Origin of the sequence: Pseudoalteromonas luteoviolacea, assembly GCF_001750165.1 — a bacterium.
In the GTDB taxonomy this organism is placed as follows: Bacteria; Pseudomonadota; Gammaproteobacteria; order Enterobacterales; family Alteromonadaceae; genus Pseudoalteromonas; species Pseudoalteromonas luteoviolacea_G.
The window spans coordinates 3,037,971-3,268,656 of record NZ_CP015411.1 but is presented as its reverse complement, the minus strand read 5'-3'; the positions used below and the strand labels follow the sequence as shown (position 1 = coordinate 3,268,656).

Genomic DNA, 230,686 nt, shown 5'->3' with positions numbered 1-230,686 from the left:
AGTTGGAGTTGTGGGTGAATTGTATGTCGGTGGCGCTGGTCTTGCTCGCGGCTATTTAAACCGCGAAGAGCTGACCCGAGAGCGCTTTATTGAGAACCCATTTGCCGCGCACTTACCTGTTTCTCAAGAATCCCGTTTGTACCGCAGTGGTGACTTGGTGCGCCGACTTGCTGATGGGCAGCTAGAGTATATTGGTCGAAATGATGAGCAGGTTAAGATCCGAGGCTTTAGAATTGAGCAGGGAGAAATTGAAAACATTCTCATTGCACATCAAGGTGTGAAGCAAGCAGTTGTGATCCCGCGATTGCTGCAAGGCACACAGCAACTGATTGCGTATGTGGTATCACAAGATGAAACAGCATTTAACCATGACGTGCTGCGCACTTATTTAGCTGAGCAATTGCCTGAGTACATGGTGCCCAGCGCTATTATGGCCATTGAGCAAGTGCCGCTGACGGTAAACAACAAAGTCGATCGCAAAGCGTTACCGGACCCTGTATTTGATGCACAAAGCGATTATGTGGCACCGACGACTGAACTTGAGAGTCAGCTGTGCGATATTTGGCAGGCGTTACTTGGCCTTGAAAAAGTGGGGATTGATGAGCACTTTTTCCGTATCGGCGGCGATTCAATCATTAGTATTCAATTGATGTCTCAGCTGCGCTTACTTGGCTATACGCTCAAAGTGAAAGATATTTATGAATCACCTACCGTGGCGCAATTAGCGAAAAAGCTGGAGCAATTGCCGCAAGACCAGACTGTGCAAACAGAGCAAGGAGTATTAGCGGGCGAGTTTGACTTACTGCCTGTACAGTCTTGGTTCTTTGATTTAGGTCTATCGCAACCTAATCATTGGAACCAGTCATTTATGCTAACAGTGCCTGAAACGCTAACCACGTCGCAAATTGAGCAGGCATGCCAGGCTTTGATTGAGCATCACGATATGATGCGCGTCCGTTTTGCGCTGCAAGGCGATACATATCGTCAATCGTATTTATCCCTTGAAGAGTTAGATCTGACAACTTGGTGTAGCGTTGCTCAGTTAGATGTGACTGGGCTATGTGATACGCAAATTGGGGAGCAGTTAAGCCAATGGCAGCAAAGTTTTGATCTCAGTGATGGGCCGCTATTTAAATTGGTGCATCTGCAAGGTTATGGTGATGGCGCCGCGCGGATTTGTTTTATTTTCCACCATTTAATCATTGATGGTGTCTCGTGGCGGGTGTTGTCACAAGACATGCAAACCTTGCTAACCGGTAAAGCATTGGCTACAAAAACCAGCAGTTATCGCCAGTGGGTTAATACCATACAAAACTATTCAGTAGCTCACAGCAGTGAGCTGAATTACTGGCAACATGTGGTCGAACATAGCAAAGCACTCAATGTTACTGAATCTGTCAGTGAGCATTCATTGTCTTTGTCGGTTGAGCATACGCAAATGCTACTAAGACAATCAAACGAAGGCTACAACACGCAAATCAATGACTTATTGTTAGCTGCGTTAAGTTTAACTCTGCCGCAAGTCTTGTCAGGTACAGAGCATGTGATCACCTTAGAAGGCCATGGTCGAGAAGATATTGATGAACGTTTAGATGTATCGCAAACCCTAGGTTGGTTCACCAGCTTATACCCAGTGAAGTTAGCAGCGTATGACGACCTCTCAACGACAGTGGTGCAAACCAAGGAAATGCTGCGCGCCGTGCCGAACAAAGGAGTGGGTTATGGGGCCTTTTTCCAAGCAGGTCAAATTACCCAAAAGCTACCGCTTATCAGTTTCAATTACCTCGGGCAGTTCAATAGTAGCGCTTCGGGCGTAGAGAGTTGGCAGATTGTCCAAGAATCTTGCGGGCAGTTAATTGGCGAGCAAAATGAAATGGCATTAATGCTCAACATTAACGGCATGATTGACTCTGACCAACTGATGTTTTCAATTCAGTCGCGTCTAGGCCAGCAGCTCAGTGCTGATTTTGAACGCTATTTTGCGACAAATTTGCAACATGTAATTGAACATACTGCACATATTGCCGAGCAAGGCGCAGTCGCCACTCCCAGTGACTTTATTGCCAATGACTTATCCGTAGAGCATCTTGCGCACTTAAACAGCGTACTTGAAGAGGCTGACTTGGATGAGCAAGACGATACCTGCGACGACAACATCATGGAGATATAAGCAATGTTACTTATTAAGGAAATCAGTGCACATAACCTGACTATTTGGGCAGAGCAAGGTAAGTTAAAATTAGCTTTTGGCAATGCGTCTCCAGATCCACAGCTGGTGAATAAAATCAAAGCTAATAAGCCAGAGTTAATTGCATTTTTGAGTGAACAAAACATTGACTCGGCGAAAGCGTTTAAGCGTTATATCCAGAGTCAAACTGCGCCTTCGCGGGGCATTGAGTCGGTGAGTCCGGCAAACAGCTTACAACAAGGGTTTATTTATCATCATTTGAACCAACCAGACGACGATGCATATCGTGTACAAATGATGTTGGATTATCAAGAGCCGCTGAACGTGCCTTTGTACCAAAAGGCGTGGGAATTAACCTCTTTAAGATTCCCTGCGCTGCGCACTTTTTTTAACTGGGATGAAGCCCTGTTACAAATCGTCTCACCCAAAGCGAGTATTGATAGCAATAGCTTTTATTATGAAGATATCAGCACATTAGGTGAAGTAGAGCGCGCAGCGAAAATAGATGCGTTGCAGCAAGCGGAGCGCGCAAAAGGGTTTGACTTGTCAAAGCCAGGCTTGATCCGTATTTCACTTATCAAGCAAGCAGAAGACTTATACACCTTACTAAAAACGGAGCATCACAGCATCAGCGATGGCTGGAGTGCGCCTTTGTTGCTGCGCAGCGTCCATGAGTATTATGAGCAGTTGCTCGGTGGCACTGTGCCGATTGTTGAGGTTGAAACGGCTTACTTGGCAACGCAGCAGTACTATCAGCAACACCAAGCGCAGACACAGCAGTATTGGCAAGAAAAGAAACAACAATTTGAAGGGGCAAATGACATCTCGGGGATGTTGAGTGCTTCCCTTGATTTGACCAAGCCAATGCAGGTCACAGAACCGGATACGCAACAATTGATGATAACGGGTGCTGAGTTTCATACCCTCAAAGCCATGTGCCAAAACGCCGGGGTGACACTCAATGTGGCATTGCAATTTTGTTGGCACAAACTGATCCAGGTTTATGCGGGCGATGAGCAAACCACTGTGGGAACCGTTGTCTCGGGTCGCAACCTACCAGTAGAAGGCATCGACAACAGTGTCGGTCTGTTTATCAATACCTTACCACTACAAGTGTTTTGGCCACAAGACACCTCTTGTGCGCAAATTATGGCGGATATTCAGCTGTCGATTGCGTCACTTAACAGTGCCAGTAGTGTTGCATTGGCTGAGTTACAGCCGCAAGGTGAGCGGTTATTCCATACCTTGTTTACCTTTGAGAATTACCCGATCAATCATCAAGGTGATACGCGTAAATGGCAGCTTAAAAAGGTGGTTGAGAAAATTGATTATCCGTTGTCCCTTGTTGCGACAGAGCAAGGGGGGACGCTCGATATAGCCATTAACTACAGTGCAAATTGGCTAGATGCTGACAAAGCGACCAAGCTGGTATCGCAGCTTAAAGTGTTGCTTAAGCAACTGGTGGAAGCGCCAGATCAGCCGCATCAGCAATTAGGATTTTTGGCACCTGATGAGTGTGAGGCAATCACGCAGCAGTGGCACTGCCAACAAGCACACTTTGAGTTTGAAAACGACATTGCGGGCATGATTGCTCAGCATGCGCAGGCTATGCCAGACAAAGTGGCTGTTAAAGCAGGGAAAGCTCAATTAAGTTATCACCAACTAAATGAGCGAGCAGAGCACTTAGCAAATACTATTTTGCAGCGCTTTGCTCAGCAAGGTGAATCGGTACAAGCCGATACCTTGGTAGGGTTGTATTTGAGTCCAAGTGCTGAAACTCTGGTGGCCATGTTGGCGGTATTGAAACTGGGAGCTGGATATGTCCCCATCTCACCTGATGCCCCAGAAGATAGGGTGCAGTTTATTCTGGCGGACACAGACACGCGCTTGGTGTTGACTCAATCTCAGTATGCCCATCGACTAGATACTTGGCTGACTGGCACTCAAGTTGGGTTTATCAACTGTGATAAACCCATGTTGGTGGCGAATAACCCACAAGATTTTGCTGAGCGTCGTAGTCGCATGAACAACATTGCGTATGTTATTTATACCTCGGGTACCACAGGCAAGCCAAAGGGCGTGATGGTAGAGCAAGCGCAAGTACTCAATTACTTTTTTGGGGTGCAAAGTACTTTATCAGATGCCCTTGAAGTATGTGATTTTTCGACCAACTATTGCTTTGACTTGACCGTGACAACCACCTTATGCCCACTCATGGCGGGTGGAACTGTGTGTGTTTATCAGGATGATATTGCCAATGTGTCAGCATATCAGGCACATTTGACAGACAATCAAGTACGTTTTGTAAAAACCACGCCAAGCCTTGCCAACCTCTTATTGGCTGACAGTGAGATAACCTTGCGCAGCTTAATGGTCGGCGGTGAAGCACTGACGAAGCCAGTGATTGATAAGCTCTCAATGGTTACTGAGACATTGATTGATGAATATGGTCCAACAGAGGCGACAGTCGGTGCCATGAACAAGCGCGTTGACCCAAGCCAAGTGGTCAATGGTATCGGGCATGCCTATCCCAATGTAGCACTGTATGTTTTGTCATCGGCACTTAAACCTGTGCCAGTAGGCGCAATTGGTGAGTTATATATCGGCGGGGCAGGTGTGGCTAGAGGCTACTTAAACCGTGACGATTTGACACAATCGCGCTTTATTCAAAATCCATTTTCAAATAGCGACGATGTTCACAATCAGCGGATTTACAAAACGGGTGATGTAGTTCGTTGGCTCGACAATGGTGAAATTGAATACCTCGGGCGTAACGACAACCAAGTTAAAATTCGCGGTTATCGAATTGAGCTTGGTGAGATTGAGCACGCCATATGTGACGTTGAGGGGGTTCAAAGTGCGGCCGTCATTGCGGATAAAAGCTGTGCAGATGGTGCGTTACATGCTTATTGGATAGGTGGTGCAGATAGTACTGCCTGTGAGAAAAGCATTCATGCATATTTAGATTCAACATTACCAAAATACATGGTGCCAGCTAGCTTTACACAATTAGAGGTGTTCCCTTTAACAGGCAATGGTAAGTTGGATGAAAAGGCACTGCCCATTCCTAATCAAAGCGTTAAACAGAGTTACAAAGCGCCAAGCAGTGAGCTTGAGTCGACCTTATGTGCGCTTTGGCAACAGGTGCTTAATGTTGAAACTGTGGGTGTGGATGATAACTTCTATGAGTTAGGGGGGAATTCAATTACGGCGATTCGTTTATCTGCGGCCAGCCGCAAAGCGCTTAAGCGTGATATTCCTCTCGAAGTGCTGTTCACTCATAATACCGTCGCCAAGCTGGCTAACGTCATTGATGCATCACAGGCCATTGTGATCCCTCGCAGTGATGCGGAACTTTTACCGCTTTCATTTGCACAGGAGCGATTACTCTTTATCGACAGTTATGAAAAAGGCAGTAGCGCGTATCATATTCCTGCCTTGTTTGAAGTCGGTGAATCGTTAAACTTTGATGCCTTTGCGCAAGCGCTTAATCAAGTTGTTGCCCGTCATGAAGTATTAAACTCAGTATTTCACACCCAAAAGAACGGAGTTTTAAGTCAGCGCCCAATGTCGACCAATATCGCTATTGTGCAGCATTCGGTGGCCGATGAAGCAGCACTAGAGAAGCTGGTTAGTGAATTGACCTCAAAACCATTTGAGCTATCACTGGATAGTCCAATGCGGGTGTATCACATTAGTCGTGCATCTACCCAATATTTACTTTTTGTATGGCATCACATTGCGTTTGATGGCTGGTCGACGTTTGTATTCACAGAAGAGCTTACTAAAGCTTATCTAGCTGCGTTGGAGGGTAATTCTGCACAGCTGCCAGAGCTGAGTATTCGTTACGCTGACTACGCAAAGTGGCAAAGGGATTACTTGCAAGGTGAGACGTTAAACAAGCTTCAGAGCTATTGGAAAGGTGCATTGGAAGGGTTTGAAACACTCGAATTACCTTATGACAGGGCAAGGCCAAGCCAAGTGAGCTACGCAGGTGAGAGCCTTGAATTAGTCCTAGATAAAACGCTATCCAAACAGGTTGTGGACAGTGCTAAAGCACAGCAAACCAGTGTGTACACCGTGATGCTGAGTGCCTTATATGTCACTTTGAGCAGTGTATCTGGGCAGCAAGATATTGTGGTTGGTACGCCTTCGGATAACCGTCATCATAGCCAAGTGCAGGCGCTTATCGGATTTTTTGTCAACTCGATGGCGCTGCGTAGCCAAGTTGATAAAAACAGGAGTGCGAGCGAGTTTATTCAGCACACGCATCAGTTGGTTACCCAAGCGAAAGTACATCAGGATTTACCATTTGAGCAAATAGTGGAGCTGTTGGCGTTGGAAAGAGACAGCTCGCGCCATCCTATTTTTCAGGTGATGTTCAGTGTGCAGAGCATGAATGCAGAACAAATCGTGCAGGGTAATTTGCAGTTAAAGCCAGTGCTAAGCGATAAGCTCAGTAGCAAAAGTGCGAAATATGATTTGACCTTAGTCGTGGATGACAGCACAGAGCAGTTGAGCCTGCAGTTTAACTACGCGATAAGTTTATTTGAGCAACCGACCATCGATGCATTTGCACAGCGTTATGTTCGAGTACTCAAAGGTATGCTGGCGGCACCTTCTGACGCGCTGCATCACATTAATGTACTCAGTGACACTGAGCGCACGCAAGTATTAGAACAATTTAATCAAAAGCCCGTGCATAAACCAAGCTCACTTTCGATCCATCGTATTTTTGAGCGTGTAGCCAACAGGCGTGGCAGTGACATTGCTGTGGTGTGTGGCGATGAGCAGCTGACGTACCAGCAGCTTAATCAGAAAGCCAATAAGCTTGCTCGATTTATCCGTCAGGCCTATGAAATAGACCAAAAGTCCATAATTAAACCGGATACTTTAATTGCCCTATATTACCCGCAAAATATAGATATGGTGGTGGCAATTTTAGCAGTGCTCAAAGCTGGCGCTGCTTATGTTCCGCTGTCGATGGATAACCCCGATGAGCGCACGCGGTTTATTGCCAGCGATGCAAATGTCTCTTTGGTACTCACCCAAGCGGATTTTCATGCTGAGCTGTCTGGCATTTTTAATACCGAATCTGGGCCGAGTGTCTTAGTTGCCGAACATGTCGGTGGTGAGAGCACTGCGAATTTGGATGTGGATACGGATTTAACGAGCTTAGCTTATGTTATCTATACCTCAGGAACCACAGGGCAACCTAAAGGGGTCGAGATTGAGCACCATGCTGTAAACTCTTTTGCATTGGGTAATAACTACTTGGATGCGTCGAAGGTGAACCGGATCGCTAGTATGTCGTCTTATGCGTTTGATGGGTTTATTTTTGATGCTATGTTCTGCTTGCTCAATGGCTTGTGTGTACATTTAGTGGGTAAGTATACGCGACTTTCTCCAGAGCTATTTGCTCAGTATGTTGAAGCGCATAAAATCGATGCAAGCTTTATGACTACGGCATTATTTAATGCACTGGCAACCAGTGGACAGCTCAAAAATAGCCCGCTTAAGCACATTTTGTTTGGCGGTGAGCAGGTTAATTTAAATGTGGTGAATGCCTTTAAGCAAAGTACACCGCAGGTGAAGTTAAGTCATGTATATGGTCCGACAGAAACCACCGTGTTTGCCTCAGTTTGCCATCTTGATGATAGTCGTGTAAATGCGCCCATTGGTCACGCCTTAACAGGCAAAACCTTGTATGTCTTAGATCCAATGGGGAATCCAGTTCCTGTGGGTACACCGGGTGAGCTTTACATTGGTGGTGAAGGGCTTGCTAGAGGGTATTTAAACCGTCCAGATCTCACGGCAGAGAAATTTATTACAAACCCATTTGTAGACACTTCAAAAAACAGCCATATCGAACCTCGTATGTATCGCACTGGAGACATTGTAAAGTGGCAAGCTGATGGCAATATAGAGTATGTTGGTCGAAACGATAAACAAGTGAAGATACGCGGCTTTAGGATTGAGCTGGGTGAAATCGAAAGCGCCATTTGTAGCATTGCAGGGGTGAAACAAGCTGCGGTAATTGCAAAGCAAAACGGGACTGAAAAGTATCTCGCAGCGTATGTTGTGAGCGACGATACCGATGCTGATAAAACAAAGCAGATCATAGATGATTTACAGACTGCGCTGCCAGACTTTATGGTGCCTTCAGCGATGACGTTACTTGATAAAATTCCGCTCAATGTCAACGGCAAGCTGGATGTAAAGTCTTTGCCAGAACCTAATTTTATTAAAAGTGATGAATATGTAGCGCCACGCGATGCCCTTGAGCTTAAGTTATGTGAGCTATGGCAATCTGCACTAGGCCACTCGCAAATAGGGATCAGCGATGACTATTTTAAGTTGGGAGGCACTTCAATTGCCGCGATTAAACTGACACAAGTGATAAACCAAACCATTAACTGTAAGCTTTCTGTGGCTGATTTGTTTAAATCTCCTACCGTTCATGGCCTTGCAAGTTTGGTACGTAATCAAGCACGTGACGGACAATTAGTGAAACGTTTAAATGACTTTAGCGATGGTTTACCAACCCTTGTGATGGTCCATGCTGGCAGCGGCGGCTGTGAAGTTTATCAAGGGCTTGCAGCAGAGTTAAACGGGTCGTTTAATTGCTTAGGCGTTGATAACTATAACCTCATTAATAACGAAAAAATTAGTCAGTTAGATGTACTAGCCAAGGTTTACTACGATGAAGTGTGCACTCACATTGAACCTGATAAAGTTTGCCTATTAGGCTGGTCACTCGGTGGTAATATTGCACTCGAAATGGCTGGTTTATTTGAAAGAAACCACAGTGCTGACATAAAAGTGCTGCTTTTAGACACTATTATCAAGTCAGGGAAACTCAAAACGCTGACGCAAGAGTTTGAGTCTGAAAATGAGCAATTGTTTATCGCACGAATGCGTGAACTTGGCTATGAAATAGATAGTATCAATGCAATGATTAAAGCGCGTAAGGCCGAAGGGCAATTGGACTTATGTCCGTTGAGCCAGCCGCTGAAAACGGCTCAGGTGCATTTATTTAAAGCTGGCCAATATGAGGCTCAGGTGTCGGATGCGCTGACACGTGAATGGTCACAAACGCTGGATGCTATTTCTGATAACAACGTGGAAGCATTTATTGGTGTTAAAGTGGATTGTACTTTACTTGAGCAGCGACATCATGGTGATATCTTGCAAAGTCATGCTGAAATCAAGGCCGTATTGGAACATGAATTTGGTTTTGGCAATAAAGGTTAAAAGGTATTTAATATGAAAAAGGTATTGTTATCGTCATTGGCGCTTACGGTGTTAGCGGCTTGCTCGTCTACCTCTCATATGAGCGTGAATGAAGTAAAAGGTGCGCTGACTGAGGTCCGTATTGTGGTGAATCAGGTGGCAAGTACTGAAGGGCAGTTGTTAGTGTATTTGCATGACAACGCAGACTCTTACTACAGCGATGATAATTACAGCGCATCGAGTATCAAGTACTTTCACCGTATGGTGGTTACGCCAAGCATTCCGGCAACGGAAGTGGTGTTAAAGGATATTCCAGCAGGTAAATACGCCATTAGTGTTGTACATGATAAAGACAGTGATGGCACACTTGACCGCATGGTATTTCCTTTTATTGGTATGCCGAGTGAGCCCTATGGCTTATCTAATGACGCTTACAGTGCGTTATCTAAAGGGAGTTTTGAAGATGCGTTGGTTGATATTGTAGAGCAGACACAGCCAATTCAAATAAACTTAGCGACGCATTTGACTAAAACCTTTGGTGGTTAAGTATTGGTAATAGGTATTTTTCCTGAGCATATTGTTCCCGGGTTCGTCCCGGGATTTTTGTATTTGCGCTAAGTGAAATAGATCCTGAGTCGAGTTCAGGGCGACGGGTTTGGTTAATCAAGAATGCGATAAGGAGTTTATCTGAGTAATTTAAAATGTGGTGAACTACGCTCGGTTAACCTCACCCTTGTCATCCCGAGCTTGCCTCGGGATCTATGCGCTGGTTAAGAGTGACATGGATCCTGAATTGAGTTCAGGACGACGGGTTTGGTTGATTGTGCACGCGGTTAGGGTTATGTATCGGCTATCTACAGTACGATAAACCATTCTGTGATAAACCCTTTTTATTCAATCTCACCCTGTCATCCCGAGCTTGCCTCGGGATCTATACGCTGGTTAAGAGTGACATGGATCCTGAATTGAGTTCAGGACGACGGGTTTGGTTGATTGTGCACGCGGTTAGGGTTATGTATCGGCTGTCTAAAGTACGATAAAGCATTCTGTGATAAACCCTTTTTATTCAATCTCACCCTTGTCATCCCGAGCTTGCCTCGGGATCTATGTGCTGGTTAAGAGTGACATGGATCCTGAATTGAGTTCAGGACGACGGGTTTGGTTGATTGTGTACGCGGTTAGGATTATGTGTTGGCTATCTCAATTTCGATAATGCACTTTCACTTAGCCTTCACCCACGTCATATTGACTCTGCCTAGAGCTCAGTTTCAATAGCTATATAAAGGCTTAATCTTCCAAAGAAATTGTAGATAATGTTTCTGCGTAGCTACCAGTCCCACAGCTTCCAGAACCAATAATACTCACTTTTGTTTTAGCTGTTTTGGCTGTAAGAAGCATTGAGTAGATAGATCTACTAAGTTCGTCATTCGAAAGCTGGTGTGTATAGCTCCAGCTAGTTCTGACACAGCTGTTCTTCTGTGTAACTTCGGTCCCACCTTCAGTTTTAATGAAAAGCGTACCTGGTGCAGTGCTATTACTTAAGCTCAGTTTTGTAATTGTTGCTCCCGTTACCTGATACCCTGCTTGAGAAGCAAACGAAGTAACGGCTAAAAGTAAAGCTGAGATATATTTCATATATAACCCTAATAATTATAATAGTTTAATCTTGAGCTTAATTTTAACATGGGAATATTTTGAAATATATATCAAAATATTTTATTGGGGTTTTATAATTTATTCGTTCAATGCTATCTGGCTTAGAATTTTCGAGTGTTCATGCTTAAGCTATCTCGGTTCAACTTCTCTTGCGATTTTGGATTATGTGATAGATATAGGTAACAACTGACCAAGTTGTTTTAAAGCTAGTTGTTTATCTTTTTCTTGCTTTTAGCCAGTGCAGCCGCATTTCTTTTTAGGTTATATGTTATTAACATATCGTAGACCACTTTAATCATTAGCTCTGGCTTACTCCTGCAATGGGGCGGTTTTTTTAACTATTTTTTAAGATATTATAAGCGTTTCTTTATTTTTAATACTTTTTTTGTGTGTAATTTGTTCAATTCAATCTAGCCGCTGATCCTGTGCTCAGGGGTTGTGAGCATATTCCACATACTTTCAAGAGGTCATAAAGTTAATATTAGCAGTACAGATAAGTGCTTTAATTTCAATGAGCCTTAAAAGAAGTATGGGGCTCAGAATTTTTAGAGCAGCTCTGAGTTTTAGTAGTTTGATCATTAGAGGTACAGAATTATATTATTATGGTATGTTTTCTGACCATAATTTTTAAATATAGTCCTAGGTGATTTTAATTTTTTTGACCAGGGAAGTAGTAAGAAATTGACATTATAATCATTGAAGTTCAAATAAATAATAGCCCATCTATGTTCCTGGATTATATAAGGTTTTGGATAGGCTGAGAATATATTTATATAGTAATAGTTACATTAGGCATGCCCATAAAAACTGATAAAAAAACACTTTTTATTTATCTATCCAATATTTATGAAAATGATGTACGGGGCCATGGCCTGTTCCAACAGTTAACCGCTGAGAATGAACGATTGCTTGGTGCAAATACTGGTGTGCTTTTGCTACTGCATCTTGCAAGCTAGAGCCATGGGCTAAAAACGCACTGATTGCTGAAGAGTAAGTACACCCTGTGCCATGGGTATTCTTGGTGGCAATCCTCGGGGTGGTGTAGTTGATAAACTCGCCACCGTTCAGCGCAAGTATATCGGTACAGATTTGGCCTTGCCCGTGACCACCTTTTAACAACACATTGTTAGCGCCAAGTTCAATGAGCGCTTGGGCTTGTTTGGTTTGATCTTCAATGGTTTGAGTGCCTAATAAAATGGCCGCTTCTGGCAAATTGGGGGTGATCAAGTCAGCCAAAGGCAACATGTGTTTTATTATGGCATCTACCGCCGACTGCTCAACCAAGGTATCGCCCGACTTGGCAACCATAACCGGGTCTAACACAATCAACCCCTTGTAGTTAGTCAAACAGGTGGCCACGGTTTTAACCAATTCAGGTGAAAACAACATGCCAACTTTAATGGCTGCCACATTTAAATCGCTTAATACAGTGTCGATTTGTTGAGCCACAACCTCAACGGGGATCGGAAAAACAGCATTGACTGCACATGTATTTTGCGCCGTGACTGCGGTGATCACACTCGCTGCAAACGCGCCATTGGCAGACATGGCTTTAATGTCGGCTTGTATACCAGCACCACCGCCGCTATCAGATCCTGCAATGGTTAACGTGATGGGGGCTGGGTTAAATGAATTCGCTTCAGGCATTCATGATTACTCTATTTATTTTTGCGATTATTGGGGCGTTCTAACCCTAGGTGCGCTCGCAGCGTATCGCCTTCGTAGTCTTTACGAAATGACCCTCGTTTTTGTAACTCAGGGACCACATGCTCTACAAAGTCTTCGATACTATGAGGCAGCGAAGGCGGCATTAAATTAAACCCATCGGCACCTTGATTGTTTACCCACAACTCCATTTGATCTGCAATCTGTTCCGGTGTACCCACCATAGTGCAGTGCCCGCCGCCTGCGGCTAAACGCCCCAATAATTGGCGCAAAGTTGGCTTTTCGGTTTCGATGATTCGTAAAATTGTGCTGTAGCGACCTTTAGGACCCGTAAAAGAGTCTAACGGAGGCAGTTTGGGCACTGGCGCGTCGAGTTCCCAATTTGAGCAGTCTTGATTGATAAACATGCCAAGCTGCTTTAATGAGGTTTCGCTGGGGAGCAGTTCGTCGTATTCGCGTTGCTTGGCTAAGGCCTCGGCTTCGGTTGAGCCAACATAGGTGACCAAACCCGGCATAATTGGCACTGCATCTTGGCGACCACGTGCTTTTACGCGGTTTTTTACCTTTTGGTAATATGCCTGTGCAGCGGGTAAGTCATAGGCAACCGCGTAGATTGCTTCAGCACATTGTGCTGCTAGTTCAACACCTTGTTCAGATGCGCCAGCTTGGAATAACACAGGGCGGCCTTGAATTGGGCGCGGTACATTTAATGGGCCATCAACTAAAAAAAACTTGTCGTGGTGGTTGATTGCTTGCACTTTCTGAGGGTCGGCATACAGGCCATTGCGGTCAAATTCAATGGCATCATCTTGCCATGAATCCCACAATTTAGTGACAACGTCGGCAAACTCTTCGGCACGGCGATAGCGCTCTGCATGCTCGGGCATTGACTTATAGCCATGGTTTCTGGCCTCTGCATCAAACATCGAGGTGACTAAGTTCCAACCAATACGCCCACCCGAAATATGATCCAGTGACGCCAGCATTCTGGCGGCATGAAATGGAGTATAAAAGGTACTAGAGACTGTGCTTATTAACCCAATTTTTTGCGTGGCCCTGCTCATGGCTGCAATGGTTGTTAGTGGTTCTAAAAACCACCAACTGCCATCAGCAACATCACCGGCGCTGTGTCCGTCTGCAAAAAAAACGGCATCGAATTTGCCTCGCTCGGCTAATTGGGCAATTTCTTCGTAATAGCGAATATCGCCTAAGCGCTCTACTTGAGAGTTAGGGTGGCGCCAAGCTGCGCGATGATGTCCACACCCAAATAAAAAGAGGTTGATATGCATCATTTTAGGTAGTTTGCTGGCCATTAGTCTTTCACCAAGCCGCCATCAATGACGAGGTTTTGGCCCGTAACTGAGCGTGACCAAGGTGAAGCAAAAAATAACGTAGCATCGGCAAATTCAGCAGGGGTTGTTACTCTGCGAAGTGGTGTGCTGGCTGCGATGAAATCAAATACTTCTTCAGGTGTTGCGGCAGAGGCATCCGTCGTACGTAATAACCCACCAGAGACCATGTTTACAGTGATGTTATCTGGGCCAAGATCGTTTGCCATTGTGCGCGTCAACGAAAGTAACGCGGCTTTGCCTGCCGTGTAGTCATGATAAGGCACAACTGGGTTTTGAAACAGGTTGGTACCCACATTAATAATGCGGCCAAAGCCTGCTTCACGCATGCCAGCAAGGGCTGCTTGAGTGGTATATAAAGCGCCGCCTACCACGCCCGAAAATTGCTGGTTAAGGTTTTCCCAAGTCAGTTGATCGGCGTTTGCTCTGGCATCACCGTTAAACGAAAAGCTAGGCAACGCATTGTTTATCACGGTTGTGATAGGTTGGCCAAAATGAGCTCTAGCTTTTTCAAACATGGCTTGTACATCGGCTTGACAGCTTACGTCGGCCTGAATGGCAATGGCGCGTTCCGGTGCTAGTGCGGCTAACGTTTGGGCTGCATCGGCACTGCTTAAATAGTTGATAACTACTTTGGCACCTTCACGTAAAAAAGCGCGTACAAGGTGTTCGCCTAAACCACGGCCACCACCAGTCACTAGAACAATTTGGTCAGAAAGATTGATAGAGTTTGACATATCGGCCTCATTTTTTGAGGCGAAGGCAGATCTAAGTACTATTTTTGTTCAAAATAGTGCAACAGACATCCCTTCGCCAGTATTAGCTGGATCAGGTTCAACGGATATCATCTCAGCCCTGTTAGGGCACTCCGTGTCTGGCACAGATGCTAACAAAAAACCACACGCCCTTACAAGTAATGGTAATAATTATTATTATCAATATTGTTTGACTTTGTGGTTGTTTCTCTATAGATTTCCCGCTTCCTAGGGGAGCCCAATGTACTAAGGCTGAGATTCTACTAACGGAGTGTTTACTGCACTCTTGTTGTTAAAAGTAGTAACCCTTTGAACCTGATAAAGTTAATGCTTGCGCAGGGAAGGAGGTAGCCACTGGTGAATATTTACCAGTAAAGTTCTGTGTGGCTGTTTTTCTAATATTCCTCTGTCTGAGCATTAAGTTTCCTGTAAATACAAGGGATAACTTATGTTGGACATCACAACCGCTCTGATATCTTTGGTCGTTTTTGCGGCTCTTTTTTCTATACCAGGCTTAATATATGCGCGCCGTTGTCAGGATAAACTAGACGACTTTTTAGTGGCACGAAACAGCCAAAATAGCCAAGCTACTATGCTCACATTAATGGCAACAACAATGGGTACATGGGTCTTGTTTGGCCCCGCTGAGTCAGCCACTTGGGGTGGCATTGGCGCGGTCATCGGCTATGCATTAGGTGTGCTTGCACCGCGTTTAATCATGATCCCTCTTGGGGCTAGGATCCGCACCTTGATGCCAGAAGGGCACACATTAACAGAGTTTGTTTATAACCGATATGGCAAAGGTTTATATGTGTTTGTGCTGCTGATTATGCTGTTTTATTTATTTATCGGGCTGACCGCTGGATTAACTGGTATTGCAAAAATGGTGGCACTTGTTTCTCCGGTCCCCTTGTGGGCCACTGCCGCCATTGTGATGTTTGCAACCTTGCTTTATACCCTCTACGGCGGCTTACGTGTCACGATTTTTACCGATCGTCTGCAAATGTTAGTGATCTTGCCATTTATTGCGCTCATTATTGGGTTTGGCTGGGCGGCAACCGACGGCATTGCACCTGCACTTAATGGGCTTGCGCAAAATGCCCCACACCTGATTGACCCTTTTAATGCCACTGGCATAGAAACGGGCCTGACCTTTTTTATTGCTGTGGTATTAACTGGTCTTTTTTATCAAGGGGCCTGGCAAAGAGTATTTGCAGCGCGAGATAACAAAGTGGTGCGCAATGCCTTTATTTTAAGTGGCGTACTGAGTTTTCCAATTATTATCATCATGGGGTTATTCGGCTTGGCGTTTGTCGGTTTGGGGCTTCCAGGACAAGGATCTACAGCTCTGTTTAGTGTGATTTTAGATACGGTTCCCTATTGGTTTATGCTCGGACTGATCCCTTTTGGATTAGCGCTTATCATGAGTAGCGCTGACTCAAGCATCAGTGGCCTTAATAGTATTTTGGTGGTCGACTTACATCGCCTAATGCCGCAAATGTCTGCTCAGAAGCTACTAAAAATATCTCGCTGGCTCATCGTATTAATGTCAATCCCTGTGCTCATAACCGCTTCACAAGGGTTCAGCATTTTGTATTTATTTTTATTAGCCGACCTACTGTGCTGTGCTGCGGCGTTTCCCGTCTTCTTTGGTTTTTATAATGGTAAATATCAAAGCTATAACGCGGCTTTGAGTATTTCAGGTGGTTTGCTAAGTGGTTTGTACTTGTTCCCTATGCCTGGCGAGCCCTTGAACAACTTACTTGAATCATTCTTGCTAGCATCTTTAGTACCTGTTGCTATTTCATTACTGCTACTCATATTGCCTAGTAAAAACTCATTTGATTTCACTTTACTTGCCAGCAAAGTCAAGCCAATTGAGTCATAACCGAATAACATCACTTTTTGAGGTATAGACCTATTTATGAAAAATGCATTTAAACTCTCTGCGGTATGCCTAGCGCTCAGTTTTACTGGATATGCATTAGCTGATGACAACATTAAAGAGAGCAAAGATGACATAGAAGTCATTGTTGTTAAGTCTGAATTTAGGCCATTGCCTTTAATGGAGACTGCTAATTCTGTATCAGTAATCACCACGTCAAAAATCGAAGCGCGCAGTGCTAATTTTTTGAGTGATATGCTCGCGACAACACCAAACTTAAACTATTCAGCGGGTGCCTCACGAGGCAAGTTTTTTCAGATTAGGGGCATAGGTGAGCTTGCAGAGTTTCAGCAAGTGCTCAGGCCTAGCGTAGGTATTTTAATCGATGGAATTGATTACAGTAGTTTAGGTGGTGCAGCCACACTATTTGATGTAGAGCGTGTTGAAATCTTGCGTGGACCACAGGGCACTTTATTTGGCGCAAATGCCCTAGCAGGCATGATTAATGTCACTACGCAACAAGCCAGCGAAGATTTTGATGCAAAACTCTCTGGCCGCTTCAGTGACATTGATGGCAATCGCGGTGCAATTGATACAAAAGAATATGGCGTGGTGGTCAATGGTGCTTTGACTGAGTCGGTGAATGTCCGTGTTGCTATGCAAAGTAATAAAAGTGACGGCTATATCGAAAATCACTATTTAGGCAAGGACGACACCAATGGCATTGATGAGTTCACTATTCGCAGTAAGTTTAGTATTGATGTAAATGAGGATTTAAACCTTAACGTAAATTTGGTGCATCTTGATTTTGATAATGGCTACGACGCGTTTACTCTAGACAATGTGCGCGACACGGTATCTGATGAGCCGGGGACGGATGATCTTGAGTCTTTAGGTATCTCGTTGATTGCAGACTATAAAGTTGCAGATACATTAAACTTAAAGACGATAGTTTCAAGTGCGGACAGTGATTCTGCTTACGGCTTTGATCTTGATTGGCGTTCGCAGTCATTTTGCGATAATTACCCAGGTACACCATCAAATTGTGCTTTTTTTGGCACTCGTTTATTTGACCGAGAAACACAAACTCATACCTTTGATACACGGCTTTTATCTCAAAGTGATAGCGACAGCTTAAGCTGGGTGGCGGGTGTGTATGCCAAAGATGAGCAGCAAGACCTAGCATTAAAAGATAGATTCTTTGGTATGCCCGTTGAGTTTAGTCGCCAATTTACCTCTAAGAATATTGCTTTGTATGGTGACATTTCAGCACCATTAACTGACAGCGTGAATATACAACTAGGTTTACGTACCGAGCGTTATACAAGTGATTACTCAGACAGTAATGATATAGTGAATGACAGTAGTGAATCTTTGTTTGGCGGTCACTTAAGCCTCGATACGCAGTTGAGCGATGAACATTTTGCTTATATACGAATCGCTAAAGGCTACAAAACAGGTGGCGTAAACGTGAGTACGCGGGATGAAATTCCACTGACCTATGATACGGAAACTTTGTGGAACTATGAGTTTGGACTAAAAAGCGTCTTCTCACCTCAACTGCATGCGCAAATCTCTGTGTTTTATCAAGACAGAAAAGATGCACAAGTAGAGCAGTCTTTTGCCGATTGTAGCGGCAATAGTACCTGTACAGGTTTTACTTCTTATCTTATTAATGCAGCTAAAGCCAATAGTTATGGCATTGAAGCTGAGTTATTTTATCGACACTCAGAGCGATTACGCTTTAATGCAAGCCTTGGTTTAATGGACAGTAAGTTTGATGAATTTTATAGTTATTCACATGCAGATAGTTTGCGTATAGCCAGAGAAACTGGAGAATACGTCGTTACTGATTTGTCGGGTAAAGAGCTCTCTCATGCACCAAGTTATCAGTTTACCGTCAGTACAAGCTATGACCTTACTGAATCAGTGACTTTATGGCTGTCTTTGGAAGCAAAAGATAGTTTTGAGTTAGGTGATAATCACGATGAAGTTACACAGGCCTATGAGTTGTTAAATGCAAAAGTTACTTGGGTTCCAACTGATAACCTGACGTTGGCTTTATTTAGTAAAAACCTGACGAATGAAGACTATATTGTGCGTGGATTTGGCACATGGGACAACGACCCTCGACACGGAGGGGAGTTTGATAGTTACGGCCCTTATTATCAGTTTGGTAACCCGCGTGAAATAGGTGTAGAAGTTAGTTATCGACTTTAAGATACGAATTAGCATAGAGGGGCGATATATTATTGCCCTTTTTAATTAGATCAAGCAGAGAAATAAGTCAGGAGATCGGAGAGCAACGACGTAAGTATGCGAGGTTGCTTGTAAATAGTGCGTATGAAACTAGTTAAACAATAAGGCTGGTAAAATAATAGGTTTTTATAATTTATTTTATAATATGTATTTAGGTTGGTTTTATTATTCCTCGTATTCGCAAATGTCTAAAGTATTGCACCCACTCTAGTCAAAAAAACGATTTTAAATAAAAATATGTTTGCAGCTGAAAATAATGGTTTTTAGTTATGAGAGCAGTATGAAATCAGACTCTGGACCTTTGTGTGGCGAATTCATAATTTAATGGTGGTGTAGGTACTTTATTATACTCACACATCGAAATCATGTGGCTATCAATTACTCTTTTTAATTTGAACGTCTGGAGTTCGCTCAATTTAATCTTACTTATCACACCCAATAAAAAACTGATTAAGTCAAGTATACCCTTGGGGCTTTCTGAGTAATTAATAAGCGCTATATTAGGTCATCCCTCCTTATTCTAACGTGACTAGATACGCATTCTTACCATAGTTGTAGAGTGGTTAATTATTATACTTTATTCAGTATAACTATTTCGTCTGTCGCAATTCCATAAATGTAATCATTTGTACTGTATATGTACCTATTTTCTTGTTTGCAAATATAATTGCTGTAAAATTGATCTAGATCATCAATTTCGATTTGTTTAAGCAAACTTTTTGTAAATATATTTCTTCTTTTTAGGCTGGGTTGTGTTTTTTGTTGTGAAAATTGCATTTCATTAAGCAGGTGGAAAGGAGAGAGGTTTTTTAATAAAAATGCAATTTAATTCAATAAAAATAATTCTGATGAATTTTTTATATCTGTCTTTTTTACTGCTCTTAAGTGCTTTTTCAGCTGCGACTGAGCTTGAACGTTTAATATCAAACGATGAGGAAAAGCTCATTTTTCACAACTTTTCTAAACAGATCGAGCTTAGGGAAAGCGAACTGCCTAATTATTTTGATAGCAATATTAATCAGCAGTTTTTTTTAAATGGGCGTATTTTGGTCAAGGCCTCACAAGCGGTAAAAAATAGTCTTGAACGAACAGATGGCATCGAAAAAGTACAAACCATCGCAGAACTCAATAAACTCTCAGTTTTGTTAGTGACACCAGAAAAGCATCATTTTTATCCTTTATATCAATCCTTATCATCGCAATTAGGACCTAACAAAGTTCAACCAGACTTTGCTTTGGTAAATAATATAAAAGCGAAGACCCAGCTAAAGCAGGTCATTGAAAAGGGTGAAGAAGGTTATTTTGCTCGTTACCACAGGTTAGTATCGCTTCCATGCCTCGAGACGAAAAAAGCCATCAGAACGGCGATTATTGATGATGGTTTTGTCATTACAGACAGAGAAAGAAGTCAGCTAAATGTCATTTTTGAATATGATGCAGATCTACAAACACTCAATGCCAAACCACAAAACAAAAATCAAATGCATGGCACTGCCATGTTACAGGTGTTTTTGCAGCAACAGTCCAGCGTCAGCAAACATAAAAGTGAACTGATCGCTATTCGCCAAGTGAGTTCACATACTTCGGCCATGATCCTCGCTTTCACCATTGCGCAAAAAATGCAAGCCAATGTGATTAACAGCAGCTGGGTGCTGCCTTTTATGTCTGAGTTTTTAGCTGACGTCATTGAACATACAGCGGCTCAAAAGAACGTCGATTTTTTAGTGTTTGCAGCTGGCAATGATGGTGCTGACGCATGTCAAGCAAACCAGCTTTCAACACTCGACGGAGTCACCGTCATCGGTGCGTTGCATAGCAATACACGAGCACCGTTTTCAAACTTTGGTGAATGCGTAGACATTTACATTCCCTCAAAAGCGTGGGTTTTAATCAATCAAAAAAATACAGGTTTGACTGGAACATCATCGGCTGCTGCAAAGGCATCGGGCCTGTTTTCGCACCTGCTGTCTTGCGGTGTTGATAAACACACCATTGAGTCGGTATGGCATTAAAAAGTAATCATAGGCCTTTTAGGCCACCCTATAACTCAGGAGTATTAAGTTGACAGATGACACGCCGTACTCGCAAGCACCTGAAACGCCGTATAAAGAGGCGTCTTCAGCGAATGAATTTGCGAGTCAATATCAGTCAAATTTCCCAAAAATTCTCGAAGCGCTCGGTATATCGCTTGTTGTGTCAAGCTATCAATCGGATTCATTGATTTTGATAAGAAGTAAACAGGGTGAGCTGAATACCAGTATAAAGCACGTTAAGTTACCTATGGGACTGTGTGTGAGCCATGAGCGTGTAACGGTGAGCAGCTTTAATAAAGTAACGGATTTTAAAGTCAGTCACCAATCCAGAGACGCCATCAGCTCAGGGCAATTTGATGATATGAGTACATTGTCAAAAAAAATACAGCCTCAAACAGAGCAAAACAGCGAGCATGAGTTTTACAAGGCGCGAGCGGCGCAAATCAATGCAGTTAAAGCATGCGATATGCTTTTTACGGAGCGTACTTCCCTGACCACGGGGTTTATCAACATTCATGACATTGCATGGGGCGATGATGGTTTATGGGCGGTTAACTCGAGCTACTCATGTTTGGTGACATTGAGTCCAAACACCGGGTTTGTCGCGAAATGGAAGCCCCCGTTTATCTCTGAGCTCAAACCAGATAATCGTTGTCACCTCAATGGCATGGCCATGTTAAATGGCAAACCCCGCTATGTTACTACGTTTAGTCAGTGTGATTCAAAAGATGCATGGCGCGAAAATACCAAAGGCACACTGATAGATGTTAATACAAACGAAATACTACTAGATAACTTGTGCTTACCACATTCTCCTCGTTGCCATGAAGGCTGGGTGTATGTGTGTAATTCAGGGGAAGGGCAAGTTTTAAAATACAACCCAATTTCTAAAAAGGTTGTTGAGGTGTGCACCCTGCCTGGCTTTACCCGTGGGTTAACCTTTTTAGGTGACTTAATGATTGTGTGTACAAGTACAACTAAAGAGACCAAAGTATCGGGAAAAACAACGATATTACACGCTTTACAGTCAGAAAAAACCCGCTGTGGCATCTGGGTTTTAAACAAACACACCGGTGAGGTTATCACTCACTTAGAATTCACAGAAAACGTATCACAACTCTATGATATCGCAGTTATTTCAAACTCTACTTTCCCAGAATTTATCGGGAATGAAGATGCGCTATCCCCCCACCTATTTGATTTCTTAATGGAGATAAAATGAGCAGTATAAAAACAAAAAAAACAGCCTTGAGTGCTGTTATCCCAACTTTATTGGCTGGGGGGGCGATTAGCACGCACGCTTATGGTGACAGTCTTCAAACTGAAACCGTTAAATTTGAAGAAAAAGAAACGGTTGAAACGCGGAATCTCCAACGTCCAGTTTCTAACGACCCTTTTGCAGCTAATTACCAAGCAAATACCGGGAAAGCGGCTCAAGAGGCAAATAATAAAGCGGCGACATTAGCATTTTTATCTCAACAAGGCTTGTTGAACAGTGCCGAAAGTACAGAGCTAAAGGCGAGCAGTATTGAAGCGTTAAGTAAGGTGTTTGTGGGCTCCTGTATAGGCTTTGATGGTCGATGTATTGATTTGTCTGACCAAGGTAGTTTTACATGTTCAATGTTTTCGGGTACTTGGTTTAGCGATTCAGATAACTGTACTGTACCAGCGTCCCCTGAAATAAACGTGATGGGTAACAACCAGATGATAGTGTCGGGGGATACTACACCTGTTTCATCGGACAACACTCACTTTGGTGACCATACGGTAGGTGACAATAAGGTATCACGTACCTTTATTATCGAGAACCAATTAGCAAATTCAAGACTTAATTTAACTGGGAACTCAAAAGTTTCTATCTCAGGTGATAGTGATTTTTCAATTGAAACTCAACCTAATGTGTCAAGTATAAATGGCATTGGGCAAACCTCGTTTGTTGTGACATTGGACCCAAAAACAGCAGGTAATCGCGAAGCGACGATTACAATTGTCAATAATGATGAGAATGAAGGTACCTATACTTTCAAAGTGGGCGCTTCAATTTATTCAGCAAATACTGCGCCAGTAGCTGTTGATGATGCGATTACCATCATGCAAGGCACGACCTCTGTTAAAATACCTCTTATAGATAATGATACAGATGCAGACCTCAACGATAGGATAGCTATTTATACTATTGGTACGCCCACTAAAGGTAGTTTAATGCTGCTCAATGGCGAGCATTTATTTTATACCCCGCCTTCAGCAGATTTCAGCGGCACGAGCACATTCACTTATAAGCTGTCAGATTCACACGGGGCGATTTCTAATGAAGCGACCGTCACGGTTACGGTCACTCCGTTAAATACAGCGCCAGTAACACAAGACCAGTCTGTCAGTGTAAATGAAGATGGCAGTGTTGAGATCACGCTAGCAGCAACGGATGAAGATAATGATGCACTGACCTATCGTATTGGCTCAAATGTAGGTAATGGTGCTTTGGTTAAACAAAGTGACGCAGTGTGGTTGTATACACCCAGTCATAACTACAATGGCGCAGACAGCTTTACCTTCATCGCCAATGATGGCACGGCAGACTCATCGGCTGCGACAGTAAATATCACGGTTAATGCGGTTAATGATGCCCCTTCTTCCGGTGATATCAAAGGGGATGTAGCTGAAGATGGGGTGTTCACATTTTCGGTAGGTGAAATAGCAACAGATGTAGAAGATGGGTACCCTAAAGGTGAATTTAAAGTAGTGACACAACCAAGCATTGGTAGTGTTCAGTACGATAAAACTACTCGAGTGCTTACTTATACCCCTTTTGTGAATGCAAATGGCACTGATACATTCCAATATCAGTTATTCGACAGTGAAGGGCTTGGTACATCATTGTTAAACGGTACAATCACCATCACGCCTGTCGATGATGCGCCAGTCGCCAGTAACGATACCATTGCCACCAATGAAGACACCGCTGTTAGTTTTAACCTATTGAGTAATGACAGCGATCCTGACAATGATATGGTTGCGTCGTCTGCGACTATTGTGACGCAGCCAACCAAAGGGCAGGTTAGTATTGCAAATGGTGTGGTGACTTATACGCCCAATGCCGATGTAAGTGGACAAGACACCTTCACTTATACTGTAAAAGATGCGGCACAAAATACCTCTAATACGGCCACCGTCACGGTTAATATAACTGCGGTCAATGACGCACCGGTTGCTCAGAACCAATCTGTCAGTGTAAATGAAGATGGCACTGTTGAGATCACGCTAGCAGCAACGGATGAAGAGAATAATGCACTGACCTATCGTATTGGCTCAAATGTAGGTAATGGTGCTTTGGTTAAACAAAGTGACACAGTGTGGTTGTATACACCCAGTCATAACTACAATGGCGCAGACAGCTTTACCTTCATCGCCAATGATGGCACGGCAGACTCATCGGCTGCGACAGTAAATATTACGGTTAATGCGGTTAATGATGTCCCTTCTTCTGTTGATATCAAGGGGGATGTAGCTGAAGATGGTGTGTTCACATTTTCGGTAGGTGAAGTAGCAACAGATGTAGAAGATGGGTACCCTCAAGGTGAATTTAAAGTAGTGACACAACCAAGCATTGGCAGTGTTCAGTACGATAAAAATACTCGAGTGCTTACTTATACCCCTTTTGCGAATGTAAATGGCACTGATACATTCCAATATCAGTTATTCGACAGTGAAGGGCTAGGTACAGCATTGTTAAACGGTACAATCACCATCACGCCTGTCGATGATGCGCCAGTCGCCAGTAACGATACCATTGCCACCAATGAAGACACCGCTGTTAGTTTTAACCTTTTGAGCAATGACAGCGATCCTGAAAATGATATGGTTGCGTCGTCTGCGACTATTGTGACGCAGCCAGCCAAAGGGCAGGTTAGTATTGCAAATGGTGTGGTGACTTATACGCCTAATGCCGATGTAAGTGGACAAGACACCTTCACTTATACTGTAAAAGATGCGGCACAAAATACCTCTAATACGGCAACTGCCACGGTTAACATTACTGCCGTTAATGATGCGCCGGTGGCGGCAACATTGAGTATGAATACGTCTGAAGATACGGACTCCTCTGCACTACAAGTGAGATCACAAACAACAGACATTGAAGATAGTATGCCAACCGGGGAGCTAGCAATTGCGACTGCGCCTTCAAAAGGAACTGTCGTCATAGATCAAAATGCAGGTACTTTTGTTTATCAGCCTTTTGCAAATCAGTTTGGAGCTGACAGCTTTACTTACACGGTAAAAGACAGCGAAGGGCTTGTGTCAGCGCAAGCTACGGTGAATATCACCATTGGTTCAGTGAATGACAAACCCGTGGCCGATAATGACAGTGTCACCACGAATGAAGATACATCGATCACCTTGGCTGTACTGAGTAATGACAGCGATGTCGAAGATCAAGGCTTTAATGGTGCTAATATCACCTTGGAAAATAAAGGCAATGGTGCCGGTGTTTATGACAAAGCCACTGTGGATATTCAAGCAGACGGTCAGCTGAGTATCACCCCAAATGCGGATGCCAATGGCAGCTTCACCTTCTCATACTGGCTAACTGACAGCGAAGGCTTAACGTCAGATGCGGCGACTGTCACCGTGAACATCACCCCTGTGAATGATGCCCCTGTGGCGGTAGATAACACGGCAACTTTGCTTGAAGAAGGGTCTTTTGAAGTCAACGTATTGGGTAATGACACCGATGTGGATACCAACGACAGCTTGGATGTGAGCAGTGTGACAGTGGTGGCTGCCCCGCAATTTGGTCAAGCAGTGGTGAACGCCCAAGGGGCTATCGTGTATACACCAAATACCAATTACTTTGGGGATGACACATTCACGTACACAGTAAAAGATGCTGCTGGTGCGGTGTCCAATGCGGCCACAGTGACCATGACGGTCACGGCGGTGAATGATGCCCCAGTTGCACAAGCACAAGTTTTGAGTCTAGATGAAGATGGCACATTGCAAATTACATTAAGTGCCACAGACCAAGAAAATGATGCACTGACCTATCGCATTGCAACCGATGTGAGTCACGGTACCTTGGTGAAACAATCAGACACTGTGTGGCTGTACACACCAAACAGAGACTTTAATGGCACAGACAGCTTTACCTTCATTGCCAATGACGGTGATTTAGACTCAGCGGCACAAACGGTGAGCCTCACAGTGAATGCCCTGAATGATGCGCCGACAGCCGATGCACAAACGGTGGCGGGTGAAGAAGATACAGACATCCCCATTACGCTTTCGGGCAGTGACGTAGATTCAAATACATTGACGTATGCCATAGCCACCCAACCAAGCCAGGGCACGGTGATCTTGAATGGTAATATTGCCACCTATCGCGGCAACGCTGATTATGTGGGCAGTGACAGTTTTACCTTTACCACACACGATGGGGCACTGAGCTCCATGCCGGTAACGGTGTCGATTTCGTTGAGCAATGTTAACGATGCCCCTGTGATATCGGGCGTTCCAGCGAGTAGTGTCAACGAAGACAGTGCATATCACTTTGTGCCTACCTTTAATGATGTTGATGGTGATATACCGACTTTCAGTATTGTGAATAAACCTACTTGGGCTTCATTTGATAGTACCACTGGTGCACTAACTGGTACGCCAGTGAATGAGAATGTAGGTAATTACAGTGACATTCAAATCACAGTGAGTGATGGTACCTTGAGCGCAGCTTTAGCGGCTTTTTCAATCATGGTAGTTAACACGAACGATGCGCCCGTGATTTCTGGGACTCCCGCTAACTCTGTAGATGAAGACGCGCTATATAGCTTTACTCCGAGTGCTTTGGATATCGATGGGGACAGCTTAATATTCGCTATTGAAAATAAACCTAGCTGGGCAACTTTCGATACCGCAACCGGTGAGCTCAGTGGCACGCCATTGGATGCCAACGTGGGTACTGCGGAGAATATTCAAATCAGTGTGTCAGATGGCCAAGTGTCAGTGCCATTGAGCCCATTTAGTATCACAGTTGCAAATACCAATGATGCTCCGCAGGGCAGTGATTACGCAGTGACTGTGAATGAGGGCGAGGCCTTATTGGTTAGCAAAGAGAATGGTGTCTTGTCTAACGCATCTGACGAAGATATGGACAGCGGTGACTTTTTGGTTGCGGCGCTTATTAAACAGGCTAGTCATGGTTCGGTGACATTGAATGCTGACGGTAGCTTCACGTATCAGAATAATGGTAGCGAAGAGACGGCGGATAGCTTTACATATCAAGTGGTCGATTCATTCGGTGCAAGCTCTGCGACACACATAGTGAACATTGCCATTACGCCAGTAGCAGATGCGCCCATTGCGCTTGATGACAGTGCGGCAACGTTAGAGGACCAAGCGGTGAGCTTAGACTTACTTAGCAATGACACCGACGCAGAGCACGATATTGTGGCGTCGTCAGCGACGGTGGTGACTGCGCCAAGTCATGGTGAGGTAAGTCTCGTTAACGGCGTGGCAACGTACACACCACATCAAGATTTTAATGGCACAGACAGCTTTACGTATATTGTGTCAGACCAAACAGTGAATAACTCTGCGGCGGCCACAGTGACCATCAGTGTCACAGCGGTAAATGACCAACCTCAGGCGGCTGATATATCGATGATAATGTCAGAAGATAGCGCGGCACAAAGCATTGCTGTCAGGGTATATGCCACCGATGTAGAAGAGGGCAATCCAATAGGTGATATCGCCATTGTGACAAGGCCAACATTAGGTCAAGTGGTTGTATCACAAGATAACGGGACCTTGATTTATACTCCAAATGCGAACGCTCAAGGCAGTGACACGCTTACGTACACCATTGCGGATGGCAATGGAGCAGTGTCAGATCCGGCAACTATCACGTTCAGTATTGGTGCGGTGAATGATATGCCGATAGCACAAGGTGACCAAGTCAGTACTGAAGAAGATACGGCGGTCATTCTATCTGTGCTCGCCAACGACTCAGATATTGAAGACAACGGTTTTAATGGCGCGAATATCACATTAGAGGACCAAGGCAATGGCCCAGGTATGTACGATAAAGCCCAAGTCTCTGTGTTGGCTGATGGCCAATTAGAAATTATTCCAGTGACCAACGCCCATGGGACGTTAACTTTTACCTATACACTAACAGACAGCGAAGGAATGACTTCAGAGCCTGCAACGGTGACAGTTGTGATTACCCCGGTGAATGATGCGCCTGTGGCAGCCAGTGACGTGGCACAGCTGGAAGAAGAGGGGTCGTTTGCAGTCAATGTGTTGGGTAATGACACCGATGTGGATGGTACTGATGAACTGGATGCAAGCAGCTTGGTCATTGTGAGTACGCCAGAGAAAGGGACGGTAACAGTCGACACATTGGGTCGAATTGTGTACACAGGTGCGCAGGATCAAAGTGGTGACGACACCTTCAGTTATACCGTTCGAGACACATCAGGTGCTGTATCAAATGTAGCGGTGGTTACAATGGCCATCAGCAACACCAATGATGCACCAGAGGCACAAGATGATAGTTTTGCAGACTCTGCATATGACGAGGAAACGGGTACTTATCGATTAGATGTACTGAGTAATGACACGGATGTAGATGTCGGGGACACCTTAGCACTGACAAGTGCCGTTGCATCAGTAGGTGATGTTGTTATAGAAGACGGGATGTTAGTGTATACGCCTGAGACATCGTTCAATGGTGTAGTGATCATCGAGTACTTGGTGCAAGATGCGGCGGGCGAATTTAGCACGGCGAAAGTTGAGCTAATGGTCAATCGAAATACATCGTCAGAATCACCGCCAGTGATCACGGTACCAGATGACGTATTTGTAAATGCGACAGGTCTATTTACAAAAGTAGACTTAGGGCATGCAACAGCGGTTGATAGCAATGGTAATCCACTGAGTGTTTCTTTGATAGGTGAGACAACTCAATTTTCACCGGGACGTCATACTGCGAACTGGCGGGCGACAGACAGTAATGGCATTGAGTCGATAGCGACACAAAATGTATTTGTTTCGCCGTTGGTGTCATTGTCTAAAGATCAGCGAGTGGTAGAAGGACAGGTGTATACGCTTGGCGTGTACTTGAATGGTGAAGCTGCAAGCTACCCAGTTACGTTACCATTTACGGTGTCGGGCACCGCTAATGGTGATGATCATAGTCTAAGCAACGGCACAGTAGTGATTAGTGAAGGCACAAGCGCCATATTGTCATTTAACATCGTTGATGACGGTGTGGTTGAAGGTAATGAAACCATTGTGGTGACTTTAGATGACTCATTGAATTTGGGCGCAAATTCAACAGCCACATTAACCATCATTGAAGAAAACATTGCACCTGTCATCTCGTTAAGTGCTGAACAAGATTCACAGCAAAGAACGACGGTAGCTGCAAGTGAGCAAATGGTCACGATAACTGCAAATGTAGTTGATGCAAATACCCATGATGGGGCAACGCTTAGCTGGCATGCTGATTTAGCGCTTGAGAATATAAGTACTGATAATACTCGCTTTGCATTCTCGCCAAAGGCGCTTTCACCGGATGTTTATCGAGTAGATTTAACCGTGACAGACAACGGAGTGCCAAGTCAATCAACGACGTCATCAATTTATCTTGATGTGGTTGAGCAGCTAAATTCGTTAGATACTGGCAAAGATACAGACGGCGATCTGATCCCTGATATTGAGGAAGGCTATATCGACAGTGATAACGACGGTATTCCAGATTTCCAAGATGCCATAGCAAACTGTAGTGTTCTGCAACAGCAAGCGACTGAATCTGAGCAATTCTTGATAGAAGTTGAGCCGGGTGTGTGTATCCGTAAGGGTATCTCTGTAAGCCAAAACGTCACTGGTGGGGTTCAAATATTACCTGAGGAGCTAGCCGCTGATGCAGATGCGAGTAACGTAGGTGGATTATTCGACTTTGTAGCAACCGAGTTGCCTCAGCCGGGCAACGCATATAGTGTCGTTATCCCACAAAGAAAACCAGTGCCTGCCAATGCCGAATACCGTAAGTATAAGGCCGGGGTGTGGACTGACTTTGTTATTGATGCCGATAACTTGTTGTTATCAGCAAAAGGTCAGCAAGGGTATTGTCCGGCGCCAGGCAGCAAAGAGTGGACACCGGGCCTAACAGAAGGTGATTGGTGTGTGAAGCTACAAATTGTGGATGGTGGCCCGAACGACGATGATGGCATTGCGAATGGTAGCATCGTGGACCCAGGCGGTGTCGCAGTGTCAAACCTTGATAACATGATACCGATGGCGAATCGCGATGAAGTAACCATAGGTTCAGGTCAGTCTATCATCATTGATGTGCTGGCGAATGACACGGATGCCGATAGCGATACTCTGAGAATCCTAGGGGCGAGTGTTGACTTTGGTGAGGTTGTGATAAGTGACAATAAGCTGAACTTTACTCCACCGAGTACATTTGTAGGTACAGCGACAATTGAGTATAGCATTACCGATAACCAAGGAGGCACAGCCAACAGTACTGTAGCGGTTAACTTAGTTGTTAATAACGCGCCGACGACACAGCCTGATACGGCATCAACAGATGACAAAACCAGTATAGTCATTGATGTACTCGCGAATGATGCTGATATGGATGGGGACGTTTTCTCTGTAATAGGTGCAGTGGCGCAGCAAGGGAGAATATCGATTAACGAAGATGGCACATTGGGTTATACGCCAAAACAGGGTTTTGAAGGGGTCGATATTGTGAGTTATCAAGTGATGGACAGCAAAGGTGCGATTACGGACGGCGTCGCACAGGTGACTATCACGGCATACAAAGTAGTGAACATTGATAATACGTCATCAGGCAGTATGGGAGGAGCCTTAATGCTACTTATGTCTGTATTTGTAATACGCAGAAGAAAAGCAATTTTACCAAGTTTTGCTCTTGTGACGGCAAGTTGTTTGATCAGTCAGCCGGCGATGGCGGATGCGTGGACACTTAAAGGCACAGTAGGTGAAGCGCGCGCCGATAAGCACATTAACACCATGTCAGGGCTTGAAGTCACTTCAATAGACGACAACAGTAGCTCGTGGTCAGTGGCTGGTTTTTATGAGTTGTTGCCAAGCTGGCATGTGGGCATTGGTTATGTAGATTTAGGCCAAGGCCGAGTGTCATTTGCGGGTGAGTCCTTGACACCGCAAGATGCACACACGGCGGTTTCACGCACAGCTCCGGTACTGCCCGAAGGTTTTACAATGCAGGTCAATTATGATGTGTTTGAGTACAAAGGGTTTACAGGCGATGTATTCCTGGGGGCGTTCAATTGGGCCTATCAGATAAACAGCACTCGAGAAAACCGCTTTTTGAAACAGTATGAGCAGTCTGAAACGAATGCATTTTTTGGCGCTGAGCTGGGATATGAGTTGACAGAAAGCCTGTCTGTTGGACTGAATTATACGCATTTTGATATCAGCGAAAACCACATAAGTGATATCGGGGTGTCATTAAGCGTATCATTCTAATATCAGAATAGTTTAAGGTTTAAAACGCCGCTCTATTGAGCGGCGTTTTTATTCCTTTAAATCAAACGCTTAATTTTAATGAGTCAACCTTTAATAGGCTTTGTTGATTGATTTTAAATCGCATTGTGGTGACCAAATTATAATCAGGCTTGTGCTCAAATGTGCAGTTAGCTGCAATGAGTAGGACACAAGGAGTGTCATTTTCAAAAATTAAGCCAGTTCGATTGGTCAAATTTGTACTTTCAACAGCTCAGTTACGAGGACGTTTTTTCGATATGTTTATACCATAGTGATTGAAAAATCAGTATTTTGCATTTGTTGCGTCCATCTCAGCATACTGCTAAAACTTGGCTCTGATAATGAGCGAATTTGACGTTCTCTTCACAAACCCTTCTGTACTGTAGTGACTCTCAAACACAAAAAGGAATGATTGATGAAGCTTCTTATCCTTCTTTTAGGCACCATGGTTTTAAGCGGCTGTAGTGTCGCTAATTATCTTCGACTTAAGTATGAGAATGATGATCTGGAGCCCAATTGGCAAGCCGGAAAAACTTACTCTCAACTAGATGCCGACATTAGTGCTAAGCCCTATGTTTTTATCACCATTAACGGTGTCAGTGGCTTTAAAATGATGATTGATACAGGGGCATCGATTTCGTTGTTGGAAGACACAAGCAAAGTTAAGGCACTTGGTTTAAAAGAAGGATATCCACTTGAGCTCGGCGGGTGGGGCGATGGTGAAAATTCACGTGCTTATCAAACTCAAGTGAGTCAAATAAAGCTTGGCGATGTCAGCTTTGATGAAGTGAGCTTTGCATTTATGCCTCTGTCTCAAACAGATTACTTTTTAAGGCCTGAGGAGGCTGTGTTTGATGGTGTGCTTGGTCATGACATTTTAAAGCATTTTACGTGGTACATAGATCCTAAAAAAGGCACTGTCGCCATTTCAAAGGCACCTTATCAATCATCACAAGAAGATCTAACTATCCCCATGCGTGTGTTTCTCAGCAAGCTTTATTTTGACAGTGAAATTGACCTAGGCGATAACCAGATGCTTGAACAAGAGGTTGTGTTGGATACGGGTAGCCGTCATTATTTTAAGCTCAACAATTATTACGTGCGTGACGCGGGGCTTGAATTTAAAGGTAAAACGGTCACAGGCTCTGATTTTGGTTTAAATGGTCAAACTGTGCATCAGCGTGGCACAGTACCTCAAGTTAAAATTGGGGATTTAACTTTAACCAATGTGCAAACCAATTTTATTGAAGGGGATGATGATGGCAAGTCTGTGCTAGGCAGCTCAGCGTTATCGCACTTTAGTTATGTCATTGACTACAGTAACTTAACCCTTCATTTAAAGCCTTATCAATCAAGCAACTTTATAGCGAGATATAATCTGCTGGGCCTAGAATTGAGAAAGCTGACCAATGGTGCGTTTGTTGTGAGGTATGTAATGCCGGAAATGGCAGCATTTGGTTCGGGGATCAAAGTAGGTGATGAAGTTGTGAGTTTTAATGGCGTCAATGCTAAACAGCTGTCACAAAAAGACTGGATAACACTCTCATCAACGGTGGGTGAACATACATTATGTATTACAAGAGCCGGTACCTGTTATCAGCTTAACGCACAGCATATTGCAGGCTACAGTAATTTACAGCGACTATAGAAAAATGACACAACTCATGAATTTGGCTTGTGTTTTTAAATTGTACAAACTGATTTGTACCGTTCCAATTGTTGTTGTCTTGTCACTTTTGGTTCTAATGGTTGGTTTTCTGTGTTTTTTGTGGTTCTTTTTTCTGCTTTTTGGTTGGTTTGTACTCTTTTTATATGGGGAGTGGATTTATTTTGCTTGTATCTAAATTGGGTTTATTTTCTGACTGGAAAAACATTAATTTTATAAGGTTCTGAATTTATTACATTAAGTTCAGTTTTTAAGATGTGGTCTGGATAATGTTTTTATTAAACTTTTATGACAGTTTATTTGGAACGGTTGACTATATTATTGCAAATAATGCATCATGCGCGCCGAAATCAATCCCAAGGTATTGTTTTTTCCTTGTGGTTTAGTAAAAAGTAATGATAGGTGTAAAACGACATGCTTCAAAACATGCACAAAGCAAAATTTAAACTGTCACTGTTGGCGGCACTTACTTTAGGTGTAGCGGGCAATGTATCTGCTCACAGTTTACAGTCGCAAATTTTGAGTTTTGAAGGAAATGGACTCCCTGATAATGTTCACAGCAATGATGCACGACTGACACAGCAAAGAGCGATTAATGGTGAACAGTCACTGTTGTGGGATTGGGGTAAGTCTAATGAACTTACTATAGCGCAAGACTTTGTGCGTATGACCGATAAGCAAGCGAGTAAAGCGTATGGTCGAGGTGCGACGCAAGTATTGTCATTTTGGATATATAATCCAGTTGCGGTTAATGACACCATGCAGGTATTGCTAACGGATACTCAGGCTGAGCAAACGACGACACTTCCAGTCAATATGAACTTCACCGGCTGGCGTGCTGTTGGTGTATCACTTAATGCTGATTTTAAACCAGCTGTGACACATAACTTATCGCAATTAATTTTTAAAGCGCCGAGCTCGTTAGCACAAACCGCAAAGCCTGTATTTATTGATCGTGTGATGGTATCGGTCGATGACAAGCGTTATCAGTGGTCAGATCATCAAGTTACTACGCGTTATGACTTACCAGAGATTGATTTTGGAATGAGTGATGAATTGCCAGAGCCAACGCTTGCAGAGTTAGTTGACGTTGAAATCGTACAACAACAATTGATAGACCAATTTAAAGGCCGCTCTGGCAGTTTTGCATCGCTACAAAAACGATTTGATGACTATCAAATCCGTATCGCTGCTGATGGCAACGTCACTGGCCGCCACATAATTATGGGTTACCAAAAAACGATTTATCAAACTAAGCACCTATCCAGCCAAGATAGCGCATTAGTGAAAAAGTACCGTGAGTTAGATGACTACACTGATCTGATGTTAGATTTGGCAAAGGCCTATCATAACAGTGCTTATGACGGCTACAAGTCTGATATTGTGAATATGTATACTTTACTGACCAAACACCTACTTGATCAAGGTTATGCAGCTGGCAGTGGCTTGGTGACAACACATCACTGGGGTTATAGCACGCGTTGGTGGTATATCTCGGCACTGATGATGGCCAAAGAGCTTGAGCAGGAAAGCCTACTTAAGCCGACTTATGAGTCATTGCTCTGGTTCTCTCGTGAGTTTAAATCGAGCTTCGATATGGCATTAAATGAGAAAAGCTCAAACCTAGATTATTTTAATACTTTATCTAATCAGCATTTGGCATTACTGCTGTTAAATCCAGATGCGAAAGAGCGAGTTGCGCTGGTTAAGCAGTTTTCACATTTCTTTTCTGGGGCATTAAGCCAAACACCTTCTGGGTACAATGATGGCTTTAGACCAGATGGTACTGCGTGGCGTCACTATGGTCATTACGCAGGCTATGCTTTCCCTGCATTTAAACGGGCTGCACAGGTAGCGTATATCTTAAAGGGCACAGAATTTGCGTTGCATAACACTGCACTAGATAGTTTGAAAAAAGTGATGGTTGCAGGTTGGCGCTACACAAACCCATATGTACCACTTGCTTTGACGGGTAGACATCCATTTAGTAAATTGGGGATCAAGCACTATAGTACTGGATTACGCGATCTTGCATTGGCTTACCCTGAGCTGGATGAAGAGCTTGCAGCCATTTATTTGCAAGTTACAAAGCAGTCAACTGAGAAAGGTGAGCAGTTATTTGGTAAAAGCATTGCGCCTGCTGAGTTACCGGAAGGTAGCTGGAGTTATAATGGTGGTGCGTTTGTTATTCACAGACACGCAGACCGTATGGCAATTATTAAGGGCTACAACAAAGATGTTTGGTCGTCTGAAATCTACCGTAAAGATAACCGTTATGGTCGTTATCAAAGTCATGGTAGCGTGCATGTGATGCCATTTGGTGAGCCCGATGAGCTGGGTTATCAAGAGGCTGGCTGGGATTGGAATAGAAACCCAGGTGCAACGACCATTCGTTTAAGTTTAGAAGAGCTTGATAGCCCAAATAAGCATAGCTTGATGTTACGTTCAGAGACTGGAGTGAGTGGCTCTACATCTTTGCACGATAAATTTAGTTTATTTACGTTTAAGCACCAAGCGCCGCAAGACAAAGATAAATTTGAGTCGAGTTTTGTAGCAGAAAAGCATGTGTTTGCTGCTGACAATATGTTGTTCTTAACTGGCAATGGGATCTCTAACCTAGACGGAAAAAATACAACGGAAACAACATTATTCCAGTTAGCGGTCGGTGGTACACCGCGTTCAATCTGGGTGAATGGCGAAGAAATTAATAGTACCAGCTTTGATTTGAGGTTAGGCAAGGGTGATTGGCTGATTGATGACAATGGTGTTGGCTACTTTTTACAAAATGTAGAGCAAGTACATGTTAGCCGAGGTGCTCAAACGTCTCGTCATAATAAGACTAAAAAGCAGACACAGGGCGTATTTACCAAAGCCTGGATTGATCATGGTACAGCGCCACTTAACGCAGGCTATGAGTATGTAGTGGTAATGGATGCAACACCAAATCAAATGCTTGATTTGGCGAAAAAGATGAACCGTTACCCATACTTTAATACGCGAAAGACAGACCAAAACGGCATGTATATCCGTAACCGCATCAATAATTTATATGGTTACAGCAGTACTGACTTTACAAACTTTAAGTTTGGTCCTGTGCGTTCAGTGAGTACGACTGCACAGTTACTCGTGCAATTAAATGGTAAGCAAGCAGCATTGAGTGTGTCTTCGCCGGAATTGAAGTTAAGTAAAACGCAAGCAACACCCGTTGTGCCGATTGAAATTGTACTTAAAGGCACGTGGCAAACAAGTGATACAGATTATCAGCATGTTAAAGGTAATACGGTTATCACTACGCAAAGCTTTTTTGGTCAAGCAGCGAATATCCAATTAAGCAAAGTTGAGTAATTCAACTAGACTAAATTTAGATCTCCCAATTAATTCAAAGCGGCAAGATGACAATCTTGCCGCTTTTTTATGTGCTGCTTTTTGGACTGTATTCGGGCGTTAAGTCTAGTTACGAATATTTTTAAGTTATGTTATATTGTATCATTTTGGCGTGGGGCGCAAAAATGGGTCAGGAAAATAAAGTCAGTTTGAATCTGGACAGTGTCGTTAAAAAATACCTAAACGAGTTGAAAGCGTCGGGCTTTAAAGGAGAAATAGATACCAGTTATTCAACCACTTTGGTGCACTCAACGGATAACAGTATTTACCAGCAATTTCCGCAAGCGGTCATATTTGCCAAGTCAAATGAGGATATTCAAAAAGCCTTACTACTGTCTGAAAAAGGGGAGTTTCGTCAGCTCAGCTTCGGTCCTCGTGGTGGTGGTACAGGTACAAATGGGCAATCACTTACAGGGGGCATTGTATTAGATTTATCGCGACATATGCGGCAAATCTTAGAGGTTAACACGGAAGAAAAGTGGGTGAGGGTACAAAGTGGTGTGATCAAAGATCAACTCAACGATTTTTTAAGACCGCTGGGATTCTTTTTTGCACCTGATCTTTCCACGAGTAACCGTGCCACGGTAGGCGGCATGATAAATACTGATGCATCAGGGCAGGGCTCTCTGGTTTATGGTAAAACCAGCGATCACTTATTGGCTTTAAAGTGCTTTTTAGCTGATGGCTATGAGCTTGATGCATGCCAAATGCCGGTGGATGCAGCACAAAACATAGCCAAGCAGGACAGCCGCCAAGGACATATCTTTCGTGACGTACTTAACAGCTGTGTAGAAAACCGCGCCAAAATCTTAGACGTTTTTCCAAAATTGAATCGCTTTTTAACTGGATATGACCTTAAAAATGTGCTCAGTGATAATATGCAGTCCTTTGACCTAACCCGCATTATTGCAGGTAGTGAGGGCTCCCTTGCGGTGGTTGCAGAAGCCAAGTTAAATATCTTGCCTATTGAGCCATACAAAACATTGGTCAATATCAATTATGATAATTTTGACTCGGCGTTGAGGCATTCTCCTTTTTTGGTGAGCGCCCGTTCGACTTCTGTTGAAACGGTGGACAGCAAAGTTTTAAATCTGGCGCGTGAAGATATGATTTGGCGCAGTGTCGCTGATTTTTTAGAAACTCCGGCTCATATTATCTCTGATGGGTTAAATATGGTTGAGTTTAATGGCACAAATGAGTCTGACATCAATACCAAGGTTAGGGCATTAACGGCTCAATTAGATACATTGATTGAAAGCAAAGAAGCGGGGGTTTTATCCTATTCAATAACCACCAATAAGGCCGATATTTTAAAAATTTACGCGATGCGTAAAAAAGCGGTGGGGCTATTGGGTAATACAAAAGGCGCCCAAAAGCCAGTTGCATTTGTAGAAGACACCGCCGTGCCACCAGAGCATCTGGCTGACTTTATAACTGAATTTAGAGCGCTCCTTGATAGTTATAACTTGAGCTATGGCATGTTTGGTCATGTGGATGCAGGCGTTTTACATGTGCGCCCAGCACTAGATTTATGCGATGACCAACAGCAAGCTATGTTAAAACCCATATCGGATAAAGTATCTGAATTGACTAAAAAATATGGCGGTCTGTTTTGGGGAGAGCACGGTAAAGGCTTTCGCAGTGAATACGGCCCGGATTTTTTTGGTCCCGAGTTATTTTTAGAATTGAGAAAAATCAAAACTGCATTTGATAAACACAATAAACTTAACCCTGGGAAAATATGTACGCCAATTGATGATGAGACTGTACTTGCAGGTGTCGAAGGGCCGCTTAGAGCCCGTTATGATCAACTTATTCCAATTAATATCAAGACTTCATTTCAAGATACCCTTAATTGCAACGGCAACGGGCTATGTTTTAACTACAACGAAAGCACGCAAATGTGCCCATCCTATAAAATCACCAAAGACAGAAGGGATTCGCCCAAAGGTCGAGCGATGTTATTTAAAGAGTGGACTCGCCTACAAGCGGCCCAAGGGGTTGAGTTACCACCACAACAGTCGCCGTACTTTGATGGAGCAAAGCCTCAGGTGGAGATATCTGAAGCGGGAGAACTGGCTCAATTAAACCACGAAGTGAAGCGTGCTATGGATGCTTGCTTGGCCTGTAAAGCATGTTCAACGGCATGTCCTGTCAAAGTGGATATCCCAAATTCTCGGGCGTATTTTTTGCATTTCTATCATCAAAAGTATGGCCGTGGGTTTAAGGATTATGTGGTTGGCAATATTGAAAAGCTGCTGCCTTTGATGTCGCGTGGCGCATCAATACTAAATCCAGTGATTGGCTCAAAGCTTGTGAATAAGCTCAGTAAGTGGGGATTAGGTTATCAAGATTTACCAAAGCTTAGTACCAAACAACCCAAAGGGGTTGAATATAACTATGAAGCGTTAAGTCAGCTCAGTCAGTCGCAAAAAGATAAACATGTGATGGTTGTATTGGATCCATTTACTTGGTTCTATGAAGCTGAATTAATTACCGCAACCATTAAGTTGGTAGAAAAACTTGGTAAAAAAGCCGTGCTATTGCCTTTTCATAGCAACGGTAAAACCCAGCATGTGAAAGGGTTTTTGCCTGAGTTTAAAGCAACCGCCAAAGCCACCAGTGCGTTTCTACAGCAAGCTGCAAGCTTAGATATTCCTATGGTTGGCTTAGATTCCGCACTGGTATTTGTATACGATGATGAATATCGCAAAGTGCTTAGTGACGCAGAGCGAGGGGATTTTCATGTACTCACAATTCATGAGTGGCTCAAGCAACAAGACCTTGGTACTTTAACGTCAACATCGGTGGCTGAGTCACTGACTTTAATGCCTCATTGCACCGAAGAGACAAACGCACGTGCTGCATCGGCTACGTGGAAAAGCATTTTTGATACGCTCGGCATAAAAATTAACTCGCCTAGTATCGGGTGCTGTGGCATGGCAGGTACCTTTGGTCATGAGAGTAAAAATCAAGTTGCATCACAGGCGTTGTATAACGCATCTTGGCAATCACATGTCCAGTCGTCAACTATAGTTGCAACTGGATTTTCTTGCCGCAGTCAAGTAAAACGCTTTGAAGGGCGTAAGCCAAAGCATCCAGTGGAGTTTATTGCTCAACTGCTGTGATACTTAATTGAGAAAGTACTTTTTATCTACATGAATTTATTGCTTTTAATTACATCAGCTAAGCATCAGTAAAACCATGTCCTGCGCACATTTACTGTGCGCTTTATTTACGTTTTCATGGTTGTATTCAAGTTGTAATTGAGGCAAAAAGTGAAGAATAAGCATCTATTTATCTACGCAGTATTTCTACTTTTCTTTTCTAGTGTGGTGCTTAGTGCACAAAAATATACGCATCAAAAATTAACGGATAACGTGTATATTATGACCCGTCACTGGGGGGCGTTAGTATTAGCTATGGAGTGGTAGTTGGGCAAGATGGCTTGCTGATTGCGCGCAGTGAAGGGAACTATATTCAGCCTCTTAAATGGACTGATAAAAACACCTTAATAAACCCTTCTGGTGAATTAAATGAAAGATTTGAAATTGTTCGCAATGAACTAGGTAACATTAGAAAGCTCAAACTCCATTTTGGTAAAAACTGGCAAAGGCGATATGTAGGGACAACCAGTTGGAGCAAGCTTTGAGTATGCTTTAGCTTGATGCATGGCTGATAAACTGGCAGGGATGCTTTAAATTCAGTGATTTAGTTGATACTGACATAATTGTGTGTATCTTTTGGGAATATAATTAAATAGATGGAGTTAAGTGTCGATGCGTTTTGTATATGTGATGGACCCGATGTGTGCTTGGTGCTATGGGTTTCAGCCAGAATTAGAGGCGTTTTTAAGTGGGCATTCAAGTGCACGGGTAGATTGGGTTATGGGTGGCCTTGCGCCAGACAATTCTGAACCGATGGAGCAAAGCTTAAGAGAAACTATCGCTTCATATTGGCATCAGATAGAACAAAGAACACAAGTCTCGTTTAATCACGATTATTGGCACCAAAACACGCCTTATCGTTCTACTTATCAAGCTTGTCGCGCTGTGATTGTGGCACAAAATATGAGGGAAAATAGCGCTGAGGCGATGTCAAAGGCGATTCAAGCCGCTTATTATCAACAAGCCACTAACCCGTCATTAGATGCGACTTTGGCGGCATGCGCGGTGTCTATTGGCCTAGACGAAGCGCAGTTTTTATCTTCACTTAATGCACAAGATACTGAAAATCAGTTGCAACAGCACTTGGCGATAACCCGTCAATTACAAGTCGGCGGGTTTCCCGCACTGTTTTATGTGACTGATGAAAACCATGCCCATGCACTGACTTTGGGGTATTGCCAAGCAAGTGAGCTGTCTGAGCGTTTTAGACAAATACTAAAAGAACAATGACGATGAATGTTCTAGATATGTTCTATGAGTTCAGGAAACGTTTTGAAGAGGTGACTCAAAAAGCAGATAGAGAACATATCTTTTGTTGGGGAGAACTTGATCCTGAGTATGCGTATAGCTGGTTTGAAAGTGTCGCTAAAGCAATCAATATCGATATGATGTGTGACGTTGAAGCAACACAATATTTAGACGTATTTGAGTACTTCGAAAAGAAATGCATCAATGGCAATCATGAAATAAGAGGTTGTATTGATGCGTCGTTTTCTGAGAATTTATTTTGGCAAGTACCAAGAGAGAAAGCACATAGTTACTGGGCAGTACTGCCTAATTTGCTTAAAGATTTTTATGTTGGGTTTCATAACTGTAAACCTGTTTAATACCCCATATTTTAATAAATATGAGTTTTGAAAAGAAGAAAAATAATGAGCCCATCAAAAATAAAGGCCAAATACCCCGATGCAGTCACGTGTAAATTTGGCGATAGTCAGGGTTTATGTGATGAACTGACAGCGCTCATTGTAAGTGGTGCCAAAGTCGCAACTTGCGATGCGTTGAGTGCCTATGAGTTGGGTGAAGAAGCAATCCCCGATATTGGACAAGTGTACATTGTAGAGACTTGGCAAGATAAGCCTGTCGCAGTGATCAAAATTGTTAAAGTAGATATCACTCGGTTTGAAAGTGTCGATGAAGCCTTTGCGCTTGCTGAGGGGGAAAATACTGATTTAGCTGGCTGGCGTAAAGATCATCAGGCATATTTTGAGCGAAATGGTGGGTTTGCGCCTGATATGGAATTAGTATGTGAATATTTTGAAGTTGTTGAGATATTCTAAAATCAATTATACAAAAGGCGCGTTTAGCGCCTTGATAAGACAGGGTTAGCACTTTTGTAAGATAAACAAATGGTAGCCAAACTCATTGGCGTACTCAGTACATATTTCCACTTCGTGTTGAATATCCTGTAGTGCTTGGGAATTTGCCATTGTAGCCTGCAGTTCCATTGTGCGCGCGTGTAAAGGTCCGTAGTAGTTTTGCCAGGCTTGTGTGCTTTGCGGGAAATGCGCAATAACTTCATATCCAAGTTCAGATATTTGCTTAAGCCTGAATTCAACGGATTGTATATCGGGATATTCTTTGGCCCAAAACCCCTGAGCTTGCGTGCTTGGTTTTGTCGTATGCCATACCATGTCACTAAAGACCAATACGCCATTGGGTTTAAGCTTTGATCGCCACTTCTTAAGCGCATTTTGTACGCCCATGATATAGGCGCTGCCTTCTGACCAAATAAGGTCGATACTGTCTTGCGCCATGTTTAGTTCTGTCATGCTGGTACAGTCCGTTTGAAGCCGATTTACAAGACCATCTTGAGTAAACCTATCAACCAGTGCATCGAGTGCGCTTTGCTCATTATCGATAGCGATAATATTGGCATGTGTATGGGTTGCCAGCAACTGAGTCGAGTAGCCTTTTCCGCAACCAATATCGGCAATGAGACTGGGTGTTAAGGGCACATGTGACAAAGCTTTAAGGGTATCTTCATGACTGCCAGGTGCCCAGCGCGCCAGAGGTGCAAATACGGTCATAAAGTCAGCCATATATAATTCGTGTTCATTCATATCTTTTGATAACCATTTTAATCTAAGGGCTTCTTTTTCATTAAAGCCTTGCTGCATTAACCAACTCAGATGCGCATCAGGCGCAATTGTGTTGAGCTCTTCGTGCCAACGACGTTGTGGCGCATCGCCCAATATTGCGGCCAATAAGTCGCGAGCTTGTTTTTTTTGCTCGATCTCGTTATTTAACGCAGTGAGCCTGTCGCGCAAACGGTGTTTTTCAATTTTTGCATCAAGGCAAGATTTACATTCTTTAATGGTAAGTCCACCAGCGAGCAGCTTTTGAATTAAGTGCACACGTTGAGCGTCTTTGTCACTGTATATTCGATAGCCATTGGCAAGTCGTTTTCCAATAATCAATTGATGTTTTTCGTAGTACAGTAGCGCGGTGCGAGAGAGACCAACTCGTTTGGCAAGCTCTGATATTTTGTACATGGATTTAATCCCATTAAACGAATGAGTGTAGACTTTAAAGTATAAAGTTATAGACAGGTCAAGCCTGGTTTTGAAGAGAATTAAGCGCAGTGATAAAAAAGAAAAAGGGGCGATCGCCCCTGGTTTTCATGCTATCAACTAGGACGCGAGCGTCCTAAGTCCGGTATTTCTTTGTTCGATGGTAAAAAAGTCCATCGTATTATTCATATTATGCGCTTGATCCGCCATGGACTGCCCAGCAGCGGTAGCTTCCTCGACCAAGGCTGCATTTTGCTGTGTCATTTCATCCATTTGAGTTACAGCGCTATTAACTTGCACTATGCCTTCGGATTGTTGTCGTGAAGATTCTGCGAGATCTTGCATCATGACGCGTACTTTGGAGGTGGCTTCTACGATTTCTAATAAAGTCTCCCCAGACTTATTGACTAAAGATGTACCTTCTTCCACCTTGGTTTGACTATCTCTGATTAAGTCCTTTATTTCCTTTGCAGCTTCAGATGAACGTTGGGCCAGATTTCTTACTTCACCTGCGACAACAGCAAACCCACGACCTTGTTCACCCGCTCTGGCTGCTTCAACGGCTGCATTAAGTGCTAATAAGTTTGTTTGGAAAGCAATTTCGTCTATTACCCCGATGATTTCAGAAATTTCTTTACTTGAGTCACTTATTTCTTTCATCGCGGTTACCGCCATATTCACCACTTGGCCACCTTGTTCTGCTCGGCGCTCTGCATCGAGCGATAATTCATTGGCGTTTTCTGCGCGTTTACTACTTTGTTTAACACTGTCCGTCATGGCATCCATACTGGCTGAGGTTTCTTCAAGGCTTGATGCTTGTTCCTCTGTGCGCTGACTCAAGTCCATATTGCCTTGTGCGATTTCATTGGCACTTTGGGAAATGCTTCCTGCAGATGAGCGAATGCTAGAAATAACTTCCGTTAGTTTATCTGCGGTTGCATTGGTATCTTCTTTGAGCTTGCCAAATTTACCTTGATATTCATTGGTTATACGGGTTGTGAGGTCGCCATGGGCTAGCGCCCCCAATGTTTGCATCACATCATCGAGTGCAACTTCAACGGTGCCCAATAAATCATTAAGGCCTCGGCTTAAGTTATCAAAGAAACCCGACTTACCAGTGAGGTCAATTTTCTTACTTAAATCTCCCTGTGAAGCTGCTTGCACAATTTCGTCAATTTCTTTTTCGATATTCACTTCAGCAGTACGGTCTGCCCATTCTAATACGGTGCCAATTCGTTTACCGTCGACTTCGATGGGGTTAGCCGTCAAAGCAAATACCTTATTACCTATGTGTTCCATGCTTCTATGTGTATCGTCTAGGTTTTCAAACACCAGTTTTTGTTGCTCAGGCTCAAGGTAAAAATCATGGATGGCAAAGCCAATGAGGCTACTGGCTTCAAATGCGCCAACATGTCTTTGGATGTCTTGCTCAGATTCTAACATCATGGTTTGTAGCGCATTGTTAGCGTAAATAACATTGAGATCAGGATCGGCTATCATTACGTTGCCAGATACGCTGTCGAGTGCGTATTTGACGCGAGCATTTTCAGAAGCAACTCTGGACTTTTCGCGTTCAAGTGCCAGCCACTGGGTCTTATCTTGCCATTCTAGTACGATCCCTACGCGCTCACCATCGACCTTGACGGGACTGGCAACAACATTAAATGTCCGTCCAGCAATCACAAATTCACTTTGGTGGCTGGTTGTAAGACCGTCAAATTCAGCGAATAGGTTGGTAAAATGAGAGAAGTAATGATCTAACGCGTTGTGCTTAATATTTGCGGAGTTAAAGTCTGTGAGTTCTTGTGCGACGTCAGCTGATGCTTCTTTAAACATCTGTTCTAATGCGCCATTAAGGTAAATCACTTTGTAGTTATCATCGGTGATCATCACTTGACCAGATGAGCCATCCAGCGCGTATTTTACGCGGGCATTTTCCGATGCGACCCTTGCTTTTTCTACTTCATTGGCTAACCATTGTGTTTTGTCTTCCCACTCGTAAACTAAGCCAACCGTTTTTCCTTCTACAACAACGGGGCTTGCAACCACTGCAAACGTTCGGCCTGCAATTTTTAACTCATTAGCATAGCTGTCGCTAAGGCCCTGTGCTTTTTGCTCGAATTCAGCGAAATCAGGGAGAGATTGGCTAAGCGACTGGTTTAGTACGCCTTTACTATCGAAGTGTGCATGCACAGTACAGATATCGCTGCTTGCATTGTCGAACATTTGATAAATAGCATCGTTTAGATATATAACCTGATTTTGGGTATTGGTGATCATCACACACGCACTGGCGTTATCCAATGCACTTTTGATACGTGCATTGGCACTGGCAATACGTTTTTCTTCTTTTTCTTTTTCTCGTATTTGGCGCAGACTATCACGCATACCCATCATAGATTTAAACACGCCTTTTGGCGCGCGTTCATCATATTGCTCATCTAAGTCGCCACGAGCAATCGCTCGAGCAACGTTTTCTAGCTCGCTTGGATCTTTACCAAGCTGAGCCATTACATTTCGAGTCAGAATAAAGACTATACAGCCACTGAGCAGCAGAGCAACTGAAAATGTCATCATAATATTGGTCACCGCTGACTCATTAGCTTCTTTGAGCATTGGCCCTAGTTTGTCTTGGTCCGTTTTAACCGAGAGCTTTAAATCATCGACTAGTTTTGCAAATCTAGGCCCAAGTACATCTAGTGTATTAGTGACTTTATCATTGCGATCCACAATGATGTCATGCACGCCCAGGTAAGCTTGTTTGTAGTCTGCTTCGAGGGTTCTGACTTGTGCAATTAAGGCGCGGTTTGCGGCAGTGTTGGTGAGCTGCTCGATTAAATCCATTTGTTGCTCAAAGGCACTGAATTCTTGTTTAACCCTTTGGTCTGCACTTTCGTCATTACTTTCTAGATACTTAATGACATAAAGGCGACCTAGCAGTAGGTTGCGCATGGCAACACCAGTTAAATAGGCAAGTTGTGTATCGTTACTTTCTGATGCACTGAACATCAACTTAGTGAGCTCTCGCTCCATCTGTGGGCCGATGACGTTGAGGTGATTAAATACTAAGTCATTGCGCTGAACTCGATAGTCTTTGATTAGGTCGAACGTTTCATTATACGTGACGATCTTTGTGGTGAGTTGTTTCACCATTTCTGCTCGCTCAGGTTTGTTAATTTCGCGCGTTGCCTCTTTGAGCAGATTTTCTACTTGAGTAAAATATTCGTTATATTGGCGAATATCTTTGTCACTGCCCGTCAACAGAAAGTCTTTTACATTCATGCGAACCATAAGCATATTGGATTGTAAAATGCCCGCGAGGTTACTATCACGTGCCAACTCACGGTAATCTTTAAATCCGTCTGAAGCCATTTTCAAGGCAAAGTAAGAGATAAATCCGATTACGGCAAGCGTAATCATCACCGCTGAAAAGGCTGCTATTAATTTAGCGCGCAGCGTAGAAAAAATATTGAGTTGCATGGATTTAGCCATATTCAAATTCCCTTAGTCCGCAGATGATACGAGAAATAGAAAAAGTCCTGACAACAAGTATAGAAGCTAAATCACAATGCGTTTTATTATTAGCAATAGAAGCTTGTTTTTGATTAATAGGTGGTATGTATCGTTCTAGAAGTAAACTGATTCATTTACAATAAAGTATATTACTTACAAACACTTGAAGGTTGTTGGTCGTGCGGTTTGTCGCATTTTTTAGTGCTTGGTATTTTGTTGAATTTATGCCGCTCTGGTATTTGGAACAAGTGTATGATACTCAATTAGTCTGATGTATTTGTTTTAGGAGTAAACAACTGTGGACATCAATATCACAATAAGAAAAGCAACTGATGATGAAATTCATTGGGTAAATGAGCAGTACCAACGAGTCGGGTTTAAGTTATCTAGCCTAGAGTCGGATATGATTGCCATTGCGCTAATAGATGGTCAGAAGGTGGGGGTTGGGCGAATACAAAAAATCACTGAGTTTGATGCAGAGTTGGGAGGCATGTATGTGAACCCCGATTTTAGAGGGGTTGGGATTGCCAAAAAAATAGTGACTTTTTTGGTCGAAAATGCTTTGCAGTATCGTCAATTGTATTGTCTGCCTTTTGAGCATCTTGCACCTTTTTATAAAAAATTTGGCTTTGATGAAGTGATAGAAACCGGTGTGGATATACCAGATATGGTGCTTAGTAAACATCACTGGTGCAACGAAATTTACGAGCACAGAACGTTATTATTTGTAAAAAGTAACTCGGCACTAAGTTAAAGGAGTGTGGTGTATATGCAAGGATTTGATAGTGAGGCACTGTTGACGAAAATCTTGATGCAGTTGGTGCCATTTGAGTCGAGTGAAATCGCAGCGGCTTTGGATGTTTTTGAGTTTAAATCTTACGGTGCGAAGTCACATCTATTTAAGAGTCAAGATATTGTTCAAGACGTACACTTTTTACTCACCGGAATTGGCCGTTATTATTATATTGATGTCAACGGGAAAGAGTTTAACAAGTCTTTAGTTAAGCAGGGCGGTGCATTCACGAGTATCGGCTCATTAATTGAGCGCAGCCCAAGTCCTTTTTATGCGCAAGCTTTGAGTGAGTGCAATATCGCTTCGATTTCTTATCACAATTTAGTCATGCTATCTCAGCAAAATAGCAACTGGAGTGAGTTTGTAAGAAAGATTTATGAGCGCTTAGCAATAAAAAAAGAAAAGCGAGAAGCGAGTTTTTTGCTGCTCAATGCGCAGCAAAGGTATGAGCAGTTTTTACTTGAGTTTGGTCCTGACAGTGAACATATTGCTCTGAATCAGGTCGCGATGTACCTCGGAATAACGGATGTAAGTTTATCTCGAATACGTAAAAAAATGGGCTTAACATAAGTTAAGGCGCAGGAACGGCGGTATCAGTACAGTGCTTCTTTTTAGGAGCAAATATATGCAAAAGCTTTTACCCCCGTTTTTATACGCGATGATCTTAATCAATATGGTGTTATTGTGCTGGTTATTGGATACCACGCATTTTATCGTTAACCCATACAACTTGGCTGGCATTCCACTGTTTTTAATTGGATTATTACTGGCCGTCGGTGCAAAAAAATGTTTTGTACGAGAAGGCACCAATGTGATGACTTTTGGTGAGCCAGACAAGCTGGTGACCCAAGGGGCATTTAAGTTTACTCGTAATCCGATGTACTTGGGCTTTGCCATTTCTTTGTTTGGTACCGCAGTATTGCTTGGTGGCGGTGTAATCCCAGTGTGTGGGTGGCTAACATTTATTATTGTGACAGATCGTTGGTACATACGTTTTGAAGAGCATGCAATGCGACGAAAATTTGGTCAGGCTTACGAGCGATATTGTTGCCAAGTCAAAAGATGGATTTAAATTAATAGTAGAGGATGTAAGGCTAAATTAATGCCTTGAAGCAGAATGAATAAAAATGTAGTACTTAGGCCATTAGAGCCAACAGATGGGATTGATTTGGTTAAGCACTTAAATAACCCCAACGTTATCCGATATTTGTCGGATAGATTGCCAAAGCCTTATACACTTCAGGATGCAAAGTGGTGGTTAGAGATTGGGCAACGCCAAAATGCACTGAACTATGCGATTGAGTGCAATGGCCAATTTTGTGGGGTGATCGGTGCTTATTTGCCCGATGATTTATCTTCACAGCAGGATGCTGAACTTGGATATTGGCTTGGAGAATACTTCTGGGGGAATGGCATTGGCACGCATGCTGTGGCACTTTTCATAGAGAAATTTTTTGAAAAAACGTCACTTAAAGCCTTGTATAATCCGATCTCGTCACCTAATCAGGCCTCGATTAGAGTGATGGAAAAAGTCGGGTTTAGGTTAAAATACATCACACAAAAAACCGCTTTTCACCAAGGGGAAGCGTGTGACGAGCATGTGTATGTGCTTAAACGCGCTGATATAAGATAAACGGCAATGTTAACTTTCCTTTAAAAGCGACCGTGAGCTCAAATGGTCGCCAGATACACCGAATTTGTGGCCGCAAATTCAGGTCTTTTTGTTAGTCAGTGAGGCAAGCTTGAGGGTGAGTACATGCCCATACTGAATGACAGGGTTCTCTAGTCTCAATTTGTTTCATACCACCCGCAATGTGAGGGGTTGCTTCTAGGCCTAAAGAAGGCTTGCTAGAAAGGTTCTTAATTTTACTTTTTTTGATAGTTAATTTCATTGTTATCTCCTTGATTGTACTGGATTGTACCTTTACAAAACTAGCCAATCTCAAACTCAGATTCAACGCAAATACATGAACTGTTACATTCATCTCAAGCGGGTATTTAGCTTTCAGTGTGGTAGGGTGAATGATGTTTTATGTGGGTTTCCTGATGTTTTTATGGGTGTGGTTAACTAATTGTTTTTAGTGCTTTCTTTTTTATCAAAATGGGCTTATTTGAGTGCATAAAAGTCGATGATTTGGTGAAACTGCAAATGTTACAAATTATTGCCAATTTACATGAATATGGGCTTTCTATCTCACTGGCACAAAATTTCGCACATGGTACAATCGCTCGTCGAATTTTTTGGTAGTTTTACTGCCTATACATTAAGAGTGAATAGTATGAGTGAATCATTTGCAGCGATAGGCTTAGTGAACCCTAAATCGCCGACTAATGTTGGCGGTGTGTTACGTGCTGCTGGGTGCTACGGTGCACAGGCGGTGTACTTTAATGGTAATCGCTACGCAAAAGCTGCAAAATATCATACAGACACAAAAAATGTTGCTGATAATATTCCAATTCAACAAGTTGATGACTTAGTGAGCTTAAAAATATCAGGACGTGCGCTGGTATGTGTTGAATTGGTGGAAGGTGCGACGCCATTGCCGCATTTTACTCATCCTGAGAATGCGCTTTATGTGTTTGGTCCAGAGGATGGTAGTTTGCCTCAAGATATCGTTGATGCCGCAGATGCCGTTGTATACGTACCGACAACTGGGTGTATGAATTTGGCAGCCACTGTGAATGTACTTTTATACGATCGTATGGCCAAGCGTGCGACTAATTTTGATGCGGCGCAGATTTTAACAAGTCGAGATACAAATAATCGCTTAATCGTTGGGTAGAGCGTCCAGAGGGTGATGACATTCGGATTTGAGAAAGCCGCGATTAAACGCGGCTTTTGTTTTTTACATCAAGTCAAAGCGATCTAAGCGCATGACTTTCACCCAAACTTTGATAAAGTCATCGGCAAACTTTTGCTTGGCATCATCAGATGCATACACTTCTGCTATGGCTCTGAGCTCTGAGTTTGAGCCAAAAATGAGGTCAACCGCGCTTGCTTTCCACTGTTGCTGTCCTGTCTTTCGGTCATAGCCCAAGTACATACCCGGTTGTGTGTCTGACTTTTTCCATTGGGTGCGCATGTCAAGCAAGTTAACAAAAAAGGCATTGTCTAAGCTGCCTGGAGTATGTGTCAGCACGCCAGTGTGTGAGTTATCTGTATTTGTTTCCAGCACACGCATACCGCCCAGTAACACCGTCATTTCTGGGACGGATAGTCCGAGCATATTGGCTTTGTCTATCAGCATTTTGGTCGGCGACATAAAGGCTGAATCATGGTAATAATTTCTAAACGCATCGGCTTTAGGTTCTAAAAAGCTAAATGATTTAACGTCTGTTTGTGCCTGAGATGCATCGGTGCGTCCTGGGCTAAATGGCACTGTTTTTGGCATATTTGCATTTCTAAATGCGGCTTCAATACCGGTTTTACCAGCGAGCACAATGACATCAGACAGTGATACTTGGCGCTTTGAGCGTTTGTTAAATTGCGTTTTAACTTGCTCAAGTTTTGCGAGTACTTGTTTGAGCTGGCGCGGATTATTTACCGCCCAGTTATTTTGTGGCGCGAGTCGGATCCGCGCGCCATTCGCGCCGCCTCGCATATCTGTAACACGGTGACTGGATGCGGCTGCCCATGCAGTTTCAATTAAATCAGCGTTACTGAGACCTGTGCGCTTGATAGCAATTTGTAGTGTCTTGATGTCACTTTGCGTGATTTTTTTACCGCTATGTTCAGGAATGGGGTCTTGCCATGTCAGTACTTCGCTGGGCACTTCATTGCCAAGGTAGCGGGCTCTAGGGCCCATGTCTCTGTGCGTGAGCTTAAACCAAGCTTTGGCAAATGCCAGTTCGTACTCTCTGGGGTCTGCACGGAATCGTTCTACAATTTTACGAAACGCAGGATCTTCTTTGAGTGCAAGATCAGTGGTAAACATAATCGGTGCACTGCGTTTACCTTTGATATGTGCATCAGGTACTAAATTGGCGGCAGCTGGATTATCTGGGATCCATTGTATTGCGCCTGCTGGGCTTTTGGTTTGCACCCAATTAAAATTCATGAGGTTATCTAAGTAGTTTGTAGACCAACGAGTTGGTGTGACTGTCCATGCACCTTCTAAGCCACTGGTACTGGTATCTGCGCCTTTGCCAGTGCCGCATTTGTTTTTCCAGCCAAATCCCTGTTGCTCAGTTGGCGCAGCGGCAGGCTCCTTACCAATACAATTACTAGGTTTTTTCGCACCATGGGCTTTTCCGAAGGTGTGGCCACCTGCGATGAGCGCAACGATTTCTTCGTCATTCATAGCCATACGACCAAACGAAAGGCGAATGTCGTCGGCTGCCAATAAGGGATCTGGCTTGCCATGTGGACCTTCTGGATTGACATAGATAAGGCCCATTTCAACCGCCGCCAATGGGCCTTTGAGTTTGCCTTTTTTATCGCGTCGCTTATCAGCTAAAAATGTGGTTTCTGGGCCCCAGTAGACGAGATCAGGTTCCCAGTCATCACTTCTACCACCGGCAAAGCCGAAAGTTTTAAAGCCCATAGATTCTAATGACACATTGCCAGCCAATACCATCAAGTCAGCCCAAGATAGCTGCTTGCCATATTTTTGCTTAACAGGCCACAATAAGCGCCTGGCTTTATCTAAATTGGCATTATCAGGCCAACTGTTGAGCGGGTTGAAGCGCTGTTGACCGCCAGCAGCACCGCCTCTACCGTCGTGAACGCGGTAAACACCTGCGCTGTGCCATGCCATACGTATCATTAATGGCCCGTAGTGTCCCCAATCTGCCGGCCACCAGTCTTGAGAGTCCGTGAGGGTCTTTTCAATGTCGGCTTTAACTTGTGCTAAATCGAGTTTTACAAACTCGGCTCTGTAGTCAAAGTCTTTACCATAGGGGTTTGAATTTATGTCATGTTGCCTAAGCGGGCTGAGATCTAATTGCTCTGGCCACCAGAACTGGTTGGTTTTAATTTGGGTTGCACTGGGCGCTGCAATCGCTGCACTAGACAGTGCCATTGCAATGCACGAGGCTAACGTCATCAGTTGAGTACGCATAATTTACTCCAATAGGGTTACATTAATCAGCTCAATGCTGTCTGAGTGGTGACCTTTTAGAGCCTAAATAGACGGGTGTTAAATGAAAAATTGAATAATTTAATGATAATTATCAGTTTTTTAGAATGTATAAAAAAAGCACATCAAAAAATATGTATAACACTGAATTTATTAGCTTTATTTATGGTGAAATCAAGTTTATGGCAAAAGGTGGTTTAAATATGAACAGTTGTGTGGGTGCACTTAACACGTAATTGATTAAAATAGAAAAAACAATCTATAAAAAAGAACGTTTGAATGGTCTCTATAAAGCAAATTATCTATGCACTTGCGGTAGAAAAAACGCTGCACTTCAAAAAAGCGGCGGATGCCTGCCATGTCTCTCAATCGACTTTAAGTACGGCGATACATGAACTTGAAAAACAATTGGGTACGGTGATTTTCGAGCGCAACAACAAACATGTATTTGTGACTGAACAAGGCAAGGTGTTACTGGATAAGGCGCGCAAAATTAAGCTGGAAGTAGATGAGTTTATGATGCTTTCACAAGTTGATAAGTCACCGCTTTGCAGACCAATGAAAATTGGCGTGATCCCGACAATTGGCCCATATTTACTGCCCAAGGTTTTGCCGGATGTACGTCAGCAATACCCTGATTTTAAGTTAAAAATTATAGAAGAGCAGTCTCATGTTTTAACCGATATGCTGCGTCAAGGCGAATTAGATGCCGCCATTTTAGCTTTGCCTTATCAAATTGATGGGCTGATGGCGTTTAACTTCTGGCAAGAAGACTTTTACTGGGTTAGTCATAAAGATGAAAGCGGGGCAGGGCTGCAAGAGATCACCAGTGACCAATTTGATATTGCCAAACTTATGTTGCTTAAAGATGGGCACTGCTTAAAAGAGCATGCCTTGAATGCATGTAACTTGCCACAAGAGCAAAAAGACACAACCTTTGACAGTACAAGCTTACACACGCTGATTCAGATGGTTGCTGGAAAAATGGGCACCACCTTAGTGCCGCAAATGGCGCTTGATCAACTGATAAAAGGTGAGTCTGAACTGGTGGCTTTACACCTTAATGAACCGGGCCCGCACCGCACAATAGCATTGGTTGTAAGACCGAATTACGTGCGTACTAACGACATTACCTTGTTGCAAAAGTTGTTTGAGCAGGCGCTCAACAAGCATTGCGCTATGAGCTATTGTAGTATTTAACTGGCCCAAGGTTGTTGCGCTATAAACTGCTTTAGCATATCTGCAAACGCAGTTACTTTCGGTGACGGATACTTGCGAGAGGTTGTCACCAAATATACTGGTCGTGCAACACCTGACCATTGTGGCAGCACTGTTTTTAGGGTGCCACTTTGCAAACAGCTTGATGCTTCGCTCAGTGGCAGTAATGCGATGCATCGGCCACTTTTCACCATGGCTTTGAGTAGTGCTATGTCGTTGCAAAAATGTGTTGGCGTGACAGTAACCTTATAGTCTCCTTGCGATGGGTGGGAGAGTGTAAGGTTGTTGATCTGCTGCGAAATGGCAAAGGTGTGGTCAGATAATCCAGTCACACACATTATATCTGGGTATTCAGGTGCAGCCACCAGTTTACTCTCGATGGTGCCAAGGCGTTTTTGCACTAAACTTGAACTTGGTAAATGGCCTACGCGAATAGCGCAATCAGCGCCTTGCTCAGCGATATCTTGGATGTGATTACTGGTCTGGATATCGAGTTGTAGTTTAGGGTAAGTGCGCATGAACTCAGGCCAAAAATCGGCTAATGCGGTCGCTGCCAAGTTACTCGGTGCCAATACTTTTATTCGCCCACTGATCAACTGAGATTGTGACTTGAACTCTTTGAGCTGAGTCTGAATAGTCTGTAAATCTGCTGCATATTGCCGATATAACTGTTCTCCGGCTTGTGTGACATGAATGCCCCTAGCATGTCTGTTGAGCAGCGGTTGTCCAATTTTGTCCTCGAGTGCGCAAAGCCTCCGAGATACGGTCGCTACAGTGCTATTTAATTGCTTTGCAGCACGACTTAAGCTGCCACAATCGACAATGATAGAGAAAAGGTAAAGGTCATCTAATAGCATTACATATATGTAAACTTAGTTCTAATTTGTTTGTATAGTTTACGTATATGATCATGGTTAGGATAGAGGGGAATGATTGATCTTATAAAAAAAGGACATCCTATGAGCTATAACATTGTTGCTCGAATAATGGCAAACCACGGCAATATTTCAGAAATTACTGCTGAGCTTAATATTTTGAGAGCGCATACAGTCAATGAACCCGGTTGTATATATTTTGAAATCTATCATGCGCATGACGAACCAGGTGTGTTTTATTTGTGGGAAGCGTGGCACTGCGAAGCGGATTTAAAGCGTCACTATGATGCGCCTCATACCCAAGCCTACTTTGCTAAACAGCATACGCGTATTCTTTCTTGTCAGCCTATCAGCAATCTCAATGCTTAAATTATTTCGTTTTTAAGGGTTATCGTTACGCTTAGATGCTATCTGTAACCCTCTGCTACAACAAAGTATTGAAAAGTAACATTCAATAACAACTCGCTTGGGCCATGGGCAATATACTTCTCACAACGCTAATGGGAGGAGAGTATCGTGAAATTAATAACTGGTTTAGTTCTATCTGTTGCTGTGACTGTTTTAGCTGGGTGTAATGATGATGACACCTATACTGCTGATGTCAGTGCGATTAATTTGGTCAATAGTGAAATGGATGTGTATTGGGAATTTGAAAAAGGCCATGAAGAAGTATCGTTGTCTGATGAAAATGGCTTGCTGTTTGGCGCTAAGTCCGCAGAAAAGCTGCTCGTTCAAGACGACTCAGATGGCAATGTATTTTCATTTTATGCGGTAGAAGGTAACTCCAAAGAGGTGGCAATTTCGTCGACCCGTTTTAGGTTTTCCGAACATGGTGATTATGTTGTTTATAGCTACGGCCGATTAGATAATGACTCTGCACAAGCGGCGCAGTTGGACGCGGTGAAAATTGACGATGCAGAATTAGCTCAGAGTAAATATCGTGTGATTGTTATCCATACCTATGTTGCTGATATGGGCAAAGTGGATGTGTATATGGGTGATGAGAAACTGGCTGAGAATTTAGAATATGGTGACGCTACCCAGTTTATGGATTTATCAGCAGATCTAAATGAATTAATTGTCGTAAAGGCGGGGCAGGGCGCTAATACAGATACGCCCATAGCGAAGGTGACCTTGTCTCCAGAGGCGGGAGATATCCACCTAGCTTATATTACAAGCACTTCTGAAAATGAAGGTAACATTAAGTCGTTCAAAGTCGCGCCTAAGACACAGTAGTGAATGACATTAGTCCATCATTGAGATTATTCAAAAGCGGCATTATGCCGCTTTTTGTATGTTGAACAGTGATTTAAGTTGTTTATCCCTAATGAGCCAGCGCTGTTTTTAATATTTCATTCTATTTATGAGAATGAACAGCTCTATTTTTGTAAATTTTAATTCTCCAATCAGATAGTAAGCTTGTTAGCAAGTCAGGCAGAGATGCCAACAAAACAAATTTTACAGCTTTGGAGAACATCATGAATTTACTTAATATCATTTCAAATAACGCTCATCTATCGAATGCAGCAAACCTGCTAGGTCGAGTTGGTTTATCTGTCATATTTATTTTGGCGGGGATAAATAAAATTCAATATTTTGAGGGCAATGCCCAATATCTCACGTCGGGTGGCTTACCTGAGTTTTTATTACCAATGGTAATAGCATTTGAACTCATCGGCGGACTATTTATCTTAGCGGGGGCGTTAACCCAGTTAACTGCGTTGGCATTTGCAGGGTTCTGTGTGGTCAGTGCTTTAGTGTTTCATAACAACCTAGCTGATCAAATGCAGTTTTTTATGTTCTTTAAAAACATTGCCATGGCAGGCGGCTTTTTAGCTTTAGCCTCTACTGGCGCGGGTCGTTTTAGTGTCGACCATAAGCTGGCTAAATCAGCGTAAATGGTGGTGGCCCAAATCTGGGCCAAACTTTGAACTGTTGTAAAGGCAGTTGCATATAAATGTTTAAGCATAAGTTAGGAGCAAAAAATGGGTTTACTCGTTAACGGACATTGGCAAGACAAGTGGTACGATACTAAATCAAGTAATGGTGAATTTAAGCGTGAAGCTGCCCAGCTAAGACACTGGGTCACTCCTGACGGCACAGCGGGCCTAAGTGGAGAAGCTGGTTTTAAGGCAGAAAAAGGCCGATATCACTTATTTGTCTCACTCGCTTGTCCTTGGGCGCACCGCACACTGATATTTAGAAAGCTTAAAGGGTTAGAGGACTACATTGATGTATCCGTGGTGAGCCCAGATATGTTAGAGCAGGGTTGGACGTTTGATAAAGCAACCGGCAGCACAGGCGATGCATTATTTGATAGCAACTTTATGCATCAGATCTATACCAAAAATAAAGCAGATTACAGTGGTAGAGTAACGGTGCCAGTATTGTGGGACAAACAAGCTCAGCGGATCGTGAGTAATGAGTCATCTGAGATCATTCGCATGTTTAACAATGCATTTGATACGCTTACAGGCAGTGCATTAGATTTTTATCCAAGTGCTTTACAGACTCAAATCGATGACATCAATGATTTTGTTTATGACTCGATAAATAACGGGGTATATCGCACAGGTTTTGCTACCAGCCAAGATGCTTATTACCAAGCGTATGGCAAACTATTTGATGCGCTAGATAAAGTAGAAAATATTCTAAGCGAAAATAGATACTTAGTTGGCGATACATTAACAGAAGCCGACTGGCGTTTATTCACCACCTTGATAAGATTTGATGCAGTGTATGTTGGCCATTTTAAGTGTAATAAGCGCACAATTGAAAGCTACTCTAATTTATCTAATTACGTAAGAGAATTATATCAATACTCAGGCGTAGCTGAGACAGTTGATTTTTATCATATTAAACGTCATTACTACTTTAGTCATACAATGATCAATCCAACGCAAGTTGTACCCAATGGACCGGATATAGATTACACCCGCCCACATAATCGTGGCTGACAATTGAGAAAGAGCCAGAGATGGCTCTTTTGATATTGAAGAAATTATTTTTCAATTTTTTAGGTTTATATTTTTTGATTTAATAACAACGCTTTTATATTTATGACTAATTAATAAACATAGTTTTTAAGGTGCAAAAACAATTCTTTGGTGATATTTTAAACTGTATATTAGTGTGATTTTTTCAATGGTTTTATCTTAAATTAAAACCTTATTCTATTTTTAATGAAGTAATTCATAAATTGTATTTGTTTTTTAACATTAGAGATGTAAATATAAAATTTCAAAAAAGGAGATTTTATGAAATATTCAGTTGGTTTTATTATGATGTTGTCATCGGCAACAAGTTTAGCGTCAAACATTCATGTTTATGACAGTGGCTACCAGTCGAGTTATTTTTGTTTAACAAAGCAGCTATTCAATGGAGTACCCAAGTATTGCGGTGCGACAGGTACTTATACTCATAAACATATTCCTGTTGCGGTGGAGAAAAACAACAATCACTTTGAGGTGTTTTCCAATAACGAAAACGGTAATTTAGTCACCTATGTAGTGAAAAACTACAATCAAAAGATAAAAGTTCACACTGAGAGCAATTGGGATGACCCACATACCAATGCAGTGGTCGACATTGATACAAGAGGTTATGTTTATGTGCAACTGTCTTCGCGTGGGCTTGGACCAAAGTATCGAAGTGGGCACTTGTACAAGTCAACAACGCCCTATGGTACACAGTTTCAAAAGATCAAAGGGCTTCCAGATCACGGTAACTTTAATCAGTCATACCCACAATTACATTTAGATAATTCTTCGAATCGCCTTGCGGTATTCACTCGTTACGAATATGTAGGTCAAAAGGCAGTGAGAACGCTGTGGTTTGAAAGGAATGGTCATGAATATAAATTGGCTGAAGGTGGTCATTATGCGGTGAGTGATACCAATGATGATGGGGAAATTTTCATCGCTTATAACTACCATCCTAATTATGACTTAGATCGCCGCTCAAACATTCATGTGATTAAGTCGTACACGTATAGTTCAAATTGGTATAACATCAAAGGTGAAAAACTCACATTGCCGCTGGCTGAGAACGACCCTCGCACTTTGGTTTATGATTCAGAGGCAAAAGGCACTTACATTTATGTGAAAGATATTGTTGCTGAAGAGCCTGGCACAGGTGGGGGTGTGCATGTTTTATTTACCGAAAGCACGTCTTTTGATCCGACGAAAGGGTCACGTTATGTGAAAGAGTTGGACATTCAATCTGCAAATAAATTGAAATTGAGTACCATCACTCAAACTAATCATAATTACTCTGGCGCAACATACTTAACCAATCGCTTTGGTTGGACAGTACATAGTATTTTAGTCAATGGTAATAATGATCAGCCATACTTTGGCGGTGATATACAACTATATCAACGTGTTAATGGCAATTGGCAACTTAACAGTACGTATTCTGATGGCGGCAATTATTCCTACATTAGAAAAGTGCGTGGCTCAGACTACAAGGCTGTTGCTTCCAAAGGGGTGGGCGAGATTGACAACGGAAATACGCAAATACGGATTGAGGTGAAATAGCAAGTGTGTGCTTTGGAGGCGAGTGCTTACTTTCAAAGCGCACATCTCCAACGCATTCGTCTCTTTGGCTCTGAATGTTATTTATCTATGTTGGGCATGTAGTGCAGGCGGGATTACTTCTACGGTAACTGCACTGCGCTTCAGAAGACGAAAGTTGAATAATTCAGTGCTGTAAGCTCGACAAAGAGATTGCAGTGAGCATGTGTACTCACTGCAACCATATACAGGCTTACATAGCTTGTAGCAACATAGCTACCCCAATGCCTGCACCAGTACCAATGATAACGCCCATCAATGCCATCAAGATTGCAACAGGCACTAAAGTTTGGCTATAGGCTGCGGCGAGCACAGGTGAAGACGCAACTCCCCCAATATTTGCAAGCGATGCTATGCCACAGGTAAAGAGGTCTAGTTTGAAAATTTTGGCTATGGTGGTCAGGATCGCACCATGGATCAGCAGAATTACAAAACCCGCTAAAATATATGCGGGCGCTTGGGTCAGCTCTGCAAAGTCTGCATTGGCAGCAATCAGCCCGACTAAAGTATACAGTAAGACATTCGAAAGTTGTGGAGAACCTGGAAGCTTGCCAAGAGGTGTCATCGCACAGATCACCCCAACAAGGGTCACGATCATAATGCTCCAAGTCGTGCCTGTTAGTACGGCATTGTGAGGTAATAAACCTGAGACATAAATCGCCAGTGCCGAGAGGCCAAATGCACTACCTAATAACAGCATCATATCTGGAAATGTTGTTTCTTTTCTGATTTTTTCATTAGATAGGGAGAGCTTTTCTTGCAGATCGTCAAGTGTACTGGTATCGGCTTTGGTCCACGCGTTAAATTTGTGTGCAAATGGGACCAGAGCTAATAAGAACATTATCCACATTGCATAATCAATAGAGTCGATGAGCAACGTATAACCCATACCAGCATCATTGAGTCCTAAAGACTGCTGGACCGCAACCATGTTTTGTGTGCCACCAATCCAACTGCCCGCTAAGGCACCGAATGTGAGCGCTGCATTGTCATTTAAGTAAGTCTGGAATAATGCAAATGAGACGATGAATCCAAGTACAATACTCAACGTTGCCGCGAAAAATGTACCTAAAAGTTTTGGTCCGAGTTTTACAATATCTCTTAAATCAGCTCTGAGTAACATCAAAAAGATCATGGCCGGTAAAATCGCTGTTTTTACTTCTGAGCGAGCTTGTTTGACAGACTCTGTCATTTCCCAGACGCCTAATGTTGACATAACCATCGCTGAAAAATAGATAATGATCACCGCGGGAACATACTTGAAAAATGGTCCGTTTTTATATTTATCTTCATACCAAATTATCACACTTGATATAAACATTAAGAATGCAATAAACGCAAAACCGTCTTGGATCATACTTTCCTCTATTCTAATTATTATGAATTGCCAGCTATGCTAGCTGAATTCAGTAAAAAAAACGATGCAAATTCACTTCTATATGTGAATAATGTTAAATTTCTCAGTTATCAAAGTCTCTGATAATTATGCTATTTTGCTGGTGTCGTGACTAAGTCGTGTTAATGTCGGGTTAGAGTCGAGGTGTTGCCGTCACCGCAAGGAGATAATACTAATTATGCTCTCATTACAGTTTATCGAGGTAAAAATATGATTTTAAAACAGCTTAGATTAAGTCGTAGCTTATCCCAAGAGCAGCTAGCTAATATGTCGGGGTTAAATGTCCGGACTATTCAGCGGATTGAAGCTGGGGCTAATGCAAGTTTGGAGTCACAAAAATGTCTTGCCGCTGCGCTTAATGTCAGTATTGATGAATTGAATAAGGAGAGTTTTACAATGAAACAAAGTAATGAAAACTGGAAAGCATTACCACTTATTCTAAAGGTGTGGTTTACGCTTAATTTCCTAAAAATAAGGCCTCAGCGTTCGACAGCCAAACGAGTTGAATGTTTAAGTCATAGTTTTGGCTTTATGTTTTGTGTAATAGGAGTTTTAAATGAAGCGGCGCTTGTGGGAGGTTTGTTAATGTTGATGACGGGGTATTTATTTACCTTGTTAAAATGGCAAGGAGACAAATATGCAATTTGGGAATATATAGAGTCATAGTCCTATTTATGATAGACAGGTAGTGCAGGTTTTTAGTTAGTATTTAATTATAATAATAAATAGAGATTTTGGTTTTTATCTTTAAATTTTATTGGCTTTAAATTTTATCAGAACGAAGTGGCTGAATATATTTTCATGCTAAGTAATATGGGAGCAATGGGATAAAGGTTTCATCATTAAACGTTATGGGCGATAATTTAATTGCTTGAACTTAATGACGTTATTATGGGGGGATAGTTTTCTTTAAAAAAAGCGATTTTATCTTGATAGTGACGAGGCTTTCTAGAGTTGTAAATGATTTTTAGTAAGTGTATACAAAGGGCTCTCGACTGTAGTTTAAGGATGAACCTTCTAGTAATGCACTCTTTCATGTGAAATGCTAAATCAGAACACGTTTATTGAGTGTCATTAAGAAGCCAAGTAAAGCGTACATCTTACTTGGCGTTATCTTTGGGTAATGCTACAGAGGGCGATTAAAAGTTGTTGAAAAATGACACTTGCTCAGGGTGTTTGAGTGCTTTGGGTCTGATCGATTGCACTTGAGTGATGATGTCTGAATCTGTGTATCCTAGCCGTTTCATTAATAGGCCAATCACCAGTCCTGTTCTGCCAGAGCCGCCTTTACAGTGCACAGCGACAGCACCTTTACGGTTAATGATATCAATAACTTCATTAAATTGATGATTAAATGCGTCGGTGAAATCTTGATTAGGTGCGTCATCATCTGGCAGTGGAAATTGAAACCAAGTGACGCCTTGCTCTTTACATTCTAACGCGAGATTTTGTGCATTATTCTTTTGTAGCTCGCTGTCATACATTAAGGTAATGATGGCCTCTGCGCCTGCGTGTTTCAGTTGGCCGACCGACGCTTTTAAAGTAGCATCTTTTGTGCCTGGACACGGAGTAAATATAAATTCTCCGCCATTTTCCAGTGTTAGTTTATCAAATGGGTGAGTTTGCATAATTGCCTCTTAGAGTGTTTTGTGGATTAAACCAATGTTTGGTTTTATTAACGATTGCGACCAAAGACAACATAACAGGCACTTCAACCAGTACACCCACCACAGTGGCAAGCGCGGCACCTGAATGTAATCCAAATAATGAAATTGCAACAGCGACGGCCAATTCAAAAAAGTTTGAAGTGCCGATGAGGCAAGCAGGCGCAGCGATGTTGTGCTTAAGTTTAAGTTTGAGTGCTGCGAAATAAGCGATAAAAAATATGCCATAGGTTTGCAAAATAAGTGGAATCGCTATCAAGATAATGTTCATTGGTTGGGCGATGATAGTATTGGCCTGGAAACCAAATAGAAGTACGACCGTAGCCAACAAACCAATCACCGAAAAAGGTTTCAGCTTGGCGAGCAAAGTGTTAATGGCGGTCTCATCTTTTCCTGATGCATTGATCTTTTTTCGAGTGATAATGCCTGCTAGTAGTGGCAGTAAAACATACAGTAAAACGGAAATAAAGAGCGTATTCCACGGCACATGGATATCAGATACACCGAGTAATAAGCCTGCTATGGGCGCAAAGGCGAAGATCATAATGACGTCGTTAACGGACACTTGTACTAATGTATAGTTGGCATCTCCTTTTGTGAGCTGGGACCATACAAAAACCATCGCAGTACATGGTGCAACACCCAGTAGAATCATACCTGCGATATACTCTTGTGCCGTTTCTGGACTAACATAATTGGCAAAAAGACCTTCGAAAAATAACCAGCCTAACGCTGCCATGGTAAATGGCTTCACTAGCCAATTGATCACAACGGTAAGGATCAATCCTTGCGGATTTTTACGGACTTCTTTGATGGTTGAGAAGTCAATTTGAAGCATCATGGGGTAAATCATGATCCAGATAAAGACGGCGATGACCAAGTTAACATTGGCATAAGTCATGGTAGCGATTAGTTCGAATAGAGGGGGGGAAGTCATTCCTAGCCCAACCCCAAACACAATACTGGCAGCAACCCAAATAGACAGGTAACGTTCAAATATACCCACAGATAACCCCTTAGTTACATAAATTTGCAAAGCGAGTGGGGCGCTCTCCCATAGTGCTTAATCTACTGAGTTCTTGTTCTATGAAGCTGGGTTCATTGATCACGGTCGATGTAATGATGTGTTTCATCCATTCGGGCAAAGTAGGGTTAAGAGAATAGAAAACCCATTGATGGTATTTTCTATCTGATAAGATCCCTATTTTACGGAGCTGTGCGAGATGTCGTGATACTTTAGGTTGGCTGGGCTCGTCAAGTGCTGTCATTAGTTCGCATACACAAGCTTCTTTTTCAACGGCAATGATAAGCAAGGTTTTTAAGCGAGTGTCATCAGCGAGTGCTTTATAAAATGCCGTAGGCTGTATAGTTGCGGGTTTTTGTGTTGCATTTTCAATTAGTAAAGATTGGATTTTCTCGTTGATTTCTTGCAACGTTTTTTCAAATGGGTTTTCACACTGGCGAGATTTGGGTTCAGCAATATCCCAGGCAAAGCAGTTAATGCCATTGACGCGGCCGTCACATTCTTTGGTCGCGCTTGCGCATAGAGTTATCACATAATCGAAGTGCATGTTTGCGAATTCATCTACATGTTTTGATGCTAAGCCCTGGTTATTCAGTCCAAAATGCTCGATAGCTGCGAGAGTACGAGGGTCAGCGCAACTGGGGTTTGTACCTGCACTGTAAACATCGTATTGATCTTTGCCATGATGCTTTAGTAATACTTCAGCCATCAGAGAGCGAGCTGAGTTCTCAGTGCATAAAAATAGCACTTTCATATCATTGCCTATTATGGGGTTGTATATAATAACTTTGTTATATACTAACTTCGTTATGTAACGGTCGCAAGGTCTTTGAATTAGAATTTATAGCAATCAATTGAAGTGTTAGATGACAATGTTGTGACTACTTTTTTTAGCAAGCCATTACCACGTTATTGAGAATTTTTCGAGAAGAGAATAGGGTTGTTTTATTTTTTTACTTTATTTACTTATTTATTTTACTGATAATATTAGTGTTCAATAAATTTTTAAGGAGCGTTAATGTTCAAAGTAATTGCTTTTTTAATGCTCACATTTCCATTTTTCTCTAATGCCACTGTCAGTTTAACTGGTAAAGTTAAATCTTATACAATAGAAGGTGGGATTGTAAAGTTTGCTATTTGTGCCAATGGAGACACTGTCTGCCGCGGTTTTTGGTTTAAACCAGAAGGCGATTATGCTGCTGCAATGCTGTCTATAATGTTAACTGCGAAAGCAACGGGTGATCAAATTTACGCTCAGGGTCGCCCAGTTGCCGATAATCCAGCAGGTTGGCAATATGGTTCTAATGGTCAGGTGACGAGCATAATAGTAAAATCTAATTAATTTAAGATTTTTATAAAATAAAAGGGGCTGGATTTTTAATATAGTCTAGCTACTTTTTTAGATGCTTTTTATTTTAAATAATTACTTTTTTAATTTAAGTTAGCCAACTAAATTTAAAATAATCACTATATGCTCTCAAGAATATACAATCAATTGCTAGTTGATAAACTTGAAGTCATCGAACGACATCACCAGCTCTTGGTCAGAAGTATCTATACCATGACCATAAATACCGGCTTTGAAGCTATGCCTTCCATTTGCTGCGCGAGTCGGTAATTGGTGAAATAGTTGTCCATTTTTAGAAAAGTGTGTCCAAGTTCCACCTTCTGGTTTTATTGCTGCAGAAAACTCCCCATTGTTCTCACTCCAAAGTACATGAGAATAAGCAACATACCAGCGTCCGACTTCAATCGGAATGATAGTATCAGCAGACCAAGAAGCGATACTGTTTCCTTTATCGTTGCATATGCCTGAATAGTGAGTTTTATTGCTCGGTTTTGCGCAATGTACTTTATGTTGTAACGATATGGCAGGCTGCTCATTTGCTTTTGGGTATCTGGCAATAACAAAGCTCATCATGGGTGCGACAGGAAAAGCGGCATTAGATGGCGGACCATATTGCATTAAGGTGGAGTAGCAAATAGAGCGAGAGTTGGGGGCTTTCACCCTACAGCCTTTATTCCAAATTTTGTCTACTTTAAAACGGAAGGTAATTTGTGTGCGTTGACCATCAATATCGAGGTAATCTGGATGTGTATCATACTGTTCTGGAGAATAGTATAACTCTGCTCTATGGCAATTTATACCGTAATTTAGACACTTTGATTCTTCAGCATGATGGCTATATATTTTTGCATACCAGTTATTGGAAGCGGCGTCATATTCTCTCGTTACTAGCCCACCATAATTGTAAATTGTGTTTGGATTGTAACCTGTTTCATAATCTTGTACCTTCCAAGGGCTATCCTGTTCAATCGGTGATCTTACTTTGTCAAAAGGTAAGTCAAATCCACCATTTTTAAATGGAGTCTCGGACGCATAGCTCGACAATGTTATTGTTGAGGCAGTAGCGGCCATCATAATCATTTTTTTCATATTAAAAGTTCCTGTTTATAACTGGTTATCCATTGGTGATTAAGTTTTAATCGTAACAGTTGCTTGTAATGAGTCAATGAATAAATATGATTGTTTTTATACCAAGCTAAGGCGATATTATTACTTTAATTAGGGTGAAGCTTTATTAAGCTGAATATAAAAGCGTATTTAAAACCATGAACAGATATCCATTTATCTTGTGTGGGAAGTCGTCATTAGGCTGCCAGATTATTTAAAACTATAATTTGAAGGGGGAGGTCTTTTAAGTAGGTCGTATACGAGGTATTTTTGCATTGAAAATCACAAAAAAGCCGCTGAACAGCGGCTTTTTAGAGTAAAGTTGCGGGTTAATTTCGAATTTTATACCCTTGTTGATCTATGACTGCTTGTGCCTTTTTACTGACTTGTGTGCTTTCCAAATGTAAAGTGATGTCTGTATTTGGCCCAGGAATAATCGATTGCAGCGTATTATTCTTAAAATATATGTTCCATAACTTCTCAGTATCAGATAAGTCCAGCTCAGTGAGGGTGTTATTTGATGCACTTAACCAAGTTAACTCTCGTAAGCCTGCAAGTTGGAGCTCCGTCAACTTAGTGTTATCTGCACTTAAAGAGCGCAGGTTAAGTAAATGCTGCGTATTTAGCGTATCGATTTGAGTATCGTCAATGTTGAGCATTTCAAGTTGGCTGCCCTGTGCAGTGGCCAGAGATGTCATAGGGTTATTGTTAATGAATAACTTTTTAAGTTTTTCTGCCTTGGTTATATCTAAGGTCGTAAACTGGTTTTGCGCTATATTAAGCGCTTGTAGTTGAGCATATTGAGATAAGTCTAAGCTAGTCAGTTTTGATAATCGTGCATCTAAGTCAGCAAGTGCATGGCTTGGCGTTACACCTGCGATTTGTGCAATTTCACTTTGTGAAATATCGACCGCTTTTAGTACTGTGTTGTGCGTCAGATCGAGGGTATCGATTATGCTCTGCTTTAACCTTAATGTTTCTAAACTTTGTGCTTGAGAAAGGTCTATAGCTTTTAATTTACCTCCGCTTACAGATAAGCTCTTAAGCTTTGTAGCATCAGACAACACAAAGCTTTCTAGTACACTGCTGTCAATTCCAACATGTGCTAAATTAGGCGCTGGTGTGAGTGTCAGATCACGCGTATTTTGACCCCGTAGATAAAAAGAACGAAGTCGCTGTAATGAGCTCATATCCACGTCTGTTGTCAGTGAACTCTGTATCGAGAGCGTTTGCAGTCGAGAGAGTTTGCTTAATTCTGAGATCGCTTTGTTATCGAGTGTAACATCCATTGAATTGAATCGAAGAATCGACAGGTTAACGAAGTTACTCAAGCCAGTTAAATCATTAACAGTTTCATTCTCTTCGTTACCTTTACAGTCTAACGCTTTGCCATATAGAAGAAAGGTAGGGCTGTAATGTTTATAGTTATCGATACACGCTTTTAACGTGGGATCAGTTACGCCGATTTTATCGGCAATGGAGTCGGGTATTGCCTCAACTTTTATATTTACTTCACATGAACTCTTGAGGTTGCTGGCTCTATATGTCAAATAGCGCGCATTGTGTTCGCGATATTGGAGCCCACAACCTTCGATGCTGCTAACATAAAAGCCACTTTCCTTTGCAGATGCCGTCAGCTCTAAGTAATGCTCATGCAAAATGGTGCCGTTTTGTAAATTTGACGTCACTGTGCCAGGGCCATCGACATTGATTGTGATAGGGTGTGCAGGTACGGCGTATTCTAAAAAGCGTTTGTTTTGTTCGCTACATTCACCATCTTTAGGAATTTCACAAAACCAAATTCCACTTGAGTTGCTTTCGATAGGAACAAAATGAACAATTTCACCGGTAGACTCCTTAACCATACCCTCATGGTCGAATGTATACACGACTTCTTTATTGCGGGTATATACAGGCGTGACAAGGTTAAAGCCTTCTTGGGCATAGGTAAGTTCCCAAATGTCTATACCGAGTTCTGAGCGCTCGAATAATCTTAGCGAACGGAAATAGCTAGGATTTGCTTTCATAAGTGCGCGATGGCTTATTTGTGTCGGTGTGTTGTCGGTATTTAACACAGAAAGATGCCTGATATTATTTACATATCGGTAGACATAAAACTGTTGATCATTTTGTGCAAGAAGCTCGTAGTCTCTTTCAAAACTTAATAAACAGCCGTTCATTGTTTTTGTGCAGGTAGGGGTAGCAGTAACTGTTAGACGATTATTTTTTAATGTGGTAATTTCAGTACCATGTAAATTTGCCCTTCTTGCGATGCCATCGCTGTATAGGGTGAAGTCCCCCCAGTCGTCGGAAAGGTTGCCAGCAATATCCTCGAAGCTAAATGGTGTGTCTGCTTTTTTAATAAACGCACCAATTCCGACTCTGAGCCAATCGTAATATTGTCGGTCGTCCAATGCAATTGATGACTGCTCGATGGATAACACATGGATACCGTTGTGCTCAGAGACCACTCTCAACAGCGCATAATCTGTTTTGTTGTTAGCAGTCAATTCAACCAAGCCTTCAGGGGTCAATGTCCAATTAAATGGAAACGCTTTTTCTTCTGCGTGCGCAGCTATGTACCTGCCCATGTTGAGGCTACCAGTACCATCTTGGTTAAAAGTGAGTGAGACGTTTTTCTGTATATTTGAAGATTCAGAATCGATGTATGTATCAAAAGACAAAGCCCACTCTCCAATGAGTTTATCCATTAATGGCATCGGTGTAATTTGCTTTGTTGTCTTAACTGCGATTGGTTCTAAGTATTGATGGTTACCTTCGTTGTTATACTCTAACCAAGATATAAATAGCTGCTCTCCTTCATAGGTGAACTTAAAGCCAGCGATCTTGATAAATTGTGTATTGTTATCAAAAGAAACCTGTTTATTGATTGGAATGCTAGTGGGAATGCTGTCAAATGTGGCCACATATTCAGTGTCAGAGTGCTTTCTTATCGTAAACTTAGGAAACTTTGAAAATGTGCGGACTTCATACTCAGGTTTAAATATACCTCGTCCATCTTTACTAATATTAAAGGTAAAGTGCAGAGGGACATTAAATTGGTCTGTACTGTCCATCATCACTGTGGTTTCACCTAGGTGAACAGGGCGGGGAGAAAACTCCACTTCTATTTCACAGTTTTCAACTGGGTTGGTGATTTTGAATAATGACGTGTTTAGCGCTTCATCAATAAGTTCACCATCACAGCCACGTACGTAAATGAGCTCATTATTTTCTTTTGGTGTTAAAACAAGTTCAAAGTCCTTGCCAAATTCATACGCAGTCACTGTGGGGACTATTGAGCCTTGGCCGGTTTGCTTGATATTTATATTTAAATGAGGCCATTCAAATTTGAACTGGTCACCACTGCGTGGGCCGCAGCCAACATTATTGACACAGATAGTAAGGCCTTCTTGGTTTACCTTACCAATAGTGAGGTATAATACCGCATTGCTGACTGTGTTTGTTAATTTAAGATGGCCATCAGCGACCTCAGCCCAATAAATCTCGTCATCATATTGAATTTTTGAACGGCAGTCACTTTGCGCTTGCGATAGACAATTTTCTATTTGTCTTAGGTTCACAGTTCCAAAGTAGTTTTGTGCTGTTAGGTCAACTGCACCTATAAATAAATGGGGCGTGGAGGTATTGCTGAAAAATGTCTCGTCAAACTGCTTAGGTTTATTAGTTGGCTTATTAGTGAGCTTGTAAATATGCACAGAGCGCGCAACTTGAACCACAGAATCACTTGTATGCTCAAAAGCGGTGTGTTGAATCGCAATTAAGTTACTAGATGATGCGATTAACTCGTATGTCTGGCTCTTGGTGATTTCACATTGTGCTAGCGCAACATCACAAAACGCTCGGTCTTGCTCAGAGAATTGGTAGTGATTACGTGTTAACTTGCCCTGTTGATTTTCAACCTTGACGTTATGCTGCCAGTTAAAATGAAAGTTGTTCTCTTCGTCTACTACAAAAGCTTGTTTGTCGCCTTTTGTTTTAAAAGGTGTCCATGTTTTTGCGTGGTTAATATCATCAAAGTCAATATTTTGATGGCGCACCATCACGCCTGATATTACTTTGCCATTGTTTACTAGTACTTGTATGCCTAACTTAAACTCTCTGACAATATTTAGAGTTAAGGTACTTTGTGGGTGATTTATTTGTATTGTTTGGCCGTTGTCGATTAAACCCCAGCTAGCAGTCATTGTCTCAGTACCATTATTGAGCTCAACTTGGCTGTCATTTATAAAATTCAATCGTAGTGACTTTAATGGGGAGTCACTTTGTGAAAGTTGCAATGACCACTCACCTTTTAAGTTGTCTAGCTCAGGTTGAATAAAGGCGCTTTTTTTTGCGAGCTTAGCGATAAAAGGTGCGGGCCCTTGCTCTGCATCATTGGAAAGTAGCACTGTCTCTACAGTATGCGCATTATTCTGGCTTTCTATGATGTTCAGGCTGAGCCCAAATAAATCTAAGCTGATTCCAGTGAGCTGTGTCGGCTCATTGAAGACAATATTGATGGTGTCGTTTACTTTTTGCCAAGTAAAATCACTGTTCTTGGTATTTGCAATAAAACCAGTGCCATTAGCCTCAAGTTTTACAGCCAAGCCGAAACCGTTAAAAAATTGAGCTTCAGAGAGGTAGTAGTCTCCCGCTGATATGGTTTTTGCGACTTTCACTAAGTCACTATCTTGCTCTATAGCCGTTTGAATTTGCGCCAGTAATTCGGCTTGCTCTTCTTCTAGTTGTGTTATTGCGGTATTTGCAGAGTCTTCATCTTGTACTAATTCAAGCGTGCTTTTGACGTTTGAAGGCAATGCGACATTATGATCGACGATGGCTTTTATCAGCTTGGCCAAACGCATTTTTTCCGCAGGCTCGACATTTTTTCGGGCTTTTTCAAGCTCATCCACTGTACTTAGCTGATTTACCTGTCTTTTAATTAATGCAAATTCAGAGGTGGTTATATTGGTCACATTCACACCAAATTCTTCATTGGCATCGAGTTGCTTATCTTCACCTGCTTTTTGCGTGAGGTGTGCTAAATCGCCAAGCTGAGAGATAAACTCAATATGTGCGTTGTTCTGTGCATATGACCCAGTTGCCCTGAGTTGTGCAAGTGCTGTTGTTTGTGATTCGTCATATACGATGTCCAGCTGATATGCACCGGTTTCATCCGCTTGTGTCGTAAAGGTTTGACCATCAAATGTGAGTTCTACATTGGCATATGCAATCGGTTGATCTGTCACTTTACCAGCAAGTGTTAATTGCTGGGTGATGGCACTAATTTCGACTGTGTGAGTAGTACTGGTGGTGAGCCCTTGATCATCGGTAGCTTCAAGCTTAAAAGTAACACGCGTATTCTCTTGAATATCTGGCGAGTTCACAGTGAGCGTTTGAGTCTGGGCACCATCTAAAGTTAATGCAAGCTCGCCTGCGTAAGACCATTGATAGCTTTGTATTTCTCCGCCATCACTATCTCGTGCAGTACCTTGCAAAGTAAAGCTCTGCTTTTCTTCAATTTGGTCAGGACCATTAATGGATACCTCTGCACCAATGTTTTCTAATGCTTTGATAGTGACCGTATGGCTTGTGGTATTTACTATACCTTGATTATCTGTTGCTGACGCTGTGAAAGTGACGGTCTGATTTTCAAAAATATTAGGTGTTGTTATTGTGAGTACCGAAGAGTCGGTGCCATCTAGGCTAAGGGCTAACGCTGAGTCATGTTGCCATTGTATCGACGCAATATGTCCATCGGTGTCAAGCGCGTCAGCGGTTAGCGAAAATACCTTGTCTTCAAGCACTGACTCAGGGCCAATGATCTCGAGGGTGGGCGCTAAGTTGGCCAGAGCTTCAACAGTTAAGTAGTGCGTTGCTGTTGTTTGAGCGCCTTGGTTGTCAGTGACTGTCAGCGAGACTTCAGTGTCTACGCGCGCGAGAATATTATTACTGGTTATGGTTAACGTGGCAGCATGTATGTCTTCTGCAGAGAATAACTCATCATCGTAGCTCCAGCTATAATGGTTTATCTCACCGTCAGTATCTGTTGCGTTTGCGTGCAAAGTGATGGGTAATTGCTCTATAACTTTTGTGTCGCCTGTGATGTTTAATAGAGGTGATTGATTATCTTTATTTGAGTTGCCACCATTATTGCCTGAGGTATTACCATTGCTTTCTGAATTGTTATTATTTTGGTTATTATCAGAGACGTTCTGGTTATTTTCTTGGTTGTTATTACTTGTATTATTATTTTCGCCTGATACTTGAGAGGAGGCGCCTTTATTTTCTAATGTCTTAGTGTCATTTTTAGAGCCTCCGCAGGCACTTAAAAGTGTACTAAGTATTAGGCAGGCTAACACCTTATGTTTTGTCCTTAAATTACTCAATGTCATCTTATGTCCTTGGTATTTCTTTTCGATGATTTTAAACATGTTTCTTCGCGAGATTTTTTTTGTGGTTTTATAAAAGCTGTAATATATCACCTAGTTGGTTGTTTTGAATATAAACTCTCCTAATTTTTGATGCTTTCAATCATTTTTTTATCATTATAAATATATATTTAATGTGATTGGGTATTTTGGGAGTTTTCATACCCAACATGATTAGCAATACGATGCAGGTTGGTATGTGTATATTTTAAAGTGTGCTTAAAGGCAATGAGTGAAGTGCTGCAGAGTCAGTTTTGTTAACCTATTATAATAGACGTTGTTTGAAAGGTGCCCACTCTTTGTTAGGCACCAATAGTGTGAATCTTTAAATTATTTGAGAAGTGTCACTAAAATGTATAACTCAACCCAACATAAGCCATACGAGGCGCGCCTGGTTGAATGCGTTCTTTGTTAAATCTAATCTCAGCTTGTAGAGCATATGTTTTATCTGTGATATTGGCTATCCTAGCATGCAATTTTAGTGTATCAGTCACTTGATAATTTGCTTTTAAATTTGCAATGGTATAACCGCTATGTTGACGAGAGTTTTCAGAGTCCATCCAATAATCGCCAATGCTTTTTATTTCAGCAGTGACATTTAACCCAGCAATATGTTGGCTGTCGTAATTTAAGCGCAGGTTAGCAACATATTCTGGGGCCATCACTAGACTATTATTGGATAAATCATCTTCGTCGTTTTGAACTAAGTTATTACCCTTAATATAATGCACAAACTCATGATCTGATTGACTATAAGCCAAAGCTAAAGACCATGCCGGTGAAAATGTATAGGTTGTGCCTATCTCAAATCCTTGATGTCGGACCTCAGAAGCATTAACTCGAAAACTTGCGCCATATCCATCAGTCGCAGTGACGATGGCTTCTTTAACGTCCATTACATAGTATGCGAGCTCAATAGAAAGGTTTTCAAAGTTAGCTTTATACCCCACCTCATAGGTATCGGATGTTTCTTCATTGATTGAGCCTAATTGTGAACTCGTTTCTTTAGACTTTAGGTGGTAGAGCTCTGATGCTGTCGGGATGCGAATTGCGTTTGCGTAGCGTGCATAAACGGCAGATTGCGCGTCAAATTTGTAGTTTAAGCTGGCTTTTGGACTTAAGTGTTTGAACGTGTCTTCTCGACTTGCAATAGAGCGGTTACCAAATCCGTCGTTATCATACGTAGGTAAGGTATTATCAAACTGATACGTATTATGATCATACCTTAGGCCTAGTGCATAGTTTAATTGTTCTGTTAATTGGCCTGTATGCTGAATGTAAGGCGAGATCCCAGTGAAGGTTGTTGAGTCTTTGTAAAAAATATGGCCCTTAGGGTAGGTGGCAGCGCCCCAGCCAGTCGTTGTAACTGTGGTTGGTTGATATGAAAAGTCATCCCCCTCAGAACGCTCTAAATCTATACCCAATGTGGTTTCAAAATCGACACTGTGCTTAAAGTTGGTTAAGGCTAAAAGGCCAATGCTTTTAACGCTAGATTCAACGTTTGGCATGCTTGGTTGCCAAGTCGCTATATAATCATTCGTGCGATAACGAAAGTAGGGAATGACTGACGCATAAAGTTCATTATCGTCATATATATATTCTGAGCTAACTCTCAGGTAGTCTGTTTTTCTGCGAGGGTCAATCGCCAAAACTTCTGGCTGAAGACCCGACTGTGTTGGGTCTTTTAAAAAGTCTTCTTCTTTGAGTGCATTTAGCATTTGCTGATCTAATGTAGATGCAATCAAGCTTGTTTTTAAGCTTTGTTTGTCGTCAATTTGTAGTTCATGCAACACATTGAGCTCTGACTTCTCGACACTGCTGTGATCTCTCCACCCTTCATTATTTAAGTAGGCGGCACTTACTCGAATTCCGTTTGAATCTGAAATGTTGTGTGTCGTACTGCCACTCATTCTTTGATAGTTACTTTCACCGAACGTGATACCTAATTCATGGCTATCTTTGTCTATCGGAGCTGAAATGACATTGACGGTTGCTGCAACTGCACCGGAGCCATAAAGGCTAGTTCCAGCTCCTTTAATAACCTCTAAACGAGAAACTGACGAGTTTGTACTTGCCCACCACAGTGCATTGTGGTTGTAAAATGCGGCTGATTGCAAGGGTACATTATCTTGTAAATAAAGTGTGTAGCCTCCAAAGTTTATTGGCATGCGGATCGCCGCATTATGGCCTTGTCCGCCTGACAGTTGATTGAGTAAGACGCCAGAAATGGTCTCTAGTGATTCTGATACATGCTGTGCATTATCATTTTTTATCACTTCTGTTGACACACTGCCAGCGCTGAGGGCTAAATCTGTGTTTGCTTTTGCAGTTCTGCTGGCTGTTACAATGATTTTTTCGATGTCGTCGCTTTGCTGTTGTGCATAAAGCAGATCAGCTTGTAAAAGTGCGATGGCTATGAGGGAATAAGAAAAGCCAGATTTCATTTTGCTTGTTCCTTAGTTATTTTCTAATAATTCGTTATTTTTTAAGTTACGTTGCTGTTTCGCACGACGCTGGCGAAGTGTTCTTGAAAAGTACATGTACGTACCCGTTAATGCAACAAATACGAGACCAAGGCAAATCAAAGTAACGATGCTATCACGTATACCTTTGCCAAACGGGTTTAAAAAGTGGTATTTGTGTAGATAACCAAAATGCCAACTACGTGCTTTTTGCCAATCATCATCAATTGCTGCAATGTAGCTGGTATGGAGCTCAATACTGTAGAGCACATTAGGTGCGTGTTCAAAGCTGAGTTGTTGTACTGGTAATCGTTTATTTACGAATCCATACGTAGGTCCAAAATTATCAATTTTTTCGCTGTGATTGAGCGTGCCAGATACTTCAAGTTGCTCAAGTAAAATAGATCGTACAAAGCTATTGTTGTCATAGGTGGTTTGCTGTGTGTCCCAATACGAAAAACGCATGCCTCGTTTTTCAAACGACACAATTTGACTGATGATCTTTCCGCCTATGCTCACTAATTGAAAGTTATCTCCTTGGGCTCTGCGCATGGCTTGCACGGGATCGTGGCGAATATCCAATGTGGCAATTTGGTTACTTGGCTGTAGAGCTCTAAATTCTTGTACAAAGAATTTATCGATCAAGATATGTGTGCTGCTGCTTGAAAAGCCCAACAGACAAACACTCAGCATCAGCCCAGTACCTCTATGAAATGACCTAACAGTGTGTTGCTTTGACTTTATTCTTGACCAGAGCAAACTGTATGCGATTAGCCCGAATGTAGCCATTACCAATAACGCGATACTTATTATAAGCATTGGTACAATTCGCCATGGGCTATGCCTATCACCAGCAAATTGCCATGTATGAAGCTGTTTAAACCAATAGGAAAGTGTATCTCTAAGGGGGGTGTTATGGGCAGTGATCCGCTTTGCAAGCGTATCAATGTATACGTGATTGCCATTGCTGAGTTGGATCTGGTAAACAGGTAGTACTCTATTTATTTCAGGGTAAGTCGCGCTGAATTGAGTGATTAGCTGGGTATCGACAACATTTTGTTCGCTCCACTTTGTGGCGAGGTACTGAGCATAATCAATGTCTGTTAAGTTTTCATGTGATTCGCTCAGTGGCAGATAGTGCAACTCAAGATGATTGAATGACTGCTCTCTCACTTGATAATAGAGGTCACCATTATATTCCACAAGGCTGGCGTGACTGAGCTCAGAAATCTCCTGTTGGACTAAGGCAGTTTGTAACTCTGTGTAACTTTGTAAATCACTTAAGTGTATTTTGACAGGGCTGGATTTAATAAAGGGTGCTTTTGCAAAATGTGACATTGCAGGATGTAATAAGCCTGATAATGTCCAGATAATAAAGGGGATTAAGCAAAATAGTGCAATTCTTCTATGCCAAGTTATTAACTGTTTTAGCATTTGATTATTATTATATTGAGGATAATTCTTGGATTATATGTAATTAGTTTGCTGCTTGGGATGTGACAAATTGTCGCACAACACCTTGAATCATTTCATTAGTGCTAAAACTTCATAAGTTGTAAGTAAATGTAAAGTAAGCCTATACAGTTCGCGTTTCGATTGTTACATTTATCAATGTGCCAAAATGGGTACGAATATTGTCTTTAAATTATCCAGTTTGGCTGCGCAAAGAGTGCGCCTAATAAAAAATAAAAGGAACACGCCATGTTTATCGTCACGCTTAATTATCTCGTTGGCTTATCTGAAGTTGAGAAGTATTTACCCCTGCATAAAGAGTATTTAGACCGATGCTATGACGATGGTATTTTTCTGATGTCGGGTCCAATAGAGCCTCGTACAGGCGGTGTTATTTTAGCAAAGTCTTCTTCTAAAGAAGCGCTAGAACTAACATTGAATGAAGACCCTTTTTTCAAAACGGGGATTGCCGAATATCAAATAACTGAATTTGTACCAACAAAGTCTAAGAAGGAGTTAAGTTATTTGATTTAAAAACTTTAATGGGCATTTATGCTATGGTGATACACGGAGGTATTACAGATGCAAAACTCAGTATTAAATAAACTTCAAGCTTTGGCTGGTCAAGTTGGTTCAGAGATAAATAACCAGTTTACAGTGCTTAGGGAGACTGCGGTTGGACTTCCACTTTTCGCATCATTTTATCCCTCTAAAGTGCAGGATGTTGATGAGAAACATTACTTTGTTATTCCCTATGAATTGGGGGTGCACAAAGTCGCTTTGCATACCATCAGGAGCCTGCCTATGGGGGTTCCTGAGGTGAATACGCTACCAAAACGACGCGTTTTTCACTTCGCTAATTCACATGCAGAAGAATTATTATCCCACATACTCTCGGAGCAAACCGAATCTATAGTCCGAGCGCAAAAAAGTGATCAGCAAAGTAGATTGGAACAGCTTGCTGATGATATCGATGTGCTGGACACTAAATTAACTTACGGGATGTTAGTTATTGGAGGGCTGTCTGCACTGGTCAATCCAGCAGTGGGAGCGGCGATAGCTGCTAAAGCAGCTTTACCCAGTATTACGGGGCTTGTGAATAAACATGGTATTCGCCCTTTAGGGGAAAAGCTCTCAGAGGCATCGGTGCAAAAGCAAATTGAGTTAGCGCTGCTGAATGTGCAAAAAGAGTTTTCAGAAGGGGACGTTATAAAGTTGGTGAACCCCATTTTAGCTAGATTGGAGACAGCGCTGCGCACCAACGAGCAAGAATATGATCCACTTATTGATGAAGCATTCAATGGCACAGATTTTAGTGTGATTGAAAAAGAACAATGGAAAGTGCTCACCGTCGACGCTTTATCACACGTATATCAAGATGTGATTGAAAATCAAGACCTACACGAGAAAGCGTGCTTAGGGGCAGAAGATATTCGTTGGTTAAGTTACCTATTTAAAGGGTATTTAAATTCGTAGTGATATAAAAGGATGGCATGATGAAGCTATTTAAATACCTTTCCCTATTTATCTTTTTCATAATGAGCTTAAACCTGCTGGCAAATGTAGATATTTACTCGCGGTTAAAGTCTGAGCAAGAATGGCATATTAGGCCAGCAGTTATTTCACCATCAGGGAGTGTGGTTGAATTAAAAGTCGACGTTGCTCAAGGTGAACAGGTTCGCTGGTATCAAATTATTCCAGATACCAGCCAATACTATAAAAACGCCAATCATCCGTGGGAGAAAAACCCATATCAGTGGGCTGGTTTTGGCAAAGTTCAATATCAGAAAAAGCACCTTAAACAATTCGACAACAGTCTGCATATTACCGTTGACTCTGCTTGGTTAAAGTATAATAACGTGTTCAATTCAAATTATTACCATGCGGATGTAGGCAGCTTTTGGTTTGAAGTGGAGGTAATTGGGGTCGAAGGGAGAAAACGCGTCAGTACAGGTCTACGGGACAATGATCATCGAGGATTGAGTAAGCAAGTGCTGAGAGTTTCTTTCACAAACGGTGACGGGTATTTGGGCACGTTAAGTAGCTTTTTTAACGTACCTGCGATATTTGGCTCAGTACCTTACCAGAGTCAGCATTATTTAGGCGTTGACTGCGCTGATGTTCTTATGGCTGCGAATGCGATACGCAATCATGGCAAAGTGTATGATCGCAACGTGGCATGGCTAGTGACGAATTTAAAACATAAAGCAAAGCTGAGTGACTTTAATGGGGTAGGTTCAACGATAAAATGGGGCACCGATATTTCGCCTGGAGATTTTATTGCGGTTAGATATCGACGAAATGGCCAATTCGCACATATTGGCGCGCTTTATAAGGACAGTAATAACAATGGGCTGTTAGATGGTGAAGATCTGGTTATGCACGCAGGCCCTAATGCGCTGAGTTATAGTACGGTTTCTGATGCCGGCTTTTTAGGTGAGATTGTTATATTGGATAACCAAAGCTGAGCGTCATTCAGCAAACATCAATCTGCGTGCACAGTATGAAATATAAAACTTCGAAAAAATATACAGTTGAGATGGTTAGAGAAGCACAATTACAAGATACGCGCAGTCTAGCGGCATTGGCATTACAGGTATGGTTAACAACTTATACGAAGGACGGCATGCGTGATGACTATGCCTCTTTTGCATTGAGCCATTTTACCGCTGACTATTTCGAAGCACTTTTAATGAGCGATGATTATGGTGTTTTGGTCTGTTTGGACGATAGCGCCATCATTGGTTTTTCTGTGGTGAATTTGGTTTCACAATTTCAAGGTAAACCCTATGGTTTTGAAGTTGAAAAGCTCTATGTACACAACAATTTTCAAGGGCGAGGTATTGGTAAGCAGCTCTTAGATGCCATATCACAGCGTTGGGGTAGAAAATTCTGGCTGTATACTTGGGTTGAGAATGATTCCAATCATTTTTACCAACGCTTAGGGTTTAAACTGGTAGGTGAACTTACGTTTGACTTTTCAGGAGTCGTTATTCATAACAATGTTTACATTAGCCCAGCTTTATAATGGTCGAGGCTTCCAGCAAAATGTACTCGCAACGGCAATTTGATATTTTTCTTCACCGTAGCTAGTTTCTCTTACCCCAGCCTCAAACACCACTTATAGTAAAAATAATGAATTTAAGCAGACTGCTCTAATAATTTTGCAATGATCTCTCTGGCTTGATCAAATTCAAAGTCTTCTATTAACTCAACGAGCTGATTACAGGTCAACTCACTAATTTTATGATTTGCTTTGAGCTCATATGCTTTTTCAACAGATTGGGTATCACAGCTAAGCAAAAGTTCTTCGAGCTCCAAGAAGTCGTCTCGTGTGACCTTTAAACTGACGACATTTGACGATGGAGGGGGAGGGGCTTCTTCCGTGTGTAATTCACTTAACTGCTTATGTAAATTCCTCAGGTAGTCAGTTAGCGCTTCAACATCTGCTGGATTGACACTTTGCTGCTTGGAAATTGCGTTTTCAATGTCTGAAGCTTGTTTAGATAACTGATCAATACATAAGTTTGCACTGGCACCTTTGAGTGAATGAGCAATGCGTTCTGCGTGTTCTAAGTCACCGATAACCAGTGCTTGGTTTAAGTTAATCGTTTCTTCAATCTGATTTCTGGCAAACTTTTTAATGATACTCCAGAACGCTTTCTCGTTGCCGCCTAAGCGCTTAATAGCACGTTCAATATCTACGCCATCCAACTTTGGATCTTGCTGTTGCTCTTGACTTCGCTCATCAGCTGGGGGGGAGATATTTAACTGTTCGGTTGTGTTGTCAGGGGCCGTTTTATTATATAAGTGCTGATACACTGTCTCAGCCATTTGATTGAAATTGATTGGTTTACCTATATGACCATTCATGCCAGCCGATTCGCACTTTTGTAAGTCCTCTTTCATCACATTTGCGGTCATGGCGACAATAGGCAAGCTGTCAAATTGGCTGAGTTCGCGGATTTTTTTGGTCGCCGTATACCCATCCATAACAGGCATTTGAATATCCATCAATACGATATCGAACTGATTGTTTTGCACTTTATCAACAGCAATTTGTCCATTATCAGCAATGGTGACGTCTAAGTTTAATGAGCCTAACATCTCATTGGCGATCTCTTGATTTGTACTATTGTCCTCTACCAGCAAAACTTTTTGCTTGTCAAAAGAAGGAACACCATCGCTGTTTGACTCTTGAGTTGTTGCGTTAATAGATTGCCCACTTAATTGGAATGATTCCATAATGGCATCAAGTAATACAGATGCGTTGACTGGCTTAAGTATAATGGCATCTATAAGATCATGTATTTCAGAGTTCATGCCAATATCTGTGCCATAGGCGGTGACAAGCACGTACTTGGGCTCTGTTTGTAATTCGAGTGCCCGAATATGTTTGATAGCATCAATGCCGCTCATATGGGGCATCTTCCAATCCATAAATATGATATCAAAGTTGCTGCCTTGCACTAGCTCTACGGCGCCTGAACCACTCGCTGCGCAAGTGACTTGAAACTTCATTGCTTTGAGGAGGTTGGTTAAAATTGCACGCGCACTTTCATTGTCATCAACGACGAGCACATGTTTGCCAGCAAGCTGGCTATCTGGACAAATAACATTCGTTAATTTGGCAGACTGTAGGCCGCAGCGAACGGTGAAGAAGAATTCGGAACCTTGCCCTTGTTCACTGTGTACACCAATTGTGCCACCCATTAGCTCTACCAACTTTTTCGATATGCTGAGACCGAGGCCAGTTCCGCCATATTTTCGAGTGATAGAGCCATCGGCTTGCGAAAAGGCCTTAAAGAGCTTGTTTTGCTGCTCTTTGGACATACCGATACCTGTGTCTTTAACGGTGAACTTCAGGGTTGTTTGCTCATCCAATTGCTCGATGGTTGTAACACAAATGGTGATCTCACCCCTTTCTGTGAACTTAATGGCATTGCCACACAGGTTGATAAGAACCTGACCAAGCCTTAAAGGGTCGCCAACTAGACTAATTGGTACATCTGGCGCAATGTCTAACAGCATCTCTAAACCTTTCTCTTGCATTCGGATCACATTGATATTAACCACGTTGTCCATCACTTCTTGCAGAGAAAAATCGATATTTTCTATCTCTAGTTTGCCAGACTCAATTTTTGAAAAGTCTAAAATATCATTGATAATCCCAAGTAAGCTTTTTGCTGCTTGGTCTATTTTATTAATATAGCCAGACTGTTGAGTTGTTAGCTCGGTTCTCAGAGCCAAGTGACTCATCCCAATGATGGCGTTCATTGGGGTGCGTATTTCATGGCTCATGTTCGCCAAAAATTCGCCCTTTGCGGTACTCATTTCATCGGCTTTATCTTTAGCTAGCCTTAATTCAAGCTCCATTTGTTTTCGCTCAGTCACATCTAGTAGTAAACCAACTACACCTGCTAACTGATTTTCAGCGTTGGTAAACACCGCCTCATAAACAATGAAGTTGCGAGGCTCACCTTCGGAATTTTCAATTTTTATTTCATAATGTTGGTTAGATTTTCCATCAATTAGATCTTGATGGGATTGTTCAAAAACCTGGGCGATCTCATAGTTAAAAATATCTTCTGCTGTTGCATCAAGCACATCAGCATCAAATGTACCAAAGTACTGATGGAACACACTATTAACGCCCAAATAATTGCCTGAACTATTTTTGTAGTACATTGGGCTAGGTATGGCATCGAGGATTTTTTTGTTGAGTTCAAGTTGCTCGACAATGCGCTTTTCTGCTTTTGATTGTAAGTCGATATTTTGGGTTAGCTGTAAACTGACGGCGAGATCATTGATCACAGATTTTACCCATTTATAGTCTTGGTCCGTCAACCCAACAAGACTACCTAGTTCTAGCAAGCCAATACTGTCATTGCTAACCACCAAAGGAAAATAATACAGTTCGCAAATAGAGAGTTTCTCACCATTGAGCTCAATAGCGTATTGCTCTTTTTCAAATTTCATTGAGTAAGGTTTTTGCGTGCTTAATACATGAAAGTGAATAGAGTCATAATTACTGTAAGTTCTGGCGCAGTTGCTGCTGTAGCCTGTCCCCGCCACTCGAGTGAGCACTTTTTGTTCTTCAAAAACATATAAACCTAATAGTGGCACCGATAAGCGCTGTTCTAAAAATTGCAGTAGCTCTTCACCTAATTCATTGGGGTTTTTCTTACCTCGTAACGCCAAACCAAAATCTTTCATAATGGTATTGAATTCAAGCTGTTCCGACAGGTCATTGAGCAATTTGTTCATCGATTTAGATAGATCAGAGAGGTCTCCTTTCACAGACTCGTCGAGCGTGAAATTGTAATTACCCTGTTCCACATTACTGACGACTTGTTTTTGAATTGAGGCGACAGGGTTAATATACAGCTTCCAAAGTAAGTAAAATGACAGCGCAATATTCACCAGTAATATTAGGTTAAATATATTTCGAAGCATATATGCGGTGTTGAGGCTATTTTGGTGACTTTCTAATTCTGCATTGAGTCTAGTCGTGATAGCTCTGTGCGCCTCTCCGATGGCAGACATAATTTTAGATTTTTCGACTAAATAATTATCGCTAAAAAGAATTTTTTGGGCACTGGTTAAATCAGGCGCTGAATCTTTGACCCAGTTTCCGTAGGTGTCTTTATGAATACCTTGAATGGCATTAAATGCGCGTCGTTCTAGGCTAACAAGTGAATTAGAAGTTGAGAGCGCATTTTGCATTTGTAATAGCTCAAAATCTTGTGCGCCGAGTTGCTGAAAACGTTCAATAATATTGTGCCCATCATTGACCCTAATAATTTCTGGAACACTAGAGTGAGGTGCGGCCAAGCTATCCCAATAGTCATAGGTGTTGGCATTTTCGGCTTTAACTTTGCCATCACGCACCAGCAGCATGTAGCTGAATAACTGCTGCCACTTATCATTGCCTGTTACAGCGTAAGCTCTTGCAAAATTAGTTAAGTTATCTGAACTGAGCTTTAGTTCATGGGAAAGCTCGGTGAGCCTAAATAACTGTGTTTGTTTTTCTGATAGCGCACTGACCTCGGTGCGCACGTAAAGTGACATAAGCCAGATCCCGATACTAACCAGCAGCATTATCGAGAATGTAATAAAGAAGCTGACTCTTAAACTTTTCATCTAATCCAGTCCGTGCTTGGCGTTTCAGTAATAATAGACCTATATTTTTGTGTGTGGTGAACATTTGTGCAACAAAACATATAGAAGAGACTATGGAACAGCTTAAAACGGTGTTAGTGGTGGACGATGTGAAAGAAAATTTGGCTTTCATGACAGAAATCATAAAAGATAAATATCGTGTTTTAGCGGTAAAAAGTGGTGAAGCAGCAATCTCTGTGGTTGAAAAAAACGATGTAGATATTATTTTACTTGACGTAGTTATGCCCCAAATGAATGGCTATGAAGTGATTAAGTATTTGAAGTCTCATGATATTCATAAAGATATCCCTGTGATATTCCTAACCGCAAAAACCAGTGTTGAAGATGAGGAAAAGGGCTTCCTACTAGGCGCTTGTGATTACATCAATAAGCCAATCAGCCCACCAATTTTACTGGCTAGATTAAATACTCACCTTTTGAACAAAGAGTCCAAAGATATTCTGAAAAATAAAAATGATTATTTGGAAGAAGAGGTTCAAAAGCGTACAGAGCAAATGTCACGTTTACAAGATGTGACCATTCAAGCCATGGCGAGTCTTGCTGAAACGCGCGATCAAGAAACTGGTAACCACATTCGAAGAACACAACTTTATGTGAAGCTACTAGCGACTATTTTATGTGAAAAACCAAAATATAAAGCGGTGTTGACCCCTGAAGTGATTAATAATTTCTACAAGTCAGCGCCATTGCACGACATTGGCAAAGTGGGGATCCCTGACAATGTGTTGCTGAAACCCGGCAAATTAACAGCTGAAGAATTTGAAATTATGAAAGGCCATACGGTCTATGGTCGCAATGCAATTGAGACTGCTGAATCTGCGTTGGGCCAAGCGGACAGTTTTCTACAAACGGCAAAAGAGATTTCTCATTACCATCATGAGAAATGGGATGGTTCTGGTTATCCTGAAGGTTTAAAGGGCGAAGACATTCCGCTAAGTGCTCGCATGATGGCCATTGCCGATGTGTATGACGCGCTGATTAGTCGACGCGTATATAAGGATGCCATGGAGCATGATAAAGCAATTGCCATCATGAGAGAAGGTCGAGGCAGTCATTTTGATCCAGAGCTTCTGGATGAGTTTTTAGCGAAAGAAAATGTGTTTTTTGATATTTCTCAAAAATATCGAGATTAGGGCCTTTTGGGGGGCGTATGTCGTACTCAATTTTATTGATCGATGATGACGAAGTAAATCATGATATTGCAAAAACAATGTTAGGTGAAACTCAAGAGTATTTCTCAGCTTACAATGGGGAAGAAGCGCTCGCGTTATTCAATGAGCGTAAATATGATGCCATCTTATTAGATGTTGTTATGCCTGGTATGAACGGGTATGAGGTTTGTAAAGCAATTCGAAATGCACCTTCCAATTCCCAGACACCGGTACTGTTTGTTTCTTCTAAAGATGATGTTGAAGACAAGCTTGAAGGCTTTAAAGCGGGCGGAGATGACTATATCACCAAACCTTTTGATGTCGAAGAGTTGAGCTTTCGTATTGAGCGTTTAGTTAAGTACAGCAGTAAAATTGACACTTTAAAGGTGAATTGTGAAGTAGCAGAAGAAGTCACTATGACTGCCATAACCAGTTGTAGTGAGTTAGGGCTTTGCCTTGAATTTATAGAAAACTCTTATCAGTGCAATACGCTTTCTGATTTATCGACGGCTATTTTAACAACCTGTCAAAATTTGCATTTACATGCTTCGGTTCAATTGGGTTTATTAGGAGAGTTCCGTGATTTTAGTAATTGTGGCGCTATTAATCCGTTGGAAAGTGAATTATTGAAAAAAGGCAGAGACAGTAAGACGGTGATTAACATTGAAAAACGTAGTTTTTTTAATAGTGCTTATTGTTCACTGCTTATTAAGAATATGCCGATTGATGATGAAGAAAAATATGGGCGTTTTAATGATATTTTAGCTTTGGTTGTACGTGGTGCAGACGCGAGATTAAAAAGTCTAGAAACAAATATTAAAGCCATTCAAGCTAAGAATAAGGGGCTTAGAGAGTTAAGTCAGGTTGCCAGTAAAGATCTAGAAGATATTGAGTTGGTATTTAAAAACTATAATAGTGCATGCCAAGAACTAGTTGAGCGGCTTATTTTTGATGTTGAGGATTCGATGATGTCATTTGGCGTGAGCGACGCCCAAGAACAAACATTAAGAGAAACTCTAGATAGTGCAAAAGATGATTTGCAGCAGATACAAGAGCACTCAGAAGATATGTCAGCCACATTTAACGACTTTTTTATTAAGCTAGATAAACTAATTGATTAATAAATTCGATTCTTATTTTCTAAAGGGGCTATATGGCCCCTTTTTTTTATGAAATTTTTTATTGTAATATATATATACTTTTGATAATTTTGTTTAATTGCATTCAACCTTTTTACTTGAAAATAACATATTAGAGCTTCATTTAAATCTTTTTATGTGTGGTTTTAAGTGATTGGGTTTTTAATGGTAATTGATTTTTTTAATCTTATTTATTGAAGTGACTAAGAAGGAGTTTTAAATGTGTTCTAGAATGAAGTCACTTGAAGCTCAGGCTTTTTTCGAGTTCCATTTAACCTTGTTCGCAGTACTGGTATTTATAATAATAATTGTATTGCCAGCGCTAAGATTGATAGTGAGCTGTGTTTCAAAAAAGGAAGGGGTTTATTATTTTGTTTCTAAGTTCTCTGCGAGAATAGTATCGAATAGCCGGTTAGAACTCTCTTTGTTGCTTATTGTTTTTATTTATATTTTATATTTTATATTTTACTTTATATATAAATATTGTGGTTGACTAGAGCTGTATTCTTTTCACTAAATAAAATGAGGGCATTATCAATGGGCGTATTCAACACGCCTAGCTTCTCTTACTAAAAGCGGGTTTGAGCTTTGTGTAACTGAGACGAAATTAATATTTATTATTTCATTTTTTCTTGTCGTCTAAGCTCACAGCGTTCCAAAATGGTTTGTTTCTCTTGCGTACTTTTATTGCTCCATCCGATAATCTCATCAATGCTTCTTAAACATCCGACGCATATATCCTGATCATCGAGACAACAATTACGGATGCAAGGAGACGCAGGCGTTTTGGGCACCTCAGCCTTATGTACCATTAAATCGACTACTTCACTGATGACTCATTTCTATTATTATGACGTCTTTTTATCATTCTGAAAAGTGTCAGTGTTTAATGGTTTTAGCGTCATGGTTGTAGCTTGTCTCAATTAAAAGGTATCTGGTCGACTTTATTGTGTTGTGGGGAACTATGTAGAGTTTTGCTGGTCTTGATTTTTGAATGGACTTGTTATTTTGAAATCAAGATTAATCATAATAAAAAATAGTGTCTGTATATATAAAGAATAAAAGCAAGGAGTTGACCGCGCATTATGGCAAGTAGTCAATCACAGGATTTCATCAATACTCCACTCGTTCAACCATGTGTCAAGCAACGGGCCAGAGCAGTAAGAAAGCGTTGGATCTTAACGGGATCAACCAGTGCGGTGTTGAAGCAGCTAACCATCCCAATGTTGTGGGCCATCTTAGCATTATTTAGTGCAGATCTTATCGAATTGTATTTTGCTTCTCGGCTGGGCGTTGAGGAACTTACCGGATTGAGTTACACGTTACCGATACAAGCAACTTTGTTCGCATTTGCTATTGGACTGGGTATTGTTGTTGCGACACGTTTGACACAAGCTCGGCATGTCGAGGAACTCGCCGCGGTGAGTTTGATATTTACTACGCTTGTTGGTGCGTTATTAGCGCTGTATATTTGGCTCAATCTATTACCAATATTGAATTTACTCGGTTTTTCAGATTTTCCTCAACAAGGTGAGGTGTGGGAGTCCCTAAATAGCTATATGCAATATCGTTTGGCTGCGGTGGTGTTTTTTTTCCTTATTATGGTGATTTTCGGCGTTTTGCGGGCATTCGGTAATATGCGTGCTGCAGCGCAATTACTGGTGGTATTTGCAGTTGTTCAAGTTGTTGTCAGTGCATTGCTGTTTTCACCTTGGGCGATGTCTAATGTTGCATTAACTGGCTTGGAAAAATTGGGGGCTGCGCACTTAGTTGCTGCATTAGTTGGTTGCGCCTGGGCTTTGTATTTACTGATAGTTAAAGAAAATATCTCAATTAAAATTAACCTGCTGTCAGTTCAAAGCCGTCAGGGATTTCGGTGTTTAACACGTCTTTTGGTACCAATCGTTTCAATGCAGCTGCTTACGCCAATTGCGCAATCTGTTTTGATGGCCATTGTCGCTTCACAAGGTAGTGAGGCTGTTGCTGCATATGGTGTTGTGATGCGCTTGGAGCCGCTTGCTTTACTATTGCCTATGGTACTGACTACTTCCTTACCGATTTTTGTTGGGCAAAACTGGGAAGCGAAAAAGTCATTGCGGGTTAGACGGGGGATAAAATTATCTATGTTAGCTTGTATAGCGTGGCAATTAATCGTTTCTGTTGTGCTTTTTTCTGCAGCAGATTTTTTAGGAGAGGGGTTCTGTAAACAGACTTTTGTTAGTCAATCCATTGAATTGGCCTTAACTGTGTTACCTTTATCATATATTGCGCTAGCCGCAGCGATGCTATATGTGAGTTGTTGTAATGCCACAGGTCGTAGCATGGCGGCTTTGAACGTGAGTATTATTAGGTTATTTGGCTTGTCGATTCCTTTTGCATTTTTAGGGGCGTACATTTCGGGATTTACAGGTATTGTTTGGGGACTTGCGTTGGCGAATATTGTGTTAGGTATGGGCTTATTGGTGTATTGCATAATACAGCGTGAGCAGTTAAATCTGTCAAAACGCGCAGTCGTCAGTTAGCTCGTCTGTATTTTGTATTTATTGTTCAGTTATTCGTCATAACAATTGACAATAACAAAAGGCATAAATATGAAACAAACTAACTTTTTACTGGGGAGCATTGCATCGGTTGTCCTGCTGAGCGGTTGTAAATCGGATCCCAATGTGTTGCTAGGCTATAGTGCTAATCAATTATGTTCACGGCACTTTATTTCTGACGAGTCAATTGAGTTCATTAAGCAGCGAGTTATTCCAGAGGCGTTAGGGGCTGTGTCTGGTGAGTTGTATCTAGATGTCGATGAGGTATCTAAACAGGTGTCTATAACGACTCAGGTAGATGGCGTGACGCTCACGCGTACATCAGTATTTCGTGAAGGTTTAGGTTGTACTTTATTGCATGAATTAACACCTGAACAACTGCGTGCACAAACAGCAGATCTTGAATTGCCTGCGCAATTACCTAGCACACCTGTAGAAAAAGCACTGCGTCATGATGTGACGCTGGACTCATTCTTTGCGACTAACCATAAGGACTACACTTGGAGTGACAATACTTTTGCTGTGGCTGTCATGTATAAAGGCGAGCTGGTTGCACAGCAGTATGATGCATTTCATGATGGTGATTCGCGGATGCTAAGTTGGTCTATGGCCAAGACCTTAACTGGGTTAATGACAGGGCTATTGGTCGATCAAGGAAAGCTAACCTTGGAGCAACCACTGCGCTTTGGTGAGCATGTCATGACAGTGAAAAACCTGATAAATATGAGCTCTGGTGTCAAGTGGGCTGAGACACCAGATATTCATGGATATGAAGACTTAGCACCTATGTGGTATCACACTGGGGACTCGGTCAATTATGTAACGCAGTTGCCAAAAGCCTACCAGCCAGGTAGTAAATTTGAATATGCCACAGGCACAACTCAGTTATTAAGCCGAGCTTTGATGGATGCATCCGGCGGTGGTATCCAATCATTAAACACTTTATATCAGAAACATTTTTTCGCACCGCTGGGTATCAATAATGCGATCGCCGAGTTTGATGAAGCAGGTAACTTAAGAGGTGGCGCAAGAATGTTTTTGAGTGTCCATGATTGGCTCAAAATAGGTCAATTATTTATCAATAATGGGCGTTGGCAAGGTGCACAAATTGTCTCGGAAGCATGGCTAAAAGAGGTGATGATGAGTAATGGCGTTGATAAACATTACGGCGGTCAATTATGGTTGAACGATATGAGTTTTTGGTTGCCTAGGTTACCAAAAGATACAGTATCACTGCGCGGTCATCGAGGTCAGTATGTTGTTATTATCCCGTCGAAACAGTTGGTTGTGGTACGCTTTGGTGCTTATGGTGCAGCCGTAAATCAGCATATTGGACTTGCAAATAAGCGTTTGTTCAAGTCAGTACTCAATGTGATTGAGCAGTTAGAGAAGTAAAACATAGGCGGACAGTGTTGATTTGTCCGCCGGTATTTAAACTGAATTTAGTTTAAGTCGATGCTCAGTGCACAGTGGTCACTGAGCATCTCTTTAGGTTTCATATTGTCAAAGTAGTGGAATTTTACACTGCCTTGTACATATTTTTGTTTTAATGTGTTTGATACCAAAATGTGGTCGATTGGTGCCGGGTAGTATGGGTGGCAACCTGTCAGCATTTGGTTAGCATTGAAGAAGGTCGATTTAGACAAATCGTTTGGAGCTTTGTTTGCTAGCCCATCTGGGTGATAAAGGTCACGACTTACACGGTTATAAGGTGCGGTCAACCTGTGGTTAAAATCTCCAAGCACGATGAAGTTTGCTTGCTCAGCACTTTTTGTCTCGACCCAGCTATCCAATAGTGGCACTTGCTTTGCCAATAATTTACATGATCTTTTGTCTGAACGACGATAATCGTCTACAAAACAGCCACTTTTAAGGTGCACATTCAACAGGTCGATTGTTTTACCTTGATAGCCAATTTGGACCTCCAAGCCACTTCTTAAGCCCATTTGTATGTCAGAAAACTGCTTATGATGAACGACTTTTTCAACGCTTAGAGGTTTTTTCACAGCAAAGGCCACTTTTTGCTGTGTTGACGTCAATCCATTACCGCGACATGTATAGCTTGGGCTATCTTTTCTGTCAGATAAAATTAGCTGCCATTGCGATTTGTCAAAGACAGTTTCTAGGGCTTTGATAGAGCCCACTTCTTGAAAAGCGATGACATCAGCATCAAGTGATTTTGCGTATTGTTGTAAAGCGGTGATCTCTTGCTTAGTTCTAGGTTTACAACCTTTGTTGTTGTCAGCCGCGAGGTGTTCAATATTCCAAGTGACAATACGCAGTCCTGTATCTTGTTGCTTTTCGTTTGGATTTGTTGCGTTACAGGCACTGGTGAGTAGCGCGCATAGTGCAAGTGCACTGAGTTTGAAAGTATGATTCATAATTCTAATAACTTGAATATTTCTAATAGCGATATAGTGTATCAAAAATATTGCAAATAGATTATATAAATATTTTTATTCATCGCGAATAAAGTGTCATTTAACTCAGGAGGGAGTAATGGGCGTGAAATGCTGCAATATTGGCTAAATATTGCAGCAAAAAAGATTATTTATCAGCAGGTTCATGCCAATGTTTACACTTACTAGTTTTGCCGATCCCCGGGTTAAATGAGTTGGTTGGGTCGAGCTTTTTGTAAAAAGATTTGAGGGCGTCTTTAGCGAAATACTCATGCCCCACGTTATGCTCTGCCGGATATTCAGCGCCGCGCTTGTCGAATGTTTCTAAGATCTTATTCTTGACGGCTTTAGCATCTACACCTGGTTTCATGATGTAGTTTTGATGCATAACATGGCAGAAAAGGTGTCCATAATAGAGTTTTACAGCGATTTGTTCGTCAATTTCAGGGGGGAGTTGTTCAAACCAATCTTGTTCATTACGAGGGAATGCGACATCAATCGTCATAATCGCCCCCATCTCTTTGCTGTTCATAGTTTGCATTCTGCCAATTGCGCCGCCAGCGACAAAACGATGCAGAATGGCTTTTTCACCTTCGTCTTCGGTACATTCGAAGTAACTTCCTTCATTCGTTTTGAAGAATTCATCAAAATAAGCTTTGGCTTCAGCAACACCTGCATTACTCATTTCTACAATCCAGTGATGTTCATAACGATCGCGGTATTCATCCATGCGTTTTGGCAAGTGATTTGGCCATAGGCAACTCAAGTATTGCATAATGCGGTCTGAAAACTTACTGGGTAAAAACTTAAAGTTATCGGCTATGCGATCCACAGTACGTTTGATCCCGAACATCTTTGGAATGTATTTAGAACCAAGTTTGTCTATTACCAAAAAGGTATCTTTACCGTATTTCTTAGAGGCGTCATAACAGTCTCTATGCAGGTACTCTCCTGATACTGGTAAGTTGTCGAACTTAGATAATATATCGCGGCGGATCTGAGCTAAAACAGCTGGGTCGTTTGTACCCACATAAAAGACTTGATGTTTTTCAGGCACAGGATAAGTATCTAATCTCACTGCAAAGACCGCCAGCTTACCGGCACAACCAGAGGACTCATACAGGCGACGTCCGTCATTGTTGAATCGTGAAGGAGTATCGGCATCAACATCTCTTACCCGCTCATGGTATTCATCATCGGATGCACGAAGTTCTGGAAATTGAACATCGGCATCTGTGTAATTTTGTTCTTGCAAATTAGTTAGCATTTCTTCTGGTGTATTACCAAGGTTAATACCGAGGTTATTAACCAGTGACAAATTACCTTGGCCGTCTATTTGTGCGTATAAAGACAGCTCAGTATAGGCTGGACCTCTTTGCACTAATGCACCGCCTGAGTTGTTACAAATCCCGCCAACAATGGATGCGCCAATGCATGATGAACCGATCACAGAATGCGGTTCACGACCATGTGGTGCCAATGTATCTTCAAGGCCAAATAAGGTACTGCCCGCAAGGCCAACGATTTGTTTGGCATTGTCGATAAGCTGAATGCTATCAATGCGCATGGTACTGATTATGACAATCGGGCGATCATAATTTTTACCATCGGGTGTAGAGCCGCCAGTTAGGCCAGTATTGGCAGCTTGCATGATTACAATGACATCAGCAGCAACACAGGCTTTAAGTGCTTGCCAAATTTCCAATAAAGTAGCGGGTCTTACCACTGCTAGTGCTTCGCCTGAACCAAAACGAAATCCTTTGGTATATGGCTGCTTTTTGGTGTTATCAGTCAGTACAAAGCTGTTACCAACGATAGACTTGAGTTCTTGTATAAGGGCAGTATTTGAAGCGCTATTGGTCATGCTGTTCTCGGAAATTGATCTACTTTTGCATTCTTGATGAGGGATTGGGGACTAGTATACAGCAAGGTTAAGAAGGAGTGAAACCAATGATTTGCATGTTAAAATGTACCTTTTAAAGGAAAAGTTACCGCAGATGAAGAAATTTAACGGCACAACTGCGCGAGGCATCTACACTACTACCTAAGTTATGAGGGTCTAAAGTGAGAGAATTTAATATGCCAAGCAAGGAGCGATGTAACGCAATGATGGTGCCAGTATGGGCGGTCAGTATTTGTATGTTGGTTGGGTGCGAAGGCAATCATAGTGCGCAAAGCAATGAAAGCCAGCCTCAAAAAGTAGCTCAGACCAATACGTCGAATGGTGTTTACAATGTCATGCAAGATGAAAATAAATTCGTTATGGGGGCATGTGTTGAGCTGGGGTATCCATTGGTAGTTTCAAAAGCGTCAACATCGTCAGAAATGCAATCTGCTTGCTTGCGTAATCTTACTCATAAATTTGAGGCTGATACTAAAAAGTCAGACACTAAACTTAAGTGGCGGGTACGTGTTAAAGGAGTTGAGCTTCAGTGTGAGTGTGCGGGTTACGCCACGCAAACAGGCCGAAATGGAGTTTGAATCAAAAATGTCAAACAATACGGTTCGCGCGATTGTACAGAGGCGCGGCGCCTAGACCAATTGAATTTAATCAGGTGGATAACAATTTATCCCGACGGTGCCAGCAATGACGTCTAACTTTATGAAATCTGCTAGCAATCGAACAGCACATCCAATGCATAGGTATGAGATTTTTTGTGCTTTGTCATAGCCACTGAGACCATTTTTTTCGCCACTTGCTGCCCTGAGATTGGACGGTATTTTTTTAGCCAAGGAAGCCTGCAGATAGTCGGTAAAAGATAATTTCCGAGCGTTTCGGCTATACGCGTATCTGGACGTTGTCCAACGAGCAATGAAGGCTGGAAAATATTCACTGTATCAAAGTGAAGTTGTTTCACATGGTGTTCTAGTTCGCCTTTCATTTGAAGATATGAGCTTGAACTATCTGCATTTGCACCGCTGGAAGAGACCAAAAAGTAGTGTTTGATTTGGTTTTGGGCTGCTAGTTTAGCAACTTGAAGTTGATAGTCTAAGTCGACGGTTCTCTGTTTCGCGATCGAGCCAGCTTGTTTCTTGGTTGTGCCTAAGCAAGAGAAAAGCATATCACCATGAAAAATATGGACGAATTGAGTTAAGTTATCAAAGTCTACTACTTGGTTTATTATTTTATCCGATTGATAATCAACGGGTCGGCGGGTGATGGCGATGACTTTTTCAATCGCTGCTTGCTCTATCAGTTGTTGTACTAAGATCTTACCAATAAGGCCGGTCGCGCCAAGCACGATTGCTGTTTTCATTGTTTGTTTTTACTTCGTTGCATACCGTGTGATTAGCGTATTAGATACAGTGTGGCAAGTATTAGCAAGCATTTTTATGTATGTATTTAACGTATAAATGAAAGCTGCATAAAAACGGAAGAAGGTTCTTGGCGATATTGTCCAAACGCATCACAGAACTCGAAACCAAGCGCTTTATATAGCTTAATTGCAGCATGTTGTTGATCGCCAGTTTCTAGTTTGACGTGCTTAACGCCATATTCTTTGGCCTTCATGAGTAGGTGTTGCACGATCGCTTTTGCCACCCCTTTACCACGCTGAGAGGGTTTGACATAAATACGCTTTAGCTCAGCGTAGTCTTGTTTAACAATATAGCTGCCACAGGCGACGAGTTCTTCTCTGTCATAGTGGCCGATGAGATAAGTACCGGGGTTGTCTACTTCGTCAATCGGCACTAAATCATTGGCATCGGCAGGATAGAGGCTATTCATTAATGTATCAATTTCATCAAATAGCGCTGCAAGCCCTGTACTTTGACTATTTAATTGAACAAACTGCATGGTTTTCCTTTGAGTGTTGTGTATTAAAGATACTAGTTCCTAAAATGGAACGATCAAGTGCTAATCTAAAAATAAGTGTTTAATATAATTCATTTTTGTAGTCGAAGTTCGCTCCAAATTATGGGCGCAGGTACTCAATTCGACATATTCACTAGTGATAATAATGTTGAGATTGGGCCCGCCAAGGTAGTTTGCCACAGCCGCACTAGCAGGATTATGTGCAACACAACAAATATCATTAAAACGTGCATGATATTGCGTATTGACTTTGAATAATGATTCAGGGCTGAAGGTGTAGAGTGCATCGCACCGTACTAATTCACTTTGGGATGCGCAACAGCGGTGTAAAATCGTTGCCGTGTCTAGTGCTCGCTTTTCAAGACTTGCTATGATCTACGTGTCTGACAATGGCCCAAGCGCTGCTAGTTTATTTGTCTTTACAATACCTTTCGATTTAAGTGGCCTATCAAAGTCATCAATGGATGCCTCTTCCCAGTTTCATTTGGCATGACGGACCAGTCTGAGTATTTTCATATGCCTCTCAACCATAAATATATACACATCGTGGCCCATAACACGTTAATTGATGATTGTTAATCAACAAATAACTGGTTTTCAAGCGTCCTGCCATTGACTAGTTGTTTGTAAGTCCAGCTATTTTCGTGGATCAGGGAGAGTAAAGATAAATCAAACGGTCTATCTTGCTTATCATATTCAATGACAAGCTCATCAGATTGAGTTTGTTTGATATTTTTAACACCGCTGAGCTGTGCTATTTTGTCTTTCATTGGGGTATCAAGGTTGAGCATTTGTAAAGTAACAAAGCTGCCTTGTTCACTTTGGTAAAGATCACTTTGATGGCTTGAAAGTTGACCTTGTTCCAGATAGAGCACCGTATCACATAGACGCTCTAGTTCACTGAGATCGTGTGAACTTAAAATGAAAGTCATATCACCTTGCAAAGAGGCAATGAGGTTACGAATTGCTTTGGCGTTTTTAGGATCCAGTCCGGCTGTGGCTTCGTCTAGCAATACCACTTGCGGACTGCCTAGTAATGCCTGTGCAATACACACGCGTTTTCGCATGCCGTGTGATAACTCACTCGTTTTGGAGTTGGCAACATGGGCTAAATCAACAAGTTCTAATACACGTTGTGTGTCTTCTTTAGCAGCTTTACTTGACATACCTTGTAATTTAGCAAAAAAACTCAGTTGTTTTTCGACTGAAAATTTTGGATCAAGCTGTGCATCTTGAGGAAGAGCTGAAATTTTGCCAAATAACTTTGCATCACCAGGGGGGTGGCCGAGTATATTAATTGACCCGCCACTTGGCTTTAAGTAACCACAAATGATGCTAAATAATGTTGTTTTTCCAGCACCGTTCGGACCAACTAACGCCACAGTGCTGCCTTTATTTATCGTGAATGCAACATTGTTTAGAGCTTGTTTTGCTCCAAATTTTTTGCTTAAAGATGTGACTTCAATCACTGCACTCATAGATCTCTCCCTTTCAGTAATACGTGCCCAATACCAAGCAACACCAGTGTTTGGCACGCTGGAAGTGTATAAGCAAAAAGAGGGGTATTTTGCCAACCGGTTAGTTCTGTTACTTGGTGCCCTGGTATAAGGTAATTAAGCCAATCAAGCATTGGATATTGTGCGCCGAGATAGTTGAGCACAGATGCCACAATGGTAAAAAACAAAATGGCAAAGACAATACACATTCTCGCTGAGTTTGTGACTAAATTAAGTAAGCTCATCAAAGCGATAAAGGGTAAACATGTCAGTAATAATTTGCCCCAAATTGCAACGGATTTGATCAATGCTGACGGAAGTAAACTGGCATCTCGATAGAGCATCATGGCAAGCGTGGCAAAGGTAACAAGGGCGATAAGAGACGCTAAGATCATCACTTGCCCTATAAATCGGCCAAGTAATATTTCTAGCCGTGTACTGCGCATGGTTAAAAATCTCAGGGTGCCCCTATTTCTATCTTCGACAGTTTGCTCAGCACTGACAAATAGTGCGAACATAGGAAAAGTAAATAGGCCGATGAGCCAAAACATCGTAAGCTCAGCTTCAGGCCAAGATATTAAAGCAGACAAACCGACTGTGCCTGCGACTTGTCCTACAATGTCAGAAAACTCATAGCTACTGATGAAAGGTACTGCATTGTAGATGGGGTAACGTAAAACCATAAGCCAGACAAGAAAAAATGCGGCGATAGCGAGCCAACCGCGTTTTGTGGCAAATAGACGCGAGAGTTCAAATTGGCTAAATAACCATGTGCGTTGAAAATTCATAAGGTCTCCTCATTCAGGTCAATACATTAGCTTGAATTTATATGAGGAGGAAGCAAAAAAGTGTTGCAGAATATGGCATAAGAAATAAATAGCGCAGTAAAATGCTGCGCTATTTAATTTTAGCTAGTTTTTACCAACCACACTGACGGCCTTTGTTTTGCTCATCTAGGTAAGCTTGTAACGGTGCAAAGTAATCTAAAATCGCCGTTGCATCCATCTGCTGGTTGCCTGTAACAATTTCGAGTGCTTCTTGCCAAGGGCGGCTGCTGCCCATTTCCAGCATGGTATTCAAACGCTCACCAGCTTCTTTTGAGTTGTAAACAGAGCAGCGGTGAATTGCTTCTTTACTGCCTGCAATTTCACACAGTGATTTGTGGAATTCAAACTGTAAGATATGTGCTAAGAAATAGCGAGTGTAAGGTACATTGCCTGGTACATGGTATTTTGCACCTGGGTCAAAGTCGTTTTCGCTGCGTGCTACAGGCGATTTTACACCTTGATACTTTTCACGTAATTCCCACCATGCTTGGTTGTATTGTTCTGGGCTGATTTCACCTGAGTATACCTTCCAGCGCCACTGGTCTACTAACAAACCAAATGGAATAAATGCCACTTTATCCATCGCCATTTTCATCAATAAGCCAATGTCTTTTGATTCATCAGGTACTTGCTCTAGCAATCCGATTTCTTTTAAATAACCCGGCGTTACGGAGAGCGCGATGGTATCACCAATGGCTTCGTGGAAACCGTCATTGGCACTTTCTTGATAGTACAGAGGTAACTTGTTGTAAGCACGTTGATAAAAGTTATGACCTAACTCATGGTGAATAACTGAAAACTCTTCACCAGTTTGCTGGATACACATTTTGATACGCAGATCGTCTTTGTTATCTAGATTCCAAGCCGATGCGTGACATTGAACATCACGATCTTGTGGCTTTAAGAAAAGTGAACGTGTCCAAAATGTTTCAGGTAGGGGTTCAAAACCCATAGAGGTAAAGAACTTTTCAGCGCCTTTGGTCATCTTAATCGCATCGTAGTCATGCTCTTTAAGTAGCTGGGTTAAATCATAACCTGGATCGGCGTTTTCTGGCGCAACCAAGTCATACACGTTGCCCCAAGTTTGTGCCCACATATTACCTAACAGGTGCGCAGGGATAGGTTGGTCTTGTGGTACTTTGTCTTCACCATACTTTTCACCAAGTTTTGCGCGCACATGGCAATGTAGTGAGTTATAAAGAGGTTTGACCTGACCCCAAATGCGGTCTAACTCTTTTGCAAAATCATCTGCCGGCATGTCGTATTTGCTACGCCACATTGCGCCTGTGTCAGCATAGCCAAGTTCGTTAGCGCCTTCGTTGGCCAATGATACAAGATCTTTGTAGAGGGGACGCATTGGCTTTGATACTTCGCGCCAGCCTTGCCAGATATTTAGCAGCTCTTCGTAATTTCGGCTGGTGGCCATTTTAGCTGTCATGTCACCTAGGCTCATACAAGTACCGTTATTACAGTACTTACCTTTACCATAAAGACCATCTAGTTCAGCTGATAGCTTTGCAAGCTTTGCTGTTTTTTGCGGATCTTTAGGAGCAGGAAGTGTTAAGTTAAGCTTTAACTTATCAAGTTTTCGACGATTGTCGTAATTTAATTCTAAGTCATCAAATTTAGCGGCTTCGTTGGCTAGCGCAACAAGTGCTGCTGTGTATTCTCTGCTTACTTCCGCAGATAGCGCAGCGGTGTCTTCAGTAATGAAATTAGCATAAATCCACGCAGCTCGGCCGCTTCTTACAGATAAATCTTGTAGTTGTTTTTCGGCTTCGGCAAGGAATACTTCGGCGTCTTTTTCAGTTAGTTTTTCAGTCGTCGTTGTGGAGTTACAGCCACTCAGTGAGAGTACCCCAGCGACAAAGATTGCGCTTAGGCTGAGTTTAAATTTTGCTGACATTGTGTTTTCACTTTTTGTTATAGAGGGCGTTGATGATAGCAGCGTCTGCCAATGTGCTCAATTATCTGACGTCAAACTGGGAGGGAAAATAGCACACGAAACCGTCAATGTTATTCCTAGATCAACAAAGCGAGTGAATTATTGAGTTAGTGTGTTTTTCATCCATACTTACCTTTGATACTTAGTTGGGGAACAACGCTGATGTGGCTAATTTTATTATTGATTATTGCTGTTTGGGTTATATTCTCGGTAAAAGATATACGCCTAAAATGGATTTCTAAACCAACATTTAACTACTTTAAATGTGCCTTACCGGAACTCTCTGAAACTGAAAAAGAAGCAATGAAAGCAGGCGACACCTGGTGGGATGCCAGCCTATTTAGTGGCAAGCCTGATTGGAATATGTGGTTAAAATCGGGAAAACCACGTCTATCAGATGAAGAGCAAGCTTTTGTCAGCAACGAATTGGCTGAGTTAATGGCGATGCTTGATGAAAGCGAGATCACGGCGCGAGGTGATTTATCCGAAGAGACATGGCAATTTTTGCGCGAGAAAGGTTTTTTCTCAATGATTATTCCCAAAAGCTTTGGTGGTAAGGAGTTTAGTGCACAAGCTAACTCAGTCATAGTATCTACGATTGCGACACGCAGTTTGTCAGCCGCTGTTACGGTGATGGTACCAAATAGTTTGGGTCCTGCAGAATTATTGCTGCATTTTGGCACGCAGTTACAGCAGCAACATTGGCTGCCCAAATTGGCCAGTGGTGAAGTGTTACCGTGCTTCGCATTGACTTCTTTGCACGCAGGTTCTGATGCTGGAGGGATCACAGATCATGCGACAGTGTGTCGTCAAGAGTATGAAGGTAAAGATGTATTGGGTTTAAAAGTGACTTGGTCGAAGCGATATATTACGCTCGCCCCTGTGGCTGATGTGTTAGGTTTGGCCTTTAAAGTGTACGATCCAGATAACTTGTTGAGTGAACAGGTTGAGCGAGGTATTACTTGTGCCTTGATCCCAACCTCACATGATGGTGTGAATCAAGGTGAGCGGCATGATCCAATGGGTCTGGCATTTATGAATGGCACGACTTCTGGGAAGGATGTTTTTATTCCACTTGATTGGGTGATTGGTGGCGAAAGTGGTGTAGGGAAGGGTTGGCGGATGCTCGTTTCCTGTCTAAGTGCGGGGCGCGGTATTTCATTGCCGGCATTAAGTGCTGGCACAGCGCAATTATGTGCAAAATCCACTTCAGCATATACTCAGCTTCGTTATCAATTTAAGCAGCCGATTGGGCAATTTGAAGGCGTGCAAAGTGCATCGGCACGTATATTCGGTTTAACATACAGTATTGAGGCTGCGAGAGAAAACACGGCGCTTGCGGTGGATTTAAAGAAAAAGCCATCGGTAATCACTGCCATCGCTAAATATCATTTAACAGAGCAAGCGAGAGTCGTCATTAATGACGCGATGGATATTCATGGAGGAAAAGCGATACAAAAAGGGCCGTTAAACTACTTGGCCAATCATTATGCAGGTATGCCAATTAGCATCACAGTAGAAGGTGCCAATATACTCACACGGAATTTGATGATATTTGGTCAAGGTGCTAGCCGCTGTCATCCTTTTATTTTACAAGAGATGGAAGCGGCGCAGATGGATGACCCTGAACAGGGGTTGAAAGTGTTCGATAAATTACTTGTTGAGCATATTGCTCACTCAGGTAAAAATGCAGTGAAAGCCTTACTCAATGGACTGACGGTTGGACGCTTTGTCCGTAGTCCTGTCAGCGGCGATGTGGCACGTTATTATCAAAAACTGACTTGGTATAGCCAAGTGTTGTCATCGTTGAGTGATATTGCCATGTTAAAGCTAGGTGGAAAACTAAAATATCGTGAGATGCAATCCGCTCGGTTGGGCGATATGCTAAGTCATTTATATCTGGCATCTTGTGTTTTGAAAAAGTATGAAGATGACGGGCACCAGTGTGGAGATTTACCGTTACTTCATGTTGCGATGTCGTACCATTTATCTAGTTATAGCAATGCGATGAAAAGCTTCGTCGATAACTTTTTACCTAGAGGATTTCGAAGTATCGTAAGGCGTGTATTTTTTCCTTTCGGTACCCGCTCTCGAGAGGTGTCTGATGAGCAGGTCAAAGCGTTATGTGCAAGTGTGTATGAAAATCATACTACAAGGATGAGGATCAGCACCTTATGCCCTAGCCAAAATATGCCAGGATTAGAAAAGCTGGAGTCGGCGCTTAATTTGTCAAAAAAAGTGACTTCAGCATATCATGACTTTTTAAGGTGGCAGAAAAAACAGAGTATCAAGTTATACGCTAAATCTTTGCCAGAGCAATTGAGCGAAGCGTGTGAAGCTGGGGTTATTTCTGAAGGGGACAAACAATTGTTAGGGGAGTGGCTACAGTTAAGCGATGAAGCGCTCAGTGTCGATGTATCGAGCGCTTCTTAACTATTTTATCGTGCGTAAGGGTCTGGGTTAATTTTATCTACATACCAGCTGCCCTTGCGCTTGACCATTTGAACACTGCGCATATCGTCCACTTGATTACCGTGTAATTGCCCAGTGAAAATGAGATTTACTTTGGCATTTTTTCCGTATTGTTCGCGTAAACTTTTATTGGTCATGTCGAGTTCAATCGTAACGTGATCGAACTGCATATTGACAAGGTTTCTAGTGAATTGTGAGGGCGTGCCGTAAGAGCGCATGATCCTGGCAAGTCTTGGTGTGGCGAGTTCTAACGCTACCTTCATATCTTTTTTATTGTAAAGCGCATCAAAATACATCGATGCAGTATAGCCAGGTGTATCTTTGTCACCTCGGCCAGCTTCTTCATTGCCACAAGCAGTTAACAAAAACGTAATTAAAACGATAATTAAAGAGGATAATTTCATAATACGAGAGAATTACAAGACACTTGCTTTAGTGTGTCTTTATTCACTGCATTTGTAAAGAAGACTAATTAAAATAACCTAATTTCAAATTACAAATTAGTATAAATATATTATTTTTATAGCTGGTGGTAATTAAGTATAAAAGCCCAGCGTAATGCTGGGCTCGGTCAGGAAGTAAAGTATCAGCACTAGCTTAAATTAGAAGGTGCTGGAGACTGTGCTGTTTTTTGTCTGCGCAGTACCTTTCTAGTGAGTTGTTTAATATCCTCCAACATGACGTATTGACATGGGATAAGCAGTAATGTGATGACAGTGGCAAACAGAACACCAAATGCCAATGATACAGCCATCGGGATGACAATCTGTGCTTGTAAACTGGTTTCCATAATAATCGGCACAAGCCCAATAAATGTTGTTAGAGATGTAAGCAGGATTGCTCTGAAGCGGCGACAACCGGCCTCAACAACAGCTTCTTTTATACTCATACCTTGTTCTCTGGCTTTATTGACAAAATCGACCATCACCAGTGAGTCATTCACGACAACCCCTGCGACTGCGATAATACCAAACATGGACAAGCCGCTCATAGTCATGCCCAGTACCATGTGGCCAAATACAGCGCCAACGACACCAAAAGGAATAACAGACATGATCAGCAGAGGTTGAGAGTAGGAACGAAGCGGGATTGCCAGCAATGCAAAGATGATCATCATTGAGATGGCAAAATCTCTGAATTGTTCGGCAACGCTGTCCATTTCTTCTTGGATGCGACCTGCGATGCTACTTGTAACTCCAGGATATCCTTCTAATAAGCTTGGTAGATATTCTTCGCTGATTTGCTCAGCTATTTTGAAAGGTTCAGCTTTATCAGTATCGATAGATGCCCAGACACTCACAGTACGTTTAGAGTTTTCACGACGGATGCGACTGACACCTTCTACTTGTTTGATGTTAGCAACTTCAACTAAAGGGATTTCAGCGCCAGTAGGTGAAATAATACGTACGTCTTGGATGTCACTGATGGCATCTCGTTGTGCTTCTGGGTAGCGGATCATAACTTTAATTTCTTCACCATTTCTCAAGATCCGCTGGGCTTCAATACCGTAGTAGCTAAAGTTAACTTGTGAGGCCACATCTGCAAGGGTAAGTCCCATACTGTATGCAAGCGGTTTGAGTTCAAGCTGAATTTCGTCTGTTGCAGATTGCATCGAGTCGTTGACATCACCCACACCTTCAATGGTTCTGAGCTTGTCTTTGAGCCTTTGTGCTACTTCTTTGAGTGTTTCTTTGTCTTTGCCTTCTAATCGGAAGCTGATGTCTCCATCATCTCTGCCACCGTCAGAAATACTGTCTTGAATATTTAGGTTTTTAACCCCTGGTAGCAAAGGCATATTCTCGCGCCACATGGCACTTAACTCAAACGTATCAATTGGGCGCAAATGTGGCTCAACCAGTACCGCACGGATAGTGGCATTGGTTCTACCGTTCATATTGACAGCAAAGTTTTTAACCATGACCTGATTGTGTTCTTGCTCGATTTGTTGCTCTACCTGATAGAGCATTGTCTCAAGCTTTTTAATGGTTTCAAGTGTCGCAGACTCTGAAGAAGATAAGTTCATTTCTACTTGTATGCTTGGGAAATCATGGGGGATTTTAGGGTTGGCAACGAACTTGATGAATCCACCCATAAATAGACCAACACTGACAATTAAAATACAAATAAACCCGACAATGACGGTATAGCGATAATGAATACACTTTTCAATTGAAGGTCTATAGATGTTTTCGATGAAGTTTTTTAGGCCGTTGTCTAATGCTTCACGTAAGCGGTGAAATGGGTTGTTAGGGTTGCTCGGCTTGTCTTTCATTGCCGCAAGGTGCGCAGGCAATATTAGCTTTGACTCAATCAGCGAGAAAATCAGACAGAGAATGATCACGCCACCAATCGCTTTGGAAAATGCCGCTTCAGGCCCAGTGGATAAAGTTTGTGGGAAAAATGCGGCAATGGTGGTAAGTACACCAAAGGTAGCAGGGACTGCAACACGTTTAACACCACGCACGACGTTGTCTAAACTGTGACCGTGTTTCTCTATTTCAGCATGGGCGGATTCGCCGACGACGATGGCATCGTCTACCACAATACCCAGTACCAGTATGAACGCAAATAGAGAGGCAAGGTTGATGGTGATATCAACAGTGCCTGCTGGCATGAGTAAAAATGCGCCTAAAAATGAGACTGGTAGGCCCATCATGACCCAAAACGCTAACCTAATTCTTAAAAATAGTGCCAGCATAAGCATAACCAGTACACCACCTATGATCATGTTTTCAACCATCATGTTAAGGCGGCCTTCAAGGTAATAGGTGAAATCTAAAAATGGTTCTAATTTCACGCCTTGTGGTAACTGGCCTTGCTTTTCTTTTAGGTAGTTTTTGATGATCCCTGCAACGTTTGTAATGTCTTGATCTTTAGAGGCGCGCACTTCATAGATCAGGGAATTCTTTCCGTTGTACAGAGAGTACATCAACCCTTCTTCAAAGCCATCTGAGATGGTGGCAACATCACCTAAACGAATTTGCGCGCCGTCTTCTAAGGTGATCAAAGGAAGCTGTTCAAAGTCATGGCCGCGATAAGCTTGGTTTTCAACCCGCATAGAGATGTAACCATTGTCAGATCGGATTTGACCTGCTGACATATTGGCAGAGTAGTTACGTACTGCATCCGCAATATTTCTGAATGTCAGACCATATTCGCGCAGTTTATCAGGACTGACTTCAATGCCAATTTCATAATCCAGGCCACCATTAAAAGTCACTAGATTTACGCCCGGTAAAGCTAACATTTCGTCATGTAAATTGTTACCAAGGTGCTTAAGCTCCTCGAAACTCATATCCCCATTTAATGTCAGGAGCATGACTTCCTGTTCATTTTTTTCGTTACGAATGATGGGGCGTTCCATACCCGTAGGGAAGGTTGAAATGGAATCAACTTGCATTTTAACTTCATCGAGAACATCTTTTGGGTCGTACTGATGGTCTACTTCAATCCAAGTTTGTGAATAGCCTCTGTTAGAGTAGGTGATCAATCGTTTGATACCCTCAAGGCCTTCCATTGATTCCTCTACTTTAATAGTGATCCCTTCTTCTACTTCCTGAGGTGCGGCACCGGGATAGATAGCTTGAATGCTTAACCAGTAATTGGTGTTTTGTGGGAACAGTTGCTTTTGTATTGTAAACGCAGTGAGTAATCCACCGACGAGAATAAAAATCATCAGTAGATTTGCAGCGACAGGATTACGTGCAAACCACGCTATTAGACCTTTTTCTTGAGTATCCATACGTCATTACTCCTCTTTCAATGCAAGCGCATTAGAAGGTGCAGCGGCTTGGCTATCATCCAAGCTCAGCTGCATACCTTCGGTTGGGAATTCCAATGAGGAGGTAATTAATTGTTGCCCTGATTCTAGGCCTTGATTTGCAACGACCAAGCCATCATATTCTCTGACGACATTTAAAGTTTTAAATGAGAGGGTACGATCTTTGTTTAAGATAGCCACTTTGCCATCTCGTACGAGGTGGTGCGGGATCTCTACTGCGTTATTAAGCAGTTTACCTTTGATTTGTGCGTTCAAATACGCGCCAAAGCGCAGTGGTGCTTGACTGTTGTCATAGGGGCGCTCTACTTGCGCTACCAAGTAAGTCATGCGACTGCGGTTATCAATGACGCCTTCGCTGCGCACAATTTTACCTTGCCAAGCGACGTCTTGACCGGCTACTTTGGCCATTAATGTCACTTTAGCGTTGATGCCGTTGTTGTCGAGGTGTTGAAGATCGTTGTCTGCGACGGGCAAACGGACTTCTGCAACAGAAATCGCATTTAATACACCGACCGAACTACCTTGATTAACTACACTGCCTAAACTCAATGCTCGGCTTTCAATAATTGCGTCATATGGTGCCTTCACATATGTTCGCTCTAGATTTCTTTTTGCACGCTTTACACTCGCTTGCGCTGCTTTAAACCTAGCTAGCTTTTCTGCAAGTTGCGGTTTTCTTAGATACAGCTCAGAAGGAATAGTCGAATTTGCATTACTTTTGATTCGCTCCCACTCAGTTTTGGCAACGTGTGCTTGCGCTTGTTCAATCTCTAAAGCAGAGCTTGCTTGGGCAAGGGTAGCCTGCGCGTCAATCAGTGCTGCCTCGTAATCATTGGGGTCAATACGTGCTAATAGATCGCCTTTTTTAACAAACCCGCCTTTCACAAACTGTTCAGAAAGAGTAATTATCTGACCGCTTACTTGCGCGACCAATTTGGTGCTGTATTTAGGTTTCACAATACCGTAAGAGTTTACAGACATTTCTAGAGGCGCAACTTGCACGGGCGCTACCTCAACTAATGGGTGAATGATTTTTTTTTCTTTTTCAGCGGGTGGCGTTTTCATCGACGCAAATGCAATTGCACTTGCAATACCGCCAAGTAAGACGACACCCGGTAATATAATTTGTTTTTTACTAGCCACGATGTTAATTCCTTCCTGAATTGACAATTGGGATACGCTGAAAATAACCATCAACATATCAATTACCATCAATAATACGACAATAGATATTTCAAGGTGTTTTGATATCACCCCAATATGTAACAAAGCATTGCGTACCCAGTTACATTTTTACAATTGCTAAAAGCTGTATATATTTCGTGCCGATTGCATACAGGTGAGAGTGCAACGGGTATAATGCTTCTTTTTGACTGAAAAGGTGCTTATTATGGACTGTAGATTAGGCTGTGGTGCATGCTGTATAGCGCCCAGTATCAGCTCTTTGGGAAAGGCTGCTAACATTCGCTGTGAGTACTTAAATGACAAGAATTTATGCTCTATTTTTGGTAAGCCAGAGCGCCCTCAAGTGTGCAGCGATTTTAAGGCAGACCGGGAAACGTGCGGTAGTACCAATGAAGAGGCGATGAACAATTTAATTTATTTAGAAGCGGTGACGTAAATCCCCGTTTATTGTTGTTTAATTTACACTAACTTGGTAGCGCAAAGATGGCTACCAAGTTAAGGGTTCTTAGTTATTTCCTACCTTCAATGACATAGATTGACTGGTGACGGTTATTTTGCCAGTAATCGAGAGCAGCTTGGTCAACTAAATCAGCGATGCGCTTACTGAAATCGCTGTGGTTACCACTGAAGTTACGCATATCAATCGCACCCTCGTATACAGCGGTCATGACACCTGCAGCATAATAGGCCGCGGCTTCAATACTATCGCCGCCAATGCCAGATCCAGTTGATCTAATCAGGTCACATGGACCATGGCATCGGTCATTTCCACCGCCGCCGGAGCCTTCTGGGTATTGATCGCCGCGATTGTAAAGCGTATCACCTCCATCCCCACCATATAAGCCTATGTCATGGTTATATTGCGAGAAACTAGCAACAAAATCTGCGCTGCCGCCGCCAAATAGTTCGCAGTCACCATCTTCACATAACACGATGTCGTTACCGCTTCCGCCCCATAATTTAGCGCGTTTTTTCCACTTGTTCCCGCCAGAGTCAACCAAGATATCGTCACCACTGTTACCATGTAAGCGATCTTTATCGCCGGCATTACCAAAAACGAGATCGTCACCATTACCACCTTCAAGGTGATCTGAATGGCCATTACCAAAAATCACGTCATGGCCATCTTGCCCGTATACTTTATCTTGTGCAGTGGCACTACTGCCAAGAGGAAGGGTAAATACAATACCACGTTTGTCTGTTTCAATGCGCGAGTCGCCCATCAACCAGTCATTGCCCGCACCACCACGTATGGTATCTTTATCGCTCCCACCAAATACCCAGTCATGGCCGCTGCCTGTGGTGATATTATCTTTGCCTTCAAGGCCATATACAGTCATGTTGTAAGTCACCGCTGAGGCATTCAAGGTATCGTTACCACTACTCAATTTGGCAAAAATAAGGTCGATATTTGAGGTGTTAGGTGTTGAGCAGGCGGTTGAGTTACCAAGCTTTGCGTTAACAAAAACCAGTTCACCATATTGCTCAAACGTGTAGCTCACACTGTTGATCTTTGACTGAATGCCCCAAACACCATTGACATAATAGTCTGTGAATAGCGTGCCGCCGCCAGTGCAGCTTTGGGTTTTACTGATTATCGTCGAGAAGTTAGCACAGCTCGATAACTCATGATTTTCAGGGCGCTGAGCGATAGAGCCTGCGGTGCCTACTTCAGCACAATCTATACCGTCGCCTGCATCTACGATATCTGTATCGCCAAAGGTGTACAGCTGGTCATTTCCTGCTCCTGAGTAAACGTAGTCTACTTTATTGCCTGTTCTAATGACATCATCACCATTGCCACCATGGATCAGCTGGTGGGTATGCAGACTTTGGCCGTTGTATGTATTTCCATAATTACTCAAATTGACCTGTACACCATTGTAATTACTGATATCGAACATTTCGCAGGTGTTGCCATATGTCATTTTAACGAAGCTATCACCACCTAGCGCATGCAATGTATGCTGATTATTGGTGAGTGTAAAAGACAGATAGGTCATCATGCCGTTATGCATGGTATTGGTGGCGACATGGATGCTGCTATCAAGCCCTGTGCACGCATAACTGGAAGCGTGTGCACCCATCGAAACAGCCAGTACGACTGTCATTTTGGTGAATTTTGGAAATTTAATACGCATGGAGTGAGTCCTTACCATGTGGTATGAATAATTGAGCGCTTATTATTTAACCCAATGTTTAAATTGGTTTTTTACTGTGACCAAATTAGCGACTAAGTGTGCAAGGAAAATGAAGAAGGGGAGTGAGCGTATCCAAATATTGCGATTTGGATGTCGATATTACTATTGACTAGATGGTGACAAGTCGTTCCTATACTTGTCACGCTGAAATAAAATATAATGGTATATATTACCTTTGCTTATATTGGGTTGGGCAATATCCACGGTTCACCTCGGGTGAGCGTAGTTTCAAGTGTTTGGTTTTTCGACCTGATACTCTTTCTCGCCAAAGTTTAAAGCTGCTCGTTTTAAGCTCTGCGCGCATTAAATTAATAACTGCTTTTTCATTGAGGCCATACAACCGCTGTATGGCCTCAAACGGCGTTCTGTCTTCCCAAGCCATTTCTATGATTCTAGATGTATCTACTTGATCCATAATGATGCCAAAAATAGTGTTTTGTAACTGTACGTATTGGCTGATAAACCGATCAGTAGTTTTGCTCATAGAACCTTAAATTATGGCGTTAGGCACGTGTAATTAGCGGGTTATTTTGAAAAGAAACACCATCCCAACCAGATTTGATAAAGTTTCTGATATTGCCATGGTCATCGCCATCTGGGTTTTTAAGAACATCGTGACGGTAGTATTGGCCAAAACAATGTAATGTGGCTTGCTCTGATAAATTATGCTGCTTTGCAAAAGCGAGAATCTTGCATGATCCTAGATTTGTCCCTGCGTCGTTAGTTTGCTCACCATTTTTAAATGCGCAAGGTGTAAAGTCATACAGGCTATCGATAAGTTGAATGGTGTGTTCAAATTCAATAGATTCACCTCGATGTGTAGCACGTTCAATAAACTCAGAGAGGGTTTCTTGTTGTGTATCTGACATGTTCATTCCTATAAAATAAAAGGTACATTATCCTCGTATTGGCAATCTTAGCATAATGAATTTTTGTCGTGATACTTGAGTTTTTAACAGCTTAAACCAATGTTAGAAAAGGATTTGTGTTATACTTGTCAAGTGTAAACAAGAGGAGGGAAATTATTCGAGTGAGCAAAGCAAAACTAAGCCAAGACGAAAGCCTATCATTTAAAATCAACTATCAGCTCCTGCCAAAAGAGACAAACCAGCTTGATCTATACTTTTCCATTCCAATCGATATGGGGATCAACGCAAACACCTTAAACGAAGTCGATTACTTTAATGCCAATATTAAATGTCACAGTGCCTATTATTCTGAGCAGTTACATTTACCATTAGTGCGCAGCCGTTTTATAAGCCAAAGCAAAGGGCAAAAAAGTGATTATCGCGTTAACCTGAACTTATTCTGCTATCAAATTCGCATTGCGTTAGATGCAGATGTTAAGCAAACCTTAAAGCTCAAGCAAGCTGAGGAGTTTTACCCAGCCGCCATGGAACTAGTCGAGCAAAGCGCAAAGCTTTTGGTGAAGCTAAGACGTTACACGCCACCGGATAATCGACTTAAATCCTACTTTCAAAATGCTGACAATTATTTAAGTTGGCACACAGAACAAGCTTTTTTGAAATTGCTGGCACGAGGCCCGAAATCAAGCGATTTTAGTAAAGAGCGAGGGGAAGTGATAGATTTTTGTAAACAAGAAAATCTCTATCGTGAAAAGCAAAGTTACAATTCACAGGTGACGCTGGACGACCCAAATCGCATTACCAACAAAATGCGCTTATTGGAAAGGTTGATTGAGTATGGCGTAGTGTTTAATCGAGAAACGGCCAACTTGGGTGCGAATTTAAAACGTCTTGCTCGTGGTGCAGTGACAGCGGTGATCATGGCGTTTGTGATGTATTTGGTGTTGAATGCGCGCTCTAATTTTGAAGAAATTACCGTTGCCCTTATTGCGCTGTTAGGTGTGATCTACGGTTTAAGGGAAACTTTTAAAGATGATTTGACGCAATGGGCGTGGCGTAAAGTACAAAAAGGTAGGCCAAAGTGGCGTAACAAATTTAAAAACTCAGTTAATGACGAAACTGTATGCACGCAAACCATTTGGTTAGAGCACATCAAAAAGAAAGATATTCCGGAGGATGTTGATAAGCTGCTTAAAAAGCGTGGCAGGCAAAACCGTCAAGAAGCGAACCTTTTGCACTTCAGTTGTAAAAATCAGGTACAAATAGATGAGTTTTTACCTGGATATGAAGAAGTACAGCAAAGAATCACTTTTAATATGAGCTCGTTTGCGCGCTATTTAAAAAAAGGGGCTGGAAAGCTGTATAGCCTTGAAGGGCACAAAGTGTCAAAAAACTCTGTCGAGCGTCGTTATCAAATTAACTTAGTGATGCGCTTTAAATCCGGTGAGGACTCGCAGCTGGAGCGATACAAGCTCACAATGAATCGCTCAGAGATTGTTGCCATTGAGCAAATGAAAGACTAGCCGCGCAGCCATAATTTATAAAGCGCTATCTTACTCACCATTTACTTAGCGGTTTGGAAAAAGACAAGCCTATTACCGAATGGATCTGATATGGTCATTTCAAGGCCCCATGGTTGTTCGACAATATCGGGGCGAGCATGCTTAAACTGTTTTTGAATTAACTGTGCTTGATAAGCTTTCAATTCATCACAGCCAATTCTAATACTCGCCCCACAAGATGCATCACCATAATGCTCTGACACATGCACTATGCAGGCATCTTTTGATATTTGCATATACAAAGGTAAGTCGGCTTGATACTGATGTTGCCAGTCTATTTTAAATTCTAAAAACTCGATATAAAAGGCGTGTGTAGCTTGTCTATCAAAGCTGCGGATAATCGGGGTGGGCGAGTGGAATGTCATTGGTCGGTCCTAAGTCAATACAAATTAGCAGAGTGCGAAGCATTGAAAAGACATTAAGTGTGGCTTCGACTAACAAATAGTTAGACGCAGCCACAACTTGAAAGTTTATGGGGTGTTTTGTTTTGTGCTGTGAAGCAACTCAACAATGGCTTTAAAATTACGCTTAGACGTTTCCTTTTTTAAAGCTGATCTTAAGGTGGCTTTAATGCCGTCTTGGCGTTTTTGTGTTGCCAGTGCCTGAATAGCTGCGTAACGACTTTCTGCGGCGGGGTTGTTAACTGCGATTGCAAGCACCGCGTCGCTGGCAGCAGGTTTGAGCTCATAATTTGATAAAGCTTTTAGCAGCGTAACTTGGTTTTGATGCTGAGGCTTCGCAAGCTGCTTTTCTAAGCTCGTGTAAGCTTGTTCAGTTTGCATCATGCCAAGTGCCCTAATAGAGGCTCGTTGCACGCTTTTATCGGTATCATCTATATAACTGTCAATTTGGTTAAAGTGTTGCTCATCACGGCTATTACCTAAGCTGGTAATAAGCGCTGATTTGATATTGGTTTCGGTGACCAATGATAATTGTTCAGACAATACATTATGCAGCTGAGCGGACTGTGCATTTGCAGCTCTACTATTAAGCATGGCACCTATGGTCATATAAAAGCTACTGGTCACCTCTGAATCTAAGCTAGAAAAGCCTGCTTCGATTTGCTCGGTGAGTAACGCTCCAAGCTCGGGGCTCAGCGGGCTTTGTCCTTGAGAAAGTGCGCGCAGTGCGCGAAATTGCATTAATGGGTCTTTCTCTGCTTTAACCAATATATGGCCAAGCAGTAGTTGGCTATTTGCACTATCGAGCTGGCCTAATGCATTAAACAATCGCATTTGTGCTTCATCTGAGAGTGTTTGCTGTAAAAAGACCGATTCTAAAGAGCGTATCACCGCGTCAAATTGACTCAGTTGCTTGGCTAAGTCATAGGCGGAAATATCGGTTAAATTGCCTTGACTCACTAAGCTATGTAATGACTTTTTGAGTTGCTCAAGTTCATCTTCGCTGATTGTTTTTTCTGCGCTTGGCCAGTTTTCCAATGCCACCGGCATGGTAAATAGCGCTGATGGGAATGCTGAATCTGTAGGCCTAAATTGATAGTGTTGTTTGGTCTTTAAATTTAAGCTTTGTGATTGACCAGAAAATAGCAGTATCTCTTGTCCTCTACGATGCGTAAAAAAGCATTCGTTAGGGGTAATGTGGTGGCCCGATGACGCCACACTGACTGTTTGCACAGCGGCTTGTGATTTATTATGCAGCGCATAGGTGTGTTTGTTTAGGGTAATTTCAGCATCTTTAAATTGATACGAGACTGTATAGGATCCAAGCGTATCTTGTTCTTTTTTTACTAATTCAGAAATGTTGCGTTGAAACTGAAAGTAATACGCTAGACCTTTGAGTTGCTCTTGTGTTTGCGTGTCAAGTTGTACCGGAAACCAAAAGTCTGCAACCAGCCCGTTGTCTGCCAACTTAAAAGCAAAAGGAAGTGTGTAGCTTGCAAGCTCTGATGCAAACTGTCCTTGACCTGCTGTCACCTTGTCTGCTTTGATGGCCCACCAACCAGCCTCGTCGTTATGTTCTGCTGCTTTTATCGAGAGTATGCCGTTGAGCTTAATATGGGTTTGTTGGCCTTGGTCACTTACTTTGTCGTAATTAAAGGTAGTGTGTGTATCAATTTCAAAATTGTATTGTGCAGAGCAGCTGGCATTGGCTGTATTTGAAACAGCCAGTGCACAAAGTGCACTGGCTAGCATCGCTTTATTAAGCGTGATCATAGATCGATTTCACCTTCTTTGGAGTAAATTGTCCAAGATTTATCAAACACACTGTTGGTTTGATATAACCAAAGATCATAGCGAGATGTCTTCTTACCACAAGGGTAAGGGATCCCCCACTTTTTACACCATTTAACGCCATATGTTTCTGCATATAAACCAAACTTACCTGAAATAACATCTAGGTCATTTTTTAGTTCAATACCATAGTAAATATGTGGGTTAGAGCTGTTGTTGGTGAGGAGGGCAAAACCTGCATTTGATTCCATCGCAAATGTGTTATCAATTAAAGTTAAGATCGCCTGTACACCTGCTGAAGCAACTAATAGGTTGACGCCGCCTCGCCCAAAAGCACCAAAGTCTACGTGGAATAAATCCCCTTCGGCATACAGCTCTGCGTTGTAGCCAACTGTCAGTTCAAAGCCTAGGTTACCAGTAACACCTGCTTCCACTTTAATCGGAATAGGGCCAACAGTGAAGGTTGCTTGGGCAAGAGTCTTGTCTTCTTCCCACTTTTTCTCCCATGACTTTTCATACTTGGCTGTGAATTTTTCATCTTCGAAAACCACGTTATTGAAGATAATCATTTCTGATTCATAACCAGTATTTAGGCCACTAATATAAGCGCTACCATTGTATGAAATACTAAATAGGGTATTTTTAGCATTGAAAAAATAAGCTTCAACGGTACCTTCACCTGTAATACGGCCACCAGGATCGCCTGTAGGTACAATAAATAATTGACCTTGTAAGTCGACACCAACGCTAAATTTAGACTTGTCGCCGTATGACTTATCAAATTCACTTTGGAAGTTGATATTGGCCAGGCCCACAGAAGCGGGCACGATTGCTTGTTCAGTAAACCTAGCTGCGCGGCTTGCAGGTGCTTGTGTGGTGTCTTCTTGCTCAAAGAAATAAAACGGAATTGAGGTCAGTACTTGGTTGTTGTCTGTGTTTGTTTCCGCATCTTGGGCGGCATCAATCAAAGTAAATCTCAACTCAAGTGTATTTTCTGAATCGGCATTGTAATTGTCATGTAAGCTTTGAATTAACTCAGGCTCTAATGCGATATCAAAACCAATATGTTCGTCGTGTAACTCAGCTCTGAATTCATGCGCAAGTGTGTCTGTATATTGGCCTACTGTTGCATCCCAAAAATGTGTTTCAACCCAGTTACCCGCGACCATGACTTCTGCTTTAATATGAGAAAGGCCTAAGTTTGTGCCTTCATAGTCAGCTTCAAAGTATCCGATAAGATCGGAGTGATGGTCACTTGTGCCATTATTGGCATCTGGTGTATCTAAGATAAGCGCCGCTTGGCCGAATTCAGCGCCAAGTAATTTATAATCGTGGCCTGCTTGTTCGCGAACGACAATATCCGCATGCGGGAAGTTACCCTCTAAATGTGGCTCGTGGTCAACTGAAGGGTGGTTGTCCTCTTCAATATCTTCAACGTGTAAATCATTCGGGTCTATTTGCGCCAAAATGTGGTAGTTACCACCTTCTAGCGAATTGGGTAATGTCAGCTCAATCTCATGCTCACTAGTACCTGCTGAAAGCCCTGTTAATTCAACAACCGCGATTTGTTGAATATCTTCAATGGCGGCTTCTTGCTCACTTTGTGAGTCTAATTCGTCTGAGTGCATTAAGTAAAAGTGAACTTCGACGTCAACATTATCAAAACCTGTTACATCAACTGTGTAGAATGTTTTGACGGTATCATTTGGAGCCAGCATATCGAGTGGGCCCGTTGATATCTCAGTGATTTCTAAGTTACTTTGTACTTCAGGAGCTGGTGTTACTACTGTAACTTCAGGTGTGTCATTTTCGCTAAATTGACACCCAGTTAAAGTGGCCAGGCTCAAAAGAGCGTATGGGATCAAGCGCATGATGTTTCTCTATCTTATCTAAATCTTTTTTATTATATGCTAAGAATATGGATGGAGTATGGAGTGAATAGCTTGAGACATTAGTATTGTGTTTAAACTGGGTAACGGTGTACTTTACTGATCGTAATAAATACGTTAATGGGATTGGATGATTACAGATATCATCATGTTGATTGCCAGAATGCTAAGCAAGAGCTTAATCACGCCGATAAGTTTATTATTGTCCATAGAAAATCGCACCTTAGTACCTGTGTAAGATCCTAATATTGCACCGCATATCATCGCGATAATTAGGTAGCCACTTTCTAGCAGCTCAGATGAAACCAGCAAAAATACTGGAATTTTGGCAAGGTGACTGAACGTCATAAATACAGCGCTGGTGGCAACAACTTGATCTTTAGATTGGAGCTGCTTAGTCAGTACAGTTAAAGATAATGGCCCAGTGGCACCAACAATGAGCCCTAATCCTGTTTGTAAGGCACCAATGATATAAAAGTTCTCGAAACGCTTAATAAAATTTGAAAATGGCGAATACCAAAGGTTTAAAAGTATATAAAGGCCAATTGCAAGCGGAATATAGGTTGTTGGCATGGTGTATAAAATCATACCGAATAGCACTGTACCAAGTATAGAGCCTACTAAAAAAGCGGGAAGGAGCGACCACTTAACGTCAGAAAGTGAAAACAATGCTCTAGATGCGTTACTGGTGATTTGAGTGAGTCCATGTATGGGGATCACCAGCACTGGATTTAAAAATAATGGTAGGAGAGCAATCAATAGCATGCCGCCGCCAAAACCAACGATGGCTGCGATCAGAGACGTTGTAAACGCGATAACCCCAAGCAACAGCTCCATATTTATCTATCCTTGAAAGTTAAGTTTGTATTAGATTATGTTCTCACTGCAACAGCCACCCCTGAAGCTGACAATAATCCCCCCGCAAGTTGATTAAAAATACGCATTCTCTTTGATGTAGAAACAAACTTTTTTGCTTTTGCACTGAGGTATGTGTACCCGAGGTTGACTGAGCCAAACGCTAAGGTAGCACAGATAAAAATGCCAAAAATATCAGCCATGCTAATGGTGTGAAAGTCAACAAAAGCGGGGAACAGTGCAACGTAAAATATAATGGCTTTTGGATTGCTCATGGTTAATAAAAAGCCAGCTAAAATATCTATATGGTGCTTGGTTGCTGGTGCCGTTTGCGAATCGATAGAAGGTGTGGCTCTAAATAGCTTTATACCCATCCAAATTAAGTAAGCTGCACATATATATTTGATTATCGCAAAGGTGCTGCCCATAGACTCAGCTATAAAAGCCAGGCCTGATACCGCCAAGAGTATGAAAAAATAATCAGCTATGATGAGCCCCAATGTCATTGCTGCACCTCGTCGAAAGCCACCTGCCATAGATGCGGTGGTAATCGCAAATACCGCTGGACCGGGGATAATACCTACAATAAACATCGCGCTAAATAACGCAAAATAACTTTCTATGGTCACAAGGTACTCCGTGAATATTGGTAACAACTTTTGTCTGAGCTAAAAGGCAAGGGCTATCAATATATAGGTTTTAAGATTGAATAAAAAGCATTCGAATAAAATAGTTTTGATAGCAATAGCGTATTTCAAGTATGCACTGGCCACCCAATCGCTCTAGGTCATTATTGACCTTCAGATTACGCATTAGATTAATGAAAATAACTTCAACTCGAGATATGGCATATTATCAATATTGTTGCGTTTTTGCGCACATAAATGGGCTTATATCTCAAGTTGAATTATCAGTTTTACTTATAGATACAAAGGAGTTTAGTGTGGGAGCAATGGAAAATATAGTTATGCAGCCTGTGAGAGAATATAAAACGCTCGCTGATGCAATCATGTCACTAAAAGAAGAGAAGTACGCATCGCTTAGTGCAATGTGCAACGAAAATACACTTATTCAAGTCGTATGGAATAGTCATGAAAGTCGAGCTGGTAGAGCAGTATACTCTTTAGAAAAAGTTAATGAAAATGATGGCGATATCATAGATGGGCAGCTCATAGATGGTTGTTATATTGGGGCAAATTTTAAAATCAATGAGACGTTATCAATATGCTTATTACTGCAGCCAAGTAATGAGACTAACGCATGTGTTTTTGGTGCAATAGGTGATGGTCTAGCAGACGATACCTTAGCTTTAACTAAATATTGGGCGTATACATTACAAAATCAGTTAACTTTCGATTTGTCCGCGAAAAAATCTTATAAATTAACCGCGGCAAGCGCTACAACAGGATCGCCCGTTTATTTCTCAACCGATGGCCACAATGACGTCAACATTAAAATGGGTGGTGCAGAGCTACGAGTTGATCCGCCAGTATTAGACTCAGTGTCTCGCCAAGGTCACGCCATATTATTTGACTGCAAAGGCACCAATGGCTTCTACTTCGACCAGATCAAAGGGTATGCAAATGCGGAAAAAGCACAAACTGGAGATTCGTTGACTTTACTAAACATCAGCCATAAAGAGTCTGGTAGCCAAAATATCAGAGGCGGAAACGTAGTAGGAAAAAATACCACGGGTGTGACAGTAACAACGAATTTGTCTCATTATGAAGAGCATGGGAAAAAGTCAAAATATCGTTCTAAAGATATCTTGTTAGATAATATTCATTTAGACAACACGGAAATGACCTTTGATCAGTCAGTTGAGTATTTAGGGTATGGTCTAGTTTGCCAATGTTCTGGTGACAATTTACTTGTAAATAATCTAACAGTAACGAATATCCATAGAGGCTTTTTCGTGTATGGTGTTTCTGACGTTACAGTTAAATCAGGCACAATTGCAGAATCTAATGCAGCGACGGTGAACCTTGGTGGATATGGCAGTTGTGAGAATATTCAGGCTAGTTTTAAGCTGGTCCAGAATTATGACTTGCCAACAGAGTTGTCCCGCATCTTTGTTTATGAAAAAGGTACGTTAGGCGGCGGAAGCCTGGATTTAGCTGGAGGGCGAAGCCATGTTTGTTCGAATATTAAATTGAATTTAGTTGCATCTGGTACAGCGGAAAAAAGCCAAGCGGGCTTTTCCTTAAATAAATCTACTGTTGAAGGTGAAAACGGCGCGATCGAATTTAGTGATATAGATATATCGTTACAGCATGATATGCCAAATGCGAGTCGAGCGCTTACCATCTTTAACAAAGTGTCTACCCAACAAACAAGCAATATGCGTGTAAGGGGGATCCGATTAAACGATTGTACTTCAGGTTATGTAAACAGTGATATTTGTATCCCCCCTGGGGCAGAGTCGGATATTGTGGTAAATAACCTGAATACCGAAGGAAGTGTATATTGTATTTATGGAGATCACGTAACGGACACACCACCAAATAAACAAATCGTGTTTAACAATTCGGTGATCAATGGCACGACATCTGTTGCTGGGCGTTATGATTGTCCAGTTACTTTTGTTAACTCTCACGTTGCCAAGCATCTATCTTCTTCGCATATTGTGCCAGCACAAAATAAAACATTTATAAACAGTAGATTAGGGAATGCTCTCGTAAATAAAACACCGTGGTCGATTTATACTGGTATTACGAGCACTACAGCATCATATAATCCTGATTTTCCGATTAATAATCTTGTTATGGGTGGCAATGTTACGTCAACTGAAAACAAACAGCCGCAAGTGTTAAATTTAACAGCCCCTAAAGATCTTAAAAATGAGGAATTGGCGAATTTCTTTGTTGAGCAGTTCGCTGGAGGGGTCGTATACAGCAGTACCAAAACTTATCATGTGTCGATTACGGCAATAAAAAAAGGCAGCTCTGGTATAGGCTTAGTAAAGGGTAATCTCACTGTAATGGGAGTACCTGATCCCGAAAAAGGAAATGTGCTTCTTAAAGTTACTTCAGTAGAAAATACAGGGGGGCAGAATTTCACTGCATCTGATTTTAGTTTAAAGGCTGTAGATGCTAATAATCTGAAGCTAGAGTGTGTAAGCGAATGTAGTGACTTGTATTTAGCGGTTCAAGAAATTTAGTTAGCATATTATAAACTCTAACCTGTTAGGTGAAGGCATCTCATTTTTTAAAAGAAAGGTGCCTTATTCCCAAGGACTTTCAGTGGTTATGTTGTTAGTCTCTCAAACTATTACTCTGAACCAAAATTAAAGCTAACTATGGTGCTTGGTGCGAATAGACAAAGGGGGTTGCTTTAAATAGCTTTATACCCATCTAAATTAAGTAAGCGGCACATATATTTGATTGCCGTAAAGGTATTGCCCATAGACTCTGCTATAAAAGCCTGACCTGATATCGCCAAGAGTATGAAAAAATAATCAGCTATGATGAGTCCCAATATCATTGCGGCACCACGCTGAAAGCCTCCAGCTATAGGAGCGGTGGTCATAGTAAACACTGCTGACCCTGAGATGATATTTCTAACAAACATGGCACCGAATAAAGCAATATAACATTCTATGCTCATAGAGTGCTCGGTAAGCTGTTTAACTTTCCATAATTTAAATATGTTTTGTCATCTTTGGTGTGGTTGAAAAATAACCAGGTGTTCAGGGCGGTTTTATATTATTTAATTTAGTGAACAAGCGAACTTTTATATTTTTTAAAATTGAAATCATCATTTTTAATTGATTACAATACTATTTTTTCATGTAATAAATAATCCTTTAAATTGTCATGTGTAAAAATAAAAACCTTCATTTAAATAACAAGTTTTTGAAATAAGAGAGACACTTTCAAAGCTTATTCTTCTTGTACCGAAATTTATAACGTCGTATGGCGTCTTATAAGTGCGCTAATGCATGAGTTTCTCAGCGAAACCTAAAAAATAATGAAGTACTGGAGAAAAAATGAAGATCAAACTAACCCTATTTTGCGTTTTGATATTGTTGAGCACTCAGAGTATGGCTCAATCGCTTAAGGTCATGGCCTACAATATTATGCAGTTAAACGTTCAAGATTGGGATCAAAGCAACAGAGCTGAGCGATTGCCTACGGTGATTAAATCATTGAATGACAGTCCAGATGTTATTCTTGTCAATGAAGTATTTAATGATGATGCTGAGCAAGCGTTATCTGCCTTGTCAGACATGTACCCATACCAAACGCCTAATGTGGGACAAGATTGTAGTGGCAGTGGGTGGGATAGCCTAACTGGGAATTGTTCTAATAGCCCCTTTGTAATTCGTGGCGGGGTAGTGATCATTTCCAAATATCCAATTGTTTCACAAAAGGCACACGTGTTTACAAATAGTTTGAGCGGTAGTTGGGATTACCTTGCCAATAAAGGATTTGCCTATGTCAAGATTAATAAAGGCGGTGAATATTATCATATAGTTGGTACTCACTTACAAGCTACTCATGATGGAAATACAGAACAAGAGCACCGTGTACGTATGGGACAGCTAAATGAAATTCAATCTTTTATTAAGTCTGAAAACATTCCTACCAGTGAGCCTGTGATAATAGGTGGTGATATGAATGTAGAGTGGAGTAAGCAGGGTGAAATTAGGGATATGCTTACAACGGCTCGTAGCAACCTAAACTTTGAAACACCAGAAGTCGGCTCATTTTCTGCTAAACATAACTGGTTTACTAAAGCTAATGCATACTATTTTGACTATAGCTTGGACTACAATGACACTTTAGATTACGTATTTTGGCATCAAGACTATAAGCAACCTAAAAATAATCCGAACATGGTTGTGCGTTATCCAAAAGCAACTCAAAACTGGTATTGGAGTTACTTAAAAGGGAATTGGAATCTGAGTTCAGGTCGTTATTATCATAATGGCTACTATAATGAGTTGTCAGACCATTATCCTGTGCAAGTGAATTTTACTTTTTAAAACGCTTAAATGCCATTAAAAATATTTTAATGGCATTTAATTTTGAATTTAGTATAAGTTAAATAAGCCTGTCTTTTTTTAGGGGGTAATATTATATTTTTTTATCAATTAATATTTTGATTTACTTTAATGTTTAAGCGTATCTTTTTTGCTATAAAACGGCCTTGTTGATCAAATATGCTCTTCCTAGCTGTCTTGTCATTTTTACTGATATTCAGGCATACCTAGCCTGTTCATCGTGTTGATCACCTTGGCTTTAATCATTACTTCTGTGTGTTGGCTGTTGAAGGTGCGGCTTGTTAATTTGTCACCCGTAAGCTGTTTAAAACGATAAACGCCTGTTTCAGCCAGCGAACGCTCATGATAACCAGATTTTTCCTTCCAGTGTTTTAAACCAAGTTGATGCATTAATATTATGGCGCTGTTTCTCGGATGACCTTTCTCCCAATATTGGGCATTTTCCCTTGGGGGGATCCGTGCCACGGCACCTTTAGCCGCAATTTCATCATAGCAATCACGTGTATCATAAGCTCCATCGCCTGTAACTCGGTCAACATTTCGCCGTAATGACCGCAGTAAATCACCTAACACTTCACCATCCGATACATTCACCATTGATAGCTCTGCACTGACAATGTCATGACTGGTTGCATCTATCGCTAAATGCAATTTACGCCAAGTTCGACGCTTGTTGGCTCGGTGTTTTCGGGTATGCCATTCGCCATTACCATAGACTTTTAGGCCGGTGCTATCGACAACAATATCAATAAATCCCTGCGTGGTTGGCTTGGTTCGATATTGAACATCTAGTGTCTTTCCTCGCTTGCACAAACAGCTGTAACCAGGGGAATGAATAGGTGCATCCATTAAATTGAGGAGTGAATTAACGAACCCTTCAAGTGCTCGAAGTGGCAAATTAAAGACAGACCGAAGTGTCAGGCAAGTTTCAATTGCAAAGTCAGTATATTTATTTGAACGACCACGCCCACCGTGTTTTTCTACGGTTTGCCATTGTTGAATAGCGTCGTCGCTGAGCCAAATAGCAATATTGCCACGCTGTATCAACGCACGGTTATAGGCAGACCAGTTCTTAATTTTCTTTGTCATGGTGGCTTGAGTTACGTTATGTTTTTTTGATCTGATCACGCAAAAGGTCAGAAGTTCAACTATTTAGGAAACAAGGCCCTATAAAACTGTTTTTCTGCACGCTACAGTTCTTACTGACTCTTCGAGATTAACTATGTAACCTTCTAAAAAACAGCCTTATTTACCTATTGCGGAATAGACTACAATCCTAGTGTTGATAGATTCTTATTTATTATGTGATTAACTTTATTTCTCCAAAAGTTTATATAGTAAAGGTAAATTTTTAGGCGAGAGGCCTTCTGTCTGAGCTGTAAGATCCTAAACTACTACATATCAACTATATAAGGTTGAGCTCCTCTGAATTAACTTTGCAAAATTCTCATAAGTATTTTAGGGTGAGGGTAGCCTGATTTTTAGTCAGGGAGCTCGTTTGGCTATAGAGCACGGAAGCGTTTGGTGATAAGGGTGCATATGGATATCTCACTGTCTATTTTAATACATTTATTTGCAGTAATTCCTACGATTGTATTGGGCTTATTGAATTTGGTAATGAAAAAAGGAACTGCAATACATAAGCTGTTTGGCCGAATTTGGGTAATTTTAATGCTTATAACCTCTTTCATTTCATTTTTTATCCAACCTACAGGTAGCCTAACCTAGCTACATTTATTTGCAATATTGGTGATTGTATCTGTAAGTCTTGGAACTTATGCCATTTATACAAAAAACAAGCAGCTCCATGTTCACTGTATGACTGGTGCTTACATTGGGACAGTTGTTTCAGCTATTATTGCAGCAAGTATACCAGGGCGCTTATTGCACCAATTATTATTTTGATCCTGTCTAAAGTTTTGAAGTACAGGCAGCATAACCATAAGAGATCTGAGAGTATTATGTATATTGGAGAAGTGGCCTCAAAAACAGGGCTTTCTGTTAAAGCAATCCGCTTGTATGAAGAACGGGGGTTGATCTCTGTACCACCTCGAAAGGGGCGATATCGGTATTACAATGCCTCACACGTCGAAGTGTTAAATTTGATAAAAGAGGCAAAATCTTTGGGCTCAACGCTTTCTCAGCTTGAAGCTGTGATTGTATATAACAATGGAGAAGTTGATTGGTCAAAAGTTGAAGGTTTTTTGATAAAGCTTAAGCATCGCTTAAACCAGCAAAAAGAAACATTACAAGACCGAATAGGAAGAGTGGATGCTTGTTTATCGGCGATCAATTCCTGTCCTTCAATGCTTGACTCTGCCCTTAGGGGGAGAGATTAGAATTGTCATCGACTTTTGAAATTAGAGATGACGAAAATGACTAAGAAAATACTGGTGCTTAATGGTAACCCTAAATCCACAAGTTTTTGCCAACATTTAGCGGATATATATGCATGTGAAGCGAGAGAGTACTTTGAAGTGAAACATGTCAATTTATCTGAAATGATGTTTAATCTGAGCTTAGACTTTGGTTATGATGCTGAGCAGGATTTAGAGCCAGCTTTAAAAGACTTTCAAAAATGGACTTTATGGGCTGAGCATATCGTGATTTTTTCACCTATATGGTGGGGCGGGTTACCTGCAAAATTAAAAGGGCTTTTTGATAGATCTTTTTTACCTCATTTTGCTTTTAGATATGAGCAAGATAATCCATTACCAGTACCACTGCTGGCTGGTAAAACCTCTCGAGTAATTCTCACAATGGATATGCCAGAACCTTATCTCGAAGAGCAGGCAAAGCCTGCGCTTGAGCAATTAGACAAATACACCTTACAGTTTAGTGGAGTTGCAAAAGCTTCAACTAACTTATTTGGTTCGATGATTTCTGCAACGCCAGAAGAAAAACAAAATTGGGAAATGCTGGTAAAGTCCCTTGGGAGCCAAGGGCTTTAACAAGATTGCTGTATTAGCAGTAAATTATTTGCTGTGGCAAATCGTTTACTGCTTCAAGAATACATCTGAGGCTGTATAAAATTGCCCGTTAAATGTGTCGATTGCTGTATATACGACAGAATATTGCCCTTGAGGGAACCAGGGTTTAACGTCCACTCCAAACCCTTGGCTTATTTTTTGTTGCTGAGGTTGAAGTGTATAAATTTGGGGTGTATTTAGGGGGCGTACTTGGCCATTTGGGAATACTAAATGCACGTATATTTCATAGGTTGCCGCTGTCCCACCTAGGTTTTGCATCGACTTGTCGAAATTAACCAAGCCCCCTTCGACAGGAAGTGTCAAACTTGGTGCAAGATTATCTATATTAATGAAGGCATTTCGTGCAGGAGACTCTACATCAAAAGACACGATAATCTTGTCACCGGAAGAGAAGCCCCCGGAGATATCGATATATATATTATCTTGGTCAAACGTCACATGTGTAGTTTGAATATCACTTCTAATCAGGTTTGCCTGAGTAATTGGAAAGCTAAACCCTCTAAAAATATAGCCGTCAAATGTATGTCCATCAGCTCCAACAAAACGGCTAGAGTTTTGAAAATCAATTGTAATGGTGCCATTGTTGATGTTGATTAAAGTATGAGATTGAAGCATTACTGCATCGGTAGCGTCAGCAGTAACAACCGTTGAAACCGGAGGTACATAATTTGTATATATATTGGGATATGCTCTGTGTATGGTCGCAGTGTCACCAATAACAGAAGCCAGAGAATTGAATGCCATTAAAGACATCATGAATACCAATAAACTAACTATTTTTTTCATTACCAATCCTTTTTGTAGAAAAATAAAAGCATACCAACTGTATGCAGAGTGAACTGCTACCATCAAAGCACATAGGGCTTTTAAAAATCAATTCAATATGATGCCATATCCACTTATTAGACGTTTTATTTGATCTGGTACGTGTGTTTATTAGCTCTATAACAAGCGTTTCAGTCGAATAAGCCCTGTTTCAGCTCTAGGCACTAGGTTTTCGCGCAACTCTGTAATAATCGCTGATTGCTCATTAAGCGCTGGCTCTCTGCTGTGATAGCTTAAGGCAGCCAAGTTCATTGGCACAAAAGCAGACAGTCATCTTGGTAAAATACCAACTAAACCCCCTTGGGTGACAAAAGAAGTATTTTTTTCACACTCTACGACCTCTATGATGAGCGTCTGATCGCTACCTGCAATAGCCAAGGTTTCATGTTAGGTTTTTCCAACGGTTGCACATGGTTGAGTGTCATTGACCCGTATTGCAATGACATCAGAAAACTAAAACTTGTCGTTTTCCATGTTGATAGCATGGTCAAATACGAGCTCTACTGGGGTTTAAATAGTTATTGTTTTTTTGGTCAGTTCAATCATATAAATTCTTTAAGTTTAATTCAGCCCACTGACGATAAGAGAAAACAGACTTGACTTAAATTGAATATAAATAGAGTTTAGATTAACTAAATAGAAACCATATTTAAGGAACAGCGAATGTCAAAGCTATGTTAGTATCTAGCCTTTGTGACTGTCGTGATATTACGTATACCTGAGCCTTATTTCGAAGAACAAGTTTCGAGAACCATTTTGTCCTCTTATTAATATTTAATTGGTAGTATTCATTTTGACAAACTCTAAAAGCCCAAATGCTGAATCTTGTTGCAGCAGTTCAAGTTGTTGTGCACCTGCGCAACCTGTGATGCGAACCTCTCCAAAAATTGGCCGCAATGATCCTTGCATTTGCGGTAATGGGAAAAAATACAAGAAGTGTTGTGGAAAATAAGCCACAACCTTCTCTTTAATACTTTAATTAATGCCGTTAAATACAACATTTTTATTTAATATCTAAAAAGAGGGAATGAGAGAGTAAATATCACTCTTTTTGGTAAATTATGGAGGCTTTTTCGAAAATAGTGATTAAATTAAGGTCACTCTTTAAAAAATGCTACCTTTAACTTCTTCATTCCTTACAAATTAATTTAGTGCGCTGCGTTGTTAGCTACAGCTATTGCCTTGGCATAAAGTAACTCTGCTCGCTCTGCATATACCTAGCTTATTTTTGGCCACAGGGTCTGTGGAGCTTTGAAGTCGAACTCGTGTTTGTGAAACTTGAGCAGACAGCAATGCACCATAAACAAGCTGTTTGTTATCACTAGTATGAGGTAGATAGTAAGTAAGTCCGCAATCTCCGGTATTTGTTGCGCCAGCAGTAAGAGTCACCCAAACACCATACTCATCACTGCCATAAACCCAAGTATCAAGCTTTGAAACATATCCTTCTGGGAAAATCGACCCATTTGCAAAAGCTTGAGTAGACAAAAGAGAAGTCGCTAATAAAAGAGAGCTAATAATGTTTTTTAATTTCACTTTTTTGTATTTCCATTTAGAAAGTAAGAAGGGCGTATATTATATATATTTATAGTATTTTTTATAGTTTTATTGCTCAATTAACTTATTCACTTTCATGACCAACCCATCATGATTGGAGAGCGTCGATCTAGCGTTAATATTCAATGGTTCTAAACCTTCATCTAAAAACGCTATTCTTGTCTGCTTTAAATACGTGACTAGAACACTCAGCATCTCTTGCATCGAAAAATGTTGCCCTATGCAGTTTCTGTGGCCTGCACCGAAGGGGATATAGCTGCCTTTTTTTATATCGGGGTCATTTTCCCAGCGGCTGGGGTTAAAGTGTTCGGGTTTATTAAAATTGCTTTTTAATCGATGTGCAACAAAAGGGGAGATGAATACTTTTTCGCCTTTTTTTATTTTAAATCCATTTATATTTGTATTTTCTCGGGCACGTCTTGCGCCTATGAGCCATACAGGTGGAAAGAGCCTTAATACTTCTTTTATAAATGCCAGAGTTGCTGGAAATTTATCAAAGGACAACGGCTCACCACTTTTGTGATTGGTCACTTCTTTATATACATTACTGGCTTCAACTTTATATTTTGCTAAACAATACCAGCACCATATTAAGCTATTTGAGGTCGTCTCATGACCGACGATAAAATAAGAGATCAAATGATCTTTTATATTTTCATTGGTCAGTGAGTTGCCTGTTTCATCCGTTGCTTCAAGTAAGGATGACAGTAAGTCGCCGTGATCTACGAAGGGCTCACTCTTTCGTTTGTGGAGAATTTCATCAATGATTTGTTCAATGATTTTACGAGTTCTTTTGATCCGCAGGTTCAGTGGAGAAGGAAACCAAGCTGGAAAGTTGACTACACTTTCGAAGTTTTTACTGAGCAAATGATGTAGTTCATTCATCGCATCTGACACCGCGCTGGTTTTTTTTAACTCAGATTTACTCAAGTCAAATAGCGTTTTGCAGGTAATCTGTAAAGATAGCCTTTCCATTTGGGCTGCCATGTCGACAGTATCATCATGGTTAAGCTCAGAAACTGATTCTAAAGCATATTGCTCAAATACGTCTTGATAGTTTTGTAAGCGACGATGCATGAAAGCAGGCTGGGCTATTTTACGTAGCGGCTTATGTGTTTGTTGATCGGCAGTGACAATACCTTGACCGATGGCCTTACTGAGTATTTGTGTTTCACGGGTAGATTTTGGGAATTGTTGTACTTTACCAATAAGCACCTCTTGGATCATGCTTGGATTAGAGATTAAAGTGACTTTAAATGGCCCGAGTTTAAACTGCAGTACATCACCAAATTTATTTGCAAGTGTCATCAAAAAGTTGGCAGGATCATCCATAAAGTTGATGCCCAACCTGCTAATTTCTTTGTTGGTTACTTTTGGTATTTGCTTCATGGTTTATCAGTTATTGGCGATGTTTTTAATTGCGTCAAAGAGAGATTGGATATGCTTAACCACGTCTTCTTCACTGAGGTTATGAGGGTTGTATTCGATTAAAAAATCTACCTGATCCACACCATGGAAATTAATAATATTCAACTGTAGCGGCAGGCTGTGATGTTGGTGAGACTCATAGCTGAATGAACTCGGCATACCCGCTGTATCGCTCAGCTGTTCCAGTTCCATATAGCCAAATCTGAACTCACTTAACGGTATGTGTGGCGGTAATTTAAGGTCTTCATACAGTAGTTCTGGCGGTAGTTTTTTATGTCTATACGCCTGTTTTAATTGTGTTGAGACTTGCTGCGCTTGTGCTGCCAAATCGAGTTCATCAGGTAATGAAAACTCATGAACTAACATATTCGCCATAAATGCAATTAAGTTACTTTCACTTTTTTTTCGCCCGTGGACAGGCAAACCAACCCGCAGTTGATTTGAATTAGATAAGGGAAAATCTTGGTTTAATTGACGTATCCAAAGGGTCAGCATCAAAGTGGATAAACTCAGCTCATGTTGATTTGCAAACTCAACAGCTGGTGTGAGTTGAGACCGAGGTAAAGAAAGGTGTATCGCTTTACTTTTTAATGGGTTTGTTGGTGAAAAGAGCCTGAATTCAACAGGCGTTGCTAAGTGGTTTAGCCAAAATGCTTTGTCCTTTTGATACTGGTTTGATGTCAGGTATTGCGCTTGTTGGTTTGCAAGCTTTACTGGTTCAAATTGAGTGTTTGTCGGTGTGTGTCCTTTATCGTAATAGTCTACAACTTGCTTTAAATAAGCAAATGCACTGTATCCATCACAGATCAAATGATTGGCTAAAAAAGCTAGCCAAACTTGATTATTCGGTAGAATGAAAATTTCACTTCTGTGTAGCGGGTACTCAAATGCAGAAATAGGAGTCGTAAATAGCGTTTCTATTCTGTCACGGGCTACTTGCTCTGCATGTTCAAAAGACAGTGCGGATAAATCGGTAATAGGATAGGAGCGCTCGCAATGTGCATGTTGATGCTGTTCAACACCACTGGGCGTGTGATGAAAATAAAAATCAAAACTTGCGTGACAGGCCATCACGGCCCGCTGTGCCTCAACGAGCTTATTGGCATCAATATGGTCAAATTTGATGACACCCCCAGCATTGGCAATGGGCAAATGAGGGGCAGAGCTGCAAAAAGCAAGCATCATATTTTGTAATAGTGTGATCGGGATTGTATTCATACTGGTTTGTCTAGGTTAAGGTGAGGCCGCCATCAGCCTTGATTACGCTACCTGTTGTCCAAGGTTGAGATAGTAAGTTATTAATAATAAAAGCAATGTCGTTGACCGTGCCGAGCCCAAATGGGTGTAAATCAGCGAGTGCGTCAAGTCGTGCTTGTTGCTGTAAATTGTCGCCTCGATGTTGCCTCAACATGGGGGTATCTACACAACCAAGTGCTAACGCATTCACACTAATCTTTTTGGCTGCACCTGCAATCGCTGATGCTTTCATAATTTGCTCTAATCCAGCTTTTGATGCGCTGTAAACGGCACTAGTGGCAACTGGTTTTTCAGCAAGTGTCGAGCTGAGCAATAGAATTGCGCTGTTTTGCGGCATATGTTGAATTGCTTGCTCGCAAAGTAATAGTGCGGATACTAGGTTCACATTCAGTTGTTCGGTAATGGATTTGAGTTTGGTTTGTCCAAATTGCTCGTGATAACAGACGCCAGCCGCGTAAATCAAAGCGTTAATAGGTCCGGTACTCTTATTTATCGATTGGAATAAAGAATTAGATTGCGTGATATCTGACAGATCGCAACGCCATGGGATAAAACGTTCAAATGCATTCAATGGGTGACGTTTATCTATGGTTCTGCTGACACCAACGACTCTGTCTCCTTGTTTTAGAAGCTTTTTACACACCTGATAGCCTATGCCTGAACTGGCACCTGTGACTAAAACTGTTTTGCTCATGTTGCTTAGATACCTTGATAGTAATTGATGTTGGCTGGGGTTACTGATTCTAAAGGGGTTGTATGATTGACAATAATTTCATCCTCTGGAATAAACTTAGGACGATCTATACACAATACAGTAGCAGGTAATGCACTTAGGTTGTTGTAACCGTGCACCACGCCTTTTGGCCAATCGTAGCTACTGCCTGGCTCTATATTTTCTCCATTAAACATTAAGCCTTCATCTAAAACGAGCTCATGTTCTTCCATCTGAAGGTGCATATGTGCGGGGATTGACTCACCAGCTTTGATGTTAAGCAAATAAATGCCAAATTTTTCGTTCTCAAATAGAATATCGACAGTACCAAATGTTTGCGTCTCGTATTTAATAATACTTCTTTGACAGATAAGGTTGTGGTTGCATTCAAGCAAGGGGGATTTCAAAGTAATATCAATACTATTAAGCCACTTGAAACGACAAAAAAGTAAATTAGGAATAATTTTTACAAATTCTGTTGTGCTGACTTCACATATTCTGTCATACAAAAATTGAACTTGTGCTTGTGTTTTCTGTAACTGAGTTGAATTTAATTTACTTGTTAAGCTGAGCTTGAGTTCAATTTGCAGATCTGACGCTAGATTAAGTTCGAGATATTGCTCATACAATGGCATGGAGTACCTCCTCACTGTGCGGTTGGTGCAGTGTGATTGCCGGTTTGCAAAAAAGATGTTCTTTTAGCTGCTTAAATGCACTGGCTCTGGGGTGAAGCGCATTTCTTTTCTCAACGGGGAGTGATGCAAGTGTTGAGTTTTGTCTAAGAGGGATAAATATTGGCTCAAAGCCAATGCGGTTGCCCCCTGATGCACGCCAACTAATCGTACCTTGTAATTCACCAACAAAAGAGCAAACATCACCACTAGGATAAGCAAGGCTTAATGCACACACCATTTTGGCTTGTCTTTTTTGTGTTAAGGCCATGCGGGTCAACACATGATCAATGGCACCATCAAATCCGCCAGCTTGCTTGGCCCATCTTGCAGTGTAAAGTCCTGGCAAGCCATTTAGTGCATCTATGCACAATCCGCTATCATCAGCAATTGCCACTTTGCCACTAAGGTGAGCAATATTGAGCGCTTTTAATTGAGCATTTTGACAAAAGCTGGTGCCAGTCTCTTCTATTTCCTCTAATTCCAAAGTGTGTGCGGAGCGAATTTTGTGACAATAGGGTTTTATTAAGGCGCTGAGCTCACGTGTTTTACCTAGGTTGTGGCTCGCAATGACAATTTCATCAAATTTAGCATGCTCAATCATACAATTCTTCTGGTGGCTTGATGTATCCCATAAAGCCAGCTTAATTCGCAAATGTGGATAAAATGTGTAATTTTTTTGTTAATTCAGAATTGGCATGCCGTACAATACAATTATTTTTTTTCGTTATTTATAAATTAGTATCTAAATTATAAATAGCCCTATTAAAGTGTATTTGGGTTTCGTTTTAATTTGAAGTAAAGTTTTGTAAGTTTATTATTTACACTGATGTTTTGTTTATATATATTTTCACTTCTAAATTAAACAAGGAGTTTTGATAAATGAAAATTAAATCAATGTTGTTTGGCTTTATTACCGCAGTGACTTTAGCTTTAAGTAACCAAGTTTCTGCATCAGTAGGCAGCGGCACCATGCTGATTACTTGTGTAGACCGTTCTGAATTCATAGAGTTATGGTCTGTTACTGCCTCTAACCCTAGAGAGCAAAACTATTTTCTATCACGCTGTTTTAACGAAGGTGGTTTTCCAGATATAAAGCTTATTTAGTGCGAAAATTTAAGTGCGCCTGCCAAGTAGGCGTACTTTTTTATATTGTTGGTACATGATTGTTTTATTTTATTATCTACTTTTTTGTCATATTAATATCATATTTATTCTGGGTGCTTCATGAATTTTATAAACCTTCAACTGCGACAAGGTAAAGTTTTGTAAAGTTAACTTTCTGTATTTACAGATTTTTTAATTATTTATATATTTCCTCCTAGATTAAATTAGTAATTAAACAAGGGAGTTAATAAAAATGAAATTAAAATCAATGTTATTTGGTGGTGTAGCTGCTGTGGCGATGACACTCGGTGTACAATCAACGGCTCATGCATACATGACTATTTTAGTGACTTGCATAGATAAAAATAACTATAATTATTTATGGTCATCAAAGTCTATTTTTAGGGCTCAGTTTCAAGCTGATTTAGATCGTTGCCGCCGTGATGGTGGTTTAGCAGAGGTCGACTATCTATAGGTCTTTAATTGAATATGCACTTTTTATAAGTGCATATTTTTAACTTAGATAAGAGATTTTTTATATTCGAATCCGACCAATCTGCAGTATTAGTCAATTAATGAACCCTGCATAATATAGTTTGGTCCAGCTGGACTGCCTAAATATTTCTCGCCAGTGTCTGTAAATCCTGCTTTTTTATAACATTCATAAGCTAAGGTATTACGGCAGTTGACGGTTAAGCAAATTTGATTAAATTGTGGGTAGCATGCTTTTACAAAAGAGAAGAGCGCGCCAACTGCCTGCTTGCCAAAGCCCTTGCCTTGTTGATCTTTATCGATGACAAATGCGCGGATCCCAACGCCTTCTTCTGGGCAAAAATCGTATTTTTTAGCATAGGCAAGGTCAAGCTTAAAATATCCAACCACTTCCTCTTTATGTTTTATGACATGCAAATGCGTGGTTTCACATATTTCTTCTAAAAATTCTGATGCAGTGCCAGCAAATTCAATTTGATTCTGTTCGATTTGGATGCGCTTAACCTGTTCAATGTATTTATCACAGAGCTTTGTTATCGTTATCATGGGTCGCTCACAATTGTTATAAAGTAACAAAATAATAAAGGATCGTAACGAAAATTACCATAACGGGAACAGCTTGGCTTTACAGTGACATCAACTCTGCTTTGGCTTGCTTGTTCAGTTTCTCGAGTGCGTATCGAAATGCCACACGTGGCATCTCTTCGTGATGTGTTTTGAGATAGCCAATGACTTCATTGGGTGAAGTTTTAGAGAGCACTTTGAGTAACCAGCCATAGCCTTTTTGCACTAAGTCGTGTCCATCATTGAGCAAGAGATCCGCCGCGTTTAAAGGGGCACTTTGAGGATATTTTCCTTTGTTTAACGGGTAGATTAAGATCACAGCAACGGCTCTTCTAACAGCAAAGTTGCCATGTTTAGCCCAAGCATGGGTTTTATCTATTAACTGTGGGTACTGCACGATTAACTCACCAAAAGCATGTGTGCAAAAATCGTCACAGTCATACCAATCGGTTATGTATTCGAGTAGCCAGCGTTCAAACACCTCAAATGTGCTTGGGGTATATTGTTTTTTAACTCTAAATGCCCAGTCAAAAGCGGTTAAACTCAGCATCCATTCTCTTGATTCAAGTAGCTGCTCGCAGCGCTCAAACACTGAATCGATATGATGATCTGGCAATGCACGGTACAGAGTTGCTGATATTTTTCGAGCTTGTGCCGTTTTGATTTTTTGCTCAGGGTAGCCAAGCTCTGCAAGTGCTTGGTATACGGTGTCTTTAATATACATAGCGAGTTTCGTTAAGTTGTTTTAAAACACGGTAGCTGAATTATTGGAAAAGCTCAAAGTCGCACAAAAAACTGGCGACTTTGAGCCTTTATATTACTGAGAGGGGAGTTCAGCCTCTTGCCAAATAACTTGATAGTGCGAGTCTTCTCGCCACTGTTTAAAGTAGGTATTAAACAGCGCCTCCCAATCATCTAATCCAACTTGGTATTGATCTACCAGTGCTAAATAATTGTCTTTATCGTACGGTGCCATGGGCATTAGGTAGGCTTCAAACAAATATTCATCATATCCTGGGCGCTGTGTGAGTAAGCCATCCATAATGACTTGCGTATTCCCCTCTGTTGCATGTTCGATATAGTGTTTACATGATTTAATAAATGCATGCTTTTCACCCTGCTTAAAGTGCAAACCTTGGCTTTTTGCCATGTCGTAAAACTGTGTGACAGGCAGTGGGGTTTTGTTTGCCACATGAAAGACGGTATTGCGTTTTTGCTCATCACTCATGCCAAGCACGATGGAGGCGGCGGCTTTATCAACCGGAATAATATCCAGTAAATACGGAACATCAGCGGGCTGTACAGGCGTTCGCATCATCATTTTTAAAATTCGATGGAAAATATCGTCAGTGTTACCAAGACCGGTTTGTGACGACCCTGAGATCTGCGCAAAGCGATAAATGGTGTAGGGCACACCACATTCTGAAGCTTGGCGGATATTCTCCTCTTGCACCCATTTGGATTGGCCGTAGCCACTACAAATGAGCTCGGCATCAGTGACGTCGATAAAGTCTTCGACGGGGTTCACTGAAAAGTGCGAATTTTTGACTTGTGTACTGGCTGTTGTGCTCGAGACAAAGTGCATCATTTTGAGCGATTTTGTCGTGGCCATTTGTAACAGCTGATTGGTGCCCGCCACCGACTTTTTAAATGCAAAGTAAGGCTGAATATGATTCACGTAAGAAGCCGTGTGCACTATGTGCTGCACATGTTCGCACAAGCTTTGCCAATCTTTATCAGACAAGCCTAGCTGCGGCTTTTCCATATCCCCAAGCATGGGTACGATGCGATTCATATCAGGGGAGAGCTGGTAGCTTTTAGCTGAGTGCGCAATACGTTGCTTGGCCTCATTTAGTGAACTTGCTCTGACAATGCAGTAGATGGTGGCATCTGTTTCATCTAATAACTGCTGGAGAATATGGCTGCCTAAAAAGCCCGTTGCGCCAGTGAGTAGCACTGATTTGACCTCGCCTTCATAGGCTTTTGTTAGCCCAGTAGTATTAGCTGTTGGGGTGAAGCCCGCATCTAAAATAAAGTCAGGCTTTTGCTGGCTTTCTTCACTTTGGCTATCCGTATGCTGTACAGAGTAGAGCTTTTCAATGTCTTCAATGAATGCGGCTATGGTATTCATGTTTTTAAACGCATCTGCCTGTAGCTCAATATTAAGCTGCTCTTTTAATTGCTGAAAGGTTTTCAGTAAAGAAATGGAATCAAATCCATACTCGTACAGGTCGCACTCTAGGTCTAATTCATCTGCCGCTATACCAATCACATTGCTGACGATTTGGATCACAGCACCTCGTATATCAGCACTGTTCACTACTTCAATCTGTGTATCTGATAAGTGTGTGACAGTATCAGCGGGCGCAACCTCGCGACTCATTATGCGCGTGGTATTTTGATAGATTTTATCAGGCGATGTGCTCAGTAAAGCGCCGATGTTGGTGACTTCGCTGTTCAACAAGTGTTGCATTAAGCTAAACGCCTCAGGCATGGTGATAAGTTGATAGCCTTTTTTCTCGGCAAAACTATTTTCAATGCTTTTTACTGAATCGTCCGAATGCCAGTAGCCCCAATTAATGGCCAACGTTTTACCATGCCTGTCACCTGCCAGTACTTGTTGTTGACGGGCGTGGGCAAATGCGTTTTGAAAGCCATTGCCGTATGAGTAGGACAGGTGATTTAAACTGCCAAATACCGCCATGGATGAGAACATCAGAAACAAATCAAGGTCGGTATGTGCAAATACCTTGTCCAGATTGATTGAGCCTTGCACTTTGACTTGCATTGCTTGTTCAAAGTCAGCCCAGTTGTTTTCATCTTCTTTAAAGGCGGTACCTAAATGCAATATGCCATTTAGCTGCAAGCTTTGCTCATCCATGTACTTGTGAACTTCTTCAAGGCTTTGCTCGCAAGCGACATCTGCGCTCACGTAGTGGACCTGACTTTGGCGACCACATGCTTTGAGTTGACTGAGTGAGTCAATACATTGCGCCTCTTTGCGTCTGCCTAGCAAGATTAGTGTGGCGTTAAATTGCGTTAATAACTGCTCACACAGTGCCATGCCTAGCTCGCCCAGTGCGCCAGCAATCAAATATACTCCCTGTTGCTTAAAGTTGTTTGCACAGAGCGCAGAATTATTTGTAGGAAAAGCCGCTTTGTTCAGTGCTAAGCCAAAACGAGATTGGTCTTGATACTTCACTTGGTTAGGTTGAGTGGCATCGCTGTTTAAGCTTGGGCAAACCAGCTCTTGCAGTAATTTGTCAGCCCAGTTTGAACAGTTATCAGCAAACTCAACCAGACTCCAAACATGGGCAGGGTTGCGCATAGTGTAGCTTCTGAGAAGTGCGCTGAGGTCGTCATAACTGCTGTTAGTTTGGCTATTTGGCAAAGCGTAAAACAACTGCATCGCATGTTTATCAAACTTAGAAATAGCCTGTATAAATTCGTATAGAGGTTTTATATCCGCAGGCTTTGTTTCTGTTTGCTCGGCAATGAAGTAGACAAAGCTAGGTAACGTATCTTGGTTAAATACAAAAGTTTCGAGCTCTGATAAATGTACAATGTCCACGTCACAGTCGTTGAGCTCAGCACGCAGTGGCTCAGCGCTTTGCTTATCTTTTGCAACGATGAGCCCTTTTTTGCTAGCAAGCAGCGGTTTTAACTGTGCTTGCCAATCTAGCGGGCAACTCAGTGGCATCGTTTGCCATTGATTCTCTAGCAGTAACCAAGGTGCGGCAGGGGGTTCTGTGGTTAAAAACGGTGTACTTGGCAAGCTGACTTTTTGCACCGATGTTTTATACAGCACAGACCAATTGATTGGGTGCCCTTCAAGCCAAAATCGCAGTAGAGCCGCTGGGTTGCGCCCAAGCTTTAATACATCGTTATCAGTAATCGCCTCAGCTTTTGTGCTTGGCACCTTTTTAATCATCAAAGTATTGCTTGCAAGCTCAACGTCGAGTTTTTGTTTTAAATCCGTAATAGAGGAAACAGTCCAGCCAGTGCGGTATTTATGCGCCGTTCTACCTATTTTCAGTGTATAAACGAGGGACTCGAAAGACACGGTCGGTTGCTGCTCAAGATAGGCATTGAGCGCCTTAACTTTTGCTTCTAGCGCTGATTGGCTAGCAGCCGAAAGCACGACGGCAGACTCAGTATTCGCTGCTGTGGCCTCGGCGACAGGCTGTTTGCTGTATTCTTCAAGTACGATATGGGCGTTTACGCCACTGATACCAAATGAGCTCACCCCAGCACGGCGTGGTTGCTCGCTTTGCCAAGGAGTCATCTCTGTTTGTACTTTAAATGGTGAGTGCTCAAGGCCTAAGTATGGGTTGAGCTCATCTACATGGAGTGATGGCACTAAAGTTTGGTGTTTAAGTTGCAGTAATACTTTGATCACCCCAGCAATACCTGCGGCAATTTCAAGGTGACCGATATTACTTTTCACTGAGCCCAGCGCACAGGTTTGCGCGTTATCTGTAGCCGTGCTGATTTTTTTATAGGCGGCCTTGAGTGCATCCAGCTCAACAGGGTCACCAAGTGAGGTGCCAGTACCATGGCACTCAATGTAGCTGAGCGTGCTTGGGTCAACGCCCGCATCTTGCCATGCTTTGTCGAGCAGGCGAGTTTGCGCTTTTGCATTGGGGACCGTAAAGCCTTGAGACTTGCCGCCGTGATTAATGGCGGAGCCTAAAATCGTCCCATAGATGTGATCTTTATCACGCTCTGATTCACTTAGCTTTTTAATAAAGATCATGCCCACACCTTCGCCGCGCACAATACCGTCGGCATCGGCCGAGAAAGTACGACAACGGCCTGTAGGTGAAAGCGCACCAATGTCATGCATTGCAATCGATGCACTCGGAGAGTCAATGACATTCACACCGCCTACGATGGCCTGATCACACTCACCATTTTGAATGGCTTGTACTGCTTTGTGGATGGCAGCGAGAGAAGACGAGCAGGTAGTATCAACGCCTTCACTTGGGCCGTGCAAATCCAAGAAGTAGCTCATGCGATTTGGCGCATAGGCGGAGGAGGTGATTAAGCCCTCATGATATCCAGCCTGACAGCCAATAAATAACCCAGTATTGGTGCCTGCTAAGGATTTTGGATCATAGCCAGCATCTTCAATACATTGCCAAACATGTGACATCAACAAGCTTTCTTGAAGCTTAATACGATCACTTTCAGCAGGGGCAATATTGAAAAACAGTGGGTCAAAGTGTTGGTTGCGCTCAAGGCGACCAAGCCAGTTAATGTCTTTTGGTAGAGGTTGTTGTGAACGGGTATCAGTATTTTCACCTGCCCAGTCAAATTCAGTTACACAGTCTGTTTGATTGGTGAGGTTTTGCCAAAATGCATCAATGTTATTTGCTTGTGGAAATTGTGCGCTGATCCCAATGATCGCAATGCGATCATCCGTTTCATTCTTCTGTTCAGTAACTTGGGTCTTTTGAAGCTCAGTATGATCTGAGTTGTTCCCAACCAATTTATCGCTATGTTCGTCCAAAATATGGGTCAAAATACTGTTTAAAGTAGAGTGCATAAACAGCACGCTCGGCGACAGCGTTAGTTGGTATTTGGCATTCACTTGGTTGATAAAGGTGATAAAAGCGATAGAGTCTGCGCCAAAGTCACCTAAATCTGTATCAGGGTCAAGCTCGTTGGCATCCACCCCTAAAATGTCAGCGGCAATGCCGCTTAAGCCCGTTTTTAGCTCAGCAGTGAGCGCCTCGATACTGTCAAACAAATGTGCATTGGGAGCGCTACTGACATTGGCAGTTTGCGTCTTGTTAGTATATTCAACGAGCGTTTGAGGTGATTGCAGCGCACTGTAAAATGCGTCAATGCCTGTGCGTGTAGGCATGGGTGTAAAACCAGTTTGTGCCAGCAGGTCTTTAAAATCAGGATTGATCTTCATGCCGCCATCTTGCCAATATGGCCAGTCGATACTGGCGCTCATACCTTGGCGTTCACCGCGTTGTTGCAGTCCACTGCGATAGTGCATATAGCTATCTAAGAAGGCATTGGCAGTGGCATAATCGACTTGCGTTAAAGCACCGTTTACGCCGCTTAGCCCTGCAAAACAGACAAAAAAGTCCAGCGCCAAATCTTGAGTGGCTTCATCCAATGCAACCACGCCGGAAACTTTAGGGGCAAGTACTTGCGAAAAACTGTGTTTATCTTTTTTGCTTAACAGCGTGTCTTTAACAATGCCTGCCGCGTGAATAACACCGCACAGCGAACCATGTTTGGCAAGGATGTCACGGACCATCAAAAGCACATTCATTTTGTGTGAGACATCCACGCTTTGGTACTGCAATTGCGTATTTGATGTGCTTAGCGCCACCAATTGCTTTTGCACTTCAGGATGGCTTTGCGGTTTACGACCTGTTACGACAATGGTTTTATTAAATGGTTGTGCACTGATCGCCTTGATAAAGTGCTGACCTATGCCACCAAAGCCACCCGTGATGAGATAAACGCCATTTGCTTTAAACGGCACTTTTGGTTCAGTCGATGTGATTGCTTGATAGGTTAATACTTCACGCTCACCGGTTGTGTAACGGACAAATTTATCATCAAAGCCACTTTGTTCGGCACGGAGTATCTTAGCAACGTTACTTTCTATTGCTTCTGCGTCTAACACCAACAATTGTGTTTGCAGTGTTTTGTGCTCAAGGCTGGCTGTTTTTAATAGCGCATGGAAGCAAGTATGCAGGTTCGCTTGAGTATCGGTGGATGCAGTGTCGCCAATCAACAGTTGCAGTTTTATCTGCTTTTTGGCCTTTGCTAAGTGCTTGATAAGCTCAACCAGTTGAAAGCCATAGTCTGCAATTTTTTGCTCAATCGCGAAGTGTTCAGAGTGCAATGTATGTATTTGCGTATCTGGCAGTTCACTGAATTGTGTACTTACAGTGGAGTCACACAAAATAAGGTGATGCTCTGTATCAGTCGCTGTCGTATGAGCTTGGCCTGTTTGGGCTTTTTTGATCCAAACAGGGGCTTTCAGCGTCACTTTAGCTTGTTGACCATCACCAACTTTAGGTGCTTGCACGGTTTGTGCATCGCCAAGACGAATGGTTTTAAGTGCAAACGGGTAGGTAGGCAAGCTGAGCTTTGGCAGCTTTACACCGTGATAGATAAAGTCCCAGTTTGTGAAACCTGTTTCGACCCAATGGGCTAAGATCTCTTGATGATCTAAAACTCTTATTGCACGCTCTAAATCAATTGAGTGTGTTGGCTTAGTTGTGGCTGTTGTCACGTACTCGGCAAGTTTTGATTTCAGCTCAGCAATAGAACTGACGACAAACCCGGTGCGAATTGGCATAACAGTACGGCCAATTTGCAAGGTATAAGCCAGTCTTCTTAGGTCTTGCTCAGTTAAGTTGTTAGCAGCCAAATAGTCATGTAATTGCGCCACTTGTTTGTCTAACACTGCTTGTGTATGTGCAGAGAGCACAATAATGGCCGGTGTATTTATTAGCTGGTTCTCCAGCTCGTGATGCTCGATGTTACAGGCTTCTTCCAGCACGGCATGGGCATTGGTACCGCCAATACCAAAAGAGCTTACAGCTGCGCGCCTTGGTAGTAGCGGTGTGTGCCAATCTCGTGTGCTATCTACCACATAAAATGGTGAATTTGCTAAATCTATGTGCGGATTAGCGTTATTGTAATGCAATGAGGCTGGCAGTTTTTTGTGATAAAGCGCCAACGATGTTTTAATTAAGCCAGTGAGGCCTGCCAACGTATCGGTATGACCTAGGTTAGATTTAACAGCGCCTAAACCGCAAAACTGCTTGTCGTCGCTATATTGTTGATAGACCTGCTGCAAAGATGAAAACTCAATGGGGTCGCCAAGAGCTGTGCCAGTACCGTGAGCTTCCACATAACTAATAGAAGCAGGGGAGATGTCTGACGCTTTTAAAGTTTGCTCTATGACATGCATTTGCCCTTTGGTGCCCGGGGCGAAAAAGCCTGCTTTGTCTTTGCCGTCGTTATTTACCTTGATACCACGAATAAGGCTGTAGATGTTATCAGCGTCATTGACTGCATCATCGGCGCGTTTTAATACAATTACAGACACGCCGCTGCCGCCAATCATACCGTCGGCTTGTTCATCAAACACCTTACAGCGTGCATCGCCTGCAAAGTTGAGTCCTTTTTCGTACTCATATCCAGTGTAGCGCTGCGGGTAAAGGCAAGCTGCGCCGACAATGGCGTAATCAATCTCGCCAGCTTTCAGTGCGCTACATGCCAACGAGATAGCAGACATAGACGATGAGCAGTTTGAGTGCACAAACAAGCTTGGGCCAGTAAAGCCAAGATGATATGAAATGGTGGTTGGCAGTGTACCAGGTTGATTAATGGTCGAAGCCACATAGTCTTGTGCATTTAAAATAAACTGGCCATCTTTAAACTTGTCTTGCAGGTTTAAATCTGGGTTATCCGCACCAGAGGATGATACATACACGCCCGTATTTGGCATATTTTCAGCGCAGTAGCCTGCATCTTCAATCGCTTTCCACGCATGTAGTAGCAATTGACGTTGCGAGTAGCTCATTGTTTTGGCGTTCTTTTCAGAGATATTGAAAAACTCTGGATCAAATTGGTCTTGGCCTTCAACCCAGGAGTCGAGCCATGTAATGTCGCCTTGCTCGGTAGACTCGCTGAGTCGTTTGAGTAAGTCTTTCTCGTTGACCAAATTATGCCAAAATTCGGTGTGGTTCTGCGAAGCAGGGTACTGGCAAGACAGGCCAATCAGTGCAATATCTTGAGTGCGATTACCTTGATTGTGAGAATCGCTATTAGCTTTATCGCTTGCTATCTCTTGAGCAGGCGCTTGCGTATGCGTACTTTGCGCTTGGGCGATAAAGTCTGTCATCGCATCTATGGTGCTGGATTGAAAAATTTGCGTGAGCGGAAACTCAACACCTAACTGTGACTTGAACTTTGCAGTGAGTACATTGGTCAGCAGTGAATCACCGCCAGCTTCAAAAAATGGCACGTTGGAGGCGATGTGGTCGACTTCTAAAACCTGCTGCCAAATTTGCGTCACCGCTGCTTTTAGCTCTGATTGCTCAGTTAGTTTAGGTGTTGCAGTGAGGGTGCTGGCGTTAGGGTTTACCTCTAACATTGCCGTTTGTGACGGCACAAATGGTAACTGCTTTGACAATGCTTGCTTATCTATTTTTCCGTTTGAAGTGATTGGAAAATGAGGTACCAATACAAAATAAGCAGGTACCATGTATTCAGGTAACTTGAACAGTAGATCGGCACGTATTTGCGCTGTAGACGGCGCATCAGGTGCAATGATATAGGCCACCAAAACTTGTCCACGTTGCTTTTGTGCGCTAGTGACATAGGCGTCTGTGATGTAGCTCAGTGATTGCAGTGCATGTTGGACTTCGCCAAGTTCAATGCGATGACCACGGATCTGAACTTGGTCATCGGCTCGGCCCATGTATTCCAGTAATCCAGACTCATTTAATCGGGCTAAATCACCTGAGCGGTAAAGGCGTTTACCATCACTGTGAGTAATAAAGCGTGCATTAGTCAGTGCTGGTTGATTGTGATAGCCACGAGTCACGCCACAGCCTGCGACAAAAATCTCACCAACTTGGCCTGCTTGAACTGGGTTGAATTGTTCATCTAACAACAACACGTCGTAGCCGGGTAAGGCACGACCTATGATGCTGCGCGCTTTTGTGCCATAGACCATGTTCGCATCTATGGTGACTTCGGTCACATGCACTGTGGTTTCGGTGATGCCATACATGTTTACAAGCTCAGCTTGTGGTTGTGCTTGCTCAAACCAAGGAGCCAGCTTGCTTACATCGAGTGCTTCACCACCAAATATCACTTTACGCAGTGCATTGTGTGGGCTTGCCAACAAATTGTCCATCAGTGGGTAAAATGCCGATGGCGTTTGGTTTAAAATAGTCACTTGGTTATCAATGACAAACTTGGCAAAACTCACGGACTCTTTGCGAGTAAGCTCATCGGGGATCAACAGCTTGCCACCGTGCAGTAGCGCGCCCCAAATTTCCCACACCGAAAAATCAAAGGCATAAGAGTGGAACAAGCACCAAGTATCTTGCTCATTAAAACCAAATAACGATTGGGTGTTGTTAAATAAGCTGCACACATTGTGATGCTCAACCAAAACGCCTTTTGGCTTGCCCGTTGAGCCCGATGTATAAATAATGTACGCCAAGTTGGATGCAGATGCGCGATTGATATTGGCAACTTGTGTCGTCCATGCAAGGGCCGTTTGCAAATTAATCACTTGATGGTGCTGGTAGGCCCCTGCATGCTGCACCTCTGCGCCAAGTACTAAAATACTTGGTTTGGCGTCTTCTAAAATATATTGAATGCGCGCCGCAGGTGAGCTGGGATCAATTGGCACATAGGCTGCACCTGATTTTAAAATCCCCAGTATCGCGACGATCAACTCAATAGAAGGTTTGGCACATAGCGCAACAAGGTTGTCAGTGTCTTGTTTAAATTCAGGGTGATTTAAGAGCGTGTTTGCAAATTGATTGGCTTTGTCATTGAGCTGATGGTAATTGATTGACTGCATACCAACGCAAACCGCAATGCGTTCTGGGTGCATAGCGGCTTGTGCTTCAAACAAATCGACTAAGGTCGGTTGAGCTGCTGGCAGGGTTTTTAAGTTAGCAAAGACTGGTAAGCTGCCAAGTGCTTGCTCGCCTGCAAACATCACGTCATCAATTAAACTTGCATAATCTTTAGCCAATGCATCAATAATTGCTGAAGGGTAGACGGCTTCATCAAATTTAAACGCAACCTTAAAGCTGTGCGATAAAGGCGTGACTTCCAAGCTTAAATCTAGTTCAGGTTCTTGCACACAGTCAGGCCAAATGGCGTTCACCAAGTCTTGATTAGACTCAATCCAATCTGGTTTTAAGAAGTTATGGTAGGCAAACCCGATTTGGAAAATCGGATGGCTGTGCATCGCGCGTTTAGCACCCGTTGCGCGGACGATTTCAGCAAATGGATAGCCACTGTGCTTTATAAGCTCGCCAAGCTGGTGTTGGTTTTGTAGAGCCAATTGCGAGAATGAGTGCACCTGATTGACAGAAGCCCTAAGTGGCAGCTGGTTTACAAACAAGCCTAATGAGTTGGCCATATCACTGGTTGGGCGGTGCAGCACTGGCACGCCCAAAGTGATGTCATCACGCTGCGTTTTAGCACTCAACAGGGTTTGAAACGCAGATAAGAAAAACGCGGCAGGGTTTATTTTATTGCTACTGCAAAATTGGTGAATACGCTGCACTTGGTTGTTATTCATCGCCAGCTCAAGCCGCTTAGCTTGCTTATTCGCACTTTGCTTTTCTTGTTTGCCAGCTAATGTCAGCTCAGACTCAACACCTTGCAATTGTGTTTGCCAATAATGTGTTAGCTGTGTGCTTTGCTCGCTGTTAAGCATCTGCTTTTCCCACTCAAGGTAGGTGAAAAAGCCAGTATCTGGTTGAGCTTGCTCTAGCGGTTCATTGGCGACGAGGTTGTGGTAAGTTTGCCATAATTGTTCAAGCAATAGGGTCGCAGAGACACCGTCAATAATAAGGTGATGGAATACTAAAACCATCACATCAAGCTGGCCATTTATTTGCCAATGCGCCGCGCGCCACAGCAGCGGGCTGTGTGCTGAGTGTGATTGTGTCATCGCGAATGGCAGCTTGATGTCAGCTTGGATCAAATCAATCAAGGCTGATTTTGACGACACTGGCGTGTAATTTTGCTCCAGTGTGGGTGTAAGCCCTGTGATTTGTTGCTGGGGTAAGCCTCCCACTTCAGCAAGCTGCACCGACAAAATGGGGTGTTTTTGGCTGAGCCAGTTAAGCGCAGCCTGCATACAGTCCACATTCAAGTCGTTGACTTCAAAAACCATTGGTACATGGTAAGTACTTAGTTGCGGGTTTTGCTTGTGCAGCAACCACAGACCTTGCTGAGCTTTTGACAGTGGCATAGGCCCATGTAAATTTGCACTGGCTGGCGTGCTTTGAGCCATGGGCTCATCCACTTGCGTTGGCAGTTGGTGCGCAGCCAAATAGTCACATAACTCATTGATGGTGCTTATTTCAAAAAGCAGTGCGGGTGGTAAAGTTTCAATGTTCAAAAACGTATCAGACTCAAGCCTTTGCACCACAGACATCAGCATGATGGAGTCAAAGCCCATGTCTTTAAAAGCAACCTCATCGTCTAAGTCTTGCACATCGATTTTAGTGATGTCGGTAATAATTGACTTAATGTGGTCACAGATCTGGGTGTGGCTTTTTCCCCCCTCTACAGAGCCGGTGTTGATGCACTGAGTGGTGGTGTTAGGCCTGTGCCAAAGCTGTGTTAATTTGCTGGCATCGCCGTATAAAAAACAGTGCTGAGTAGGGATGTTGTGCAAGGTAAAGACACGATATAACGCGTCGATACCGACTTCATTCGGCATGACTTCAATGCCTTGAGATTGCAAAATAGATGTGGTTAATGAATCAACATGCATGCCACCTTCTGACCACAATGGCCAGTTAATCGATAGGCTCAAACCGCTGCGCATGCCTTGTATTACTTGCGTTTGACGAGCAGCCATAAAGCGGTCCATAAAGGCGTTAGCACAGGCATAATCTGCCTGTCCCATATTGCCAAATACACCCGCAATGGAAGAGAAGCAGACAAAAAAGTCTAAATCACAAGTTTTACTTGCTTCATCTAAAGCGATTAAGCCAGCCACTTTTGGCGCAAACACCTGTGCGACTTCTTGCGGCGTTTTATTGCTTATCAGTTGGTCTTTGATCACCCCTGCACTGTGAATTATGCCTGTGATACCGCCATGCTTGGCTTTGAGGCTTGCAAACAGTGCGTTGACGTCATCATGATTGGCAATATTCAATGATACATAGCTCAATCTTGAAGGCTCGCCTCCAAGGGCATCAAGGTTTGATTGAATCGCATCGCTAAGTGCACGGCGGCCAACAAACACAATATGTGCTTGTTTAGTATGTTGGATGATTTCTTTGGCAAAGGTTTGACCAAGTTGGCCAAGGCCGCCTGTTATGACATACACACCATCTTCTTTCCAAGGTAAAGTGGTGGTGTCAACTTGCTGATAGGCTTGCAAGTCAAAGGTTAAAACCTGTCGCTGCCCTTGTTGGTAGCGTATACAGGCGTCTTGTTTTTTCGCTTCATTCTCAACAAGGTGTTCAAAATTATTTGTATCATCAACGGCGATAAGCTGAGTCTCAATGTTGCTGTATTCGATGGCGGCTGTTTTCAGTACACCATTGAGGGCAGATAAAAGCGAGGTTTGGTCTTTCACCACAACTTGAACAAGTAACTTGCTCGGTGTCTTTTTGGTGATGGTGCCTTGCTGTCGTTCGAGCAGCTTAAAGTAGTCGATAAGTCCATTTGTATAGACTTCTAATTGCGCTTGAACTTCAGTGGCTGTGCAGCTTAGACGCGTGCTTGATACCGAGTATATTTCCGGTAAGTCATCACCAAGCAGTACAACTTGACGATGATATGTTGCAGGCTCAGTAGAAGTTAACGGCTTATCCGCCCAGTTTGCGGTGTAATGCAGCAGTGCCGATGGTGTAGTGGATGTTTGTGCACTTGGTGTGTGTGGAACAGGTTCAAAAGCTTGTGCGCTTTGCACATTGGCGCTTGGACCATTAAAGTCGAGCGCAGCACTTGGCTCGCATTTTTCAGCGGATTTATGTGTACTTTTTTCTGGCAGCCAAAATGACGTTTTAGCGAACGGATAAGTGGGTAAACGCAATAGCGATGGCGTTTGCTGTGCGTACAATAAAAGCCAATCGATGTCAGCACCAACAACCCAAAGCGCCAGCAACTTGTTCAAGTCGCCTTGCTCTATCCAACGCATAAAGTCATTGCTATCCAGTGCGCTTAAAATCTCTTTACCTTGTTTGACTTCCCCTTGCTTGTAGTGACCACGTGCCTTGTTTGTAAATTGCGTCAGGCCATCTTGCACATCTGCAATGGTGCTTGCGGTAAATGCCATGCGATAGTCCATCTCTTCACGGGCGCTTTGTAGCGTGAAGGCAAGGCTAGTCAGGGCGCTGCCTTGTACGTTTTTGCGAGTTAGCCATGACTTCAAGGCATGCGCTTTGTCATTGAGTGACTCTTTGCTTTTGGCGCTAAGCGTGATGATCACCGGTTGCGATGCGGTGTTTTGCTGCTTGATAGATTGAGGCTGGTATTCTTCAAGTACAACATGGGCGTTGGTGCCACTAAAGCCGAAGGAGCTCACCGCAGCACGGCGTTTTTGCCCGTTGTTGCTTTGCCATGCGATGGCTTCTTGGTTGACAAAAAATGGCGTGTTGTGCCAATTGATGTGACTGTTGCCTTGATCATAGTGAAGCGAGGCAGGAATAGTGCGGTGTTTCATGGCAAGTAGTGCTTTGATCACACCAGCAACACCCGCTGCGGTTAGGCAGTGGCCGATGTTGGTTTTGACTGAGCCCAGCGCACAAAACTCGTTGCTGTCGGTGTGGGCTCTAAATGCACGGGTCAGCGCCTGAAACTCAATGGGATCGCCCAGTTTTGTGCCTGTACCATGGGCTTCTATCATTTGAATTGAGTCGGGTGCAATATTAAAGCGTGTGTAAATATCGCGGTGCAATTGCTCTTGTGATAAAGAGCTCGGTGCGGTGATCCCGCTGGTGGTTCCGTCTTGATTGGTGGCAGAGCCTAGGATCACACCGTAAATGTGGTCGCCATCGCGCTCGGCATCTTCAAGTTTTTTCAGTACGAGCACACCTGCGCCTTCACCAGGCACAAAGCCATTGGCGCGATCGTCAAAGGTATAACAGGTACCATCTGGGCTAAGCATGCCCGCTTTACCCGCATGGATTGAAAATTTAGGCGTGCATAAAGTAGCAACACCGCCGACAAGAGCGCTGCTGATCTCATTGTTGTTTAAAGCTTGGCATGCACTGTGAAGGGCAACCAAAGAGGACGAACACGCCGTGTCTATTGCAAGGGCAGGGCCTTTTAAATTTAAAAAGTAAGAGACACGAGCTGGGATAACCGATCCCGCATTGCCCCAAAACACTTGTGCGGGTGCATCTTCTTCGGCCAAGCCAGCATAATCACTTTGCGCACAGCCCAAGTACACGCCGACATTTTGACCCGCAACTTTGGTGATCATATTGGCATCTTCTAATGCTTTATACGCTTGTTGCAAAAAGAGTCTTTGCTGTGGGTCCATGTACATGGCTTCTTGCGGCGTAATTGAGAAAAATGGCGCGTCGAAGAGGCTGATGTCATTCAGCAAGCTGGCATATTTGCTCCAGCTTTGCTGATTGCTAGTAAGGCTTGATAAATCCCACCGCGTTTGTGCTTTGACCGAGGTGCGTTTTTCCGCCAGCATGGTCCAAAACTCTTCGAGATTGTCCGCATCACCAAATTGACCGCTCATGCCCACAATGGCGATTTTACCGCTGTGAGCAGTTGCTTGTGTTGTTAAGTTTTCTTGCTCTGCTTGCACCACTTTGCTGTGTGAACTGTGCTTGCGCAGATTGTGCGTGCTATCAGTGTTCGTATTTGTTTTAACAGCGTGTTCAGATGTGTTGCCGTCGCTTTGCGTTGGCATTATCGCTAAAACCTGTTCTTTATGCTCTGCGATGATATGGGCGCTCAGTGTGTCAATTGACGGGTAGTCAAACAGCAAGGTTGCTGGCAAGTTTACGTTAAACTTGGCATTGATCTCATCCAGCATTTGAATGGCTAAAATAGAGTCTACCCCGTAGTCTGCAAATGACTCATCTGCGTCTAGCTCGTTAGGAGCCATGTCTAGGGCGGCACTTGCAATGTCAAATAGCGCATTGTGGACAAATTCAGTCAGCACAGAGGGATCTGTATTGTGTTGTGGTTTTTGTTTTAATGTACTGCTCATACTCTGTGTTGCTTTGTGATTGTCTTTTTTATTTTTGTTCTTGGTGTGAGTTGGCGTTTTTGCTTGTAAAGAAAAGCCATCGCTTTGGGCGCAAAAAACCTGCTGAGGCGCGCTGGTATCACCTGCGGTAAAGGCGTTTACAAATCCAGTTTCAAAAAGGGCTTGTCGCCAGTTTTCGATAGACAGCATCGGCGAGCCTGCTAAGCGTAAGTGCTTATCTTGGCTTAGCCACCATCCCTCTAATAAGCCGAATGTCAGGTGTGTAAATAAGGAGGTTTTTACCACTTCATTGATAAGTAAAACGCCGCCTTGCTTTAAGCAAGCTTTGGCATTTTGCAGGGTGTTTTTAATGTCCGCTGTGGCGTGCAGAACGTTAGTGGCAATCACCACATCATAGCTGCCGATATCAATATTTTGTCCTGCAAGAGGCTTGCTGATATCTAGGTATTTGGTATCAACAAATGGGTAATCAGTTTGATACTGCGCCTTGGCATGGTTAAAGAATGCTTTTGATAAATCAGTATAGGCGTATTCTTCGACTTGCCACTGTTTAAGGGCTGGTAAAACCGAGCGAGTCGTGCCGCCAGTACCTGCGCCAATTTCAAGCACGCGTATTGATTCCAAGTTGGCTGTCGCCAAGTAGGTTTGCAGCTGCTCAATCAACACCGCATTTGCATAATCCGCAACCGGGTTATTTTGATAAACCGCTTCGACTAAGGCCATGGATGCATTGGGAAAGAGTGCATCTGTGGCTTTGAGCTCGCCATTTAAAATGGCAGGCAAATTCGCCAAGCAATTATCTAGTAGATCCTCCGATGGGGTTGAAGTATAGGCTGCTTTACCAGCTTGAATAACGCCACTCTGTATTAGCTGGTGCGCCTCTAAATAGCGCTCGGTCTCTGTCCACCAGTTACTGAAGTACTCAGGCAAAGTGGCAAGGGCACGCTCGCGTTGTGCTGGCTGTTGCCAACCAGCTTGGTGGAGTGCCGCGCAAAGTTGGTTTAGGTCAACCTGCGCTTTGCTATCTTGCTTAGAGACTTGATGTTTAGGCGCTTGATATTTAGAGCTTTGCTTGGCGATTGCATGCTGCGCGCCTTGTGCACTATAGCTCTGTAACTTAAAGGTATCCGTTAGTGCGGCTTGCGTGATTTTAAGCACGCCCGCTTGCGTTAAGTTTGAGCCCATCAAGGTGGCAAGTGCTTGCATGCCTTGCTCAGCCTCGATAGAGCCAATGCCCATAGCCGTCATTTTCTTTTGGTAGTATGCGTCTTGGACGACGCCCACAGAGCCCCAGTATCCCCAATTGATGATTTTAACTGGGCACTTATGCTGGTAAGTGCGAGCAAGTGAATCTAGATATACGCACCCCGCGGCATAATTACTTTGCCCGGCAGCAGGAGAAAACGACTGCATGGATGAAAAAAACAAGAAAAAGTCTAAATCTGCTTGGCTGAATACCTCCAGCGCGATTTCTCCGGTTTGCTGCTTGGCGTGATAGCTGCGGTTAAATTGCGCTTCGTCCATGTTTGTCAGCGTTTGGTCTTCTAGGTGTAAAATTGAATGCACCACACCATTTAAACTGCCAAATTGACGGGCGATGTCTTGAGATGCACTTTCCATTGCATCTTTGTCACTGGCATCACATTGAATGTATACAGGGGCTTTGCCAAGCTTTGCTAAACGGTCAATATCGCTTTGAATGTCGGTGTTTAGTTCACGGCGGCCAAGCCAGATGATTTGCGCATCGCGGTGCTTTATCATCCACTCACTCCATACTTGGCCAAGACCGCCAGCCCCGCCCAGTACGAGATAGGTGCCCTGTGTTTGCAGACTCGCATTGTTAGCTGCCCCATCTAGAAAGGTGTGCTGCGTCAGCTCAAAGCTAAAGTATTGCTCGGTACGATGCGCATACAACCCCGCAGGCAGCGCTGTAAATTCACGTGGGATAGAATCTAATTGCGCCGCATCTATGACACGCACCGTCCAGCTTGGGTATTCCTGTGCAACGCTTTGCAGTAGGCCTATTAGGCCTGCACCTTCGCAGTTAACTTGTTCATTTTGGCCAAAAACGACTTGTGTTTGTTTTGTCACTAAGGTGATTGATAGTGGCTTACTATCAAACCCGTCTGCCAACATGCGCTTGAGCTGTTGGAATAAAGCCAGTGGCTGTGCGTACTCATCTTTTGCCAGCCAAACCAGCTGATTGGTGTCTGTACTCTCTGTTAACCAATCTGGTTTTAATACCTGTGGCCCAAAATAAGCTGCGTGCAGTTCAGGAGATGTGGCAAAGTCGGGTGTGACTGCTTGCCAGCAAGGCGTGAGCGTGAGCAGGTCTTGTGTACTTGCTTTGACAGCATCTAGTGGCACTTTTCGAGTTGAAAAGCCTTTAATGCCCATAAGTAAATTGCCATCTAAATCACAGAGATCCAAATCAAACTTTTGTGTGTTATCTGTATCGTTGTTTGTTTGCGTTGCTTTAACCCAGACTTCAGTGTGCTGTGCTTCACTTAATTGCTGTGCGTTGTAAAAACACACTTGCTCGGTGGCAAATGGCAGGGCTGCGTGTGACTGGTCGGCAAATATGATTAAGGATTGCAGCGCCGCATCGACAAGGGCTGGTGATAGGCCAAAGCCTTGGCTACATGACGAAGGCACGGCCACTTTGGCGGTTGCTGTCGTACCTTGTTTGCTCAACTGCTGTAGACCTTGAAAACGGGTGCCGTAGTCTATACCCATGTTTTTAAAGGTGGCGTAAGCGTCACTTGGTGTAAGCAGCTGATCAGACTCTGTGGTTAATCCAAATAAGGTGACGGGCGCGCTTTGCTGTGACACTTGCACCTTTCCTGAGGCACAGACCTGCTGGGCGCCTTCGTGCTTTTGCCACACTTCAAATTGCATTGCACTATCTGACTGCCAAAGGGATAGATAAATGGTGTTTTGCTCAGTCGATGCACCCTGCTCAATACTAATCGGGCGTAGCCATTTGACGTTTGCAATTTGAATGGCATGGGACGCATTTAAATTGTGGGATAACGCGATGGCAGCACGGACCATTTCTAACGTACAAACCCCAGGTAACAGGCGCTCACCATTGACTTTGTGGTCAGCTAAAAAGAATTCGTGACCAGTAAAAGTCGAGCTAAATAGCAGTTCATCAAAAGCAGGTAACGCTTTATGCAGTAGTGGATGTAAAATGTCGGTTGTTGGCGCGTCTTTTTTTGAGGTTATCCAGTATGGCTTTGGATTAAACGGGTAGCCGGGCAGGGCAAGTCGCTGTGGCTTGGCATTGGGATAAAGTGCTGACCAATCAACAGTCGCACCTGATAGCCATTGGTTTAGTGCATCAGAGGTGTTTTGATTATCTGCTGTTATGCAGGTACTCGCGTTGTCTTTATCTGCTTTACCTTGTTGCCAAGCGCCGCTTTTACCCTCGATAAACAAATTAAGCTGCGCTTTGACTTCTGTCATTGAACTAGCGCTAAAAGCCAAGCGCTGGCTCATGTCTTCGCGGCCAACTTGTAGGGTAAATGCCAAGTCTGCCAAATTATCATCGGTTAAGCTTTGCGCTTCAATAAAGGCTCTAAGTGCTTTTGCGCGCGCCATTAAGGCCTCAGGCTTTTTGGCGGAGAGCACAATAACAGTTGGCGTATCTAAACTAACGGTATTTGTTATTTGAGCAGGTGGTGATTGCAAAATCACATGGGCGTTAACGCCAGCAAAGCCAAATGAGGAAATACCAGCAAGCACATGCTTTTGCTCTAAGGGTACACAGTCAGTCGCTAAGGCAAACGGTGATTTATCCAGTGTGATTTTGGGGTTCAACGTCTCAAAGTTTTGTAGCGGCGGTACTTGTTGGTGTTTAAAACTCAAAAGTACCTTGATGATACCTGCTATGCCAGCAGCGGACTCCAGGTGACCGATATTGGTTTTTACCGTGCTGAGATAACATGCAGAGTCTCCGTCTGACTTTTTAGATTTGGTAGCACGAAAAGCCCGTTTTAGACCCTGAACTTCAATTGGGTCGCCAAGTCGAGTGCCTGTCCCATGTAGCTCAATGTAAGATAAATCTTCACTATGGATCCCCGCATTGTCGATGGCCTCTTGAATGACACGAGATTGCGAAAATGGACTGGGTGAAGTGAGGGTATTGGTGTGACCTGAATGACCGACACTGCTGCCTTTGATCACACCGTACACAGTGAGGTTTTCTTTTAAAGCGTGCTCTAATGGCATCAGCAGTACCATGCCCACGCCTTCGCCACGCACATAGCCATCGGCGTTGGCATCTAGGGTTTTGCAACGGCCATTTGGCGATAGCACCCCGAGCTTGCTGAATGACACATAACGACTTTTAGTGATTAGCAGGTTAACACCGCCAACTAAAGCAGCGTTGATCTCACCGGCATTAAAGTCGTTCATGGCTTTGTGCAACGCAACCAAAGACGATGAACACGCGGTATCGACGGTCTCGCTGGGGCCTTGGAAATTAAAATAATGGGAGATGCGATTGGCAAAAACTCCAGTCGACATGCCCGTTAAAAAATGTGGGTCTATGTTACCTGTGGCAAGCTCTTGATAATCGGTATTACTGCAACCTAAGTACACACCCGTTTTGGTATTTTTGAAGCTGCTTGGAGACAAACCCGCATCTTCAAAACATTGCCACGCCAGCTCCATGCTCAGGCGTTGTTGTGGGTCCATGCTTTGCGCTTCTTTGGGGGAAATGGCAAAAAATCCGGCATCAAAACCGTCAATATTGTCGATAAATCCGCCCCATTTACTCACGATTTTTTGTTCGTCTTTTTTCGGAGTTGGGTCAAAGTCATCTTGCCATCGAAAGCGCGCCGCAGGGATCTCACTGATACTACTTACTTTGTTTGCTAAGTTGTGCCAAAACTGCTCTTTGCTGCTAGCGCCGGGAAAGCGCAGCGATATACCAACAATGGCAATCTCTTGTTGAGCTGATGTGTGTTTGTTAGCCGTAGTATCTTGCTTGTTTTTCATGGTTTGTCTCAGTAAAACGGGTGTAACTAATAATGTGCAAAGCAAAGGCCCTAAATCACCCTTGATTTAGGGCGCTTACTGTTAGCTCTTTTCGTAAATGGTGTTGTTAATCACCAACACGTCGATGCCTGACATCAGGAACACCGCGAGCATGTCTTCAACAGAATGCACAATGGGTTTACCCATAATGTTGAAGCTGGTGTTTAGTAGTACAGGCACGCCTGTGATCTCTTTAAAGCTACTGATCAAGTTGTAGTAGGGTTCGTTCCACTCTTTTTTCACTGACTGCAAACGACCTGTGTTGTCGACGTGCACAACCGCAGGCACCTTGTCTCGTACTTCTTCTCTAAAGACCAAAGTACGCTCCATGTAAGGTGATTCTTGGTAGTTTTCAAAATACTCATCGCCGTGATCGTGCAAGATAGACGGTGCAAACGGTCTGAACTCTTCGCGGAACTTAACGCGGGCATTGATGGTGTCTTTCATATCTGGCAAACAAGGGTTTGCGAGGATTGAGCGGTTACCTAAAGAGCGCGGACCAAATTCGGCGCGACCTTGTGCCCAACCGATGATTTTGCCTTGCGCTAAAAACTCTGCGGTCTTTTTGTAGACCTCATCGCCATAATCTGTGGCTTTTAAGTGGCCATATTGCGCCAGCTTTTGCAGCGACTTTTCTTTAACTGTCGAGCCTGTGTATGGCGATTGCACGGTTTTACTTGGCTGCCAACTTGGGTTGTCTTGCTGGTAACTTAAAAACGCAGCGCCAATGGCATTGCCATCATCAGCAGGAGCTGAAGGCACAAAGATGTTGTCAAATTTGGAGCGCTCAAGGGCGGTGCCCATGAATGAGGAGTTTAGTGAACAGCCACCTGAAATACATAGGTTTTTAGACGGCGCATACTCGTATGCAGCGTTGATTAAATCCATGAAGATCTCACCAAATACCAACTGACCGGTATAAGCAAAGTCTTTATAGCGTTCAACCGACTCACCTGGCTCTCTTGCCATGCTTTTGATTTCTTTCATGATGGCATTAAGGTTTTTCGGAACAGCAAAGTTACCGTTTTTAACCTGCAAAGATGAGCGCAGTAAATCATAGACCTTTTGGTCTTTTTTACCGTACGGGGCAAGGCCCATCACTTTCCACTCTTCACCTTTGAGCGGGTCAAAGCCGAGGTTTTCACAAATGATGGTGTAGAACAAACCCAAGCTCTTAAATGAGCGTTTTACCTTGATTGGCGCAGGTTTAATCTTGCCATGTTTGTAGGTGTAATAGGCAATACTGCTTTTTTCGCCCATGCCATCTACCACGATACAGGTCGCGTCATCATATGGGCTGTTAAAACACGCATTGGCCGCGTGGGTTAAATGGTGGTCGTGATAGCGTACATCTGTTGGTTTTTTGGTTCTGTAGTTACCAACGATAAAATTACGGCAACCTGCTTCAAAAAAGCGCGATAGGGTTCTGCCAGCCGCCGCTTGAGAGGCGCGAGCAAAGTAGAACTGATCTTTAATATCACGGGTGTTAACGTCAATATTAAATGAGAAAGTTTCTAAAATACTTAAAACCACATTTTCTAAAATATTGGTGCTTTTTTCGCGGCCTTTACTCCATGTTTTAGCAATCACAAGCTCAGTGCAATCGGCGCAGTGCGTTTTTAGTACTTCTTCAATGAAGTAAGGGTTGTCTGGCAAGCAGTATAGGCCACGTTTGTAGCCTAAAAAGCGCTCTGCGTCTTCGGCAAAAATGAGTTCGCCTTTTGCGTTAACGATTGCAATTGCAGGGTCGTGAAATGAGGTGGCTAAGCCAATGTAATATTTCATCGCTGTGGTCCAATATTATGGTTAAGTTTTATTCTGTTGATGGCCTTGCTTGGGCCAGTGACTGTATTCATGTGAATTTAAGCCGTTGCGGGTATGCGCGCGTGCTGCTGGGCAGGGCGTAAATCAGTTAAATGGAAGTATCCGCCGAAACCGTGCAAATAAAGTGTAGGGCGGTGGCCAAACTGTAGAGTGGCTTGAGTACGGGTCTTATAGGGGGTTGTTTGCCCTTTAATAAGCACCTCGGTACCCACTGGGTACGTGTTATTCCAGTGTGCAACCTGCTGCTGTGGCGTAACACCTGCTGGATTATTTGAGGGTGTTTTTACCGCACTTGACTGCACTGGCATCACAAACTGTTTTTCAATGGTTTGCACTAATTTAGTGAGCACCTTTTTTGGCCCAAGCTCTACAAAGTCCATATCACCTTGTGAGAGCAAATATTCAACGCTTTTAGTCCACTGCACAGGCTGGGTAATTTGCGCTATTAAGTGCTGAGCGATATCTGCATGGTGATAAGGCTGTGCTGTGACGTTAGCAATGACAGGTGTTTGCAGCGTTTTAAACTCAAAGCCTTGAATAAATTCAGCAAACTCAGTTTGCGCAGGGGCCATATAGCGAGAATGAAATGCGCCACTGGTATTAAGTTTGATAAAGCGACCACCTAGCTGCTCTATAAAAGCTTGGCTTTGGTTAATGTCTTCAGCAAGCCCCGAGATCACGATTTGGTCTGGCGTATTCAAATTGGCAATATCAATGGTGTTTAAGTTGTTCTCTGCCAATGCGTTATGTAAATCAGACTCACTGACATTCAGCACAGCGGCCATGGCGCCGGGGGCTGCTTTGCTCATGAGCTCACCGCGCTTTTGTACCAGCTTTAACCCAGTTTCAAAACTGATTGCACCTGCGGCGAATAACGCTGCGTATTCCCCCAGACTGTGACCTGCTAAATAGTCCGCAGACCCTTGTTGTTTTTGCTGTTGTAAAAAGGCGAGGGCACTGACGACATAAAGCGCAGGCTGAGTAAATTGAGTGTGATTAAGCTGCTTGTTGGGATCTGCTAAGCACAGCTCGCTGATTGAATAGCCAAGTAAGTCACTGGCTTGCTCAACATACGCAGGAAACTCAGCAAAAAGCTGTTTGCCCATACCGACGTATTGTGAACCTTGTCCCGGAAATATGTATGTTTTCATATCTACTCCGTTTTTTATTTGTAAGCGAGGTTAGCTGCCAGCAGTTGTTGCACCTTGGCACTCATCAATTCAGCGGTGCCTTGCATCAGTTTGTCGGCAATTTTGTCAACGTGACGGTTTTGCCATGGTTCAAGCTCTGTGCCTTTGACCCATTGATTAAATGCACCTAGGGCAGGGCCAGTGTGCACTTGAAAGTTCACCCGCATTTGCTCATTGCCGCTAAAGGCCAGCTTCATGCTGTGGGCAAAGTACCAGCGAAACACGCGGGCCATTTTATATTTGTCGTCTTTTTCGGCGCGCTCAACATCATGTGGGCGCTTAGATGCAAGCAAGTAGTCTTTGGTTTGTTGCCATATTTCGTCAAAGCTCATGTTGAAGTACTTGTCTTGTAACTGTGCTTGTATTCTTTGCGGTAGGGCGTCGAGCGAATCATATTGGTGATAAAGCTGAAACAATTTGTTGGCACGCGCCGCAAAAAAACTGCCTTTTTTTAGCACCTGCACCTTGGCGCCGGATTCAAACATATCGCCAGCGGGCGCATACTCAGTGTCTTGCACATTGATGTGTTGCAGCATGTGTTTGACGGTATCGGATGTACCCGCTTCGACGGTGCATTGGTTGATAGAGCCCGTGAGAATAAAGTCTGCGCCCATCATGAAAGCGGCTGCGGCCGCACTTGGCGTGCCAATGCCGCCACCAAGCCCAATTCGCGGTGCGTGCAAAAAGCCAAACTCCGCGACTTTTTGGTCTCTTAAGCTTTGAATAGCGGGCAGTAAAACAGCGGGCTGCCCTCTGTCTGTATGGCCGCCAGAGTCAGCCTCGACACAGATGTCGTCACACATAAAAATGGACTGACTTAATTTAGCTTGCTCAGCCGTGATTTTGTGATCATCAAGCAGTTGTTGGACTATTTGCTGAGGTGCGGGGCTTAAAAAGCCATTGGCGACTTCTGGGCGAGAGAGTTTGGCAATCAGTTTATTGCGCGAGCGCACAACACCTTGCTCATCTTGGTATAGGCCCTGTAAGCGATACAGTGCCAGTGCGGGTGTAATGCGAATAAACGCGGCGGCTTCAATACACTTTATCCCATGTTGGAGATAGAGCTCTACGGTGGCAAGCTCGGTATCAGGCGAGTCTAAATTTGCCACTAGATTCATCCCATACGCTTGCCCATGTGTGAGTTTGCTTTGAATATGAACTATGTCTTGTTCAATGTCTTTTAGCTGCCTGCCGCCTGTGCCTAAAAAGCCCATCACGCCTGCGTTTGCAAGTGCGATGACCAACTCCTTAGAAGCAATACCACGATACATGCCGCCTGCTAAGTAAGCATACTTGAGACCATAGTCCTTGCGAAAATTGGCACAGCCAAGGTTGTTTGGCGAAATATTGGCTAAGTCGAGGCTGTTTGTGCATTGAGTACTTTGTTGGTTTTTGTTGTTATGTTTTTGTTCACAAACGACACCAACTAACTGGAAGTTTTCATGACCTATAGCGTGCTGCATACCATTTCCAAGCGGGATCATCTTAGTTATAACGCATGGTGGTACATAATTATGAACGCAAAATGGAGGAATAAATTTTATTTTTATAATACTAGTTTATTAGTTTGTATTTTAATCAGCGCGTTATTCAGCACTTTTTAAGGGGTTTTAGTATTTAATCTACTTTTAAAGGCTGGTTTGTCACTAAGTTATGTTTTTTCGTGCATTTTATGCAACTAAATTATTCTGTTTTCGATGTGGGTTGGTAGGCAAAAATTTTAAGGATGGCTGTGTGAGGTATCTAAAGTATTTACTCTTTGTTGTGACTTTCATCATTTTAATCGGTTTGTTACTGCCTGAGAAATTACACATACCGGTTCGTGGTGCCAGTGTTCATGATTGGCATCAAGAGACTTTTTGGTATGCACCGTGGGGGAGTTCGGGCGTGCACAAAGGTATCGATATTTTTGGGAAAAAAGGCACTGATGTACTGTCGGCATCCGACGGTGTTGTTTTATATTCAGGGCAGTTCAGCAAAGGCGGTAAAGTGGTGATTGTGCTCGGCCCTAAATGGCGGGTTCATTATTATGCGCACCTAGAGAGTGTAATAACTTTTGCTGGTCAGTGGTTAAGTTCAGGGCAACCCATTGGGTCTTTGGGCGATACAGGCAACGCTAAAGGCAAGCCTGCCCATGTGCATTATTCTATCTTGTCTCTTATCCCGCTACCTTGGCTTGTAACATTTGAAATCCAAGGCTGGAAAAAGATGTTTTATTTAGATCCAAGTAAGGTTTTGGTGGAGTGAGCTATTTTACTTTGCCAAAGGGCGTTATTTGATCTGTGGCAATTTTACTCAAAGGGCTTGTTACTCCTTGCGCGCCTTGTTGGATAACATGAGTATATATTTGTGTTGTTCTAACATCTGTATGTCCAAGTTGAGCTTGCACAGTTCGGATATCTGCACCATTTTGGAGTAGGTGAGTGGCAAAAGAATGCCTAAGTGTATGTGGAGTGACAGGTTTTGTGATCTGGCCCCTTGTTGCTGACGTTTTTACCGCTCTTTGAATTTGCCGTGGATCCAAATGGTGACGGCGAAGTTGTTGTGTTTCAGGGTCGGTACTCAATTTATGAGAGGGGAGTAAATAATGCCAACCAAGTTGTTTGTTTGCGCTTTTATATTTATCTCTGAGTTTGTGTGGCAACCAGACCCCAGCATATTGCTTGTTTTGAATATCTCTTTGTAAATATGCACCGACGACTTTGATTTGTTGATGTAGTGGCTCTATGAGGTGTGCTGCAAGTGTAACCACTCGGCTTTTTCCTCCTTTACTCTGCCATATACGAATACAATGGTAATCAAAGTCAATATCCTGTACTCGTAACCTCAGTACTTCCATCAGCCTTAAACCACTGCCATAAAGCAAAGATACTGCTAGTAAATGTTGATGAGGGCAGTGTGTTAGTAGTGCTGCGATTTCCCGTTCGGTCAGTACAACAGGTAGCTTTTGTTGGCGGTGACTTTTATTAAACTTAAGCGATAGACCAAGTGGTTGTTTGATGATCTCTTTATACATATACACAAGTGCATTGAGTGCCTGAGCTTGTGTATTTGCAGCCACATTTTGTTGGTTGGCTAGGTGACTTAAAAACTGTTCTACCGCTTCCTCACCAAGTGTTTTGGGGTGCAATAAATTATGAAATCGAATAAAGGCAGTTATCCAATAGAGATAACATGAAATAGTACTTTTGGCATATCTTTGCGTAGTCATATGTGCCTGAATCATGGATAAAAATGGTGATTTCATAACCAGTTCCATTTTAATTTATTTATATGTATATATATACAGTATTTGGTGTTTGTCAAATATCACTGTTATACGACAAGTGACGTACTTTAACCATTTCTAACTTGGTGACATCTGCTTAACTTATTGTTATGGTTGAGGGTATTAAAGTGCGTATCTGAAAAGCTGTTGTTATGCGGCAGACATTGCGCTGTTGTTATGCGACATTTGTCGTAGATAAAAATGTTAAGTGCTAATGGAGTCTAGCCAATGAATCGTTTTACAAGTTCTATCAGGCAGTCAATAGAGACAAAAGATTGGTATGGTGCCTTGATGACGGCTTTGACATTGCCTGATATCTGCGGAAAGCTTGAAACTCCAGATGTAGGATCTAAAGCACGTTCCGTTCGCTGGTTAAAAGTTTGGATTGAACCTCTTTACACCAAACAGGTCGGCGCTGATAGGCAAGAACATGTATTTCTATCAGCTGAAGATTGTTATTCCTTACGCTGTAGTTTCCTTCATGAAGGGGCTTCCAATATCGAAGAACAGAGGGCAAGAAAAGCTCTTGAAGATTTCCACTTTATTACGCCTCTTCCTGGGATGCATATTCATTGCAACCAGTCAGGTAATGCGTTGCAGCTTCAAGTTGATGTGTTCTGCAATGAAGTGGCAGATGCAGTCGATAAATGGGCTGAGTCAGTGTTATCAAATGAAGAGGTGCAACAGCGTATGAAATCACTAATCGTTATTCATGACTCGTCTGCCGGTGTTAGGTTCTAAATGCACTTAACAAGTCAATCAACTTCGCGCCTTCGGCGCCGGACGCAGCAAAGCTGCGCCGGTTATTGAAGCGTTAGAGCTACCTAAGGAACCGAGTGTATTTTGAGTGAAGAGGAAAAAATTGAATTTAAATATGGTGAACCGCTAAATACAATTTTGTTTTTGATCATATTGATATTAGTAAGTGCTGTTAGCTTATTTCTCTACTTTCAAATTACGGAGCCTAGTGAAAGCTCTTTTTTGTACGGTTTAAATCAGTTTTATCAATTAGGTGTTCTTTTTGTAGTTTTGTTGGCGTTCATTTTATTAATTGCTCGCCCATTAATTCGATTAATACTAATTAAAACAAATAATAAGTAGCTCTAACAAGTGCCTAAACCAAAGGGCGCAAAACAGCAGGCTTGCGCTCCTTCGTCGCTAATTTTAGCCTGCTATTTTTCGCCGGTTAGGCAAGCGTTAAGTGCCTATGAAGTTTTGTGTCACATTATTGAACGCTACAGTATGCTTATTTTGGACATGCATACATAAACCAGGTGGTTCATTAGATTACGAGTTGGTAATCAAACCATCTCCATCTCTATTGTTAAGCATTGGCGGTGGTGAGGAAGGAAATTACAAACGAAGAATGGAGAGAGGTGAGTTTCCTAATTGGTTGACCAACAATAATTATAAAGTTATTGCTCATGGTAGTTTTGAGTCAAAGACTCAATATTGGGAGTACATTCGATGGGCTTTAATTTCATTTGTTTTTATAGGTTGGTTAGTAGTGTTACTGTCAGCTTTTCAAAGAGTGCTAAAGGCACTTAACAAGCAATTAAACAGGGATTAAAAACAGTGGGCTTTTCGCTTCGCTCAATTTTAGCCCACTTATTTTAACCCGTTAATCGAGCGTTAGGCATCAGGAGGGAAATATGGATAAAGACGTACCGATTTTCCATTTATTTCAAACATTAGAGAATATAAATGACTTTGAGTTAACGATACTCAAATGTCATTTGCTTGTTGAAGAAGCATTGACAGAGCTACTTGCTAATAAATCTGAATCACCAAAATACATACTGGAAGCTAGGCTTACATTTGCCAATAAATTACAAATATCTAGGGCTTTGGCTGACACTTCATGTGAGCCTTGGGTGTGGGCTGCGATTTCAATGTTAAACAAGACTCGCAATCGATTGGCGCATAATTTGACTTCAAGTGAAGTTGAAGCAGATGTTGCAAAGTTTGTATTATTTATACAAAACAATCAGCTTATGTGGCCAGCTGATATACTCGATGTAAGAAACAGGGATTTCTTTTGGGCTGTATTTGTGGTGTTTAAAGAGATTAGATCTGTAGTAGGAGTTGAGTAAAGATGCCTAACAAACAGTTCAAGCAGACCAAAAACGCGTGGCATTTTTAGCTTGCGGTGAGTTTTGTGTTTAAGGTAGTTTACAGAACCAGTGTTTGTGCGTTTTTGGCTACTTAACTGGGCGTTATGCATCAAGGATATTATGAAGTCTACTAAAAAAAAGATTATTAAACATTACGCTGATTTCTTTGAAGGTCATGATTTCGAGATATTGTCTTGGGATCTTGGGCCAATTAAGAAAATTTTACCCGATTTTCAGGTTGTCAGGTTTGCACCTGGCCCTCAAATTAATATGTGGGTTTATTGCTCAGTAGGCGCATCAAATATTACACACAGTGATTCAGCTCTTCACGAGTTTGTTGTCGTATCACCGTTCGAGTCAAATCGTCTAGTTGAAATGCTGGCAATGGTAACTTACTACCATTCGAATCATAGTTTGGGATTTGGCCATACCTTGCCTATTGGTGAGCCTTGGCTTGAGGGTTCTAACTGTGAAAACTGGCTAGTTTCATTGCCATATCCATTTGGAGAGGACTTGGAAATAATGCCTCTAAATAGTTCCCACGCTCACGTAGCTTGGTTACTTCCTATAACTGACGACGAACGCAATTTCAAAATCAAGCACGATCTAGATTCGCTCGAACAAAAATTTGATGACGCAGAGCTTAAATACTGGGAAGTAAAGCGATCTTCGGTAGTGTAAATGCATAACAAACAATTTAAGCAGACCCTCAACGCGTGTCATTTTCAGTTTGCAGGCTGTTCAGTGTTTATGGTGCTATGCAGAAGCAATCGTTGTGCGTTTCGGGCTACTTAATCGAGCGTTAGCTATTTCAAGGAGTATCGGTGTTGAATTGGGAATCTATAGGAATTTTTAGTGGAATTGTTGCCGCAGCTACATGGTACATTAAACACTTAATATCTACTTCTTCAAAAGCACAACTGATTCAATTTCAAGAACATGAAAAATCTCAAAATGCAAAAATATTAGAGGTTTTAAAATCTGATTTGGGACTTCAATCTGAATTGAAAAAAATAAGATACTCTTCAATTTACGAAAGAAAAGTTAATGCTTTATTGGATGTTTACGCTTGCTTACAAGAATATGAAGCATCTATTGGTAAAATATCAGAAGATGTAATCGATCATAGCGCTAACCATTTTCTTCAGCTTTACCCTGTATACCTTGCAAAAAAAGATGAGCTGAGTACAAAATTTTGGAATAACGCAGCATTATTCGATGATGATGTTGTTTCTCAATATCAAGAGTATCGCCGTAATGTAATAATGGACTACGATTCAGTATATAAGGCAATGAGCAAAAATTTAACTAAAATAGATTCATACTTTTCAAGGCTGCCCGAATTAGAGTTTGAAACGGGAAAATTTTCGAGCAATATAAAATATAAAGTAAAAACGGTGCTAAACAATAGCTAACAAGCGCCTCAACAAAGGACGTAAACAGCTTGGCTGCGTCACTTCGTTCCTAATTTTAGCCAAGCCTTTTACGCCTGTTAGGCGGGCGTTATATGCCTAAAGGAATTGTCGAGTAATTATGGAACGCCTTACTATCAGCAAAGCTGTACTTTCCATATCCAAGGTAGTTATACCGATTATTTGCACTTTCATAATATGGGTTGGTGCTTTGTCATTTGCATTTGTGGAACAATTTGAATTAGATGTTGAGAAAGCGACTGTGTTCTTTCTTATAGCGTGTTACTTTGCCTATTCTTATGGCTACAAAGAATGGTATGTTGAAACTAATCGTAAATTGCTTTTTATTCTAATCCAAGGTCTGCCAGTCACATTAGCTTTGCTTTTTGGTATTAGTAACTTCGTCGGCATATAACAAAGCAATTAAAAACGGACATCTAAAGGTTGGCTGGTGTTTCGTTCCTCAACAAGTTTAGCCAACCTTTATCTGACCGCTTATTGCGGCGTTATGTTTACAGAAGAATAAGAGTATATGAAAAATATATTTATTTTAATTTTAACCGTACTTGTTTTAACGGGTTGTGCTTCAACAAATATCAAAGGTAATTATTCTTTAAACTCTCAGTCAGGAAAGGGAGTGCTAATTTCTTCAATTAGTGTACAAGGTAGCTACTCTGGATATTCAGTTTACTTTCAAGGTATTGATAATGAGAACAAAGGATACATTGAATTTGGTGCAGGTACAGCTTTATTGCCCATTTTTCCTGAGGGCGATTTTTCACATTTAGATCGTAAAGGGGAAGTATTTGCTGTCGAATTACCTGCTGGAAAGTATAAAGTATGGCGTTGGGGAGTTGCGAGTGGTTATGCCTTTATTAAGCCAGCGTTGCCCATGTCAATTGAATTCGAAATCATAGCTGGTAAGGCTACCTATATTGGAAATTTCGACTTTATCCAAACAGATAGTTTTGGCTTGACTGTTACTGGAGTTAAGGTCAATTATTCAGACCAGTTTAAAATCGATACGGGAATTATAATTAATAAATACCCCAACATCGAATTTTCGCAAATAGGGAAAAGCATCGTTGACAATGCTAAATATATAGCCATAGGTGGTAACTCTAATACAAATTGGGATATACCTATTGTGGTAATGTAAACATAACAAGGCAAATTAAAAAATGCGGACAAAAAACAGTTGGCTTTGTTCGTGCCTCACAAATTATAGCCAACTATTTTTAGCCGTTTATTTGCGGCGTTATAAGGCTCAAAGGATTCGGTGCTAATGAAATATTGGATTGTTCTTTTAATAACTCTATTGCTAGGCACTAATGCCTTTTGGGTATTATCGGTTATTGATGACGCAGTGACGTGTTCATATTCAGATGCAAGCTTTGATACAACTTTAAAAATGTACAATCAAACAATCATATTAGCTAACCTAGACCTAAAGGGGAAAACAGCTGAGCAAGCAATCTCTCTTATTGGAAAAGACGTATATGGTTTAGCACCATTTATTAAAGACGGCTGCGTAAATGCAGGGATGGTATGTGTCCAGCTAAATGAAAATAATATTGTTACTGGGTTTGGTGATACAGCCTTATAACAAAGCAAATTAAAGTGCGGACAAAAAACAGTGGGCTTTGTTCGTACCTCACAAATTATAGCCCACTATTTTTAGCCGTTTATTTGCGGCGTTAGGCATCAAGGAAAGTATGGACGATAACATTAAGATCGGAGATTGGGTCAGAAGCTATGGTTCAGGAATATGGAGAGTTCACCGAATTCTAGAACTCAATGATTTTGATATTCAAAGTCAAACTAACAAACCTAGAACTGTCATTTTCTCTTCACGCTTTGTAAACGACTCTTATAAGCGCTCCTTTTCAACAGAAAGCTGTGATTCGGCATTTGTTTATCATTTGGATTCAAATGAAAAAGAAGAATTGGATGCGTTTATGGGAAGCAACCCTGAGCTTGTTGCAAAGTTTGATGCTTACAAGCCTAAGAGCATAGACGCAGTTTACAACGCCAACGTAAATATACCCGCATCAGGGAGTCAGGCTGACTTGGAGGAAGCACTATCTTCGTTCCAAGAATTAAACTTAGAACAGTTATATAACCAGCTAATTGAATCTAAAATTGGCTCAAGTGTTGCGAAGGGGTGGACAGCTCAATTTGTATCAAGTAATCATGAGTGCCTTAATGGCAAATTGTTATATAGCTTTTCAAAGGTATTGGCATTTTGATGCCTAACAAAGCAAATTAAAAGTGCGGACAAAAACCAGTTGGCTTTGTTCGTGCCTCACAAATTTTAGCCAACTAATTTTTGCCGTTTATTTGCGGCGTTATACGTCCATCAAGTACGGAGAACCAAATGGGAACTAATACAATTTTAATCTTGAGCATCTTGCTAGCACTCCTCGGTCTAATAGTCGTAGGTGGAGTTGTTTGGTTTGGGTTTGTAATTACACGCTCTCCAAGAAAAGATCGCGAGTTTATGGGGCACCCCATGTTGGAAGAGTTGTTTTATTATTGGGCAAAACGCGGTTCTGGATATTATGATGAAATTCCACGCTTGGCACACGATTCGTATACTGAATATTTACAACGCAGAAATGAGTTTTGGACAGCTTATGGTCAAGTACTGCTTGCGGTTCTCATAGTTATTGTTTTGGCAATATTATTAATAACCAAGACAATTTCAGCCGAAGCAGGGCTGCCAATTTTATCGGGTATATCCGGTTTTGCCATAGCCAAAGGCGTCTCGGCAGCAAAATCAAATACTACCCCTCAACCACGTCGCCCAAATGAAGGGTAACGTATAACAAGTTACTCCACCGGAAAACCAAAAGCGCCGCTTCGCTATGCTTTTGTTTTCCGGTGAGTAAAGCGTTATGTTTACAGAAGAATAAGAGTATATGAAAAATATATTTATTTTAATTTTAACCGTACTTGTTTTAACGGGTTGTGCTTCAACAAATATCAAAGGTAATTATTCTTTAAACTCTCAGTCAGGAAAGGGAGTGCTAATTTCTTCAATTAGTGTACAAGGTAGCTACTCTGGATATTCAGTTTACTTTCAAGGTATTGATAATGAGAACAAAGGATACATTGAATTTGGTGCAGGTACAGCTTTATTGCCCATTTTTCCTGAGGGCGATTTTTCACATTTAGATCGTAAAGGGGAAGTATTTGCTGTCGAATTACCTGCTGGAAAGTATAAAGTATGGCGTTGGGGAGTTGCGAGTGGTTATGCCTTTATTAAGCCAGCGTTGCCCATGTCAATTGAATTCGAAATCATAGCTGGTAAGGCTACCTATATTGGAAATTTCGACTTTATCCAAACAGATAGTTTTGGCTTGACTGTTACTGGAGTTAAGGTCAATTATTCAGACCAGTTTAAAATCGATACGGGAATTATAATTAATAAATACCCCAACATCGAATTTTCGCAAATAGGGAAAAGCATCGTTGACAATGCTAAATATATAGCCATAGGTGGTAACTCTAATACAAATTGGGATATACCTATTGTGGTAATGTAAACATAACAAGGCAAATTAAAAAATGCGGACAAAAAACAGTTGGCTTTGTTCGTGCCTCACAAATTATAGCCAACTATTTTTAGCCGTTTATTTGCGGCGTTAGGAAACCATGAGAGCTTTGAGCAAAATTTTATTTTCCCTGCTTTTTACCTATCTATCGCTATTGCTGTTAGTTGTAAGCTGGGAATATTACATGCTCGGAATTATAGAGCAGCCAAAAATGATTGAAGAATACAGGTTTGGTTCTGAAGCAATGGTATCAAATGGCGGAATGAAATATAAAACACACCAAGCATATGTTGAGCATAGCTTGAAGTTTGTACTCATTACACTAACATCTATTTTAGCAGGGTTGTCAGTTCTAAAATTGGCAAAAAAGAACAGAGTTTGGAAAGCTAATGCAATATATGCGTTATCAATTGTGGCTCTGTTTATGTCAGCGTAATTGGTTACCTAACAAGAGAATGAAGGTGATAAAAACTAGCTTGTCATTTTTAGTTGCAAACGACGCAATAAAACTGCCAAACTGTTTTCACACATTATTCAGGCGTTAGGTTTACTAGTTTGAATATAGTTATCAAAGGATTAAGAAATGCAATCCTTACAGGTTGGGGGTTGTCTTTTGCATATTTGTGGTATTTAGCAGACTTTAATGTGCTTTTTTCTCACTTGCTTTACGCTTCAGTACTAGGTGGTTTAGTAAGTGCATCAGCGTTAATCTTTTATATGCTGCCTATACACCTTTGGTTGAGCCGTAACGAACTAGTTGGTTTACATTACTATTTAATGGTCGGCCTAGTTCCTTCTATTATATTTGTATTTATACCTTCTTTTACGGATGCAACGGGTAGGTTAATTATTGAATCAATAATAACTTATGCAGTTTTCGGTGTTACTTTAACAACGGTGTTCTGGTTTTCTGTATGTTATCGTAAACCTAACAAAACAAATTAAAAGAGCGGACAAAAAAACAGTTGGCTTTGTTCGTACCTCACAAATTATAGCCAACTATTTTTTGCCGTTTATTTGCGGCGTTATGTAAAAAGGATTAATCAAGCTTGGAGCACTTAAAAGATTCATTAAATAAAACTTTAAAGAGCACTGATCTTCATGGTGTTACTGCTGGGTTAGCTGAAGTTGCCTTAGATTCTCTACTTGAGAAAGGTGTTCTTAAGGACATTCCAATAATTGGCTCAATTTTAGGGTTAGGAAAAGCAGCTGTAACAATTAAAGATCAGTTGTTTTTAAAAAAACTTATTACTTTTTTATCTGAAACTTCAACAGTAGATGTCGAAAAACGGAATGAAGTTATCTCCAAGATTGAATCTAGTGGGAAATATAGAGTTTCAGTTGGAGAAAAACTTCTCTATATTATTGACCGCTGCGATGACTTTGAAAAAGCAGAGTTAGTTTCAAAGGTTTTTTCTGCTTTTCTTAATAATAAGATGACATATGACCAATTCTTACGGTGTACGGTTGCTATTGATAAAGTGTTTTTAACCGACCTTTACGAATTTATCAACTCTGAATGGGATTCCATTGATATTGCAGACGAACCTAATTTATTAAATACAGGTTTAGTTGGTGTGCTTGGTCCTGAAGTTACAGTTGAAGATCAGTGGGACCATAAGGCTGGCAATAAATATATTGTGGAGGGAGCCGATTTCTTAATATTTGTTAGTGATATTGGTTGGCTCATTCGTGAAACACTTGCCACTAAACGGTGATTTTTTACATAACAAGCTGTTAAACAAGGACAAAAAACAGTTGGCTTTTGCTCCTTCGTCGCTAATTTTAGCCAACTATTTTATTGCCTGTTAACAGGGCGTTAGGTATCAAATGAACTGGAAGATTATAGAGGAAGTACCAAGAGAATTTGCTGACGAATCATACAGTTTGAAGGCGGAATGCGATTGTACAGAAGGAACTATTGTTCTAGAAATCGTATGGGCGCAAATCATGTATGCCTTGACGGCTGATTTGATTAGAATAAACGAAGAACCGGAATTAATTTATGATTGCATGGTGTTTTGTGAAGATCGTATTGAAAAGTATGGACATCAGGTTATGCGAATTACGGATAAGTCACCTTTTAGCACTCTGCTCCGCTTAAGTTCTATGCAAAAAGATGGTGTTTTAAATCACTATTTAAGTGAAAGGTATGGTGTAACTTTTAGAACTGAGTTACCCCGACAGGTTAATACCTAACAAGCCACTACAACTGACCGCTGAAAGCTGTCACAATTCTTGTTCCAAAAATACCGCCAGCAGCGGCAGTTGAGTGGAGCGTTATATGGCTAGAGAAATGCACAAGTATTATTTTTACCATTGGGACGAATCAACAGGTGACAAGTTAGATCACTGGGGAACTTCTGATTGGTATTTTGAAGTCGGCGAAGATGAATACGTTTCAAAAGTAATCCAAGTTTTCGCCTCGGGCAATGCGTTGTTCTACAGCGAAACACATATAGAAGATGAGTATGGATTTTTGTCGGAAGGTAAGTTCGAATTAATTGGTGAAGAAAAAGAAATATCAAAAGCTGAATTTGAGAAAATACTAAATAATACAAAATTCACAAATGTAGTAGGCGCCATATAACAATGCCGTTAAACCAAGGACACAAAACAGCAGGCTGTGCTCCTTCGTCGCAAATTTTAGCCTGCTATTTTGTGCCGTTTACGGCAAGCGTTATAAATATCCAAGGAATAAAGTATGAAATTTCTTAAAAAGTTGGTGGTTCTGTGTTGCTTTAGTAGTAGCGTATTTGCTGCGAATACAGACGATACTATAAGTATTCAACAAGTTTTTGTAACAGAAGATGGAAGTTTTGCAGTTCAAGCAACGGAAGTAATTGAAAATGCAAGCGCCGATAGAGATTGCGCGCCGGGCAAGTCTTGGGCAAAAAGTTGGGCAGGGTTCGGGGCAACCGTAAGTGAAAGAATGGTTTCCGTTATTCTTTCCGCACAAGCTCAAAAAAAATCGATACAAATAAGAACTAGTGGTTGTCAGGGAGATTGGCACAAAATTACAAGTATCTACATAAAACCGTAAATTTATAACAAGGCCAGGCACAGTCGCCCACTGCGTGGGCTGGACCTCCGCACTGCGTGCTCCGGCTTGTGCTGGCGGCGTTGGCAAACAATGGGACAGACACAAATTCTTTGCATAAATCGCGTTACTTGACTACTGTTTAAATATCCAGTTTAAGTTGAGTTTGAATAGGAATGACAAGAGCAAGGAAAGCACTGATAGATTTGTCGTCGACGTCTTATTATCACTTGATAGCACGGTGTGTACGCCGTGCTTTTTTGTGCGGAGAGGATAAGTACACAGGTAAAAACTTTGACCATAGACGGACAGGCAAACAATGGGACAGACACAAATTCTTTGCATAAATCGCGTTACTTGACTACTGTTTAAATATCCAGTTTAAGTTGAGTTTGAATAGGAATGACAAGAGCAAGGAAAGCACTGATAGATTTGTCGTCGACGTCTTATTATCACTTGATAGCACGGTGTGTACGCCGTGCTTTTTTGTGCGGAGAGGATAAGTACACAGGTAAAAACTTTGACCATAGACGGACATGGTTAGTAGAGCGAATGAAGCTGCTGAGCAGTGTATTTGCCATTGATATAGCGGCTTATGCCATCATGAGTAATCACTATCATTTGGTGGTTAAAGTGAATAGACAGCAAGCACTTAGTTGGTCAGATAATGAGGTGATAGCTAGGTGGTACAAGTTATACAAAGGTAGTCCAGTCATTGATAGACAACTAAATGGGGATACTCTTAGTGAGGCGGAACTGTTGCTTGTATCTGAGTTAGTTGAAAGGTGGCGATCTCGATTATACGACATTGGTTGGTTTATGAAAAACCTCAATGAATTCATTGCAAAAGAAGCCAATAAAGAAGATGGCTGTACGGGTAAATATTGGGAGGGACGATATAAATCACAAGCCTTGCTAGATGAAGCGGCATTGCTCAACTGTATGACTTATGTAGATTTAAACCCAATCCGAGCCAAAATGGCAAATAATCTAGAGGATAGTGATTTCACATCGATTCAAGAGCGCATAAGGCACTTTAAAAACTCCAAATCAAACGCAAAAAAATCAAATCTAAATGAAGCCAAGTGCCAAGCTAAACAACCTAAATCACTAAAACCGTTTGGTACAAGAGAGTCTGAAAACACATTACCTTTCTCATTAATTGACTACCTTGAGCTAGTTGACTGGACTGGTCGGCATGTTCACCCGAAAAAGAAAGGGTACATACCAAAGAATATGCCCAATATTCTAGTATCACTGAGCATCGAAGAAGCGACTTGGCTGGATAGGATACAAAGTTTTGGAAGTCACTACGGTAACTTTGCAGGTTCGCAAACTGCATTAAGAGCGCATGCCGCTAAAAATGATATGAATTGGTACAAAGGGGTTGGGTAGTAAAAAATAGCTTTAGCCTTGCTTCTCAATCTAGACTCATTTTGTTCAATAAAATGAAAATATTCCTAAGTTATATTTATTTCTACCATAAGGCTGATTTTAATCGCGTTGCTCAGAAAAAACTTAGGCATTTGAACTGCATTTCTGCAATTCGACTCTCACTTTGAAAAAGTGTCTGTCCTATTTGTTACTTTGAGCTAGTTGACTGGACTGGTCGGCATGTTCACCCGAAAAAGAAAGGGTACATACCAAAGAATATGCCCAATATTCTAGTATCACTGAGCATCGAAGAAGCGACTTGGCTGGATAGGATACAAAGTTTTGGAAGTCACTACGGTAACTTTGCAGGTTCGCAAACTGCATTAAGAGCGCATGCCGCTAAAAATGATATGAATTGGTACAAAGGGGTTGGGTAGTAAAAAATAGCTTTAGCCTTGCTTCTCAATCTAGACTCTTTTTGTTCAATAAAATGAAAATATTCCTAAGTTATATTTATTTCTACCATAAGGCTGATTTTAATCGCGTTGCTCAGAAAAAACTTAGGCATTTGAACTGCATTTCTGCAATTCGACTCTCACTTTGAAAAAGTGTCTGTCCTATTTGTTCTTTTTTATTTCCTAAAAAGTGTCTGTCCTATTTGTTAGAGCATCGAAGAAGCGACTTGGCTGGATAGGATACAAAGTTTTGGAAGTCACTACGGTAACTTTGCAGGTTCGCAAACTGCATTAAGAGCGCATGCCGCTAAAAATGATATGAATTGGTACAAAGGGGTTGGGTAGTAAAAAATAGCTTTAGCCTTGCTTCTCAATCTAGACTCTTTTTGTTCAATAAAATGAAAATATTCCTAAGTTATATTTATTTCTACCATAAGGCTGATTTTAATCGCGTTGCTCAGAAAAAACTTAGGCATTTGAACTGCATTTCTGCAATTCGACTCTCACTTTGAAAAAGTGTCTGTCCTATTTGTTACTTTCTAAGTTATATTTATTTCTACCATAAGGCTGATTTTAATCGCGTTGCTCAGAAAAAACTTAGGCATTTGAACTGCATTTCTGCAATTCGACTCTCACTTTGAAAAAGTGTCTGTCCTATTTGTTGTTACTTTATATTTATGCTTTAAAAATTCAATCTGTAATCAAATGTAATACCTTTGTTGCTATATTTTTGCTAAAAACACAATGTTCAGGTTTGGTTTATAGAATTAGATCTGGAAAACGCAATAAATATAATCATTCGAAAGGATAAAGTATGAACAGTCAATTGAAGTTTCTCCTTCTACTGATAAGCGTAATATTACCTTGCTATACAATAGCAAGTTCAATGAGCGCAGAGGAAGTGGGTAAAGATAGGCTAGGAGGAGAATATAGAAACTTCGCCGTAGCACAGGATGACCTAATGGTTTGTAAAGCAGCATGTGAAAATGATGGTATTTGTCGTTCATGGACCTATGTTGACCCTGGTGTTCAGCAAACTAATGGTGTTTGTTGGTTAAAAAAATTTGTAAATACTCAAACTCCCTGTGCACATTGCACCTCAGGTTATAAGGTGGCTGAAAATTCAAATTTGGCTCATAACAGTATGAGTGATACTGAGGTTGATATGGACAGGCTTGGTCTGGAGTATCTGAGTTTTGTTGTTGAACAAAACGATCAAACTGTTTGTTTGGCAGCTTGTAAAAATGATAGCCGTTGCCGATCATGGACTTATGTTGACCCTGGTGTTCAACACACTAATGGTAAGTGTTGGTTGAAAAGTGGCACCAATATCAATAGACCTTGTTCTAGTTGTACATCAGGGTATAAATCCGCTCCGACAAATGAGCATATGGGTTCTGAAGAGTTAGAAACTGATAGGCTGGGTAACGAGTATTATAATGTCGCATTGAATGCAGATGATCAGGCATCTGTGTGCAAAGCAATGTGTCAAGAAGACGGGTTATGTGGTGCTTGGACCTATGTTGATGCTGGCGTTCAAGGCCCAACACCACGGTGTTGGTTAAAGAGTTCAGGGAATACTCCGAAAACGTGCACTGTTTGTACGTCAGGTGTTAAAGAGAAAACTTTGACTTTAAGCCCTATTGCAAGCAATCAACAACGAGTAGGCAACAGGTATAAGGTACTTACTGTAGCCAATGAACTCGAATGTCTGCAGCAATGTGAAGACGATAACAAGTGCATGTCATGGAATTATAATTCGGCACTTACTTCAAATTCGTGTGGGCTTAATGTTACGGTTAACGATGCAACAACAGGTACGGGCACATCGGGTTTTAAGGTTAAAAAAGATATTACGTTAGCAGCAGGTCAAGAGCATATGTGTTTTGTACAAGAAAGCGGCTCAGTAAAATGCTGGGGTACTAACACCTACGGGCAACTTGGCGACGGTACAATGATTGACTCAGACACACCCGTTTCAGTAGGCTCGCTTAGTAATGCCACCCAAATTACTGCTGGCAATTACCATAGTTGCGCCATTTTGGCAGATCGCTCAGTGCAATGTTGGGGCAGAAATGATCATAAGCAACTGGGTAATGGTAATTCAACAGATTCCTCAACACCGGTATTAACTAACTCAGTTATGAATGCAATTCAACTAGCAGCAACTGATAATTTCACGTGTGCTGTACAAGACAGTGCTGAAATAACGCTTAACAATATAGAAAGCACCGAACGAGGTGTTATTAAGTGCTGGGGCTCTTTTCCTATTCTAAATAATAGAAATAGCTGGGTTGGTAGTGATCCTCAAAACATCGTAAGTAGTGACTTTTTGGGTGTGAAGCAAATCGCCGTTGGTAACTTTTTGAATAAGGGACATGTATGTGCTGCAATGAATACAGGAGAGGTTAAATGCTTAGGTAAAACCATTGTAAGTGGCTCTGTTAACTCTAAAAATGAAATTACTACGATTTCTGGTATTACCAACGCTGTAGATTTGGCCAGCTCTGATATTGTTGCATGTGCAATTGATGCAGGCTCAAAGCCAAGCGAAAATAAACTAAAATGTTGGGGACTCATTAATGGAAAGCATTATCCTGAACCTATTGAGCTCACTTATCTTAAAGGTGCGCAACGCGTGGTCATTACAGCTGAAAATGAACCAACCTCGAGATTATGCGCGGTGATGTACGATGGTACTGTAAAGTGTTCGGCTTATGGCAAAGGTGACTATGCGGTGAGTGGGATCACAGATGCAATAAAAATTACAATTACGGATGGCAATTCATGTGCTTTGATTGCTAATGGTGAAGTAAAGTGTTGGGATGATGAGGCTGGTTCAACACCAACTACACCGGTAAATGTGAGTTTTTAAGTAAATTATATGGGATAGGCACAATTATATAGAAAATTATATGGGACAGACTCAATTATATTGGGAAAAATATATTTCTGTAATTTTCTCTATTTCGTAAAAGTGCCTGTCCAGCTGTTTTCCGGTGTTAAAATTAATCTGTGACAGTGTTTCCTATTTTTCGCAAGGCGACGAAACTGCATTTTTTAATTGGCTTAACTCAATTGAAAGCGTAGTTAAAGTTGAGGGCTTTGGTACAGAGCTTGAAGTAACGGTTTCATCAAATAATATTTCAGATGAGGAGCTGCGTGAGTTTATAGCAATATTCACTCGTTATGACGTAGAACTTAAACAACTACGTGTCTTCGAAAACTCAAATAATGCAGAGTGGTTTACTCAAAATAAAATAGCTTTTTGGTATAAAGACTTAATGGTATAGTTTGCATATAATAAGCGCATCAACGCATGGACTAATAAAGCTTGGCTTAGTTCGTGCCTCTCCAATTATAGTCAAGCTCTATTAGCCCGTTAGCTGTACATGCAAATGTTCAAAATTTTAATTCAAAATTGGGAAAACAATCCTCAACCGTTGGTTAATGAGAACGGGTATCCGATTAAGTCATTTGAGGTGATAATTTCAAAATGTTCTTCTTTAAATAAAAAGGCTATGAAATCCGTTTTAAAAGATATTACAAATAAAACATTAACAGAGCTTGAACTTCCAACTGCTGAACATTCATTAGTTCTCAGTTTAGCCGATCTGTTTGTTTTCTATGGTGCAAATATTAAAGTCGTAGAGCACTGCTAACAAGCCACTCAAGCAGGGCAAATAAAGTTTGGTTTTTGCTCCTGTGTCGCTAATTTTAGCCAGACTATTATTTGCCTCTTAGTGGGGCGTTCTGTGCTTTCGGGAGCTTATGAAATTAACATTCAAGATTGTGGCAGCACTGGTGTGCATTCTGTTTGCGGCATACCATGCTTACTTCTTTGTGCTTCCTAGTGTAACGGTGATAAACAACTCAAAATCGGCAGTTGAAAGCGCGAGGGTTAACTTGCCAAGTTCAGGCTTGGACTTTGGCCCCATTAATGCTAGGTCGAAGAACACGATTTACTATGCATTAGAGCAAAGTGACGGTGTTTATCAATATCAGTTCAAGATTGAAAGTGGTCTTGTCTTGTTGGGTAAGTGCGGTTACGTTACAAATAACGAGGTTCATAAACGTGTGGTTTTTTTGGTTAAAGAAAATCAGGTAACCTGCCAATCAAGCATATAACAATAGCATCAAGTCGCCACTGAAAAGCGCGGCTGGGACGTCAAAACTATAGCCAAATGGGATAGCCAAATGGGATAGCCAAATGGGATAGCCAAATGGGATAGCCAAATGGGATAGCCAAATGGGATAGCCAAATGGGATAGCCAAATGGGATAGCCAAATGGGATAGCCAAATGGGATAGCCAAATGGGATAGCCAAATGGGATAGCCAAATGGGACAGGCACAAATTTTCTCTGTTTTGTAAAAGTGTCTGTCCAATATGCACTTTGAAAGTAGTGAGGGGCATTTCTTGCTGCAACTGTTCTCACATTAGGAGTCGTTCCTACAACTGTGGTGCATGAATACACGGTAGAGATTAAAGCTCTACATCAAGGTGGACTCATCAAATCATGTAGTTACAAACAAAATGTCGATGATATCAACTCAGTTTTTGTAGATATTGAATCGAGTGACTTTGACATAGCTATGCTGTTAATGGCTCGCTTTCTTCATGATATTTAAAAGAATAACCCTTTTATATTAACTGCTAAAAAACATAACAAAAACCAAATAAGACTAAAAAGCTTAACTTAGCTTGTGACTTGCTTTTCTAGCAAGACTTTTTAGTCTGAAATTTGGGTGCTAGCAGTTTAAAATGAACATTGAAGATTTTAATTTTTATCACTTTGCACTTCAATTTTCAGCCAACTTACACTACAAACTTGTCTCTCTGTATATCTAACTATTTTTCTTAAGTTGATTTTATTTTCTTAATTATATCTGCAATATCTTCAGTACTTATAAAGCCGGGTACGGTTTCTCCATTGGCAAATAAAATGGTTGGCGTGGCGCTAAAACCAAATTTTTTCGCCAAAGCTTTTTGAGTATTGAGGTTGTTAATACATTCTGGAGTTGCTTGGATGTTTGTTTCAAAATGCCCCGTATGCATTGCAGAGTCCATGGCTGCTTGCGGGTTTGTGGCGCACAGTGCATTCACGGTTTTATTGAAAGCTTTACTACCTGCTTTTCCTCTCGGTAACATGACATAATCGACGCTGATACCTAGCTGGTTTAAGTCTTTAATTTGAGCGTGAAGTTTTCTGCAAAATGGACAGTCAATGTCGGTAAAAATAGTTATTTTATGTCGCTCTTCAGTTGCTGAATAGGTAAGTAGTTTCTCTCTTGGAATAGACGCGAGGAGTGTTTGTCTATGATGCTGATTTGCCTGTTCAATTAGATCTGTGCTTGTAGTAGTGTCGATCACTTTACCCCAAAATAAGTGTTGCCCATCTTTACTGGCAAGTAAGATTTGATTGTCGATTGTGACTCGCTCAAAAGTGTCATTAAATGATGTTATTTCAAAGCTTGCTCTAGGGCCAAGCAATCGATGTAGTTTTGCACTTAAAACTGGGTTTGAGTAATTAGGTGATTGATTAGTATGTCCCTCTGCGGATCCTGCATTTTGGCTAGTAAAAGATAAAGTAGCAAACGCTAAAATTGATAATCGATTAAATGCTTTCATTGGCTGCTCTCAAGATTAGATAAGTAAATACCTTTATAAAGTGAGCTGCACATGTTACGTCAGTATAAATGCCTCTAAGTTTCTATAATTATATATATTAACTTAATTATCATTGGTTTACGTCTATGTAATGAACTGCCTAATGCCCATTAACTGGGCAGTAAATTCAACGTTTTCACACTCTAGTTTTGAAGTCACAGAGTCTTTAAGTTCTTTACAAAGTTGCGCATATTCACTCTTTTCTATTTTGTTTTCTGCGTTACTTGATAGCACCTCTTCACTGTCGGTTTGCATACGTACCTTTGAGTTAAGAGGTCTATCTTGCTGTTTACTGATTAGGGCTGCGATTTGTTGTTCGAACATGTGTGCACTGCAGATTGCAAACCCTTCTTCAGCGGATTTTTTTCCTTGAATTGCAAAATCTAGAGCATCTTTAAAGTTATGCTGCATCGTGGCTATTCTGCTCAATAAAGAAAGTGCTTGTCCTCGATAATAACTTTGTGATTCATTTTCTAGAACGAGTTCATGTGCTAATTGCTTAGCATGGGCTAGCTGCTGTTGACTGAATTTTATTTCGGCTAACAGTAGTTTGGCTTCTTGTGAGTATGGGTTTTCTTTTAGGCTGAACTCCAGCCATTTTTGAGCCGTCGCATAGTCTTGTGAACGATAAGCATCAGCTGCATTTGTGTAGCTGCTAAAAGCAGGTGGTAAAATAGGCTCAATTGCAGTGTTTTCTTGAATTAAAAAGCTCGTTGAGGTGATAGCAGAAATGGCTAGGCATACAGCAATGGTGTAGTTAGTCACTTTATTTGACTTTTTTACTGCGAGCTTGTCGATAGGAGCTAGCCAGTAATAGCCGTGATTAGGTTGAGTGCGAATAAGATTTTCATTGGGCGCGAGCTTACGTATTTCGCTGATCACTTGAAAAAGACGGTAATCTTGGTGTTGTGAATTGCCCCATAAAGCAGTATGCAACTCATCTTTGGTGATCAGAGAGTGAGGGTTATTGATAAACACCTCAATTGCTTGTGCTGTTTTGGGTCGGATATGAATGGCTTTACCTGACTGGCATAATTGATAGCTTTGATCACAAAAGGTGAAGTCTAAGAATTTAAAAGTTGCCACACGTTATCCTTTTTTCGCAAGTTAGATGACATTTATAATGCTTAATTTATGTGTAAGCAAGTTGGTCAAGCTTCTAAACGTCACTTAAATTGGGCTGTGTATGTCCCTTAAAGTAATTATACTCAGATTCTATTTTTATGTATTTCAATGACAATTAAGTAAATTTATAGTGTTTTTAGGCTTTCTGTTCAAGAAAACGTGCCTGACAGTAAGAAATAATAACAGTAAGAAAGATGTTTTAGATAAAGAATTAGAAACGCCAAAGTCCGCCTCTGCAAAAATTCAGATGACAAAAAGCCAAATCGGGCAGGTACAAATATATTGCTGTAATCTTCCCTGTTTTATAAAACTATCTGTTTAATTTATTCTTCTTCAAATGGCACAGGTATACAGCAATGCGGCCTTGTTGATCAAATATGCTCTTCCTAACTGTCTTGTCATTTTTACTGATATTCAGGCATACCTAGCCTGTTCATCGTGTTGAGCACCTTGGCTTTAATCATTACTTCTGTGTGTTGGCTGTTGAAGGTACGGCTTGTTAATTGGTCACCCGTAAGCTGTTTAAAACGATATACGCCCGTTTCAGCCAGCGAACGCTCATGATAACCCTACTTTTCCTTCCAGTGTTTTAAACTAAATTGATGTATTAATATTATGGCGCTGTTTCTCGGATGACCTTTCTCCCAATATTGGGCGTTTTCCCTTGGGGGGATCCGAGCTACGGCACCTTTGGCTGCAATTTCATCGTAGCAACCACGCGTATCATAAGTGCCATCACCGGTGACTCTGTCAACATTTCGGCGTATAGGCCGGAGTAAATCACCTAACTCTTCACCATCCGATACATTCACCATTGATAGCTCTGCACTGACAGTGTCATGACAGGCTGCATCTATCGCTAAATGCAACTTACGTCAAGCTCGACGCTTGTTGGCTCGGTGTTTTCGGGTATGCCATTCGCCGTTACCATAAACTTTTAGGCCGGTACTATCGACAACAATATCAATAAATCCCTGCGTGGTTGGCTTGGTTCGATATTGAATATCTAGTGTCTTTCCTCGTTTGCACAAACAGCTGTAACTAGGTGAATGAATAGGTGCATCCATTAAATTGAGGAGGGAATTAACGAACCCTTCAAGTGCTCGAAGTGGCAAATTAAAGACAGACCGAAGTGTCAGGCAAGTTTCAATTGCAAAGTCAGTATATTTATTTGAACGACCACGCCCACCGTGTTTTTCTGTGGTTTGCCATTGCTGAATAGCGTCGTCGCTGAGCCAAATAGCAATATTGCCACGTTGTATCAACGCTCGGTTATAGGCAGACCAGTTTTTAATTTTCTTTGTCATGGTGGCTCGAGTTGCGTTATGTTTTTGATCTGATCACGCAAAAGGTTAGAAGTTCAATTATTTAGGAAACAAGGCCCAGCAATGCATGCTTTATTATAATTCCTAATTTGGTGACATCATCTTAACTTGTTGTTATGGTTAAGACGAATAAAGTGTGTATCTGAAAAATTATTGTTATGCGGTATTTGTCGCACATAAAAACGTTAGCTATTTAAGGATTAAAATGAATTATAAGGTAGTAGCTATAAGACCGGATTTCTTAGATAAAGTTAGAAATTTAGGTATAGACGATCAAAATCAACCTGTAGAAATCTTGGAAGCAAAAGGTGGGGAGCCATGCCGAGATGTGCTTCGTGGTGCAAAGGCTGGTGAAAAATTAATATTGGCCAGTTATTGCCCTTTCACAAAAGCGGGTCCGTATAAAGAGTATGGTCCGGTTTTTGTGTTGGCAAACCCAGAGAGTGAGAAGTTTGATAATACCAAACTGCCATTACCAAGTGGATCTGAAACCGATTATTTAGGCCACACATTTGTGTTAAGAGCGTACTGTAGTAACGAGCGTATAATAGATGCAAAGTTGACATCGCCAGAGCAAGCAGAATCAGATCTTGAAGAGTTTTTAGCGAATGAAAAGGTAAGCTTTGTAATTGCAAGATATGCAGCTTACGGTTGTTACAGTTTTAGAGTTGACCGTGCTGTATAGCTAAAAGTTAATTATTAAGGATATTTTCACACAGTAGCTTCGATCCAAAACATATAAAAATGCCTAATATTAAAGCGTTATATGTCTAAAGAAATTAATGAGCAATCAGGTAGATATTTGCGCAAAACTTGAAGCAGAATAAAAAACTCAATGGGACAGGTACAAAATTAATTCTATAGTTCGATCTATATTGTAAGAGTGTAAAAGTGTCTGTCCAACTTGCTTGTTTAAAAAGTGTAGTTAAATAGACATATAACCAGCCAATTAAGTGCGGACTGCTAAAGCTTGGCTCAGTTTCGCTTCGCTACACAGTTTAGCCAAGCATTATTAGCCTCTTATCGGGGCGTTATGTGCTTAAAATTTATGCACTATCAGAATTAAGAAGGATATCTATGAAAAAATTTTTTACTTTAGCTGTAATTATATGTTTTGGTTTTCTTGTTCATACGAAGTTTGTTGAGGCCGCATATGCAGTGGGTTTTGTAAAATTTTATAAAGAAGCCACATTGGAAAATTCTTCCAAACAAACCGTAAAGTGCAATACTTGGGCATTTGGAGTTTTTGACGAAATGAGTCTGATGGAAAAGTATGAAAGCTGTATCAATGACTATCAAAAGGATGGTTACGCAATTATTAAGCAATCAGGCACATAACACAGTCGTAAACATGGACAAAAAACTGTTGGCTTTGTTCGTGCATCACAAATTATAGCCAACCGCAATTTTCCGCTTAGCTTGGCGTTATATTTTACGGAAAATAAGCTCAGAAATTAATATCAGATTAAATAAAAAGGAACTTTATGAAAGAAGCCATGGATGAATTAAAAAATGAGGCAAAAACTAAGTTACTGTTTTGGAATAAGATTGAAAGCAAAGCAGTTAAAGTTGCTCTCGTATTTGTTTTTATTGGCTTAATCGCTTTAAAAGTATTTACCACTGTACTTACTTTTGACTGGCTGAAAAATTTATTCGCTTTATGAACTCTCGGCTAAGTAAAACATAACAAGCTGTTCAAGCGTGACTGCTAACGTTTAGCTCGGTTTCGTTTGTTACACATTTTAGCCAAACATTATCAGCCCTTTAACAGGGCGCTAGGTTTTAGGAGGAAATAGTGGAAGTATCACTCCGTTCAGTAACTAAGGGTAATTACGAAGAGGTGTGCGAGCTTGATGTTACGAAAGAACAGGAAGAGTATGTCGCATGCAATATGTATTCGTTAGTCGAGTCGATGTTCAATGAGGGGTATGAAACCAGGCGATCTACTTAAAAGAAGAGCCGGTTGGATTTTTTATGTGGGTGCAAGAATCCAATAAAAGAATATCGATATGGCGTTTCATGGTTGATAAGAAATATCAACAAAAAGGAATTGGTCGTAAAGCATTGAACCTTGCCTTAGATGAAATTAAGCAGGCTCCAGACATTCGAGAAATTGAGATTTGTTATGATCCAGCTAATCCAGTTGCAAAGGAGTTCTATTCTAGCTTTGGGTTCGTAGAAATTGGAATGGACGAAGACGGTGAGGATATGCTTGCCGTTATTGAACTAACAAAACCTAACAAAAACAGTCACGAGACGCTGAAAAACATGTCCGTGTTGTAATTGCGATATTTCACGAGAATGATTAGCCTATATCGGAAAAAAAGAATTATCAAAACAGAAACCAAATAACCAAATGGGACAGACACAAATATCTTTCTTTAGTTGAAACCAAATAACCAAATGGAAAACCAAATGGGACAGACACAAATATCTTTCTTTAGTTCGATTTACGTTGTAAAGGTGTCTGTCCAATTAGCTCTTCCTAACCTAAATACTGCTCTTCATATTAAATCGCCAGCATATCAAATGTAAGCCTCAGCTCTGCAACGAAATATCAGCTTAAAATGCTTTAACAGCTTGGGACATTAGTGTAATGACTTGTAATACCTTTCCTTAACCACTTTGTTACATTGTTTTTAGCGCTATTTAAGCCAGAGTTTTAAGCTTACCTCACTGAAAATATAAACAGTTACTTTTTTCAAATCGCGGTGTAACTCCCCCATAAACTGAAACAGTTCATAAGTAGAATTTCTATCAATATAAGAAGGAAATTTTACGATGCGAAAAAGTAAGTTCACTGAAACACAGATCGTCGGCATGATCAAAGAAGCTGAATCAGGTGTGCCTGTACCGGAAATATGCCGTAAACATGGTGTTGGTCAAAGTACATTTTATAAGTGGCGTTCTAAATATGGTGGGATGGAAGCCTCTGATGTAAAACGTTTAAAAGAGCTTGAAGATGAAAATCGCAAGCTAAAAGATATGTTTGCGACTCTCAGTTTAAAACACTCAATGCTCGAGGAAATCATCTCAAAAAAGCTGTAAAAACGAGTAGACGCAGAGCTTGGGTCGAGCATTTATGTGCGAGATTTGAGGTAAGTGTTGCATTTGCTTGTGACGTAGCTGGTTTGAGTCGCAGTGTTTATTACTATAAATGCAAGCGACCGTCGGATGATGATGTGATTGATTCTTTGCTGACGCTTGTTGAGCGGCATCCTAGATGGGGTATGCCTAAGCTGTTTAAACGACTTAGACATCAAGGCAAAGTATGGAATAAAAAGCGTGTTGAGCGAGTATATAACATGCTCAAGCTTAACCTTAGACGAAAAGGAAAACGCCGTGTACCAACACGCACACCAAAGCCGTTAAGCGCACCGGGAAAACATAATGAGTCGTGGTCGATGGATTTTATGAGCGATGCGCTCAGCTACGGACATCGTTTTAGAACACTGAATGTGCTGGATGATTACAACCGTCAAGCGTTAGCCATTGAGGTTGATACAAGCCTCACGGCTGAGCGAGTTATCCGAGTCCTAGAACGGGTCATAGCATGGCGTGGAAAGCCAAAACAAATTCGAGTGGATAATGGTCCTGAGTTTACGTCAAATGCTTTAGATAGCTGGGCTGCAGAACAGTGCATAAAACTTGAGTTTATTGAACCAGGTAGTCCATATCAGAACGGTTTTGTTGAGCGATTTAATCGCAGCTATCGAGAAGAAGTGTTGGATTTATATCTGTTTGAGTCACTTCAGCAGGTTCGTGACATTACAGATGAATGGTTAGATATTTATAATTATGAACGGCCTCACGATGCACTAGGAGACCAAACTCCAATGAGCTATCTTGAGGCAGCATAATTCTACTAATGGGCTGTACTAAAATTGGGGCAGTTACAGCGGGTTTTATAAATGAATAATTGTGCCTTTAGTGGTCTGGAAAGTTCGTTAGGTCAACCGGAACACATTGCCAGTGTTACCTTTCAAAAACCTAGCTCTTTACTGATATTACTTAGAAAGGAATGAAAAATTGAACATTGTGAATGATTGCCAAATCATTGGTTTTAGGTGCGACAACGCTTAAATCTTATAAATCAGGCAACGACTAAATTTTAGAAATCACAGAGGTGGGGTTTAGCAAACTCAATTACACCGATGCATTTAATAGTATCCCGTTGCTTGCCGAATTAGCAAAACAGTACTAAGCCGGAGCTGACCTTTCAAGTGAACACGGTTTTTTACCAAAAGCTACCTTTTGTTCTGCTCTAAAAAAGTAAAAGCGATTCAAGTAAATCGTCAAATAGTTTGCTCAATATGACAGTTTATCTAATTTCCATATGAAATAATAAATAGGAATACAACTATGACCGTTAAAAGAACACAAAGAAAGAATTTATTAAATCAAAATTTAAATGATCAGAGCTCTGATTTATATTGGTACAACGAAGCAAGTAAGGCAATGCGTAATAAAGATGTAAATGATCCAACATCTTGGGGGTGGTGGGCAGCAGTGCATCAATATGCAAGTAATGTCTCGCAGAATCAATATTGGACAAGCACTGATGTTGATGGTCAGGATTGGGTTACAAATTTGGATAACATGGACAAAAGTGGCAATGCTCAATGGTGGGCACATTGCCCTCATGGTGATCCGAAATTTTTACCGTGGCATAGAGCATATATTTTGGCTTTTGAAAATGCGCTATTACAGGTTATTAGCACCTTACCAAATGCCCCTGCTCAGTGGGCTATGCCATTTTGGGATTATACTACCTCTGGAGCAGAAGGCTTCAGTTTACCGCCTGCATTTAAGGTAAATAATAACTCTCTTTATTTTTTGAACCGGTATCTCCCATTTAACGCTGAGCAATACTATTCAGATACTGTTACATCGACAGTAGATGAAAACTTTGAGCAATATAGAGCTGCTATAGAAAATATCCCGCATAATGTAGTTCATACCGGGTTAAGAGGCGCTATGCAAAGCATACGAACAGCAGGTTTAGATCCCATATTCTATACCCATCATTGTCAAATAGACAGGTTGTGGGCCATTTGGAGTAGCATTAGTACTACTACGACCACATACAACAGTGATGGGTATTTCAAGTGGTTATATGTAGAAGATGGAATAGTCAAAGCTAAAGATGCCAAAATAGCGTTCAATGATTGTATGTCTACAACAGATATCCCAGTAACCGACTTAAGTGGCAACTTGCTTGACACACTTTCTTATGATTATGAAACTGCGCCATTTGAGCAGCAATTCATCAATAGCGTTTTAGCACAGCGTACAATGAAAGCACCAATGGCGAGCGTTTCAAATATTAAAGGTGGATTACCTATGCCTGAAATTAAGACTGATGCTTTAGAGCAGTTAATTTTCGCTTCATCTACACGACAAGTTAAAGTCTCTAATAGCTCTGAACAGGTTGCTTTAAAATCTTTAGAGCAAAAAAGTTTAGCCAATACTCTTGCATTGACTAGAGAAGTTAGTAAGCCCGAGCAAATTCATAGTTTAACTATAAATATTGACGGCGTAGTTACTGATGGTGATTCTGGGAACTACTTGGTGATTTTAGATGAGTTAGGTGAAGGAAGCGCTAATGTAGTCAATCGTTGGCAAATTGGTTATGTATCCTTCTTTGGCTCTACCGTTGAAGATGGCAAAACAGCTCTAACTGGTGGTAAACCAATGTCTGTACGTTTAGCAGTACCTCATGAACATGCTGATCAAATATGCGGCCAATGTATGAACAATAAACGTTTAGCAGTAAGCTTAGTGCCAGAATATGAAGATGCTGATTATGGTATTGCTTCTATAGAGAAAATTACCTTAGAGCTTAAAACTCAGAAGTGATTAATCTCAAAAAGAAGGATTAAATATTATGATTAGTCAGCACGACCATAAGGTAAATAGCTTAAGTCAGATTGTTGAATTGAGTGCAAAAAAAGTGGAACTTGCTTTGCATATAGAGCATGGATACGTTCGCAAGTTTATGTACTATTTCTTGTTTTTTGTTGTTTTGTTCGTTGCTTCGTGGTGGATGTTGATTGATCATGACCGAATGATGAGCGCACATCAGCATATGAATCATGGTCCTATGAGTACCAGCGCTAATGCGTTGCATTTGTTATGGATGATTTTAGCCATGATGTTGCCCATGATGGCAAAACACTTAGTATATATTGCTAAATCTCTCAATAAGCGACATCGCTTGCCTGCCATGATGTTATTCATATCTTGCTACAGTATTTTATGGCTATCGGTTTTGATTCTAGTTAAGTATTTTGTGGATTATAGTGTGAGTTCGTTTCAAATAACTTATATGAACTGGCAGTATATTGCCGCACTAGGATTTGCTTTTGCTTGGTATTGGGGAAATCACTCGGTGTTAAAGCAAGCTAAAAATCTTTGTGGCTCAAAGGGTGTAATTCAAGTCTATGGAGCGAAAGTTTATAGCAGTTGCAGTATTTACTCTCTAAAGGTTTGGCTCTATTGCTTTGTTGAATGTGGGTTAGTGATGGTATCTATGGTTATGGTTGACCAGCATTCAGTGGGTTTTATGATATTGATAACAGCTATTTTGTTATATGATAACTTTCTAGTTATTACGAAGTGGCGAAGTGTGAGCTGGCTTTGGTTGCTGGTAGCCCTTGGTTTAATTTTTGATGTACTGTAGACCGATTAATTATCTGAGGATAAATATCAAAATGCCGCTCGATGATAAAGAGCGGTATTAATTTTTTAGTCTAGGAATAGAGGGGGGCAAAATTCTGTGTCACAAAACCAAACAGAACCAAATGAAAAACCAAATGGGACAGACACAAATATATTGTTGTAACCCTCTCTATCTTGTATGTGTACCCGTTGAAAACACTCTCGATATTACCTTCTTGTAATCGTAACCCCAATACTTCTATCAGCCTCAAACCACTGTCATAGAGCAAAGATACTGCCAGTAAATGTTGATGAGGGCAGTGTGCTAGCTGTGCTGCGACTTCCCGTTCAGTCAGCATAACAGGTAGTTTTTGTTGGCGGTGACTTTTATAGAACTGAAACGATAGACTCAGTGGTTGTTTGATACTCTCTTTATACATATCCGTAAGTGCATTGAGCGCCTGAACTTGTGTATTTGCAGCCACGTTTTGTTGGTTGGCTAGGTGACTAAAAAAACTGCCCCACAGTCTACTCCCAAGTGTTTTTGGGGACAATAAATTATGAAATCGGATAAGGATAATTAACTAATAGATGTAACGTGAAGCAGTACTTTTGGCAACCCTTTGCGTATACATATGTGCCTGAAACATAGTTATAGGCGGTGGTTTAATGAACAGTGCTATTTTGATTTATTTGAATGTGTATACGTGCAGTGTTTGGTGTTTTTTTAAATATCACAGTTATACGACAAGTAACGCACTGTAACCATTTCTAATTTGGTGACACCTACTTAACTTATTGTTATGGTTAAGGGTATTAGAGTTCGTATCTGAAAAGCTGTTACTGTACGGCATTTATCGTAGATAAAAATGTTAGGTAGCTAGATGGAATTTGAGAGTTGGCCAACACCTTTTGAAGATGGCAGTTTGTGGTTAGTCGATTTGTCTTGGGGTACCAAAGAGTGGGCTCTCGAGAAATCGAATGGTGTTAAATACCTGATTAAAGGCGATGCAAAACACGAAAGCCATGAACTTGTTGCTCGTGTATTCCACGAAGAGTCACAAACTATATACGAGCTATTATTTGAATCTGTAAATGGCTTTCGTTGTTTAGACGAGTACGGTCTGACAGAAGTTTGGAGTAATAATCGACTTCATGGGAAATGATGGTGAGTGTTCTCACTTAATAGTTACTGCTGACGAATGTTTAGAGGTTATTTGTCGCGCAAGTCCAATCGTAAAAGAAATTGGTAAATCAGAGGCAGTTGTTACCTAATAAGTTACTCAAAAGAACGAAAAATAGCAGGTTTACGCTCCTACGTCGCTTAGTTTAGCCTGCTATTTTGCGCCGTTTTTGAAGGCATTATGTTTTAAGGGAGAAATGAACATATGGTTGATTTGGAAAAGGCGATACCAATTGTTAAAGAGCTGAGCCTAGAAAGTGATAGAGCCTTGGTTTTAATAACAGGAGCACATGTTGAAAATGAGCTTACAAAGCATTTAGAGTATAGATTACTGCCAAAGCTTGATAAGAAAGATGAACTACTACACCGCGCTGACTTTGAAACAAAAATAATTTTAGCTTACCGCACTGGTGTGATTACCGAGGATGAATTCAGAGTATATACTCAATTGCGCCAACTTCGAAATAAATGTGCACATGATGTTTCTGAGCAAAGTTTTCAAACCGATCAATTCCAACATCGACTAAAAAACATAATGAGAGATTCGCCAAAAGTTTGGCAGCACTAGCTCAAGGTAAAGAGCTAGATGACTATATTCAAGAAGTAGGTTGGCGAACTGCGTTCATTGTATTCTTCTCAGTTATAATCTCGCATAAGAAAGAAACTTATAGTCGAGTTATACGTCTAGAGTCATTGAGTAAAAAAACATAACAAAGCCTTCAAGATTGGTTCCCAAACGCGAGCCGAACTCACTTCGCTTTGACACAGCATACGTTTACTTACAGTTCAAGGCGGTGTTATGTAGCTCTGAAGAGATGGAATTAGAAACTGCTGAAATAAAGGGTAACTTTATGCAATTCGTATTGGTGCTACTCTTTGGTCCATTTGGTTTGTTTTATCAAGAACCAAATGGGGCAGGAACAAATATAATTCTGTAATTCGATCTATCTTGTAAAAATGTCTGTCCTATTTGCTTTCTTAAAACTATTTAAGAAAGTGGTACTTGGAACCTAACAAGTAACTAAAGCGCGATAAATAAAGCTTGCTTTTGTCTCTGTGTTCCAGGTTAGCCGAGTTAATTATTTGCCCCTTAGTTGGGCGTTAGAGGTTTTATTTGTTTATCTGCCCAAGCTGTAATAAAAAAGGCATTAGTTTTTGGTCAAAGCTTTGGTCTGGTTCTGATTCGCCATCTAAATGCAAACAATGTGGTGAACTTAGTTTTGTTCATTCGAAATACCGTTTTGGCTTTCAATCTGGTTGGCCAACATTAGGTAAAATTTTGGGTGCAGCTTTAAGTGTATTTTTACTATATCAAACAAATAGTATTTTTAGTTTATTTTTATTTTTAGTTATTTGGTTAGCCTGTTCGTTTTGGGAGTTATCTTCATTGCCTATGCGGCCAATCACTGAAAAGCATGCAGCTGCTACTAAAAAGAGCAGTAACATATTTATAGTTGGATTAATAATTATTTTGGGCTTAGTTTGGGTGGTAACAAACCTCTAGCAAGCCAATTAAGCGCAGGATTGCCAAAGCTTGGCTCCGTTTCGCCAAGCATTTACCAGCCCCTAATTGGAGCGTTAGTAGTCCTAAGGAAAGTTATGATTAAAGTTGGAATTCCGCTTTTTTTCGTACTTTTATTGACTGGCTGTTCACTTATTATAAACCCTACTGGAGTATACAATACTACAGTGGCGGCTACATGTGATTCCTGTATGGGAGATACAGGTCAATACCGAGTAAATTCAGATGATTATCTCATTTACCAAGTTAAAATAAATATGACTCCAAAAAATTAATACTACATGGGAGTTGAGCCAAATAACCACTTGAGATTTGAAAGTAAGTTTATAAGTGCGGCTACTCCTGAGATACTAAAAAGTGATGTCTGGTATGTAAAATACAATTTGGGTGATTCATTTATAATTCAATCACCATTTTACAATGAGGGATTTTTATTAGCAGATAACAACGATGAAATTGAATTTTGGGTTCAAAAAGCATCAGAGCTAGGCATAATGATTTCCCCAGACGGTACAATTGAAAGTAATTTGATCACTACAAAATTTCTTAGGTGGGGTTATATGGCGGAGCGTGAACAACGAGTTATGGACTTCGATTCAACTCAGTATACAAACAATTGGCCGAAAAGCGTTTCATTTGCTAAAACGGGTAACTAACAAGCGCTTCAATCAAAGGACACGAAACGCTTGGCTTGTGCTTCTTCATCGCTAATTTTTGCCAAGCATTATTGGCCCGTCATGCGAGGTGTTAGTTGTATAAGGGGTATCCAGTGGTAGGTAAAAAGTCAGCTATTCGTAAATATCAAAGTAAATTGCGTCCAGAGCTATCGCAAAGGTATGGTGGCTCTCATCTTTATACACAAGCTCAAGTTGATATCATAATAAAGGAGTTGGGGCTAAGTGAAAGGTATATTCAATATGCATACTTAATGTATTGCGATATTAACCTAATAAACAACGCTAGGTTTCAAAATGAAAGTGTAGAGTCAATGAACCAAACCATAGCTGCTGCAATCGGCGGTGGCCTCATTGCTACATCTATCGATTCAATATTTTTCGGAGGTGACTCAGGTGATGGTGGTTTTGGCGGCGGTGGGGAGTAAGTCCGCCTAACAAAGAAAATTAAAAAGTGAGGACAAAAGTCAGTTGGCTTTGTTCGTACCTCACAAATTTTAGCTAACTATTTTAGCCAGTTAAACGACATTAGTAATCTATGAGTATGCTTCGAACCTTATTTTTAAATGTGATTTTTATATCTGGGGGTGACAATGGCAAATGATAAGCCAGCTGGCTTAACTGACGAGCAATGGAATAATTATCTTGAGCATGAAGCCTCATGGGAAAAGAGACTCAAGGAACGTTACGATCATGAATTAAAAAGTGATCCACCTGAACCACCGTGGTTGAAATTTCCTGATTATCACCCAGCAGATATGTTTTGGCGAATGGGTCAAGGAGAAGATTACTTACTTGATTATTTCGGTGTGTATTTTAAGTATGCTCCTAAAACCGATTTGAAGGCTTATAAGCAAAAATATCCTGAGCACAAAGATTGGCTTGGGACTTATGAGAGTTTCGAGATCTAACAATGACTTAGAGGCGGATTCGTAGCAATTGAGTCGGTTGTATTTTAGTTAGTAATTACTGAAAACTTAATGCGGCGTTATACAATAGGAAAATTGAAGCTTATGAAAAATGAATATCATGGCTCTTGCTTATGTGGGAAAGTCACGTTTTTGGTTTCTGGTTTCAGTACACAAGTAGCCAATTGTCACTGTACTATGTGTCGCAAATTTCATGGCGCAGCTTTTGGAACGTTAGTGTCAGTGAAAGATTTAAAATGGTTGTCTGGCAAGGAAGTCTTAAAAGAGTTCCTCGCACCAAATGGCACTATCCGCACGTTTTGTAATGTATGTGGTTCAAGCCTTGGCTTTCTTAGTAAGGGGGCTCTGCCAGAAGACATCGAAATAGCGATATCTACATTCGACACAGATATCCCTGTCAAAGTAGATGCACAGATTTTCACTAAAGACAAAGCCAATTGGTGTTCATTGCAAGACGATGTGCAAATATTCAAAAATGCACGAGAGCAGTAGTGATTGTTTTAAGTAGGCTGCATAGCAAGACGCTCAATAAGGGTAAAATTAAATAAGCTCGTCTCTTCACTCTACTTTAGCTTATTCAATTTTGCTTGTCAGCGCAGCGTTTTGCGCCATTTCAATCACTGTCTTAAAAGTTGTTTTTACTTCAAGCCTTTTCTTCAAATTAGCTTTTAGGTACAGTGGTGCAACTTGGTTTTTAGCTGGTCTTGGCTTTTCGTCTCTCAATTTAAGCTGTGGCCGGAATAATCATTCACCAATTGAACGATTTTTTGCAAATTTGAGTTTGATAGGTGTTTTATTAATATACAGTTTAGCTCGCTTGCAGGTAAGCGCTTTGAGTGTAGAGTGTAAATGCACAACAAGACGCTAATTTTGCCGGTCAGCTAAATGTTATACAACTACGGATAGTCCTGAGTATGCCCAACCTTTTTATTCCAGAATCTTTTGAGCCACCGATAATTTTTGACAGTGAACATTTTCATTTCAGAGTACTTGAAGAAGAAGTTGCCGAGTTAGATTTTGAAGCAGTGATGTCTAGTCAAAAAAGGTTACAGGGAGTATTTGGGCCTAAATCTATGTGGCCTAAAAGTAATATGACTCTTGAAGAAAATATAGCAAGCTTAAAGGTTCATAAACGGGAATTTGACTCAAGGGATGCTTTTGCTTACTCCGTGTTTAACAACTCAAAGAAAAAATGCTTAGGCTCTGTTTATATTGATCCAAGCCAATCATCAAATTATGACTGTGAAGTCTATTTATGGATCCGAGATGATAATATCTTTTTAGATAATGAGCTTTACCAAATAGTTTTTAATTGGCTTCAAGAGGCATGGCCTTTTTCTAAGATAGCGTTTCCTGGAAGAGATATTTTATGGGAAGATTGGGCTATTGAATTAAACGTTGTATAACAAGTCAATTAAGCGAAGCTTTTAACTTTTGGTTAGGTTTTGCTTCATATTTTAGCTAAATATTTAAAAGTCCCTAATTGGGGTGTTACGAGTATGAAGGTAATAGATTCTAAAAATTGGGCATGGTATCTTTTCGAGCATGAAGGCAGTTTGTACTTGGATGCAAATTGTAATATGAGTGCATTTGGCTATACATATATGATTAAGCTAAATGAGGTGGAGCAGCAACAGTACAAAAGTGGCGGTCGAGATTATCTCAATAAGCTTGCTCACGACATTCACTATTCAGTTCCAATTGCCAAAGGCACAACCTCAATTTACAAAGACCGAGGTGTGTCCAAAGATTTATCAGCCTTAGCAACTGAAGCTGTTAAAACGTGGCGAGAAGGCACCAATTTTAGCTAGTTGACCTAAAAACTGTTCTACCGCGTCCTCATTAAGTGCTGCTGGGTACGATACATTATAAAAATGGATAAAGGTGGCGACTTCATAGTCAGTTCCATTTTGATTTATTTGCATGTGTATATAGTATGGGAGGTGTCACAAATCACGGTATTGCGGCAATTGACGTACTTTAATTGTTTCTGACTTGGTGACATGTGCCTAACTTATTGTTATGGTTGAGGGGATAAAATCCGTATCTGAATTGCTTTTATTATGCGACATTTTTCGTAAATAAAAATGTTAGCGGACAGAGGAGGTCGTTTGAAAAATTTTGAAAAAATTAAAGTCTTAACCCGTGGAGAATCTGCGCTAATTGCTGGTGTTTGCTCAGGTTTATCTGAATATTACAGCCTGAGGAAAAACGGTTTGCGTTTCGCTTTTATCCTCTTAAGTATAATATTTTTCTTTCTACCAGCTACTGTATACATCGTTTTATGGCTAATTTTACCCAAATACCCCTCTACACAAGCTATGGCTAGGCATTTAAGACGAAAAACATTGTTAAAAAAGAGCCATGCCAACTAAACAGGTGGTTGAACCGTGGATATAAAACGGTTGGCTTGTACTTCTAAGTCGTAAATTATACTTAACTATTTTTTAACGCTTACAGCAAGTGTTAATTGGTTCACCAAGAGGCAGCACCTAGAAAATGACATAGGTCTATCTAGTATTTTCCTCTACTTGACATTAGTAAGGTTTTAACTATTTATTTATGGTAATAACTGCTTGTATTTTAATGATATTGAATATGCCTTCAATGAAAGTGTATATACATTATGTGGTGAAATAGATTAATATTTTTAATCAAGTTGAGTTACATCAGTTCATTGAATTTGTTTTTATTAAGCGTGGTTAGGTCGTTTACGAAGCTGTTAAATCGGACGTAAAACAGCTGGCTTTGTCCGTTTCGCTGTCAATCCTAGCCTTCTATTTTGATCCGCTTTCAGCGGCGTTAGCCATCAGAGGGAACAGTTAAATCTATGGAGTACTTTCTCCTAATTCCGGTAACAGGACTGATTTTATTGGCCTCTTATCTAGTTTATCAGTCAAAAGAGCAAAAAAAGTCAAAAAAGCTATTAGTAGAGCATGGGTATAGACATGTTTTCTCTGGGGACGGTAACAATTTTATCGCCTTTGATATAGAGAATGGAATGATACGATTTGGTCAATTGTCAAAATATAAATATGAAGAGAGACCAATAACCTATCTAACAAACTACGAATGGAAATGGACTGAACACAATGCGGTAAAAGTAACTAATAAATTTTTTCTGTATATATCAGATGTAGATCATTCTATGCATGAAATATTTTATGGAGGTAACGAGAGGTTGGCTGAAGTTGAATGGGCTAAGTTTCAGGCAGTGGTTAGTGAATGCACAGCAGGTCAGTACAGAGAAATTAAAAATATGGAACGTCACGATAGCTACGATTTTTTTGTGTCTCACGCCAGTGAAGATAAGGATGAGTTTGTCCGACCGTTGGTGAAAGCAATGTCAAATTTAGGTTTGAATATTTGGTATGATGAGTTTTCCCTTGAAATAGGCGATAGCTTGAGACGAACTATTGACCATGGGCTGGGAAGCTCTAGATACGGCATAGTTATACTTTCAAAAGCTTTTTTTGATAAGCAGTGGCCACAATATGAACTTGATGCATTAGTAAATAAATCGATGTCTGGCCAAAAAGTTATTTTACCTGTATGGCATGGAGTTGAGCATCAAGAAGTATCTAACTATAGCCATAGCCTTGCAGGTAAGGTAGCATTTTCATCAAGTCATTTAAGTGTAGAAGATATGGCTAAAGAGTTTTTAAAACTAATTCAAAAAAATAGCTAAAAAATTGAATAATCTTACAAAATTTATTATGTCGCTTTATGTTTTTTCACTTCGATAAAACTAAATAGTACAGGCACAAATCTATTGTTCACAGAGTTTTTTGGGGCGACAGTCGATGTACTTTAATAGATTCCAATATGGTTACGAATGCTAAATTTATTGTTATAGTTAGGGTAATAGAGTGCAGCTGTAGTTATACGGTATTTGTCGTATCTAAAAAATTCTAAGGTTACAAGGGGAGTATGTACAGGTCTGGTCAACACGTTCTAAATAAGGGGTTAAGTCCTATCTCTAGAATACTACTTGGAGCTATTTCAGGGCTTTTCGGTGTTGTGATGATATTAATAGCCCCTGATCTGAGCAATCCAATCGGCATATATTTGTTTGGCGTATTTTGCTTAATTATATTTGTGATGTGTGTTACATCAGGAAAAGTACGAAATTATTTGGGTCGTTTAGTTGGCTTAATCGTTTTCGGATTGTCTATTTGGTATTTCTTTGGGCAATTAGGAAACGGAGACTTTATTTTGGGTAAGCGCTCTGAACCTTCAATGTTAAACTCAATATTATTCTTTTTTGCATTTGGTTTACCTGGTATTTTGTTTGCTGTTAAAGGTCAATTTTCAAATATAAAGTAAAGGACAGGGCTCAGAATACATGTAACCTTTACAAGTTACTCAAAAGGACACAAAATACTTAGCTTGCACTACTTTGTCGCTTGTTTACCCAATCAAGTTTTACTCATTAATTAAATTGTTATATTGAAGGTGAAAGTTGAGAACAATATTAGTGTTTTTTATATTTTTTAGTTCGTTTTCATTTGCCTGCAGGCCATGTAGTGAAGATGTGAATGTTTATGTTGTGAAGCAAGCAAAACCAGTTTTTGACAAGTCATATTCTTCTTCAGAACGAAATGGGTATGTAACTTTTCAAGCTGATATAGTGCATTTTAAAGTAAGTAACCTTAAGGTAGTTGAAGTTTACCCTGAAGATATTCCTCTAAGTGTCATTGAAGAAATGATTTTAAAAACACAGTATAAATTGATTTCTAATAAGCCTAGTCATATAGCATGTGACTCTAAGTCTCAGGAATTAAGTTTTGTATTTCGCTTACCGATTTAAAAAATTAATGGTTATGTTAGCTTCAACATAATAAAATCGTAAACTCGGATAAAAAACAGTTGGTTTTGCTCGCATCTTACAAGTTTTAGCCAATATATTTTGCCCACGAACAGGGTATTGTTATGGCTCTAGTTGAGCCGGAGTATAATCAATTGAAAGTGCTTCTAGCTATGCTCTTCCTAACTGTCTTGTCATTTTTACTGATATTCAGGCATACCTAGCCTGTTCATCGTGTTGATCACCTTGGCTTTAATCATTACTTCTGTGTGTTGGCTGTTGAAGGTACGGCTTGTTAATTGGTCACCCGTAAGCTGTTTAAAACGATAAACGCCCGTTTCAGCCAGCGAACGCTCATGATAACCCGACTTTTCCTTCCAGTGTTTTAAACCAAATTGATATATTAATATTATGGCGCTGTTTCTCGGATGACCTTTCTCCCAATATTGGGCATTTTCCCTTGGGGGGATCCGAGCTACGGCACCTTTGGCTGCAATTTCATCGTAGCAATCACGCGTATCATAAGCACCATCACCGGTGACTCTGTCAACATTTCGCCGTAGTGGCTGTAGTAAATCACCTAACACTTCACCATCCGATACATTCACCATTGATAGCTCTGCACTGACAATGTCATGACTGGCTGCATCTATCGCTAAATGCAACTTACGCCAAGTTCGACGCTTGTTGGCTCGGTGTTTTCGGGTATGCCATTCGCCGTTACCATAAACTTTTAGGCCGGTGCTATCGACAACAATATCAATAAATCCCTGCGTGGTTGGCTTGGTTCGATATTGAACATCTAGTGTCTTTCCTCGCTTGCACAAACAGCTGTAACCAGGGGAATAAATAGGTACATCCATTAAATTGAGGAGTGAATTAACGAACCCTTCAAGTGCTCGAAGTGGCAAATTAAAGACAGACCGGAGTGTCAGGCAAGTTTCAATTGCAAAGTCAGTATATTTATTTGAACGACCACGCCCACCGTGTTTTTCTGTGGTTTGCCATTGCTGAATAGCGTCGTCGCTGAGCCAAATAGCAATATTACCACGCTGTATCAACGCTCGGTTATAGGCAGACCAGTTCTTAATTTTCTTTGTCATGGTGGGTCGAGTTGCGTTATGTTTTTTTGATCTGATCACGCAAAAGGTCAGAAGTTCAATTATTTAGGAAACAAGGCCTTCCAAAACTAAAAAATCAGAAATACCGTTATTGTTTTATTCAATCACGGCTCAACTTTTAGCTCTGGCTCTCTTCGCTTTTACTATCCTTAACGTTCGGTACTCAGAGGTATTTTTAAAAGATAACTCGTTGAGTGTTTGGCGTCAATCAAAACACACGGGGCATACATCAGTTTATTGCGCCATGATGTCAAAATTTTCTAGCTCGATCGCAAAAACATATTGAACCTTATATTTCCGGCTATGATGCCTTTTAAAGTGTCTGACCAATAGGTTCCCCTTTGACGCAATTTAATCATTTCTAATTTGGTTACACCTGATTAGCTTGTTGTTATGGTTAAGGGGAGTGTAGAACCTATCTGAATGGTGTTTTGTCATATTTATCGTAAATAAAAGTGTTATATTTCTTGAAGGGTATAGTGAAAATAGTTGTAGCGAAACTAAATAAAGGGCCTTACCACTCTTTAAATGCGAAAGATATAACACGAATCTTGAGTATCGTTCATGAAGACTGGAAGTCGTTCATGGGGCAAGTTTCACTTATCGCAATAATATTTGTTAATACTCGTTTTGGTCTTCCAGTTATTCATAGCTCAGTTAACTAAAGGTTAAATGTTCTATCGTGAGGTTCAACTATAGCATGCATACTAGCGTTGAGTGGTGGAGTAGTGCAGTCAGGTTTAGTAAACCATGTACCATATATCGAGTTAGTTAAACTCGATTGAGTTTTAAAGCTATAGATAGAAAAGTTTTCTGAAAGTGAAATATAACGAAGGAAATTAAAACTGTGTAAATAGCCAGCTTTTGTTCCTTACAATTTTAAGCTACTACTTTTCTCTGTTTATTGAAGCGCTATTTTTTGAGGTAATATGAAAATACTAATTATAATCTTACTTTTGTCCTTTTTGACTGCTTGTGGCTTTCATCCTATTAAATTAGTAGGTTATGGCAAGAAGCTTGATGAGCCTGTCTCTGAAAGTTGTTTCTTTGAAAAGTTTGAAGAGTATAGAGCATCAACAAATTATCAGCTATCTGTTGAAGTTGAAAAAGCAGCTGAGGAAATTATTTACTATAAGTTAACGATTGATGGCACCAAAACAAATGACGCTCATGAAGTTTTTACCCCTAAATCCTTCAATGAATCGAAAGTATTCATGGGGAATATCATGAGAGAGTGTTCAGCTTAAAATACATATAACAACGCTTTCTTCGCTCGTTTTTCGCCAATTTTAAACTGCTATTTGCGTAGGGTAAGCGAAGTGTTTAGTGTCTAGATTGATTTCGCATTTAAACCTTTTAATTACTTTTATCGTCTAAACGGTAATTTGAATGATTTTAAAAGGAAAGTAATGATTCGATTAATTAGTCAAACTATATCATTGATATTGATTATTTCAATTACAACAGTGTTGGCTTCTTGTAAAAGCCACGATGCAAGTAATTTTGAATCGAACACGAAAGCTGAGCTTAAAGAGTTTATTGATGGAAATGTTGGGCAAGTAATCTCAGTGTCTATTGTAGACTCAGAAAATACTTACCAATACCATTTAGGGACGTTAAGGAATGGCGATTCGCCTAACAATCATACAATATACGAGATTGGCTCTTTAACCAAAACTTATACAGGGCTAGTTGTCGCTAAAGCTATTCTCGACGGGAAAGTTGAACTTGATAAAGATGTCCGTCGTTACCTAGATAATTACGAATATCAAAACTTGGAGCTGTCTAGCCAGTATATAACTTTACGACATCTTTTGTCTCATACAAGCGGGCTGCCAAGAGATTTTGCTTATAGTCGCGAAGATATTGAGCAAGGCACATACTTTGAAAAAATTTCCCAATATACTAGAGATGACTACTTTGATGATCTTAAAAAAGTGACCCTTAATTCTACACCTGGTGAGACGTATTTATATTCAAGTGTTGGTACTAATTTAGCAGGATATATTCTGGAATCAGTGTACCAAAAGCCTTTTGAATTACTGGTTTCTGACATGATCATGAGTAAGTCTGGGGAGTTTGGTACTAAATTTAGACGCACAAACTTCGAGTTAAGTGAAGTTACAATAGGGTCAGATGGAAATGGTAATCAAATGCCCTTGGCTAGTGCGTATTGGTTTGCTGGTGGAGGGTTAACTTCAAACGTTGAGTCTGTTACGCGTTATATGCGACATCAATTATCCTTAGAGCCTGAGGTGGCTATTTCTCATCAACTTCTGGATGAGAGCTGGACTGGTCACGGCAAGGCATTTTATTGGAACACATACAAATATGATTCAAATGATCGAATGCTATATCAAAGTGGTGGTTCAATGGGGACATCTAGCTGGTTGGTAATTTATCCGAAGAAAAGTATTGGTATTTTTATTGTAACAAATATAGCCGCTGGAAATACCCAATCAAAGTTAGAAACTCTTTCAGATAAAGTTTTTGACCATTTAAGGGCATATAACAAAGCTTTAAAATCTGAGCCGTAACAGTTTGTTGGCTTCGATTTTATACTTATTTTAGCCAAAGCCTACTCTCTGTTTAAGTGGGGAGTTATTTATTCAGGGTAATATCAAAAACTGTTCTGATATTGATGAAATTGAGAATAAAGCAGGGCTGCTTTTTCCCAAAATTTATATCAATGTCATTACAAACTATCCAAAACAGTTAGTTGATAAAGGTGCTCATGACTTTGGTTTGTTGGATGGTCCAACATGGTGTATAAAAGAAAGGATCCCCGTAAGAAGATATGGTTGCAATGCAGAATAAATGTACAAAGTTAATTTTGAAATGACTTTAGCATCAAGCTGTTGGATTTTGCTCCTTCGCCGCTAATTTAGCTAACAGATTTTCTCGATTTAACAAGGCGTTATAATCCTAAGGAAATAATTATGCGCGATTTTTAAGGCTTTGTATTTTTCATTCTGTCGTTGAGTTTAGTGCCTTCGGTGGTATAGTTGTGGCTTGTGGTCGCGTTGTACACGCTTTAATACGGCGTTAAATGATAGGACACGTTTTGATTATAAAAATAATATTATTAATCGCTTTGCTAAGAGTTTTAGCTATCACTGAAAAACCAATACTATGTGCAGGCATTTACTCTTCTGTTGCCCTAATTTTTGGTTTTATGAGTGGAGCTGCTTTAACATACATAGCTGTAACTGTAGGTATTTCTTTTGCTCTGTCATTCTTATACTTCTGGTTATTAAATCGGTTTAATCATGGGCCTTTATATTTTGTGATTATGATACTGGGTCTAGGAATTGGGCTAGTGTAATTTAACAAACGTCTAAATCAATAGACACAACAGTTATGATATGTATTTATGTCCAAACTTTTTTATCTAGTATTAATCCTGTTTAGCTTTGGCAGTGTGGCCCTACCACATGGAGGGTATTGGAAGCCTGAATTTAAAAGTTCTGCTTGTGTAATGTGGCAAACTTCGAGTATTGAAGTATCCCCTGAGCTAAATTTAAGTATTGCTGCTAACTTCTCCTTGAAGGGGAAAAGGTACGTGCTTTCTGAATTGCAAAAAAGCTATGGTTTTCAAAAAGGTCACCATATCTTAGGTTTTATAATTCACGGAGCTTATAACCATTCATTTGGTCAAGTTGATTATCCTCTGGAGCTTTATGTCAATGGGGGAAAATTAAATAAAGTACAAATTGAAGGCGTTCAGTATTTCTATTTAATGAGTAACAGAGTATTTGATATCCTTGCGGGAGCAGAGAAGGGGATTAGCTTTGATGTTGAGTTAAAGTCAGCATCTGGTGAGAGTTTTACTGTCGAGTATAATTACGAGCAGTTGTCTTTGAGCACGAAAATGTATTTAACTTGCTCTGAAAACATCATATAACAAGCCATATACGCGGACCAAAACAGTTGGCTTTGCTTGTGCCTAACACAATTTTACTCAACTGGTTTTAGCCGTTTAATTGCGGAGTTAGCATTCAAAGTATATGAATTTTCAAGAATTTAAAAGGATTATTTACTACCTTAGCTCATCTTTAAATCTGGATGTTAAAGAGCTAAAGGGGAGCAATGTAACCCCAAACTTTCATTTAGCTTTGATGAAAAGGGCTGAGGAAGAAGTCTGCATAATTTGTTCAATTCACGGAGAGTGGGCATTTTGTAATTATTCTGAGTTTTTATCTTATAAATTACATTTTGTAGACAACGAACATGCTTCAAAAATCTTAAAAGTTCATTTCGGTATTACTACACATAAGCAAAGCAGTTTAATTGAAGCCTTTGTAAAATATCCATATATGTCCTCTAGTGATATTGCATATTGGAAGCCAAAGAGCTTAGGTGAGGCTTTATTCAATTGGTGGGATTGAAGCTGTTAACAAACGGTTTAACTTCGGGTCGCAAAATGCTTGTTTTGCATTCTTTTCTTCGTTAACTTTAGCCAACATAACTTTGCTCATTATTGGGCGTTATACGTGTTTGAGAGTGTATGTTTAAGAAAATATTAAAAGGCTTAGGTGCCATATTGTTAGTTTTTGTGGTTTTTTTTACTGTTATAGGGGGGTGGACAGTATATAAATCATCAGAATATGAAAAAACAGCCATTCCATATATGGATGTTGCCATAAGGGATATTTCAAGCTGGCAAGTCGAAACAATGAAAGGCTATCTTGTTAAAACAACGTTAGACGGCGTATCAGATGAAGATCTTCAAAAAATTGTCAAAGGTCTATCTAATATGGGCAATTTAATTGAGCTAGGTGAATATCAATTTAAAAGTGTGTCTAAGAAAGCAATGGCCGGAGGTGAGTCTGGCACTTTTGTGTCTTACACTGTCCCCGCTAAATATGAAAAAGGTGACGCAACGTTAACAATAACGTTGAAAGTGGTTGAGGACTCGTTTCTTGTATACTCTTTCAATTTAAATTCATTAGCTTTGTTAGATTAATGCGTATTACGAAGCTATTGAGCATAAGACCGAAAACGATTGGTGCGCGCGCCTGCTTCGCGATGTTAGCTAACTCTTTTGACTCTCTTGTTTGGGAGAGAAGCTTACGGAGGGGGAGCGAAATTTGTACTATATCTGTTAGTGTTATCGCATGTTGCTTAAGCCCACCAAGGCGCTGTTATTCAACCTGAAAGTAAATAGTTGGTTTGCCTAGCTAATACTGTTGGGCACGTTTTGACAAAGTCACAAGCACATTAAAAATCAAAGATACACCGATGTTTTTTTTCAGATTGTTTTGTTGTAAAAGAAGGCTTTAATATTAAGTATGGGGTATTTACACTTCTTGGTATCATCGTTCAATGTACAAAAACTTTTCAAACTATATTGGCCTTAAAATAAAAAGCTCACGCTTTGGTTTAATCGTCAATCTTGATACATTGGAGCTTATGCCTTATTAATTACAAATGTCTTAAACATAGGAAAATCAGTAGCTTTCAAAGCTCAGCAAAAGTAATGCTAGTCGCATCTAAGCATTATCCGTTTTGTATGCGGACGTATAATCAAATGTAGACTCAAGGGGAGTATCAAAATGAGCGATGTTTTGGTATTTAAGCTTAAAAAAGAAGATGGCTATTTTGACGCAACGCAACTAGAAGATAATGAACTGTCTAAAGTACCAAGTAATGTCGTTTCACTTTCTCTGGAAAATGCACCAATCACAGACAAAGGTATTTCAAATTTACCTTTTTTATCCAATGTGAGATGTATAGATCTCGATTCAACTTTCATTACAGATAAATCATTGGAAATAATTAGTCAGTTTAAAAATCTAGAAGAACTTTGGATTGAAGATTTCAACATAACTGATAGCGGTTTCAAGTTGTTAGCACTTTTACCAAACTTGAAATATATATCATTTCTAGACACTGAAATTTCAGATGATGCTTATGACTATGTTAAAGACAAGTTGCCGAACTTAAAATCAGAAGGCTAGTTACTAATAAACCAATGAAGTGCTGACTGCTCCTCTAAGATGCAGCTTTGTACTGATGGGGAAAGTAATATTGGAGAGTAAAAAGAGCCCAGTGATGGGCTCTTTTCATCATTTTTAATGTAATAGGTTGTGAAGAATAGGGATTAAATAGGCTATATCATGTCTGCCTTTTAATTCAGAATCCAGCTTTGACATGTCAGAAGCACTAAATTCGTAATCGTGTCTACGGCTTTCTACATGATGAATCTTGTCGAACGGAGAAGCTGCTTCAAGTTTTTGTAGTGTTTCACTGTGGCTTGCTCCTTTAAGTGCGTTTAGGTCAACTCCATAAACAGCAGGATCAATGTCCAGAGCACTGAAGGTTGGAATAAAGTTCGGCTCTCGACAGTTGATACATCTAGCATAGCCTTCATGATGAGGCTGCGCTTTTAAGATATCGTTATTTAACGTATTTACTAAACTGTGAGTCAGACCAATATTCGTGCCGGGAGCACTGTTAACATACTGATAGTTAGAAAACTCATTCAACTTTGTATCATCTTTTATGTGCTTATCATTACCGGCAAATCTATCTACACGTGTATAAGACTTAAATAAAGTTTCGTTTCGACTACCACTGAGTGTATTTTCCTTAAACACAAAATCTGCTGCTTCTAATGGGCCTCCGTTACCCCCATGTGGTGCTTCTATTAATTTTGATGCGCTCCAACTTGACGGTTTATTATAGCTGGCTTGAAGAGATGCATTAGTAAATACAACTTTTCGTATATCGTCAGGTAAGGGCATTGAATTTAGTTCATTTAAAAAAGTTGAGCGCATACTGCCACTTTTATCAACAATATGGTTTATCAATAGTTGCTTAGATGAGTCTGAATGTATATTTTCGTATGATACTTGCACCTGTGAACGTGTATCACGTATTGATTTCTTCATTTCACTCGTTAAGTCTGACAATTTTAAGAATACCAATAATGAGTAATCAAGAGCAGAAGCTATAAAATCAAAGGTTGATAGACTAATTATACCAACGTCATTAAAGTCATCGAGCATTGAGTCAATAAATAAAGGCAATCTTTGATAAGACAGTGGTATGTTTGCCCCTCTAAGTGGAGAGTCTATAGTAACCCATGTTCTAATGTTAGTTTCGATACCATATTTGTGCGCATAACCGATGGCATATTTAGATACGACACCACCTAAACTTGTACCAAGTACTGAAATGCTTGGCTTATGGTTATTGAGTTGATTAACTTCGTTTATTAATTCAATGCCTTCTAAGACTGTGAAGGCATTACGTTGTATATGGTCACCTGAGCCAAATCTTCTATTCTGTTCATACTCATAGGCAAAAAGAACAATATCAGAGTTTGGATATCTCGCTTTAATTTCATCCGGACTAGCTCCCATAAACGTATTTCTTAATACTAGATCTAGATTTTGTTTGATAGAGCCTTGGGAGTTGCTAGGCGCAAGCAGTGCACCAGGATAAGGTGCAACAACAATGATTGGTTGGTCAAAAGCTTTATCTCCAGAATCATTGGTATAAACCTTTAGATGCATTGAGCCTCGTTTACCCGCATATGATCTGGTAGAGGACAAAATACAGCCACTTTCGTCTAAAGCGTAGTTAATATTATAGCAAGCTGGAGTAGTGCTGGTTGCATTTGCATTCGCACTAATTAAAAAAGCCACTGTGCTTAATAAAGCAAGTTTTAATTTGTAAAACACAAAGTATCCTTTCGTTTATGGTTGCTGGAAAAGTTAATAATGATTCAATTCTATCTAATGTTTATAAATATTATAACCATTTATAAATTTTAAATTATAAAGATCTTATTTTAAGAAAGATAGGGAAAAGATAGATGATATTCATTCTAACTTAGGAACTGGTTAATAGGTCGCCTATTCTGTACTGGATGTAAGGTGTGTGTAGCTTTTTATGGCAGTAGTAAGTAGGGGAGGTCAGCTTGATGTATACCAAGTATTACCACTGTATATCATGATGTGTAATACATGTATTTTTGTGCACATAAGATAAAGAAATGGGTAAGTTATTTTAGCACCGCAGAATAAGCAGAAATGATTGCAACTAGCTAAGGCGTTTTGTAATCGATATATGTACTTATGTGGTCATGATCAACTGTACGCATACAGTTTTGTATAATGATGAATAGCGCAATGTCTAACCGATAAAGCCACCTTCACTCTTTGGCATAAACAGTCGAAAGAGATTTGGTTTATACATAAGTCTGACAATGGCGAGTTGTTAAGCACTTCGGAGCGCTGTTTGTAGATGAAATCGCTGTGAGTGCCATGTTAGAACTCAAGTAAGTCACTTAAATTAATAATTTACAGTTGACTAGTTCCTTCTCTGCATGTAGCTTTTTTGTTGGTGTTTTGTTTTTATAATGTTTATTTTATAAGAAGGTTTGCATGGATTCATTTCAAAGAATACTGGTTTGGATATCGGAGTTAGGACTAACCGCTAAGCTCATAGCAAGTTTGATGATTGTCTCAATGACCGCTTTGTTTTTGCTTCAAATTTGGCAACCTGACTTCGCTCAAGGAGAACAAGGGAAAGTTGTAATTGAACGACAAAAAGCTCGATTTGGTGTTTCACTTGGTTTGCAATTGGGACGTTATGATCTGATACAAGGCTCAAAATTTCCTGAAGCCCAAGAAGCCGAATCTGAAATAGTAAAACAAATTGAAGCATTGCTTAAACAGGATGGTTATAAAGGTAGTATCAACGATGTTACATCGCGAGAACTAATTGCCAAATTACTTACTCACTACAGTGTCATTGATGTTGAAAAGCATGCTGCAATTTTAATTGGTATATCGGCTCTCAGGGCATCACTTGTTGGGGTATCAACTGTACTTTCTAACAACATGGAAATGAAAGAGTTGTCATTAAGTGCCTTACAAGATATAGACAGTAGTGTAGTAAAAAATAAAATGGATTTATTTGAAAAGTTATTATCTTCTAAGCCTAAATCAACAACTGAGGTTGTTGATTTAATTATGGATTTTTAGAGGTTAAGCCTAGCAGACCCATCGATTGAAGACGTTAAAACCTTGGCTTATGATGATTCATTGTCATTGTCATTGTCATTGTCATTGTTAGTCAAAACTTCTTACTCGGTTAAGCTGGTGTTAGATAACTCTCAGGGAGTTGTTGTAAAACTTTCCCTCAGTGATGCAATAGACAGAACAAAACAACAAGCTCAAATAGATAATAGTGTCGATTAGTTAGCTGCTCTGTTTCCTAGAAACCGTTTTCAATGCTTAATGTGTACTTTTTTCAGTGCAATAACGTCGACGCGGTGTGCAGTTAAAATTGGTACGGCATGCACAGTTGAACAGCAGACGGGGCATTTGAGAACAGTCTTATCAGTATACGTATAAATTTATTTTAAAGTGGTAGAAATTACAGGTAGCTAAATCGTTTAATATCTACTAGTACTGAGTTTAATAATAAAAATGATTTTTTATCACGTTTAAATGTATAAGGAAACTGCTTTAACGACTTGGATATCTTTGGTTCTCGCTCTTTATTCGCTAATGTTAGCCTCCTGCAAGTATGGTATGATTTTTTAAAATATTTAAACTAAGGAAGTATGATGAAAATAAAAAAGGTAATGATCTGCACAGCTGTAGCCCTTTTAATTGGAAGCTTAGGGATTTATGCGTCAATGGAAGGCTATCAAAAAGAAAATATGTTAAAGATAATTAATCAAATGTTATCTTAAAGGGTAAACTGCTCTATATAAATAACAACAATGTATATAACGTGACGCGTTGAGCGGGGCTTATTGAGACTTAAGTATTCTGCTACAAGGGGATATTAAAGACTTCGGCTATGCACATAAATGAGCTTAGTTAAACGGTATGGCTACAGACTTGCTGATAGGGATATACAGAGAGTTTCGTTCTTCTTGCACAGTAAGGACACGCAGGATCTGTTTAACTATTAAAAAGAAGTACGGTTGACGGATAAAACATAAGTTTATGAGTTATTTTATATAAGGTGTCCATAAATATAAAATTAAATAGAGATACAAAAGCCCTCTATTACTCACTTTTTAGCGAAAAGTTTTTGTATCGTTCAGTTAGCAAATAATAAAAAATGACTGAGTTTTATGAAGTATTTTAGAAAAATGATTGATCATTACATTCCTGTCAATGATGAGGAGTGGGAGCAAGCTTGCGAGATCTTTGACGTAAAACATGTCAAAAAAGGGACTACAATTCATCACGCAGGTGATGTATTTAGTGAGATTTGGCTTATAAAAAGTGGCTTAGCCAGGTCATGCCTAATTGATATGAATGGTAAAGAACATACATGGCAACTTTATTTCCGCGGAAAAAGTAAACATGGTTTAAACCACTTTATGGATGATAGTGTCAGCTTTTATGAAAAAACTGGATCCATGCTTAACTTTGAAGTTTTGGAAGATTCGGTGTTTTATGTTGCATCCTTGAAAGCGCTTGATAACTTTATATCACAAGACCAAAAGTGGGAAACGTTAGCAAGAATATGGATACATAACACCTATTACTCTGCAACATATAAACGTGTTCTTTCTCTCATGTCTGAGACCGTAGCCCAAAGGTATGCACGTTTACTGGATGAGTACCCTTTCATATTTGATCAAGTTAAGTCATATCATATTGCCTCCTACCTAGGTGTTGCCCCCCAGACTCTAAGTAAATTGAAAAATGAATCTAGGTGAATGAATTCTGGTATTCCGTTACTTACCATAGATTTTTTCAGTGGAGATTAACGATGAATACCTTTCGAAAATTAAAAAAGCGATATGAAAGAAGCGCCTTAGTTGATAGTGCTATCGGCTGGAATATAAGTAGCAACACAGAGCCTTGTATTATGCAAACAAAGGGTGGGCTATGATTGAGTTCACACAAATTGGCTCAGAGCTCATTTTCATTGGTACTGCCTTGTTTCTGGTTGGTTTAATTCAAGGTGCATTGATACCGGCTGTAAAAAATTCAAGAATGGCTCTGTCCGGGCATTTAACAGCCGTTCAGTGCGCAATGGCTCTAATGATCTTTGGCATTATCTGGTCATTAGTTGAGTTACCTGTCTCTCTAGAAATATTTACAGCTTATGGCTGTGCGTTTGGGTTCATACTTATTTGGCTTGGGATAACGGTTGCATCTGTGACTGGCGCAAGTAAAGCGCTTCCAATTGCTGGCGCTGGCTTTTCGGCAACTATCGCAACAGAATATATGGTGACGATTCTCGTGCGTTTAGGGTCAATCCTATCACTTGTTACCTGTACTTTATTAACTATTGGAATGCTACCAACAGTTTGGTAGTTATAAAAATCTATTCAATCGATTTTGTGAGCGTACCTTTTGTACTTCAGTAAGTATTAGACTTACCAACAGTGCGCTCTAGTTATCGTCGATTAAATGTGACATTGATTTGACTATAAGTAATCAGTTACGGTTAGGTACATTTAGCTTTGTAAATTAAACCACTAATTAAATGTTCATTATTTTAGTGATAAGTGTGTGAATGTTTAAAGCGATGAGGTTACGGTACTTAATTAAGTTAGTATTTCGGGCACTCGCCAAGTGTTATCGGTATTGTTTATAGCGTTAGCAAATAAAAAACTGGGAGAAAAAATTGAACATAAATGAAAAGTATAAATTATGTGTTGAGAGCTTTTCTTGCTTTTGGTTTCAACACAAAATAGGAGGAAGTATCATTGCTTTCCTTGTTAATATGGGAGTTTGGAATCTTTTAGCTCATATGACCAAAGAAAGCTATTTTTCCAGCTTTACAGTACAATTCATAATGTCTTTGCTTTTTACTGCTGCATTTTTTGTGCGCAGTAATCCAAAAGAACAATAAAAAAAAAGAAAGTATATCAACAATTCTGTCGTTTCATTTTGAAGCATTATAAGAAAAGGAGTTTTGATGAAATTTTTACCGTTCATACTTATTTTAATAAGCTTTAGTCAATTAGTTAAAGCTCAAAACATAAGTACTTTTGAGATCCCCAGAAGTAGTGTTATAGATATAAAAGACCCTATTTCTAATAGGGTTTACCCTATCTTTGTAAAGTTACCCGCCTCATATGGGCGTGACCAAGGCAAATCATATCCGGTTATTTATTTAACGGATGCTTTGTATAGTTTTCAAATCGTTTCTGGAGCTACACGATTTCCAATGAATACGGGAAAAATGGAAGAAGCGATAATTGTTGGGATTTCATATTCAAAAGGTACCAAAGGGCCTTCAAGTCGAATTCGGGATTTTACTCATAAAAAAGACAGCAGCTGGAAGCTTGAAACTGGGCGGGCGCTTGAGCATGCTAACTTTATAGAGAACTCAATATTTCCCTATGTTAAATCGCATTACCGCGTTAACAACTCACGTACTTACGTAGGTAATTCTCTGGGCGGCTTACTTGGTGCGTATATATTGTTTACCAAGCCTGATATGTTCTCAAACTACATTCTTGGAAGCCCGTCAGTGTGGTTTATGAACAATGACATACTTAGTATTAAACCTAAGAAGAGCTTAGATGCACATAAGATATTTATTGCTGTTGGAGAGAGGGAGACGCCTAAATATGACTCACCTAGGCATGATATAGTAGCTGGTGCACAACAACTGTTATCCAAACTATCTAGTGGGCAATATCCGAATGTGCAAGTCAAATTTTTAGCTATAGAGGGGGCAAACCACGAAACTGCGTTTCCAACTACTGCAATTCAGGGACTGTATTGGTTGTTTAAAAAATAGCCCAACGGTCGGTGTTTAGTATATTTTTAAACTAAAACCTGCTTTTTACATAGTTATAAATGATATTTCTATAGAGTATTACCTTGGGTTTGTTTTTATGTTTTTTTAATCATTCCCTGTGCTGTTAAGTATCGTAGTGTAGATATTTTTCGAGCTTTAGTCATTTTATCTTCTTTTGGAAAAACGAGAGTGCCGTATGGCGAAGTACTTAAGATTTTATTCAACGCGAGTGTTATAGGTAATGTGAGAGGTAACACGGAGGTTTTCAAGCATCGCTCTCCAAGAGCTATGTGCAATATGAATTTGAACTTTGTTATATTTGTTGGACATTGTTAATGTTCTTAATATTTGTTGACAGCAAGTATAAAGCTCAAGAATGATTGGATAAGAACCCCACTTTTGAGCCAGTCAATGGTTACTTTAAAAATCCACAAGGCGAAATAGTTTTACTAACTTGGTTATTGTGGAGTAATGTTTTGAGGCAGTTAAACACGGGAAGTAAAGTATTATAAATAACAATATGGATAAAATAATAATGAGAGTTTTATTTACTTTGGCACTCGCGGCAGGAGCGCTTAGCGGATGTCAAACATTTAGCAGCAGTCAAGAAAATACTTTAGAAGGTGAGTGGCAATTAGAGCTAGAAACACTCGTTATAGGCGACCAGCAATACACAACCTTTGATGGTAAAAGTCGTGAAATGATAAAAATATTTACCGATAGCCATTTTGCGTTTTCGAGTATTGGTACTAGCCGACCTAGGTTTAGTTCATTTCAACTTACGAAAGAACAAAAAGTGGTAGCGTTTGATAATTTTGGGGGGTCGTTGGGCCGCTACAGCTACAAAGATAATATATTGACTGAACATATTGAATATTCCAGCTTCCCAAATTATGAAGGGATGTCTATCCCTTTCAAAATAACAATAGTTGGTGACACAATGATCCAAGAAGGCGCCTATCCGTTAATTGAGCTTGGTCTAGGTAAGCAAGATGGGTATTTGCGTGCAACTTTCAAACGTATTAAATAGGTACTTAAAGAGTTGTAAGTGAAGAAAAATACATATCATCCGCTCGCATGCAATGATATTTGTGAGATTATCTCTAGTTTTGGTGTCGCTATTTTCTGTTGGGTGTAATCCAGTTTGGGAAGAGTCATCCGATGTCATTCACTCAGTTTTTGAGCGATACCGCTAGGGCATAGTGTTATTGAGTCTGTAAGTATTAGTATTAAAGCTAATGAAAGATATATTTTAGCCTATCCATGCCTACATTAGACTTGCGCTTTTTATAACATTGATAAAGTGGAAGATCATAAGTTTGATGATGAGTTTTTTTGGGCGATAAATAAACGAGCAGTTTAAAGCACCCGTTTAAAAGTTTGGATAATCGAGTATTGGCTTTGACTAAACGGCAATGTCAGCTGAGCTTTGTCTTTTTACAGAGGCGTTAGTGGGCCAAAGGATAAACATAAAAATGTTTTGGAAGAAGAAGAAAAAGTACATGTTTCCGCACGACTATAGTTATTTTACCAAAGGACTATTCTCGGTATGCGATCTAGCACACTCAATTAATTTTACGGAAGTATGTAACCAAAATGGCGTTCAGCATTGCATAAAGCGTCAAGCCAAAATGTCAGAGCTGTTGGCAAACGAACAAGGAGATTTATTCTTTTTAGGATATTGTAAAGAGTTAAAGCAAGACCGAATCTTTGAACTGCTGATGACGGAATATGAAATTGATGGACGTCTACAAATAATTGATAATTGGTTTTATAGCGTAACAGGAAAAACAAAATACTCGTTTACGCAAGAGTGCCACCGAAGGTCAGCCAAACTTCAGTGGAAAGGAACATGCTTACCTACATCTATATTAGATGTTTGTGTAGTAACGGAAAACGGCTATCTCAAAGAAGTGTGTGTAAAAAGGGAGTTTGATGAACTTACTATTTATTCTGATTTGGGTGATTGCTTCTATGTTGAGTTTTTAGATTTGCTTAATAAAGAGAAAGTAAGAACTTACCCGATGGCATTAAAATTCACTACTGAAGAAAAAACGTATACTTTTGAAGCATGGTGTGAAAATGTAATTAAGATAGATATTTGGAGCTTTTTTCCTCCAGAGTAAAAAATTAACCTTGAGGTGAATCTCGCCTATTAATTATATGGCGCCTCTCAACTCCTAAAAAAAGCTAATATTAAATTATAGTATAAACAATTCATAAAATGAGATATTTTAAATCTCATTTTATCTTGTTCTTTTGCTTATTTTAATTTTTATAATGACGCTAATTACACATTTAATAGCCATATGTTGTTATCATTTTAAAGTATTGAGCGTTGCTTTGTTGGTAGTTTTTCATTACCCATTGGTGTGTTTAGAATATGTGGTTTGCTTCAATCTTCTTTAGTCCTCTTTACTTTCAACTGAAAATATGAAAGCCAGCCCTGTGTTACGTGACAAAAGAACGGGTGGTGCTATAATGGGTAAAATTATAACTAAGGGATAATATGAAAAAATTAATTTTACCTCTTTTTTTTGCTTCAAGTTTCAGTTACGCAGGCATGAATACTCCAGGCACAACGTCTGCGTCTGTGCCTCAGAACTTACATATTGTTAATAGTAACGGTGATACCTATGTACATTTACCGGCGACTGGATGTTCTACCTCAGTCTACTACTTGAGTCCATCTCACAAGAAATATGATGCAATTTTCTCAATTTTACTCACTGCACAAACAGCAGACAAAAAGGTTAGAGTTAGATTTGATAAATGTGTAAACGGTACAAGTAATCCATTTGGTAATATAATCGGTGTTTACCTCAATGATTAAGAAGCCACTTTTTTAAATTTGGTCTAAGGGGGATTGGCTGTAGTTCTTCGATAGAAACTATGGGGTAAAATCAGGCACTAGTAAAAAAGCTAAGTTCACTTCGCTATACAGTTTAACTCAGTATTATCAGCCAGGTATTAGTGTGTAGTCGCAAATCAAACCCTTAAATCACAAGTGGGAAAAATGCATGGCTTGCGGTGATTATAGTCATGCATTATTCACCCTGTATGATAGTGTTATTTTTCTAAACTTCGGAATAAATAAAGTAGGTCTAGATGATTAAACTAAGAAAAATTCAACAAGAAGTTAAACCTGAGCTGATACGGGTCCTTAATGAAGTTGAAGGATCGAAATATTTATCATTAAAGATCCCAGAACCATACACACCATAAGATGCGCATTGGTGGTTATCTACCGCTCGTAAAATGGCCGTTGATAAAGTTATTGAGTTTGAAAGTCTGCTAATAGGCTGCATTGGTTCGAATAGAGATGAATTTGAGTATCAGCGCTTTACTGAAATAGGGTATTGAATTTCGAAAAGGGTTTTGAAGGAAGGAGATTGGAACTCAATCTATAGATGAAATAGTGTCCTGCGCATCCGAAAAAATGTATCTTTAAAACTTACAGGTCTCGCGTATTTTGGCTTATCCAAAATATGTCCCAGCAGCTCTTTGGGTTCATCAGGCGTTAAAAATGATAGGCAAGTTAAGTATGACCAAATTGCATCAAACTTCTAAATTCAGCACTTTAGTTTTATTAGCTTTTTAGCCTTAGGCTGGATGCTGCCTCTAAGCATAGTGAATTACATAAATTGGATACTTAACACGTTGTTGATCTCTATTTCATTTACCGGTTAATAGCAAACTTTGCTCAATCACCCTCTGCTCTTCCTAATTGTCACCAGCAATCTTTTATCATGGCAGAGACTATCTTGCTGCCATATATTTTCAATCAAGCACTTTGAAATCACTAAATTATTTTGGCTATTTAATGCAGCAGGTTTAATAGGTTGGGGAAGTGTAATTACCTAATTCCATGTGAAAATATTTATATAAACTTATCAACCTCTATGGATGCCCACCCCTCAGTTGTTAACTCTACTAATTCGCAAAATTTTTATTTGAATTGATAAGTGTTTTTATATTCAAATTGATTAATGCTAATTTTTTGAGATTGATAAATAAAATTCCTAGTCTGTATATTCGTCTATTTTCTAATTGTTACAAATTTTTAGCTGTTATTTTTCTAATTAAGTAAGCTATAAAAATGTAACAATATGTATGAAGTCAAAGCAAAGTCAATTACGCATTAATATACGATGGAAGATAGATGTAATGGAGTTTTATTGAAATTTATTGTGCTTTTTCTAAGGCATCTCCCCCCCCCTGAATTATTTAAATTCCGCTGTCATGGGAAAGGTTGGCATATTTTGATTGTTTCTAATTGTTTCCAGTGTGGTTACATGTGATTAAATTGTTGTTATTGTTTCATGCAATCAAGTGAATATACGAATTGTCGTTACTTTCGACATGAACAATATATAGTTATGAGAAAAAAAAAGGAGTATTAGAATAATATCAAAGTTCTCTGAGTATCATATAAATATCAAAATTAAACTTTGTGCTTTGTGGTCAGCTGTAACGTCACTATACATTTACTGTGATTATTTCGAGCTTTATACACCTACAAAAATCGAAGCTATGATAAACGGTACGACTATTTTCGGGGCTGGCGATCAAACAGCTCTGCTAGGGTTGTCTTCGATAATGATGGTAACCAGTTTAATGATCTGCTTGTCAGTTTTGTTACCCGCAAAAGTTAATAGAATATTGAATATACTGGTTGGATTCATAATGACGGTTATGCTTATGTTTCTTGCTTATTCTGTAGGTTGGTATTTTTATAAAATGTACGCTGTCGTTGAGTCTATTCTGACAATGGTAATTGTGTGGCTTGCCTGGAAGTGGCCTCAGGAGTCAAACGCATAGAAAAAGTTCAAGGTCGGATCCGTATTGGATTACTCGGGTCCGCTTAGTTTCATATTTTCACCAATAGTGACTTCACGGCTTAAATAGCCATTATAAGCTCAATGTTCTGGGTGCTTAAGTTCAACAAGTTAAGGAAAAACCATGTCTAAAAATAGTATTGCTAGACTAGCTGGATTGTTTTATTTGGCCGTCGTTCTGACAGGAATATTTAACCTTGTTTATGTACCAACTCAACTTATTGTATGGGGAGATGCGGCAGTAACGGCTAATAACATTATGAATTCTGAACTATTATTCAGATTTGGGATTGTGAGTGGGGTACTCTGCTATATCAGTTTTTTTGTGTTGCCGTTTATTTTGTACAAATTATTCGAGTCAGTTGACAAAAATTATGCTTTTTTTATGGTAGCGCTCGCTGTTGTCAGCGTTCCTATTTCTCTTTTCAATATGATCAATAAAGTTGACGTGCTTACACTCCTTAGTGGAGCTGAATATTTAAAAGCATTCGATGCTGAGCAAATACATACGCAAGTAATGTCATTGCTTAGGTCATACAACAATGGTATTTCAGTAGTTCAGATATTTTGGGGTCTTTGGTTATTTCCTTTCGGTTACCTCGTTTATAAGTCAGGCTTTATTCCCAAAATATTTGGAATTTTATTGATGATAGGCTGTTTTGGGTATTTGATAATATTCTTTGGTTACCTTCTTTTTCCAAATTTCGCTATTCCACTGTTTGTTGAATTGCCTGCTTCTTTGGGGGAAATTGGAATTTGTTTGTGGCTTTTGATCATGGGGGCAAAAGATAAACCGGCGGAAGGGGTAAATTAATCTATGTTAAGAAAACTTTCATCTATCTAATGGGTTACAGTGTTATCAGCAGGGAACAAAAACAGGCACTTTGTTCAGTGTTCCCTGTTGGCGAATCAAAACTAAATAGGAACAAGGTTCATGGATAACCCGATAAATAAATTTAAAGTTTGGTGGCAAGAGTCACAGGTAAATAGCCCGCTGAATCAAAAAAGTGCAGTGTGTGTATCAACGCTCGACGAAAGCGGTTTTCCCTCTGGAAGATTTGTTGATTTAAAAGCTGTGAGCGATACAGGCTTCGTTTTTTGTTCTCATTTGAACTCAGCTAAAGGCAAACAGATTTTACATAGTTCAAAATCTTCGATGACTGTATGGTGGGATCATGTCGGCTACCAAGTTCGTGTCATCGGCCATGCGCAAGAGATTTCAAAAATTGAAGCAGATAGTTTTTGGAAATCCAGAACAAGAAGTGCTCAGTTAACAACGACAGCTTTTGAGCAAAGCGCACCGTTAAGATCAGAAAGCCTTTTAGCTACGCGTTTGCAGAAAGCGTCTTTAAAATTTGAAGGTCAATCAGTCCCTAAACCCGATAATTGGGGAGGCTTTATCATTAAGCCGGTCTCGATTGAGTTTCTAACGTTTCGAGAGAGCAGGCTGCATTTACGGGAGTTATTTGAGCGCACTGATGATTATTGGAGTAGGCAACTTCTTCAGCCGTAAATGACAATAACGCTTGTTACTTACGATGGAGATAGGCATTTGAGCGGCTAGGTAATACTTTCGTAGGAAGGTAAAACATATTATGGTGTCATTGATGATAATGGTGGGAATGTGGTCTTTGGTGCGTAGATGCAAATCTAGAGGGTCTACTAGCTGATTTAATCACAGAAGAAGAGGTTGGTGAACGTACTCTACATTGTGGATCATCAATAAGTTTCACGTTACCCGAGGGGGGAGGTTTTACAATGTGATGCAAGGGTGATCATAATCCAAGCATGTAAAACATCGGAGTAAAGCTTCTTCTACTGCGTCAATTTTTCATATTGAAATTGTGCCGATTAGGAGAGGTATTAGACATAAAATGAATATCCGAGCATATAAACAAAACGATCTCGCAGATATTTTTGATATATATCGTTGCTCAAAACTTGATGAACTTAAATTTGAAGACGAAATGTTTATATTTCTACCTCTAGAGGAGGATGAGGTGAGGTTAAGTAGATTAATGGAGTCACAAATATATGTGTATCAAGAACAAGGTCAAATTTTAGGCTTTGGAGCCATATATGCGCATGAAATTCGAGCGTTATTTGTATCTCCCGATCACCGAGGGAAAGGGGTAGGAAAACAATTATTTGAATTCTTATTGTCAAATATCCAAGGTCAGCCCTGTCTATGGGTAGCAAGCACAAATCATCCTGCCAAACACTTATATCAACAGTATGGCTTTAGCGTTACGGAAACATGTGAAACCACATACAACCAAGTCGCTGTCATTGCACAAAAAATGGTTCGTATGACTTTAGCCTAAAACAATATGAGCATAAGCTAGATGTAATTATCAAAAAAGAAACACAGTCATCTAAGGAAGATTCAAGTTAATTTATCGAAAGATTCATTCGTGTGCAAGCCGAGGTCGGTCGCGTGTTGATTGCAACTGCGCGGGGCTTCAGTCAAGCTTATAGAAACATAAAGGTATGTTTAAAGTTAACAAGGCGGTTTTAAAATCGTTATTTTACATCTTTGAGCCCCGTGGCCTCATTGTTTTGTTAATGTTTTAAAAAGGCTGAGTTGTTTTTCAACCAGCAGGACTTAACACATATATAATGATTAAAGAAAAATAGAATGTGCTAATGCAAGAAAGGATATTTATATGATAAAGCATGAAACAGTCACTAAAATAGCATTGTTGATTTCAGCAATCTCTGCTCAATGGTCTGTACAAGCTGATGAAAAGTTGGCAACCATTTTAAACAACTTAGAACCGAGTTTGTTTGCACCAAATACAGTATCTACCAATCAATTTGAGTATGGCTCTAGCTTATCTCCTGATGGCAATAAGTTCGCGTTTGTTAGAGCTCTAGCTCGATTTTCACATAGTGCTCTAGTCATTACTCACAAACAAGGAGGTTCCTGGCAAACTCCTATATTACTGCCGTTTAGTGGCGAGTTTCATGATACTAATCCGTACTTTGCCAAAGATAGTAACACATTTTACTTTACCTCAAGAAGGCCTGTAGCAGGTATGGATAAAGGGATTTTTAAAATGTGGCAAGTAAGCTATGATGGTGATAAATATGATCAACCAAAATTGGTACCTGGCAAAATTAACGGTGATCATAATGTGATCTATCCGACTGTTCACACCAACAAAGATATTTACTTTTCATCTGTGATAAAAGGAGCCAAAGGTGGTATGGATCTTTTTATGTCTAAGTACCACCCTGATGGATATCAAGCGCCAACTGAGATTTCAGAGCTTAACTCCACGGCTAGTGATGCAGACCCTGAACTCTCAACGGACGGTAAACTGCTGTTTTATACTTCAATGAGACCGGGTGGTTTAGGGCATTATGATTTACATGTATCCGTGAGACAAAAAGATGGTAAGTGGGGAAAGCCTATAAATCTGGGTGATAAAATTAATTCAAGCAGTATGGACTCTGATCCTATTTTATCCGCTGACGGTAATACCTTGTTTTTCTCAAGTGATAAGAACCCAGAAGTCAAGGCTGTAAAGAACTATAGTGAATTACTGCAGCGACAGGAAAGTATTCATAATGGTTTGATGAATATTTATAGTGTTGATATAACCGAGCTAAATAGCTATTTTCGCAACAATATCTAAACAGCGACTCAATATACTAAGTGTAATAAATAGGAAAACTAGCAGGTTAATCTGCACATTTTCCTCCGAATGACTCAAATCTATTAAGGGACATATGGTTTTGTTATTTCTTTTAACGGCACTATATGTTCTCTAGTAATTTTAATGATGCCAGAATAGTTTGTTTTTATCGAATACAGTGTATGAGGATCGTAGTTATTCGCTTTCTATGGACAGACAACGATAAGGCCAGATTTATTGTGTCGGCATCATGCCTTTACTGTGGTGATAGGGATATATAAACGTAGATGTAATAATAAGTATAGAATGGTTTAGTTTGGTATATTTTATTAAGAGTAGCTTAGAGAGAGGACAGGCATTAATACATCGATTGTCTGAGGTTAGAGGAACGGAAAACTTGTCGGCACTCTACAATCGCAAATTATCACTCGAAATGGTCGTTTAACTACACTTATCGACGTCCAGTTTTAGAGTGGTTCAATGGCTTTGACCCGTTCTATAAATTGTCACAACATCTAGTTTTAAGCTAATAGGGGTGAACGGCTCAAGGTTTTGGACTACCAAGAGCCGTTGCAATTCTTTACTTGATGCTAGGCCTTGTTCGTCTGGCTAGGTCTACTGGAAAACCTCGCTCTAGTGCAAGATGTTCTGCCCGTTGAGAAATTTGTTGTTCAGTGATCTCACTAGACATAGAATTATCAACAAAAGCCTTTTGACAATGCACTGCGTTTTTGTCATTTAACAATCCAAGTTCAACTAGCTTGTCAATGATGGTATTTGCAGCAGGTAGGGCTGATGATGCCTTGACTATTTCACAACGAGCATAGCTGTTTGATTGAAAAGCAACATCGGCGACTCTTAATGTCGCATCTGCGCCTGGTATCTGTTGCGCGCCATACATTGGTCGCCCGCCGACATCGGCGCTATTAAAGGCTGGAATAAATCCAGCTACTTTTTCAATGGCCTTGGTCGTTCTTTCGTTAATAACTTGCTCGTCCCACTGATGATTTACTTTGTTAATGTATTTGTTTGGCAGCTCAGGTTGTGCACTTTCTTGTTTCGATGAGACCAATCCATCCTTAAAAAGCGTGATATCTGGTGTCATTGCGTGTATTTGAAAGTAACCGTTAGGATAGGGGGTTAATTGGGTCATGCCATTTTTAGTCCCTCGAGTACCATGAAAAATAACTTCTGGCCAATTTGTCTGGTCATCACTCCAGCGGCTAATATAAGCGGCTTTAAATTCAACCATACGTTTTGGTTTAAGCCCTACCATGTCGTCGATAGTACCTGTCCTAAACCCGCACGCATTGATTAAGTAATCAACTTCAAATGCTTCATCAACGCCTGAACGATTTGTCTTTACCGTCCATTTTTCGTCACTGTTTTGAGTTACAGAAGTAACTTGAGTGCTTGTTAATAACTCACAATGCTGACTGTTTTCTAAGGCCAAGCTGGTCAATGCTGCTAGCCTGAACACACTAATGCCATATTCTTGTACTAGGAAAACGGGAAACTTAAGTAAGGTTAAATCAGTTTTTTTAGCAAATCCGATCATCCATTCGTCAGGTGTTTGTGGATGGTTTGGTACAGGCAGTTGTGACAGTCTTTCAATGTCTGAGCGTTGGTATAACCGAAAATACTCGGATGCTGGTCCTAATATTTCATTTTTTGGATCCGACTCGATAAGTCGCTGATACTCTTTTTGAAGTACTGAAAGCCTAGAAACGACGTCATTTGGCTCTCCATCATCGTGTACTGGTACTGCTACAACTGTTGGTCTGTAATCAATGGCGTCTTGATATAGCCTAGCAGTGTTGATCGATTGTTTTAATAAATCGATACATTGTTGGTCTGATATTTCTCTATATAAATTGCCACCTGCGTGTAGGTGACACATTGGAGGGCCGTTGACTAAGCTACTTTCTTTTTCGAACAGTAGTACATCAGCGCCTTTTTGGCTGAGTTGAAGTGCGATAGTTGCGCCGCCAATACCACCGCCTATAATTCCTACGCGGGTATTGGTTAGCTCAGATTGTTTATTTAGCATGTTCTAGACAATAATTGAAATGTTAAAACGTAAACCTTTAGAAGGTTGAGATTCTTAATGGGCTGATTCCATTATGGTGTCTAAGGTTTTTATGATATCTGCAAAATCATCTAATACCAGTGAAGCCCCATGACTGTTAATGTCTTCACCGTGATTGTACCCATATGTTAAGCCTATACTTTGCATATCAGCGGCTGTCGCTGCAAAAATATCATTTTTTGAGTCACCTACCATTAAACATGAAGATGGCGTAACACCAAGTGTTTCGCAAACATAAGTTAGTTGCATTGGGTCTGGTTTGCGCTTTGGTAGGCTGTCGCCTCCAACAACCATTTCGAAGAAATCATTCAAGCCTAAATGTTTTAAGATAGGGCGAACAAACTGCTCTGGTTTGTTTGTTACAATCACTAAACGGTAACCGCCGCTGTGTAAACTTGCCAATGTGTTTTTCACATTAGGATAAAGCGTCGTCTCAACGCATACGTTCTGCTCATAATATGATAGAAATATTGAAAGTGCTTTTTCGACGTATGTTTCATCCAAATCAGGGTTGATGTCAATACTACCCGATAATGCTCTCTTGGTTAACACTGCCGCGCCGTTACCTACCCAGCTGCGAATAGTGTCTGTGGGGAATGGCTTCATGTCTAATGCATTTAGCATTTGGTTAAGACTGAGTGCTAAATCTGGCACACTATCGATTAATGTTCCATCCAAATCAAATAGCAATACGTCTTTGTTAATGAATTTCAATTTAAATTCCTAATGTTTGCCCTAATTTTAACCCGCGCTAGTGTAGCTTTAAAATAACTAGCTTTCTACGGTTGACTCATCTAAATCTATGTATTTTGTGTAAGCCTCATAAAGTTACATTTACTATTAATCATGTATGTTGACTTGAGGCTTTGAACAAAACGTAGGTGTTATACGGCTTGCTTACATTTTTGGTTTAAAAAGAAGGTGAATATCGGCAATAAATAATGTAAAGAGCTTGCTATGAGGTAAGGATTCATTATACGAGCCATCACTCCCCCCATATCCCAAAATTAGACAGGCACAGATTTTTTGCTTAAATAACCATTCTTTACTACTGTTTAAATATCCAGTTTAAGTTGAGTTGAATTAGGAATGACAAGAGCAAGGAGAGCGTTGATTGATTTGTCGTCGACATCTTATTATCACTTAATTGCACGGTGCGTACGACGCGCTTTTTTGTGTGGAGATGATAAGTACACGGGTAAAAACTTCGACCATAGGCGAAGATGGTTAGTCGAGCGAATAAAGCTGTTAAGCAGTGTATTTGCTATTGAAATAGCCGCATACGCCATTATGAGTAATCACTATCATTTGGTTGTAAAAGTAAACAGGCAGCAAGCCCTCAAGTGGTCAAATAATGAGGTAATATGTAGATGGTATAAATTATATAGAGGCACTCCAATTATTGATAGGTACTTACGTGGAGAAGAGCTGATTGAAGAGGAACAGTTGCTTGTAACTGAGTTAATCGAAAAGTGGCGGGCTAGGCTGTTCGATATTAGCTGGTACATGAAAAACCTCAACGAATTCATCGCTAAAAGGGCAAATAAAGAAGATGGTTGCACGGGTAAATACTGGGAGGGTCGATACAAATCACAGGCCTTATTGGATGACGCAGCGTTGCTGAGCTGCATGGCTTATGTAGACTTAAACCCAATTCGAGCAAACATGGCAAATAAGCTAGAGGACAGTGACTTCACATCGATTCAAGAGCGCATAAAACAACTTCAAAGCAATAATGTGTATGTAAAAAGCGAGATAACACATCAAGTCAAGCAACCCAAATCACTTAAACCATTTGGCATAAGAGACCATGCACGCACATTACCTTTCTCGTTATTGGACTATCTGAAGCTAGTTGAATGGACAGGGCACCATATTCACACCGAAAAGAACAGGCATATACTAAAAGGTACCCCTAATATTCTTAAATTACTGAAAATTGGAGGCGCAACTTGGCTGGAGGTAATAAAAAACTATAGTAATCACTATGGCCATTTTGTAGGTTCGAAAACAGTTTTGAGAGCACATGCAGCTAAAAATGATGTGAGTTGGTATAAGGGGGTTGGGTAATTAGTTTAAGCTTTTGATTATTCAATACTTTGTCTTTATTAAAGGGGCGGTATTTCAATCGTTATTAACTTTTGGGTATTTAAAAAAGGGGGTTTAACTAAGTTTCTGTAACTAAAATGATTTTCAAGAGTGTGACTGTCCTAATTTTATTCTCTTTCCTATCTTTATTTTCTTTTTAATTTTAAATTGTGTCTGTCCCGTTGTGTATTTTGTTAAATTGTGTCTGTCCCGTTGTGTATTTTGTCCCGTTGTGTATTTGTTTGGCTGGTTTTGAGGACCAACTTAACAATGGTGACTTTGCGGATACATTGATTGTGTGGGAAAGTTCATAACATTTTGTAGGCATAATCAGGTAATACCTTGCTTACTGGATCAAAAGTCACCCTACTTTAGCGTCATGTCTAGTGCGGTGTATGGTTTGGTTTGGCTTGGCTTCAAAGCGTGTTTTGATACTAGAAGGGGTTTAGTCTGAATAGCTAGGTATATATTTGGGTAACAGATAGCGTTTGAGATTGCTTAACTTGCAACAGCAGCTGGCAGACTAAGGATAAAGTTTTTTGGTTGTGTAGGAACATGCAACAATTACCTGGGCATGTTTCATACTTCGCTTTTAGCAAAGTATTTACTTTCACTAATCAAACATACTATTTAAAGGCTGGAGGTTATCACGCTTTCATACTGTTATCGGTACATCACTTGGTGTAAACTATGCGCAATAAGTTGCTTTTGCAACATAGCTTTTACAGAATAATAGAGTAATTATATGAAATTAGTGCCACTACTAGCAGGGGCGGTATTGATTTATTTTGGTTATGAAGATGTTACTTCAGAACTACAAAAGCTGAAAGGCTGGGCATTAATTGTTCTCGGCATTGTTTCAATTTTAAGTGCTTTTCACTCTTCAAAGAGTAAAGATACTTGCAGTGCGTATGAAGGTAACGGTAACTATTCTGGAGATAGGGACTCCTCTGGAGAATAAACAAATTAGTTATGTTCGCTTGGCGAGCTGAGATATAAAACAGTTTTCTGGTAATAAATTCTTTGCTGTTAACGATTTTGTGTCTCTAACTAAAGCGTTAGGCTTTTATGCTGTTCCGAAGCCTGCGTGTTTTAAATAGGAAATAGGAACAAAAAACAATAATTAGGAAATAACATGAAAAAATTATGTCAACTAGCTTTCATTCTGGCAACTGTCGTTATGACTGGGTGTGCCAGTTTGCCACCACCAGAGCAAATGCGAGCTGAAGTCGAAAATTATACTGTGCCGCAGCTTCCTGAAGAAGGCAAGGCAATGGTTTATGTTGTTAGGCCGTCTTCGTTAGGTGGTTTAATTCGATTTAATGTATTTGTTAATGACAAAGAAACTGAATCAGAAATGGGCTATACAAGGGCTTCTCAGTACATTTACTTCAATGTAGAGCCTGGCGAACATCAAATTTTATCAAAAGCTGAGAATTGGGCTGAAGCTAACATATCAGTTAAAGCTGGTGATATTATCTTTTTGCAACAAGAGCCGAGTATGGGCGTATTGATGGCTCGTAATAGCTTATTCAAGCTTCAAGATTATGAAGGTAAATATCACGTTAAAACCCTATCTCTAGGTACGATAATTAAAACAGAGCTTTAATTATAGAAATCTATGAACTGAGCTTTTGCTCGCTGGTATAGGCGCTTAGGTAAATATAACCAGCAAGAAAGTAGCGCATGTTTGACGTATCAAAAGGAGAGGGGTTATTTAATCGACTCCTTTTGATACTTTTATTGACTGCACATAGCCATATGTGAGACTTTGCCAAATTCTACTGTTAGAAAGTATATAATTTACCCCCCCCCGTAAAAACGCCTCTATCGTCTAATACAGCCTATGATACTTTTCAATTATCAGCAGGCATAGGCTACTTTAATTCTGTGTAGCGCACCTTTATTTCAATCAGGCTTTTAACTACTTCAATATGAGAGTGAACACTGTTTCATTGTGGTCGGTGCTTTACATTGTGGTAGAAGCAAACTGCAAATTTCGACGTAAAGTAGGCTCTAGCAATAAAAAGAAGTTTATTTTTTGAGAAATGTTTACTAAATTTCATGATCGTAGGATGTGCTAAGTTAGACATGATATAAGTTTATTAAATCGTTTGGCTAAGTGGAGTTATAAAAGTACGCGTTTGAAAATTATACATTTATATTAAATTCGTTTTTAGCTTATGGTCTAAAAGCATGCCTATGAGCTTGGGATCTACTCAGAAGAAAAACGATTGTAATGAGTGCCTGTTAGTAGTTGAGATCTTGGCAACAACACAAGGTTTATTTACTCGTTTTCTTATGCCCATATTTAATGTGATTAATTTTAGCTTGCTCTGGGGGAGCTAGAGGACTTTCAATAGGTATATGTTATTGCTTGGGGTATGGTCTTGTACAGTGTGTAATCTGAGTCAATGGCACACGTAGCGTGTGCCATTAATTTTTTTGTATGTTAATAGTAACTAGCTGATGAGCATACTTCGCCGATACAAGATACGTTGTTGTCGAGTGTAAAAGTATATAGCGTTTCAATTGCACTAACATCGATTTGTGATAACGCATTATAGTGCAAAGTAATGATGTTTAATTGACTATTATTCGTTAAATCGAGAGAGTAAATCTGATTGTTCGTCAGGTTTAGTTCCTGAAGCGCACTATTATCAGAGGTGTTGAGCGTCGTTAGTTGGTTACCTTCAGCTTGTAAAATCTCTAAGGCAGCACTTTCGTTGATATTTAGTTGAGTGATATTATTATTTCTCGCATAAACATGGGTTAGTGCGTGCTGTCCTGATAAGTCTAGTACATTTAATTGGTTGTTGTTGATCGTCAAACTTTTTAAAGCAGAGTTAGCTGCCAAGTCAAGCTCTGTTAGGCTATTGTATTCAGCATCCAACGATTCGAGCATTAAATTTTTGGTAAGATCTAAGCGAGTCAAAAGGTTTTTAAATACTTCCAGTTTGATGAGAGATGGTGTAGACGATAGGTCGAGTACTGTAAGCTGATTGTGTGCGGCTTGAAGATCAGTAAGTGCAGTAAGGTCCTTCAAAGCTAGAGATGACAATTGATTGAAGCTTACATTTACCGTAATCAGATCTGGATTGTTGTTTAGCTCAAGTTCTGTAAGTTGGTTTGCAAATGCAATTAGCTCGGTCAAAGCAGGCGTATTTGTCAAAACTAAAGAATTTAGATTGTTTGAGCTTAAATTTATATCCTTTAGCAAAGGCTTGTCGTTAATTTGCATAGAAGTTAGCAGGTTTGATTGAATATTCAGCGTGCTCAAATTGTTGTTGTTGGTAACATCTAATTGTTTGAGTTGATTATAAAACAAATAGACGTACGCTAAATGCAAGTTTTCAGATAGGTCAATATTGGTGAGCTGATTGTCACCAGCGTTCAGAATGTTTAAGGCGCGGTTATTGGTGAGGTCAAGTTCCTTGAGTTGGTTACTAGTTAATAAAACAGCCTCCAACAGTACATTGCTCGACAAGTCTAAACTGATAAGCTCGTTGTTGTTTGCCTCTAGGCGTCTCAACATATGGTTGTTGGAAATATCTAATGCTTTCAGAGCATTGTTGCTTACATCTAGCGTGCGCAGTTGTGTATTTTTTGAGAGGTCAAAACTAGCAATGTTTGATCCTGATACAGATAGATTTTCAAGTTCAGGTACTTCTGATAGGTTTAATGAGTCTAGTGGTAAACCAGAGAGCCATAGCCCTTTGAGTTGTGGATGAGCCGCCAGATCTAACGTTTTTATTAGCTTCGTACTCAATTCTAAGTGCTCAATCTCTGACAATTTAGTTAGGTCAATTTCGGTGAGATAGTTACTTATTACTCGAAGGTCTTTAATTTTAGTAGTGGTAGACAAGTCCAGTTTAGTCAGTTTATTAGCATGAACATCTAGCTCTTCAAGAAGGGTATTATTTTTAACATCCAGTGTAGCGAGGGTGTCACTGTTGAGTGTTAAGTGAGTAAGTGATTTGTTGTGTGATATATCCAGTTGCTGCAAATTATCTGCGTATACTGTTAGCACTTTCAAGTCAGTATTTTGGTCTAGCTTTAAAGTACTGAGCTCTTCGTTCGATAAGGATAGCTTTGTGAGTGCTTTGAAGTTTGATAAATCTAGCGCGGTAAAATCATTATCAGATGACGATAGTTCAGTCAGTGTATTATTCACTGGAAAATCTAGTTGAGTCAGCTTGTTATTCGACAAATGAAGTATTGTAAGTAAAGGGTTATGTAAGATATTCAACACATTTAGTTGATTATCCTCTACATCTAGCTCTGTTAGATTGGGTAAGCTAGACAAGTCTAGCGTGGAGAGCTGATTGCCTGAAAGCTGTAAATAGGCCAGCTCTGGATTATTGGACAGGTCGATAGAGGTCAAGGCATTGTCACGCAGGTCCAAGGATTTCAATAACGAGTTATTTTTCAAATCAATGTTTGTAAGCGCATTCGTAGACAGTATTATTTGTTCTAATGCACTATTTTTGCTGAGGTCAACCTTTGATAGTTGACTATTTATCAATGACAAATGTACCAAATGTGGCACATAAGAAAGATCTAAACTGTTAAGCGGGATGTTATCAAGTGTTAAATGGCTTAATTGCGGCATATTAATTAAGCTCAGGCCCGTTAGTGGGGTATCGTAGATATTTACATTGGCTAACGCTGAGTTGGGTGCTATTTCCAAATGTGTTAAATCTGTGTGGCGCAGCGATAGATAAGTAAGCATGGCATTTTGGGTTATGTCTAAGCTCGTCAGTTTTGCACCGTTAATACTCAGAGACTCAAGGCTTGAGTTAGCACTGAGGTCAAGAGCTGATAGTGCTTGGCCGAAGAACACCAGTGAGGTCAGTGTAGTATTTTCGGATACTTCTAAAGCCTCTAAATGATCTGCATGTATAAAAAGGTGATCGAGCTGCTTGTTATGCGAGAGGTCCAGGTTTTTTAGCTGTGCACTGACGATGCTTAAATTTCCTAAAGTTTTGTTGTGGGTGACATCCAAAGCGTGCAACTGGCTTTCACTTACGTATAAAGTATCTAGTTGTGTATTTTTCGAGAGGTCAAGTGTTTCAAGTAAAGTACTTGAGATCATCAATGACTTTATTTCGTGAAGTTCTGAGGTGTCCAAGGTTACGAACTTCTGATTATGCAGAACTAAATGTTCGAGCTTTGTAAAGTGCTTAAAGGCTTCAGTGTTCTCAATTGGCTCGTCGCAGTACAAATCTTTTACTTCATCAGCATATTGGTAGTCTTTTTTTACAGTTAAACACTGTGTCAAAACAGGGTCTAAATTTAGTTCGCTAAGTTTTATACGAGGCTTAAATTGAATATCAACGGTACAATCGGACTGAATATTTTCAATGATATATTCATTATCACGCAGTCTGCCGCTACAACCAGTGACTGAGCCTATATAATGGTTAACCTCAGGGGTTAGGGCTAATCTTGTGGCACCACCTTTGAGTAGTGATTGTTCTGCAGGTACAACACTGCCGGCGCCATTAATATTGGTACTTAAATCAAAAACCTCGATGGGTGTGGTAGTAGAAGTTTCAGTATCGTGATTACTTTTACTGCTACCGCCGCAGCCAAACAAAAAGAGAGAAAACATTACTGCTGCAGGGAAAATAGACTTGTTTGTCAACTGGGTACTCCAAAGATTTTATTACTAGACTGCTGTATAGAAATCACTTGAAAAGTGATGGGCTGGCAATGTACCTATATTTTAATTATTTTAGTAATAAAATTAAATAGAGAATATAGTAATTTTATTTTAAAAATCTAAGTTAAATTTGAGTTTTTGGTGCGCTTCTTATAAAGACCTGTAATGATATATTCTTTAATGGGTTGGTGAAATAAGTTCAAACCTCGGGGGTGAGCTTGCAGTCTTTCTGAGTAGCTAAATTGAGTGGTTTGCAGGTTGTTTTGTATGACTTCGGTTGTTTATGTGGTGTTAGGGGGAGAAGGGGTCTAGTTTATATTGTTTTAATTAAATTATACATTTGCCATTTTAAAAATATAAAGTAGATATTTATAAGTTAACTTCGGTGGTTTTTTGTTTGTATTTTATAGTGTTTTGGTTTGGAAAATATTAAAATTAAGTTATGTTAAAATGGTTCGGAGGGGGCTTTTTTCTTATCCAGAGCGTTATGCTTTTTTTAGCTTTATTTGTTGCAGTGTCCTTATTTACTTTCTCTGACAATAAAGAGACCTTCGCTTGTGAAATTGCAGCTCATGTAGGGTTTGAGGAAGTTCAATTGGAAATTTATGTTGATTCGTCGGTAAAGTAAGCGAACACACTCAATAGGTTAAGTTATAAACAGTTTGCTGATTTTTTAAATTATTTACAGTAGATTGAATGGAATAGTAGCAAGACAATGAAAATAAGGAGAATATATGCCACATTTTGTGATGGATTGCTCAGACGATATTTTAAAAGTGCATGATGAAGAGTTTATTATTGAGCAAGTGTTTTTGGTAGCAAGTGCCACTCAATTGTTTGATAATAATGATATTAAAGTCAGACTAAATCCCTTTAAAAAATTTTCGGTAGGTAACAAACGCGAGGGTTTTATTCATGTGTTTGCCTCTATCATGCAAGGACGGACGACAGAGCAAAAATCTGCGTTATCGAAAGCTGTAGTTTCAAAATTGGTAGAAATGTTTCCTGACGTCCCTAATGTAGCTATGAATATCAGTGACTTTGACAAGGCTACATACTGTAACCGCACGATGTTGTAGTGTTAGATTTACGTACTATTCAAAAGGAGTATTTGACTTTCTAATACAGCGCTATAAAACGTAATTAGTGTGAGGGTTGTTGTTTCGTGTTGGCACTTTTTTGCATTTAGAGGTCAATGCAAATAACTCGAAACGCTGACAACACTATAGTGTAAGTGGATTAAAAAGGAGTTTTTATGACAGCAAACTATAAATTTAGACGTTTAAACATAAGCAGGGAATTTATTGTTGAAAATTATCATTCTCCTTTGTGTTTAACTGACATTGCAAAGCAATCTTACATGTCTCCATATCACTTTTTACGTGCTTTCAAAGAAGCTTATGGAGAAACACCCAATGAGCTTTTGATTCGACACAGACTTGAACAAGCAAAAAAATGCTTATTACTGAGCAGCTTAGTGTTTCAGAAGTGTGTGAGAAAGTCGGTTATTTAAGTCTTGGCAGTTTTTCTTCATTATTCACTAAACAGGTTGGTATGGCACCTACCTTATATCGCCGTAAGCTGTGGGCGTTGTCTTCGGAAGCTTATCGGTTTCCATCGCAGGCGATTCCTGCATGCTATGCCTATCACTTTTTAAAAAAACATGGGAAGTGAGCAATATCGGAGAAATATCTATTTTATTTTGTGTATAAAATAAGGATAAATTCACAACAGGAAATGTATCAATGATCACATCTATAGCGCACACAACGATATATGTATTGAATCAGGACGAAGCGCTTGATTTTTACAAGAACAAACTTGGCTTCGAGGTTGGTGATGATATGAAAGTAGAGGGTGACTTTCGCTGGCTGACGGTTCATCCAAAATCTAAACCTCAGCTTCAGTTGGTATTAGCTGAGCCAAAGGAAGGTCCTATGTTCACCAAAGATTCAGCCGAAAAAATACGAAATTTAATCCAAGAAGGGGCCTTTGGTGCGGGTGTTTTTGAAACTGAAAACTGTCAAAAAACCTACGATGAGCTTTTGGCTAAAGGCGTAGAATTTATACAGCCTCCAACAGAACAGTTGTATGGTGTTGAAGCTATGGCAGTAGACAATTCAGGCAATTGGTTCAGCCTGGTTCAAAGATAAAACGTGGAAAATTGAGTTAATATGGCGCTGAATGTGGCGTCTTTTCAGTTGTAGAAGGTTGTAATTAAAGTGGACAAACGCTTTAAAGCTTTAGCGTCTCTTAATGCAAGTGATTTTCAACATTTAAATGGAGATTTAGAGAGCCATCTTAAAGGCACCGCCTCAATACTTAAAAGTTGGGGGGCTTCTGAACTTTTACAAACCGCAGGTCTATTTCATGCAGCTTACGGAACTGCTGGATTTGACATGAGTATGGTGTCACTTGAACAGCGAGATTCTATAGCAAAAACCATAGGAAAAGAGGAAGAAGCGCTAGTTTATTTATATTGCTCGTGCGACAGAAGCTTCGTTTTTCATCAATTCGGTCATCACGATGTAATCCAGTTCAAAGACAGGTTTAACGGACAGCTTTTTCCATTACATAAACACAGAGCAAAGATGTTTTGTGAACTCACCGTTGCAAATGAACTGGAGCTTGTATACGCAAGTGAGGTATTCAAATTTGAGCACGGAAAAGGGTTATATAATTTGTTTGCTAGAATGGAGGCTTATCTGACTGACATTGCTATTCAAGCATATAAAAGTGCATTAGGTGATGTAGCATAGTGTTTTACGACAAGTGGGTGAAACTCTCTTGATATGTGCTGGTTGGTTGTAGCGTATTATGAATGGCTGAGCAAATATCCAATACGGTGGTGTTAGCCTAGTACTGGAACGAAGCAATATTTGAACTAAAAACCTTTTTCAAACATGCGAAATTTTCCTGGGCGTCATCGTGCTTTTTACGCATAGTAATTAATATAATTTGGTGTTGCTGCAACTAAATTTTCATAATTGTCAGGGTGGGCAAACCCTTTGCAGCCCCAATTAGTGCCCATTTTGAATAGCTCTGACTGACTATCTCGCAGTTGAACAATGTCCAATAAGATATCTTTAGAAGCCTCCCCTGCCAGTTCACCTTGGTAAATAATGTCCCGAGCCTGCTCGTGATAGTGTTTCGCTTCTACTTCAAATTGTTCTATCGCTCTGCCAATACGACCATGTAATTCATCCGGATTTGCGGCATTTTCAATATCACTCATTCTAAACATGGCTACAGGAGGGCCATATCTCTTAATTGCATCAATCGAGCTTGTGAGT

The 230,686-nt window shown here is 40.8% G+C and carries 183 protein-coding genes, 2 pseudogenes and 2 riboswitches (2 of these 187 only partly in view); of the genes and pseudogenes, 120 read left to right on the top strand and 65 right to left on the bottom strand.

The genetic code is table 11. From position 1 onward, the window contains the following. The 3 genes in view from S4054249_RS13780 to S4054249_RS13770 are tightly spaced (at most 12 nt apart) and all read left to right on the top strand, a layout consistent with a single transcriptional unit that may run on beyond the window. Positions 1 to 2,170, top strand: the final stretch of a protein-coding gene (locus tag S4054249_RS13780) for a non-ribosomal peptide synthetase (protein ID WP_046357816.1). 6,860 nt of this gene lie to the left of the window's left edge; only the last 2,170 of its 9,030 coding nucleotides appear in the window; its start codon lies beyond the left edge, outside the window; the stop codon is at positions 2,168 to 2,170. A 3-nt stretch (positions 2,171 to 2,173) separates the two neighbouring features. Then, a complete protein-coding gene (locus tag S4054249_RS13775) occupies positions 2,174 to 9,442 on the top strand; it encodes a non-ribosomal peptide synthetase (protein WP_046357817.1) in 7,269 nt (2,422 codons plus the stop codon). A 12-nt stretch (positions 9,443 to 9,454) separates the two neighbouring features. Beyond that, positions 9,455 to 9,967, top strand: a complete 513-nt coding sequence (locus S4054249_RS13770) for a DUF2141 domain-containing protein (RefSeq protein ID WP_046357818.1) — start codon at positions 9,455 to 9,457, stop codon at positions 9,965 to 9,967. A 741-nt stretch (positions 9,968 to 10,708) separates the two neighbouring features. Here the strand turns inward: S4054249_RS13770 and S4054249_RS13765 are convergent. From S4054249_RS13765 to S4054249_RS13750, 4 genes are all read right to left on the bottom strand, one after another. After that, entirely contained in the window at positions 10,709 to 11,056 is a 348-nt protein-coding gene (locus S4054249_RS13765) for a DUF5992 family protein (protein ID WP_046357819.1), read from the bottom strand. A gap of 846 nt (positions 11,057 to 11,902) precedes the next feature. After that, positions 11,903 to 12,724, bottom strand: a complete 822-nt coding sequence (gene thiD / locus S4054249_RS13760) for a bifunctional hydroxymethylpyrimidine kinase/phosphomethylpyrimidine kinase (RefSeq protein WP_046357820.1) — start codon at positions 12,722 to 12,724, stop codon at positions 11,903 to 11,905. Between the two features lie 11 nt (positions 12,725 to 12,735). Continuing rightward, positions 12,736 to 14,055 carry an LLM class flavin-dependent oxidoreductase gene (locus tag S4054249_RS13755; RefSeq protein WP_052960843.1) on the bottom strand — a complete coding sequence of 440 codons (1,320 nt, stop codon included), beginning with the start codon at positions 14,053 to 14,055 and terminating at the stop codon, positions 12,736 to 12,738. Next, entirely contained in the window at positions 14,055 to 14,828 is a 774-nt protein-coding gene (locus S4054249_RS13750; protein ID WP_046354370.1) for a 3-oxoacyl-ACP reductase, read from the bottom strand. Before S4054249_RS13750 ends, S4054249_RS13755 begins: the two co-directional genes overlap by 1 nt. A 51-nt stretch (positions 14,829 to 14,879) precedes the next feature. After that, a riboswitch (TPP riboswitch) is annotated at positions 14,880 to 14,972 on the bottom strand. 94 nt (positions 14,973 to 15,066) lie between these two features. Further along, positions 15,067 to 15,205, top strand: a riboswitch (TPP riboswitch). Between the two features lie 89 nt (positions 15,206 to 15,294). Here S4054249_RS13750 and S4054249_RS13745 point away from each other — a divergent pair. The 12 genes from S4054249_RS13745 (at position 15,295) to S4054249_RS13685 (ending at position 41,833) form a co-directional block, all read left to right on the top strand. After that, entirely contained in the window at positions 15,295 to 16,734 is a 1,440-nt protein-coding gene (locus S4054249_RS13745) for a sodium:solute symporter family transporter (RefSeq protein ID WP_046354369.1), read from the top strand. 36 nt (positions 16,735 to 16,770) lie between these two features. After that, positions 16,771 to 18,951, top strand: a complete 2,181-nt coding sequence (locus S4054249_RS13740; protein ID WP_046354368.1) for a TonB-dependent receptor — start codon at positions 16,771 to 16,773, stop codon at positions 18,949 to 18,951. Positions 18,952 to 19,838: 887 nt separating this feature from the next. Then, the gene (locus S4054249_RS13730) at positions 19,839 to 21,002 is read left to right on the top strand and encodes a S8/S53 family peptidase (RefSeq protein WP_167354846.1); all 1,164 of its coding nucleotides are present in this window, start codon (positions 19,839 to 19,841) and stop codon (positions 21,000 to 21,002) included. Positions 21,003 to 21,051: 49 nt separating this feature from the next. Beyond that, positions 21,052 to 22,245, top strand: coding sequence for a TIGR03032 family protein (locus S4054249_RS13725; RefSeq protein ID WP_052960842.1), 1,194 nt, complete (start codon positions 21,052 to 21,054; stop codon positions 22,243 to 22,245). Further along, positions 22,242 to 31,538 (top strand): Ig-like domain-containing protein, encoded by a 9,297-nt coding sequence (locus S4054249_RS26335; RefSeq protein ID WP_069949072.1) that lies wholly within the window; start codon positions 22,242 to 22,244, stop codon positions 31,536 to 31,538. Before S4054249_RS13725 ends, S4054249_RS26335 begins: the two co-directional genes overlap by 4 nt. A 433-nt stretch (positions 31,539 to 31,971) precedes the next feature. Then, positions 31,972 to 33,204, top strand: a complete 1,233-nt coding sequence (locus S4054249_RS13715) for an aspartyl protease family protein (protein WP_046356084.1) — start codon at positions 31,972 to 31,974, stop codon at positions 33,202 to 33,204. Between the two features lie 444 nt (positions 33,205 to 33,648). Further along, positions 33,649 to 36,567 carry a chondroitinase family polysaccharide lyase gene (locus tag S4054249_RS13710; protein WP_046356116.1) on the top strand — a complete coding sequence of 973 codons (2,919 nt, stop codon included), beginning with the start codon at positions 33,649 to 33,651 and terminating at the stop codon, positions 36,565 to 36,567. Positions 36,568 to 36,731: 164 nt separating this feature from the next. Next, a complete protein-coding gene (gene ydiJ, locus S4054249_RS13705) occupies positions 36,732 to 39,734 on the top strand; it encodes a D-2-hydroxyglutarate dehydrogenase YdiJ (RefSeq protein WP_145925032.1) in 3,003 nt (1,000 codons plus the stop codon). 299 nt (positions 39,735 to 40,033) lie between these two features. Continuing rightward, positions 40,034 to 40,258, top strand: coding sequence for a hypothetical protein (locus S4054249_RS13700; protein ID WP_046356086.1), 225 nt, complete (start codon positions 40,034 to 40,036; stop codon positions 40,256 to 40,258). Between the two features lie 127 nt (positions 40,259 to 40,385). Further along, complete coding sequence (locus S4054249_RS13695) at positions 40,386 to 41,003, top strand: DsbA family protein (protein WP_046356087.1); 618 nt, start codon at positions 40,386 to 40,388, stop codon at positions 41,001 to 41,003. A gap of 2 nt (positions 41,004 to 41,005) precedes the next feature. Further along, complete coding sequence (locus S4054249_RS13690; protein ID WP_046356088.1) at positions 41,006 to 41,380, top strand: DUF7674 family protein; 375 nt, start codon at positions 41,006 to 41,008, stop codon at positions 41,378 to 41,380. A 45-nt stretch (positions 41,381 to 41,425) separates the two neighbouring features. Further along, complete coding sequence (locus tag S4054249_RS13685; protein ID WP_046356089.1) at positions 41,426 to 41,833, top strand: ASCH domain-containing protein; 408 nt, start codon at positions 41,426 to 41,428, stop codon at positions 41,831 to 41,833. A gap of 45 nt (positions 41,834 to 41,878) precedes the next feature. Here S4054249_RS13685 and S4054249_RS13680 read toward each other — a convergent pair whose 3' ends face one another. Both S4054249_RS13680 and S4054249_RS13675 read right to left on the bottom strand, forming a co-directional pair. Then, positions 41,879 to 43,048, bottom strand: coding sequence for a MerR family transcriptional regulator (locus tag S4054249_RS13680; protein ID WP_046356090.1), 1,170 nt, complete (start codon positions 43,046 to 43,048; stop codon positions 41,879 to 41,881). Positions 43,049 to 43,186: 138 nt separating this feature from the next. Further along, the gene (locus tag S4054249_RS13675; RefSeq protein ID WP_052960957.1) at positions 43,187 to 46,558 is read right to left on the bottom strand and encodes a methyl-accepting chemotaxis protein; all 3,372 of its coding nucleotides are present in this window, start codon (positions 46,556 to 46,558) and stop codon (positions 43,187 to 43,189) included. 319 nt (positions 46,559 to 46,877) lie between these two features. On the opposite strand from S4054249_RS13675, the gene S4054249_RS13670 reads away from it, so the two are divergent. Genes S4054249_RS13670 through S4054249_RS13655 form a run of 4 tightly spaced genes read left to right on the top strand, consistent with a single transcriptional unit; the run spans position 46,878 to position 49,005 of the window. Beyond that, complete coding sequence (locus S4054249_RS13670; RefSeq protein ID WP_052960958.1) at positions 46,878 to 47,333, top strand: GNAT family N-acetyltransferase; 456 nt, start codon at positions 46,878 to 46,880, stop codon at positions 47,331 to 47,333. Positions 47,334 to 47,348: 15 nt separating this feature from the next. Then, entirely contained in the window at positions 47,349 to 47,942 is a 594-nt protein-coding gene (locus S4054249_RS13665; protein WP_052960959.1) for a Crp/Fnr family transcriptional regulator, read from the top strand. Between the two features lie 55 nt (positions 47,943 to 47,997). Beyond that, positions 47,998 to 48,444, top strand: a complete 447-nt coding sequence (locus S4054249_RS13660; protein WP_046356091.1) for a methyltransferase family protein — start codon at positions 47,998 to 48,000, stop codon at positions 48,442 to 48,444. Between the two features lie 45 nt (positions 48,445 to 48,489). After that, complete coding sequence (locus S4054249_RS13655; protein ID WP_046356092.1) at positions 48,490 to 49,005, top strand: GNAT family N-acetyltransferase; 516 nt, start codon at positions 48,490 to 48,492, stop codon at positions 49,003 to 49,005. 91 nt (positions 49,006 to 49,096) lie between these two features. Here the strand turns inward: S4054249_RS13655 and S4054249_RS26605 are convergent, their stop codons facing one another. Next, positions 49,097 to 49,264, bottom strand: coding sequence for a hypothetical protein (locus tag S4054249_RS26605; RefSeq protein WP_155401378.1), 168 nt, complete (start codon positions 49,262 to 49,264; stop codon positions 49,097 to 49,099). A 387-nt stretch (positions 49,265 to 49,651) separates the two neighbouring features. Between S4054249_RS26605 and S4054249_RS13650 the strand changes: the two genes are divergently transcribed. Beyond that, a complete protein-coding gene (locus S4054249_RS13650; protein ID WP_046356093.1) occupies positions 49,652 to 50,155 on the top strand; it encodes an RNA methyltransferase in 504 nt (167 codons plus the stop codon). Positions 50,156 to 50,218: 63 nt separating this feature from the next. Here the strand turns inward: S4054249_RS13650 and katG are convergent, their stop codons facing one another. Next, a complete protein-coding gene (gene katG / locus S4054249_RS13645) occupies positions 50,219 to 52,432 on the bottom strand; it encodes a catalase/peroxidase HPI (protein WP_046356094.1) in 2,214 nt (737 codons plus the stop codon). Between the two features lie 297 nt (positions 52,433 to 52,729). Between katG and S4054249_RS13640 the strand changes: the two genes are divergently transcribed. Next, complete coding sequence (locus tag S4054249_RS13640) at positions 52,730 to 53,650, top strand: hydrogen peroxide-inducible genes activator (RefSeq protein WP_046356095.1); 921 nt, start codon at positions 52,730 to 52,732, stop codon at positions 53,648 to 53,650. Here S4054249_RS13640 and S4054249_RS13635 read toward each other — a convergent pair. After that, positions 53,647 to 54,525 (bottom strand): LysR family transcriptional regulator, encoded by an 879-nt coding sequence (locus S4054249_RS13635; RefSeq protein ID WP_046356096.1) that lies wholly within the window; start codon positions 54,523 to 54,525, stop codon positions 53,647 to 53,649. The genes S4054249_RS13640 and S4054249_RS13635 overlap by 4 nt on opposite strands. Positions 54,526 to 54,627: 102 nt before the next feature. Between S4054249_RS13635 and S4054249_RS13630 the strand changes: the two genes are divergently transcribed. The 5 genes from S4054249_RS13630 (at position 54,628) to S4054249_RS13610 (ending at position 59,081) form a co-directional block, all read left to right on the top strand. Beyond that, on the top strand, positions 54,628 to 54,912 hold the full coding sequence (locus S4054249_RS13630; RefSeq protein WP_046356120.1) for a putative quinol monooxygenase: 285 nt from the start codon (positions 54,628 to 54,630) through the stop codon (positions 54,910 to 54,912). A 147-nt stretch (positions 54,913 to 55,059) separates the two neighbouring features. Then, positions 55,060 to 55,779, top strand: coding sequence for a DUF4397 domain-containing protein (locus S4054249_RS13625; protein ID WP_046356097.1), 720 nt, complete (start codon positions 55,060 to 55,062; stop codon positions 55,777 to 55,779). A gap of 242 nt (positions 55,780 to 56,021) precedes the next feature. Continuing rightward, on the top strand, positions 56,022 to 56,441 hold the full coding sequence (locus S4054249_RS13620; RefSeq protein WP_046356098.1) for a DoxX family protein: 420 nt from the start codon (positions 56,022 to 56,024) through the stop codon (positions 56,439 to 56,441). Positions 56,442 to 56,528: 87 nt separating this feature from the next. Continuing rightward, positions 56,529 to 57,500, top strand: coding sequence for a glutathione S-transferase family protein (locus S4054249_RS13615; protein WP_046356099.1), 972 nt, complete (start codon positions 56,529 to 56,531; stop codon positions 57,498 to 57,500). A 300-nt stretch (positions 57,501 to 57,800) separates the two neighbouring features. After that, the gene (locus tag S4054249_RS13610) at positions 57,801 to 59,081 is read left to right on the top strand and encodes a hypothetical protein (protein WP_046356100.1); all 1,281 of its coding nucleotides are present in this window, start codon (positions 57,801 to 57,803) and stop codon (positions 59,079 to 59,081) included. A gap of 229 nt (positions 59,082 to 59,310) precedes the next feature. Here the strand turns inward: S4054249_RS13610 and S4054249_RS13605 are convergent, their stop codons facing one another. After that, positions 59,311 to 60,474, bottom strand: coding sequence for a DUF819 domain-containing protein (locus S4054249_RS13605; RefSeq protein WP_046356101.1), 1,164 nt, complete (start codon positions 60,472 to 60,474; stop codon positions 59,311 to 59,313). Positions 60,475 to 60,723: 249 nt separating this feature from the next. Here S4054249_RS13605 and S4054249_RS13600 point away from each other — a divergent pair, with 249 nt between their 5' ends. Next, a complete protein-coding gene (locus tag S4054249_RS13600) occupies positions 60,724 to 61,179 on the top strand; it encodes a helix-turn-helix domain-containing protein (RefSeq protein WP_046356102.1) in 456 nt (151 codons plus the stop codon). 473 nt (positions 61,180 to 61,652) lie between these two features. On the opposite strand, the gene S4054249_RS13595 is transcribed toward S4054249_RS13600, so the two are convergent. From S4054249_RS13595 to S4054249_RS13585, 3 genes are read right to left on the bottom strand one after another with little or no spacing between them, the layout of a single operon-like run. After that, positions 61,653 to 62,141 carry a dual specificity protein phosphatase family protein gene (locus tag S4054249_RS13595; RefSeq protein ID WP_046356103.1) on the bottom strand — a complete coding sequence of 163 codons (489 nt, stop codon included), beginning with the start codon at positions 62,139 to 62,141 and terminating at the stop codon, positions 61,653 to 61,655. Next, the gene (gene arsB / locus S4054249_RS13590) at positions 62,122 to 63,183 is read right to left on the bottom strand and encodes an ACR3 family arsenite efflux transporter (protein WP_046356104.1); all 1,062 of its coding nucleotides are present in this window, start codon (positions 63,181 to 63,183) and stop codon (positions 62,122 to 62,124) included. The genes S4054249_RS13595 and arsB overlap by 20 nt, the downstream gene beginning before the upstream one ends. Positions 63,184 to 63,193: 10 nt before the next feature. Continuing rightward, entirely contained in the window at positions 63,194 to 63,955 is a 762-nt protein-coding gene (locus tag S4054249_RS13585; protein ID WP_046356105.1) for a metalloregulator ArsR/SmtB family transcription factor, read from the bottom strand. A 264-nt stretch (positions 63,956 to 64,219) separates the two neighbouring features. Here S4054249_RS13585 and S4054249_RS13580 point away from each other — a divergent pair, with 264 nt between their 5' ends. Next, on the top strand, positions 64,220 to 64,543 hold the full coding sequence (locus S4054249_RS13580; protein ID WP_046356106.1) for a hypothetical protein: 324 nt from the start codon (positions 64,220 to 64,222) through the stop codon (positions 64,541 to 64,543). Positions 64,544 to 64,699: 156 nt separating this feature from the next. On the opposite strand, the gene S4054249_RS13575 is transcribed toward S4054249_RS13580, so the two are convergent. The 4 genes from S4054249_RS13575 to S4054249_RS13560 form a co-directional block, all read right to left on the bottom strand. Then, on the bottom strand, positions 64,700 to 65,638 hold the full coding sequence (locus tag S4054249_RS13575) for a hypothetical protein (protein WP_046356107.1): 939 nt from the start codon (positions 65,636 to 65,638) through the stop codon (positions 64,700 to 64,702). A 347-nt stretch (positions 65,639 to 65,985) separates the two neighbouring features. Beyond that, on the bottom strand, positions 65,986 to 72,093 hold the full coding sequence (locus S4054249_RS13570; protein WP_155401379.1) for a PKD domain-containing protein: 6,108 nt from the start codon (positions 72,091 to 72,093) through the stop codon (positions 65,986 to 65,988). A gap of 344 nt (positions 72,094 to 72,437) precedes the next feature. After that, positions 72,438 to 74,534 (bottom strand): TonB-dependent receptor, encoded by a 2,097-nt coding sequence (locus S4054249_RS13565; RefSeq protein ID WP_046356109.1) that lies wholly within the window; start codon positions 74,532 to 74,534, stop codon positions 72,438 to 72,440. Between the two features lie 12 nt (positions 74,535 to 74,546). Next, positions 74,547 to 75,986, bottom strand: a complete 1,440-nt coding sequence (locus tag S4054249_RS13560; RefSeq protein ID WP_046356110.1) for a PepSY domain-containing protein — start codon at positions 75,984 to 75,986, stop codon at positions 74,547 to 74,549. 267 nt (positions 75,987 to 76,253) lie between these two features. On the opposite strand from S4054249_RS13560, the gene S4054249_RS13555 reads away from it, so the two are divergent. From S4054249_RS13555 to S4054249_RS13540, 4 genes are read left to right on the top strand one after another with little or no spacing between them, the layout of a single operon-like run. Beyond that, a complete protein-coding gene (locus S4054249_RS13555; RefSeq protein WP_046356111.1) occupies positions 76,254 to 76,538 on the top strand; it encodes a YciI family protein in 285 nt (94 codons plus the stop codon). Positions 76,539 to 76,586: 48 nt separating this feature from the next. Continuing rightward, positions 76,587 to 77,480 (top strand): hypothetical protein, encoded by an 894-nt coding sequence (locus S4054249_RS25995; protein ID WP_052960961.1) that lies wholly within the window; start codon positions 76,587 to 76,589, stop codon positions 77,478 to 77,480. Between the two features lie 17 nt (positions 77,481 to 77,497). Beyond that, the gene (locus S4054249_RS13545) at positions 77,498 to 78,472 is read left to right on the top strand and encodes a hypothetical protein (RefSeq protein WP_145925031.1); all 975 of its coding nucleotides are present in this window, start codon (positions 77,498 to 77,500) and stop codon (positions 78,470 to 78,472) included. A gap of 35 nt (positions 78,473 to 78,507) precedes the next feature. Next, positions 78,508 to 79,032 (top strand): GNAT family N-acetyltransferase, encoded by a 525-nt coding sequence (locus S4054249_RS13540; RefSeq protein WP_196764534.1) that lies wholly within the window; start codon positions 78,508 to 78,510, stop codon positions 79,030 to 79,032. 113 nt (positions 79,033 to 79,145) lie between these two features. On the opposite strand, the gene S4054249_RS13535 is transcribed toward S4054249_RS13540, so the two are convergent. Further along, positions 79,146 to 83,147 (bottom strand): PAS domain-containing hybrid sensor histidine kinase/response regulator, encoded by a 4,002-nt coding sequence (locus S4054249_RS13535; protein ID WP_046356113.1) that lies wholly within the window; start codon positions 83,145 to 83,147, stop codon positions 79,146 to 79,148. A gap of 92 nt (positions 83,148 to 83,239) precedes the next feature. On the opposite strand from S4054249_RS13535, the gene S4054249_RS13530 reads away from it, so the two are divergent. After that, on the top strand, positions 83,240 to 84,319 hold the full coding sequence (locus tag S4054249_RS13530; protein WP_046356114.1) for an HD-GYP domain-containing protein: 1,080 nt from the start codon (positions 83,240 to 83,242) through the stop codon (positions 84,317 to 84,319). Positions 84,320 to 84,336: 17 nt separating this feature from the next. Next, positions 84,337 to 85,458, top strand: coding sequence for a response regulator (locus tag S4054249_RS13525; RefSeq protein WP_046356115.1), 1,122 nt, complete (start codon positions 84,337 to 84,339; stop codon positions 85,456 to 85,458). Between the two features lie 635 nt (positions 85,459 to 86,093). On the opposite strand, the gene S4054249_RS25990 is transcribed toward S4054249_RS13525, so the two are convergent. After that, positions 86,094 to 86,288 carry a DUF1289 domain-containing protein gene (locus tag S4054249_RS25990; RefSeq protein WP_080928293.1) on the bottom strand — a complete coding sequence of 65 codons (195 nt, stop codon included), beginning with the start codon at positions 86,286 to 86,288 and terminating at the stop codon, positions 86,094 to 86,096. Between the two features lie 273 nt (positions 86,289 to 86,561). Between S4054249_RS25990 and S4054249_RS13515 the strand changes: the two genes are divergently transcribed. Both S4054249_RS13515 and S4054249_RS13510 read left to right on the top strand, forming a co-directional pair. Continuing rightward, positions 86,562 to 87,998, top strand: a complete 1,437-nt coding sequence (locus S4054249_RS13515) for an MATE family efflux transporter (RefSeq protein WP_046354973.1) — start codon at positions 86,562 to 86,564, stop codon at positions 87,996 to 87,998. Between the two features lie 69 nt (positions 87,999 to 88,067). Then, positions 88,068 to 89,411 carry a serine hydrolase domain-containing protein gene (locus tag S4054249_RS13510; RefSeq protein WP_046354974.1) on the top strand — a complete coding sequence of 448 codons (1,344 nt, stop codon included), beginning with the start codon at positions 88,068 to 88,070 and terminating at the stop codon, positions 89,409 to 89,411. A 47-nt stretch (positions 89,412 to 89,458) separates the two neighbouring features. Here S4054249_RS13510 and S4054249_RS13505 read toward each other — a convergent pair whose 3' ends face one another. Both S4054249_RS13505 and dld read right to left on the bottom strand, forming a co-directional pair. Continuing rightward, positions 89,459 to 90,397 carry an endonuclease/exonuclease/phosphatase family protein gene (locus tag S4054249_RS13505; protein WP_046354975.1) on the bottom strand — a complete coding sequence of 313 codons (939 nt, stop codon included), beginning with the start codon at positions 90,395 to 90,397 and terminating at the stop codon, positions 89,459 to 89,461. Between the two features lie 166 nt (positions 90,398 to 90,563). Then, positions 90,564 to 92,279, bottom strand: a complete 1,716-nt coding sequence (dld, locus tag S4054249_RS13500; protein ID WP_046354976.1) for a D-lactate dehydrogenase — start codon at positions 92,277 to 92,279, stop codon at positions 90,564 to 90,566. 242 nt (positions 92,280 to 92,521) lie between these two features. On the opposite strand from dld, the gene S4054249_RS13495 reads away from it, so the two are divergent. Continuing rightward, on the top strand, positions 92,522 to 92,896 hold the full coding sequence (locus S4054249_RS13495; RefSeq protein WP_046354977.1) for a hypothetical protein: 375 nt from the start codon (positions 92,522 to 92,524) through the stop codon (positions 92,894 to 92,896). Between the two features lie 131 nt (positions 92,897 to 93,027). Here S4054249_RS13495 and S4054249_RS13490 read toward each other — a convergent pair whose 3' ends face one another. The 5 genes from S4054249_RS13490 to S4054249_RS13470 form a co-directional block, all read right to left on the bottom strand. Further along, positions 93,028 to 93,672: an NAD-dependent epimerase/dehydratase family protein gene (locus S4054249_RS13490; RefSeq protein ID WP_046354978.1), complete on the bottom strand. Its 645-nt coding sequence runs from the start codon at positions 93,670 to 93,672 to the stop codon at positions 93,028 to 93,030. 86 nt (positions 93,673 to 93,758) lie between these two features. Further along, on the bottom strand, positions 93,759 to 94,211 hold the full coding sequence (locus tag S4054249_RS13485; protein WP_046354979.1) for a GNAT family N-acetyltransferase: 453 nt from the start codon (positions 94,209 to 94,211) through the stop codon (positions 93,759 to 93,761). Positions 94,212 to 94,804: 593 nt separating this feature from the next. Beyond that, positions 94,805 to 95,707, bottom strand: coding sequence for an ABC transporter ATP-binding protein (locus S4054249_RS13480; RefSeq protein ID WP_046354980.1), 903 nt, complete (start codon positions 95,705 to 95,707; stop codon positions 94,805 to 94,807). Then, a complete protein-coding gene (locus S4054249_RS13475; protein WP_046354981.1) occupies positions 95,704 to 96,513 on the bottom strand; it encodes an ABC transporter permease subunit in 810 nt (269 codons plus the stop codon). The genes S4054249_RS13480 and S4054249_RS13475 overlap by 4 nt, the downstream gene beginning before the upstream one ends. A 130-nt stretch (positions 96,514 to 96,643) precedes the next feature. After that, on the bottom strand, positions 96,644 to 98,458 hold the full coding sequence (locus S4054249_RS13470) for a M2 family metallopeptidase (RefSeq protein WP_046354982.1): 1,815 nt from the start codon (positions 98,456 to 98,458) through the stop codon (positions 96,644 to 96,646). A gap of 201 nt (positions 98,459 to 98,659) precedes the next feature. Between S4054249_RS13470 and S4054249_RS13465 the strand changes: the two genes are divergently transcribed. Further along, the gene (locus S4054249_RS13465; protein WP_046354983.1) at positions 98,660 to 100,930 is read left to right on the top strand and encodes an acyl-CoA dehydrogenase; all 2,271 of its coding nucleotides are present in this window, start codon (positions 98,660 to 98,662) and stop codon (positions 100,928 to 100,930) included. A 5-nt stretch (positions 100,931 to 100,935) separates the two neighbouring features. Here S4054249_RS13465 and S4054249_RS13460 read toward each other — a convergent pair whose 3' ends face one another. The 3 genes from S4054249_RS13460 to S4054249_RS13450 form a co-directional block, all read right to left on the bottom strand. After that, positions 100,936 to 101,373, bottom strand: a complete 438-nt coding sequence (locus tag S4054249_RS13460; protein ID WP_080928294.1) for a hypothetical protein — start codon at positions 101,371 to 101,373, stop codon at positions 100,936 to 100,938. Between the two features lie 188 nt (positions 101,374 to 101,561). Beyond that, positions 101,562 to 104,711 (bottom strand): efflux RND transporter permease subunit, encoded by a 3,150-nt coding sequence (locus tag S4054249_RS13455; RefSeq protein ID WP_046354985.1) that lies wholly within the window; start codon positions 104,709 to 104,711, stop codon positions 101,562 to 101,564. A gap of 6 nt (positions 104,712 to 104,717) precedes the next feature. Then, complete coding sequence (locus S4054249_RS13450; protein WP_046354996.1) at positions 104,718 to 105,893, bottom strand: efflux RND transporter periplasmic adaptor subunit; 1,176 nt, start codon at positions 105,891 to 105,893, stop codon at positions 104,718 to 104,720. A gap of 247 nt (positions 105,894 to 106,140) precedes the next feature. On the opposite strand from S4054249_RS13450, the gene S4054249_RS13445 reads away from it, so the two are divergent. Next, a complete protein-coding gene (locus S4054249_RS13445) occupies positions 106,141 to 106,371 on the top strand; it encodes a hypothetical protein (RefSeq protein ID WP_046354986.1) in 231 nt (76 codons plus the stop codon). 73 nt (positions 106,372 to 106,444) lie between these two features. Here the strand turns inward: S4054249_RS13445 and S4054249_RS13440 are convergent, their stop codons facing one another. The 3 genes from S4054249_RS13440 to S4054249_RS13430 all read right to left on the bottom strand — a co-directional run bounded on the left by S4054249_RS13440 (position 106,445) and on the right by S4054249_RS13430 (position 109,005). After that, positions 106,445 to 108,076 carry a calcium-binding protein gene (locus S4054249_RS13440; RefSeq protein WP_052960883.1) on the bottom strand — a complete coding sequence of 544 codons (1,632 nt, stop codon included), beginning with the start codon at positions 108,074 to 108,076 and terminating at the stop codon, positions 106,445 to 106,447. A 229-nt stretch (positions 108,077 to 108,305) separates the two neighbouring features. Continuing rightward, positions 108,306 to 108,551 carry a TIGR03643 family protein gene (locus S4054249_RS13435; RefSeq protein WP_046354998.1) on the bottom strand — a complete coding sequence of 82 codons (246 nt, stop codon included), beginning with the start codon at positions 108,549 to 108,551 and terminating at the stop codon, positions 108,306 to 108,308. 88 nt (positions 108,552 to 108,639) lie between these two features. Next, the gene (locus S4054249_RS13430) at positions 108,640 to 109,005 is read right to left on the bottom strand and encodes a HopJ type III effector protein (RefSeq protein WP_046354987.1); all 366 of its coding nucleotides are present in this window, start codon (positions 109,003 to 109,005) and stop codon (positions 108,640 to 108,642) included. A gap of 161 nt (positions 109,006 to 109,166) precedes the next feature. On the opposite strand from S4054249_RS13430, the gene S4054249_RS13425 reads away from it, so the two are divergent. After that, positions 109,167 to 110,525: a hypothetical protein gene (locus S4054249_RS13425; protein ID WP_046354988.1), complete on the top strand. Its 1,359-nt coding sequence runs from the start codon at positions 109,167 to 109,169 to the stop codon at positions 110,523 to 110,525. A 41-nt stretch (positions 110,526 to 110,566) separates the two neighbouring features. Here S4054249_RS13425 and S4054249_RS13420 read toward each other — a convergent pair whose 3' ends face one another. The 5 genes from S4054249_RS13420 to S4054249_RS13400 form a co-directional block, all read right to left on the bottom strand. Next, positions 110,567 to 110,929, bottom strand: coding sequence for a glyoxalase superfamily protein (locus tag S4054249_RS13420; protein WP_046354989.1), 363 nt, complete (start codon positions 110,927 to 110,929; stop codon positions 110,567 to 110,569). Between the two features lie 105 nt (positions 110,930 to 111,034). Continuing rightward, entirely contained in the window at positions 111,035 to 112,738 is a 1,704-nt protein-coding gene (locus S4054249_RS13415; protein ID WP_046354990.1) for a HEAT repeat domain-containing protein, read from the bottom strand. After that, positions 112,735 to 114,627: a hypothetical protein gene (locus S4054249_RS13410; RefSeq protein WP_046354991.1), complete on the bottom strand. Its 1,893-nt coding sequence runs from the start codon at positions 114,625 to 114,627 to the stop codon at positions 112,735 to 112,737. The genes S4054249_RS13415 and S4054249_RS13410 overlap by 4 nt, the downstream gene beginning before the upstream one ends. 135 nt (positions 114,628 to 114,762) lie before the next feature. Continuing rightward, positions 114,763 to 115,482, bottom strand: a complete 720-nt coding sequence (locus S4054249_RS13405; RefSeq protein ID WP_046354992.1) for a sulfite exporter TauE/SafE family protein — start codon at positions 115,480 to 115,482, stop codon at positions 114,763 to 114,765. Positions 115,483 to 115,517: 35 nt separating this feature from the next. Then, on the bottom strand, positions 115,518 to 116,129 hold the full coding sequence (locus S4054249_RS13400; protein WP_046354993.1) for a LysE family translocator: 612 nt from the start codon (positions 116,127 to 116,129) through the stop codon (positions 115,518 to 115,520). A gap of 323 nt (positions 116,130 to 116,452) precedes the next feature. Between S4054249_RS13400 and S4054249_RS13395 the strand changes: the two genes are divergently transcribed. Next, complete coding sequence (locus S4054249_RS13395; RefSeq protein ID WP_145925028.1) at positions 116,453 to 118,660, top strand: hypothetical protein; 2,208 nt, start codon at positions 116,453 to 116,455, stop codon at positions 118,658 to 118,660. 173 nt (positions 118,661 to 118,833) lie between these two features. Here the strand turns inward: S4054249_RS13395 and S4054249_RS13390 are convergent, their stop codons facing one another. Continuing rightward, on the bottom strand, positions 118,834 to 119,106 hold the full coding sequence (locus S4054249_RS13390; protein ID WP_052960885.1) for a LysE family transporter: 273 nt from the start codon (positions 119,104 to 119,106) through the stop codon (positions 118,834 to 118,836). 382 nt (positions 119,107 to 119,488) lie between these two features. Between S4054249_RS13390 and S4054249_RS13385 the strand changes: the two genes are divergently transcribed. Beyond that, complete coding sequence (locus S4054249_RS13385; RefSeq protein ID WP_046354995.1) at positions 119,489 to 120,487, top strand: sphingomyelin phosphodiesterase; 999 nt, start codon at positions 119,489 to 119,491, stop codon at positions 120,485 to 120,487. A gap of 204 nt (positions 120,488 to 120,691) precedes the next feature. Here S4054249_RS13385 and S4054249_RS13380 read toward each other — a convergent pair whose 3' ends face one another. Beyond that, positions 120,692 to 121,594, bottom strand: a complete 903-nt coding sequence (locus S4054249_RS13380; RefSeq protein ID WP_069949093.1) for an IS5 family transposase — start codon at positions 121,592 to 121,594, stop codon at positions 120,692 to 120,694. Between the two features lie 872 nt (positions 121,595 to 122,466). Here S4054249_RS13380 and S4054249_RS13370 point away from each other — a divergent pair. Continuing rightward, on the top strand, positions 122,467 to 122,844 hold the full coding sequence (locus tag S4054249_RS13370; protein ID WP_046356731.1) for a MerR family transcriptional regulator: 378 nt from the start codon (positions 122,467 to 122,469) through the stop codon (positions 122,842 to 122,844). 36 nt (positions 122,845 to 122,880) lie between these two features. Further along, a complete protein-coding gene (locus S4054249_RS13365; protein WP_046356730.1) occupies positions 122,881 to 123,456 on the top strand; it encodes an NAD(P)H-dependent oxidoreductase in 576 nt (191 codons plus the stop codon). A 45-nt stretch (positions 123,457 to 123,501) separates the two neighbouring features. Here the strand turns inward: S4054249_RS13365 and S4054249_RS13360 are convergent, their stop codons facing one another. The 8 genes from S4054249_RS13360 to S4054249_RS13325 all read right to left on the bottom strand — a co-directional run bounded on the left by S4054249_RS13360 (position 123,502) and on the right by S4054249_RS13325 (position 130,549). After that, positions 123,502 to 124,281 carry a hypothetical protein gene (locus S4054249_RS13360; RefSeq protein WP_069949147.1) on the bottom strand — a complete coding sequence of 260 codons (780 nt, stop codon included), beginning with the start codon at positions 124,279 to 124,281 and terminating at the stop codon, positions 123,502 to 123,504. Between the two features lie 813 nt (positions 124,282 to 125,094). Then, positions 125,095 to 125,277: a hypothetical protein gene (locus S4054249_RS26950; RefSeq protein ID WP_046356728.1), complete on the bottom strand. Its 183-nt coding sequence runs from the start codon at positions 125,275 to 125,277 to the stop codon at positions 125,095 to 125,097. A 207-nt stretch (positions 125,278 to 125,484) separates the two neighbouring features. Continuing rightward, positions 125,485 to 125,856: a hypothetical protein gene (locus S4054249_RS13350; protein ID WP_052961003.1), complete on the bottom strand. Its 372-nt coding sequence runs from the start codon at positions 125,854 to 125,856 to the stop codon at positions 125,485 to 125,487. Positions 125,857 to 125,925: 69 nt separating this feature from the next. Continuing rightward, entirely contained in the window at positions 125,926 to 127,266 is a 1,341-nt protein-coding gene (locus S4054249_RS13345; protein WP_046356727.1) for a cytochrome P450, read from the bottom strand. 6 nt (positions 127,267 to 127,272) lie between these two features. Further along, positions 127,273 to 128,523, bottom strand: a complete 1,251-nt coding sequence (locus S4054249_RS13340) for a condensation domain-containing protein (protein WP_046356726.1) — start codon at positions 128,521 to 128,523, stop codon at positions 127,273 to 127,275. 10 nt (positions 128,524 to 128,533) lie between these two features. Beyond that, on the bottom strand, positions 128,534 to 129,256 hold the full coding sequence (locus tag S4054249_RS13335) for an SDR family NAD(P)-dependent oxidoreductase (RefSeq protein ID WP_046356725.1): 723 nt from the start codon (positions 129,254 to 129,256) through the stop codon (positions 128,534 to 128,536). Between the two features lie 5 nt (positions 129,257 to 129,261). Next, positions 129,262 to 129,909 carry a cupin domain-containing protein gene (locus tag S4054249_RS13330; protein ID WP_052961002.1) on the bottom strand — a complete coding sequence of 216 codons (648 nt, stop codon included), beginning with the start codon at positions 129,907 to 129,909 and terminating at the stop codon, positions 129,262 to 129,264. Further along, entirely contained in the window at positions 129,896 to 130,549 is a 654-nt protein-coding gene (locus tag S4054249_RS13325) for a non-canonical purine NTP pyrophosphatase (RefSeq protein ID WP_052961001.1), read from the bottom strand. Before S4054249_RS13325 ends, S4054249_RS13330 begins: the two co-directional genes overlap by 14 nt. A gap of 278 nt (positions 130,550 to 130,827) precedes the next feature. On the opposite strand from S4054249_RS13325, the gene S4054249_RS13320 reads away from it, so the two are divergent. Together S4054249_RS13320 and S4054249_RS13315 are read left to right on the top strand one after the other, a co-directional pair. Further along, positions 130,828 to 131,052 (top strand): hypothetical protein, encoded by a 225-nt coding sequence (locus S4054249_RS13320; protein WP_046356724.1) that lies wholly within the window; start codon positions 130,828 to 130,830, stop codon positions 131,050 to 131,052. A 253-nt stretch (positions 131,053 to 131,305) separates the two neighbouring features. Beyond that, positions 131,306 to 131,527: a hypothetical protein gene (locus tag S4054249_RS13315; RefSeq protein ID WP_039608023.1), complete on the top strand. Its 222-nt coding sequence runs from the start codon at positions 131,306 to 131,308 to the stop codon at positions 131,525 to 131,527. A gap of 89 nt (positions 131,528 to 131,616) precedes the next feature. Here S4054249_RS13315 and S4054249_RS13310 read toward each other — a convergent pair whose 3' ends face one another. The 6 genes from S4054249_RS13310 to S4054249_RS13285 all read right to left on the bottom strand — a co-directional run bounded on the left by S4054249_RS13310 (position 131,617) and on the right by S4054249_RS13285 (position 157,562). Continuing rightward, on the bottom strand, positions 131,617 to 132,090 hold the full coding sequence (locus tag S4054249_RS13310) for a GNAT family N-acetyltransferase (RefSeq protein WP_046356723.1): 474 nt from the start codon (positions 132,088 to 132,090) through the stop codon (positions 131,617 to 131,619). Between the two features lie 79 nt (positions 132,091 to 132,169). Then, complete coding sequence (locus S4054249_RS13305; RefSeq protein ID WP_046356722.1) at positions 132,170 to 132,832, bottom strand: DNA alkylation repair protein; 663 nt, start codon at positions 132,830 to 132,832, stop codon at positions 132,170 to 132,172. A 93-nt stretch (positions 132,833 to 132,925) separates the two neighbouring features. Then, positions 132,926 to 153,046: a non-ribosomal peptide synthetase gene (locus S4054249_RS26330; RefSeq protein ID WP_046356721.1), complete on the bottom strand. Its 20,121-nt coding sequence runs from the start codon at positions 153,044 to 153,046 to the stop codon at positions 132,926 to 132,928. Between the two features lie 81 nt (positions 153,047 to 153,127). Further along, the gene (locus S4054249_RS13295) at positions 153,128 to 154,870 is read right to left on the bottom strand and encodes a carbamoyltransferase family protein (protein WP_046356720.1); all 1,743 of its coding nucleotides are present in this window, start codon (positions 154,868 to 154,870) and stop codon (positions 153,128 to 153,130) included. Between the two features lie 77 nt (positions 154,871 to 154,947). Then, positions 154,948 to 156,060 carry an ACP S-malonyltransferase gene (gene fabD / locus S4054249_RS13290; RefSeq protein ID WP_046356719.1) on the bottom strand — a complete coding sequence of 371 codons (1,113 nt, stop codon included), beginning with the start codon at positions 156,058 to 156,060 and terminating at the stop codon, positions 154,948 to 154,950. Positions 156,061 to 156,074: 14 nt separating this feature from the next. Continuing rightward, positions 156,075 to 157,562: a PfaD family polyunsaturated fatty acid/polyketide biosynthesis protein gene (locus tag S4054249_RS13285; protein ID WP_080928379.1), complete on the bottom strand. Its 1,488-nt coding sequence runs from the start codon at positions 157,560 to 157,562 to the stop codon at positions 156,075 to 156,077. A 271-nt stretch (positions 157,563 to 157,833) separates the two neighbouring features. Between S4054249_RS13285 and S4054249_RS13280 the strand changes: the two genes are divergently transcribed. Beyond that, positions 157,834 to 158,346, top strand: coding sequence for a M23 family metallopeptidase (locus S4054249_RS13280; RefSeq protein ID WP_046356733.1), 513 nt, complete (start codon positions 157,834 to 157,836; stop codon positions 158,344 to 158,346). A gap of 1 nt (position 158,347) precedes the next feature. On the opposite strand, the gene S4054249_RS13275 is transcribed toward S4054249_RS13280, so the two are convergent. Beyond that, the gene (locus S4054249_RS13275) at positions 158,348 to 159,346 is read right to left on the bottom strand and encodes an integron integrase (RefSeq protein WP_046356718.1); all 999 of its coding nucleotides are present in this window, start codon (positions 159,344 to 159,346) and stop codon (positions 158,348 to 158,350) included. A 249-nt stretch (positions 159,347 to 159,595) separates the two neighbouring features. Here S4054249_RS13275 and S4054249_RS13270 point away from each other — a divergent pair, with 249 nt between their 5' ends. The 22 genes from S4054249_RS13270 (at position 159,596) to S4054249_RS13160 (ending at position 175,447) form a co-directional block, all read left to right on the top strand. After that, on the top strand, positions 159,596 to 160,108 hold the full coding sequence (locus S4054249_RS13270; protein WP_046356717.1) for a hypothetical protein: 513 nt from the start codon (positions 159,596 to 159,598) through the stop codon (positions 160,106 to 160,108). 911 nt (positions 160,109 to 161,019) lie between these two features. Further along, positions 161,020 to 161,460 (top strand): hypothetical protein, encoded by a 441-nt coding sequence (locus S4054249_RS26600; RefSeq protein WP_046356714.1) that lies wholly within the window; start codon positions 161,020 to 161,022, stop codon positions 161,458 to 161,460. A gap of 141 nt (positions 161,461 to 161,601) precedes the next feature. Next, the gene (locus tag S4054249_RS13250; RefSeq protein ID WP_046356713.1) at positions 161,602 to 162,162 is read left to right on the top strand and encodes a suppressor of fused domain protein; all 561 of its coding nucleotides are present in this window, start codon (positions 161,602 to 161,604) and stop codon (positions 162,160 to 162,162) included. A gap of 143 nt (positions 162,163 to 162,305) precedes the next feature. Continuing rightward, positions 162,306 to 162,896 carry a hypothetical protein gene (locus S4054249_RS13245; protein ID WP_046356712.1) on the top strand — a complete coding sequence of 197 codons (591 nt, stop codon included), beginning with the start codon at positions 162,306 to 162,308 and terminating at the stop codon, positions 162,894 to 162,896. A 529-nt stretch (positions 162,897 to 163,425) separates the two neighbouring features. Further along, positions 163,426 to 164,052 (top strand): hypothetical protein, encoded by a 627-nt coding sequence (locus S4054249_RS13235; RefSeq protein WP_046358665.1) that lies wholly within the window; start codon positions 163,426 to 163,428, stop codon positions 164,050 to 164,052. Between the two features lie 126 nt (positions 164,053 to 164,178). Continuing rightward, complete coding sequence (locus tag S4054249_RS13230; RefSeq protein ID WP_046358668.1) at positions 164,179 to 164,499, top strand: hypothetical protein; 321 nt, start codon at positions 164,179 to 164,181, stop codon at positions 164,497 to 164,499. A gap of 109 nt (positions 164,500 to 164,608) precedes the next feature. Further along, positions 164,609 to 165,142, top strand: a complete 534-nt coding sequence (locus tag S4054249_RS13225) for a hypothetical protein (protein ID WP_046358667.1) — start codon at positions 164,609 to 164,611, stop codon at positions 165,140 to 165,142. 128 nt (positions 165,143 to 165,270) lie between these two features. Beyond that, positions 165,271 to 165,714 carry a hypothetical protein gene (locus S4054249_RS13220; RefSeq protein ID WP_046358666.1) on the top strand — a complete coding sequence of 148 codons (444 nt, stop codon included), beginning with the start codon at positions 165,271 to 165,273 and terminating at the stop codon, positions 165,712 to 165,714. 100 nt (positions 165,715 to 165,814) lie between these two features. Beyond that, positions 165,815 to 166,441 (top strand): hypothetical protein, encoded by a 627-nt coding sequence (locus S4054249_RS13215; RefSeq protein ID WP_046358665.1) that lies wholly within the window; start codon positions 165,815 to 165,817, stop codon positions 166,439 to 166,441. A 109-nt stretch (positions 166,442 to 166,550) separates the two neighbouring features. Continuing rightward, positions 166,551 to 166,886 (top strand): hypothetical protein, encoded by a 336-nt coding sequence (locus S4054249_RS13210; protein ID WP_046354378.1) that lies wholly within the window; start codon positions 166,551 to 166,553, stop codon positions 166,884 to 166,886. Positions 166,887 to 167,005: 119 nt separating this feature from the next. Then, positions 167,006 to 167,395 (top strand): hypothetical protein, encoded by a 390-nt coding sequence (locus S4054249_RS13205; protein ID WP_046354377.1) that lies wholly within the window; start codon positions 167,006 to 167,008, stop codon positions 167,393 to 167,395. A 104-nt stretch (positions 167,396 to 167,499) separates the two neighbouring features. Continuing rightward, positions 167,500 to 168,168: a hypothetical protein gene (locus S4054249_RS13200; protein ID WP_046354376.1), complete on the top strand. Its 669-nt coding sequence runs from the start codon at positions 167,500 to 167,502 to the stop codon at positions 168,166 to 168,168. Positions 168,169 to 168,280: 112 nt separating this feature from the next. Beyond that, positions 168,281 to 168,649 (top strand): hypothetical protein, encoded by a 369-nt coding sequence (locus S4054249_RS13195; protein ID WP_046354375.1) that lies wholly within the window; start codon positions 168,281 to 168,283, stop codon positions 168,647 to 168,649. Positions 168,650 to 168,734: 85 nt separating this feature from the next. Further along, positions 168,735 to 169,040 (top strand): hypothetical protein, encoded by a 306-nt coding sequence (locus tag S4054249_RS13190; protein ID WP_046354374.1) that lies wholly within the window; start codon positions 168,735 to 168,737, stop codon positions 169,038 to 169,040. A 114-nt stretch (positions 169,041 to 169,154) separates the two neighbouring features. After that, complete coding sequence (locus tag S4054249_RS13185) at positions 169,155 to 169,493, top strand: hypothetical protein (protein ID WP_046354373.1); 339 nt, start codon at positions 169,155 to 169,157, stop codon at positions 169,491 to 169,493. Between the two features lie 173 nt (positions 169,494 to 169,666). Beyond that, the gene (locus S4054249_RS26595; RefSeq protein ID WP_167354845.1) at positions 169,667 to 169,837 is read left to right on the top strand and encodes a hypothetical protein; all 171 of its coding nucleotides are present in this window, start codon (positions 169,667 to 169,669) and stop codon (positions 169,835 to 169,837) included. A gap of 55 nt (positions 169,838 to 169,892) precedes the next feature. Next, a complete protein-coding gene (locus tag S4054249_RS13180) occupies positions 169,893 to 170,885 on the top strand; it encodes a transposase (RefSeq protein ID WP_145925025.1) in 993 nt (330 codons plus the stop codon). Between the two features lie 257 nt (positions 170,886 to 171,142). Further along, positions 171,143 to 171,301, top strand: coding sequence for a hypothetical protein (locus S4054249_RS25905; protein ID WP_230851854.1), 159 nt, complete (start codon positions 171,143 to 171,145; stop codon positions 171,299 to 171,301). A 904-nt stretch (positions 171,302 to 172,205) separates the two neighbouring features. After that, on the top strand, positions 172,206 to 174,194 hold the full coding sequence (locus tag S4054249_RS13175; RefSeq protein WP_052960976.1) for a PAN domain-containing protein: 1,989 nt from the start codon (positions 172,206 to 172,208) through the stop codon (positions 174,192 to 174,194). 124 nt (positions 174,195 to 174,318) lie between these two features. Then, complete coding sequence (locus S4054249_RS13170) at positions 174,319 to 174,612, top strand: hypothetical protein (protein WP_046356304.1); 294 nt, start codon at positions 174,319 to 174,321, stop codon at positions 174,610 to 174,612. 99 nt (positions 174,613 to 174,711) lie between these two features. After that, positions 174,712 to 174,981, top strand: coding sequence for a hypothetical protein (locus S4054249_RS13165; RefSeq protein WP_046356305.1), 270 nt, complete (start codon positions 174,712 to 174,714; stop codon positions 174,979 to 174,981). A gap of 109 nt (positions 174,982 to 175,090) precedes the next feature. Next, positions 175,091 to 175,447, top strand: coding sequence for a hypothetical protein (locus S4054249_RS13160; RefSeq protein WP_046356306.1), 357 nt, complete (start codon positions 175,091 to 175,093; stop codon positions 175,445 to 175,447). Here S4054249_RS13160 and S4054249_RS13155 read toward each other — a convergent pair. Next, positions 175,436 to 175,756, bottom strand: coding sequence for a hypothetical protein (locus tag S4054249_RS13155; protein ID WP_069953169.1), 321 nt, complete (start codon positions 175,754 to 175,756; stop codon positions 175,436 to 175,438). The two genes, S4054249_RS13160 and S4054249_RS13155, sit on opposite strands and share 12 nt — an antisense overlap. 22 nt (positions 175,757 to 175,778) lie before the next feature. Here S4054249_RS13155 and S4054249_RS26945 point away from each other — a divergent pair, with 22 nt between their 5' ends. Beyond that, positions 175,779 to 175,949, top strand: a complete 171-nt coding sequence (locus S4054249_RS26945; protein WP_155401381.1) for a hypothetical protein — start codon at positions 175,779 to 175,781, stop codon at positions 175,947 to 175,949. A 229-nt stretch (positions 175,950 to 176,178) separates the two neighbouring features. Here the strand turns inward: S4054249_RS26945 and S4054249_RS13150 are convergent, their stop codons facing one another. From S4054249_RS13150 to S4054249_RS25900, 3 genes and pseudogenes are all read right to left on the bottom strand, one after another. Further along, on the bottom strand, positions 176,179 to 176,949 hold the full coding sequence (locus S4054249_RS13150; RefSeq protein ID WP_046356307.1) for a DsbC family protein: 771 nt from the start codon (positions 176,947 to 176,949) through the stop codon (positions 176,179 to 176,181). Between the two features lie 123 nt (positions 176,950 to 177,072). Then, positions 177,073 to 178,074, bottom strand: a complete 1,002-nt coding sequence (locus tag S4054249_RS13145) for a winged helix-turn-helix domain-containing protein (protein WP_046356308.1) — start codon at positions 178,072 to 178,074, stop codon at positions 177,073 to 177,075. Positions 178,075 to 178,517: 443 nt separating this feature from the next. After that, a pseudogene (locus tag S4054249_RS25900) lies at positions 178,518 to 179,420 on the bottom strand (IS5 family transposase). A 223-nt stretch (positions 179,421 to 179,643) separates the two neighbouring features. Here S4054249_RS25900 and S4054249_RS13130 point away from each other — a divergent pair. The 7 genes and pseudogenes from S4054249_RS13130 to S4054249_RS13095 all read left to right on the top strand — a co-directional run bounded on the left by S4054249_RS13130 (position 179,644) and on the right by S4054249_RS13095 (position 186,120). Continuing rightward, positions 179,644 to 180,123 (top strand): DUF1203 domain-containing protein, encoded by a 480-nt coding sequence (locus tag S4054249_RS13130; protein ID WP_046357052.1) that lies wholly within the window; start codon positions 179,644 to 179,646, stop codon positions 180,121 to 180,123. Between the two features lie 392 nt (positions 180,124 to 180,515). Beyond that, the gene (locus S4054249_RS13125) at positions 180,516 to 180,776 is read left to right on the top strand and encodes a hypothetical protein (RefSeq protein WP_046357051.1); all 261 of its coding nucleotides are present in this window, start codon (positions 180,516 to 180,518) and stop codon (positions 180,774 to 180,776) included. Between the two features lie 146 nt (positions 180,777 to 180,922). Continuing rightward, positions 180,923 to 181,102, top strand: a complete 180-nt coding sequence (locus S4054249_RS13120; protein ID WP_046357050.1) for a hypothetical protein — start codon at positions 180,923 to 180,925, stop codon at positions 181,100 to 181,102. A 131-nt stretch (positions 181,103 to 181,233) separates the two neighbouring features. Next, positions 181,234 to 181,721 (top strand): annotated as a pseudogene (locus tag S4054249_RS13115) (GNAT family N-acetyltransferase). 498 nt (positions 181,722 to 182,219) lie between these two features. Further along, a protein-coding gene (locus S4054249_RS13105; protein ID WP_145924990.1) for an IS3 family transposase occupies positions 182,220 to 183,298 on the top strand; the annotation gives its coding sequence in 2 pieces (ribosomal slippage) (positions 182,220 to 182,472 and positions 182,472 to 183,298; 1,080 coding nt in all). 502 nt (positions 183,299 to 183,800) lie between these two features. After that, positions 183,801 to 185,297: a tyrosinase family protein gene (locus S4054249_RS13100; RefSeq protein WP_046354217.1), complete on the top strand. Its 1,497-nt coding sequence runs from the start codon at positions 183,801 to 183,803 to the stop codon at positions 185,295 to 185,297. A gap of 28 nt (positions 185,298 to 185,325) precedes the next feature. Next, a complete protein-coding gene (locus S4054249_RS13095) occupies positions 185,326 to 186,120 on the top strand; it encodes a DUF2182 domain-containing protein (protein WP_052960830.1) in 795 nt (264 codons plus the stop codon). A gap of 70 nt (positions 186,121 to 186,190) precedes the next feature. Here the strand turns inward: S4054249_RS13095 and S4054249_RS13090 are convergent, their stop codons facing one another. Further along, entirely contained in the window at positions 186,191 to 186,652 is a 462-nt protein-coding gene (locus S4054249_RS13090) for a phage integrase N-terminal SAM-like domain-containing protein (protein WP_167354844.1), read from the bottom strand. A 330-nt stretch (positions 186,653 to 186,982) separates the two neighbouring features. Between S4054249_RS13090 and S4054249_RS13085 the strand changes: the two genes are divergently transcribed. The 14 genes from S4054249_RS13085 (at position 186,983) to S4054249_RS13025 (ending at position 195,216) form a co-directional block, all read left to right on the top strand. Further along, positions 186,983 to 187,264, top strand: a complete 282-nt coding sequence (locus S4054249_RS13085) for a hypothetical protein (protein ID WP_046354216.1) — start codon at positions 186,983 to 186,985, stop codon at positions 187,262 to 187,264. 222 nt (positions 187,265 to 187,486) lie between these two features. After that, entirely contained in the window at positions 187,487 to 187,849 is a 363-nt protein-coding gene (locus S4054249_RS13080) for a hypothetical protein (RefSeq protein WP_046354215.1), read from the top strand. After that, positions 187,837 to 187,992, top strand: a complete 156-nt coding sequence (locus S4054249_RS26940; protein WP_155401331.1) for a hypothetical protein — start codon at positions 187,837 to 187,839, stop codon at positions 187,990 to 187,992. The genes S4054249_RS13080 and S4054249_RS26940 overlap by 13 nt, the downstream gene beginning before the upstream one ends. Positions 187,993 to 188,395: 403 nt before the next feature. Then, the gene (locus S4054249_RS13075; RefSeq protein ID WP_046354214.1) at positions 188,396 to 188,785 is read left to right on the top strand and encodes a hypothetical protein; all 390 of its coding nucleotides are present in this window, start codon (positions 188,396 to 188,398) and stop codon (positions 188,783 to 188,785) included. A gap of 299 nt (positions 188,786 to 189,084) precedes the next feature. Then, positions 189,085 to 189,459, top strand: a complete 375-nt coding sequence (locus S4054249_RS13065) for a hypothetical protein (protein WP_046354212.1) — start codon at positions 189,085 to 189,087, stop codon at positions 189,457 to 189,459. Between the two features lie 113 nt (positions 189,460 to 189,572). Further along, entirely contained in the window at positions 189,573 to 189,905 is a 333-nt protein-coding gene (locus tag S4054249_RS13060; protein WP_046354211.1) for a DUF6559 family protein, read from the top strand. A gap of 165 nt (positions 189,906 to 190,070) precedes the next feature. Continuing rightward, the gene (locus tag S4054249_RS13055) at positions 190,071 to 190,388 is read left to right on the top strand and encodes a hypothetical protein (RefSeq protein WP_046354210.1); all 318 of its coding nucleotides are present in this window, start codon (positions 190,071 to 190,073) and stop codon (positions 190,386 to 190,388) included. Between the two features lie 102 nt (positions 190,389 to 190,490). Beyond that, positions 190,491 to 190,898: a GFA family protein gene (locus S4054249_RS13050; RefSeq protein ID WP_052960828.1), complete on the top strand. Its 408-nt coding sequence runs from the start codon at positions 190,491 to 190,493 to the stop codon at positions 190,896 to 190,898. 422 nt (positions 190,899 to 191,320) lie between these two features. Then, a complete protein-coding gene (locus S4054249_RS13045) occupies positions 191,321 to 191,812 on the top strand; it encodes a hypothetical protein (RefSeq protein ID WP_046354208.1) in 492 nt (163 codons plus the stop codon). Positions 191,813 to 191,905: 93 nt separating this feature from the next. Next, complete coding sequence (locus S4054249_RS13040) at positions 191,906 to 192,217, top strand: hypothetical protein (RefSeq protein ID WP_046354207.1); 312 nt, start codon at positions 191,906 to 191,908, stop codon at positions 192,215 to 192,217. A 300-nt stretch (positions 192,218 to 192,517) separates the two neighbouring features. Next, positions 192,518 to 192,781, top strand: a complete 264-nt coding sequence (locus S4054249_RS25895) for a PspC domain-containing protein (RefSeq protein ID WP_080928259.1) — start codon at positions 192,518 to 192,520, stop codon at positions 192,779 to 192,781. Between the two features lie 455 nt (positions 192,782 to 193,236). Continuing rightward, complete coding sequence (locus S4054249_RS13035) at positions 193,237 to 194,094, top strand: toll/interleukin-1 receptor domain-containing protein (RefSeq protein WP_046354206.1); 858 nt, start codon at positions 193,237 to 193,239, stop codon at positions 194,092 to 194,094. Positions 194,095 to 194,336: 242 nt separating this feature from the next. After that, positions 194,337 to 194,732, top strand: a complete 396-nt coding sequence (locus tag S4054249_RS13030; RefSeq protein WP_155401330.1) for a hypothetical protein — start codon at positions 194,337 to 194,339, stop codon at positions 194,730 to 194,732. Between the two features lie 223 nt (positions 194,733 to 194,955). After that, the gene (locus tag S4054249_RS13025) at positions 194,956 to 195,216 is read left to right on the top strand and encodes a hypothetical protein (RefSeq protein WP_145925023.1); all 261 of its coding nucleotides are present in this window, start codon (positions 194,956 to 194,958) and stop codon (positions 195,214 to 195,216) included. Positions 195,217 to 195,413: 197 nt separating this feature from the next. On the opposite strand, the gene S4054249_RS13020 is transcribed toward S4054249_RS13025, so the two are convergent. Continuing rightward, on the bottom strand, positions 195,414 to 196,316 hold the full coding sequence (locus S4054249_RS13020; RefSeq protein WP_069949068.1) for an IS5 family transposase: 903 nt from the start codon (positions 196,314 to 196,316) through the stop codon (positions 195,414 to 195,416). A gap of 947 nt (positions 196,317 to 197,263) precedes the next feature. Between S4054249_RS13020 and S4054249_RS13015 the strand changes: the two genes are divergently transcribed. From S4054249_RS13015 to S4054249_RS12985, 7 genes are all read left to right on the top strand, one after another. Then, complete coding sequence (locus tag S4054249_RS13015) at positions 197,264 to 197,581, top strand: hypothetical protein (RefSeq protein ID WP_046354242.1); 318 nt, start codon at positions 197,264 to 197,266, stop codon at positions 197,579 to 197,581. 162 nt (positions 197,582 to 197,743) lie between these two features. Beyond that, positions 197,744 to 198,871, top strand: coding sequence for a serine hydrolase domain-containing protein (locus S4054249_RS13010; protein WP_046354241.1), 1,128 nt, complete (start codon positions 197,744 to 197,746; stop codon positions 198,869 to 198,871). Between the two features lie 512 nt (positions 198,872 to 199,383). Next, a complete protein-coding gene (locus S4054249_RS13005; protein ID WP_046354240.1) occupies positions 199,384 to 199,659 on the top strand; it encodes a hypothetical protein in 276 nt (91 codons plus the stop codon). 48 nt (positions 199,660 to 199,707) lie between these two features. Beyond that, positions 199,708 to 200,238, top strand: coding sequence for a hypothetical protein (locus S4054249_RS13000; protein ID WP_046354239.1), 531 nt, complete (start codon positions 199,708 to 199,710; stop codon positions 200,236 to 200,238). A 103-nt stretch (positions 200,239 to 200,341) separates the two neighbouring features. Then, the gene (locus S4054249_RS12995; RefSeq protein WP_046354238.1) at positions 200,342 to 200,722 is read left to right on the top strand and encodes a hypothetical protein; all 381 of its coding nucleotides are present in this window, start codon (positions 200,342 to 200,344) and stop codon (positions 200,720 to 200,722) included. 119 nt (positions 200,723 to 200,841) lie between these two features. Continuing rightward, positions 200,842 to 201,300 carry a hypothetical protein gene (locus S4054249_RS12990; RefSeq protein WP_046354237.1) on the top strand — a complete coding sequence of 153 codons (459 nt, stop codon included), beginning with the start codon at positions 200,842 to 200,844 and terminating at the stop codon, positions 201,298 to 201,300. 589 nt (positions 201,301 to 201,889) lie between these two features. After that, positions 201,890 to 202,294: a hypothetical protein gene (locus S4054249_RS12985; RefSeq protein ID WP_046354236.1), complete on the top strand. Its 405-nt coding sequence runs from the start codon at positions 201,890 to 201,892 to the stop codon at positions 202,292 to 202,294. 114 nt (positions 202,295 to 202,408) lie between these two features. On the opposite strand, the gene S4054249_RS12980 is transcribed toward S4054249_RS12985, so the two are convergent. Next, complete coding sequence (locus tag S4054249_RS12980) at positions 202,409 to 204,022, bottom strand: hypothetical protein (RefSeq protein WP_046354235.1); 1,614 nt, start codon at positions 204,020 to 204,022, stop codon at positions 202,409 to 202,411. 705 nt (positions 204,023 to 204,727) lie between these two features. On the opposite strand from S4054249_RS12980, the gene S4054249_RS12975 reads away from it, so the two are divergent. The 14 genes from S4054249_RS12975 (at position 204,728) to S4054249_RS12920 (ending at position 217,551) form a co-directional block, all read left to right on the top strand. Further along, a complete protein-coding gene (locus S4054249_RS12975) occupies positions 204,728 to 205,330 on the top strand; it encodes a hypothetical protein (protein ID WP_046354234.1) in 603 nt (200 codons plus the stop codon). Between the two features lie 42 nt (positions 205,331 to 205,372). Next, a complete protein-coding gene (locus S4054249_RS26590) occupies positions 205,373 to 205,546 on the top strand; it encodes a hypothetical protein (protein ID WP_155401332.1) in 174 nt (57 codons plus the stop codon). Between the two features lie 890 nt (positions 205,547 to 206,436). Further along, positions 206,437 to 207,030, top strand: coding sequence for a Crp/Fnr family transcriptional regulator (locus S4054249_RS12970; protein WP_046354233.1), 594 nt, complete (start codon positions 206,437 to 206,439; stop codon positions 207,028 to 207,030). A gap of 172 nt (positions 207,031 to 207,202) precedes the next feature. Continuing rightward, complete coding sequence (locus S4054249_RS12965) at positions 207,203 to 207,634, top strand: hypothetical protein (protein ID WP_046354232.1); 432 nt, start codon at positions 207,203 to 207,205, stop codon at positions 207,632 to 207,634. 313 nt (positions 207,635 to 207,947) lie between these two features. Beyond that, complete coding sequence (locus tag S4054249_RS26320; RefSeq protein WP_145925022.1) at positions 207,948 to 208,175, top strand: hypothetical protein; 228 nt, start codon at positions 207,948 to 207,950, stop codon at positions 208,173 to 208,175. Positions 208,176 to 208,241: 66 nt separating this feature from the next. After that, a complete protein-coding gene (locus S4054249_RS12960) occupies positions 208,242 to 209,072 on the top strand; it encodes an alpha/beta hydrolase (RefSeq protein WP_052960832.1) in 831 nt (276 codons plus the stop codon). Positions 209,073 to 209,607: 535 nt separating this feature from the next. Further along, positions 209,608 to 210,102: a lipocalin-like domain-containing protein gene (locus S4054249_RS12955; RefSeq protein WP_046354231.1), complete on the top strand. Its 495-nt coding sequence runs from the start codon at positions 209,608 to 209,610 to the stop codon at positions 210,100 to 210,102. Positions 210,103 to 210,487: 385 nt separating this feature from the next. Continuing rightward, the gene (locus tag S4054249_RS12950; protein WP_046354230.1) at positions 210,488 to 211,198 is read left to right on the top strand and encodes a hypothetical protein; all 711 of its coding nucleotides are present in this window, start codon (positions 210,488 to 210,490) and stop codon (positions 211,196 to 211,198) included. A gap of 383 nt (positions 211,199 to 211,581) precedes the next feature. Beyond that, a complete protein-coding gene (locus S4054249_RS12945) occupies positions 211,582 to 211,905 on the top strand; it encodes a hypothetical protein (protein WP_046354229.1) in 324 nt (107 codons plus the stop codon). Between the two features lie 1,625 nt (positions 211,906 to 213,530). Further along, positions 213,531 to 213,893, top strand: coding sequence for a DUF6326 family protein (locus tag S4054249_RS27315; protein ID WP_430522133.1), 363 nt, complete (start codon positions 213,531 to 213,533; stop codon positions 213,891 to 213,893). A 141-nt stretch (positions 213,894 to 214,034) separates the two neighbouring features. Further along, positions 214,035 to 214,724 (top strand): DUF4386 domain-containing protein, encoded by a 690-nt coding sequence (locus tag S4054249_RS12935; protein WP_046354227.1) that lies wholly within the window; start codon positions 214,035 to 214,037, stop codon positions 214,722 to 214,724. A gap of 120 nt (positions 214,725 to 214,844) precedes the next feature. Beyond that, positions 214,845 to 215,423 (top strand): pyridoxine/pyridoxamine 5'-phosphate oxidase, encoded by a 579-nt coding sequence (locus S4054249_RS12930; RefSeq protein WP_046354226.1) that lies wholly within the window; start codon positions 214,845 to 214,847, stop codon positions 215,421 to 215,423. A gap of 361 nt (positions 215,424 to 215,784) precedes the next feature. After that, positions 215,785 to 216,234: a GNAT family N-acetyltransferase gene (locus S4054249_RS12925; RefSeq protein ID WP_046354225.1), complete on the top strand. Its 450-nt coding sequence runs from the start codon at positions 215,785 to 215,787 to the stop codon at positions 216,232 to 216,234. Between the two features lie 342 nt (positions 216,235 to 216,576). Then, positions 216,577 to 217,551, top strand: coding sequence for a PD40 domain-containing protein (locus S4054249_RS12920; RefSeq protein ID WP_046354224.1), 975 nt, complete (start codon positions 216,577 to 216,579; stop codon positions 217,549 to 217,551). A 580-nt stretch (positions 217,552 to 218,131) separates the two neighbouring features. On the opposite strand, the gene S4054249_RS12915 is transcribed toward S4054249_RS12920, so the two are convergent. Next, complete coding sequence (locus S4054249_RS12915; protein ID WP_046354223.1) at positions 218,132 to 219,601, bottom strand: FAD-dependent oxidoreductase; 1,470 nt, start codon at positions 219,599 to 219,601, stop codon at positions 218,132 to 218,134. 54 nt (positions 219,602 to 219,655) lie between these two features. Beyond that, positions 219,656 to 220,354 (bottom strand): phosphoglycolate phosphatase, encoded by a 699-nt coding sequence (locus tag S4054249_RS12910; protein WP_046354222.1) that lies wholly within the window; start codon positions 220,352 to 220,354, stop codon positions 219,656 to 219,658. 375 nt (positions 220,355 to 220,729) lie between these two features. Between S4054249_RS12910 and S4054249_RS12905 the strand changes: the two genes are divergently transcribed. From S4054249_RS12905 to S4054249_RS12895, 3 genes are all read left to right on the top strand, one after another. Further along, on the top strand, positions 220,730 to 221,710 hold the full coding sequence (locus S4054249_RS12905) for a transposase (protein ID WP_187301388.1): 981 nt from the start codon (positions 220,730 to 220,732) through the stop codon (positions 221,708 to 221,710). A 763-nt stretch (positions 221,711 to 222,473) separates the two neighbouring features. Beyond that, positions 222,474 to 222,689: a hypothetical protein gene (locus S4054249_RS12900; protein ID WP_046354221.1), complete on the top strand. Its 216-nt coding sequence runs from the start codon at positions 222,474 to 222,476 to the stop codon at positions 222,687 to 222,689. Between the two features lie 174 nt (positions 222,690 to 222,863). Then, on the top strand, positions 222,864 to 223,337 hold the full coding sequence (locus tag S4054249_RS12895) for a DUF2846 domain-containing protein (RefSeq protein ID WP_080928261.1): 474 nt from the start codon (positions 222,864 to 222,866) through the stop codon (positions 223,335 to 223,337). Positions 223,338 to 224,180: 843 nt separating this feature from the next. On the opposite strand, the gene S4054249_RS12890 is transcribed toward S4054249_RS12895, so the two are convergent. Continuing rightward, on the bottom strand, positions 224,181 to 227,375 hold the full coding sequence (locus tag S4054249_RS12890; RefSeq protein WP_063881451.1) for a hypothetical protein: 3,195 nt from the start codon (positions 227,373 to 227,375) through the stop codon (positions 224,181 to 224,183). A 752-nt stretch (positions 227,376 to 228,127) separates the two neighbouring features. On the opposite strand from S4054249_RS12890, the gene S4054249_RS12880 reads away from it, so the two are divergent. From S4054249_RS12880 to S4054249_RS12865, 5 genes are all read left to right on the top strand, one after another. Then, the gene (locus S4054249_RS12880) at positions 228,128 to 228,472 is read left to right on the top strand and encodes a 5-carboxymethyl-2-hydroxymuconate Delta-isomerase (protein WP_046357055.1); all 345 of its coding nucleotides are present in this window, start codon (positions 228,128 to 228,130) and stop codon (positions 228,470 to 228,472) included. 176 nt (positions 228,473 to 228,648) lie between these two features. Continuing rightward, positions 228,649 to 228,906, top strand: coding sequence for an AraC family transcriptional regulator (locus S4054249_RS26935; protein WP_235611251.1), 258 nt, complete (start codon positions 228,649 to 228,651; stop codon positions 228,904 to 228,906). Then, positions 228,849 to 229,067, top strand: coding sequence for an AraC family transcriptional regulator (locus S4054249_RS27310; RefSeq protein ID WP_230851853.1), 219 nt, complete (start codon positions 228,849 to 228,851; stop codon positions 229,065 to 229,067). Before S4054249_RS26935 ends, S4054249_RS27310 begins: the two co-directional genes overlap by 58 nt. 71 nt (positions 229,068 to 229,138) lie before the next feature. After that, positions 229,139 to 229,546 carry a VOC family protein gene (locus tag S4054249_RS12870; protein WP_046357056.1) on the top strand — a complete coding sequence of 136 codons (408 nt, stop codon included), beginning with the start codon at positions 229,139 to 229,141 and terminating at the stop codon, positions 229,544 to 229,546. A 69-nt stretch (positions 229,547 to 229,615) separates the two neighbouring features. Continuing rightward, on the top strand, positions 229,616 to 230,152 hold the full coding sequence (locus S4054249_RS12865) for a DUF6817 domain-containing protein (RefSeq protein WP_046357057.1): 537 nt from the start codon (positions 229,616 to 229,618) through the stop codon (positions 230,150 to 230,152). A gap of 176 nt (positions 230,153 to 230,328) precedes the next feature. Here S4054249_RS12865 and S4054249_RS12860 read toward each other — a convergent pair whose 3' ends face one another. Beyond that, positions 230,329 to 230,686: the 3' portion of a hypothetical protein gene (locus S4054249_RS12860; RefSeq protein ID WP_046357058.1), read on the bottom strand. The gene runs 158 nt beyond the window's last position; 358 of the gene's 516 nt are visible here — the last part of the coding sequence; its start codon lies beyond the right edge, outside the window; the stop codon is at positions 230,329 to 230,331.

What these genes read in the sequence shown, in the direction of transcription:
- S4054249_RS26330 (WP_046356721.1), bottom strand. Translation starts at nt 153,046, where the DNA reads ATGAAAAACAAGCAAGATACTACGGCTAACAAACACACATCAGCTCAA.
- S4054249_RS13430 (WP_046354987.1), bottom strand. Translation starts at nt 109,005, where the DNA reads ATGTCAGATACACAACAAGAAACCCTCTCTGAGTTTATTGAACGTGCT.
- S4054249_RS13615 (WP_046356099.1), top strand. Translation starts at nt 56,529, where the DNA reads ATGGGTTTACTCGTTAACGGACATTGGCAAGACAAGTGGTACGATACT.
- S4054249_RS13380 (WP_069949093.1), bottom strand. Translation starts at nt 121,594, where the DNA reads ATGACAAAGAAAATTAAGAACTGGTCTGCCTATAACCGTGCGTTGATA.
- S4054249_RS13160 (WP_046356306.1), top strand. Translation starts at nt 175,091, where the DNA reads ATGAAATTAACATTCAAGATTGTGGCAGCACTGGTGTGCATTCTGTTT.
- S4054249_RS25990 (WP_080928293.1), bottom strand. Translation starts at nt 86,288, where the DNA reads ATGGTACATAAGGCTGAGGTGCCCAAAACGCCTGCGTCTCCTTGCATC.
- S4054249_RS13465 (WP_046354983.1), top strand. Translation starts at nt 98,660, where the DNA reads ATGTGGCTAATTTTATTATTGATTATTGCTGTTTGGGTTATATTCTCG.
- S4054249_RS13545 (WP_145925031.1), top strand. Translation starts at nt 77,498, where the DNA reads ATGATGAAGCTATTTAAATACCTTTCCCTATTTATCTTTTTCATAATG.
- S4054249_RS13325 (WP_052961001.1), bottom strand. Translation starts at nt 130,549, where the DNA reads ATGATTGAGCATGCTAAATTTGATGAAATTGTCATTGCGAGCCACAAC.
- S4054249_RS13125 (WP_046357051.1), top strand. Translation starts at nt 180,516, where the DNA reads ATGAAAAAATTTTTTACTTTAGCTGTAATTATATGTTTTGGTTTTCTT.
- dld (WP_046354976.1), bottom strand. Translation starts at nt 92,279, where the DNA reads ATGACCAATAGCGCTTCAAATACTGCCCTTATACAAGAACTCAAGTCT.
- S4054249_RS13370 (WP_046356731.1), top strand. Translation starts at nt 122,467, where the DNA reads ATGTATATTGGAGAAGTGGCCTCAAAAACAGGGCTTTCTGTTAAAGCA.
- S4054249_RS13215 (WP_046358665.1), top strand. Translation starts at nt 165,815, where the DNA reads ATGAAAAATATATTTATTTTAATTTTAACCGTACTTGTTTTAACGGGT.
- S4054249_RS13595 (WP_046356103.1), bottom strand. Translation starts at nt 62,141, where the DNA reads ATGCAAACTCACCCATTTGATAAACTAACACTGGAAAATGGCGGAGAA.
- S4054249_RS13600 (WP_046356102.1), top strand. Translation starts at nt 60,724, where the DNA reads ATGATTTTAAAACAGCTTAGATTAAGTCGTAGCTTATCCCAAGAGCAG.
- S4054249_RS13180 (WP_145925025.1), top strand. Translation starts at nt 169,893, where the DNA reads ATGACAAGAGCAAGGAAAGCACTGATAGATTTGTCGTCGACGTCTTAT.
- S4054249_RS13630 (WP_046356120.1), top strand. Translation starts at nt 54,628, where the DNA reads ATGAGCTATAACATTGTTGCTCGAATAATGGCAAACCACGGCAATATT.
- S4054249_RS13570 (WP_155401379.1), bottom strand. Translation starts at nt 72,093, where the DNA reads ATGTTTAAAATCATCGAAAAGAAATACCAAGGACATAAGATGACATTG.
- S4054249_RS13495 (WP_046354977.1), top strand. Translation starts at nt 92,522, where the DNA reads ATGATGGTGCCAGTATGGGCGGTCAGTATTTGTATGTTGGTTGGGTGC.
- S4054249_RS13190 (WP_046354374.1), top strand. Translation starts at nt 168,735, where the DNA reads ATGGCTAGAGAAATGCACAAGTATTATTTTTACCATTGGGACGAATCA.
- S4054249_RS13435 (WP_046354998.1), bottom strand. Translation starts at nt 108,551, where the DNA reads ATGGATCAAGTAGATACATCTAGAATCATAGAAATGGCTTGGGAAGAC.
- S4054249_RS13650 (WP_046356093.1), top strand. Translation starts at nt 49,652, where the DNA reads ATGAGTGAATCATTTGCAGCGATAGGCTTAGTGAACCCTAAATCGCCG.
- S4054249_RS12995 (WP_046354238.1), top strand. Translation starts at nt 200,342, where the DNA reads ATGAATTTTCAAGAATTTAAAAGGATTATTTACTACCTTAGCTCATCT.
- S4054249_RS13575 (WP_046356107.1), bottom strand. Translation starts at nt 65,638, where the DNA reads ATGAAAAAAATGATTATGATGGCCGCTACTGCCTCAACAATAACATTG.
- S4054249_RS25995 (WP_052960961.1), top strand. Translation starts at nt 76,587, where the DNA reads ATGCAAAACTCAGTATTAAATAAACTTCAAGCTTTGGCTGGTCAAGTT.
- S4054249_RS13440 (WP_052960883.1), bottom strand. Translation starts at nt 108,076, where the DNA reads ATGCGTATTAAATTTCCAAAATTCACCAAAATGACAGTCGTACTGGCT.
- S4054249_RS13555 (WP_046356111.1), top strand. Translation starts at nt 76,254, where the DNA reads ATGTTTATCGTCACGCTTAATTATCTCGTTGGCTTATCTGAAGTTGAG.
- S4054249_RS13385 (WP_046354995.1), top strand. Translation starts at nt 119,489, where the DNA reads ATGAAGATCAAACTAACCCTATTTTGCGTTTTGATATTGTTGAGCACT.
- S4054249_RS13120 (WP_046357050.1), top strand. Translation starts at nt 180,923, where the DNA reads ATGAAAGAAGCCATGGATGAATTAAAAAATGAGGCAAAAACTAAGTTA.
- S4054249_RS13525 (WP_046356115.1), top strand. Translation starts at nt 84,337, where the DNA reads ATGTCGTACTCAATTTTATTGATCGATGATGACGAAGTAAATCATGAT.
- S4054249_RS13065 (WP_046354212.1), top strand. Translation starts at nt 189,085, where the DNA reads ATGGGAGTTGAGCCAAATAACCACTTGAGATTTGAAAGTAAGTTTATA.
- S4054249_RS12895 (WP_080928261.1), top strand. Translation starts at nt 222,864, where the DNA reads ATGAAAAAATTATGTCAACTAGCTTTCATTCTGGCAACTGTCGTTATG.
- S4054249_RS13775 (WP_046357817.1), top strand. Translation starts at nt 2,174, where the DNA reads ATGTTACTTATTAAGGAAATCAGTGCACATAACCTGACTATTTGGGCA.
- S4054249_RS13335 (WP_046356725.1), bottom strand. Translation starts at nt 129,256, where the DNA reads ATGAGCAAAACAGTTTTAGTCACAGGTGCCAGTTCAGGCATAGGCTAT.
- S4054249_RS13420 (WP_046354989.1), bottom strand. Translation starts at nt 110,929, where the DNA reads ATGACATTCCACTCGCCCACCCCGATTATCCGCAGCTTTGATAGACAA.
- S4054249_RS13605 (WP_046356101.1), bottom strand. Translation starts at nt 60,474, where the DNA reads ATGATCCAAGACGGTTTTGCGTTTATTGCATTCTTAATGTTTATATCA.
- S4054249_RS13040 (WP_046354207.1), top strand. Translation starts at nt 191,906, where the DNA reads ATGAAGGTAATAGATTCTAAAAATTGGGCATGGTATCTTTTCGAGCAT.
- S4054249_RS13220 (WP_046358666.1), top strand. Translation starts at nt 165,271, where the DNA reads ATGGGAACTAATACAATTTTAATCTTGAGCATCTTGCTAGCACTCCTC.
- S4054249_RS26600 (WP_046356714.1), top strand. Translation starts at nt 161,020, where the DNA reads ATGGATAAAGACGTACCGATTTTCCATTTATTTCAAACATTAGAGAAT.
- S4054249_RS12905 (WP_187301388.1), top strand. Translation starts at nt 220,730, where the DNA reads ATGACAAGAGCAAGGAGAGCGTTGATTGATTTGTCGTCGACATCTTAT.
- S4054249_RS13010 (WP_046354241.1), top strand. Translation starts at nt 197,744, where the DNA reads ATGATTCGATTAATTAGTCAAACTATATCATTGATATTGATTATTTCA.
- S4054249_RS13165 (WP_046356305.1), top strand. Translation starts at nt 174,712, where the DNA reads ATGCAAATGTTCAAAATTTTAATTCAAAATTGGGAAAACAATCCTCAA.
- S4054249_RS13000 (WP_046354239.1), top strand. Translation starts at nt 199,708, where the DNA reads ATGTCCAAACTTTTTTATCTAGTATTAATCCTGTTTAGCTTTGGCAGT.
- S4054249_RS13690 (WP_046356088.1), top strand. Translation starts at nt 41,006, where the DNA reads ATGAATGTTCTAGATATGTTCTATGAGTTCAGGAAACGTTTTGAAGAG.
- S4054249_RS13580 (WP_046356106.1), top strand. Translation starts at nt 64,220, where the DNA reads ATGTTCAAAGTAATTGCTTTTTTAATGCTCACATTTCCATTTTTCTCT.
- S4054249_RS13080 (WP_046354215.1), top strand. Translation starts at nt 187,487, where the DNA reads ATGGTTGATTTGGAAAAGGCGATACCAATTGTTAAAGAGCTGAGCCTA.
- S4054249_RS12975 (WP_046354234.1), top strand. Translation starts at nt 204,728, where the DNA reads ATGGATTCATTTCAAAGAATACTGGTTTGGATATCGGAGTTAGGACTA.
- S4054249_RS13360 (WP_069949147.1), bottom strand. Translation starts at nt 124,281, where the DNA reads ATGAAAAAAATAGTTAGTTTATTGGTATTCATGATGTCTTTAATGGCA.
- S4054249_RS13660 (WP_046356091.1), top strand. Translation starts at nt 47,998, where the DNA reads ATGCAAAAGCTTTTACCCCCGTTTTTATACGCGATGATCTTAATCAAT.
- S4054249_RS13395 (WP_145925028.1), top strand. Translation starts at nt 116,453, where the DNA reads ATGGAAAATATAGTTATGCAGCCTGTGAGAGAATATAAAACGCTCGCT.
- S4054249_RS13535 (WP_046356113.1), bottom strand. Translation starts at nt 83,147, where the DNA reads ATGAAAAGTTTAAGAGTCAGCTTCTTTATTACATTCTCGATAATGCTG.
- S4054249_RS12970 (WP_046354233.1), top strand. Translation starts at nt 206,437, where the DNA reads ATGAAGTATTTTAGAAAAATGATTGATCATTACATTCCTGTCAATGAT.
- S4054249_RS13460 (WP_080928294.1), bottom strand. Translation starts at nt 101,373, where the DNA reads ATGAAATTATCCTCTTTAATTATCGTTTTAATTACGTTTTTGTTAACT.
- S4054249_RS13175 (WP_052960976.1), top strand. Translation starts at nt 172,206, where the DNA reads ATGAGCGCAGAGGAAGTGGGTAAAGATAGGCTAGGAGGAGAATATAGA.
- S4054249_RS13510 (WP_046354974.1), top strand. Translation starts at nt 88,068, where the DNA reads ATGAAACAAACTAACTTTTTACTGGGGAGCATTGCATCGGTTGTCCTG.
- S4054249_RS13390 (WP_052960885.1), bottom strand. Translation starts at nt 119,106, where the DNA reads ATGAGCATAGAATGTTATATTGCTTTATTCGGTGCCATGTTTGTTAGA.
- S4054249_RS13470 (WP_046354982.1), bottom strand. Translation starts at nt 98,458, where the DNA reads ATGTCAGCAAAATTTAAACTCAGCCTAAGCGCAATCTTTGTCGCTGGG.
- S4054249_RS13695 (WP_046356087.1), top strand. Translation starts at nt 40,386, where the DNA reads ATGCGTTTTGTATATGTGATGGACCCGATGTGTGCTTGGTGCTATGGG.
- S4054249_RS13150 (WP_046356307.1), bottom strand. Translation starts at nt 176,949, where the DNA reads ATGAAAGCATTTAATCGATTATCAATTTTAGCGTTTGCTACTTTATCT.
- S4054249_RS27310 (WP_230851853.1), top strand. Translation starts at nt 228,849, where the DNA reads ATGCTTATTACTGAGCAGCTTAGTGTTTCAGAAGTGTGTGAGAAAGTC.
- S4054249_RS13770 (WP_046357818.1), top strand. Translation starts at nt 9,455, where the DNA reads ATGAAAAAGGTATTGTTATCGTCATTGGCGCTTACGGTGTTAGCGGCT.
- S4054249_RS13730 (WP_167354846.1), top strand. Translation starts at nt 19,839, where the DNA reads ATGAATTTTTTATATCTGTCTTTTTTACTGCTCTTAAGTGCTTTTTCA.
- S4054249_RS13050 (WP_052960828.1), top strand. Translation starts at nt 190,491, where the DNA reads ATGAAAAATGAATATCATGGCTCTTGCTTATGTGGGAAAGTCACGTTT.
- S4054249_RS13505 (WP_046354975.1), bottom strand. Translation starts at nt 90,397, where the DNA reads ATGAATCATACTTTCAAACTCAGTGCACTTGCACTATGCGCGCTACTC.
- S4054249_RS13445 (WP_046354986.1), top strand. Translation starts at nt 106,141, where the DNA reads ATGGACTGTAGATTAGGCTGTGGTGCATGCTGTATAGCGCCCAGTATC.
- S4054249_RS12870 (WP_046357056.1), top strand. Translation starts at nt 229,139, where the DNA reads ATGATCACATCTATAGCGCACACAACGATATATGTATTGAATCAGGAC.
- S4054249_RS13250 (WP_046356713.1), top strand. Translation starts at nt 161,602, where the DNA reads ATGAAGTCTACTAAAAAAAAGATTATTAAACATTACGCTGATTTCTTT.
- S4054249_RS13740 (WP_046354368.1), top strand. Translation starts at nt 16,771, where the DNA reads ATGAAAAATGCATTTAAACTCTCTGCGGTATGCCTAGCGCTCAGTTTT.
- S4054249_RS13745 (WP_046354369.1), top strand. Translation starts at nt 15,295, where the DNA reads ATGTTGGACATCACAACCGCTCTGATATCTTTGGTCGTTTTTGCGGCT.
- thiD (WP_046357820.1), bottom strand. Translation starts at nt 12,724, where the DNA reads ATGCCTGAAGCGAATTCATTTAACCCAGCCCCCATCACGTTAACCATT.
- S4054249_RS13295 (WP_046356720.1), bottom strand. Translation starts at nt 154,870, where the DNA reads ATGAAATATTACATTGGCTTAGCCACCTCATTTCACGACCCTGCAATT.
- S4054249_RS12955 (WP_046354231.1), top strand. Translation starts at nt 209,608, where the DNA reads ATGAGAGTTTTATTTACTTTGGCACTCGCGGCAGGAGCGCTTAGCGGA.
- S4054249_RS13195 (WP_046354375.1), top strand. Translation starts at nt 168,281, where the DNA reads ATGAACTGGAAGATTATAGAGGAAGTACCAAGAGAATTTGCTGACGAA.
- S4054249_RS13755 (WP_052960843.1), bottom strand. Translation starts at nt 14,055, where the DNA reads ATGGCCAGCAAACTACCTAAAATGATGCATATCAACCTCTTTTTATTT.
- S4054249_RS12965 (WP_046354232.1), top strand. Translation starts at nt 207,203, where the DNA reads ATGATTGAGTTCACACAAATTGGCTCAGAGCTCATTTTCATTGGTACT.
- S4054249_RS25905 (WP_230851854.1), top strand. Translation starts at nt 171,143, where the DNA reads ATGCCCAATATTCTAGTATCACTGAGCATCGAAGAAGCGACTTGGCTG.
- S4054249_RS13640 (WP_046356095.1), top strand. Translation starts at nt 52,730, where the DNA reads ATGGTCTCTATAAAGCAAATTATCTATGCACTTGCGGTAGAAAAAACG.
- S4054249_RS13365 (WP_046356730.1), top strand. Translation starts at nt 122,881, where the DNA reads ATGACTAAGAAAATACTGGTGCTTAATGGTAACCCTAAATCCACAAGT.
- S4054249_RS13095 (WP_052960830.1), top strand. Translation starts at nt 185,326, where the DNA reads ATGATTAGTCAGCACGACCATAAGGTAAATAGCTTAAGTCAGATTGTT.
- S4054249_RS13710 (WP_046356116.1), top strand. Translation starts at nt 33,649, where the DNA reads ATGCACAAAGCAAAATTTAAACTGTCACTGTTGGCGGCACTTACTTTA.
- S4054249_RS13230 (WP_046358668.1), top strand. Translation starts at nt 164,179, where the DNA reads ATGAAATATTGGATTGTTCTTTTAATAACTCTATTGCTAGGCACTAAT.
- S4054249_RS13715 (WP_046356084.1), top strand. Translation starts at nt 31,972, where the DNA reads ATGAAGCTTCTTATCCTTCTTTTAGGCACCATGGTTTTAAGCGGCTGT.
- S4054249_RS13675 (WP_052960957.1), bottom strand. Translation starts at nt 46,558, where the DNA reads ATGGCTAAATCCATGCAACTCAATATTTTTTCTACGCTGCGCGCTAAA.
- katG (WP_046356094.1), bottom strand. Translation starts at nt 52,432, where the DNA reads ATGCGTACTCAACTGATGACGTTAGCCTCGTGCATTGCAATGGCACTG.
- S4054249_RS13410 (WP_046354991.1), bottom strand. Translation starts at nt 114,627, where the DNA reads ATGCGCTTGATCCCATACGCTCTTTTGAGCCTGGCCACTTTAACTGGG.
- S4054249_RS13005 (WP_046354240.1), top strand. Translation starts at nt 199,384, where the DNA reads ATGATAGGACACGTTTTGATTATAAAAATAATATTATTAATCGCTTTG.
- S4054249_RS13415 (WP_046354990.1), bottom strand. Translation starts at nt 112,738, where the DNA reads ATGATCACGCTTAATAAAGCGATGCTAGCCAGTGCACTTTGTGCACTG.
- S4054249_RS13015 (WP_046354242.1), top strand. Translation starts at nt 197,264, where the DNA reads ATGAAAATACTAATTATAATCTTACTTTTGTCCTTTTTGACTGCTTGT.
- S4054249_RS12900 (WP_046354221.1), top strand. Translation starts at nt 222,474, where the DNA reads ATGAAATTAGTGCCACTACTAGCAGGGGCGGTATTGATTTATTTTGGT.
- S4054249_RS13345 (WP_046356727.1), bottom strand. Translation starts at nt 127,266, where the DNA reads ATGAAGCAAATACCAAAAGTAACCAACAAAGAAATTAGCAGGTTGGGC.
- S4054249_RS12920 (WP_046354224.1), top strand. Translation starts at nt 216,577, where the DNA reads ATGATAAAGCATGAAACAGTCACTAAAATAGCATTGTTGATTTCAGCA.
- S4054249_RS13030 (WP_155401330.1), top strand. Translation starts at nt 194,337, where the DNA reads ATGTACAGGTCTGGTCAACACGTTCTAAATAAGGGGTTAAGTCCTATC.
- fabD (WP_046356719.1), bottom strand. Translation starts at nt 156,060, where the DNA reads ATGAAAACATACATATTTCCGGGACAAGGTTCACAATACGTCGGTATG.
- S4054249_RS12985 (WP_046354236.1), top strand. Translation starts at nt 201,890, where the DNA reads ATGAGCGATGTTTTGGTATTTAAGCTTAAAAAAGAAGATGGCTATTTT.
- S4054249_RS13210 (WP_046354378.1), top strand. Translation starts at nt 166,551, where the DNA reads ATGAGAGCTTTGAGCAAAATTTTATTTTCCCTGCTTTTTACCTATCTA.
- S4054249_RS13475 (WP_046354981.1), bottom strand. Translation starts at nt 96,513, where the DNA reads ATGAATTTTCAACGCACATGGTTATTTAGCCAATTTGAACTCTCGCGT.
- S4054249_RS13310 (WP_046356723.1), bottom strand. Translation starts at nt 132,090, where the DNA reads ATGATAACGATAACAAAGCTCTGTGATAAATACATTGAACAGGTTAAG.
- S4054249_RS26595 (WP_167354845.1), top strand. Translation starts at nt 169,667, where the DNA reads ATGACAAGAGCAAGGAAAGCACTGATAGATTTGTCGTCGACGTCTTAT.
- S4054249_RS13185 (WP_046354373.1), top strand. Translation starts at nt 169,155, where the DNA reads ATGAAATTTCTTAAAAAGTTGGTGGTTCTGTGTTGCTTTAGTAGTAGC.
- S4054249_RS13765 (WP_046357819.1), bottom strand. Translation starts at nt 11,056, where the DNA reads ATGAAATATATCTCAGCTTTACTTTTAGCCGTTACTTCGTTTGCTTCT.
- S4054249_RS13055 (WP_046354210.1), top strand. Translation starts at nt 190,071, where the DNA reads ATGGCAAATGATAAGCCAGCTGGCTTAACTGACGAGCAATGGAATAAT.
- S4054249_RS12945 (WP_046354229.1), top strand. Translation starts at nt 211,582, where the DNA reads ATGAAAAAATTAATTTTACCTCTTTTTTTTGCTTCAAGTTTCAGTTAC.
- S4054249_RS26935 (WP_235611251.1), top strand. Translation starts at nt 228,649, where the DNA reads ATGACAGCAAACTATAAATTTAGACGTTTAAACATAAGCAGGGAATTT.
- S4054249_RS13320 (WP_046356724.1), top strand. Translation starts at nt 130,828, where the DNA reads ATGAAAATTAAATCAATGTTGTTTGGCTTTATTACCGCAGTGACTTTA.
- S4054249_RS12925 (WP_046354225.1), top strand. Translation starts at nt 215,785, where the DNA reads ATGAATATCCGAGCATATAAACAAAACGATCTCGCAGATATTTTTGAT.
- S4054249_RS12930 (WP_046354226.1), top strand. Translation starts at nt 214,845, where the DNA reads ATGGATAACCCGATAAATAAATTTAAAGTTTGGTGGCAAGAGTCACAG.
- S4054249_RS13455 (WP_046354985.1), bottom strand. Translation starts at nt 104,711, where the DNA reads ATGGATACTCAAGAAAAAGGTCTAATAGCGTGGTTTGCACGTAATCCT.
- S4054249_RS13530 (WP_046356114.1), top strand. Translation starts at nt 83,240, where the DNA reads ATGGAACAGCTTAAAACGGTGTTAGTGGTGGACGATGTGAAAGAAAAT.
- S4054249_RS13285 (WP_080928379.1), bottom strand. Translation starts at nt 157,562, where the DNA reads ATGCAGCACGCTATAGGTCATGAAAACTTCCAGTTAGTTGGTGTCGTT.
- S4054249_RS13665 (WP_052960959.1), top strand. Translation starts at nt 47,349, where the DNA reads ATGCAAGGATTTGATAGTGAGGCACTGTTGACGAAAATCTTGATGCAG.
- S4054249_RS13565 (WP_046356109.1), bottom strand. Translation starts at nt 74,534, where the DNA reads ATGAAATCTGGCTTTTCTTATTCCCTCATAGCCATCGCACTTTTACAA.
- S4054249_RS13515 (WP_046354973.1), top strand. Translation starts at nt 86,562, where the DNA reads ATGGCAAGTAGTCAATCACAGGATTTCATCAATACTCCACTCGTTCAA.
- S4054249_RS13270 (WP_046356717.1), top strand. Translation starts at nt 159,596, where the DNA reads ATGAATCGTTTTACAAGTTCTATCAGGCAGTCAATAGAGACAAAAGAT.
- S4054249_RS12935 (WP_046354227.1), top strand. Translation starts at nt 214,035, where the DNA reads ATGTCTAAAAATAGTATTGCTAGACTAGCTGGATTGTTTTATTTGGCC.
- S4054249_RS13020 (WP_069949068.1), bottom strand. Translation starts at nt 196,316, where the DNA reads ATGACAAAGAAAATTAAGAACTGGTCTGCCTATAACCGAGCGTTGATA.
- S4054249_RS13620 (WP_046356098.1), top strand. Translation starts at nt 56,022, where the DNA reads ATGAATTTACTTAATATCATTTCAAATAACGCTCATCTATCGAATGCA.
- S4054249_RS12950 (WP_046354230.1), top strand. Translation starts at nt 210,488, where the DNA reads ATGTCAGCTGAGCTTTGTCTTTTTACAGAGGCGTTAGTGGGCCAAAGG.
- S4054249_RS13130 (WP_046357052.1), top strand. Translation starts at nt 179,644, where the DNA reads ATGAATTATAAGGTAGTAGCTATAAGACCGGATTTCTTAGATAAAGTT.
- S4054249_RS13635 (WP_046356096.1), bottom strand. Translation starts at nt 54,525, where the DNA reads ATGCTATTAGATGACCTTTACCTTTTCTCTATCATTGTCGATTGTGGC.
- S4054249_RS13490 (WP_046354978.1), bottom strand. Translation starts at nt 93,672, where the DNA reads ATGAAAACAGCAATCGTGCTTGGCGCGACCGGCCTTATTGGTAAGATC.
- S4054249_RS12960 (WP_052960832.1), top strand. Translation starts at nt 208,242, where the DNA reads ATGAAATTTTTACCGTTCATACTTATTTTAATAAGCTTTAGTCAATTA.
- ydiJ (WP_145925032.1), top strand. Translation starts at nt 36,732, where the DNA reads ATGGGTCAGGAAAATAAAGTCAGTTTGAATCTGGACAGTGTCGTTAAA.
- S4054249_RS13235 (WP_046358665.1), top strand. Translation starts at nt 163,426, where the DNA reads ATGAAAAATATATTTATTTTAATTTTAACCGTACTTGTTTTAACGGGT.
- S4054249_RS13100 (WP_046354217.1), top strand. Translation starts at nt 183,801, where the DNA reads ATGACCGTTAAAAGAACACAAAGAAAGAATTTATTAAATCAAAATTTA.
- S4054249_RS13340 (WP_046356726.1), bottom strand. Translation starts at nt 128,523, where the DNA reads ATGAATACAATCCCGATCACACTATTACAAAATATGATGCTTGCTTTT.
- S4054249_RS13315 (WP_039608023.1), top strand. Translation starts at nt 131,306, where the DNA reads ATGAAATTAAAATCAATGTTATTTGGTGGTGTAGCTGCTGTGGCGATG.
- S4054249_RS13585 (WP_046356105.1), bottom strand. Translation starts at nt 63,955, where the DNA reads ATGAAAGTGCTATTTTTATGCACTGAGAACTCAGCTCGCTCTCTGATG.
- S4054249_RS13275 (WP_046356718.1), bottom strand. Translation starts at nt 159,346, where the DNA reads ATGAAATCACCATTTTTATCCATGATTCAGGCACATATGACTACGCAA.
- S4054249_RS13560 (WP_046356110.1), bottom strand. Translation starts at nt 75,986, where the DNA reads ATGCTAAAACAGTTAATAACTTGGCATAGAAGAATTGCACTATTTTGC.
- S4054249_RS13085 (WP_046354216.1), top strand. Translation starts at nt 186,983, where the DNA reads ATGGAATTTGAGAGTTGGCCAACACCTTTTGAAGATGGCAGTTTGTGG.
- S4054249_RS13305 (WP_046356722.1), bottom strand. Translation starts at nt 132,832, where the DNA reads ATGTATATTAAAGACACCGTATACCAAGCACTTGCAGAGCTTGGCTAC.
- S4054249_RS13540 (WP_196764534.1), top strand. Translation starts at nt 78,508, where the DNA reads ATGAAATATAAAACTTCGAAAAAATATACAGTTGAGATGGTTAGAGAA.
- S4054249_RS12880 (WP_046357055.1), top strand. Translation starts at nt 228,128, where the DNA reads ATGCCACATTTTGTGATGGATTGCTCAGACGATATTTTAAAAGTGCAT.
- S4054249_RS13405 (WP_046354992.1), bottom strand. Translation starts at nt 115,482, where the DNA reads ATGGAGCTGTTGCTTGGGGTTATCGCGTTTACAACGTCTCTGATCGCA.
- S4054249_RS26335 (WP_069949072.1), top strand. Translation starts at nt 22,242, where the DNA reads ATGAGCAGTATAAAAACAAAAAAAACAGCCTTGAGTGCTGTTATCCCA.
- S4054249_RS13225 (WP_046358667.1), top strand. Translation starts at nt 164,609, where the DNA reads ATGGACGATAACATTAAGATCGGAGATTGGGTCAGAAGCTATGGTTCA.
- S4054249_RS13610 (WP_046356100.1), top strand. Translation starts at nt 57,801, where the DNA reads ATGAAATATTCAGTTGGTTTTATTATGATGTTGTCATCGGCAACAAGT.
- S4054249_RS13655 (WP_046356092.1), top strand. Translation starts at nt 48,490, where the DNA reads ATGAATAAAAATGTAGTACTTAGGCCATTAGAGCCAACAGATGGGATT.
- S4054249_RS13750 (WP_046354370.1), bottom strand. Translation starts at nt 14,828, where the DNA reads ATGTCAAACTCTATCAATCTTTCTGACCAAATTGTTCTAGTGACTGGT.
- S4054249_RS12915 (WP_046354223.1), bottom strand. Translation starts at nt 219,601, where the DNA reads ATGCTAAATAAACAATCTGAGCTAACCAATACCCGCGTAGGAATTATA.
- S4054249_RS13480 (WP_046354980.1), bottom strand. Translation starts at nt 95,707, where the DNA reads ATGAGTGCAGTGATTGAAGTCACATCTTTAAGCAAAAAATTTGGAGCA.
- S4054249_RS12990 (WP_046354237.1), top strand. Translation starts at nt 200,842, where the DNA reads ATGTTTAAGAAAATATTAAAAGGCTTAGGTGCCATATTGTTAGTTTTT.
- S4054249_RS13035 (WP_046354206.1), top strand. Translation starts at nt 193,237, where the DNA reads ATGGAGTACTTTCTCCTAATTCCGGTAACAGGACTGATTTTATTGGCC.
- S4054249_RS13485 (WP_046354979.1), bottom strand. Translation starts at nt 94,211, where the DNA reads ATGCAGTTTGTTCAATTAAATAGTCAAAGTACAGGGCTTGCAGCGCTA.
- S4054249_RS13680 (WP_046356090.1), bottom strand. Translation starts at nt 43,048, where the DNA reads ATGTACAAAATATCAGAGCTTGCCAAACGAGTTGGTCTCTCTCGCACC.
- S4054249_RS26605 (WP_155401378.1), bottom strand. Translation starts at nt 49,264, where the DNA reads ATGAAATTAACTATCAAAAAAAGTAAAATTAAGAACCTTTCTAGCAAG.
- S4054249_RS13045 (WP_046354208.1), top strand. Translation starts at nt 191,321, where the DNA reads ATGCCCAACCTTTTTATTCCAGAATCTTTTGAGCCACCGATAATTTTT.
- S4054249_RS13330 (WP_052961002.1), bottom strand. Translation starts at nt 129,909, where the DNA reads ATGCCATTGTATGAGCAATATCTCGAACTTAATCTAGCGTCAGATCTG.
- S4054249_RS13685 (WP_046356089.1), top strand. Translation starts at nt 41,426, where the DNA reads ATGAGCCCATCAAAAATAAAGGCCAAATACCCCGATGCAGTCACGTGT.